We start from the raw sequence: 230,686 nt of genomic DNA, 5'->3' as shown, positions 1-230,686 counted from the left end.
GAAAGAAATCAAGCAAGAATTAAAAGAATCAGCGGCTCATATCGCTTCTCTCCAGCCTGGAGGACCCTTATTATTTCGTCCTCCGGGCGGGCGTTTGACGATGAAGTCATTCCGCATTCTTTCTAAGCAAGGATACGATGTCGTGATGTGGTCCTTTACGCAAGATCCGAAGGACTGGTCTAGGCCAGGTACACAAAAAATTGCCAGCCGTATTATTGAGAATATTCAGGGCGGTGATATCATCCTTTTACATGATGGCGGAGGAAATCGTAAGCAGACAGTAGAAGCGCTGAAACAAGTCGTACCTGAACTAAAGAAAAGGGGCTATGAGTTTGTGAAAGTAAGCGAACTGGTGCACCATAACAGAGATTATCTGCCGGTTCAATTACAATAAGAAACAGTCATTCATTGAAACCAAAAGTCTTGTCGTTTACTATATGAAGAGGGCTTTTGGAGGTGAATGTTGTGAAGAAATTTGTTTTCCTTTTCATCCTGTTATGTGTTGCTGCTGGGTGCTCGAAGCAGGCGCAGGAAAGTGTGATTGCATTTGGTGACAGTAACACAAGAGGATCGAACTGGGATTTTCGAGATTATCCCACATCTGAAAAATGGGTGAATCTCATGAAAAACGTCGAGCGCGGCCAAATCAAGGTACAGAATGCCGGGATTGGCGGGCAGACAACAGAAGATGCGAAGCTGCGCTTTGAGCAGGATATTTTAAAACAAAAACCAACTTACGTCCTCATCATGTTCGGTACAAATGATGCGGCGATTCTAGACGGGAAACATCCCCGTGTGACCAAAAAACGATTTAAAGAAAACTTATCCTACTTCATTTCTGAAAGTAGGAAAGAGGGAATTACCCCGATCCTCATGACGTGCGTGCCTGTGGTGGAAGGAGGCAAAAAGGGCTTGTATTATTATTCTAGATATAAGTCATCTTATTTTGCTGAGAGAGGCGGGGCGAGAGCTTGGCAAAACTCATACAATGACATCACAAGACAAGTAGCTGAAAAACAGCAAGTGCCGCTTGTCGACAATTGGAAAGCGTTCATCCGAGAAGCGGGTGAAGATAGTGACAACGCCTTGATTCAGTCTGGCCTCATTGACCCTTCTGGCAATCATATGACACCAAAAGGGGCAAGAATCATTTATAACGAAATCAAAGAGCGTGATGTCATTAAACATTTTTAAATGCAGGCCATCTGCCTAAACAAGACGATCCATCCAGCATAGTCTAACAGTATATCTTCTTAGAAGGAGGTAACTGATATGTGGGGATGTCCTTATCCTTACCCTGCGTGTTCGCCTTATCCAGCTCAAGGAGCAGGAATCGGTTACGCTTTTCTTGTTGTGTTCCTTGTCGTCATTTTGGTCGTAGGTGGAGGGTTATGGTTTTGGAATGAACAGCCTTGCAAATAAGACACCTCTTCTTTGATCAGAAGGGGTGTTTTTTACGGAAAATAGTAGTAAGCCTATAGCGCAAGTGATATAATATCAGTCACCTGAGTTTAAAAAAGGAGAGTGCTCGGGAGGCATGGTTCCTGGATATATGGAATTAAGAGGAAACAGAGAGCATATGCCCGAGCGAACGTCTTTTCATTTCTGTCTCAATTAATTCAATGAAGTCGCGATTTAAGTTCATTTCATTTGCTTTATAATACGATTCTATAAGTAAATCATCTGACAGCTTTTTCATACTAGAAACCCATATGATGGGAAAAACACCTCCCCTGAAAAAGTTGGCATAAAACTTGAGGAAAAGACATATCATCATAGGTTGATCGAATGTCTTTGAAGTACCTTTAATCTACCATGAATGGGAAACAAGAACAATCGTTCTGTTATCCACATGGTTAAGTGGATAACTTGTGGGTAGAGTGTTTATAATTGAATGAAAGCATGATGAAATATAGGTGGATAATGTGTGTAAAATTATCCACACCTGTTGAAGGTCCTCATCATATGTCGAAAACTTTTTCATTGTATTCGATAGACAGACAAATTGTGATTTGATTCGACACAATCGCTGAAAAACCAATGGAAGAAAGGGTGCAAATTGTGCTAAAGAAGTATTTCTTACCGGATGAATTTGTGAAAAGTATTTTCCACATTTCGCCGCAAAAACTAAAAGAACGAAATGTAAAAGGAATTATTACGGATTTAGATAACACACTAGTAGAATGGGATCGTCCAAGTGCGACCCCGCGTTTAATTGAATGGTTTCAAGAGATGAAAGATCACGGGATACAGGTGACGATTGTATCGAACAATAATGAAAAAAGGGTCAAGCTTTTTTCTGAGCCGGTTCATATCCCGTTTATTTATAAAGCGAGAAAACCGATGGGAAGAGCCTTTAATAAGGCCGTCGCTGATATGCAATTGAAGAAAGAAGATGTGGTTGTCATTGGCGATCAGCTTATGACAGATGTGCTTGGCGGAAACAGGCATGGCTTCCATACCATTTTGGTTGTACCTGTTGCGGCATCGGACGGATTTTTCACGAAGTTTAACAGGCAGATTGAACGCAGAATTTTAGGAGCCTTAAAGCGTAAGGGCCACATTCAGTGGGAGGAAGAGTAATAATGGAAAAGGTTGTTTGTATTGGCTGCGGTGTAGCCATTCAGACGGAAGATAAAGATCAATTAGGATATGCGCCGGCAGCATCTCTATTGAAAGAAGATGTGATCTGTCAGCGCTGTTTTAGGTTAAAGAACTACAATGAAATTCAGGATGTGTCTTTAACAGAAGACGACTTTTTAAATATTTTACACAGCATTGGCGAGACTGATTCTCTGATCGTCAAGGTCGTTGATATTTTTGACTTTAACGGAAGCTGGATTAATGGACTGAGCCGTATTGTTGGTGGTAATCCCATTTTACTTGTCGGCAACAAGGTAGATATTTTACCAAAATCCGTGAAAAAAGACCGTCTTGTTCAATGGATGAAGCGAGAAGCAAAAGAAAATGGGCTCAATCCGATCGATGTGTTTTTAATCAGTGCGAGCAGAGGACAAGGTGTGCCTGAGGTCATGGAGGCAATTGATCATTACCGTGAGGGCAGAAATGTCTATGTTGTCGGCTGTACAAATGTTGGGAAATCAACATTTATTAATCGCATTATCAAAGAGGTGTCTGGAGAAGAGAATGTGATCACCACATCCCAATACCCAGGGACAACACTTGATGCGATTGAAATCCCGCTTGATGACGGGTCTGCTTTATTCGATACACCGGGTATCATCAACCGCCATCAAATGGCGCACTATGTCGGCAAAAATGACTTAAAGATTTTAACGCCGAAAAAAGAATTGAAACCGAGAACGTTCCAGTTAAATGAAGCTCAAACGCTTTACTTTGGCGGACTGGCACGATTTGATTATGTAAAAGGCGGCAGAACATCCTTTGTCTGCTACATGCCAAATGAACTCAACATTCACAGAACGAAGATGGAGAATGCAGATGACTTATATGAAAAGCATGCAGGTGAGCTGCTTTCACCGCCATCAAAAGAGGGGATGGAAGATTTCCCGCCGCTCGTTCCGCACACTTTCACCATAGATCAGCCAAAAATGGACATTGTCTTTTCAGGATTAGGCTGGGTGACTGCAAATGATGCTGGGAAACAAATCAAAGTGTATGCGCCAAAAGGCGTGCACGTGTTTATGAGACGTTCGTTAATTTAAATGTTCAGAGGGGGAGAGACCTTGAAACCTTTATACGGAGTAATCGGTAACCCTGTTGGCCATTCAATGTCTCCAGATATTCATAATGCAGCATTAAAGGATGCTGGAATTGATGGACATTATCATGGCTTTCAAGTAGAAAATGATGACCTGAAAGATGCGATTAGCGGTATGAAAGCGTTAGGAATCAGCGGCATTAACGTCACTGTTCCGCACAAGGTAGAAATCATGAAGTACCTCGACAAAATTGATGTGACAGCTGAACGCCTTGGTGCCGTCAATACGGTGCGGCTCGAAGGAGATCAGCTCGTTGGGTACAATACAGATGGAGAAGGCTTTCTTCATTCATTGCTTGAAGCGTTGGATCAGCCGTTATCAGAGCTGTCATTTCTCCTGCTTGGTGCTGGTGGAGCAGCAAGAGCGATTTACACGACAATTGCTGAGTATGCACCGAAACAATTTGATATCGCCAACCGCACCATTGAAAAAGCTGAGGCTTTAATTGAAAGTGCCGATGGGAAAATCACATCTCATGCCATTGCATTAAATACAGCAGAAGAGCGGCTTGGGGAATATGATGTCATCATCCATACGACCTCGATTGGTATGTATCCGAATGTTGAAGAAACCCCAATTTCTTTAGCGAACGCAAAAAAAACAGCGGTCGTTTGTGATATTGTGTATAATCCAATAGAAACAAAGCTGCTAAGTGAAGCAGCCGGGTTAGGTTTGAAAACAGTCGATGGCGTCGGCATGTTTGTTGGTCAGGCGGTAAGAGCCTTTGAACTATGGACGGGCATTACACCTGACGCCCGAAAAATGAAGTCAATTGTCATAGAGAAATTAGGAGGAACACCATGTTAAAAGGTAAGCAAAAACGTTTTTTACGTGCGCAAGCACATCATTTATCACCTATTTTTCAAGTTGGAAAAGGCGGGGTAAATGACAATATGGTCAAGCAAATTTCCGAGGCGCTTGAAGCAAGAGAACTTTTGAAAGTCAGCGTATTGCAAAACTGCGACGAGGACAAAACAGAGGTTGCAAAAGCACTTGTAAAAGGTGCAAAAGCTGAACTCGTTCAAACGATCGGAAATGTGATTGTCCTTTATAAGGAATCAAAGGAAAATAAACAAATTAAGCTGCCGTAAAGGTGGATATGATATGAAAAAAATAGGATTGTTCGGCGGTACGTTTGATCCCCCGCATAATGGGCATTTGCTGATGGCAAGTGAGGTGCGTTTCCAAGTAGGGCTTGATGAAATTTGGTTTATCCCAAATCACAAGCCCCCTCATAAAACGGGCCGAAGACGAGCAGAGAGTCATCACCGCGTAAAAATGGTGGAAAAAGCGATTCAGACAAATCCTCATTTTCGAGTTGAGCTTATTGAAATGGAGCGGGAGGGCCCATCTTATACAGTAGATACGGTTGAGCTGTTAAAGAAGCGCCATCCTGAAGATGAGTTCTTTTTTATGATTGGAGCGGACATGGTCGAGTATTTGCCAAAATGGCACAGAATCGATGATTTGCTTCAGATGATCACCTTTATTGGGATGAAAAGACCAGGTTATGAAGGAAATACGGCGTATCCTCTTTTGTTTGCAGATGTTCCGGCTTTTGATGTATCATCGACATTGATTAGGCAGCGAATGAAGCAGGGGAAACCTGTTGATTATTTGATTCCGAAAGCGGTTGAGTGTTATATAAAGGAGCATCATTTATATGAATCGTGAAGAAGCGTTAAACTGTGTCAAACAGCAGTTAACAGAGCATAGATATACACATACAATTGGGGTAATGGAGACGGCCATTTCATTAGCTGAACGTTTTGGTGCAGATGTGAAAAAAGCAGAGGTCGCGGCTATTTTCCACGATTATGCTAAATTTAGACCGAAAGAAGAAATGAAGGGCATCATCCAGCAAGAACAGATGAACCCTCTATTGCTTAAATATTCACCTGAGCTTTGGCATGCCCCAGTTGGTGCCTATTTGGTCAAAAAAGAAGTTGGAATTGACGACCAAGATATTTTAACAGCCATTGAATTCCATACGTCCGGCAGACCGAACATGACATTGCTTGAAAAAGTGATTTATGTCGCCGACTATATAGAGCCAGGACGCCATTTTCCTGGTGTAGAGGAAGTAAGAGAGTTAGCAGAGCAGGATTTGGACCTTGCCTTGATTCAATCTTTAAAAAACACCGTCAGCTTTTTAATGAAAAAGAATCAGCCAGTTTTCCCAGATACACTTGCTACTTATAACTCACTTGTGCAAAAGAACAATTAAGGAGGAATTTTGATGGATGCATCATCAATTTTAAACATCGCAGCAGGAGCGTGCGATGATAAACGGGCAGAGGATATTATTGCCCTGAATATGCAAGGGATCTCACTTGTTGCAGATTATTTTCTCATTTGTCACGGGAATTCTGACAAACAAGTACAGGCCATTGCAAGAGAAGTGAAACACCTTGCAGAAGAAGGCGGCATCGAAGTCAAAAAGATGGAAGGCTTTGACGAAGCAAGATGGGTATTGATTGATCTAGGAGATGTCATTGCTCATGTGTTCCACAAAGAGGAAAGAGGATACTATAACTTAGAGAAGCTTTGGGGAGATGCGCCGAGAGAAACACTTTCGCTTGGCATTAACTTATGATCTATCAAGGGTTTGCAGGTGTGTATGATGAGCTCATGACACATGCCCCTTATGATGAATGGGTTCAGTGGATACAGCGGTATATCAGGCCGAATAGTGCGATTATCGATGTAGGTTGTGGAACTGGAGAGATCTCTCTTCGGTTAGCTGCAAAAGGTCACATGGTCACAGGAATTGACCTAAGTGAAGAGATGCTGGCATTTGCGCAGCAAAAAGCACAGGCTCATAAGCAGTCTATTCAATTTTTACATCAAGATATGAGAGAGCTTGAGGGGTTTGAACAAACTTTTCAAGCAGCGGTTATTTGCTGTGATTCTTTGAATTATCTAAAAAACGAAAATGACGTCAAAAAAACCTTTAAAAACATGTTTCAGCTTTTAGAGACAGGTGGGGTTTTATTATTTGATGTTCATACCCCTTATAAAATGGAAGAGGTATTTCCTGGCTCTACTTATGCCGATCAAGATGAAGAAATCAGCTACATTTGGCAGAGTGATAAAGGAGATCATCCATATTCGATCATTCATGATTTAAGCTTCTTTGTAAAAGACGGAGACGTGTATGAACGTTATGATGAAACGCACGAACAACGTACATTTCCTTTTGAGACATATGCAGCGTTCCTTGAGTCCGCTGGCTTTGAACAGATTGAAGTGACCGCTGATTTTACAAATGAAGCACCTCAAGAATGTGCAGAAAGATATTTTATTTCAGCGAAGAAACCAAAAACCATCGTTTAATGGACGATGGTTTTTTTAAAACCCTTTTTTCGCTTGTTGCGAACATGTTTAATTTCTGAGATCATCAGTAAACACACTCGGTGGGTATTGATGCGCAACCGCTTCTACATCCTCATCGAACTTGTCATGAGTGTTCTGAAAAAGCTGATGGAACATATCTTGAACACCTGCTTCAAGTGCTTTAATGCCCTCGCCGGTGACGCCGCCTTTTACACACACCTTCTCTTGCAGTGTCGGCAGGGTATACACCCTTTTTTCAATCAAACGGCCAAGTCCTACAAGCATATCTTCTGATAAGGTGGTGGCTTCTTCTTTTGAAATATCCGTTTCTTCAACAGCGGCTTCAATCATTTTCTGAACAAGAAAGCTAATAAAGGCAGGACCGCAGCTTACAATATCTGAGGCTGCCCGTGTGATTGAATGATGAATTTCTATTGGTGTTGAAATGCGGGAAGCGAGTTGTCTGAGCGCTGCTTTTGTCGTGACATTGCATGATGAACCAAATGTTAAAAGTGATGCGCCTGATAACGCGCGGTTGGTGATGCTTGGGATCAGTCTGGCTGTTTGACAAGGAACAATATCTTGAAGCTGTTCAGGATGAACCGGACTTGTAATGATGACAATGGTTTGCTGTTCTTTTAAAAGTGGGCTCAACTCTTTTAAAAGCGGATAAATATCAAGTGGTTTGACACAAACAAAGATGAAATCTTTATCTGTTACAGCTCCTGAAAGCTGTTTCGTCACTTCGACCTCTGGGTGATTCTTTTTTATATTGAACGCTTTTTCGATGGTCCGATTTGTAATGGTGATGGATGAGGGATTGACTGCTTTTGATTCAATAAATGCCTCAGTAAGTATGGTACCCATGTTTCCTGTACCGATTAACCCTATATTCAAACGTTCTCCCTCCTTAGACGCATAGGATCTGTTATCTTCTAAACAGTATGTGAAGCAGCGTGAAAATATGATTGAAAGAAGCGTGAACAAGTGAAGCAGCTCATTTCGTTGAAAAAATACAGTCTTTATCTGATAGCGGGAATCATTATCCTCGTCATCATCTGTTTCTGCTTTTTAGTAGGAAAAGAGAAAGATAGCGCCGAGCCAAGTGTATTGAAAGAACAACATGAAACGCAAGTCACATTAGAAGAAAAACAAGAGAGTGCAGAAAAAGAGCCAACATCCATCGTAGTAGAGGTCAAAGGAGCTGTACGGAAGCCGGGCGTTTATGCATTTATGGCTGAGGACAGAGTTGAAGAAGCCATTAAAAGAGCAGGTGGTTTTACGAGCAAGGCAGATACAGTTGACATCAATCAAGCAGCAAAATTAGAGGATAGTATGATGATTTATGTACGAAAGAAGGGGGAGGCTGACAAGCAGGGACAAACAGCAGCGGCTGATACGCCGCCGGGAAATGAACAGAGTCAAGGGGTGAATGTCAATCAAGCTGATGCAGCGGAATTGCAGACCATTAACGGAATAGGCCCAGCCAAAGCGGAAGCCATCATTGCGTATAGAGAAGAACATGGAGAATTTCAGCAAATTGAAGATTTACGGAATATTTCGGGTTTTGGAGAGAAGACCATTGAACGGCTTAAAAATCAACTGACGGTCAAGTAGAATTGACGGTATAGAAGAAAGGCATGTACACTTAATACCAACCATCATTCTGGAGGGATCAGCTCGTGGAGAGAATTTCATGGAATCAATATTTTATGGCTCAAAGCCATTTGCTTGCCTTGCGAAGCACCTGTGAGCGGCTAGCTGTTGGGGCAACGATCGTAAGAGACAAGCGCATCATCGCAGGTGGATATAATGGATCCATTGCCGGTGACGTGCATTGTGCAGATGTAGGATGCTATGTGATAGATCATCACTGCGTTCGTACAATCCATGCGGAGATGAACGCTATTTTACAATGTGCCAAATTTGGTGCACCAACGGCTGATGCTGAAATATATGTGACGCATTTTCCTTGCTTGCAGTGCTGTAAAGCGATTATTCAAGCAGGTATTCGAACAGTGTATTATGCGAAGGATTATAAAAATCATCCATATGCTGTTGATTTATTCGAACAAGCCGGAGTTCAAACAGAACAGGTTGAACTAGATGAGATGATTATTGACTTAAAAAACCAAGAAAAATTAGCCTTTGTTGCGGATTTAATAGGCAAACTAAGTGAATCAGGACGTAGCGAAACAGAAATTCGTCAAATGCATGAAAAGGCGAATCAATTATTTACTTCCTATGTTTAAGTATTTGCCGTTCGGGGCGATTTCAGCAGCTGCTGGAATTGCTCTGGCCGCATATCATCTTCATTTGTATTTTCTCCTTTTTCTTCTAGTATTTCTTCTTTTCAGTCTGCTGAAAAAAACACCCCAGCTCTTTTTAATGGTCAGTTTGTGTGGAACGATCTATATGCTCATTTTTATGGTGCATCAGTTTTTTGAAACGGATCATCCCATGCAAGAAAAAGCATTTTCTCATTCGGTTGTGATTGAAACGATCCCGAAAATAGATGGCAATCGCTTTTCAGCGACTGTTTCATCAGAGAATCGTCGACTAGCGGCATTTTATACGATTCAAACAGAGCGTGAAAAAGAAGCACTAAAAGATGTTGGGCCAGGTATGAGCTGTCATATGACAGGTGAGATGCGGTTGCCTAAACATGCAACCATACCGAATGGCTTTCAATATGATCAATTTCTAAAAACAAAAGGCATTGATGCTATTTTCTTAACGCAGTCTATGAAAAGCTGCACGAAACATGACAGCCCTTCACATGACCTTTCATCTATTAGGCAGAAGGGGTTGAAATTTCTAGAAGATCACGTTCCGAAGAATTCTGTTGGGATTGTGCAGGCACTTATTTTTGGCGATCGTGATTTAATAGACCCTGATACATTAAGAGATTATCAAATGCTTGGCATCATTCATTTATTAGCCATTTCAGGACTTCATGTTCAAACATTGCTCGCTTGTCTATTTTGGTGTCTACTCCGCGCTGGCGTGACAAGAGAGACAGCACGTATTCTTTTAATATCCTTTTTGCCGGTTTATGCTTGTTTAACAGGTGCTGCACCGTCTGTGTTAAGAGCCTGTCTCATGGCTGGAATTTATTTAGTCATCACAAGCCTGCCAAAAGAAATGAAACAGCCTTCTGCGGTCGTGTTAAGTGCAGCGTTCTTGCTTTTATTAGCCATTCAACCACTTTATATATTTGATGTCGGTTTTCAGCTGTCATTTGTGGTGACCTTATTTATTTTGCTATCCACTAGTATTTTATCAAAAGCAAAAAGTTCGGTGATGCAGTTATTTCTCATTTCCTTGATTGCACAGCTTGCTTCGCTTCCTGTTCTTTTATATTATTTTCAACAATTTTCCTTGCTGAGTGTTCCTTTAAATATGATGTTCGTTCCTTTTTATACAATGGTTGTCATGCCTCTGTCCTTATTCTTTTTTCTTTTATCTATCATTTATCTTCCGCTTGGACAAACACTGTTTCAGCTGCTTGATTGGGTGATCCAGTTTAGTCATCAATTGTCTGCACACATGGCTGCTTACGATAGTCTTACTCTCATTTTTATGAAATCGACATGGTGGCATGTGCTCCTAGAGGTTTCCTCCATTGTTTTTCTATTCATTGTGATGGAATGTAAAACTTCTATCAAATCTTATCTTGTGCCGATTTTGATTCTCGTTTGTGTGCTGGCTGTACACTATTTCACGCCGAATTTTCTTCAAAAAGGAGAGGTCACGATGTTAGATGTAGGACAAGGGGATAGTTTGTTTATTCAGTTACCTTATCGAACCGGGCATATATTAGTCGATACAGGAGGCAGACTTTCTTTTGAAGAAGAGCCATGGAAAAAAAGACGTAAAGTATCTACAATTGGGGATCAAACCCTTATTCCATTTCTGCATTCTAAAGGCATAGCAAAACTTGATGTCCTCATCCTTACCCATGCAGATCAAGATCATATGGGAGAAGCGATGCGATTAATAAAGCGAAATAAAGTCAAACGCCTTGCAATCCCAAAAGGCTTTGCCCGAAATCCAGAGGATGCGCAGCTTTTAAAGGAAGCGGCTGATCAACGGATTCCTGTAGATGAGTTGGAAAGAGGGGATCAGCTGAGAATTGGAGGACAAAAATTTGACGTTCTGCATCCCGCACGTGACCAGGTGACGAGTAAAAATAATGATTCACTGGTCCTCACCTTTACGCTTGGCGGTAAGCGTTTTATGCTGACTGGGGATCTTGAACAAGAAGGGGAACGAGACATCATTCAAGCTTACCCCAAGCTACGAGCGGATGTCTTGAAGGTTGGGCATCACGGGAGTAAAGGATCAACAAGTGAAGAATGGCTTCAGCATTTGAAGCCGTCATATGCACTGATTTCAGCAGGTGAACGAAATCGGTATCACCATCCTCATCAAGAAGTTTTGAAAAAATTAAATGATCATCAAACAAAGGTGTATCGTACAGATATCGATGGAAGTGTGACCTATGAATTTCTTGAAGAGGATGGAACATTTTACGCTCATCCTCCATATGATATCTTACAAAATCAATAAAAAAACTGCCAAAACGGCAGTCATCTTGCATTCATGTAGTTAAGATCCAACGAGGTGTATCACTGTTGCCAAAATAAACATTGAGGCGAAAAATCCGAATGTGACGATAAAACCAACAGCTGAGTCGGTCACATCATTCCGCTTGCTTTGAACATTCTTTTCAAATTCATTCATTTTCATCCCTCCTGGCTATTTTTAGTATACTTGAACTCATTTGGAATTGCTAGAAGGTAAAGTAACCGTTTTCCATTTTCATGATCATTTTGTGAATATCGTCTGACTGTAAGCTGACCCGGGAGCTTACGTGAGACGTTTACTATAAATGAGGAGGCGGCACTTTCAGCTTCCTCTTTACTAATGTCTCTACACACTTTAGGATAGAGGAGGAAGTGAAAGAGAGGGATTTAAGCGAATGGTCTTTGAAGTATGGAACAATTTAAAAAAAGGGGATATCCATCCCGTTTATTGCTTATATGGAAAAGAAACGTATTTACTTCAAGAGACAGCTGCAAAATTGAGACAAGCTGTCGTCGACGAAGAAACAAAGGATTTTAATTACTCTGTCTTCGATATGGAAGAGGTGCCGCTTGAGCAGGCTGTGACGGACGCAGAAACATTTCCGTTTATGGGAGAGCGGCGTCTCGTTGTGATCAAGAACCCTTATTTCCTCACTGCAGAAAAGAAAAAAGAAAAGATCGAGCATCAGCTTTCTGTGTTAGAAGCTTATTTAGAAAAGCCAGCACCCTACACGATTCTCGTGTTATTGGCCCCATATGAAAAACTGGACGAACGTAAGAAAATCACCAAGTTGTTAAAAAAGAAAGCGGCTGTAGTTGAGGCGAAAGAGTTAAATCCGAAAGAAACAACAGATTTCACCATCACGCTGGTGAAAACAGAAGGAAAAACAATCTCGGCTGAAGCGGCAGAACAGCTTGTCATGTTATGTGGCGGGAGCCTGTCCTCACTTTTTCAAGAGGTTCGAAAGCTAAGTACATATATTGGGCAGCGAGAGGAAATTGAGCTGGCGGATGTCAATCAGCTCGTTGCACGAAGTTTGGAGCAGAATATTTTCGAACTGATTAACCAAATCGTGAACAGGCGCCGGTCTGAAGCGATGCAAATGTTTTATGATCTCCTAAAGCAAAATGAGGAACCCATTAAAATATTGGCACTCATTTCAAATCAATTTCGGTTGATATTGCAGACAAAGTACTTTGCTCAACAGGGATACGGGCAAAAACAAATTGCGTCAAACCTGAAAGTTCACCCATTCCGGGTCAAACTCGCGATGGATCAAGCAAGACTGTTTTCAGAAGAAGAGCTAAAGTACATCGTCAAAGAGCTCTCCACGATTGATTATGAAATGAAAACGGGTAAAAAGGACAAGCAGCTATTATTAGAATTGTTCCTGCTTCGGTTATTAGGGGCTTGAACATAAAAAAACGACCTTCTCAAAAGAGGGTCGTTTTTGTTTAGATGTATAATTGCCAGTCTGTCCTTATGGCTGAGCCGTTCAGGACGGACGTACAGTTAAACAGGTGCCTCATCACTGAGGCGTTGCAATCATTATGCAGAAAGTCCGTTTACTTGTTTCGCAAGTCTTGATTTGTAACGCGCAGCTGCGTTTTTGTGTACAAGACCAGTTTTAACGGCTTTGTCAATGCGTTTTGCAGCAGAAGAAAGAGCAGCTTTTGCTTGCTCAGCATCGTTGTTAGCTACAGAAACTTCAACTTGTTTAATCGCAGTACGCATCGCAGACTTGATTGTTGCGTTGTGTGCACGGCGTTCGTTATTCGTTTTTGTACGTTTGATCGCTGATTTAATATTTGGCATGTGTTTCACCTCCTAAGATACAACCTAAACACAATTGTCTTAAGGTTAAATCTTCACAATAGAACAAATTGTATTCTATCAAACACACCTTTAGAATGCAATATAAATGTAAAGTATTTTTCATTGATGAAGCGCTCGAATGTTTCTTGAACGAGATGGAAAGACTACTGTTAATTACTTGATGGAAGGAGCCTTTTCATGAAGAAACAGAAACTCGATTTAAGCGCTTATCAAATCCGGACCGATTTGGCCGTTGAAACAAAAGAGATACTAGAACAAGAGAACGATCCGAATGTGGTCAAAAAGGACGGTATTCAAGGAATTGTTGAGAAGGAGAAGGAAGAGCACGGCATCCGCATCCGCACTGTGGAGATTACGACAGAAGGAGAAGAGTTGACCGGAAAAAAGGCAGGGACATACTTGACGCTTGAGGCGCAAGGAATTCGGGAGAAAGACTCTGAGATGCAAGAAAAAGTGGTCGAAGTTTTTGCCCATCATTTTGCTCAGTTTTTAAAAGATCACGGCATTCAGGCAGATGCGAGCTGTCTTGTCGTAGGACTCGGAAACTGGAATGTCACGCCGGATGCTTTAGGGCCGCTCACAGTTGAAAATTTGCTGGTGACACGCCATTTATTTGAATTACAGCCTGAGAATGTGCAGGAAGGCTATCGCCCAGTGTCTTCATTATCGCCTGGGGTCATGGGGCTGACTGGTATAGAAACAAGTGACATTATACAAGGTGTCATTGAACGATCTAAACCAGATTTTGTGATCGCCATCGATGCACTGGCTGCACGTGCAGTAGAACGGGTGAATACGACAATTCAAATTTCTGATACAGGTATACATCCAGGATCGGGTGTCGGAAATAAACGAAAAGAATTAAGCAAAGAGACCTTGGGGATTCCAGTCATTGCCATTGGTGTACCGACAGTGGTCGATGCAGTCACGATCGCAAGTGACACGATTGATTACGTGTTAAAGCATTTTGGTAGAGAACTGAAAGATGATAGACCTTCCCGATCTTTAGTACCAGCGGGTCTGACATTTGGGAAGAAAAAAGTGCTGAATGAAGAGGATTTGCCAGATGATGAAACGCGTCAATCCTTTTTAGGAATCGTCGGAACGCTTCCTGAAGAAGAAAAAAGACAGTTGATCCATGAGGTGCTTGCACCGCTTGGACAAAATCTAATGGTCACACCGAAGGAAGTGGATACATTCATTGATGACATGGCGAACGTCCTCGCCAATGGGTTAAATACAGCACTTCATCAAAAAATCTCTCAAGACAACATGGGTTCCTATAATCATTAATCAGTTCTACTTTCTCTAGCTCGCTCATAGTGTAATTACTAGAAAGCGTGCTGGAGGGAGTAAATCATGAAAAAAAGACCTCGCCGTCCTCGACAGTTGGTCGTTGCGATTAATGGAACAAAAGTAGTGAAGAGTATTTTTTTGTTTATTGTCTCTCTGGTGGTTGTGTTTGTCATGTCAGGGGCTTTGACGTCTTTAAAACCTGAGCTTAGGCCTCAAGCGTCATTATATGGTGTGGCAGATGAGCTGTCAGGGGCATTCTTTGCAACTCTAATGGGGATGGAAAATCAATATTTTGCCTCAGCAGTCCCTGAAGATCAAAAAGGATTTCATTTCTCCGGGCTGTCACTCAAACTTGCCACAAGTATCAATTTAGAAGACCCCCGCAGTTTTCTAGGAAGAGAGCTGCCAGGCTTTGAACACTTTGATACAAAAATCATCCTAGCAGGTGAAGGTACAGACTATACGAATATGCCAATGGAATCGCCGCCTCCAAGTGAAGTCATCAAAGATGAAAAAGAAGCAAATCTAGCTGAGCTGGACAAGCTTGATGAAGATGAACCGAAAACGCCTGCAAAAGAGCCGGACCAGTCGACAGGAAAACGAAAAGCTGTGTACATTTATCACACACATAATACGGAATCATATTTACCATTTTTAAAAGGAGAAACAAACCCAAACAATGCGCGCCACTCAAAAGTGAACGTCACCCTTGTCGGGGAGATGTTTGGTAAAGCGCTCGATCAGCAAGGAATCGGCAATACAGTGGATAAAACAGAAATTGAAAAAAGACTGCTGAAAAAAGGGTTGAAGTATCCTCAATCATATAATGAATCCAGATTGGTTGTAAAAGAAGCTCTCGCTAAAAATGATGACCTAGATTACTTAATCGATATTCACCGGGATTCAAGAAGAAAGAAAGATACGACAGTAGAAATCAAAGGCAAGAAATATGCGAGAATCGCGTTTGTTGTAGGGAAGAAGAATCAAAGCTATGAGAAAAACTTAAAGCTGGCGACAGAGTTCCACCATTTGATGGAGAAAAAATATAGAGGACTTAGTGTCGGTGTGTTTGCCAAAGGAGAAATTGGAGATAATGGAATCTATAATCAAGATTTATCTGACAAAGCCCTCCTATTAGAATTTGGCGGTGTGGATAATAATATGGAAGAACTGAAAAACGCATCCAATGCAGCAGCTGATGTGTTCAGTGAAATTTTCTGGGACGCAGAAAAGGTAGACGGCAAAGCAAAGGATGAGAAAAAAAGATCTTAAGGTGGTGGAGGACATGGGCTCATTTATCGGAAAAACCATTATTTTATCGCTCGTATTGCTATTCGGTGTCTTTTTAGGAATGCAACAAGCCAATAATGGCATGCTGCAAATGAAAGGGTATCATGATCCGCAATTAAAAGGGGCCTTCACTGTCCAAATGAATGATGATCAAGAAAAAGAAGCCTCTATCCTCGGAACAGCTGTCACACAAAAAGACTTAGCAGAAAAGCAAAAGCAGCTAGAAGAAATGGAGAGCTTTAATGCCTTCTCTAAGGCCGGAAAAGCATTATCAGATGGTATGACGCATGCAGCCCGTACACTTTATGATTGGGTGAATGGTAAATAAACTGTTGTAAGCATCATGTTGGATGTTATTTCATAAGATATCACACCTTTTCGCAAAAGCCGCTAACCGATGAGCGGCTTTTCTTGATTTCGATTGAATCTTTACAGCCCTATTGATATAATCTAACCTAGCGCAACCCGCGTTTTATAGTAGGAGTGATAGATTGTGACAGATAAAGAAAAACGATTAGAACGGCAATCAAGAATTCGAAATTTCTCCATTATCGCCCATATTGACCATGGGAAATCCACATTGGCTGACCGTATTTTGGAAAAAACAGCGGCGATTACGCAACGAGAAATGAAAGAACAATTACTTGATTCCATGGACTTAGAGCGTGAACGCGGCATTACGATCAAATTAAACTCTGTTCAGCTGAAATATCAGGCGAAGGATGGAGAAGAATATATTATGCACCTGATTGATACACCAGGGCATGTCGACTTCACCTATGAGGTATCTCGAAGCCTAGCTGCCTGTGAAGGTGCAATTCTTGTGGTGGATGCAGCACAAGGCATTGAAGCACAGACACTAGCGAACGTTTATTTAGCTCTTGATAACAACTTAGAAATCCTGCCGATCATTAACAAAATTGATCTGCCGAGTGCAGAACCTGAACGTGTAAGACAAGAAATTGAAGATGTCATCGGGTTGGATGCATCTGAAGCTGTTCTTACCTCTGCTAAGGCGGGCATCGGGATCGAGGATATTTTAGAACAAATCGTCGAAAAGGTGCCGGCACCAGCTGGAGATCCAGAAGCACCACTTCAAGCCCTCATTTTTGATTCTCTCTACGATGCGTATCGTGGCGTCATTGCTTACATACGAATTGTCGAAGGAACCGTCAAACCGGGTCAAAAAATCAAGATGATGGCGACAGGCAAAGAATTTGAAGTGCTTGAAGTCGGCGTATTTACACCGAAAGCAATGCCAACAGACGAACTCACTGTTGGAGATGTTGGCTATTTAACAGCTGCTATTAAAAATGTCGGCGATACACGTGTAGGGGATACGATCACAAGTGCGGTAAACCCTGCGAAAGAAGCTCTACCTGGATATAGAAAGCTGAACCCAATGGTGTACTGCGGCCTTTATCCAATTGACACAGCGAAATATAACGACTTGCGTGAAGCGTTAGAAAAGCTTGAATTAAATGATTCTTCACTTCAATATGAGGCAGAGACATCCCAAGCACTAGGCTTCGGTTTCCGCTGCGGCTTCCTTGGCATGCTTCATATGGAAATCATCCAAGAACGGATTGAACGTGAATTTAAAATCGACCTCATTACGACAGCGCCAAGTGTTATTTACGATGTGTATATGACAGACGGAGAAAAAATCGTCGTAGATAACCCATCCAATTTGCCTGATCCGCAAAAGATTGAGCGAATTGAAGAGCCATACGTGAAGGCAACAATGATGGTGCCAAATGATTATGTTGGTTCTGTGATGGAGCTTTGCCAAGGAAAGCGCGGCAATTTCATTGATATGCAATATCTTGATGCAAACCGCGTGAGCATTGTGTACGAAATTCCTCTGGCAGAGATCGTATACGAATTCTTTGATCAATTAAAGTCCAATACAAAAGGGTATGCATCCTTTGATTACGAGCTGATCGGCTATCGCCCATCCACTCTAGTGAAAATGGATATCATGCTCAATGGCGAAAAAATCGATGCACTTTCCTTTATTGTTCACCGCGATTATGCGTATGAACGCGGAAAGATCATTGTAGAAAAGCTGAAAGAACTGATTCCGCGCCAGCACTTTGAAGTACCAGTTCAGGCAGCGATCGGTCAAAAGATTGTTGCACGGTCTACCATTAAAGCAATGCGCAAGAACGTACTAGCGAAGTGTTATGGTGGAGATATTTCCCGGAAAAGAAAGCTTCTTGAGAAGCAAAAAGAAGGGAAAAAGCGCATGAAGCAAGTGGGTTCTGTAGAAGTCCCACAAGAAGCATTTATGGCCGTGCTGAAAATGGACGACAGCACACCGAAAAAATAACATCCTCAAGGCAACCTGCTTTACAATGTTCGCCTTGACGTTTATAGTCGAAAACAAACGAAGAGGCCGCAGCGATAAACTGCGGCTCTTTACCTGTAAAGAAGGTGTCAATAATTGAAAGCAGCATACATTCACATTCCATTTTGTGAGCACATTTGTCACTATTGTGATTTTAATAAATTTTTCATTAAAACCCAGCCGGTCGATGAATACTTAGCCGCTCTTGAAAAAGAAATGCAGCACACGATCGATCAAAAAGGGGAGCAAGAACTAAAGACGATCTTTATTGGCGGAGGAACCCCGACATCACTCACAACCAGCCAGTTAGATCAGCTTATGGACAGTATTCACCGCGTATTAAAACCAACCAAAAACTTAATCGAGTTTGCAGTAGAAGCAAACCCAGACGAACTATCGCTTGAGAAATTGAATGTCTTAAAATCAGCAGGCGTTAATCGGCTGAGCTTTGGTGTTCAAACATTTGAAGATGACCTGCTCAAAAAAATCGGACGGGTTCATCAAAAGAAAGATGTTCTCACATCTTTCGAGCGAGCAAGAGCAGTTGGGTTTGACAACATTAGTCTTGATCTTATGTTTGGTTTGCCTCATCAAGAGAAGCATCATGTCATGCATTCACTACAGACCGCTTTTTCATTAGGTGCAGAACATTATTCGGTTTATTCGCTGATTGTCGAGCCAAAGACGGTCTTTTACAATTTGATGCAAAAAGGGAAACTGCATTTACCACCGCAAGAACGTGAGGCTGAAATGTATGAGCTCGTCATGGATGAAATGGAGCGGCATGGACTCAAACAATATGAGATTAGCAATTACGCCAAACCAGGTTTTGAAAGCCAGCATAACCTCACCTATTGGAGCAACGAAGATTACTTTGGTTTTGGCGCAGGAGCGCACGGGTATGTAGATGGCGTCCGTAATGTGAACGCTGGACCAGTGAAGCATTACTTAGAGCTCATTGAACAAACAGGGTTTCCATATAAGGAAACGCATCAGGTGACAAAAGCAGAACAGATTGAAGAAGAAATGTTCTTAGGTTTGCGGAAAATTGAAGGCGTGAAAAGTGCTCACTTTCAAGCGAAATTTGGAGCATCACCAGAAGCACTCTTTCCCGCCATTCTTGAAGAATTAGCAGAAAAAGGTCTCATTGAACAGGATGAGATTGGCATTCGTTTAACAAGAAAAGGAAAATTGTTAGGGAATGAAGTATTTCAAGCGTTTCTCGGTGAGTTATAATTGACATTTTAATTTGAGTTTGGTAATTTTGTTTATACAATTAGCACTCGTTGAAAGAGAGTGCTAACAGGGGTGATGATGATGTTAACAAATCGTCAGCTTTTGATTCTACAAGTCATTATTAATGACTTTATTCGTTCGGCGCAGCCAGTTGGATCAAGGACTCTTTCCAAAAAAGAAGACATTACATTCAGCTCTGCGACGATTAGAAACGAAATGGCTGATTTGGAGGAACTCGGTTTTATTGAAAAGACCCATTCTTCATCAGGAAGAATTCCTTCCGAAAAAGGATATCGTTATTATGTAGATCATTTGCTTTCTCCGCGAAAACTGTCATCTAAAGAGCTTGTGCTCATCCAGTCAGTATTTCAGGAGAAAATTTTTGAGCTGGAAAAAACAGTTCAAAAATCGGCGGAAATTTTATCAGATCTCACAAACTACACATCGATTGTCCTTGGTCCAAAGCTAAGTGAAAATCGATTGAAGCAAATTCAGCTTGTCCCTGTCCAGCCTAATAAAGCAGTAGCGATTATGATTACAGACAGCGGGCATGTTGAAAACAAAACCATTACCTTCTCTGAGCATCTTGATGTCTCCGATATTGAGAAGCTAATGAATATTTTAAACAGCCGCTTAGCCGGAGTCCCGATGGATCAGCTGAAGGACAGGATGTATAAAGAAGTAGTGATGCTCCTTCGCACGCATTTAAAAGACTATGATCATATTTTAGATGCACTTGGTAACACATTCACTTCAACACAAAATGAATCAAAACTTTTCTTTGGCGGGAAGATTAATATGTTGAACCAGCCAGAGTTTCATGACATTGACCGCATTCGTTCACTCATGATGCTGATTGAACAAAAGAACGATGTCATGCAGCTGTTTCATCCAAATCAGCAAGGAATCACCATTAAAATCGGTTCAGAAAACAATTTGGAAGCAATGGAGAACTGCAGTTTAATCACAGCAACTTATGCGATTGATCAAAAATCACTCGGCTCCATCGCTGTCATTGGTCCAACCCGTATGGATTACGGGCGAGTCGTTAGTCTTTTGCATCATGTATCAAAAGACTTGTCAAACGCACTTTCCAATTTGTATGATGAGTAGGGTGATAAAAGGTGGGGGCACAGCCCCTTCGTATAATTGAATCTTTTGAGGGAGGTGAACACAATGTCAGAAGAAAAACAGACACCTGAGCAAGCAGCAGAGGTTGAAGCACAAGAAGAAGCAGTTCAAGCAGAAACTGAGGAAGTAAAGCACGATGAACAGTCTGCCTTCCAAGAGAAGATTGATGAATTGCAGCAGCTTCTAGATGAAAAAGAAAACAAAATTCTGCGTGTTCAAGCAGATTTTGAAAACTATAAACGCCGTGCTCGAACTGAAGTGGAGACCGTGCAAAAATATCGTTCTCAACATGTTGTCAGCGACCTTCTCCCAGCTCTCGACAACTTTGAAAGAGCGCTTGGAATCGATCCAGACAATGAGCAGACGAAAAGTTTGTTAGAAGGTATGCAAATGGTTTACCGCCAGCTGGTAGAAGCGTTGAAAAATGAAGGCGTTGAACCAATTGAAGCTGTCGGCAAAGAGTTCGATCCAAACCTTCATCAAGCCGTCATGCAAGTTGAAGATGAAAACTACGATTCAAACATCGTTGTAGAAGAATTGCAAAAGGGCTATAAACTCAAAGACCGAGTTATTCGTCCATCAATGGTAAAAGTAAATCAATAACTACATAATGGGAGGTCATCGAATATGAGTAAAATCATTGGTATTGACTTAGGAACAACAAACTCATGCGTTGCAGTACTCGAAGGCGGCGAGCCAAAAGTTATTGCAAACGCTGAAGGAGCACGTACAACACCATCTGTTGTCGCTTTTAAAAATGGAGAGCGCCAAGTAGGTGAAGTAGCGAAACGTCAATCAATTACAAACCCGAACACCATCATGTCTGTTAAAAGACATATGGGTACAGATTATAAAGTAGAAGTTGAAGGCAAGAACTACACGCCGCAGGAAATCTCTGCAATTATTCTTCAACACCTTAAATCTTATGCTGAAGCTTATCTTGGCGAAGAAGTAACAAAAGCGGTTATTACAGTTCCTGCTTACTTCAACGATGCAGAGCGCCAAGCAACAAAAGATGCTGGTAAAATTGCTGGTCTTGAAGTAGAACGTATCATCAACGAACCAACAGCAGCTGCACTTGCTTATGGTTTAGATAAAACAGATGAAGATCAAACGATCCTTGTATATGACCTTGGCGGCGGTACATTTGACGTATCAGTCCTTGAGCTTGGAGACGGCGTCTTTGAAGTACGCTCAACTGCTGGGGACAACCGTCTAGGTGGAGACGATTTTGACCAAGTCATCATCGATCATCTAGTGGCTGAATTCAAAAAAGAAAACGGCATTGATCTTTCAAAAGATAAAATGGCGCTTCAGCGTTTAAAAGATGCTGCTGAAAAAGCGAAAAAAGATCTTTCTGGTGTATCTTCTACACAAATCTCACTGCCATTTATCACAGCTGGAGATGCAGGTCCTCTTCACCTAGAATTAACGCTAACGCGTGCTAAATTCGAAGAGCTTTCTGCAGACCTTGTAGAGCGTACAATGACACCTGTACGTCAATCACTGAAAGATGCTGGTCTATCTGCTAGCGAGATTGATAAAGTTATCCTTGTTGGTGGATCAACTCGTATTCCTGCAGTACAAGAAGCAATCAAAAAAGAAACAGGTAAAGAGCCTCATAAAGGCGTAAACCCTGATGAAGTGGTTGCACTTGGTGCGGCAATTCAAGGTGGAGTTATCACAGGAGATGTCAAAGACGTTGTTCTTCTTGACGTCACACCACTTTCTTTAGGAATTGAAACAATGGGCGGCGTATTCACAAAGCTGATTGAACGTAATACAACCATTCCAACAAGTAAATCTCAAGTATTCTCAACGGCTGCTGACAACCAAACTGCTGTAGACATTCACGTCTTACAAGGTGAGCGTCCAATGGCAGCAGACAACAAAACATTAGGTCGTTTCCAATTGACTGATATCCCGCCAGCACCACGCGGCGTACCACAAATCGAAGTATCTTTTGATATCGATAAAAACGGTATTGTCAACGTACGTGCGAAAGATATGGGTACAGGCAAAGAGCAAAACATCACAATCAAATCTTCTTCAGGTCTTTCTGATGATGAGATCGAAAAAATGGTCAAAGAAGCAGAAGAAAATGCTGAAGCAGATGCAAAGAAAAAAGAAGAAATCGAAGTGCGCAATGAAGCAGATCAATTAGTGTTTACAACAGAAAAAACATTAAAAGATCTTGAAGGCAAAATCGATGAAGAGCAAGTGAAAAAAGCGAATGATGCAAAAGATGCGCTAAAAGCTGCGATCGAAAAAGGCGAGCTTGAAGACATCAAAGCGAAAAAAGATGAGCTACAAACAATCGTTCAAGAATTAACGACAAAGCTCTATGAAGAAGCTGCAAAACAAGCACAAGCTCAGCAAGAAGGCGCTGAAGGTGCTCAAAAAGCAGATGACAATGTAGTGGATGCAGAATACGAAGAAGTAAACGACGATCAAGAGAAAAAATAATCACCTTTACTTTTGAAAAAGACTGCTGAAACGTACTCGTCAGAAAGTCAAAGTCAGGATCTCTTGGCTTTGACTTTTTTCTTTTCAACGATGAAAAGGAATTGAAAAAGATCAATTTAAAATGATACAATCGTATTTATGTGAGAAAATCGGGAGTGTGAAGAGATGAGTAAGCGTGATTACTATGAAGTGCTTGGCGTGAGTAAGAGCGCCTCAAAGGACGAAATCAAAAAGGCATACCGCAAGCTTTCAAAAAAGTATCACCCTGATATTAATAAAGAAGCTGGCTCAGATGATAAATTCAAAGAAGTAAAAGAAGCCTATGAAACCCTTTCTGACGATCAAAAACGTTCACATTATGACCAGTTCGGTCACACCGATCCAAACCAAGGATTTGGTGGCGGCGGATTTGGCGGTGGAGGAGACTTTGGCGGCTTCGGCGGCTTTGATGACATCTTCTCTAGTATTTTTGGCGGCGGAGCCAGAAGAAGAGATCCAAATGCACCGCGTCAAGGAGCGGACCTTCAATATACAATGACCCTTTCATTTGAAGAAGCGGCATTTGGGAAAGAAGCAACGATCGAGATTCCCCGCGAGGAATCATGTGAAACGTGTCATGGATCAGGTGCAAAACCTGGAACACAGGCGAAGACATGCTCACATTGCGGCGGATCAGGTCAACTAAATGTCGAGCAATCCACGCCATTTGGTAAAGTAGTCAACCGCAGAGTATGTAACTACTGTAGCGGAACTGGTAAACAAATTGAACATAAGTGTTCAACATGTGGTGGATCTGGTAAAGTGCGTAAGCGTAAGAAAATCAATGTGACGATCCCAGCAGGTGTGGACGATGGTCAGCAGCTTAGAGTATCTGGTCAAGGTGAACCAGGTGTAAATGGAGGACCTCCAGGCGATCTATTTGTTGTTTTCCATGTGAGGGCGCATGAATTCTTCGAACGAGATGGAGATGACATCTACTGCGAAATGCCGCTTACCTTTGCGCAGGCTGCACTAGGTGATGAAATTGAAGTGCCGACATTACATGGGAAAGTCAAATTAAAAGTTCCTGCGGGCACACAAACGGGCACGAAGTTTAGACTCAAAGGAAAAGGTGTAAAAAATGTACGCGGTTATGGTCAAGGCGATCAGCATATCGTTGTACGCGTCGTAACACCGACGAATTTAACTGAAAATCAAAAAGATATCATTAGAAAATTTGCTGAAGTGAGCGGAAATAAACCGGACGAACAAGAAATGAGCTTTTTCGATAAGGTGAAACGCGCATTTAAAGGCGAGTAAGACGGATAAGGAGTTGGTAGTATTGAAGTGGTCAGAAATAAGCGTCCATACAACAAATGAAGCGGTGGAACCGATCACCAATATTTTGCATGAAGCAGGTGCAAGTGGTGTCGTGATTGAGGACCCGCTTGATTTAGTCAAGGAACGTGAAAATGTTTACGGTGAGATCTACCAGCTCGATCCGAATGATTATCCTGAGGAAGGGGTTATCGTCAAAGCCTACCTTCCGATGAATAGCTTTTTGATGGAAACGGTAGATGAGATCAAAGAAGCCATCAACAATCTTCTTCTATATGATATTGACCTTGGACGAAATACACTGTCAATTTGTGAAGTAAACGAAGAAGAATGGGCGACTGCATGGAAGAAATACTATCATCCTGTGAAAATCTCTGAGAAATTTACCATCGTCCCAACATGGGAAGAGTACACACCCGTTCATTCTGATGAATTGATCATCGAAATGGACCCTGGAATGGCATTTGGAACCGGTACACATCCAACAACGGTTCTTTGCATTCAGGCGCTTGAGCGCTATGTGAAGGAAAACGACACGGTGATTGACGTTGGAACAGGATCTGGCATTTTAAGTGTTGCCGCTGCAATGCTCGGTGCGAAAGACATTCATGCATTTGATCTCGACACCGTTGCAGTGGAAAGTGCAAAGCAGAACATCGAATTAAATGGTGTGAGCGACCAAGTAACGGTAAAACAAAACAATTTACTTGATGGGATTTCAGGTGAACGCGATGTGATTGTGGCCAACATCCTTGCAGAGGTCATCTTGCGCTTTACAGATCAAGCGTATGATCTATTGAAGAAAGACGGTTACTTTATTACATCAGGCATTATCGGACAAAAGAAATTACAAGTCAAAACGGCTTTAGAAGAAGCCGGTTTTGAGATTGTTGAAGTGCTGTCAATGGAAGATTGGGTCAGCATTATAGCGAAAAAATAAAGCGAGTAGGTGTCAGGACACGTATGCAACGATATTTTATCGACCTCACAAAAGAAGAAGTGACGGAAAAGGGAAACATCGTCATAAAGGGTGAAGATGTTCATCACCTTGCAAACGTCATGCGGATGAAAGCAGGAGAAGACATCCTTTGCTTAACGACAGACGGCTTTGAAGCGCTCAGTAAAATTGATACAATAACAAAGGAAGAAGTGATTTGTCACTTGGAAGGCTGGACGAATCAGAATCGAGAACTTCCGATCAAGGTGACGATTGCAAGCGGTCTGCCAAAAGGGGATAAGCTTGAATGGATTATCCAAAAAGGCACCGAGCTTGGCGCAAGTGCTTTTATTCCGTTTCAAGCGGCTCGTTCGATTACAAAACTTGACCAAAAAAAGTCATTAAAAAAACGAGATCGCTGGGAAAAAATTGCGAAAGAAGCTGCCGAGCAGTCTTACCGGAATATCATTCCGCGCGTTCATCCAGTATCAACATTTAAAGAGCTGATTCAACTGGCCGGTGAATTCGATAAATGTGTCGTTGCATACGAAGAATCATCGAAAGAAGGCGAGCAAAGCCGGTTTCAAACGGTGCTCCAACAGATGAAGGGCGGACAAACCTTATTAGTGGTTTTTGGTCCAGAAGGCGGTTTAGCAGAAAAGGAGATTGAAGAACTTGAAGCGCATGGTGCAGTCATTTGCGGGCTTGGACCACGCATTTTAAGAACAGAAACAGCTCCTCTTTATGCGCTTTCTGCTATATCTTATCAAACAGAGTTATTAAGAGGTGAATCATGATGGGAACAGTAGCGTTCCATACACTTGGCTGTAAGGTCAATCACTACGAAACAGAAGCCATCTGGCAGCTGTTTAAAGAAGCTGGCTATGAAAGAAAAGATTATGAATCAAAAGCAGACGTATATGTCATTAATACATGTACCGTCACCAATACAGGCGATAAAAAAAGCCGCCAAGTCATTAGAAGAGCCATTCGTCATAATCCGGATGGTGTCATTTGTGTAACAGGCTGTTACGCACAAACGTCTCCGGCAGAAATCATGGCGATTCCTGGTGTTGATATTGTGGTTGGCACACAAGACAGACATAAACTGCTTGGTTATATTGAAGAATACAGAAGAGAAAGACAGCCGATCAATGGAGTTGGCAATATCATGAAAGCACGGGTCTTTGAAGAACTAGATGTTCCTGCGTTTACAGACAGAACACGTGCTTCATTAAAAATCCAAGAAGGCTGTAACAATTTCTGTACATTCTGCATTATCCCTTGGGCTCGCGGATTACTGCGTTCTCGCGATCCAGAAGAAGTCATCAATCAAGCGCAGCAGCTTGTCGATGCTGGCTACAAAGAAATTGTATTAACAGGTATTCATACAGGTGGATACGGTGAAGATTTAAAGGATTATAACTTTGCTAAGCTTCTGAAAGAATTAGATGAACGTGTGGCGGGATTAAAACGAATCCGCATTTCATCCATTGAAGCAAGTCAAATTACAGACGAAGTGATTGAAGTGCTCGATCAGTCAGATAAAATTGTGAGACACTTGCACATTCCGCTTCAATCTGGCTCTAATACTGTACTGAAAAGAATGCGCCGTAAATACACAATGGAATTCTTTGCAGAGCGTTTAACGAAGCTCAAAAAAGCATTGCCAGGTCTTGCTGTCACTTCAGATGTGATCGTTGGATTCCCAGGAGAAACAGAAGAAGAATTTATGGAAACATACAATTTTGTCAAAGACCATCAATTCTCTGAGCTCCATGTGTTTCCTTACAGCAAACGGACAGGTACGCCTGCTGCAAGAATGGAAGATCAAGTAGATGAGAATGTGAAAAACGAACGCGTTCACCGCCTCATTGCTCTTTCTGATCAGCTTGCGAAAGAATATGCATCGGCATATGAAGGCGAAGTCTTAGAGATTATTCCAGAAGAATCGTTCAAAGAACAAGACGGAACGCACAATCTTTATGTAGGATATACTGATAACTACATGAAGGTCGTATTTGAAGGAACAGAGGACATGATCGGCCGTTTGGTGAAAGTGAAGATTACAAAAGCAGGCTATCCTTATAACGAAGGACAATTTGTCCGTATAAGTGATGACGTGCAGACGGATCAAGTGAGAATGACCTCATAATAGAGATGAAAAACCGGCAGCCATTAGGCAAGCCGGTTTCTTTTATGTTGACCGATTCGGAAGAAGGAACAAAATCAAGGCGTGAAAAGGGCGGATGAACGGGAAAAAGAGGAGAGAACTTGCCACATTAAACAGCAGACTAAAGTGCGCAATCTGCTGGGCAGGAGAGCTTGCGAGAAGCGCAACAAACTCTGTGATAAAGGCGAGAAAAGGAAGACATAAAAGAACACCTAGAACATTAAACACAACGTGTGCATACGCGGTTTGGCGTGCTGCATAACCGCCAGAGATAGCAGCCATCACGGCAGTAATACATGTCCCGATATTGGACCCTAAAACAAAGCTGATGCCTTCTTTTAGAGCGACAGTCCCTTCATTCATAAATCCCATCAAAATACCGATACATACGGAGCTTGAATGAACAATCGCCGTGAGCACTGTACCAGAGAGAAGAGCTGTCCAATCGGAGTGTTGCATCATTTCAAGGAAATGCAGTGTCTCTGGCTGACTGGTCATCATACCTGCAATTTTTGAAAAACCTTGAATGCAAAAAAAGATCATGCCAAGCCCAAATAAACTTTTTCCTGCATATCGAAAAGACTTCCTGCCCAAAATGATACATAAAAGACCAGCTGCAATCAGAACCCACATAAACACGTCCATCTTAATGGCAATAAATTCTGTCGTAAATGTTGAGCCGATATTCGTTCCAAGAATCATGGGTATGGATTTTTTAAACGTGAGAATGCCTGTACTCACAAAGCCGATAACGATGACCATAAACGCCGAACTGCTTTGAAGAACCCCTGTAAACACAATACTGACCAAGAATGCTTTGACTGGATGATCTGTAAAGAGAAGAAGTGATTTCTCAATACGAGACGACGTGAGCGCCATTAATCCTTTCCTAAGAAAACCCATTGCCCATAAAAAAATGAAAATAAGTGCACAAAAATAAATGATCGCCATCATAGAAAAGTCCTCCTCTTACCAATGAATATATGGACTTGTCTACCTGCTCATGACGAAAATATATTTCCAAATCACTTAGTTGACCTCAACCTAGGCTTATATTATAATGTCTAGGTACATGTTTTGCATGTATATCTTTTTTTAATGCAGTCGATTGGTGTATTCGGAGGGAGGGAAAGAGAATGTCAAAAACGGTCGTTAGAAAAAACGAATCGCTTGAAGATGCTCTTCGTCGCTTTAAACGCAGTGTATCCAAAACTGGAACATTGCAAGAAGCAAGAAAGCGTGAATTTTATGAAAAGCCTAGCGTAAAGCGTAAGAAAAAGTCTGAAGCTGCTAGAAAACGTAAATTCTAAAGAGGGTGGATTTTATGAGTCTTCTTGAGCAATTAAATTCTGATATGAAGCTTTTTATGAAAAACCGAGAGAAAGACAAGCTTATTGTCATTCGTATGGTAAAGGCTTCACTGCAAAATGAAGCAATAAAGCTTAAGAAAGACAGTTTGACCGGAGATGAGGAACTAACCGTCCTTTCCCGCGAGATTAAGCAACGTAAAGACTCCCTCCATGAATTTTCGAAAGCTAATCGCTTAGATTTAGTAGATAAAGTTCAAAAAGAGATTGACATTTTAGACGTTTATTTACCTGAACAGCTTTCTGAAGAAGAACTGCAGGCGGTTGTGAAAGAAACAATCGCCGAAACCGGTGCTTCATCGAAAGCTGATATGGGTAAAGTGATGAGCGCTATTATGCCAAAAGTAAAAGGTAAAGCTGATGGTGCTGTGATTAACAGACTTGTCAGCGAGCAACTGTCTCAATAAAAAAGTATCCTTCTCATGTTAGAAGGGTACTTTTTTTATGTCTTCATAAACCTGTCATATAAAAATGAAACCTATGATACATTTGTAACGTATGTAAAGGAACGGTAAAATGAAAGAAAGAGAGGGGGGATCACCAAATAGATGAAAAAAATGAAAATTTCTATTGCTCTCTTCAGTTGTTTTATAATATGCTTGTTATTAGGGGTTCAATTGACCGCGAAATCAGCAGATCAGAAAGTTCATGTTATCCCAATTGAAGATACAGTAGAAAAAGGACTTTCTAAATTCATTGAACGATCATTTGAGCAGGCAAAGTCGGAACGGGCGAAGCACATCATTCTCGACATCAATACACCAGGTGGTGCAGTCGATGCGGCGCTTGAAATAGCCGATACCATTCGTGCATCCGATATCCCAGTGACAGCGTTTGTGAATCATAGAGCGCTTTCAGCCGGGGCATTCATTGCCTTAAATGCCGATCAAATTTATATGACCCCAAATGGAAAGATGGGGGCTGCTGCGATTATTGATGGTGAAGGCAACGCTGCCGATCAAAAATCTGAATCTCTATGGCTTGCTGAAATGAGTGACGCTGCTGAAAAGCAGGGGCGTGATCCAAAATATGCTCTTGCGATGGCAGATGTAGATATAGACGCAAAAGAAGCTGGTGCACCAAAAGGAGAATTGCTGACCTTTAACACAGATCGGGCACTTCAGTTCGGTTATGCAGAAGGAGAAGCGAAAAATTTGGATGACTTGCTTCAGAAGCTGAACTTAGCAGATGCTTCTGTTCAATACGATGAAGTGAGCTTTGCTGAAAAGGTTGCGCGTTTTCTCACGCATCCGATCGTCATTCCTATCCTTTTATCCATCGCGAGCTTAGGGTTAATTGTTGAATTATATTCTCCCGGCTTTGGGGTCCCAGGCACCATGGGAGTCACAGCGCTTCTTCTATTCTTTTATGGTCATCTCGTGGCAGGTTTTGCAGGATATGAGACATTGTTCCTGTTTTTGGCAGGGATTGTGTTGATCATTCTGGAATTATTTTTGCCAGGGGGAATCGTGGGTGTCATTGGACTAATCTGTGTCGTTGTCAGCTTATTTTTAGCAGCTGGAAGCTTTACAGAAATGGCGATTTCCATCTTGATTGCCACTGCTGTTTCAATCATAGCAGTTATTTTATTGACAAAGGTGTTGGGGAAACGTATGAAATTTTTTAAAAAGTTCATTTTAACCGATTCAACCAATAAAGAAAGTGGTTATGTCTCAAATGAAACAAGAGATGATCTTGTAGGACAAATCGCAGTGACAGCAACAGCACTTCGTCCATCTGGTACGATTGTATTCGGTGACGAGCGCATTGATGTTGTGTCAGAAGGTGCTTTTATCGATAAGGATGAACAAGTAAAAATTGTGAAAGCGGAAGGCTCACGCATTGTCGTGAGGAAAGTATAGATATACTGATTTTATAGGAGGAATAAAATGGATCCATCTACTTTACTATTATTTGTGATTATCGCAGCAGGTTTGATCGTTCTATCGATCTTCTTCACCTTTGTACCGGTGATGCTGTGGATTTCTGCCCTAGCGGCTGGCGTAAGAGTGAGCATTTTTACACTTGTAGGAATGAGGCTTCGCCGAGTGATTCCAAACCGAGTGGTCAACCCGCTCATCAAAGCGCATAAAGCAGGTCTTGATGCGACGATTAACCAATTAGAAAGCCACTATCTTGCAGGTGGTAACGTAGACCGAGTTGTCAACGCACTGATCGCAGCTCAGCGTGCGAATATCGAATTGAACTTTGCTCGCTGTGCGGCAATCGACCTAGCAGGCCGTGACGTACTTGAAGCTGTCCAAATGAGTGTAAACCCTAAAGTCATTGAAACACCATTTATCTCAGGTGTTGCGATGGACGGGATTGAAGTAAAAGCAAAAGCACGTATTACAGTTCGTGCAAACATTGACAGACTTGTCGGTGGTGCAGGGGAAGAAACGATCATTGCTCGTGTAGGTGAAGGGATTGTTTCGACAATCGGTTCATCAGATAATCATAAAAAGGTTCTTGAAAATCCTGATATGATTTCTCAAACGGTTCTTGGTAAAGGATTAGATTCAGGTACAGCATTTGAAATTCTCTCGATTGATATCGCAGATGTTGATATCGGTAAGAACATCGGGGCGATCCTGCAGACAGACCAAGCAGAAGCCGACAAAAACATTGCACAGGCGAAAGCAGAAGAACGCCGCGCGATGGCTGTTGCACAAGAACAAGAAATGCGTGCGAGAGTTGAAGAAATGCGCGCGAAAGTAGTAGAAGCAGAGGCTGAAGTACCACTTGCAATGGCCGAAGCACTACGTGAAGGTAATATTGGAGTTATGGACTACATGAACATTAAGAATATCGATGCTGATACGGATATGAGAGATTCATTTGGCAAAATGACAAAAGGTCCATCTGATAATGAAAACAAATAAGCATCCTCTCACGCTTTAAGGAGGGAGCCCATTGGACATTCTATTTGAAAATCCGTTACTAATAGCGATTATCATCGGTATTATCTCTGCGGTCTTTGGGAAAATCGGCAAACAAGAGGAGAAGGAACAAAATAACCGGCAGCAAAAGCCGGCTCCTCAAAAGAAGGCAGAACAAACACGAGCAGCCCCGGTCAAAACAGACCAGTTGGACGATTTTGGCGATGTACATGATCATGGCGGGATGAAGAAACAAGGTTCACAGTCCTTACAGGATCGTTATACAGCTACACTTGCCGAAATGGAAGAAAGAAAAAGCGAGCTGAATAAAGAGTTTCAATCGCTTGAAAGAGAACTTACAAGGCCAAAGGCAGCATCTGTTGGAATGAAGCCGAAAATGATTGAGAAACTCAACCAAGATACGGTCGTTCAAGGGATGATCCTTGGTGAAGTATTTGGAGAGCCTCGTGCGAAAAAGCCGCATCGAACGATGAAACGACCATATAAAAGATAAAGAAGTAAGCCCCCTCATCCTTAAGGGGGCTTTTTTGTTGTGTAATGGAGACTTTTCTTAGTCAAAATGATGAAACGGCTGTTTTACGGGATTCATTAGCATGATATGAACCGCTGAGGAATAGGATGATATAGAGACTTTCTCATCAGTCTCACCATCTTTCAGTTTGATCTCATACACATGAGGTGGGAAGGGGTTCTTATTGAATGGGAAAAAGAAAAAATCAACTTAAAGCATGGCTGACAAGAACACTTGAAATCCCTCCGGACGTGATGATGGATCTTCCCCGTATTACGATGGTTGGCAGACTCCATATTTACATAGAGAACCATAAAGGGCTTTTACTTTTCAGTGATCAAGAGGTAAGGCTGATGCTCAAGCAAGGACAGTGCATTATTTCAGGAAAAGACTTTGTGATTAAAACGATTTTGCCAGAAGAGATCTTATTAGAGGGGAAAATCGATGAGGTCCGTTATATTGATTCTTAACTGACGGAGGGGAGAAACGTGAAGAACAAATGGTTTGCCTATTTTATTGGCAGAGTGGAAGTGGAGATAAGAGGAAGCGGTATTGAGCGGCTGATCAATGAGTGCACGAGACAGGGGATCACAATTTTTCAAGTGAGCCGCCGTCAAGACAGCGTGCGCTTATTTATTCGCCTCTCAGATGTACATGCCTTTAGAAAAGTGCGCAGACATCATGAGGTGAAATGTTCGTTTCATCAAAAGAAAGGGTTCCCGTTTCTTCTTCTATGGTCGAGAAGAAATATTGGCTTCACCCTCGGGATGGCTTTTTTCCTAGTGACGATATTGGCTCTTTCAAATATGGTGTGGAAAATTGAGATTAAAGGTGCGAATCCAGAAACAGAACACCAAATGAGAAAGCATCTGGACGAAATAGGGGTACAAAAAGGGCGGTTTCAGTTTCTCATGGGGACCCCTGAAAAAATACAAAAATCATTGACGACCAATATTCAGAGCATTACATGGGTCGGAGTTGAACTGAACGGAACGACGTTTCAAATGAAAGTGGTCGAAAAAAATGAACCTGAAAAGGAGAAATATACAAGTCCTCAGCACATCGTTGCCAAGAAAAAGGCGGTCATCACGAGAATGTATGTAGAAAAGGGGGAACCGCTTGCCCAGGTCGATGAGCATGTGAAAAAAGGGCAGATGCTCGTCTCAGGTTTAATTGGGAGTGAAGATCAGAAAAAAACGGTCGGAGCTAAAGCGAAAATCTATGGTGAAACATGGTACCGATCTGAAGTTTCTGTCCCTCTCCGAACATCTTTTGATGTCTTTACGGGTAAAATGAAGACAAAGCACAAGCTCTCCTTGTTTGGAGGCTCCATCCCATTTTGGGGATTTTCCTTTAAAAAAGATGATTTTCAGCAGCCGAAAACAGAAACAGAAGTTCACCCGCTTCATTTTTTGAATATGCAATTGCCGTTCTCCTATGAAAAGGAAATCACACGAGAAAGTGAAAAAATAAATCGAGAATACACAAATAAAGAAGCGGTTCAAGCAGGGATTAAAATGGGTAAAAAAGAATTAGAAGAAAAGCTAGGTCAAACAGGTGAGGTGAAAAGTGAAAAAGTTTTGCACGAGACAACAGGGAATGGTAAAGTTAAGTTAATCATCCTTTACCAAGTAATAGAAGATATTGTTCAACCAACACCTATTGTTCAGGGAGACTAGAGAATGACAGAACATTTACTTGAGATTCAACAAAAATTGGATAGCCCAAACGAAGCCATTGCTTTATTTGGCAATCAAGATGCTTATCTGAAACTGATGGAAAACGAGCTGAATGTCTCCATTATCACACGTGGAGAGAAAGTGTATGTTTCTGGTCAGGAAGCATCAAGAGATACTGTGAGCCGTTTGATTACATCTCTCTTACATCTCATTCGTAAAGGAATTGAGATTTCTGAACGGGATGTCGTCTATGCCATTAAAATGGCGCAAAAAGACAAGCTCAATTATTTTGAAAATATGTATGAAGATGAAATTACGAAAAATGCCAAAGGAAAGTCGATCAGAGTCAAAACGATCGGCCAGCGTGAATATGCTGCGGCAATGAAAAAAGATGATCTGGTCTTTGGGATTGGACCTGCTGGTACAGGTAAAACGTATTTGGCAGTGGTCAACGCCGTACATGCCCTGAAAAATGGACATGTCAAACGGATTATCCTGACAAGGCCAGCTGTTGAAGCAGGAGAAAGTCTTGGCTTTTTGCCAGGAGATTTAAAAGAAAAAGTCGATCCTTATTTAAGACCGCTATATGATGCTTTGCACGATGTGCTTGGTAGTGATCATACGGAACGTTTAATTGAGCGCGGAGTGATTGAAATTGCCCCTCTTGCCTATATGAGAGGGCGGACGCTTGATGATGCATTTGTGATTTTAGATGAAGCGCAGAATACAACGCCAGCTCAAATGAAAATGTTTTTGACGAGACTAGGCTTTGGTTCTAAAATGGTCATTACAGGAGATATTACACAAATTGATTTGCCTAAAGGTATGCAGTCAGGCCTTGCAGCTGCAAAGGACATGCTTGCTGAGATCAAGGGTATCTCATTCATTGAATTAGATCAGACAGATGTGGTCAGACACCCGCTTGTGGCGAAGATCATTGGAGCATACGAAAAGCAAAAATGAACTGAGTGACCCGATCGCCTTAATCGGGTCATTTTGTTTCGATCGTGGTTTAAAGTAAAAAAGGAGGTACTTTCCTTGAGAAAGAATCAGAAAGGCAGTAAGCGCAAAAGGCTGCTGTCTAAAAAAGAACCTCAGAAAATGGAGCGCTCACGCTATTTAAACGTACTGCTATACGCTGGTTTAGCGGCCATCATGTTTGTGGTGCTCTTCTTCCATGTAAAACCTGAATCGCTCGACCTAGATTTGTTTTCAGTGAGCGAACAGACCATCTATTCTCCGTCTACCGTTGATGACCAAGAAGCAACAGAAGAAAAGAAACAAGAAGCAACGGATCAAGTGGAAGACCAATATACACTCAAAAAAGCATATTCTGATAATCGTGTTGACCTCATTTCATCCCTCTTTGAAGCCATTAAAGAAGAGAAGAAAGCAGCAGCTGATGACAAAGAGAACCCGCCAACAGATCAAGAGATGGCGAAGCGTGTAAAAGAGAAACTCACAACCGATATGCAGGAAGCTGTTTCGGATCAATCGATTAAAGCACTGCTCCAAGCAAGCGACGAAAACCTTTCTTTTACAAAGGACTCCATCATCACAGTGGTCAATTCTCTCATGAGTAAAGAAATCACAGCTTCTAAGCTGCAAGATGAGAAAAAACAAGTGAAAGCAGAGCTTGAAAACAATTCGATTCCGTCAAAATATTTAAATGCAGCGAAAGAAATTGGTGAATTTGCGATTATTCCAAACTATGTATTTGACCCGGTGGCAACAGAGAAGAAAAGACAAGAAGCAGCTGATAATATTCAGCCAGTTCAAATCAAGCAAGGGCAAATTTTAGTGGAAGAAGGCGAGCTCATTGACCGTGAAGTGTATCGTAAATTAGAACTGACCGGTCTTTTAAACAGTTCCAATTTGTTTAAGCCTGTAAGCGGTCTTATCATCTTAATCGGTCTTTTCTTAGCGGCGATTGTCCACTCACTTGAATCGAGGAAAAAGTCGCTCGTCCATAAGAATAAATCGTTACTGCTGTACTCGCTTATTTTCACCATTATTTTAATCATCATGGAAGTATTCAGTCTCTTCCAGGAAACCAAATATACAACCATCGGCTACGTCGTGCCTGTTGCACTTGGTACGATGCTGATTAAGCTGCTGATCAATGAGCGGCTGGCGATCTTCTCCGGCCTTGTATTTGCCCTTTGCGGCAGTATGATGTTTAATCAAGGAGTAACAGGCGTCTTTAACTATGTCATCTGTGCTTATTATCTAATAAGTGGGATGGCGGGGATTTTATTTTTGAGAAAACATAATGCGAGATCGAAAATTTTGCAGGCGGGGCTTTGGGTAGCTTTGGTGAATGTACTTGTTGTGCTGTCCATTACGCTGATTCAAAATTCTTCTCCATCAGGGCTTGAAATAGGTGTAAACCTCATCATGGCGATTGTGTCAGGGTTTGCATCGGCTATTTTGGTTATCGGGTTAATGCCAGTCTTTGAGAGCATGTTTGGCATTCTTTCGACCATGAAGCTTATTGAATTATCGAACCCGAATCATCCGCTGCTGAAAAAGATCTTAACAGAGACACCAGGTACATATCATCATAGTGTCATGGTGGCGAATTTAGCGGATGCTGCATGTGAAGCAGTTGGTGCAAATGGATTGTTAGCAAGGGTTGGAGCTTATTATCATGACATTGGGAAAACGAAAAGGCCACAATACTTTATTGAAAACCAAATGAACATTGATAATCCGCACGACAAGCTTTCTCCTCAGCTGAGCAAGAATATTATTATTGCCCATACGACAGATGGTGCTGAAATGCTGAGAGAAAAGAAGTTTCCAGAGGAACTTGTGGACATTGCAGAACAGCATCACGGAAAGTCCCTGCTGAAATTCTTTTACTATAAGGCAAAAGAACGGGATGATCAGGTGACAGAAGAAGAATTTCGTTATCCTGGTCCAAAACCGCAATCGAAAGAAGCGGCCATTATTTCTGTGGCTGACAGCGTGGAAGCGGCGGTTCGTTCGATGCATAATCCAAACCCTGAGCGGATTGAAAAGCTTGTCAAAGGCATTATTTCAGATAAGATGCAGGATGGGCAATTTAGTGAATGTGATCTGACATTTAAAGAATTAAATATTATTAGCCAAACAATTTGTACAACATTAAAGGGGATTTTCCATTCTCGGATTGAATATCCAGATGCCCCGAAGCAGAAGGTGAAGTAAATGACATTGTTAATCGATTTAATAGATGAAACAGGACAAGTATCGAAAGAGCAGCTTGAAGAAGTGGAAAAGCTTCTTCAATTTGCTGCGGATGCCCTTGAGGTAAAAGATCAAGCGGAAGTATCAGTGTCGATCGTTTCGAATGAGGAAATTCATCAAATTAATAAAGAATACCGAGGAAAAGATGCACCAACAGATGTGATTTCATTTGCACTTGAGGAAGAAGGCGAAGGGGAAATTGAAATCATTGGTGCTGATGACATTCCGCCGGTACTAGGTGACATTATCATTAGTGTTGATCGAACGAAAGAGCAAGCAGAGGAATATGGACATTCCTTTATGAGAGAGCTAGGATTTTTAACGATTCATGGTTTTCTTCATTTGCTTGGTTATGATCATATGACAGAAGAAGATGAAAAAGAAATGTTCGCCAAACAGACAAAAATTTTGGATGATTATGGCCTTTCGAGATCATCGTAAGAAGCGAACGCCGCTTGTCCGTTTTTTTCGGAGTTTTTATTATGCATTTAGAGGAATATGGCGAACTTTCTTGAATGAACGGAATTTTCGGTTTCACACAGTCGCAGCCATCATCGTGGTGATTTGCGGCTTTTGGTTTCACATTCATCCGGTTGAATGGATGATCATTCTGCTTTTATGTGGCGGGATGTTTGCGTTAGAACTTGTGAATACAGCGATTGAACATACAGTAGATCTTTTCACAGAAGAGAAGCATCCTCTTGCTGAGAGAGCGAAGGACGCCGCAGCAGGCGCTGTTTGCGTTTACGCCGCCATTTCGGTTATGATTGGGTTGATCATCTTCTTACCGAAGATCATGCAATAGAACAATATTACTATTTATTAACATTTTTAGAAATGGGCGTGAAAATGTCACGTGAATTATGTAAAATATAAATGTGACAGTGGTACCATTTCTTCTGAAAGTGGGAACTAGAATGAACAAACAAGAGTTGATTTCAGAAGCAGTCAAAGCAAGAGATTTTGCATATGTACCCTATTCTAAATTCAAAGTCGGTGCAGCATTATTATCGCATGACGGAAAAGTGTATGGCGGCTGCAATATTGAAAATGCAGCATATGGTATGTGTAATTGTGCGGAAAGAACAGCACTTTTTAAAGCGTACTCAGAGGGCATCACATCTTTTCAAATGCTTGCAGTAGTGGCTGATACAGATCGGCCTGTTTCACCATGCGGCGCATGCAGACAGGTCATTTCAGAGCTATGTGCACCTGATATGCCAGTGATTCTAACGAACTTAAAAGGTCATATATACGAAACGACAGTAAACGAACTATTGCCAGGCGCATTTTCACCGGAGGATTTAAATGACTAACGAAAGCTTCAAATCAGGATTTGTATCAATTATTGGAAGACCAAATGTAGGGAAATCGACCTTTCTTAATCGTGTAATTGGACAAAAGATTGCGATTATGAGTGATAAGCCCCAAACGACTCGAAACAAAGTGCAAGGTGTTCTGACAACGAACACGTCACAAACGATTTTTATCGATACACCAGGAATTCATAAACCGAAGCACAAACTTGGCGATTTTATGATGAGGGTGGCTCAAAATACACTCAAGGAAGTCGACCTGATCTTGTTTATGATCAACGCACAGGAAGGCTATGGAAAAGGTGATGAATTCATCATTGAACGACTAAAGCAAACATCGACACCGGTGTTCCTTGTCGTCAATAAAATTGACCAAATTCATCCGGATGAACTGTTCCTTTTAATTGATGAATACCGTACACGTTACCCATTTAAGGAAATTGTGCCAATTTCAGCACTTGAAGGCAACAACATTGATACGCTTCTTCAGCAAATTGAAGGTTATCTTCCAGAAGGCCCTCAATTTTATCCGGCAGATCAAGTAACAGATCACCCAGAGCGATTTATTATTTCTGAATTAATTCGTGAAAAAGTGCTGCATTTAACGAGAGAAGAGATCCCTCACAGTATTGCGGTTGCGATTGAATCGATCAAGCCAGATGAAAACGGCAAGATTCATGTTGCAGCGACCATCGTCGTAGAACGTGATTCACAAAAAGGGATTGTGATTGGTAAGCGCGGCAGCTTATTAAAAGAAGTGGGACAAAAAGCGCGCAGAGACATTGAAGCACTTTTAGGCTCAAAGGTGTATTTAGAGCTTTGGGTAAAAGTGCAGAAGGACTGGCGTAATAAATCCACACATCTTCGTGATTTCGGATTTAGAGAAGACGAATATTAAAAACCGATACAGTTGTTAGTAGATCTGACAATGGTGCGGTTCGATTAGTAAAAATTGTTTATCATGAAATGGAGGTAGCCTGGTCAAGATAAAATTAATATGTTGGATGTAGCGTTGCTGCTTCTAATAAAGAAAGGTGGGGTTTTTATGTTGAATTTTACATGGAACGTATTTTCACAAACAGGAAGCGTTGACACGTATCTGCTTTTCAAAGAGTTAGAAAAGGAGAACCTGGAAAGACCCGATGTACTTGAAGAAGAAATAGCACGACTTGATTTTCCAATCTTATAATTCTTGACCCCCTCCAATGCTCGGAGTGTAGACAAATGCTCATTAAAAGTGAAGGAATCGTCCTTAGAACAACAGATTATGGCGAAACAAACAAAATTGTCACGCTGCTCACTAGAGAACATGGGAAAATTGGTGTGATGGCAAGAGGCGCTAAGAAATCGAACAGCCGCCTGTCAGCCATAAGCCAGCCGTTTTTATACGGAACCTTCCTGATCCAATCATCAACAGGACTTGGAACGCTCCAGCAAGGTGAAATGATGGAAAGCATGCGAACCATTCGGGAAGATTTATTTCTGACTGCATATGCCGCATATATGACAGAATTACTTGATAAAGGAACAGAAGAAAAGAAGCCAAACCCTTACTTGTTTGAACTTCTTCTTCAATCTTTACGCCATCTCAATGAAGGCACAGATGCTGATATTATTTTATTTATCGTAGAGGTTAAAATGCTGTCAGTGATGGGGTTGAAGCCTGAACTGGACCAATGTGTACACTGCGGTCAAAAAGAAGGGCAGTTCCATTTCTCAATTAGAGATAACGGATTCATCTGTAGGCAATGCTTTTCTAAAGATCCATATAAACTGCCCTTATCCCCAGCAGCAGCAAGACTGCTCCGTTTGTTTCATTATTTTGATTTATCAAGGCTTGGTCAGGTTGACGTGAAACCACAAACGAAACAAGAAATTCGTCAAGTGCTCGATCATTATTATGAAGAGTATTCAGGTCTTTATTTAAAATCAAAAAAATTCATGAATCAAATGGAATCCATGAAAAAGCTAATGGACGGTGAAAACAAAAGTTGACATCTCTCGTGACTTTTTGTAAGATCATCTAAGATCAAATATGTTGCATTGACAGAAAGAAGTACTTACGTATCAGCCATAAAAGCGACCTTAGGACGGTGTGAGCTAAGGATGGACACGTAACGAAAGGCATTCTTGAGCAACGTAAAACAAAGCGGCTGGGTGCTACGACACCAGCAAATAGGGTGGAACCGCGGGAAAAACTCTCGTCCCTATGTTTGCAAGGAACCTTGCGAGCATAGAGACGGGAGTTTTTGTGTTTTGCAAAGAGGTTCTAGGCCCCACCGCCATACATAGCGGATGGTGTAAAAAAGATGGAGGTGCGATCATTGAATATTCAAGACATGATTTTGACACTGCAAAAGCATTGGTCAAATGAAGGCTGCGTATTAATGCAGGCATATGACACAGAAAAAGGTGCTGGAACGATGAGTCCATACACGTTCCTCAGAAGCATTGGGCCAGAGCCATGGAAGGTAGCTTATGTAGAACCTTCAAGACGCCCGGCTGACGGCAGATATGGAGAAAACCCAAACAGATTGTATCAACATCATCAATTTCAAGTGATCATTAAGCCATCACCTGACAATATTCAAGAACTGTATCTAGAATCATTGAAGGCGCTTGGCATTGACCCGCTGAAACATGATATTCGTTTTGTTGAAGACAACTGGGAAAACCCATCTCTTGGCTGCGCAGGACTTGGCTGGGAAGTTTGGCTTGATGGAATGGAAATTACGCAATTTACGTATTTCCAGCAAGTCGGCGGTTTAGAATGTAAGCCAGTTTCTGTTGAAATCACATACGGAATTGAGCGTCTTGCTTCTTACATCCAGGACAAAGAAAATGTATTTGACCTTGAATGGACAGATGGCTTTACTGTAAGAGATTTATTCTTAATGGCTGAATACGAGCATTCTGTGTATACGTTTGAAACATCTAATACGGATATGCTGTTCGATTTATTTACAACGTATGAAAAAGAAGCACATAGTCAAATGGACAAAGGGCTTGTTCACCCGGCATATGATTATGTACTCAAATGTTCTCACACATTTAACTTGCTTGATGCCAAAGGCGCGATTTCTGTGACTGAGCGAACAGGCTATATCGGAAGAGTACGTCAGTTAGCGAGAAAAGTAGCCAAAACATATTACGAAGAACGAGAAAAACTAGGATTCCCTATGCTAAAAGAGGAGGCGGCTTCTCATGAATAAACAAGATGTATTACTTGAAATCGGCTTAGAAGAGATGCCGGCTCGTTTCATGCCAGAAAGCACAAAGCAGCTAGGTGACAAAGTAAAAGCTTGGTTCGTAGCGCAAAATATTTCATTCGAAGACGTTGCTTTATTTAATTCACCAAGACGTCTAGCTGTACTCGTCAAAGGTGTTGCAGAAAAACAAGAGGACATCAAAGAAGAAGCAAAAGGACCAGCTAAAAAGATTGCTCAAGATGCTGAAGGCAACTGGACAAAAGCTGCCGAAGGTTTTGCCCGCGGACAAGGCGCTTCAACTGATGATCTGTATTTCAAAGACATCAAAGGTGTGGATTATGTCCATGTCCAAAAGTTTCAAGAAGGTAAGCAAGTCAAAGACCTTCTTCCAGCATTGGGTGACATTGCCGCTTCATTGAGTTTTCCAAAGAACATGAGATGGGGAAGCGAGGATTTACGCTATATCCGTCCAATTAAATGGATTGTTTGTTTATTTGGTCAAGAGATCATTCCTGTCGAAATTGCAGGAGTGAAAAGCGGACGGGAGACTAGAGGACATCGTTTCCTAGGAACGACAGCCAGCATTGACACACCAGCTTCTTATGAGCAAACATTAAGAGATCAATTTGTCATTGTAGATTCAGATAAAAGAAAACAATTAATTACTGAGCAATTACATGCGCTTTCTTCCGAAAAAGGCTGGGTCATTCCAGTTGATCCTGAGCTTCTAGAAGAAGTGAACGATCTCGTTGAATATCCAACCGTTCTATTTGGTTCTTTTGAAGAAGAATTTCTTGCGCTGCCGGAAGAAGTGCTTGTCACGACAATGAAAGAGCATCAGCGTTATTTCCCTGTGAAAAATGAACAAGGGGAATTACTGCCGCACTTTATTACGGTCAGAAATGGAAACAGTGAGGCACTTGAAAATGTGGCAAGAGGGAACGAAAAGGTCCTTCGTGCACGTTTATCAGATGCGGCATTTTTCTATAAAGAAGACGAAAAACTCGTCATTGAAGACAACATTCAAAAGCTTGATAAAGTCGTATTCCATGAGAAACTTGGCACGATTGGCGACAAGCTGAAAAGAGTAACAGACATTGCCGTCCGCCTTGCTAGTCATGTGGGTGCAGATGAAGAAACGTCTAAACGCGCTGCAAGAGCAGCCAGTATTTCTAAATTTGACCTTGTGACTCAGATGGTCTATGAATTCCCAGAACTGCAAGGAATCATGGGTGAAAAATATGCTAGAGCACTTGGCGAGCATGAAGAAGTGGCAAAGAGTATCAACGAGCACTATATGCCGCGTTTTGCCGGTGACGATGCGCCGTCAACACTTATTGGGGCGATTGTGGCAGTGGCGGATAAGTTAGATTCTATTTGTTCATTCTTCTCAATTGATGTCATTCCAACGGGCTCTCAAGATCCTTATGGATTAAGAAGACAAGCGAGCGGTATCGTTCAAATCCTGCTCGACCGCCAATGGAATCTTTCATTTAAAGAGCTTTTAGCACTAGCTCAAGTAGAGACTAAACATGAAGCTGCTCTCATTGCATTTTTAACACACCGTTTGAAATATGTTCTCCAAGCAGAACATATCCGTCATGACGTGGTGGAAGCAGTCCTTGATGTTGAAAATATTGAACCATATGCGGTTGTGAAAAAAGCAGCTGTTCTTGAAGAGAGCGTGAAACAGGAGAGTTTCAAAGAAACGGCTGAGGCACTAGGCCGCGTCATTTCAATCAGTAAAAAAGGGGAAGACGCACAGATTCAGCCTGAACTGTTTGAAAATGAACACGAACAAAAGCTATTTGAAGCGTATCAGCAAGCGGAAAAAGCCGTCAACGAGTATATGGCAAAAGGTCAGTACCAATCAGCACTTGAAGCGCTAGATACATTAAAAGCACCAATTGTTCATTATTTCGACCATACCATGGTTCATGCCGATGATGAAAAACTGAAACAAAATCGTTTGGCACAAATGGTCAAACTTGCAAAAGTCATTCAATCATTTGCGAATATGAACAATTTAATTGTAAAATAAATACCTAAGAACGGTTGCCTTTTTCGAAGGGCAATCGTTTTTTACTCATTTAATTCACGGTTTTTGAGTGGATTTTTGTTTCATTCGGACAAAGATGCGCTATAATATGATGAGTTATGAAATTGATATACATAAAGTAAGGATTCGCTCTCTCTATTTAAAGGTGGTGAGTACAATCGAGTTAAATAAACGGCAAGAGCAGATTTTACAGATTGTCAAAGAGAATGGTCCGATCACTGGAGAGCATATCGCCGATCGGCTGAACTTAACAAGGGCTACCCTCAGACCGGATTTAGCCATTTTAACGATGTCTGGCTTTTTAGAAGCAAGACCAAGGGTCGGCTACTTTTTTACAGGCAAAACAGGCACGCAGCTTCTGGCAGATAAGCTGAAAAAACTTCAAGTGAAAGATTTTCAGTCCATTCCGGTCGTGATACACGAGAATGTTTCGGTTTATGATGCGATTTGTACGATGTTTTTAGAGGATGTGGGCACATTATTCGTTGTGGACGATCACTCTATTTTAACAGGCGTGTTATCAAGAAAAGACCTCCTTCGAGCAAGTATTGGGAAACAAGAGCTTCCATCTATACCTGTCCATATTATTATGACAAGAATGCCGAACATTACCGTTTGCCGCAAAGAAGATTTTATTATGGATGTGGCCAAGCACTTGATTGAAAAGCAAATAGATGCACTTCCTGTTATAAAAGATACGGATAAAGGCTTTGAAGTGGTCGGCAGAATTACGAAAACAAACATGACGAAAATACTTGTTAGCTTATCAGAGAACGAAATTATCTAATTACAGAAGACTGCGAGGGGATGTTATGAGTAATCGCGTAATTTTTGTTGTATCAGATTCAGTAGGAGAAACGGCAGAGCTCGTGGTCAAAGCGGCACTTAGCCAATTTGATGGCGGCTCATCCGACCATTCGAATATTAGAAGAATCCCATATGTAGAGGATGTCGGTACGATTAAAGAAGTGATTTCATTGGCGAAAGCAGATAATGGAATCGTTTGCTTTACTCTTGTTGTTCCAGAAATGCGCCAATTCCTAATAGAAGAAGCAGAAGCGAATGGCGTCATATACTATGACATTATCGGTCCACTTATTGATAAAATGGAGACGGCATATGGAAATGAAGCGAAACATGAGCCAGGTCGTGTACGTCAATTAGATGAGGACTATTTTAAAAAGGTAGAAGCCATTGAGTTCGCTGTGAAATATGATGATGGGCGGGACCCAAGAGGTATTCTAAAGGCTGATATTGTGCTGATTGGTGTATCACGTACGTCTAAGACACCACTTTCTCAATACTTAGCACATAAACGCTTGAAGGTAGCAAACGTTCCGATTGTTCCTGAAGTTGATCCGCCAGAGGAGTTATTCTCAGTTGATCCCAAGAAATGCATCGGCCTGAAAATTAGTCCAGACAAACTGAATCATATCCGTAAAGAACGTTTAAAATCACTCGGTTTAAATGACCGTGCCATTTATGCGAATATCGAGCGGATTAAAGAGGAACTAGAATATTTTGAAAAAGTGGTTGACCGCATTAACTGTCAAGTTGTTGATGTATCGAATAAAGCAGTTGAGGAGACAGCAAATGTCATTCATCAAATGCTGACCAAAAGAGGTTCCGAATAAACTCAGGATGCTCCTCCTGGGTTTTTCCTATGGTGGGAAACGGGTAAACAAAAACAATAGCATATTTGCTGCATTTGTATTATAATAAAAAATTGTGATAAAATGATTGATTTTAGGTTTAAGTTAAGTCAAGAACGAATAAACTAATATTGGCAGAAGTCAAGTGATTCTGAACATAACTTTTCGACAAAATGAGTTTTACTGTTGATTGCTTTATGGGGGAAAAGTATGGTCTTTTTGCTTCTCTAAAGCAGGAATAAGGTGGAGGGATGGAGAATTAGTCACCTGAATGAACGTAAAAAAGAAAGGACGATTTATGTCGATGCAGATGCTTGTCCTGTAAAAGACGAAATCCTTTCTGTCGCATCTCAATTTCAAGTACCTGTGACTTTCATTGCTTCATATGAGCATTTTCAAACCAAACGATCACCACTTGAAGATTGGCGGTTTGTTGATACACATAAGGAAGCAGCAGATTTAGTCATTGCGAACTTAGCTGTCAAGCACGATATTGTTGTCACCCAGGATATTGGTCTGGCCTCCTTACTGCTTCCAAGACAAGTCATTGTTCTGTCTGAAAGAGGACGAATGTACACAAACGAAACAATTGATTTTGATTTGGAACGCAGGCATGTTTCCAGTAAACAGCGAAGAAAAGGTGTATACGGAAAAGGTCCCAAAAAGCTTTTAGAAGAGGATAAAAAGCGATTTATTGCCCAACTACAAAAAATCCTGTCGAATCATGAAGGATTTTTGAATTAAAAGGCGAATAATGTACGACGGAGTGTTATTAGGATGAGCAAACGTATACCAGATGAACTTTTGGAGCAAATCCAAAAAAACGCAGACATTGTCGAAGTGATTGGAGAATACGTACAGCTTAGAAAACAAGGGCGGAATTACTTCGGTCTTTGTCCATTCCATGGTGAAAATACTCCTTCATTCTCTGTTTCAGCAGATAAGCAAATCTTCCATTGTTTTGGCTGTGGTGCAGGAGGCAATGTATTTTCGTTCCTCAGACAAATGGAAGGCTACTCATTTATTGAAGCCGTTTCACATGTTGCTGATAAGTACCATATTGATTTGCCGGATCATGTAGCGAATGCGCAGATCAGTTCCTCACAGCAAGAGGATACAGCAGATCATAAAATGATTGAGGCGCATGAGCTTCTTAAGAAATTTTACCACCATTTGCTGGTAAATACAAAGGAAGGTCAAAACGCACTCGATTATTTAAGGTCCAGGGGCTTTACGGATGAAACAATTGCCAAGTTTGAGATCGGGTATGCTCTCGACTCGTGGGATTTCGTGACCAAGTTTTTAGAAAAACGAGGGTTTGATCCTGCGATGATGGAGAAGGCTGGTCTTTTGATTCAACGAGAAAACGGCACAGGTTTTTTTGACCGCTTTAGAGATCGTGTCATGTTTCCAATTCATGATCATCACGGGACGGTCGTCGCTTTTTCTGGAAGATCACTTGGTGATCAGCAGCCAAAGTATATGAATAGTCCTGAAACGCCACTTTTTCATAAAAGTAAGCTGCTTTATCACTTTCATGACGCGCGTATGCATATTAGAAAACGCGAACGTGCAGTCCTTTTCGAAGGATTTGCTGACGTCATCTCGGCTGTCACAAGTGGTGTTGGCGAAAGTGTTGCAACAATGGGTACGTCTTTAACAGAAGAGCACGTAAAGCTTCTTAGGCGGAACGTTGAAGAGATCATTTTATGTTATGACTCTGACACGGCCGGGTATGAAGCGACCATGAAAGCATCAGATTTGCTTGGAAAAAGAGGATGTAAAGTTCGCGTTGCCATGATACCAGATGGACTTGATCCAGATGATTACATTCGTAAATATGGCGGCGAGAAATTTAGGAATGACATCATAGATGCAAGTGTGACATTAATGACATTTAAGATGAATTTTTTCCGAAGAGGAAAGAATTTGTCTGACGAAGGAGACCGCCTGACTTACATGAAGCAGGTTCTCCGAGAAATCAGCCGATTAAACGGTTCCTTGGAACAAGAGATTTACATGAAGCAGCTGGCCGGGGAGTTCTCCATTTCACTTGACTCATTAAAGGAGCAATTGGAGCTTTTTGAAAAGCAGCAGCGACAAGAGGCCAAGAGCTCGCAAGAAGAAAATGGGCTTGAAAAGCGGCGTGCACATCTGTCAACACAGGTAAGACGAAAACGTCTAAGGCCGGCATATGAAAACGCAGAGCGAATGCTCCTTGCACATATGTTGAAAAATGATGACGTGATCCGAAAAGTGCTTGATAGGATAGGGTTTGAATTTAATATAGATTCGCACAGAGCGCTGGCAACATACATTTATGCATTGTATGAAGAAGGCAAGGAGCCGACCCCGCAGCATCTGATGAACCGTATAGAAGATGATGTGATCAATCAGCTCCTGACGGATATTTTCATGATTCAAGTTGGAGACGAACTAAGTGAAGCTGAATTAAGTGATTATGTAAAAAAAGTGTTGAATCATCGGAATTTGTCAATGATAAAGGAAAAAGAACTAGAACGTGCAGAGGCGGAGAGGCAAAAAGATTTCTTCAAAGCGGCAACACTTGCAAAAGAAATTATTCAGTTGAACCGTTCGCTGAAGTAATACGTCTACTATTTATGACAAGACTTACGGCTGGCAATGAATCCTTTAATGGGAGGAGCATAAGACCGCAAGCATCTTGCCTTCATCATTATTTATTTTATTCCTATTTGCTCATTCTGTTTGATAGAGAGAGAAAGGCAGAGCAGAAGCAAATCGCAAGTTACTTTAGAATTCGTTGCAAGCTTTGGAAGGAGGGATCCATAATGGCTGATAAACAAGCCCACGAAACTGAAACTGAATTAACCTTTGAACAGGTGAGAGATAAGCTCACTGAAACGGGTAAAAAACGGGGCGTTTTAACATACGAAGAAATTGCAGAGCGTATGTCTAGCTTTGAAATTGAATCAGACCAGATGGATGAATACTATGAATACTTAGGCGAACAGGGTGTAGAACTCATCAGTGAAAACGAAGAGACTGAAGACCCAAATGTTCAGCAGCTGGCTAAGGCAGAAGAGGAATTTGACCTGAATGATTTAAGCGTACCACCAGGTGTCAAAATTAATGATCCTGTTCGTATGTACTTAAAAGAGATCGGGCGCGTCAATTTGCTATCTGCGAAAGAAGAGATTACGTATGCTCAAAAGATTGAAGAAGGCGATGAGGAATCAAAAAGAAGATTAGCGGAAGCGAACCTTCGTCTCGTTGTCAGCATTGCGAAACGTTATGTTGGTCGTGGTATGCTGTTCCTTGACTTGATTCAAGAAGGAAACATGGGGCTCATGAAGGCGGTTGAGAAGTTTGATTACCGCAAAGGATACAAATTCTCAACATATGCGACTTGGTGGATTAGACAGGCGATCACACGTGCGATTGCCGATCAGGCGAGAACAATCCGGATCCCGGTTCATATGGTGGAAACCATTAATAAATTAATCCGTGTTCAAAGACAGCTTCTACAAGATCTAGGTAGAGAACCAACGCCAGAAGAAATTGCGGAAGACATGGATTTAACACCAGAGAAAGTAAGAGAAATTCTTAAAATTGCGCAAGAGCCAGTATCTTTAGAAACACCTATTGGTGAGGAAGATGACTCGCATCTTGGTGATTTTATCGAAGACCAAGAGGCGACTTCTCCATCAGACCATGCTGCCTATGAGCTCTTAAAAGAGCAGCTTGAAGATGTATTAGATACGCTAACGGACCGTGAAGAAAATGTGCTGAGACTGCGTTTTGGACTAGATGACGGAAGAACACGCACATTAGAAGAGGTAGGAAAGGTGTTTGGCGTAACAAGAGAGCGCATTCGCCAAATTGAAGCGAAAGCTCTTCGTAAATTAAGACACCCAAGCAGAAGTAAACGATTAAAAGACTTCTTAGAATAGAAACCGGACGGATCTTGAGAGAGATCCGTTCTTTCTTCATCAAAATGAAAACGCTTTTTTGATCTGATTATATTTTACTGAATAACAAATGAATTTGCAACGTTCTTAGAGAAAAGATGTATAAAAAATACATCTAAATGTGCTGAAGGCTTCTTTTCTCATTTTGAATCATTTTTGTCTAATCTGTGAACTTGACCAAAGTTTTGTATCATAATTCGTTTACTTTTTGTAAAATTAAAGTAGAATTAGAATTGTTTGCATAGTCTCAAAGGGGTTTTTCACAAAGGGGAGGATGAAAGAAATGAAACGGAATCCACTTATACCATTCTTATTGATTGCCATTTTAGGTATTGGACTCACTTTTTTCTTATCAATGAAGGGGCTGAAAGATGAAGACAAAATTGCCTCTGGGGGCAAAGAGCAAAAGCAAGAAGAGACCGCAAATGCAACGCCGGAAGAATTGTATAAGCAGAACTGTATTAGCTGTCATGGGGAAAACTACGAAGGTGGCGCTGGTCCTGCATTAAAAGGTGTTGGCGACAAGCTTGAAGTAGCAGACATCAAGAAGAAAATTCAAGAAGGCGGAAATGGGATGCCGGGCGGGCTAATTCCGAATGAAAAGCTCGATGAAATGTCAGAATGGGTATCCAAAATTAAATAATAAAGCGCAAAAAGCTCTTTTTCATCAGAAGAGCTTTTTTCATTTGAAAACGACTTTTAAAAAGTCCATAATTTATATAAGATAGACAAGTATGAACATTAAAGAAAAGTAGTGATATGGATGAATGAAATGAATTTGTCAAAACGATTAAAAAGAGTCGCAGACTTTTTACCAAAAGAGGCGGTCTTTGCTGATATTGGCTCAGATCATGCCTATTTGCCATGTTATGCGATATTACATCATAAAGCATTGAAAGCCATTGCTGGTGAAATTACTGATGGACCGCTTCAATCTGCGAAGCAGCAAGTACATAGGCTTGAATTAGATGAGCAAATTTCAGTCAGAAAAGGAAATGGCCTTGAAGTGATTGAAAAAGGCGAGGTAAATGCTGTCACGATTGCAGGGATGGGCGGAGCACTTATTGCAAGCATTCTAAATGAAGGTAAACACAAGCTCACAGGGCAGGAGAGGCTTATTCTTCAGCCTAATATTCATGCTCACCATATTCGTTTATGGCTCTATCAAGAGGGGTATGAACTGATGGATGAAGTGATTTTAGAAGAGGATGGCAAAATATACGAAATCATCATTGCCGAAACTGGCGACAAAGATAAAGCCTATGAAGGCATGTCGATTGAAAAAGGCATGCTCGTTGGTCCGTTTCTCGCCAAAGAGCAAAATGATGTCTTCCGGCGCAAATGGATGAATGAGCTTCAGCACATGGAGCATATAGAAGGCCAGATTCAACAAGCAGCGCCGACGGAAGAGAACAAAGAACGTCTCAAAGAGCTGAATGCGAAAATAAAAATGCTAAAGGAGGTTTTGACTGTTGGCTAAAACAGTGAACGGGCATGAAATCATCCAATTATTTGAGCAATTCTCACCAAAGGCATATGCGGTGGAAGGTGATAAAATTGGGCTCCAGATTGGAACGCTGAATAAAAAAGTGACCAATGTCATGATCACCTTAGATGTATTAGAAAATGTGGTAGATGAGGCAATTGAGCGGAAGGTGGATCTCATTATTGCCCACCATCCGCCAATTTTCCGTCCATTAAAACATGTGGCGACAGATCAGCCGGCGGGACGGATCATTGAGAAATGCATCAAACATGATATTGCGGTGTATGTAGCACATACAAACCTGGACGTGGCTGATGGAGGAGTCAATGACTTGCTTGCAGACGCTTTAGAGCTCGGGGAAACAAAAGTGCTAGTTCCAACATACGAAGATCCAATTAAGCAGCTAGCCTTGTATGTCCCAGTGGAATTTGAAGAGGCCATCAGGACGGCTTTAGGAAATGCGGGAGCTGGCCATATTGGCAACTACAGTCATTGCGCTTTTTCAAATGAAGGGACAGGCAGTTTTCTGCCATCAGAAGAAGCTGTGCCATTTATTGGTGAGACGGGTAAATTGGAATTTGTGAAAGAAGTACGAATCGAAACCATTTTCCCAGCGAGTATTGAAAAACAAGTGATTCGTGAAATGATCAAAGCACACCCTTATGAAGAAGTGGCTTACAGTGTACACACGACAGATCTTCCTCCTATTCAAAAAGGCCTTGGGCGTATTGGAGAATTAAAAGAACCTATGACACTTAAAGACTTCACTCAATTTGTGAAAACGAAGTTAGATGTGAATGGAGCGCGTTTTGTAGGAGATCAGGAAGCGGTCGTGAAAAAAGTAGCTGTGCTTGGAGGAGACGGAAATAAATATATCCATCAAGCGAAAAGAATGGGTGCAGATGTGTACGTGACTGGCGACCTTTATTTCCATGTCGCTCACGATGCCATGATGCTCGGACTGAATGTAGTGGACCCGGGTCATTACGCAGAAAAGATCATGAAAGAGGGCGTGAAGACAAAGCTAGAATCGCTATGTATAGATAAAAAATATGATGTACAATTCTTTGTATCAGAATCAAACACAAACCCGTTTCAATTTGTGTAAGCAAAAACGTCAGAGCATAGCAGCTCTGACGTTTTTTTATTTCTTTGTTTTCACGCGAGGTAATATCTTAGAAAGAGGAACCGTCCGTTCAATTTTCCATGTTGATTCATCATCAGGTTCGTAGTTTTCTAAGAAACGAATGACTTCTTTTGTAATAGGTGTAGGTGTGGAAGCACCTGCAGTAACGGCAACTGTTTTTACCCCTTGGAGCCATTCAAGCTTTAACTCACTGAGATCACCAATTCGGTAAGCCTGCGTTCCTGCAATCTCCATTGACACTTGCGCCAGACGATTTGAGTTATTGCTTTTTGGATCGCCGACCACAATGGTCAGATCGGCTTGGCCTGCTTGCTGTGACACAGCTTCCTGACGTACCTGTGTCGCAAGGCAGATTTCTTGATGGTACTCGACGTGAGGATATTTTTCTTTAATGAGCTCCATCAGATCATGAACATCCCACTGAGACATTGTCGTCTGATTGGTGATGAGTAGTTTATCTGACGTTAAATCGAGCGCTTTAATATCAGCTTCTGTTTCGACAAGGTGCACTTTGTCAGGTGCAACACCGACGGCTCCTTCTGGCTCAGGGTGCCCCTTTTTCCCGATATAAATAATGTCATATCCATCAGCTGTTTTTTCTGAAATGAGTTCATGTGTTTTCGTGACATCTGGACACGTCGCATCAATGGCGACAAGGCCTTTTTCTTCTGCAATTTGACGGACTTCAGGAGATACGCCGTGAGCGGTGAAAATCACTGTGCCACTTTCAACCTGTTTTAAAATATCCAGACGGTTTGGTCCGTCCAGTGTGTAAATTCCATCTTCTTCGAAGGCATCTGTGACATGTTTGTTGTGCACAATCATACCTAATATATAAATTGGGCGTGGCAAGTTTTTATCAAGTGCGGCATTTTTAGCAATGACCATTGCATCTACAACGCCATAGCAATAGCCACGCGGCGAAATTTTAATTACATTCATTTATTCGTCCTCCTGTAGGGAAGTGCTGCTAGAGAAGAACAATATAAAAAGCCGTGAAAAACGGCTTTTGATCATTCTCTTCCTTCATTATAGCCAAAGTAAGCGCATATATCAAAGATTGTTATACATGGGAAACACTTCGCCTATAAAAGATCACTAGACATATAGTTTCGGAATGGAACTGCCCGATCTTTTTTTCGGTTTTGCTTCAGGAGCAGCTGATGTGTGTACAGTCCCTTTTTTGACAAGGATGTCCTCTGGTTCTTCTTCTTTTCCTTCTTCTATTTCATCATCAACCGGTGCTGCTTGTTCGTGCGGAACGTCTGTTTCTGCAGTGATTTCTTTTGGTTCTTCGTCTGCATCATTCGTATTTGTTTCATCATCATCCGCACTGCCAAGCTGGCTATAGAGTTTAATCATGGCAGGCAAATTTCTGACTAAAGGACCGTATTGCTGAATCATAGGCGTGAATTGCTGCGCCATTCCGAGTACTTTTTGAACATTTCCTAACATGCTTGAAAGGTTCGCAGGGTTTGCGAAGCTCTGGATTCCTTGTAATCCCGCACCACCTCCAGCTCCAGAGATCCCTGCTCCTCCAGCTCCAGGAAGAAATTTTGCCAGCATGCCCTTAATTCCGGCGCCGCCTAGTGCACGGCTTTCGCCTCCAGGAATGCCACCCATCCCGCGTAGACCGCCGCCTTGTACAGACGGAGAGCGAGGCATCATTTGTTGAAATTGGTTGCCTTGCCCTTGAAAAGGCTGTTCGATCGGAGCCTGCTGTCTCCGTTGAAAAATCCCGGGCTGTCCGCCATTTCCAAGGTGCCGGCGTGAGGGGCGATGCGGCTGAAAATCGCCCATAGGCCTTTGCCCTAACATACTTGTACCTCCCTTACTGCATTCTCTTTCTCTTCATAGGTTATGCAAGGAAGTATCATTTGGTTTCCTGTGAGAAAAGCGGACATGGTTTTTTTGCTGAAAATCAGCTATAATGAGGAGATGAGCAAAAAGGCATTGCCTTAAGGAGTGAAAACATGAAAGAAACGAAATTTACGACATATGAATTAAAGTCTTTTATTATAGATGCTATTCATGAACTGGGCTTTTATGAGCCGACTGATATTCAAAAAAGAATCATCCCTGCTGTTTTAAAAGGTGAAAGCGTGATTGGACAGTCTCAAACAGGGACAGGGAAAACCCATGCGTATTTATTGCCGCTTATTCATTCAATTGATCCAAGCAAAGAGCAAGTACAAGTGGTCATTACTGCACCAACACGAGAATTAGCGAATCAAATTTTTAAAGAAGCACAAACGATCTTAAAAAATACGCCTCCAGAAGAAGAAATCAAGGCAAAGCTTTACATTGGCGGAACGGACAAGCAGAAATCCATTCAAAAGCTAAAGAATCAGCCGCACTTAGTGGTCGGCACTCCTGGACGTATTGCTGATCTTATTCATGAGCAAGCGCTGAATGTGTACAAAGCAACATCTCTTGTCATTGATGAAGCAGACCTTATGCTGGATATGGGCTTTTTAGAAGATGTGGATCGTATTGGTTCACAAATGCCAGAACAGTTGCAAATGCTCGTGTTCTCAGCAACTATTCCAGAAAAATTAAAACCTTTCCTCAAAAAATATATGGATAATCCGAAATATGCACATGTTGAACCGAAACGAATTACGGCTGAAAACATTCAGCATATTTTAGTTCCATCTAAACAGCGTGATAAATTAAAATTACTTCATGAAATGGTGACGAATGTACAGCCTTATTTAGGGATCATCTTTGCCAATACGAAATCAACTGTTGATGAGATTGCCTCATTCCTACAAGAAAAAGGAATGAAAATTGGGGTACTTCATGGTGGTTTAACGCCTCGTGAACGTAAAAAAGTGATGAAACAAATTGAAGATTTGGAGTTCACATATATTGTGGCATCTGATCTTGCTGCCCGCGGGATTGATATTAAGGGCGTCAGCCACGTGATTAACTATGAGCTCCCATCCGATCTTGATTTTTATGTTCACCGTGTGGGAAGAACGGCTCGCGCTGGTTCATCTGGCATTGCAATGACCATTTATGATCTCGCTGATGAGGATGCACTCGTTCAAATTGAAAAAATGGGTGTTGTGTTTGAAAACAAAACGATTGTTCATGGCGAATGGCGAGATGCAGATGATCGTTTGAAGCGTCAAAGACGTAAAAAAGCACCAAATGAAATTGAAGAAAAAGCAAAACGCCTTGTCAGAAAACCGAAAGCCGTCAAACCTGGATATAAAAAGAAAATGACACGTGAGATGGATAAGATCAAAAGACAAGAACGTAGAAAGTCAAAGCGTAACGGAAAGTAGGGGGACACATTGTTGAAGATTGGATCACATGTATCCATGAGCGGAAAACATATGCTTCTTGCAGCGAGTGAGGAAGCTGCCTCTTATGGTTCAAATACTTTTATGATTTATACAGGTGCACCGCAAAATACGCGCCGTAAAAAAATTGAAGATCTCAATATTGAAGCTGGACAAGCGCATATGAAAGAGCATGGTATGACAGATATCGTCGTTCATGCACCGTATATTATCAATATTGGGAACACAGTGAATCCAGCGACATTTGAGCTTGGAGTGGATTTCCTTCGCTCTGAGATAGAGCGTACAGAAGCGCTAGGTGCAAGACAAATTGTTCTTCATCCAGGTGCGCATGTCGGAGCAGGTGCAGATGCTGGAATTCAAAAAATCATTGAAGGCCTCAATGAAGTCATTGTGAAGGGGCAGGAGGTTCAAATTGCGCTGGAAACAATGGCGGGAAAAGGATCAGAGTGCGGAAGAAGCTTTGAAGAGCTTGCCCAAATTATTGACGGTGTGACACATAACGAAGCACTTTCTGTTTGCTTTGATACGTGTCACACGCACGATGCAGGTTATCCCATTGTGAGTGATTTTGATGGAGTATTAGAAGAATTTGATCGAATTGTCGGGATCGACAGAATCAAAGTTCTTCATATTAATGATAGTAAAAATGTACAAGGCGCAAGAAAAGACCGACATGAAAATATCGGTTTTGGAGAAATTGGTTTTGATGCCCTGAGCTATATCGTTCATCATCCACAGCTTCAAGATGTGCCGAAGATTCTAGAAACGCCTTATGTAGGTGAAGATAAAAAGAACAAGAAACCACCTTATAAATTCGAAATTGCGATGCTGAAAGAAAAGCAATTTGATGAAGGTTTACTAGATAAGATTACGGGTCAATAAAAAGTGCATGCAATGTGATGAGGTGCCGCTAAATGCGGCCCTTTTTTGCCTAATTTGTGAATTGATTAAACAGATCATTGACGGTCTGTGCTGTCTGCTTAGACGTAATCGCCTCCACTTGCTTAAGCAGCCGGTTGCGCTCTGCATCGTTAAAAATATTGACGTTTTTCCCATTCATGAGTTTGGCGACCTCAGTAGCCTGATTGGATGTTAAACTGACCCCATACTGTTTCGCATACCTTAACAAGTCATTTGCTGTGATCTGATTCAGACGCTGCAACACAATTTTTTGAATTAAAATCAATTCCATTCCTCCCCTCTGTATCAATGTATGGGCGAAAACGGAAAATGTGCAAAAAATTTTATTTTACTCTGTGAAATGATAAAATAGTAAAGTGAATAAAATGTTCATTGAAAACTAAACATGTGTAGAAGGGAGAACGTATGGCAAATAGTAAACAGCATAAAAAGGAATCAGTGCCTCATTTTATTTTGAGAATTTTTCTGATTCTAGTAGGAGCTGCATGTGCGGCAGTCAGCATTGAATTATTTTTAGTGCCAAACAATATTATTGATGGAGGCATCATCGGTATTTCGCTTATTTTGGATTATCTTTTTACGGATAACCCATTCATTAATTTTGCGACGATTGTTGTCATTTTAAATATTCCATTTATGATATCAGGATACAAACATATTGGGAAAACCTTCTTGATTTCCACTGTGATTGGGATTGTCAGCTTGGCCGTGATTGAATCTTCACTCCATCATGTAGAAGCATTTACGACGCAGCCGATTTTAGCTACTGTATTTGGAGGGCTATTACTCGGGTTTGGCGTTGGGCTTGTGATACGGAATGGAGGCTCAATGGACGGAACGGAAATCTTAGGAATTCTTCTGACGAAAAAAATTCCTTTCTCCGTCGGTGAGTTTGTCATGATCGTCAATGTGTTCATTTTTATTTGGGCAGGCTTTGTCTTCGGACCAGAGCAGGCTATGTATTCTGTCATGACATATTATTTGGCAATGAAAACAATTGATGCTGTCATTCAAGGACTAGATGAAACAAAAGCTGTCATTATCGTTTCGGATTATTATGATGAAATTTCAGATGCGATCCTTCATCGTCTCGGCAGGGGAACCACCAAGCTTAGAGGAAAAGGCGGTTATACCGATGAAGAAAAAGATGTCATTTACGCCGTCGTGACAAGACTTGAAATTACGAAGCTGAAATCTATCGTGTTTGAAATTGATGGTCAAGCCTTTATTACGATTATGGATACGCATGAAACAAAAGGCGGTAAATTCAAAACAGCCATTCATTAGCTTTTATTTTACTTTTTTATCTTTCTTTTATATAATGAAATGTATGTATGGACAAAGAAAATGGCTTTTGCCATTTTCTTTTTGTTGTATAAATCGTAATCATTCTTTTTATATTGGATTAAAGGTGGAAAGATTTATGGCAAAGCCAATTATTGAAATGAAGGACATTTCGTATTCATATGGACAGCGAAATGTCATCGATCACATTCATTTAACAGTAGAGGAAGGAAACTTTCTAGCACTTGTTGGACCGAATGGATCTGGTAAAACAACCTTATTAAAATGCCTGCTTGGCTTGATTAAACCACAGCAGGGAGAATTGAAGCTCTTTGGCACACCTGCTCAAAAATTTAAAGACTGGGATCAAATTGGATTTGTTTCTCAAAAGGCGAATAGCTTTAATACAGGTTTTCCTGCTTCTGTATACGAGGTCGTGGCAAGTGGTTTAACGGCGAAGATTGGTTTATTCAAACGCATGAGTAAGCAGGATAAGCTTCAAGTAGATGAGGCCATCCGCTCAGTTGGCATACAGGACTTAAAACACCAAAACATTGGTGAGCTTTCAGGCGGGCAGCAGCAGCGTACATTTATTGCCCGTGCACTCGTCAGTCAGCCGAAGCTGCTTATTTTAGATGAGCCGACTGTGGGTGTAGACCAAAGAACAGTAGAAGGCTTTTATCAGCTGTTAGAAACATTGAACAAAGAAAAAGGAATGTCTTTAATTCTCGTTACACATGATGTAGGAACCGTTTCTGACAAAGTCACGCATGTGGCTTGTTTAAATCAGACACTTCATTTTCATGGAGATGCGGAAACGTTTGATTCGATGGATGATCAGGCGCTTTCTCAGTTTTACGGGCATGACATTCAAGTGATTCATCACGATCATCACCATCATGGGGGACATGAATAATGCTATTTCCATTTTTTCATTATGAATTTTTACAAAATGCGTTTATCGCAGGTATGCTGATCGGCTTTATTGCGCCCTTACTTGGTGTATTTATTGTCGTGAGAAGGCTCTCTCTCATCGCAGATGCGCTTAGTCACGTATCACTTGCTGGGATAGCGGCAAGTTTATTCCTTGATAAAAAGTTTGGACTTTTGACAGGGGTTAGCCCGCTTTACTTAGGAATGGCTTTTTCTGTGGCTGGCTCGTTGTTTATTGAACGTCTGCGCTCTGTGTATAAACATTATCAGGAGCTGGCAATTCCCATTATTTTATCGGGTGGTATTGGGATCTCTGTTATTTTCATTTCACTTGCAAATGGTTTTAATACAGATTTGTTCAGCTATTTGTTCGGAAGTGTCAGTGCGGTTTCAAGGCTCGATCTTTGGATTATTGTTGGGATCTCACTTGTCGTTGTATTAGTGGTTGTGCTCTTGTATAAAGAATTGTTTTTGCTTTCTTTTGATGAAGAACATGCGAAGGCTTCTGGTATTTCAGCTAAGTGGATTCATTTTATTTTTATTTTAGTCGTTGCACTTGTCATCGCAGCATCGATGCGTATTGTTGGTACACTCCTAGTGTCCGCACTCATGACACTGCCTGTTGCGGCAAGTATTCGGATTGCCAAAGGGTTTAAACAGGCGATTTTCCTTTCCATCTTATTTGGGGAATTGTCTGTTATGGTCGGCTTGATTTTAAGTTATTATCTTGATTTAGCGCCGGGTGGAACCATTGTGATGCTGTCTATTTTGATTTTAATCGGGTGTATTAGTATTGGGAAATTCAGAAGGGGGAATCATCATGAACGTACAAGAAGCGCTTGATTTATTAAAGGAAAAAGGCTATAAATATACAAGCAAACGTGAAGATATGCTTCAATTGTTTTCTGATTCTGATAAATACTTGACCGCTAAAAATGTATTAACAGCATTAAGTGAAGATTACCCAGGGCTTAGTTTTGATACGATTTATCGAAACCTGTCTTTATATGAAGATCTTGGGATATTAGAGACAACGGAATTATCAGGGGAGAAACTGTTCCGTTTTAAATGTTCGTTTTCCCATCATCATCATCACTTTATTTGTTTGACGTGCGGTAAAACAAAGGAAATCGACGCTTGCCCTATGGACAAGCTTGATGCTGATCTAGAGGATTATCACATTAGCGGACATAAATTTGAAATTTACGGAACGTGTCCTTCTTGCGAACCGAAAGAAGTTCATTCATGAAAGAAGCCAGCCGATGGGCTGGCTTTTTGTTTTGTGATCTTGAAAACGTTTTACAAAGGATAGCTGTTTCATTAAAATGAGAACAACAGATCATCTATAGAAGCAGATTTGAGTCTTTAGAAATAGGGGGAGGGTCAAAAGTGGCGTATTATATCGTATTCGATGTAGGCGGGACAAAAACAAAGCATGGGGTCATGGATCGACATGGTGAGCTGATCACGAGCGGCGACTACGAAACAAACTGCAGGCAGCTTGAGCCGTTTTTAGAGGACATGGAGAACGTGGTGAAAGAGTATCAAAGGACTTGGGATATCAAAGGGATTGCGATGAGTCTTCCGGGGTTTGTTGACAGTCAAACGGGTTATACGGAATTTGCAGGAGCGATTATTGCTTTAAATGGCCAAAATGTCAAAACGCTTTTGGAAGAAAAAACATCACTTTGTGTAGAAGTAGAAAATGATGCGAACTGTGCAGCTCTGGCTGAAAAATTTAGTGGTCATGCGAAAGAGTGTGACAGCTTTATATGTATGACGCTTGGGACTGGTGTCGGCGGCGGTATTTTTGCTGGCGGAGAGCTTGTTCGCGGTGCCTCTTTTCGCGGCGGTGAATTTGGCATGATGCTGACAGAAACAGAAAACGGTCAGTTTACGACACTCAACAGCAGTGCTTCGACAGCTGGATTGATACGAAGCTACAAAGAGCAGCAAGGAATTCCACAAAGTCAGCAAATCGACGGTCAAGAAATCTTTGAAAAAGCCAAGCAAGATCCGGCCATTGAGAAGATGATCGATCAGTGGTACAAGCGAATCGCAATTGGCATTTACAATGTGGCAACAGTTCTCAATCCAGAGAAAATCCTCATTGGCGGGGGCGTGAGTGCAAGGCCCGATTTGATTCCAAACATTGAGAAACATTTACATACTTTGCATGCATGGAAAAACATACAGGTGACACTGGAAACGTGCTATTACTTCAATCAGGCAGGTATGATGGGTGCACTTTATCATTTTTTAATAAAAGAAGGACATCATCGTACAATCAAAAAGCCGATACATTAAACGTATCGGCTTTTGATCTGTTTTAGTAAGCAGTTTGCAGACGCTTTTCATACTGTTTGATCCATTGGGATGCTTCTTGCCAGTTATTAACGCGAATGATCCGTTCATCAATTGGCATTTGATTATACGGTGAGTTAAACAGAATCACTGGAATGTCAGCTTCTTTTGCAATCATTGTGGCATTGCCATGGTGATCTTCAAAAAACACATCGATCTTATGTTTTTGAACAGCTTCCACCTTATGATGTCCGCCAACAAGCTCGATATCGTCGTAATGGACATGATTCTCCTCAAACCATTTGTAGGTGATGTCTGAGTGATGCTGCCTTCTGGCTGTGATATAAATCAATTGATGATGATGTTTCATTTGATTGAGGATTTCTTTTGCACCCTCGGCAGGCTTTGCCTGTTTATAAATAAGAGGCTCATACTCATTCATCCAGCCCCAAAATTCTTCATTTGAAATCTTTAAAAGCTTCGTCAAATCATATTCCGTCATATCATCTAGTGTGATGTCACATTGAAACGACTCATTTAAGTAGGGGACAAAGGTGTCCTGCGCCGTGACTGTGCCATCGATATCAATTCCTAAACGTAACATGCCCACACTCCTCATATTTATCCTCTTAAAGTGTAACATAATCAATTCACAATTCCAGCAAGTTTTAGCAAACATGAAACAGACATTTTTGCTCATACTAAAAAAGCTCCTTTCTATTAACCAAAAGGGGGAATTGATCATGGAAAGAGACGAAGATTTCAGAAGAAATGATCGTGAAATCGACACACACTTTAGTAATGATGATGGCTATTTAGAGGAAACAGCTGCTGAAATTGCAGAGCCATATCAAGCATCAAGAGATCGTGAAGACAGAAGAGAACGTGACCATGTAGGTGACGATTCAGGCAGTAAGGGGATAGGCTATACAGCACTCGCGATTGCGATTATCTCATTATTTGTCTTGCCGGTGCTATTAGGCGTAGCGGCAATCGTCGTTGGTTATATTGCAAGAAGAAAAGGAGCACATGCGCTTGGCGCGTGGTCAATCGGGATCGGAATCGTTTCCGTCATCCTCGGCATCTTTATCACCCCGTTCTTTTAACAGGACAGGAACAGAAAAACGCCTGACAGTGATGTCAGGCGTTCTTTTTTATGCGTTCGCTTGTTTTGCTTTTTCAGCTTCCATTTTTGCATAATGTTCTTCAGCGATTTTATCGATTTCTTTTTTCAGTTCTTCGACCATTGTTTCTTCTGGCACTTTCCGAACGATTTCACCTTTGCGGAATAAGAGGCCTTCACCTCTAGCGCCAGCGATGCCGATATCAGCTTCACGCGCTTCACCTGGACCGTTTACAGCACATCCGAGAACAGCTACTTTGATCGGTGCTTTAATTTTAGAAATATATTCTTCGACTTCATTTGCAATGCTAATGAGGTCAATTTCAATTCGTCCACAAGTTGGACATGAGATGAGTGTTGCTGCATTTGATGCAAGGCCAAATGATTTTAATAATTCACGTGCCACTTTGACCTCTTCGACCGGGTCAGCACTTAATGAAATACGGAGTGTGTTACCAATCCCCATATTCAAGATTGCGCCAAGACCAGCTGCACTTTTAACCGTACCTGCAAATAACGTACCTGATTCTGTAATCCCAAGATGAAGAGGATAATCAAAGGCTTTTGCTGCTTTTTCGTATGCCTCGATCGCAAGGTTTACATCAGATGCTTTCATACTGACAATGATGTCATGAAAGTCTAGGTCTTCTAAAATTTTAATGTGATGCAGTGCACTTTCAACCATACCATCTGCTGTTGGATAGCCGTATTTATCAAGAATCTTTTTCTCGAGTGAACCGGCGTTTACCCCAATACGAATTGGAATGCCTTTTTCTTTTGCCGCTTTCACAACAGCTTCGACTTTTTCTCGTCTTCCGATGTTTCCTGGGTTGATACGAATTTTGTCTGCACCTGCTTCAATGGCTTTCAGTGCAAGCTTGTAGTCAAAATGAATGTCGACAACAAGGGGGATGTTGATTTGTTTTTTTATGTCCGCAATCGCATTTGCTGCACGCTCATCTGGGCATGCGACACGCACGATTTGACAGCCAGCTTCTTCTAAACGTTTAATTTCAGCTACTGTCGCTTCGACATCATGTGTTTTGGTTGTCGCCATACTTTGAATGACGACTTCATTGTTTCCACCTATAGTTAAAGGTCCCACTTTGACGGGACGCGTTTTTGTACGATGTGTGACTTCACTCACTTGTCAATCGCTCCTTAGTGTACATGCAATTCGTTTGCAGTGTACGACGTGTTTTACATCTCATATTGTAACAGTCTCTTCGTATGAATGACAAGGAATTAACGTTTTATCTCTTATAGACCGGAAACTTGTATGTGCTGCCTGCCCGAATTTCGTTCGCTTTGACGCCTTGATTCAGTGCTTCAAAGTCTTCGATCACTTCATCTAATGGCTTACTTGTATGCACGATAGAGACGACGGTTTGTCCTTGTTTAACAGTGACAGTTTTATATGCCTGTTTTTCAGCTGTTTGAAAGGCGCTGGCGGGAACAGCAGGGCCTTCCTGAACGGGGATCGTTCCATTTTTCAAATCAAAAAAGATAATAAAGAGGACAAACAAACTGACTAGTAAAAAAATAATTCGCCGCATTTTACTCACCGCTTTTAAGAGTTTACTTCAGTGTATGTTTGTCCCTGAGTTGATAGAACCAAAAAGAGTGAAAAAGCTAGGGAAGGGCGGTTCTAGTGAGTTCTATTATGACTTGTAATCGGAAAAATCTTTGATAAGCCGAAGCGCTTTCTTTATTATGATAAAATAAAAAAAGGGGGAGAGTATATGAAGAAAATCAGTCAGTATATATATGTAAGAACACTAACAGAAAGTGATGCAGAAGCTCTATTAACACTTGAACGAGAGAATCGCACCTATTTTCAGCAATTTACACCTTTGGTTCAGGATGATTTTTTTACTGTACCTCGTCAAAAGGAACGGATTAACCGCAGTATGCAAAGGCGTGCAAAAGATGAAGCCTACATGCACGGTATTTTCTTAAATGAAACAGATGCATTAATTGGAACGATCTCACTCCATTCTGTTGAAAGAGGACCGATTCAAGGGGCTTTGCTTGGATATGTGCTTGATGAAAGGCAAGGCGGGAAGGGGTATATGACAGAGGCGATTCGTTTGATTATCGATTATGCCTTTTATGAACTGTACCTTCACCGTATTGAGGCTGGCGTAAAACCATCTAACATTGGTTCCATTCGTGTGCTTGAGAAGACAGGGTTTGAAAATGAGGGACTTCATCGTAAAAAAGTAAAGATCAATGATAAGTGGGAGGATCACTATTTGTTTGCGATCATCCATCCAGATGAGTCATAGGGTCAAAATAAATAAAAAAGCTCCCCGAAATGAGGGAGCTTATTTTTTTGCAGGTATTTCTTTAACGACAAGATATAAGAAAATAAAGTTAATCACCCAATTTAATAAAAATGAGTTCGCAACCGGCGTGTTTAATGCACTCATGATGGCGAAAAAGACGGTTGTTAATGTGAGTGAATAGGCAGAGAGCTTCCAAAGCATTTGAAAGGACAGCTCTTTTTGCTGCATTCGTTTAATAAATGTGCCAAGCATGGCTAGGAATGTTGCGCTGATGAACATGAGAGCAGCAGTAGATAGGTACAGCAGGACACAAATGACAGGGATAATGATCGCTTGATTCTGGTTTGTGACGCTGGCAAGTTCATCTTTTGTGAGTGTTCCGCCAAGCAGCTGGTATGGAATATCTGTCATTTGTCCGTCAATGGCAATCACTGCTTTTTCTTTCAATAACGCAATGGCTGTTTGTTTTGATTCAAGCTCACTTGATTTTATTTTTTCAGCGGGATCAAAGATAATCGTGATGCCGTTTTCTTCTTTTTCGATCGGCGTGCTTTGATCCGCTTGAAGCGTTCCTTTTTCAATGGAAAAGTCGGGTAAATCTTTTTTAATCACATGCTGAAATCCTGACATCGCATTTGAAATCTCTTGGCTCATATGATAGCCCTGGGGGACAGCTGCGATGATCGAAAGGATAAAGATGAATAAAATGGCCTTTCCAATCCCAGTAAAACGTGCTCTGGCAATATCTTTTGGTGAATAAATTCCTTTTAACAATAAACTAAATACGTTCAACCGATTCACTTCCTACATTCTTTTCTATTTCTCACATTGTATCAATGTCTATCCATCCAGTACAAGTACGGCCTTCATTGCTGGTTAAGATAGAAGGAATGAGGCATAATGTATACAGCATATAAAAAGGAGGCGGCTGCGGATTGGACGTGCTATATTGGGTTTTGATCGGCTGTGCATTTATCATTGCGTTTGTGGGACTTGTCTATCCAATCATCCCTAGTGTGGTTTTCATGGTTCTTGGGTTTATTTTATATGGGCTCTTTTTTAGCTTTGAGAAATTGACGCTCACCTTTTGGCTCATTCAAGCCATGTTTACAGCTGTGTTATTTGCCGCGGATTATGTCTCCAATTTGATTGGGGTGAAACGCTTTGGTGGCAGCCGGGCGGCCATTTGGGGAAGTACCATTGGGCTTTTAGCCGGTCCTTTTGTGATTCCGATTGCTGGAATTATCATTGGTCCATTTATCGGCAGTGTCATCGCAGAGCTGCTCGTTCATCAAAAAGATCTGAAGACAAGTGTGAAAGTGGGGCTTGGCTCATTAATTGGTTTTGTGTCAGGCGTATTTGCAAAAGGGTTGATTCAAGCACTGATGCTGGGAATCTTTTTGTTTTATGTGCTTCGCTAAATGGAAAATCGGTGTTTAACACTCTTTCAGAAGGGTTAAATACAAAATAAACACTGAAATGTTTCAGATCATGAGCAATAACGTTGAAACAAGCCGTTTCTTTTGATACTCTTTGATTAGGGTGAATTGCTTGCTTACTAAGGAAGCATTTCAGTACATACATTTCTAAGGAGGAATTTAACCATGGCTTTTAAACTTCCAGAATTACCATATGCTTACGATGCATTAGAACCACATATCGACAAGGAAACAATGACGATTCACCACACAAAACACCATAACACTTATGTAACAAACTTAAACAAAGCAATCGAAGGTGTATCAGCTCTTGAAGATCAATCAATTGAAGAGCTAGTGGCTAACTTGAACTCTGTGCCTGAAAACATTCGTACAGCTGTACGTAACAATGGCGGAGGACATGCGAACCACTCATTATTCTGGACGCTTCTTTCACCAAACGGTGGCGGCGCACCAACTGGTGAACTTGCAGATGCGATCGAAAAAGAATTAGGCGGATTTGAAAAATTCAAATCTGATTTCGCTGCAGCAGCTGCAGGACGCTTTGGTTCTGGTTGGGCATGGCTTGTTGTGAACAATGGCAAACTTGAAATCACAAGCACACCAAACCAAGATTCTCCTTTAACTGAAGGAAAAACACCAATCCTAGGACTAGACGTTTGGGAGCATGCTTACTACCTAAACTACCAAAACCGTCGTCCTGATTACATTTCAGCATTCTGGAATGTTGTGAACTGGGATGAAGTGGCTCGCCTTTACAGCGAAGCTAAATAAATGATTTGATTTGAAAAGACCTGCTTCTCTCTGAGAGCGGGTCTTTTTATATTTTCCCTCCTTTTTTTACATATCTGCCTTTTGATGAGACAGACTATTGTGTAGAAAAGGAGAATGAATGATATGAGCAGATTAAAGAAAATGTTCGGGGACATGGATGTCACAAGAGATTTATTGCTCCTCCTCACGATTGGCGGATTATACGCACTTGCGATTGCGCTTTCGAATACGTTTGTGAACGTGTATTTATGGAAACAGTCTGGGCGATTTACAGACCTTGCGATTTATAACTTGGCGATTGTTGTCCTTCAGCCCATTACCTTTTTATTTGCTGGACGGCTCGCTAAAAAAATAGATCGTGCATTTGTCCTTCGTTTCGGTGTCATCTTCTTAGCCGCTTTTTACTTAATTGTTCTCATGGCAGGAGAGCAAGCGGCAGCTCGGCTCGTGTTATTAGGCAGTGTGCTTGGAATCGGCTATGGTTTTTACTGGCTTGCCTTTAACGTGCTCACTTTTGAGATTACTGAACCTGAAACAAGGGATTTCTTTAATGGATTTTTAGGAGTGCTTACCTCTACAGCCGGTATGATCGGGCCGCTCATTGCAGGAATTGTGATTTCTCAATTAACGGATGATACAGGCTATACAGTGATTTTCACTTTATCGCTTTTTTTGTTTTCACTAGCGGTTGTGATGAGTTTTTTCCTCAAGAGGAGACAATCAAAAGGAAAATTTATCATTAAGCAAATTTGGAAAGAGCGCCATGCGGACGAGAATTGGCGTAAGATCACAACTGCTCACTTTTTTCAGGGGCTCCGTGAAGGCGTGTTTGTCTTTTTAATTAGTGTCTTTGTGTTTATTGCAACAAACAGTGAGCTTGCTTTAGGCACATTTGGTCTAGTCAATTCAGGTGTTGCCTTTTTTGCCTATTTTTTTGCTACTCGTTTGATTAAGAAAAAATGGCGCAAAAAAGCGATTATGTTTGGCGGGCTTATTTTATACGGCGCTTTATTTTTAATCGTCTTTCACTTGTCCTATGTATCACTGCTTATGTACGCTGTAGCCATTGCGATCGGCTACCCGCTTCTGCTAGTTCCGTATGTCTCTTTAACTTACGATGTCATCGGTCATGCCAGATATGCAAGAAAAGCCCGAATTGAATATATTGTCGTCAGAGAACTATTTTTAAATGCCGGGCGTATTTGTTCGATTGTCTTTTTTCTTTTATCTGTCACCTTACTGGGCGATCGGCTTGGGATTCCTGCTTCACTAGTCGTACTCGGAGCGGGGCACACCCTTATTTATTATTTTGTAAAGGACATTCATTTAAAAGAGAAAACAGCTGATATAGAAGAGGCTGACGGTCAAAAGCCTGTTTCTCAAACGAACCTTATGAAGGGAGAAAGGTAAAATTTCTTACCAATGGAACATCAAATTTCTAGATAAATGATAGAAAAACCGCTAAAATGATGATGGCACCTTTTATACACAAAAAGGGGTGCCATTTCTTTCTTGATAGAAAAGGTGATGTGATGAGAAACAAGAAAAACAAAAAAGACGCGAAGGAAGGGCGCAAAACACTTCCGATCCGGCTGAATTTATTATTTTTAGCTGCGTTCATTATTTTTACCGGTGTTGTGGTCAGACTCGGTTTTGTGCAGATTGTGAATGGAGAAGATTATAAAAAGCAGGCAGAAAAACAAGAAGACGTGAATGTCAGCTCATCTGCTCCGCGCGGAAAAATTTATGATCGAAACTATAACACGATTGTCAGCAATAAAGCGCTAAATGCCATTACATATACGAGAACCTCGACGACTTCACAAGAAGAGCGGCTCAAAGTGGCAACAAAATTAGCGGATATGATTCACGTAAGTACGAAGAAAATCACAGATCGTGATAAAAAAGATTTCTGGATCTTAACCCATCCGAATGAAGCGAAAAAGCTTGTTCAAAAGGAATCCGATTTAAAGGGTGACGATAAGGTCTCTGATGATAAACTATACGAGCTCCAGCTGAAACGCATCACAGACAAGGAATTAAATCAACTGACGAAAAAAGATTTGCAAGTGCTTGCGATTAAAAGACAAATGGATGCAGGCTATGCACTTACGCCTCAATTCATAAAAAATGAAGACGTTAAACCAAGTGAAATTGCTTACGTCTCTGAGCATTTGGACGAGTTGCCAGGTGTAGATGTCACAACAGACTGGTCACGCAGCTATCCTTATAAAGGACTGCTCCGCAGTATGCTCGGCAGTGTGTCTTCAAGTGATGAAGGTCTTCCGTCGTCACTGCTTGAACATTATCTATCACTCGGCTACAGCCGAAATGATCGTGTAGGAAAAAGTTATCTTGAATATCAATATGAAGATGTCCTGCAAGGTCAAAAAGAAAAAGAACAAAGTACAACGGATAAAGAAGGCAATGTCACAAGCTCTAAAGTGTTAACAGAAGGAAAGAGCGGGAAAGACCTTGTGCTGACGATTGATATTCAGCTGCAAAAAGCGGTGGAAAAAATTATCGAAAAGAACTTGAAAAGTGCGAAACAAAGAGGCGGCACAGAACTTCTTGATCGTGCGTTTGTTGTCATGATGGACCCGAGAAATGGGGAAGTGCTCTCGATTGCGGGTAAACAGATTTCCAATAAGAATGGGACATACAAATTTGATGACTATGCACTAGGAACGATGACATCATCATATGCGATGGGATCAGCAGTAAAAGGGGCAACTGTGCTGACAGGTTATAAAACAGGCGTCCTTCATATTGGAAGCACCCAATACGATGAACCGCTCTATATCGCTCAGTCACCGCCGAAAAAATCCTATCAAAATATGGGACTCATTAATGATTTAACCGCACTAGAGCGTTCATCAAACGTATATATGTTTAAAACAGCGATTGCAATTGGGAAAGGGGAATATCGTAAGAATCAGCCGCTCCCAATTGATACAAAGGCGTTTGATACGTTCCGTTACAATTTTAGTAAATTTGGTCTTGGAGTGGAGACAGGTATTGACCTGCCAAACGAAGCAACTGGCTATCGTGGAACGTCTACACAATCCGGTCTTTTACTTGACTATGCGATTGGACAATATGACACGTTTACACCGCTACAAATGGCGCAATACGTCTCAACGATTGCCAATGGCGGCTATCGTTTACGTCCTCAGCTCGTAAAAGAAGTGAGAGAGCCAGATCCGCAAAGAGGCATTGGGGCTGTAACGGAGTCCGTCAAGCCGGATGTACTGAATAAGCTCGATATGACAAGTGATGAGATCAAACGCGTACAGCAAGGATTCAAGCTTGTGATGCAGAACCCAAGAGGGACAGCATATTCGAACTTTGGCAACAAAAAATACAATCCAGCTGGCAAAACAGGGACCGCTCAATCATTCTATGACGGCCCGATTAAAAGCAAACGCGGCACACCGACGTATAACACAACACTTGTTGCGTATGCGCCTGCTGATAATCCAGAAGTAGCGATTTCAGTTGTCGTGCCTTGGGTGTATCAAGATTACAACCAGCGCTATCCGATTACAAATGATATTGGTGAACAAGTATTAGACAAGTACTTTGAACTGAAATCGAAACAGGAAAGCAATGATACACAAGCGAAGAACAAAAACAAAATTGAAAATGAAGCAGAAACAAATAACTAGACCTATTCTAGGTAAAAACGCTCACTTTTTGTGGGCGTTTTTTTATATTTTCTTCAAACTTTTCGATATAAATTGACAAAAATCATAAAAAACCCCGCAATTTCTCTACAAATCTTCGACATTTACAAAACCTTAACATTCCATTTAAACGAAATTAATAAAGAACCTTTAATGTATTACTCGTAGGACAAATTATTCAGGGGGTATTCTTGAAATGAAAAAGAACAAATTATGGCTGCTTACTTTCCTTACTATCGCATTGTTAGCATTCGTCACAGCATGCGGAAACAGCAGCTCAAGCGGAGATTCAAAAGACAGTAAAGGAAATGCTTCAAACAAAGATGAGGCATCAGGTTCCATTACCATCTCAGGATCATCTGCGATGCAGCCTTTAGTTCTTGCGGCAGCAGAAAAATTCATGGATAAACATCCAAAAGCCGATATTCAAGTACAAGCCGGCGGTTCAGGAACAGGACTTTCTCAAGTATCAGAAGGATCTGTACAAATTGGGAACTCAGATGTATTCGCAGAAGAGAAAGACGGAATCGACGCAAAAGCTTTAAAAGACCACAAAGTAGCAGTTGTTGGAATGGCTGCAGCTGTTAACCCTGAAGTTGGTGTCAAAGACATCACAAAGGACGAATTGAAAAAAATCTTCACTGGTAAAATCAAAAACTGGAAAGAGCTTGGCGGGAAAGACCAAAAAATCACACTTGTGAACAGACCAGACTCATCAGGAACTCGTGCAACATTTGTGAAATATGCACTTGACGGCGCGACACCTGCAGAAGGAATCACAGAGGATTCTTCAAACACAGTGAAAAAGTTGATTGCAGAAACACCAGGTGCGATTGGGTACCTAGCATTCTCTTATTTAACAGATGACAAAATTACACCGCTTAGCATTGATGGTGTGAAACCAGAAGAAAGCAATGTAGAAAGCGGTAAATATACAATTTGGGCATACGAGCACTCTTATACAAAAGGTGAGCCAGACGGTTTAGCAAAACAATTTTTAGATTACTTGATGAGTGACGAAGTACAAAAAGAAATCGTTAAAGACCAAGGCTACATCTCAGTCTCTAATATGAAAGTAGAAAGAGACGCAACAGGCAAACAAACAGATAAGTAAAAGGTCTTGAATTGATGATGAAGGAAAAGTGGAGCTTTTCACTTTTCCTTTTATGACATTCATAGGAGTGTAGAAAAAGATGAAACAGATAGAACATACAGAAGCGAGCGATCGACTGATCAGCTCGAAAAAAAATAGGCAAATGGATGAAGTAAGAGGAAGTATTTTGGTGAAATTTTGCGCATTCTTAATGATTGCTGTATCAATTGCCATCACAATCTTCCTTGGCATTAAGGGTTTACAATCTTTCATCGTAAATGGTGTAAGCCCAATTGAGTTCTTAACCAGTATCAATTGGAACCCTACAGCAGAAAATCCGCAATACGGCGCATTTCCGTTTATCTTTGGTTCAATCGCTGTCACGCTTCTATCAGCACTTATAGCAGCACCGCTAGGCATCGCAGGAGCGATCTTTATGACAGAAATTGCACCTGCATGGGGACGGAAAATTCTCCAGCCAGTGATTGAACTGCTTGTAGGGATTCCATCCGTTGTTTACGGATTCATAGGTCTTACAGTATTGGTGCCGTTTATTGGACACTTTAAGTCAAGCGGTTCAGGGCACAGTGTTTTAGCAGGAACGATTGTCCTGTCTATTATGATTTTGCCGACTGTTACATCCATTGCAACTGATGCAATGGCTTCACTTCCAAAAAGTTTACGTGAGGGATCGTATGCATTAGGCGCAACAAGATGGCAAACGATCAGACGTGTTCTTGTACCGGCAGCGCTTCCGACATTAATGACAGCGGTCGTGCTTGGAATGGCAAGAGCATTTGGAGAAGCCCTTGCCGTTCAGATGGTCATTGGAAACACGCGTAATTTACCAGAAAGTATTATGGACACAGCTGGTACATTAACAACCATTATTACGTTAAACATGGGACATACAACGTATGGAAGTGTTGAAAACAATACACTTTGGTCAATGGGACTTGTCCTTCTAGTTGTATCATTTATGTTCATACTCATTATCAGATACTTGTCATCTAGGAGGAAGATTTAATGAATAGCAAAATGACCGATCGTTTTGCCACAATCGTTTTTGGATTATGTGCCGCCATTATCACGGCGATACTTGTTGGCTTGTTTTCTTATATCATCTTCAACGGTGCCAAAGAATTAAATTTTGACTTTTTGACTACCCGCTCAAGTGCGATTGGCTCTGGTGGCGGTATTAGGGATCAGCTGTTTAACTCGTTTTACATTCTATTTATTACGATGCTGTTTACCGTGCCTCTTGGCGTGGGCGGCGGGGTGTACATGGCAGAATATGCACCTCAAAACAAAGTGACTGATTTTATTCGTACATGTATTGAAGTGTTATCGTCTCTGCCATCGATCGTCATCGGTATGTTTGGTTTGCTGATGTTTGTTAATTTAACAGGATGGGGCTATACGATCATCGGAGGAGCCCTTGCGCTGACTGTCTTTAACCTGCCAGTGATGGTCAGGGTGACAGAAGATGCACTTCGATCTGTACCGAAGGATCAAAAGGAAGCATCGCTTGCGCTCGGTGTGACAAAGTGGCATACAGTGAAGACGGTTCTGATCCCAGGTGCGATTCCATCCATTATTACCGGAGCGATTTTAGCATCGGGAAGAGTTTTCGGTGAGGCGGCTGCTCTTCTTTTCACAGCAGGTCTTTCAACACCGCGTCTTGATTTTACAAACTGGAGTCCTTTCTCCGATACGTCACCACTGAATATTTTTAGACCGGCAGAAACATTAGCCGTTCATATATGGAACGTCAATACACAGGGAATTATTCCAGATGCAGAGGCCATTGCAAATGGTGCATCAGCCGTACTTGTGCTCTCTGTATTAGTATTCAACTTAGCAGCTAGATGGCTTGGTTCATTTATTCATAAGAAGCTTACGTCAAAATAAATAGTGAGAGGTGTGAAGGGGATATGGTTCAAATGCTAGCAGAAAAAAAAGAGATTGCAGCAAAAAAGGCTCCACTTCAAGCGGAACAGATTCTACAGGTGCAGGATTTAAGTATTTATTATGGTGAAAAAAGAGCAGTCAATCAAATTTCATTTGAAATTGAAAAAAATGCAATTACTGCATTAATCGGCCCATCAGGGTGCGGAAAATCGACTTTTTTACGCAGCATTAACCGCATGAACGACCTAATTCCAGGTGCACGAAGTGAAGGGGCGATCATGTACGAAGGGTTAAATATTTTGGATGACCGTATTAATGTGGTGAATTTAAGAAGAGAAATCGGAATGGTCTTCCAAAAGCCAAACCCATTTCCTAAATCCATCTACAACAACATTACGCATGCGCTAAAATATGCGGGTGAAAAAAGGAAATCAGTGCTTGATGACGCGGTAGAAGAAAGCTTAACAAAGGCAGCGCTATGGGATGAGGTCAAGGATCGCTTGCACCGCTCTGCCTTATCATTATCAGGAGGCCAGCAGCAGCGCCTCTGTATTGCACGTACCCTTGCGATGAAACCTAGCGTGCTTTTATTAGATGAACCGGCTTCTGCCTTAGACCCGATCTCAAATGCAAAAATTGAAGAGCTATTATCGGAATTAAAACATGATTATTCGATTGTCATTGTCACACACAATATGCAGCAAGCGTTACGTGTATCTGATCATACAGCCTTTTTCCTGAACGGTGATCTAGTGGAATACGATGCGACTGAACGTATCTTTACACGTCCTGCGCAGCAAAAAACAGAAGACTATATTAATGGTCGATTCGGATAAGGCGGGTGGATTTTGATGAATGCAGTAGCAACTGAAACAGCCAAAAAAGAAGTGTTTCGTGTGAATGATATGAACCTTTGGTACGGACAGCATCATGCACTGAAGCATATTGATTTAGACATTAAAGAGCACGAGGTCACAGCGATTATCGGTCCGTCCGGCTGCGGAAAGTCAACATTTATAAAGACCTTAAATCTCATGGTCAAAACAGTGCCAGGTGTGAAAATCACTGGGGATATGATGTATAACGGTGACAATATTTTAAAAGGCCGTGTCGATCTAGTGGAACTGCGTAAAAACGTCGGGATGGTCTTTCAAAAAGGAAACCCATTCCCTCAATCTATCTTTGATAATGTCGTCTACGGGCCAAGAATTCACGGGGTGAAGAGCAAGCAGCAATTGAAAGAAATCGCTGAAAAAGCGCTTCGTGATGTTGCCCTTTGGGATGAAGTGAAAGATCGATTAAGTGCGCCTGCATTAGGTCTTTCCGGCGGTCAGCAGCAGCGTCTTTGTATCGCAAGAGCCATTGCCACAAGCCCGGATATTCTATTAATGGATGAACCAACATCTGCGCTTGATCCTGTTTCAACATTAAAGATTGAAGAATTAATCATGAAACTGAAAGAGAAATATACGATTGCCATTGTGACGCATAATATGCAGCAAGCGGCAAGGGTATCCGACCGAACAGCGTTCTTCTTGATGGGCGAGCTTGTTGAGGTCAATGATACGAATGTGATGTTCTCAGAGCCAAATGATCAAAGAACAAATGATTATATATCAGGACGATTTGGATAATCAAAACCCCCCTGGAGGTCAATGCCGCCAGGGGGGTTTTGATGTTATTTTGTTAAGGCTTTGACGATTTGTTTGAATGTCATACCTGTTTTTAAATTGAATTTGCCGGCACGAATTTCTTTATGGTAGCCTGCGTCTATCACATAATCATTAAAATCTTTAGATGAGTTGATGATTCCGTCCTTTTCAAGCATGTCTGAAACATCACTTGTGCTCATACCGTTTTTAATCACGAATTTAACCGTTTTGCCTTTTGGCTTGTCCGTTGTTTTTTTATCGTTCTGAGAATCGCCGTCTTCATTTGCTTTCAGCGCTTTTTCTTTATAATCAAGAAGTTGTTGATATGTTTCACGGCTGACGGAGACTTCTTTTTTAGAGTCTAAGTAATTTTTCACGTCAGTGTCTGTCACTTTCGCTGCGAGGGTTTCTTTTGTTGTAGAATCAGCTGCCGCTTCATCTTTTCCAGTAAGGAAAAAGACGATCGCCAGAACACCAGTTGCAAGAATCATACCTGCTGCAAACGTTTGGATGCTTTTTTTCGTCATACAAGCACCCTCTCGTTGTCTTTAATGATCATGTTCACATCTTCTACAGATACATGCTCAGCGCGCGCAATCGCCTCAGGAGACATGCCATTTTGATGCTTTGAAATGATTTGTCTTGCAATAGATGGATCAATTTCTGAATGCTTGCGGACAACGATGTTTGTTTCAAGCAATTCTTCTTCAAGAACCTTCATTTTCTTTTTCAGTTTATAGATTTCTTGCATTGCAGATAGTTGAAGTGTTTCAAGTTCCTGTTCGACTTCTTTAATCGGCTCTCTTTGAAAATATGAGAATGCGATCAGTACAATACTGACAACAAGCAATCCGATAATTGCAATTTCCATGTTTCATCACCTTTTATTCATATTTTAATGCTGAAAGCCAAAAAAGGCTCTCATGATTGTTTCAGACAGTTTTCGACCCTTCTTTTTTATACCATAAAAAAGCTAGTTTCAAAAGGAATTGCTGAAAAAATCACCTTTTTTTCATCATTTTTCTTTTTATAGGGAAACCGAGTATGAAAACCTTGCCCGCTGTTAAAATAAAAGAAGACGGATCAGATGAAAAAAAGCTGTGGAACAAAGAGGGGGTTCTCATGTATACAGTACGACAAAGAACGTGTTTTTATAGGGGAGAAGGCGATTTTTCATCACATGACCAGACAATATGGATCAGGATGCGGGTGGAATGCATTGAAAAATGAAATTGGTGAAAAAACATTCTAGCATTCCTTAGCTAGAAGTGGTATTATAGTTAGGTCTGAATGTGAATTGATTTTAGTTTGGAGGGAAAAACATGCGCGTAAATATTACTCTAGCTTGCACTGAATGCGGTGAGCGTAACTATATTACTAAAAAGAATAAGCGAAACAATCCAGATCGCGTTGAATTCAAAAAGTATTGCTCACGTGATAAAAAACAAACTTTACATCGTGAAACAAAGTAAGCAGCAGGGAATTTTCCTGCTGTTTTTTTATGATGGGAGATGAACCTGTATGAAAAAGAAGCTCCGCCTTCAAACATTAGCCATGCTTGATCAGATAAGCGCTGAAGAGTTCAATCGCCACGCCGCTCTACTTCATGAACACGTGTTGCAGCTGCCAGCATGGAAACAGGCGAAAACGATTGCTTTGACTATGTCTAGGGGAAAAGAAATACCGACAATGCCTCTGATTGAAAAAGCGTGGGAAGAAGGAAAAACAGTTTGTATTCCCACCTGTTTTCCGAGAACAAAAGAGATGGTGTTTTATGAATATACACCTGAAACAAAGATGAAATCTAGCTACTTTGGGCTATTGGAGCCAGACCCTCTTGAGTCTACAGCTGTACATAAAGAAGCCATTGATTTGATCATTGTCCCTGGGGTGTGCTTCGATCAGCACGGCTACCGTATCGGTTACGGAGGCGGCTATTATGATCGCTACTTAGCGGACTACCACGGGGTAACCATTGCCCTTTGTTTGTCTTTACAGCAGACAAGGCATATTCCGGCTGAAACGCACGACATACCGGTGTCTATGATTGTCAGTGAAAAAGGTACGTTATATCAAAAGTGAAAGCCCGCTCATTGTCCAAAAACGGGCTTTTTGTGTTGAGATCGTTTCATTAGCTCAGGGCATTTTAGCTAGTAGGAGTCATATATTGAAAAAATTTCGAGGAAAGAAAAGATACTTCCGTAATTTGTGGGAGGAAGTGAATACTTTTGACTTACAACTCGAACATGATTCATGGGTTTATTTTTGGCATACACACCTTGATTTTTTTGGAGTCGGAAAAATAAGAAGAGAGTATATCAAAGCGTTCAAAGATTTAATCGACCTTCATCAATTTGGCGGTTCTTATGATCAATCAGAGTGTGAAGAGGTCTATTATATCCAATCAAAAGAACAAGGGATTAGAGTGTGAAAGTAGATCGCATGGTAAGAGATAAAAATGATGGTTCATGCATAAACAAATCCTATTTAAGCCACGATACGAACATAGGAGGGAATATGATGAATAAAATGATTTGGAGCATTGTGTTCACACTGTTTGCATTCGTTCTTGTGCAAAATCGTTATCGGCTCATGAATTTGATCTTAGGTCAAAACCAAGTGCGTCACTTTTTTATTAAATGGCTGATGAAAATCCCATATTTTCGGACGAAATTTATTCGCCAAGCATTCTAATCCCGCAAAAGCCGGGATTTTTTTGTTGAGAAATGCGTATAAGAGTAATTCTTGCTATAATAATGTAAAAAATGGAGCGCGAATGAATGAATGTCATAGATAGTCTATTTTGGCGAGTGATTGATGAACTCAGACAAAAAGGATACGAGATGATTCAAAGTCCGTACCCAGAAGATGAAATCTTTTTTGAAGCACCACGAAACTCAGGATATGATCTCATCCGTCTATATAGAAGAGATGTGAATTTTAGACAGGAGATCGTTCGAGATATGGAAGAGCAGGCCTTTCGGATGAATCAGTTAAGAGAAGCCATGCGTAAACGTTCTCTTCATCTCCTGCAGCTACAATTTACAGCTGATCATCCAGTAGATGATTGGGAAGACATAAACGGTCAACCGCAAAAACAGCAAAAGGTGACGGTGACACCTGTTTTACTGAATGAAGAAACCCTTCAAAACGATGGACACGAGCTGCAAAAATGGTTGAATACATCACTCTCGATTGATGTAGAAGAGGCGAAAGCAGATACAGTCGAAGATGTGATGCAGCTTAAAATGAACGTGCTTCAGGCATTTCAAGATCAGGAAAAGCAGCGTGAACGAGAACGGGCCGTTTTTCAAAATGGCAGACCGATTTTTACCTATTTGTTAATTGCAGTTCAAGTGGTGATGTTTCTTTTACTTGAATTATCTGGTGGAAGTACCAATACAGCCACTTTAACAGCATTCGGTGCGAAAAATAATGTGCTGATTTTAGAGGGTGAATGGTGGCGTTTTGTGACACCTATGTTTTTACACATTGGTTTGACGCATTTACTCTTTAATACATTTGCTCTTTGGTCCGTTGGAGCGGCTGTTGAGAGAATTTATGGTTCAGGAAGATTTTTGCTCATTTATTTAATTTCCGGCATCTTTGGCTCCATAGCGAGCTTTGTGTTTAATACAGCCATCGCAGCAGGAGCATCAGGTGCGATCTTTGGCTGTTTAGGCGCATTGTTATATTTAGCGATCTCTAACCGGAAGCTCTTCTTTCGTACGATGGGGACAAATATTATCGTGATTATCCTCATCAACTTAGGGATAGGTTTCACTGTATCAGGGATTGATAATGCAGGGCATCTTGGGGGGCTTGCTGGCGGATTTTTAGCCGCTTTAGCGGTCCGTCTTCCTAAACAGTTTCAGCCTGTCAAAATGCTTCTTGCTAGTCTTCTTCTCCTTCTTATTGGCGGCTTTGGATTGTATACAGGGTTTCATTCAGACGATCAAAAAGAAGCGGCGGCAACTAGCGAGGCAGCGAGTTTATTTGATGAAAAGAACTATAGCGAAGCAAGTCAGCGTCTAGAGGAATATGTAAAGCAAAAGGATGCCTCAGCTGAAGCACTTCATATATATGCGCTTTCCGAAGCGCAGCTTGGACATCTTGACAAGGCCATTGAGTATTTGCAAAAGTCGCTTGAAAAAGATCCAAATGAGCCGAATAAATTGTATCACTTATCGTTGTTATATGTAGAAAAAGGCGAGACAGAGGAAGCAGACGACTTCATCGAAAAAGCATTAAAACAAGATCCGCAAAATGACCAATTTTTAAAGTTGAAACAATATATTGAAAACACTCAAACACGTTGAATGACTTGACTGAAAGCGTATTTATGAATACGCTTATCCTATCTGTTGATTTAGAGAAATGGTGAAAATAATGAAAACGTTATATGATGTACAGCAGCTGCTCATGAGATTTGGAAATTACGTGTATTTCGGAGATCGTGAAGTGGAATTAGAATTTATGGCAGATGAATTGAAGGAAATGTACACATCGGGCATCATCGATCGAACTGAATGGTCAAACGCAATGACCATCCTTCAAATGGAACTAGCCAAATTAAATCGAAAAACAATGTGAAGGTGGAGGACATATGACAGGGGATTGGTTTGTAGGAGTTGATCTTGGCGGTACGACAATTAAGCTTGCGTTTATTAATCTTTATGGTGAAATTCAGCATAAGTGGGAGATTCCTACGGATAAATCTGGGCAGACAATTACAGTCGACATTGCCAAGTCAATTGACCATAAACTAGTTGAGATCAGCATGCCGAAATCAGCACTAATTGGGATCGGTATGGGGGCACCTGGACCAGTGGATAAAGTATCCGGAATTGTCTATAAAACAACGAATCTGGGCTGGACAAACTATCCCTTGAAAGACCATTTAGAGGCAGAGACAGGACTTCCATCTGTCATCGAAAATGATGCGAATATTGCTGCACTCGGTGAAATGTGGAAGGGTGCAGGTGATGGCGCCAAAAACATCCTGATGGTTACACTGGGCACAGGGGTTGGCGGCGGTATTATTGTCAATGGAGAAGTGGTTCAAGGCGAAACAGGTGCTGGTGGAGAAATTGGTCATATTTGTGCCGTTCCATTTCAAGGAGCACCATGTAACTGCGGGAGAACAGGCTGTATTGAAACCATTGCGTCTGCCACAGGTATCGTCCGAATCGCAAAGGATACATTACAAACAAAGAGCCATACATCATCACTTGGCTCACTTACTTCGCTGTCTGCAAAGGATGTATTTGAGGCAGCAGAAAACGGAGACGAACTGGGGATGCGTGTCGTAGATGAAGTGACAACCCATCTTGGTCTTGTCCTTGCGAATCTGGCTAGTGCCTTAAACCCAACAAAAATCGTCATTGGCGGGGGTGTATCTAAAGCGGGCGAGCTTCTTCGCAGTAAAGTAGAGCGTGTCGTCAAACATCATGCCTTCCCCCCATGTGCTGAGGATGTTGAAGTGGTGATTGCCTCACTAGGAAACGATGCAGGCGTGATCGGCGGTGCATGGATGGCAAAAAACAAGTGGCTGTCTTGAACAAAAATGTCATAATGATGTCATTTTTATTAAAATCAGCGATAGATAGGCATGAAATTGAATGTTTAGCATATTCATAAGTTTGTCATGGGGAAAAAGACATTGATTTTCCAGCATAGACAGGATAAGATATACTTTAGTTATTTTTGAAGAAGCACCAATAATTGGGGATGTCCCTAACCTGAGTGCGTTTTTAGCATAAGGAGGTTACAATGCGAAAGAAAAGATTAAAGGCGATTTCATTTTTACTGATTGCGACTTTGTTAATGTGGGTGAAAACCTATGTTATCTATAAATCTAGTTTTAATATCAAAATTGAAAATTTCATGCAGGAATTTATCCTGTTTATTAATCCGCTTAGCTTTCTCTTGTTTATCTTCGGTATCGGTTTATTCTTTAAAGAAAAAAATCGCAATCGATATATCATTGTGACGAGTTTTGTTCTGACATTTATTTTGTTAGCTAACATTGTATTTTATCGATTCTACAGTGATTTTCTAACCATCCCCGTCCTATTTCAAACAAACAATATGGGTGACCTCGGGTCAAGTATTACCTCTTTAATTGAACCAGTTGATTTTCTGATGTTTGTTGATATCATCATTTTAATTTGGCTCTATAAAAAACAGCCTTCCTTTAGAACAGATGTAACGATTTCACGTAAGGGACGTGCAGCTTATTATTTATTTGTGGCAGCCACTTTCTTTTTTAACCTTGGTTTGGCTGAAACAGAAAGACCAGAGCTGTTAACTCGTTCATTTGACCGTGAGATGCTAGTGAAAAACATCAGCTTATATAACTTCCATATTTATGATGGGGTTCTGCAATCGAAGCAATCCGCTCAGCGAGCACTTGCCGACAGCAATAGTTTAACTGAAATTGAAAACTATGTAAGCGCAAATCAAACAGACCGTAATGAAAAGACGTTTGGTCAAGCAAAAGGACGAAATGTCATTCTAGTATCGCTTGAGTCTACCCAGAGCTTTGTGATCAATGAAAAATTGAATGGGAAAGAGATCACGCCGTTCTTAAACAAATTGATCAAGAAAAGCTACAATTTCAGTAATTTCTATCATCAAACGGGTCAAGGGAAAACATCCGACTCCGAGTTTATTGTTGATAATTCACTCTATCCGCTTGGAAGAGGAGCTGTATTTTTCACAAATCCAAGCAACGAGTTCAAAGCCGCACCTGAGTTGTTAAAAGAGGAAGGCTATCATTCTTCTGTTATTCATGCGAATAACAAAAGTTTCTGGAACCGTGACCTGATCTATGACAGCTTTGGCTACGACAAATTTTTTGATATTAAATCATTCGATGTAAATGAAGAAAATTCAGTTGGCTGGGGACTAAAAGATGGTCCGTTTTTTGAGCAGTCAGTGGATTTAATGAAAACGATCCCGCAGCCGTTCTATACGAGATTGATTACATTAACGAACCATTTTCCATTCGACTTAGATGAAGAAGATAAGCTCATTGATGAATATGACTCAAAGAGCAAAACGTTGAACAAATACTTCCCTACAGTGCGTTATCAAGATGAGGCACTCAAGCTTTTCTTTAAAAAAATGAAGGAAGCAGGGTTATACGATAACTCCATTTTTGTGTTATATGGGGATCACTACGGGATTTCTGAAAACCATAACGAAGCAATGGGACAATTCTTAAACAAAGACATTACACCTTTTGAAGAAGTTCAGCTTCAAAAAGTACCATTTGTTGTACACATTCCTGGTATCACGGATAAACATCCAAAAGAGATTGATACAGTTGGCGGCCAAGTGGATATCCGTCCAACAGTCATGAACCTTCTAGGAATCGATACAAGCAAGCAAATTCAATTTGGTCATGACCTATTATCAAAAGATACAAATGACTTCACAGTGCTACGAGATGGAAGTTTTATTACGAAGGACAGTGTTTTCACAACTGGTGTGTGCTACAACAAAGAAACGGGTGAGCCGAGAGAAGATGAGTCTGCTTGTCAGTCTTATGAAGAAAAGGCAAAACAAGAGCTTCAATTCTCTGATCAAATTATCTATGGAGATCTCCTTAGATTTTATGATCGAAACAACTCGGACCATTCACCATCTAAAAAAGAAGATGACACTGAGCTAAAAAAGGCGTCTTAATTTAAAAGAAAACCTCTGCTATTTACATGCAGAGGTTTTCTTTTTTTACTTACTGGTTCATATAGTGTGAGAGGGGAGGGATGTAAATGAAAAAGTCGCTTGGCACAATTGAATGGCATCTGGGTGAAGCAAGGAAGGAGGATGTGGCAAAGCAGCTTGGTATAGGGAAAGAAGCTTTCCGTTTATCCAATCAGTCAAATACGGAGCACCTCCTTTTACCGGGGTATAGACTTCCAGAAGGGACCCATTCATTTCAATCGGTAGGTGATGTGCAAAGCTTCATTGCGCCTTACCGGCTCCAGCAATCAGATGAATGGATCAGCGGAACATTTGAATATGATAGCGCTCACTTAGAACGAGAGCTTCAATATTTGAAAGCTGTTTTTCCTTTTCTTCAGATGAGTGTGATTGGTCAATCAGTGCTTGATACGCCCATTTATGAAATCCGTACGGAGCCTGTACAACATTTACATTCCATACATGTTAATGCCTCTTTTCATGCAAATGAATGGATCACGACCTCCGTTTTATTAAAATGGCTTAAATCACTTTGTTTAGCGGCCTCGGACCCAGTGCAAGCAAGACATCACGAAGCGGTTCGTATATTGCAGACCACTGCTTTGTCTATTGTCCCGATGGTAAATCCAGACGGTGTTGATTTGGTTCGCAATGGTCCAGAATCTTTAGGGCTGTGCGGTGAGGAGTTCGCGCCGCTAAATGGTGGATTTTCCGATTATCGAGAATGGAAGGCGAATATTCGAGGAATTGATCTAAACAATCAATTTCCTGCTTATTGGGAAATCGAATATTATCGTAATAAGCCGAAAGCTCCGTCTTATAGGGATTTCCCAGGGCATCAGCCGTTAACAGAACCAGAAGCGAAAGCAATGGCACATCTCGCCTTACGAAAACGCTTTGACCGGCTAATTGCCCTTCATACACAAGGAGAAGAGATATACTGGGGTTTTCTTGGCCACGAACCGGCCATTTCAAAAGAGACGGTCGAACGGTTAGAACGGGTGAGTGGTTACAAAGCGATTCAATATCTTGATAGCTATGCAGGTTATCGAGATTGGTTTATTTATCAATGTAAAAGTGAGGGCTATACGGTGGAACTTGGGCGAGGTAAGAACCCGCTTTCTATGAGTCAATTTGATTCGATCTATGAAAAAACAAAGCGGTTATTGTGGGAAGCATGTAAGTATTAAAAGCACCTAATTGGTGCTTTCAGCGTGTAGACAAACCCTCGCATTCTTTGTCAGTCCTGCGTGCCAGTGCTCACGAAGGTGAAATTCGCTCCGCACCAGTACTCGTCCTTCCTAGGGCTGCAAAGGTTTTTTATCACGCTGAAAAGAAGACAAAGGGCTAAAATCAAGTTCATTTTCGCCCTTTGTCAACAATCATTTAATCCGTTCAAACCAATCAATTTCTTATGGTCAATAAAAACCGTGCTGATGTGATTGACGAGAGCATCCCTGTAAGCTATTGTGAAAGAGTGGTTGTAAAAAAAAGGATATGAATTAGGGAGATGTCGATGATTGAATGCTCAAAGCCTGTGGAAACGGAATTTTACTTATCTATTTGTTTCTAAAATGTGTAAAATTACTGCTGATAGTTTATCTTTTAATACCATTTTGTGGCTTTTAGTGCTAGGGGGAAAGGGAGCAATTGGAACAGCATTTTTTATTGCCGTTAGTTTTGTCCCTCAAGCCATTATTGGGCCGTTTATTACCCCAATTATGAAGCCGCATCAATTGAAATTTTGGATGTGCTTTGCTGATTTAACTCGGGCGGCGATTATACTTGTGATTGTGGTGAGTTACTTTTATGATTTTTCTCCTTTGGCACTCATCATTGGCGGTATGTTGCTGCATTCAGCGACTGGTGGTTCCTATGAACCAGCTTCGGTGTCCATTATTCCAAAGCTTGTGCATGAAGATGTGATACAAAAGGCGAATGCAACCATTCAATCAGCCAGTCATGTGGTCAGGCTTGTGACTGTGACGATTTGTGGTGTCATGATTGCATTTGTAGGGGTAGGATATACAATGGTTGTGATTATTCCTCTTTACCTCATGTCCGCTTTACTGGTTTTGCTGATTACATATAAAACGGAAGCGATCATGGATAAAGGAAAAAAAGGATTATCATACGGAAAACGATTAATAAGGGGATTTTCACTTGTAAAAAGTCATCATATTTTGTTTCCATTAGCCATTTTTTGTGTCTGCTCCAATTTTGCTGCGGCACCGTGGGAGGCATTGTCGGTTATTTATTTAACAGAAGATTTACATAGTGGACCAGTAGTATATTCATTCATCAAAGTGACCACGGCATTAGGTGCATTTTTGATGGGATTCGTTTTAACAAAGGTGAAAGTGAATCGATACGGTCTGTTGTTTATCGGGGCAGGGATCGTTGATGGAATTGCATTTTTCATTACAGGGATGAATGCCTTATTACCACTTGTGTTTATATCTGCATTTGCCTTAGGTGCAGCCATCAGTGCAGTCAATGTACCTGAACATACGATGATTCAATTGTCAGTAAAAGCGGAGGATCAGCCGCAAGTGTATGCGATTATTAACATGATCTCGTATTTAATGATACCGTTAGGCGCTCTCATTGGTGGTTATATGGCGACGTTATTCGGTTCAGGTTATGTCATTGCAGCAGGAGGACTGATAGAGGCTATTTCAGGTATATGCTTGCTCCTTTTCACGAATATTGGGAAGGTAGAGAGAGCAGATTTGACGATAGAACGGGACAAACCAAGCTTAAACGCCACATGATCATGGCATTTTTGAATCACGATGGGTTACAATGAGAACGAGAAAGAAATAGGATATCATTGAAAGGAGCAAGAACCATGGCGATAGCAGATGTCACCATCATTCCAATAGGCACTGATACACCAAGCGTGAGTGCTTATGTAGCAGACGTACAAAGACTGTTAGAGGGCTTTCAACAAGAAGGGAAAATCAAATATCAGCTCACACCAATGAATACTTTAATTGAAGGGGAGCTATCCGTTTTATTTGAGGTCATTCAGCGTATTCATGAAGCTCCATTTGAAAAGGGTTTACACCGAGTAGCAACCAATATCCGCATAGATGACAGAAGAGATCAAACGACCACCCTTTCAAGCAAATTAGAAAGCGTGAATAAACATTTGAATCAATAGAAAAAGCCTGCTGATTGCAGGCTTTTAGCGTGTAGACAAACCCTCGCATTCGTTGTCAGTCCTGCGTGCTGGTGCTCACGAATATCAAATTCGCTCCGCGCCAGTACTCGTCCTTCCTAGACTGCAAAAGGTTTTCTATCACGCTAAAAAGAAGACAAAGGGCTAAAATAAAGTTCATTTTAGCCCTTTGTCAACAATCTGAAAGCCTGCTGATTGCAGGCTTTTAATGTGCAGTTGGATAACCGCTATAGATGATGGTCATGACGGTAAACCATCCAAAAACAAAAAATGTGGCGCCAGCGAAAGCAATGGCCAGTACGTTCACTTTTTTGAGTGAGCGATAGATGCCGAGAGCGGCTAAAATCGTGACTAGACCAAAAATAATGACGAGCATCATATGAAAGTCCCCCTTTGTCATCAATCCCCTTGATTTCCTTTCTTTTCATTTTAACCGTTTTCATAAAGCTTGTCGAGTACATTCAAGTTGACGATTGTTTGAATTTTTATTGAATAGCCTTCATAATAAAAAAGAATGAAAAAAGTAGTAGGTGATGAAAATGAATTGGAGAAGAATGCCGCTAGGTTATGTGCAAGCGAACGCATATATTTGGAAAAATGAACAGGGAGAATGTTTAATTTTTGATCCAGGCGGCGAAGCGCAAAAGCTAATTTCTTATGTGAAAGAAAAACAGCTGAAACCTCTTGCTGTCTTATTGACACATGCCCATTTTGATCATATTGGTGCAGCAGATGAGGTGCGTCAAGAATGGGGAATTCCGCTTTATGTCCATGAAAAGGAAAAAGAATGGCTGACAAATGCTCAGCTAAACGGTTCAGCTCGACTAATTGGTAACGGAATTACGGTCAAAGAAGCTGAACAATTGATTACGTCAGAAGGACCTCTTCAAATTGGATCGTTTACATTAGAAATGTTCCACACACCAGGTCATTCACCTGGCAGTGTGTCTTACTATTCAGCGGAAGAGGGATTTGTGATTTCTGGTGATACTTTATTCCAAGGCGGTATCGGGAGAACTGATTTAACGGGTGGTAATCAAGACGTGCTACTTCAATCGATACATGACAAATTGTTGTCATTGCCAGAATCAACTCTTGTGTTAAGTGGACATGGCGAGGAAACAACTGTGCTTACAGAACAGGAGCAAAATCCGTTTATCAATGGGTTTTCTTTATAATCGCACGCACGAAAAAAGCATCTCTTTCAAAGGAGATGCTTTTTTCTATTAATGTCCGGTACCGGGAACCATGATGAAAATCGAATAATATGTAAATCCGGCAAAGAAAATCGTCAAGTACGCTCCGAAAATGTAAATATACATTCTTTCGGATAAATTCAAGTAGGATAAAAATACAAAAAGAACGGTTTGACCGAAGAACAGCAAGGATGCATCTTTCATATGTCCTAAATAGAACATGACAGCAAAAATACCCGTCCAAAACCCAAGAACGCGGAACATGCGATTCATTTCTTTCCCTCCCCTTAAAAAACCCCTTTGATTCATATTATAGCTGATGATCACTTGTTATGTAAACATTTACATTTTTGACAACGTGTGAACATTCATTCTTTCGTTAGAAAAAATTTTTTTGAAAAAGTGATGAAAAAGTGTTTATGCCTAAATTTATGAGGGTACTTAGTCCATAAGAGAAAAGGTTAACGACCTAAGGAGGAAGACTAATGAGTGACATTACTTTTTATTCATACCCAAGCTGCACGTCTTGCCGCAAAACAAAACATTGGTTAAAGGCGAATCAAATTGATTTTAAAGAGCGTCACCTTTTCAGAGAAACGCCAACACTAGACGAATTGAAAAAAATCCTTTCCTTAACAACAGAAGGAATGGATGAAATTTTAGCTACTCGAAGCCAAGCTTTTAAAAGCTTAAATTTAAATATTAATGATTTAAAAGTAAATGAGGTACTTCAGCTTCTCATTGAAAAACCAAAGCTGCTCCGGAGACCTATTATCATTGATGGAAATAAATTAGTGGTCGGCTATAATCCAGGAGAACTCATGAAAATTTCAAAAAAGAAAGCGATTCATCAATCGGTTTCCTAATCAAAAACGAAGATCAGCTGAATGATGTTTCAGCCGTCTTCGTTTTTGTGCTGAACTGGGCTAGCTGGGTTCGAACCAACGATCACGGAGTCAAAGTCCATTGCCTTACCACTTGGCTATAGCCCAATATGAAACGTGTAATGCTATTGTTCACCATCTGCGGTCATTTATACATAAAAAGTTGGTTGTCACTAGTTGTAAGTGAAAAAGGAGCGAACGACAGAAATGAAAAATGAAAAATCTGAGCAATTATATGAATTTATTCTTAAAGAAGCCCCTGTCATGACCGAAGAATGGCTGAAAACAAGAACAGAAGAAGGCTCATTATATTCCAAACATGCTTCAGAGGAGACAGAAAAGAAGCTGAAAGAACAAAACACAGCATTTATTCAAACGATTGCAGCAACGTTAGTCACGCTATCAGATAAAGTAGAAGACCATCTAAAAAAGTGGTCAGTTGATATTGCCCGCGATCGAGCTGTTCATGAAGTACCTTTATATGAAATCATCGGACAATTTAAGGTGTTCCGCCACATTTTTTGTTCCAGAATTGAGACCTTTACACAACAAACGGAGCTTGAAGTGACACTCAAAGATGTGTGCGATTGGAATCAGCATTTTCACGCAACATTTGATGACATGATTGCACGTTTATCAGAAGAGTATGACCGCGTGACAATCAATCAGCTTAATGCACAAAGAGAAATGATTCAAGAGCTTAGTGCGCCTGTTATTCCAGTTTCAAAAGAGATCGGTATTTTGCCGCTAATTGGCGAAATTGATACGTACAGGGCGAAAATCATTTTGGAATCAGTACTAGAACAGGCATCTAGACTGCGTCTAACCCATTTATTTATTGATATATCTGGCGTTCCTGTTGTTGATACGATGGTTGCGTATCAGCTGTTTAAAGTGGTTGATAGTGCGAAGTTGCTAGGAATTGAGACGATTATATCAGGCATTCGACCAGAAATCGCTCAAACTGTAGTGAAACTCGGCATTGATTTCTCAAAAGTAAATACTGAACACAGCCTTGCAAAAGCTTTAGAAAAAAGAGGCTTTCGTATCTTTGAAGAGCAGCAAGAAGCAACGTGAACCAAAAAATGTTACTAGTAAAAGTAACGGGTACGTTGACAAGGAGAAACAAGATAATGAGCATATGAATGAGATGACCAATTCGCATACAGATTTGGTCACTTTTTTTATCCATAAATCAGACACGAAAGGATATTCTTTATCTTCAAATCAGTAACCTATTAAGGAGGATTAAATTTGGAGACACCTCCTTGTAACAGATCATCCATAATGAAAGAACAAAATGAAATAATGATGATCATCAAAAAAGAGGTGCCAGTAGCACTTCTTTTTTATTTTCTCCTCTGAACGGAACCCGTTGTTGTAAAAGTCAAATTTTTTGATATGTCTTTCTGTTATTTATAGATGAAATACACCTCAAATTGAACATTTTTAACCCTCTTCAGTCATGAAAATCATGAAATACGTTTTTGTCAGGCACGTTCCACCATCATACAATATGGTCACTGAAAGGAGTGAACACACTTGTATGGTATTGAATATTTGGGGCAAGAGCTGCTAGAAGAGGCGTGCCGCATGAGAGCATCTGATGTGCATATTGTTCCGAGAGAAAAGGAAGCTTCAGTCTCTTTTCGTGTAGACGCTGACCTCATTCAGCAGCGGATCATTGACAAAAAGAGCGGAGAGCGGCTCATTGCTCATTTCAAATTTTTATCTTCTATGGATATTGGTGAAAGAAGGAGACCACAAAATGGATCATTGGCTGTGATGTTAAGACGCGGTCAAGTGTTTGTTCGGCTTTCTACATTACCGACTGTAAATGATGAAAGTTTAGTGATTCGGATTTTACCGCAGGATCATGTGCCGAAAACAAAGTATTTGTCACTGTTCCCGAAGGCTTCAGCGAGATTATTATCGTTTCTGAATCATTCGCATGGGCTCATTTTATTTACTGGACCAACAAATTCAGGGAAAACGACAACACTTTATTCATTGATCCAGTTTGCCAAAAAACATTTTAATCGAAATATTATTACCCTTGAAGATCCTGTGGAAACAAGAAATGAAGAAGTGCTGCAGGTTCAAGTAAATGAAAAAGCTGGTATCACGTATGCGGCAGGTTTACGCGCTATTTTAAGACATGATCCAGATATGATTGTGCTTGGAGAAATAAGAGATGCGGAAACAGCGAGAACAGCTATTAGAGCAGCTTTGACAGGTCATTTAGTCATGAGCACACTGCACGCAAAGAATGCAAAAGGAGCTCTTTATCGAATGCTCGAATTTGGTGTGACGATGAATGAACTCGAACAAACAATGGTTGCCATTGCTGCTCAGCGGTTAATCGAACTCGCATGTCCATTTTGCGGCGAAACGTGTGAGCTTTATTGCAAACTAAATCGGCCAGTCAGACGAACAAATGTATTTGAATTGCTTTACGGAAAGGAGCTTGGTGAGTGTATCAAAGAGGCAAAAGGTGAATACGCTCATTCGTCATACGAAACACTGCAAAGATTAATTCGGAAAGGAGTGGCACTCGGCTATTTATCAAAAAGCACATATCATCGATGGGTTTATGAAGAAGCGAGCCTCTAAAGCCTGGTCTAAAAAAGAACAAGCTGAATTCTTATCGAAACTGGCTCAATTGATTCAAGCCGGATATACATTGGTTGATGCACTAACGATGGTGAATATTCAATTATCAAAAAAACAGCAACAGCGTTTAACGCCAGGCATTCAGTGGCTGCTTGAAGGGGAGCCTTTTTACGTTGTGCTTGAGCGACTTCATTTTCAGCGGGAAGCCGTCGCTATTCTTTGTTTTTCAGAGAAACATGGCAGCCTAGCGCGAGCTCTTGAACAAAGCGCCCGTTTTTTAGAGAGAAAAATTATGCAGATAGACACATTCAAGCGCATGTTACGATATCCAATTTTTCTTATGTTTACGGTTTTTGTTGTGCTCATCATTGTTCAGCAAATGATCGTCCCTCAATTTTCTTTATTATATTCATCTATGAATACAAGCATGTCATGGCTGATTCAAGGAATGTTTGGCCTCTTTCAATTCCTACACGCTTTGCTGCTCATGATCGGTTGTATATGTATCTGTCTTTTTGGATATTATGAGCTTTTTTTTAAGAAAAAATCGACCCTTGAGAAACTGAAAGTCATCAGCAGGCTGCCGGTGGTATTTAAAGGGGTGCAGCTGATGCATACGTATCTTTTTTCCCTTCAGCTAAGCGGACTTCTTCAAGCTGGGTTATCGATTTACGAAAGTTTGCAAGCTTTTAAACAGCAGACCTATTTACCCTTCCTTCAAGAAATGTCTGAACAAATGATAGGAGAGTTAAGAAAAGGTGAGAGTATGGAACATCAAATAAGCCGGTCTCCTTTTTTCGAAAGGCATTTTGCGGCTGTCATTAAGCATGGGGAAGCAAGTGGGATGCTAGCAAGAGAAATGTACACATATAGTCAATTTCTTTTAGAGAATGCAGAATTGAAAATTGAAAAATGGGTTTCATGGCTGCAGCCTGTCATCTATGGCTTAACAGCATTTCTTATACTCATTGTGTATTTATCTATTCTTTTACCAATGTATCAACTAATGGAACAAGTGTGAAAAGGAGGACTAAAGCATGAATGATAAAGGATTTACACTGTTAGAAATGTTAATTGTTATGCTTGTGATCTCCATTCTTTTATTGATCACCATTCCAAATATCACTCGGCATCATCAAAGCATTCAAGCAAAGGGCTGTGAAGGGCTGAAATCAATGGTGAGTACACAGGTAATGGCATATGAATTAGAGCATGACGGCAAGACGCCATCTTTAGCTGAATTAGAAAAAGAAGGCTATGTCAAAAAAGGATTAACTTGTCCAAATGGAAAAGCAATTTTCATTCAAAACGGCGATGTGAAAAATGAATAAATCGCTTTTCCAGGAGAAAGGATTTACACTCATTGAGCAGCTCTTGATCGTCATGATTTTCTCTATCTTATTATCGATAATAGGTGGAAAAGTGCCCAATGTATTAGAAAGTGCTGAAGCAAAAAAGCAAGTGAACTTGCTAAAACAAGATCTTCAATTGGCATCTTATACTGCATTTATTAAAAAAACACGAGTAACTGTTGAGTTTCACCCGCCCAATGTATCTTATCAAGTCATCGAGCAGAATAGTGAGCAGATCATTGCTTCTAATCCACATAAAAAAGGCACCATCAAGCAATCCACATTTCAAAAAGGCCTTCACTTTAATAAAAACGGACATCCAAATAGCGGCGGTTCTCTCATTGTTCAATTTGGCAGTCAAATATATAAACTCACGATTTACTTAGGGAGCGGGCGGATTCATGTTCAGCAACAATAAAGGATTTAGTACGTTTGAGATGCTCTTTTCTTGCCACCTCTTTCTATTTGCTGCTCTTGTGCTCGTGCCATCCTTTGAAAAACTGACAATAGGGAAAGAAGAATTAAGAGCCAAACTGGAAGCTTATCAAATTTTACATGAGTATATGAATAAAGCTTTTATAGAAGGTCAAAAGAAAACAAGTACAAAGAAACGAGGCGAGATCACATATGAATTTATTTGGGGTCAGGAGAAGGGATGTGTTTCATACAAAGTACAAAAAAAGAAGACGATTTGCTTTCGACATTTGGAGCGATGAACAAGGCTTTACACTCGCTCAAGCAATATGGCAATTGCAGCTATTTTTGCTGCTTTCTTTTGGCTGCATGCTGCTTTTATCAATTGTTGAAAAAGCTCATCCGTTTGCAGAAATCAATAAGTTTTCACAATTGGAGTGGAAACAAACGGTCCTGCAATTAGAGGAGGATCTAAATTGTGCTGTCGCTGTAAGAGCGGTGAAAAATGGAACAGCTCTGGAGTATATTTCAAGTCAAGGGCGAGTGGTGACGATTGAGCCGTATCAAGAGATGCTTCGTAAACGAACGGATCAGGCAGGTCATCTTCCTTTATTACAAAAGGTGAAACAATTCCATGTAAGAACAAAAGAGCAAACCACCACTCTCCAAGTCACAGATGTATTTGGTCAAGTACATGAAGCTGTTTTTTTCACTTACAAAGGAGTGATTCCTAAAACGTGAAAAGAGAAGACGGGTTTATTTATCCTCACGTACTTGCTGTCATTCTTTTATTTTTATTGATTCTAGGCTCAATGACCATTGGGTTTCAAAAAGAGTTGAAAAGTGCAGAGCTCACAATTTCTTTTTATCAAAAACAGCAGTTATTTCGAATGGGTCTAAATGAAGCCGCAAATAAATTAAATCGGATTTGTGATCAGCGATTGAGCCCAATTGTCACAGAAGAAGGCCGAGTGACATTGAAGCGAATTGGGTGCGATCACAGAAAAAAGATAGTCCGCCTCTTGGTTAACATCGAAACAAATGGTGGTGTAACTGACGAGCGGGAACTAGAGATGAATAAGGAGACAGGAGAAATCAATCAATGGATCAGCACTTATTAGCGAGTGTATAAAACGATACTCTTCTTGGTAACACTTTAAGGAAGAAGAGGTGAGTGTTCGATGAAGACAAATGATTATGTAAAATATATGACGCAGGAAATTATTAAATATATGAATACACCACGTGACGAGCGGAAAGAACATAAACAGGAAAAAATGGAGACGAAACCACCATTTTCTCAGCGTTTATTCGGTGTTCTGCCTTTTGGCTTTTCAATGATGCTAAAAAAACGTCAACGTCATCGACAAAAGTAAAAAGCCGCCAGCAGGCGGTTTTTTTAATGCCATTTTAGCTGTATTCTTCGACAACAATGACTTTATTGACCTTGTTCGAGTAAGGGTTATAGGAAATGGTGACATATACCCCAAATTCTTTGGCCTGATCTTTCAACGTAATATGATATTGCTTCACGGATTCTTTCTCTCGGTGCCGATCCCACACTTTTTGTTTGAATAAAACATGTGCTAACGGATACCGTTTTTTTGCTTCTTTGACTGCCCTTGTTTCCCATTGATCTGAGGCAGCAGTGATTCCTTTTGCCTCCGCTACATGGGCGCTTTGGATCAAAGGGCTTAACAGTAAACTGAGCATGATCATGATTCTTCCATAATTCAACTAACATCACCTCACCAATTATTATCCTGACCAAATCCTGCACTTTTATGTAAATTTTTAAGAAGTACAAATGTCACAGAAAAAAATATTGAATATGGCGAAAGAATGAGAAAATGGAAGAATTTTCTCGGTAATGTTCTTGTTTAAGAACAAAATGGACTAATTTGACGTTTTGGATTTTATAGGTAATTCCTTATACTGAGTGTAATCGTTCTTTTTAAAGAACAATTGTTCAAGGAGTTGAAAGATTCAATGAAACAGCCGCTCTTTGTACTATTTTGTGCTATTTGTTTGATTTTCACTTCTTTTTTTATTACGTCTACTAATGCTTCTTTTAACGATGTTGAGCATTCGAATTTTGTCATGAAAACATGTGAAAATTTCGAAGAGACAGATCAGCATTGCCAGCCGAAGAAATGGGATAGAAGCCATTTGAAACTGATCGATCAAACGATTATTGAGGGGACAGTCTGTGCGCCTCAAAAGTTGAGCATGTCACTAAAAAATATTGGACAACCCATCGCGCACTCTGAATGGAAGTGGGAACTACATAAAGTAGAGAGTGTTCAGATGCCATTACAAGATGGCCATGTTATTGAAAAAGGTGCTATACAGTCCCTCTCCTCAGAAGAAACGACGACTGTCACGTCAGTTAAAGCAAAAACAAATGGAATCTATGTGTTTAAAATCTATTATCCTAAAGGGTTTGGTGGTTCTGAAAAGCCATTCTTAACGTCTCAACATATGCAGCTTTCGAATTGTCAAGAAAAGGCGTCCTAAGTAGGGGGTGCCTGCTGAATGAAACATGATATGTAAAGGGGAGAAAGGTATGAAAAAGTGGATGAAAATGTCTGGGAGTATTCTTTACGCGCTGGTCTTCACGATGATGATTGTGTGTATTATTGTCGTGTTGTCATCAAGGACAACAGGCGGAGATCCTCAGATCTTTGGTTATGAGTTCAAGCAAGTATTATCTGGATCAATGGAACCGGAATTTTCGACTGGTTCATTGATTGTCGTGAAACATGTCACCTCACCTGAAACACTCAAAAAAGGGGATATTATTACGTTTCAAACGAAGCAAGACCAATCCTTTGTGACTCACCGCATTGTTGGGGTGAAAGGAAAAGGAGTAAATAAAGCCTTTGAGACAAAAGGAGACCACAATATGTATCAAGACGGCACGCTCGTCAAAGCGAATCAAGTGACTGCGCAGTATACGGGAGTGAACATTCCTTATGCAGGAAAGCTTCTTTCGTATGCAGGAACTTCTGCTGGGACCGCTCTTTTGCTCATTATTCCAGGGGTGATGCTGCTTGTTTATTCAACCATTCATTTTGTTGGTGCTGCCAAACATCGAAGACATACGGCTGAGTTACATATGTCAGAGGAACAAGCATAAATTTTCGTTTGTAACCTAAATCAGGTTTCAATAAAACAATTTATTAGGGGGTTCAATCATGGCAATGAAAAAATCAATTCGTTTAGGTGTTTTATCGGGAGCATTAGGTCTTGCTTTAATTGGAGGGGGAACATGGGCTGCATTTAATGATGTAGAGACGGCAAATGCAGTCTACTCTACAGGAGAGCTGAATCTATCTGCAAAAGAGAATTCCGGCGCCATCAACCTTGCGAACATAAAACCCGGTGACCGTATAAAGAAGGAATTTAATTTTGAAAATAAAGGGTCTCTTGCAATTAATCAAGTCCTGATGAGTCTTGATTACAGCCAATTTCAAGATGGAACATCAGCGAAAAATGGCGGGAAGAATACAGCTGAAGAATTCCTCAGCCAATTTCAGGTGAGTGTTCTAACGGTTGGAGCCGAAGGTGGGAATGGATACCCGAAAAATATTATTTTAGACCATGCAAACCTGCTTGACCTGCATCTATTAACGTCAAAGCAGGATCAGACCGCATTTGAAAAGCTTCGTCATGCCGTCGATGAGAAGTTTTTACATGAAAGTGGTAAAATTAATGTTGCCACCGTTGATGGATCAACAGCTCCAGAGTATGACGGCATTCCAAAGAATCCGTTTGATTACGATAAAATGGAAATGATCATTGAATTTGTCAATGACCAGACGAAGGATAAAGCGGGTAACTATATCCAAAATAAATACCAAGGCGATGCGATTCAAGTTGATCTTTCCTTCGAAGCGACTCAGTGGAATGGTTTAACGATCAATCCGAAAAAGCATACGGATGAAAAAGGCTACGTGAAAGAAAACGAAAAAGCACACAGCGAAGATAAAAAATAAAGTCAGTCTTTAGACTGATAACAAGATCTGCATAGCAATTGGAGGAGTATGCGCTAAAATATGCGCATTACTCCTCTTCTTGCTTTTTTTTCCAGATTTGATAATCTAAAAATTCACGAAATTGCTTTTTCGAAACCCCTGATGTCATTGCATCTCGAACTAGTTTTTCCCATTCACTATCTAATTGACCATCGTATTCGGTTTCATCATTTTCGTTTAACAGTGTATGAACCGAGACGTCCAGAACAGCGGAGACTTTTTCAAGAAATTGAATGGAGGGGTTTGTTTGCAAGTTTCTTTCTATTGAACTTAAATAAGACTTCGCTACCCCAGCCTTTTCGGCCAGTTCTGATAGTGAGTAGCCTTTTTCATTGCGGTATTGTTTAATACGCTGGCCAATCAATGTCATCACCTTCCTTTCGATATTATAGCACATTCAGAAAGGTTTGATAGAATGACTTCTTGCCATAGGGGGAGACTCAGAGGACTTTTCGCGTGATTTGAGAAAATGACGGACTTCTTCTACTGTTAGTCCTGCTTTGCGCGCTTCGCGTAATAATTGAACCCATTCACTGTCTAATAACTTCGTTTTCTTTTCCATACAAATACCCTCCTAAAATACTGAATCATGTATTTCAGGCACTTAACGCATGAAATGGAAAAACACAGGTGATAAGACCTCATAGATTGCTTGCGTCATGTTTCCGCCCAATACAAACAGACAAACGTTGCTTTTGATTGATCGAAAATTTGATATCACATGAAAGGGAGGGAGACATGCTAAGTCAGCCTCCTCTTTTTTGCTGTAAGTAAAAAAGTCCGCCATTTTCAATCGTAAGACTGATTTTTGGTTCGTATAAAGTTTTAAGTGCTTGTCTTTCTATTTCATATTCTACAGATGTGTCTGAAGTCCCTTCATAAAATTGGTTTAAAAGTTCCGAGTCTTCTTTCCACTTTTGAACAGCTCTTACCGCCCAATCATCCGGCTCTTCATTGGCATAACGTTCCATCAGGCTGTAAAGCCGTTTGACGCCGCTCTCTGGCTTAATCATCGTACTCATTGTAAAGCAATAATCAGGAATTTGAGACGATAGCTCACACGCTTCCAGCTTCTCTTGAAATTGTTCGATGACTTCTCCGCGTATTAGATGAAGTCCAAGAGACAGCAGTTTATCTTTTTTACGGTCTGCCAGATAGGATATTTTTACATTGAGACCAAGCCACGGCTCCAGTGCGATCTGGCTGTTTGTGAGCGGTCTGACTTTTTCGTACAGCCGAATAAAACGGCCTTGCTGTTTCACAACCTCGAATATTTGGAATAAACGAGGGGAGCCGAAGTGGACAAATTCTCCTTCGACCGAGTCATCAGCTTTTTTTTGATCGGTGATCAAAGTCAATTGCCGTGGCTCAGGTACGCCTCCCGTTTTTTCGAGCCAATGCCAATAAAAAGGACGGTTCATGATCAATTTATCCATTTCGATTGTCAGCTGTACGGTCATGTGCCCTGCACTTTCTTCAAGTATGTCGCATTGATTTGCCTGAAAGAAACGGAGAAGAAATGTGTGAATCTCGCGCTGCTCCATTGGTCAACTCTCCTTTATGAACCTTGCTGTCTTTCTTCTAAAAGCGGTGTTTGTGCTTCTGTTAAATAGGAAGCAAATTGGGTTAATTTCTTTTTCATGTCTACGTCAGACTCGTGCTGGAAGAGAATTTGATGCAATTCTGTTTCAGCATCTTGGATATCAATTCGGGTTAAAATATCATCTAGATCGCCAATGACGTTTTCAAACAGCTGAATTTTTTCATATAAAAGTTTTAAAATATGTTCTTCGACTGTCCCGCTTGTTGCCATATTGTAAATGTGGACATCCCGCTCTTGACCGAGCCGGTGAATACGTCCAATTCTTTGTTCCAAGCGCATTGGGTTCCACGGAAGGTCGTAGTTGATGATTTGGTTGCAAAATTGAAGGTTGATCCCCTCGCCGCCTGCTTCTGTTGCGATGAGCACTTGCGCCCGCTCTCTAAATAAATCTTTCATCCAGTCTTTTTTACTACGTTTAAACCCGCCTCGAAAAGGAACCGAACTGATGCCGTTTTGCTGGAGAAACCATTGCAAATAAATTTGTGTCGCACGGTATTCAGTGAAGATAATGACTTTTTCATTTAATTGCTGAATGAGTTTAACGACTTCAAGTGCTTTAGAATTTTGTTCTACCTGGTTGATTTTCTCCATGATTTGCATCATAGCAGAAGCGCCTAGAATGTGTTTTTCCTCTTCTTGCATTTTTTTGATGGTCATATAGACGGCCTCACGGCTCGAACAGCATTCTCGTTCTAAGGTCATAATTGAAAACATGTGCTTCGTATAGGAAGGGTTTTCTTTTAACTTACAAATTTCATCATATAATGCTTGTTCTGTTGGGGAGAAATCAATAGAAATTGTCTTCACATGACGCTTTGACCACTCGATGCCAGTGTCTTGTCTCCGGTTCCGAATCATGACTTTATTGACTAACTGTTTTAACCGGTCATGGTCTTCAAGTTGAAGATCTTTTTTGGCAAAGAGGTCTTTAAATTGTGTTTCATTACCTAAATGGCCTGGCTTCAACAGCGAGACGAGATTAAAAATTTCTCCTATCCGATTTTGGATAGGTGTGGCTGTGAGCAGTAGGCAGAACTTTTTATTCAAATTTCTCACAAACTCATAGTTTTTCGTTTTATTGTTTTTCAGTTTGTGTGCTTCATCAATAATGACCATATCGTAGGAGATGGATAAGATCGTGTCTCGATGCGGCTGTCTTTTGGCTGTATCAATTGAGGAAACCACAACATCGCACTGCTCCCACACATAGCTCTTCTTTTGCTCGACAGCATCTATGTAAAATTTCGTCCGCAGTTCTTGTACCCATTGGGACACAAGGGAGGCGGGTACGAGAATGAGAATCTTTTTGGCAAGTCCGCGAATCATGTATTCTTTGATAATCAGTCCTGCTTCAACGGTTTTTCCAAGACCCACTTCATCTGCTAAAATGGCTTTCCCATTCATCTCTTCTACGACTCTTCTAGCGACTTCGAGCTGGTGTTTTAAAGGAGTAAATGCAGGCAGGTGCGCAGGTGCTTGCAGTCCTTCAAATGAATCAATGGCTGTCACTTTTTGTACCTGTGCTGCTAAACGGTACATATCCCAATTCGCCCAGGGACCGTCTGCTGTAAGCCGCTTTTGAAATTCACTTGCCCATTTTTGATCAAATATCGTTTGAATATTCAATGTGACCGCCTGCCTTTCTGGTAGAGTGATGATAAAATCGTTCTGTTTTTAAACGCTTCATTTTTTGATAGCGATTTAAAAGATGTTATATATCAATAAAAGCGAACGATAATGAATGATTATTTTAAAAATGTTAATGATTTTTCTGTTGCTCTTCATCCATTTCTAATGGTAGGATGTTGGTAAGTGATCTAGAGAATAAGTCACCCATTTTGATAGTATGTCCAATAAAGGTGAAGAATATGAGCGGATGATGGTATGGGGAGAGACCTAGCGGTTATTTTGCACTGACAGGCGCCGAAGGAGCAAGCTGAATTGGTTCAGTGAATCTCTCAGGCAAAAGTACTCTTACCGGACGCAACTCTGGAGAGTGTTTGCGCAGCGATTTTTAGCAAACCACCAAAGGGGAAAACGCACAATGATGTTGTGCTGTAAACTTTCAGGTGCAAGGACAGAGACTTCTTTTTGATAAAAGGGAGCGCTCTGTCCTTTTTTGCTGTGATTTTTTTCTGAAAATTCAGCTTGTGATGTGCACTGTAAGAAAAAAGGGGGAAACGATTGATGTTGAAACGAACACCGCTTTTTCATGCGTATGAAACGTTTGGCGCAAAAACCATTGACTTCGGGGGCTGGGAATTACCTGTCCAATTTTCTTCCATTAAAGAAGAACATGAAGCTGTTCGAACAAAAGCAGGGCTGTTTGACGTGTCTCACATGGGTGAGGTGGAAGTCACAGGTCAGGGAGCCCTTCCTTTTTTACAAAGGTTATTAACCAATGATCTGTCAAAGCTGACAGACGGTAAGGCACTATATACAGCCATGTGTTATGAAGATGGCGGAACGGTGGATGATCTGCTCGTCTACCAAAAAGAAAAGAACAACTATTTACTTGTGATCAATGCTTCAAATATTGAAAAAGATGTGGATTGGCTGCTTAAACATCAAGGTGAGGAAGACGTTTCGATTAAAAATGTCTCTGATCAAACCGCCTTGTTAGCCCTTCAAGGACCTCTTGCTGATGACATCATCAAAGATGTTGCGGATGAAGAGGTAACGTCATTGAAGCCATTTACGTTTTTATCAAAAGCAATCATTGCGCAAAAAGAGGTGCTTGTATCAAGAACCGGCTACACAGGAGAAGATGGCTTTGAAATCTACTGCCAGTCAGAAGATGCTGTTCACCTTTGGACCGCTTTATTAGAAGCCGGACAGCCGAAAGGACTGATCCCATGTGGACTCGGTGCACGTGACACCTTAAGATTTGAAGCAAGACTCCCGCTTTATGGCCAAGAGCTCACGAAGGATATTTCTCCTTTAGAAGGCGGCATTGGTTTTGCTGTTAAAACGGATAAAGAAGCAGATTTTATCGGAAAAGATGCACTTAAAAAACAAAAAGAAGAAGGACCAAAGCGAAAGCTTGTCGGGATTGAAATGATAGATAAGGGGATTCCGCGGACAGACTATCCAGTCTTCTCAGGAGATAAGCAGATTGGTTTAGTCACAACCGGTACACAATCTCCAACATTAAAGAAAAATATTGGGCTTGCCTTGATTGAAACATCAGAGGCGCAGCTTGGGACAGAAGTGGAAGTGCAAGTTCGCAAAAAACGTCTAAAAGCCAAAATTGTCGCCACACCATTTTATAAAAGAGCCAAATAACGAGGAGGAATAGAGGATGAAGCACAGGTATTTGCCGCAAACAGAGCAAGATCAAAAAGAAATGCTGGATGTCATCGGTGTTCAGTCAATTGATGAGCTTTTCTCAGATATCCCAGAGAAAGTCAGATTCAAAGGTGCGTACAACATTAAAGAAGCCGCATCAGAAACAGAGCTAGTGCGGGAATTGTCTCGTCTTGCTGCAAAAAATAAAGATACAGTGGCCTATGCCTCGTTTTTAGGTGCTGGTGTGTATGATCATTACCAGCCTGTGATTGTCGACCATGTGATTTCACGTTCTGAATTTTATACAGCGTACACACCTTATCAGCCTGAAATTTCTCAAGGTGAATTGCAAGCAATCTTTGAATTTCAAACAATGATTGCTGAGCTGACCGGTATGGATCTTGCCAACTCCTCGATGTATGATGGCGGAACGGCATTAGCTGAAGCGGCGATGCTGGCTGCAGGACATACAAAGAAGAAAAAGGTTGTGGTCTCTGAAACGGTTCATCCTGAATCAAGAGCGGTGCTGAAAACATATGCGAAAGGACAGCATATTGAAGTCGTCGAGGTACCTGCGCGAAAAGGTCAGACCGATCTAGCTGCATTAGAAGAAGCTGTCTGCGAGGAAACAGCAGCGGTCCTTGTACAATACCCAAACTTCTTCGGTGTTGTTGAACCGTTAAAAGACATTGAACCGATTGCACATAAAGGGAAAAGTTTATTCATCGTCTCAAGCAACCCGCTTGCACTTGGTTTACTGACACCTCCAGGAAAGCTTGGGGCAGATATTGTCGTTGGTGATGCGCAGCCATTTGGCATTCCAGCTGCATTTGGCGGACCTCATTGTGGATATTTTGCTGTGACGAAAAAATTAATGCGGAAAGTGCCGGGGCGTTTAGTCGGGCAAACAGAAGACGAGAACGGTGTGCGAGGATTTGTGCTGACCCTTCAAGCGCGCGAGCAGCATATCCGAAGAGACAAAGCGACTTCAAATATTTGTTCGAACCAAGCATTAAATGCGTTAGCCGCTTCTGTTGCGATGACGGCGCTTGGGAAAACAGGTATCAAAGACATTGCCTATCAAAACGTACAAAAGGCCCATTATGCCAAGACGCAGGCAGAAAAACATGGGTTACAGGCTGAAATAGAGGGCGCTCATTTTAATGAATTTGTGTTGAAACTGAATGAACCTGTGAAAGAAGCGAATGAGCGATTGCTTGAAAAAGGAATCATCGGTGGATATGACTTGGGACGGGATTATCCAGAGCTTCAGCAGCATATGCTTGTCGCTGTGACAGAACTAAGAACAAAAGAAGAAATTGATACGTTCATCAAGGAATTGGGGGATCGTCATGAATAAACAAGATCAGCCGCTTATTTTTGAATTATCCAAAGAAGGAAGAATTGGTTACAGCCTGCCTGATTTAGACGTACCTGAGGAGAAGCTCCCAGATTTATTTGATGAAGCGTATATCCGCCATGAAGATGCGGAGCTGCCAGAGGTTTCTGAACTGGATATTATGCGTCACTACACAGCATTATCTAGGCGTAATCACGGGGTCGATTCTGGCTTTTATCCTCTAGGCTCTTGTACGATGAAATATAATCCAAAGATTAACGAAAAGGTGGCACGTCTTGCAGGCTTCTCGCATGTGCATCCACTTCAAGAGGCAGACACTGTGCAAGGTGCATTGGAGTTGCTTTATGATTTAGGTGACCATTTAGAAGAAATTACAGGAATGGACGCCGTGACATTACAGCCTGCGGCAGGAGCACATGGCGAATGGACGGGGCTCATGATGATTCGTGCATACCATGAAGCAAGAGGAGATCTTAAACGAACAAAAGTCATCGTGCCTGATTCTGCTCATGGAACAAATCCCGCATCTGCAACCGTAGCTGGATTTGAAACGATTACGGTGGCATCTAATGAACATGGGCTTGTCGATTTAGACGACCTGCGCCGTGTTGTCAATGAAGAAACGGCGGCTCTCATGCTCACAAATCCAAATACACTTGGCCTTTTTGAAGAAAATATTTTAGAAATGGCTGAAATCGTCCACGGAGCAGGCGGGAAGCTCTATTATGATGGAGCGAACTTAAATGCCGTATTAAGCAGAGCAAGACCGGGGGATATGGGATTTGATGTGGTTCACTTAAATCTTCATAAAACCTTTACAGGTCCACACGGAGGAGGAGGCCCTGGTTCAGGTCCAGTTGGCGTGAAAAAGGATTTGATTCCATATTTGCCAAAGCCAGTGCTTGTGAAGAAAGAAGGTCGTTATTTCTTTGATTACGATCGTCCAGAATCCATCGGCCGTGTGAAACCGTTCTATGGGAACTTTGGTATCAATGTCAGAGCGTATGCGTATATCCGCTCTATGGGACCAGACGGCTTAAAGGCTGTAACTGATCATGCGGTGTTGAATGCAAACTATATGATGCGCCGCTTATGTGCTCATTATGATTTGCCATTTGACCGCCACTGTAAGCATGAATTTGTCCTTTCAGGTAAACGTCAAAAGAAACTAGGTGTGCGGACACTGGATATTGCCAAACGATTACTTGATTTTGGCTATCATCCGCCAACGATTTACTTCCCGCTCAATGTAGAGGAATGTATCATGATTGAACCAACTGAAACAGAATCAAAAGAAACCCTTGATGCATTTATTGAAGCGATGATTCAAATTGCAAAAGAAGCGGAAGAGAACCCAGAAATCGTACAGGAAGCACCACATACAACCGTTGTGAAACGAATGGATGAAACAAAGGCTGCACGGAATCCAGTGCTGGTTTTTGAAAGAAAATAAAAAGACTCATGGGGGGCAATAGCTCCCAGAGTCTTTTTTGTTAGTTCTTTGTTTTAATGCGGCCGCCCCATTTTTTAAAGCCGCCCTTTAAATTATAAATCTCACGACAGCCATTTTTACGTAACGTTTGAGCAGCCTTTCCGCTTCTCAAATTATTTTGGCAATAGAGATAAACAGGCTTGTCAGGGCGTATTTCATTTTTGCGCTGCTTTAATTGTGAAAGGGGAATGTTTCTTGCGCCTAAAATATGTCCACCTTCAAACTCATTTGGTTCTCTCACATCAATGAGTTGGGCTTTGCGGTAACCTTTGATAAATTCTGCTTCCGTCAGCGTTTTCATAATGCGCTGCTGATAAATGTAACTGCCGATGGAATAAAGAACGAAAAGTCCACAAAGTGAGAGGACGATATAGTTGAATATTGGCAATACGACTCGACTCCTTCTTGAGCATCAGCACAGTCACCTGTCTGATGGTACGTTTTAGACAAATACTATTATAGTAAAGCAAAAGAAACTTGTCATCATAAATGGTAAGAATTATTTTCAATTCCTTCCCTATTTGATAGACTGATGAAGAGAGAAAATCGGTGGTCACCACCGTCATCTAACGTTGACTACGTAAAAGAGAAGGGATTTTATATGCAAAAAGAGAAATGGTGTTTCATTGATACAGGAAACCAAGACCCTGCCTTTAACATGGCAATGGACGAAGCCTTGCTTTATTGGCATAGCGAGAAGCTGATCCCGCCTGTGATCCGTTTTTATGGTTGGAATCCAGCGACATTATCTGTTGGATATTTTCAACATGTTGAAAAAGAAATCAACATGGAAGCGGTTGAGCGCTATGGTCTTGGATTTGTTCGCAGGCCTACAGGAGGCCGCGGCGTTCTTCATGATCAGGAATTGACCTACAGTGTCATCGTGTCAGAAGAGCACCCAGAGATGCCGGCGACGGTGACAGAGGCATACCGCGTCATTTCAGAAGGGATTTTAGAGGGCTTTAAAGAACTGGGACTCGATGCGTATTTTGCTATTCCTCGTACAGAAAAAGAAAAAGAAAGCTTAAAAAATCCAAGATCGTCTGTATGTTTTGATGCGCCTTCATGGTACGAGCTTGTTGTAGAAGGCAGAAAAGTAGCAGGCAGTGCGCAAACAAGACAAAAAGGTGTGATCCTCCAGCATGGCTCGATTTTAATTGATCTTGATGAGGATAAATTGTTTGATTTATTTCTTTATCCAAACGATCGGGTGAGAGAGCGGATGCAGCGCAGCTTTAAAAACAAAGCGGTGGCGATCAATGAAATTTCAGATCGAACATGTACGATAGACGATGCGCGTGTTGCATTTAAACGAGGGTTTGAAAAAGGATTAAATATCGAGCTTGTGCCTTATGAGCTGACAGATGAAGAGTTGGCATTTGTTCATCACCTCGCCAAAACGAAATACGCCACAGATGATTGGAATTACAAGCGTTAAGACGAAGGACTCTTCTTGTTTTTTAATGAGCGATGGTGTAGAATTGTTATGATTATTAAGTAAAGGTGCATTTTGGAGGGGTTTTATGACTACACCTAGTATGGAAGATTATATTGAACAAATTTATATGCTGATAGAAGAAAAAGGATATGCAAGAGTATCTGATATTGCAGAAGCCCTCGCTGTCCATCCCTCCTCTGTAACAAAAATGGTTCAGAAGCTAGATAAAGATGAATACCTCATTTATGAGAAATATCGTGGTCTAATTTTAACCCCGAAAGGCAAAAAAATTGGAAAACGTCTCGTATACAGACATGAACTGCTAGAGCAATTTTTAAGAATCATTGGTGTAGATGAAGAGAAAATTTATGATGATGTAGAAGGTATTGAGCATCATCTCAGCTGGAACAGCATTGACCGTATTGGCGACCTCGTCCAATTCTTTGAAGAAAACGATGAGCGATCTGTTCAGCTGAAAGCGATTCAAAAGAAAAATGAACAAACAAATCAAGAATCTTAAGAAAAAGGACACCTGGCGATGGGTGTCCTTTTAAATTGTTGACAAAGGGGTAAAATGTACTTTATTTTAGCTCTTTGTCTTCTTTTCAGCGTGAAAGAAAACCTTTGCAGTCTAGGAAGGACGAGCATCGGAGCGGAGCGAATTTGACATTCGTAAGCACCGGAGCGCAGGACTGACACCGAATGCGATGGTTTGTCTACACGCTGAAAGGACACCTGGCGAAGGGTGTCCTTTTTGAATATAGTTCTAATGAAAGGCAATTGCTCCTACACTATTAATAGTGTGACAGAAAAGGGGGCTCCTTGATGAAGATAGATGGTGTGTTCTCAGGTGGAGGCATTAAGGGTGCAGCACTTGCAGGCGCCTATGAAGCGCTTGAAGCAAGAGGGTTTCAATTTGTCCGTCTCGCTGGAACAAGTGCGGGAGCGATCATTGCTTCACTCATCGCAGCGGGTTTTACGAGTCAGGAGATTCGGGAGCTGTTAGACGAAATGGATGAGCATCAATTGCTTGATCGAAGGTGTCAATTCATCCCGTTTAAAATGCTCAGGTGGGTGTCTATTTATTGGCGTCTTGGCCTTTACAAAGGTGACCGTCTAGAAAAATGGCTGACAGACGTGTTAAAACGAAAAGGCGTCACCGTATTCGGGGATCTGAAAAAAGATACGCTCAAAATCGTCGCTTCTGATTTAACAAATGGCAAAATCCTTGTCCTTCCAGATGACCTTCCTTCCTATGGATTAAATCCAGAACGGTTTTCTGTTGCCAGAGCCATTCGGATGAGCTGCAGTCTGCCGTATTTTTTCGAACCTGTCAAACTGAGGTCTTCAAAAGGAATTTGTACCATAGTGGATGGCGGCGTGCTCAGCAACTTTCCGATTTGGCTTTTTGCTGAAGAGAAAAAAAGACCGTTTGTCGGTGTCACATTAACCCCAAACGAAAAAGAACGCCCTCAACATTCCATCCGCAATGCGTTTGAACTGTTTGGCGCTCTATTTGAAACGATGCGTGGTGCTCATGACGAAAGACATATTGCCACAAAACACGAACGTCATATTATTTTTATTCCTGTAGAACACGTCATTGCCACTGATTTTCAGCTGATGACAGAAAAGAAAAGGGCGCTCGTCGATCTAGGCAGACAGAAGGCCGAGCAATTTTTAAAGAGCTGGACATTTTAAAATAAGGCGCGATTTTTCTTTTTGTTTTTCTTGCCTTCAATGACTGTCAAATGTGTTTGGCTTTTCTTTTTGAGAAGGACGGGCTTCGACTTGTGGTCAGTCGGCACGCTTCGCAAATGAGTGACCCGGTTTTTCATCTGGCTTTTCGTTTTTGGTTTAGGCTGCTGGTAGCGACGTTTTGATTGTTTGACTGCTTTACGATAAAGATTTCCTTCTGTTCCAGTTCTTCGATTCATCAGCCATCTAAATAAGAAAAATAGAACCGCTCCAACGATCACAACTGATAGCAGCATTGTAAAGAGTCTGCTTGGATTCGTTGTGAGTAAATACACAAATCCCAAAACACCTAAAGCGAAAATAATGGTAAAAGCAGGATGTACTCGGCGATTCATAACTGTCCACCTCCGAAAGAATTTACCGGATTTATAAACTAGATCACTTGATGAGCAGAATCTGATGCTTGTTTCGCAGATGCTTCCTCTAAACGAAGAAGTTCATTAAAACTTGCAATGGCTACCTCGACTTGATCATCAGAGGGTTCTTTTGTTGTGAGCAATTGCAGCCAAAGGCCAGGATAGCCAAGCACTTTAAGCACTGGCACGTCACGGAGTTTGTTTGTGAGCTGAAGCACTTCAAATGAAATGCCCAGAACAACCGGAATAAGCGCCAAGCGATTCAGAACTCTCACCCATAAAGGATCTGTCGGTACGAGTAAATAGACGAACATGCCGACAATGACAGTGAATAAAATAAAGCTGCTGCCGCATCGATAATGCAGGCGAGATTGGCTTTGGACATTTTCCACTGTGATGTCAAGATTCTGTTCATAGCAGTTTATGACTTTATGTTCTGCCCCATGATATTGAAATACCCTTTTAATTAAAGGGGTCATGGAAATAAAGTAAATATAGCCTAATAACAGGATCAATTTAAAGAATGTTTCCACTGCAATTTGTGCGAAGTTTCCAGAAAACACCGGACGCACAAGTTCAGCTAAAAAGACAGGCACTAAAGTAAAGACAAATTTACTAAAAAGAAGAGAGAGAACTCCGATCACAGCAATGCCAAAGATCATTGATAATTTCGAGCTTTTTTGTTCTTTTTCAAGAGAATGATCTTCAGAAGGATCTAAGTCATAGCGCTCGCTGGAGAAGTTTAAGTGCTTACTGCCGTTTGCGCTTGCTTCAACAAGTGCAGCAACACCCCTGACAAAAGGGATTTTCTTAAGAAAGGCGGTTCGTTTATTGGAGGTCCGGGGAAGCTTTAAAAACTCAATCGACTCATCCTTACGCCGAATCGCTGTCACATAGTTCATTTTACCTCCGAACATGACACCTTCCACAACTGCCTGCCCTCCATATGCTGGAGGTTTTGTTTGATTGGACATATTTCATCAACCTGCCTGTTTCCTGTAATTTACATGCATTTCCTTATACCTTTATTGTACAGGAAAAGAGGGGAAATCACTAGCTCACAGGTCGATTATCTACTAGAATTCTATCTACCTCTTTTTAGCCAGTATACCCTGTTATAAAAATTTTACACTCTCGCACGGAAATCCTTTTTTTTCATGACATTTTGGACATACTACTTGCTGGAGGTGTTTATATGAAACGTGATGAAAAGAAAAACCAAGAAGAAAAAAATCAATCAGTACAAACGTCTTCAATGGTGGCAAGGGCAGCAGCCACAGGTTTTGTCGGCGGAGTTTTTTGGGGCTTTATCGGATTTCTGACCCATATGTTTCATTTTTCAGAGGTGAGTCCAAATATGCTGTTGCAGCCATTTGTGCTTGGTGAATGGAAAAAAGGCGGACTTGGTACATTTATGAGTATTGTACTTTTAGGGATTTTATCTATTGGGGCAGCCTTTATTTATTATGGACTGCTCAAACGGATAAAAGGTTTTTGGATGGGGCTGATCTATGGCGCGATTTTATGGCTGCTTGTTTTTTATGTATTTAATCCTATATTCCCCGATGTGAAGCAAGTGCAAGATTTGCAGCAAAGCACCATTGTGACGACATTTTGCCTATATATTTTATATGGCATGTTTGTCGGATACAGTATTTCATTTGAATATAATGAATTAACGAGTCAGAAGCTTGCAAGGGCACTCGGGAAAAAGACAGAATAAAGTGTAAATCCACCATTCATATGATAAAATTATTTTTGGAAACGAAAGGTTTCTAAGGAAAAAGAAACAGACATCGATATAGAGTGAATTAGGGTGAAGGAGTGGTCATATGCCTCATTTTCTAGTGCTGAATGGGCCCAACTTAAATAGGCTCGGCAAGAGAGAGCCAGGAGTTTATGGAAGTAAAACATTAACAGATTTAGAAACGGATTTGTTTCAGTTTGCAGAAAGAGCAAATATTCAATTGACGTTCTTTCAATCGAATCACGAGGGAGATTTGGTCGATGCGCTCCATGAAGCAGAAGACCAGTACGATGGCGTCGTGTTTAACCCGGGTGCTTTTACCCACTATAGCTATGCACTGAGAGATGCCATTGCAAGTATTACGTTACCTGTCATCGAAGTACATATCACAAATGTTCATAAGAGAGAGGAATTCCGCCATCATTCGGTTCTTGCTCCAGTATGCCAAGGTCAAATCGTTGGACTCGGTTTAGAAGGATATAAATTGGCGATTCGTTATTTAGTCAGTGAAGGGGGAGCAGTATCATGAAACTTGAAAAACTAAGAAAACTTTTAGCTGAATTAGACATAGATGGTTTAGTGATTACGAGCAGCTTTAATTTACATTATATGACGAGTTTTACTGGATCAGCCGGTCTTGCCATCGTTTCAAAGGATCGTGCCGCCTTTATTACGGATTTTCGTTACACAGAGCAAGCCAAGGATCAAGTAAAGGGCTATGACATCATTGAACATAAAGGAAACATTGTGGAAACTGCTGTCCAAACGGCAAACGAATTTGGGGTGAAACGTCTTGGTTTTGAACAAAACCATATGACATTTGCCACCTACCAGCAGTACTCGGGGAAAGCAAGCGGTATCGAGCTTGTTCCAGTCTCAGAATCAGTTGAAAAGTTGCGCTTGATTAAGTCTAATGAAGAGATTAAGATATTAGAGGAAGCTGCGAAGATTGCAGATCGTGCCTTTGATCATATTCTCACGTACATCAAGCCGGGCCTGACAGAAATTGCGGTCATGAACGAGCTTGAATTTTTCATGAGAAAAGAAGGGGCAGAAGGATCTTCATTCGATATGATTGTTGCCTCTGGCGTTCGTTCAAGCCTGCCACACGGGAGAGCGAGCGAAAAGGTGATTGAATCTGGCGACTTGGTGACACTGGATTTCGGTGCCTATTATAAAGGCTATTGTTCAGACATGACTAGAACCATTGCTGTAGGAACACCAAGCGACAAATTAAAGGAAATTTATCATATCGTATTAGAAGCAGAAAACGCTGGTGTGGATAAAATCAAGCCAGGCTTAACAGGAAAAGAAGCTGATCGCATCACACGAGACATCATTGAAAAGTATGGCTACGGTCAATACTTCGGGCATTCGACTGGACATGGTCTTGGTATGGAAGTACATGAAGCACCTGGCCTTTCCTCGCGCTCAGATGTCGTGTTAGAAGAGGGAATGGTTGTGACAGTTGAACCAGGCATTTACTTGCCGGATGTCGGCGGCGTGAGAATTGAGGATGATATTGTCCTGACAGCTGACGGCAATAAACGATTGACCCACTCACCGAAAGAACTTATCATATTATGATGGTGAAATGTAGGAGGATGACAAAATGATTTCAGTAAACGATTTTCGTACAGGCCTGACAATTGAAGTGGACGGCGGTATTTGGCGTGTAGTGGATTTCCAACACGTAAAACCAGGAAAAGGCGCAGCGTTTGTCCGTTCGAAACTGCGTAACCTGCGTACAGGTGCGATTCAAGAGAAAACATTCCGTGCAGGTGAAAAAGTAGCGAAAGCTCAAATTGAAACAAAAACAATGCAATATTTATATGCAAATGGCGATCAGCATGTATTCATGGATACAAGCTCATACGAACAACTTGAACTAAGCGAAGCGCAAATCAAAGATGAGCTGAAATATTTGCTTGAAAATATGTCGGTTCAAATCGTCATGTACGGTGATGAAACACTTGGAGTAGAACTTCCAAACACTGTAGAACTAGAAGTAGTAGAAACAGAGCCTGGTATTAAAGGCGATACAACATCAGGTGGATCAAAACCTGCAAAAACAGAAACTGGTTTAATCGTGAACGTTCCTTTCTTTGTGAACCAAGGTGATAAACTAGTGATCAATACATCTGACGGTTCATACGTTTCAAGAGCGTAATGAACAGAGAGACTGTAAACCTCGTGTTTACAGTCTTTTTTTATTTGAAAAATAGGACGCCTCGTTATGACACCCCTTACTCTATTCTCTCATCCATCTCTCTTCCTTTTGAAAAACAAGACTACTTCTAGCTAGTGAAGCATATAGTGTAAAAAAAGCTGGAGGTTCTATATGAAACAATTTCTCCCGGGTATACACCCATCAGTCGCTGCCATGGCTGGGATGAGGTTTTTATCTGCCGCGATTGAACTGACGGCCGCCATCCTCATTTTAGTGACAAATGATGTGCGTAAAGCGGTTGTCATCAATAGTATATTAGCGATTATCGGGCCGCTCATTTTTATTATCACGATGACGATTGGAATCTATCAAATTGCAGGGCAGTTATCCTATGCGAAGCTTGTGTTTATTTTCATTGGTGTCGTATTTATTCTTGTTGGAATTTATAAGTGAAATGGCTTGGCATAATTAACGGCATGCATCATACATTTTAGAGAAGAAAAAAAGGAGGGGAATTCGTTGCGGAGTTTGTTGGATATTCTCCCGCACTCAATTGGACAAGAACTCAGCATGTTAAAAGAAGCAGAGTGGGCGCAAATAGAAGAAATCCGCATTCGCACCGATCGCCCAATTGAGCTGATGCAAGGAGGAAAACCCCGCTTTCTTTCCTATCATACAACAGGTGAAGATGCGGCTCAGCTATTAGGCAGGCTCAGTAATTACAGCATGTACACACTTGAGGAAGAGTTAAAACAGGGCTATATCACCATATCTGGCGGACATCGGGTTGGGCTTGCTGGAAAGGTCATCGTCGAAAATGGATTCGTCAAAGGCTTAAGAGATATTTCTTCATTTAATATTCGCATCGCAAAAGAGAAGATCGGAATTGCTCTGCCGTTTCTCCCTTATTTATATGAAAAACATTGGTGTAACACACTGATTATAGGTCCGCCGCAAACCGGGAAAACGACATTGCTGCGTGATCTAGCACGTCTTGTCAGTACAGGAACAACAACCATTTCTCCTAGAAAAACAGGGATTGTAGATGAACGATCTGAAATCGCAGGTTGTATAAGAGGAGTGCCGCAGCATTCTTTTGGGCACCGGATTGATGTACTTGATGCGTGCCCAAAGGCTGAAGGGTTAATGATGATGATCAGGTCCATGAGCCCAGAAGTCATCATTGTCGATGAAATCGGAAAAAGTGAAGATGTACAGGCACTGCTAGAAGCAATCCATGCTGGAGTCACCATTATCGTCTCAGCTCATGGGTATTCTCTTGAAGACTTATCTAAACGGCCATCATTTGAACCGTTATGGCAGCTTCGTGTGTTTGATCGATATGTGGAATTAAATAGAGAAAAAGGGCCTGGCACGATCGGACGGATATTTGACCAAGAGGGACAAGAGCTGAAGAGGAGGCGGGGAGTGGACGTATGTTAAAGCTTATTGGTGCTATTTTCATTGTTGCGGCTACGACATGGGGAGGATTCGAGTTTGCGAAGCGGTACAGTGATCGGCCAAAGCAAATCCGCCAGCTCCGGTTTGCACTCCAATCTCTTGAAGCTGAAATTATGTATGGTCAAACACCTTTAGCTAGAGCCGCTGACCAAATTGCGTCCCAAGTAGGACCGCCTGTGAATCGGCTATTTGAACAATTTGCAGAAAAACTCAACGTTGGAACCTTTTCTGCGAGGCATGCATGGAATGAAAGTCTAGAGGATGTATGGAAAAAAACCGTATTAAAAAAAGGCGAATATGAGGCGCTGAAGCACTTTGGAGAAACCCTTGGTCAGCATGATGTGACGGCTCAGCAAAAATATATCAAGCTAGCTTTAGGCCATTTGGAATCAGAGGAAAAAGAAGCTGAAGTTGCCCAAGCGAAAAATGAAAAAATGGTGAGAAGTCTTGGTTTTCTAAGTGGGTTACTACTGATTCTGTTATTGATGTGAGAAGAAGGGAGTCGAGAGCATGGGCGTTGATGTAAACGTCATTTTCCAAATTGCGGGAGTGGGTATCGTCGTGGCTTTTCTCCATACGATTTTAGATCAAATGGGGAAAAAAGAGTACGCACAGTGGGTGACACTGCTTGGATTTATCTACATTTTATTTATGGTTGCTACCATTGTGGATGATTTGTTTAAGAAGATTAAAGCCGTATTTCTATTTCAAGGATAGGGGAGGGCTTACAAATCGAAATTATTCAAATTGTTGGACTTGGTTTAATCGCTACTTTTCTAGCATTAATCGTCAAAGAACAAAAGCCAACCTTCGCCTTTATGCTTGTTGTGTTTACTGGGTGTGTCATTTTCCTTTATTTAATCGATCAAATCTATGCCATTATCTCCATGATTGAAAAAATTGCAGCAAGTGCAGGCGTCAATATGAAATACGTTGAAACCATTTTGAAAATCATTGGCATTGCCTATATTGCAGAATTTGGTGCCCAGCTCACAAAGGATGCTGGACAAGGCGCCATCGCTTCAAAAATAGAGCTTGGCGGCAAAATTCTTATTTTGGTCATGGCGGTACCGATTTTAACGGTCATCATTGAGACGATCCTAGGTATGATCCCGTCCATGACTTGATGGAAAAGAGGTGATGATGATGAAACGGGTGACAGCTGTGCTAGGGTTTATGATGTTCTTTTGGATGATCGTTCCGTATGCAGGTGCAGAAGAAAGTGTGCCTTTATCAAGTGAAGAACCGGTCGCAGAAGAAGTTGCGGGTGGACAGGCTGATGCCTTAGAGCTTCATTCTATCAGTGACTTTTGGGAAACGATATTGGACGAGTATGGCGGCTTTCTGCCTGAAAGCCAAAAAGGTACAGTGAAGGAAATGATCGATGGCGATAAAGAGCTGTCTCCCCAAACGTGGCTGAAGGCTTTTGTTCATTATCTGTTTCATGAGCTGATTGCCAATGGAAAGCTCTTAGGTACACTTATATTACTCACCATCTTTTGTTCGCTTTTGCAGCTTTTGCAAAATGCGTTTGAACAAAGCACTGTTAGTAAAGTTGCATACGCTCTTGTTTATATGGTGCTTATCATTATTGCATTAAACAGTTTTCATGTTGCGATCTCTTATGCAACAGAAGCCATTCAAACGATGACTAGTTTTATTCTTGCTCTTATTCCTCTTTTATTAGCACTTATTGCCTCATCAGGCGGGCTTGTCTCAGCCGGATTCTTTCATCCTGTGATTTTGTTTTTAATGAACACGAGCGGTGTTTTTATTCAATATGTCGTTCTTCCGCTCATCTTTTTATCAGCGATCTTGAGCATCGTCAGTACATTGACCGAACAATACAAAGTGACCCAGCTGGCCCAGCTGTTAAGAAATGTCGCCATTGGCGGGCTCGCTGTTTTTTTAACTGTATTCCTCGGCGTCATTTCAGTACAGGGGGCATCTGCTGCTATCACTGATGGCATCGCTCTTCGCACAGCCAAGTTTATTACCGGAAATTTCATCCCTGTCCTTGGCAGAATGTTTACTGATGCGACAGATACCGTTATCAGCGCCTCTGTGCTGCTGAAAAATACGGTTGGCCTTGTAGGCGTTGCCATTTTGATTTCAATTGCGGCTTTCCCAGCGATTAAAGTGCTGTCGCTCGCTCTGATTTATAAATTGGCCGCTGCGATTCTTCAGCCTTTAGGGGGCGGGCCGATTATTAGCTGCCTTGATGTCATTTCAAAAAGTGTTCTTTATATATTTGCTGCATTAGCTGTTGTATCGCTTATGTTCTTTTTAAGCATTACCGTTATCATCACAGCTGGCAACCTCACCATGATGATGAAGTAAGGAGGGGACACCATTTGAGTTTTCTCACAGAATGGATCACAAGTATTATCCTATTTATTTTATTTGCGATTGTGATTGATCTTTTGCTTCCCAATTCAAGCATGCAGAAGTATGCAAAAATGGTCGTCAGCTTACTGTTAATTGTGGTGATGCTCAATCCGATTTTTGCGTTATTCCGGGCAGATCCTGACCAAATTTTCTCAGAAATCATGAAAGGGAAGGACCAAGCGCAATCAGAAGAAATAAAAAATCAGATGAATTTAGAAAAAAAAGAAATACAAGCTTCACAGCGTGCATATATTTTAAAGCAAATGGCTGTCCAACTAGAAAAAAGCGCAAAGGAGCCACTGGAGAAGGAGAGCTATGAAATGAAACACGTAGAAGTGTTGGCAGATGAGGAGCACCTTGATCAGAATATGGAGGCAGATCAATTTCGCATCAAAGCAGTCCTTGTCCCGCTCACAGGTGATGCTGTAGAAATGGTGGCAAAGGTCGACATTGATCTCTCCAGGCAAAAGGAGGAAAGCGCCGGGGCGTCAGCAAAAGAGATGGCGAGGGTGAAAGAGACGCTTGCAGATGTATGGAATACACGGCCTGAACACATTGCGCTGAACATTGAGGGAGGTGACGCAGCAGATCATGAATAACAAAGACTGGAGACAAAAACTGAAATCAATGTTCCAAGCACCTGAAAAAGGTGAAGGGAAACCAAAATTAACGAAGCACCATTACTTACTGCTTGTCTTCATCATCGGCGTGTCATTCATGTTAGTCAGTCAGATTCTGTCACCGCCATCAAGCAAACAAGAGGCTGCTGTTCCTGCGTCTAAAAAAACATCCTCAGAAGAGCAGGCGGTGTTCAAACCATCCTCTTCAGGTAAGTCAAACAACTCGATAGAGGATGTTGAACAAGAATACGAAAATCAGCTGAAAGAGATTTTAGAAACGATCATTGGTGTTGAGGATGTTTCCATTGTGGTAAATGTAGACGCAACTTCTTTAAAAGTGTTTGAAAAAAACAAATCCAATAAAAGCACTACGACCGAGGAAACAGACAAAGAAGGCGGCGTGCGAAGTGTCACGGATCAAACAAAAGAAGAAGAGATTGTCATTATTAAAAATGGAAATGAAGAAACACCTGTTGTTGTCCAAACGAAAAAGCCAGATATTCGAGGTGTCCTCGTTGTTGCTCAAGGAGTAGACAACGTTCAAATAAAGAAAACCATCATTGAAGCGGTTACACGAGTGCTTGATGTACCGAGCCATAGAGTGGCTGTTGCCCCTAAAAAAATCAAGGAGGATTCGGAATGATGTTAAAAAAACAAACGGTTTGGCTATTAACGATGCTAAGTTTAGTTGTCGTATTAAGTGTGTACTATATCATGTCTCCACAAGGTGAGAATGCTGTGACAGTAGAAGATACAAAATCAAAAGGAATGGAAGAGAAAAAGGCTGAGCCAGAAAAAGGGACTGACAAAGGAACCGAAAAGAACGCAGAAGAGAAATCAACTGACAAAGAAACCAATGCGAAACAAGAAGATGTTGAAACAAGTGGAGAAGAAGGAAAGGCTGTTTCAGAGCAGACCGACGATGAACTTTTCACAACCTACAGACTTGAACTGGAAGATAAGCGCAGCAAGCAGCGTGAAGAGTATAACGAAATCGTGTCTAGCGATGATGCAACAGCGCAAGAGAAAAGTGAAGCTTATGATCAAATGACAGCACTTAGTGAGGCTGAAGGAACAGAGCGTCAGCTGGAGACATTAATCAAAACAAAAGGATATAAAGATGCGCTCGTCAGTGCAGAAGGAGATAAAGTAAACATCACGGTTCGTTCTGATAAAAAATCAAAGTCCCAAGCAGCAGATATTATTGATTTGGTCACAAAAGAAATGAGAGGGCTTGATAACGTAGCCGTCACTTTTGAGCCATCGAATCAATAAAAAATGCACAAGCGCCCTTTTCTGAAAAGGGCGTTTTTTCATGCGGGTTGACGCCCTTTTTCAGATGCTTGCGCAAGGTGTCTCATCACATTAATAGTTGAATTCAACGAAATCCTCCTGTAAGATGGTTATAGTATGTACTTTTAGTACTAGCCTATAAAAAAAGATAAATCCATACATAGGGGTGCAAATCCATGTTAAAAATTGAAGAGATTCATGAACTAATTAAATTAATTGACGAATCAACAATTGATGAATTTACGTACGAAAATGAAGGTGCAAAAATCAAGTTAAAGAAAAATAAAGAAGTCGTTCAGCAAGTTGCGGCACAAGCACCAGTGGCTCCTGTCCAAGCAGCTCCAGCTCAACAAGCTCCTAAAGCACAAGCTCCAGCTCAGACCGAAGCCCCTGCACAAGAGAAAGCCGCGTCTGAAAACCTGCATAAAATCACATCCCCAATGGTTGGCACATTTTACGCTTCTTCTTCACCAGAAGCAGATCCATATGTGACAACAGGTTCTAAAGTGAAGGAAAACTCAGTTGTATGTATCGTTGAAGCGATGAAACTGTTTAATGAAATCGAAGCAGAAGTAAAAGGCGAAATCGTCGAAGTATTAGCTGAAAACGGTCAGCTTGTAGAATTCGGACAACCCCTCTTTCTAGTGAAAGCAGAGTAAGGAGTACGATCATGATTAAAAAGCTATTAATTGCAAACAGAGGAGAAATCGCAGTTAGAATCATCCGTGCTTGTAAAGAGCTTGGAATTGAAACAGTTGCGGTATTTTCTGAAGCGGATCGTGATGCGCTGCATGTTCAAATGGCTGATGAAGCATATTGCATCGGACCGACTGCTTCAAAAGATAGTTATTTAAATGTGACAAATATTGTCAGTGTGGCAAAACTAACAGGTACAGATGCCATCCATCCAGGATATGGTTTCCTTGCTGAAAATGCAGACTTTGCAGAGCTTTGCGAGGAATGTAATGTCATCTTTGTTGGACCAACTGCGTCAGCAATTTCCAAAATGGGAACGAAAGATGTGGCAAGAGAAACAATGAAGCAAGCTGGAGTTCCAATTGTCCCTGGTTCTCAAGGAATTGTAAAAGATCTTGATGATGCTGTTTCAACAGCAGCTGGTATTGGGTATCCTGTCATTATTAAAGCAACTGCAGGCGGCGGTGGTAAAGGTATCCGTGTGGCTCGCACAGAAGAAGAGCTCATTAACGGTGTCACCATCACGCAGCAGGAAGCAGCACAAAACTTCGGGAACCCAGGTGTCTATTTGGAGAAATTCATTGAAGACTTTAGACACGTTGAAATTCAAGTCCTTGCTGATCAGCATGGGAATACCATTCACTTAGGTGAACGTGATTGTTCTATCCAAAGAAGAATGCAAAAGCTTCTGGAAGAAACGCCATCACCTGCACTAAATGCAGATATTCGTGAGCAAATGGGTGAAGCTGCCGTAAAAGCAGCCGAAGCTGTTGAATACACAGGTGCCGGAACGGTTGAATTCATTTACGATTATAATGAAGAGAAGTTTTACTTCATGGAAATGAATACACGTATCCAAGTAGAGCATCCTGTAACGGAAATGGTCACTGGTGTTGATTTGATCAAAGAACAGATCAAAGTAGCTTCAGGTGAAAAGCTTTCCCTTACGCAAGAGGATGTCGTATACGAAGGCTGGGCGATTGAATGTCGTATTAACGCAGAGAACCCTGAGAAAAATTTCATGCCTTCTGCTGGTGAAATTAAAATGTACCTTCCGCCAGGCGGTTTAGGAGTACGTATTGATTCTGCCGCTTATCCTGGTTATGTGATTCCGCCATATTACGATAGTATGATTGCGAAAGTGATCACATATGGTAAAACGAGAGAAGAAGCAATAGCAAGAATGAAACGTGCGCTTCAAGAATTCGTCATTGAAGGAGTCTACACAACGATTCCATTCCACCTCAGATTACTAGAGCACGAAACATTTGTGAGCGGTAATTTTAATACGAAGTTTTTAGAAACGTATCAAATTATGAAATAATAACAGCTTTCGGAGGTGAATGATCGTGTCAGAAAACAATTTGCTTGAAATGAACCTTGATGAAGATCAATTGGGAAAAGTGCAAATTGCGCCAGAAGTGATTGAAGTCATTGCTGGGATCGCTGCATCAGAGGTCGAAGGAATTGCGGAAATGCGCGGCAACTTCGCTGCTGATGTGGCAGAACGCTTTGGGAAGAAAAATCACCGTAAAGGTGTGAAAGTAGATGTCTCTGATGAAGGCATCACAATTGATGTGTATTGTGTGGTTGAATTTGGCCTATCCATTCCAAAGGTATCCACTGCTGTTCAAGAAAATATCCGTCAAACCCTTTTAAACATGACGGCCTTAACGATTAATGAAATCAACATTCATGTCGTCGGCATTCAATTTGATACAAAAACAGCTGAAGCTGAAGTTGATCAAGAAATGTAAAAATGGTTGAAGTGAAACCAAGGAGGCATTGCCTCTTTGGTTTTTTAAAGCCCATTTTTGGGAAAATTCCACATGATGATTACGTCACGCATGGAGTGATTCGTTTTTCGTCACAGCTCGCATGGATCTTGGTGCGACTGCGGTCAAAATATGTTATGATCTCTGTATGGCTTAACGACAAGCGGATAAAGTGGTTAAAGGAGTAAATAATGAAAAGAAGAACTGCAAGAGAAAAGGCGCTACAAACATTATTTCAAATTGATGTCAGCAATATTGATCCGAAAGAGGCCATTACACATGCGCTGGATGAACAAGAATCAGATCCTTTTTTCGAGGAACTGGTTTTCGGTGTGCTCGAACAAAAGGACAAGCTCGATGACATGATTTCACAGCATCTTGTGAATTGGAAACTTGATCGTATTGCGAACGTAGACAGAGCCATTTTAAGGCTGTCTGTGTACGAAATGGTATATCAAGAAGATATCCCGGTGAGTGTTTCAATGAATGAAGCCATTGAACTTGCTAAATTGTTCGGTGACGATAAGGCGCCGAAATTTGTAAATGGTGTACTTTCAAACATTAAAAACGACCTAAAGCAGTAATAGGAGGATTCGACATGACAGCAACAATCATCGATGGGAAAGAAACAGCAAAAGAAAAGCGTGAACAATTAGCAAAAGAAGTAGAAGAGCTAAAACAAAAAGGAGTCACACCTGGTCTTGCCGTTATTCTAATCGGTGATGATCCGGCTTCACTTTCTTACGTACGCGGGAAGAAAAAAGCAGCAGAAGCCATGGGCATGCATTTCCAGCTTGATCATTTAGATGCTTCTTTAACAGAAGAGGAATTGCTAAAGATGATTGATCAGTACAATGCAAATGATCAATTCCACGGAATTCTTGTTCAGCTTCCACTGCCAAAACATATTTCTGAAAAAGCCGTCATTGAACGAATTTCACCAGAGAAAGACGTAGATGGTTTTCATCCGCTGAATATCGGGAAAATGCTACTTGGAGAAGACACATTCCTCCCTTGCACACCAGCTGGTATTGTTGAATTATTGAACAAAACAGGTGTGGATCTCTCTGGAAAAGAAGTGGTCGTTGTAGGACGAAGCAATATCGTCGGCAAACCAGTTGGACAATTGCTATTAAACGAAAATGCAACCGTCACCTACTGTCATTCAAGAACGGCGAACATTTCAGAACATACGTTAAAAGCGGACATTTTAGTTGTTGCCGTCGGTCGAGCAAACTTTATTAAAGCTGACCAAATTAAAGAAGGCGCGATTGTCATTGATGTAGGAGTCAATCGTCTAGAAACGGGGAAACTTGTAGGGGACGTTGACTTTGAAGCAGCAAAAGAAAAAGCTTCTTACATCACACCAGTCCCTGGCGGAGTGGGTCCAATGACAATTACGATGCTTGCACACAATACGGTTAAATCAGCAAAACGTACATTATCATAAGCTTGATCCATTCATCCACCTGCGTGCTGCCGGTGGATGAATGTGCGTTTTTGAAGAGGAGGAATACGTCATGAGTGAAAAAGCCTTTGTGACGGTCACAGCCCTTACAAAATACATAAAAAGAAAATTTGATGTTGACCCTCATTTAGAAGATATTTGGATCAAAGGTGAGTTATCAAATGTGAAGATTCATTCAAGAGGTCATGTTTATTTCACCTTAAAGGACGAAAATGCACGTATGCAAGCTGTCATGTTCCAGCGCTCCGCGTCCAAGCTGCCTTTTTCACCAAAGAGCGGAATGAAAGTGTTCGTACGTGGCGGAATTCAAGTCTACGAACCGAGCGGAAGCTATCAATTATATGCAAAAGAAATGCAGCCTGATGGTGTTGGTGCTCTTCATCTTGCCTATGAAGAGCTGAAGAAGAAACTAGCAAGTGAAGGCTTATTTGATGAGCGCTATAAAAAAACAATTCCTGAATTTCCAGAGGTTGTTGGTGTCATTACATCCCCAACAGGAGCAGCTGTTCGAGATGTCATTACCACGATCAATCGGCGCTATCAGCAGGCCAAGATCATTGTGCTTCCGGCATTAGTCCAAGGAGAAAATGCTCCGCGTTCGATTGTGGAACGGATTAAAGAAGCCAATGAAAAACAGCTTTGTGATGTCTTGATTGTCGGGAGAGGCGGAGGATCGATTGAAGAACTTTGGGCCTTTAATGAAGAAGCAGTCGCAAGAGCGATCTTCGCATCAGACATTCCAATCATTTCTGCCGTTGGGCACGAAACAGACTTTACCATTAGTGATTTCACTGCAGACATGAGAGCACCCACACCAACAGGAGCAGCAGAACTAGCTGTTCCAAGCACAGCCGACTTAATCGAACGAATCAAATCAATCGACATTCGGTTAACAAGAGCGGTAAAAAATCGAACGTCACAAGCAAAAGACCGTCTTGTGGCACTTCAATCCTCCTATGCTTTCCGTTTTCCAAAACGATTACAAGAGCAAAAAGAGCAGCAATTCGATATGGTATTTGATCGTTTTCAAAAACAGCTGACAAGACAAATGGAACAAAAACGCAGTCAACTTGACCGCCAAACATATAGACTGAAGCCGCTTCATCCAAAAGAGCAGCTGCTTCAGGCGAAAAAACGTCACGCCAATGAAACAGAACAGCTCGTTCGGAGCATGAATGTGCAAATGAAAACAATTCATTCGCAGTTCCAATCGGTTCTTGGTAAACTAAATGCATTAAATCCGCTTCAAGTCATGGAAAGAGGCTATAGTTTAGCCTATAAAGAAGATGAGCTCATTAAAAGTGTGAATCAAGTAGAAACGAAGGATCAACTGACGATTACAATGAAGGATGGACGTCTGATTTGTGAGGTTATTGAGAAGGAGGGCAATCATCATGACAGAATCAAATAAACAAAAAGAAGAACAAATGACATTTGAAGAGGCCATGAAAGGACTTGAAGAGATTGTGGGAAAGCTCGAAGAAGGCGATGTACCGCTTGAACAAGCTATCCACTATTTCCAAGAGGGTATGACGCTCTCAAAACTTTGCCATGAAAAATTACAGCATGTTGAAAAGCAAATGGATTTCATTTTAAAAGAGGACGGTGAACTGGCTCCTTTTTCAGTGAAGGAGGCAGATGCTGGTGACAAGTAACTTAAACGAATTTTTAACAACACGAAAACAAGCAATTGAAGATTATTTATTTACATATGTGCAGGAATTGTCTATTCCAGAAGAGCTGAAATCTTCTATGCTTTATTCTCTGAAAGCTGGCGGAAAAAGACTGCGTCCTGTGCTTGTTCTTGCTCTTTTAAATGCGTATGGAAAAAGGGAAGAAGACGGTATACCAGTAGGCTGTGCAGTGGAAATGATTCATACGTATTCGTTGATACATGATGATCTTCCTTGTATGGACGATGATGATCTGCGCCGAGGAAAGCCGACCAACCATAAAGTATACGGCGAGGCAACAGCTGTTCTTGCAGGTGATGCGCTGCTCACTGAAAGCTTCCGTCTGATCACATCGCAATTATCTGACGATGTACCTGCTGATCAAAAGCTTCGAATCATCGATGAACTTGTTACATCAGCAGGTGCACTCGGAATGGTTGGCGGGCAATTTGATGATATGGAAGCAGAACAGAAACAAATCCCTCTTTCTGAATTAGAATCGATTCATGCCCGCAAAACAGGAAAGCTACTCACCTTTAGTGTGGTTGCTGGTGCGATACTGGCAGGTGCACCTGATGATGAGATCGAAAAGCTGAGAGAATTCAGCTATCATATTGGCATTGCTTTTCAAATCCGTGATGATATTTTAGATCTTGAAGGCAGCGAAGAGAAAATAGGAAAGCGGATCGGCTCCGATACAGCAAATGAAAAGTCGACATATCCTTCTTTATTAACGCTTTCAGGAGCAAAAGAAAAGCTGGATGAACATATCACTCGTGCGAAAGAAATTGTCTCAAATCTTGAGTTGGAGCAAAACTTGCTGCATGATTTATGCGATCTGATTGCCTCACGAGATCACTAAAAACAGCCTAGATTTGAGGGTCCTCGAGCAATTGTGGTAAACTGTAAACAGTTTATCATGATGAGACAACTCTTATTCCTGAATTGGTTTTCATAGGAATAAGGCATTATATATGTAGATAGAAATTTTGTTGAAAGCGAGTTGATCCTGATTGGATCTTTTATCAATAAAAAATCCAACGTTTCTAAAAGGAATGTCAAATGCAGAATTAGAGGAGCTGAGTGCGGACATTCGCACGTTTTTAATTGAGTCATTAGCGAACTCTGGTGGGCACATTGGTCCAAACCTTGGTGTCGTTGAACTTACTGTTGCACTTCACAAAGTATTTGACAGCCCGAAAGACAAATTTCTTTGGGATGTTGGACATCAGTCTTACGTTCACAAGCTGTTAACTGGAAGAGGCGCCGAGTTTGATACACTTCGTCAGTATAAAGGGCTCTGCGGGTTCCCTAAACGAAATGAAAGTGAACATGATGTTTGGGAGACTGGACACAGTTCAACCTCATTATCTGGTGCAATGGGAATGGCGGCAGCGCGTGATATTAAAGGAACAGATGAATACATTCTCCCGATTATCGGCGATGGTGCACTAACCGGCGGTATGGCGTTAGAAGCACTGAACCATATCGGGGATGAAAAAAAAGACATGATTGTGATCTTAAACGACAATGAAATGAGTATTGCGCCAAACGTTGGGGCGATCCATACAATGCTTGGCAGACTACGTACAGCTGGTAAATACCAATGGGTAAAGGACGAGCTTGAATACTTATTCAAGCGTATCCCAGCAGTAGGAGGGAAGCTTGCTGCAACAGCAGAACGTATCAAGGACAGTCTGAAATATTTGCTTGTCTCTGGTATGTTCTTTGAGGAAATGGGCTTTACTTACTTAGGACCAGTAGATGGACATTCCTATGAAGATTTGTTTGAGAATCTTGAGTACGCAAAGAAAACAAAAGGCCCGGTTCTCCTTCATGTCATCACGAAAAAAGGAAAAGGCTATAAGCCGGCCGAATCTGATAAGATCGGCACATGGCACGGAACAGGCCCATACAAAATCGACACAGGTGACTTTGTAAAACCGACAGCAGCTGCACCGTCATGGAGTGGTCTCGTCAGTGAAACCGTTAGAAAGCTGGCAAGGGAAGATGAGCGGATTGTCGCAATTACACCTGCAATGCCTGTTGGCTCAAAGCTTGAAGGGTTTGCAAAAGAATTCCCTGAGCGAATGTTTGATGTTGGAATTGCAGAGCAGCACGCTGCAACAATGGCTGCTGGACTTGCTACACAGGACATGAAGCCATTTTTAGCGATTTATTCAACGTTCCTTCAAAGAGCCTATGATCAAGTGCTGCATGATATTTGCCGTCAAAATCTCAATGTGTTCATTGGAATTGACCGTGCAGGTCTTGTCGGTGCAGATGGAGAAACACATCAAGGTGTGTTTGACATTGCTTTCATGCGTCATATGCCGAATATGGTTCTCATGATGCCAAAGGATGAAAATGAAGGACAGCATATGGTCAACACAGCCATTCAATATGATGATGGTCCAATCGCCATGCGCTTCCCGCGTGGAAATGGACTAGGCGTCAAAATGGATGAACAGCTGAAAACCATCCCAATTGGTTCTTGGGAAGTTCTTCGTCCCGGGAAAGATGCTGTCATTTTAACATTCGGTACAACCATTAAAATGGCGCTGCAGGCAGCAGAAGAACTGCAAAAAGAAGGTAAATCAATCCGTGTTGTCAATGCACGTTTCATTAAGCCTCTTGATGAAGGCATGTTAAATGAGATACTGTCTGAAGGTTTGCCAATTTTAACAATAGAAGAAGCGGTGCTTCAAGGTGGATTTGGCAGCAGCGTATTAGAATATATTCACGACAAAAAAGCGTCTCATATAAAAGTAGAACGTATGGGCATTCCAGATGAATTTATTGAGCATGGAAGTGTCGATGCGCTACTTGAGGAAATTGGACTGACGAAAACGCAGGTTGCTGAAACGTTACGTGACCTGCTTCCCGCAGCACCAAGAAAAGGAATTGGATCATGACATCAAAGAAAGAACGACTTGACGTTTTATTAGTCGAACAAGGACTAATGGAAACGAGAGAGAAAGCAAAACGCGCCATTATGGCAGGGATCGTTTATTCAAATGAAAACCGTTTGGATAAGCCAGGAGAAAAAATCGCTCGTGATACCCCGCTGACTGTGAAGGGGAATCCGCTGAAATATGTCAGTCGAGGTGGGCTAAAGCTCGAAAAGGCACTTCAAGAATTTGATTTAACCGTTGAAGGAAAGCTTTTAATTGATATCGGCTCATCAACAGGGGGATTTACAGATTGCGCACTCCAAAATGGGGCAGTCAAATCCTATGCTGTGGATGTTGGCTACAATCAGCTTGCGTGGAAATTACGACAGGATGATCGGGTGATCGTCATGGAACGCACCAACTTCCGCCATTCTGTTCCGGCAGATTTCACCGAAGGATTGCCAGAGGTTGCATCTATTGATGTATCATTTATCTCGCTCAAACTCATTCTTCCCGCATTAAAGCATATTCTTATCCCAGGCGGCGACTGTATTGCGCTAGTAAAGCCGCAGTTTGAAGCGGGCAGAGAGCTTGTTGGAAAAAAAGGCATTGTGCGAGAACCTTCTGTACATCTTGGTGTGCTAGAAGAAATGAATCAATTTGCTGCAAAAGAAGGCTATGATGTAAAGGATGTTTCGTTTTCACCGATTACAGGCGGAGATGGAAATATTGAATTTCTCCTCCACTTGGTCCTGCATCCCGATCAAGAAGAGAATACGGCACTTCCAGTATCTGAACTTGAAAAAGTCGTCAAAGAAGCCCATGCCGTATTGAAAGAAAAGAAAAACAGTCCTGAGCCGGCTGACACATGAATTATTGAAACAAAAGGAATAATAGCTCGCTATTATTCCTTTTAGATTGTTGACAAAGGGCTAAAATGAACTTGATTTTAGCCCTTTGTCTTCTTTTCAGCGTGATAGAAAACCTTTGCAGCCCTAGGAAGGACGAGTACTGGCGCGAAGCGAATTTGGCATTCGTGAGCACCAGAGCGCAGGACTGACAAAGAATGCGAGGAATAATAGCTCGCTATTATTCCTTTTTACATGGTCAAAAGATCAGAATTAACCGTTTCTCACGTAATGCTTGTTTTTTGAAGTGTGCATCATATAACATAGAACGTAAAGACAAACTGAGATTCTAACGCCTAGGGGGGTCAAAATGAACAAAGGTCAAAGACATATTAAGATTAGAGAAATTATCGCAAGCCAAGAAATCGAAACACAAGACGAATTAGTCGATATTTTGAAAGCGGATGGATATAACATCACACAGGCGACCGTATCAAGAGATATCAAAGAACTGCATTTAGTCAAAGTGCCAACAAATAATGGAACATATAAATACAGCCTTCCTGCAGATCAGCGGTTTAACCCGCTATCAAAATTAAAGCGTTCCTTAATGGACGCATTTATTAAAATGGATGCTGCCAGTCATTTAATCGTTCTAAAAACAATGCCTGGGAACGCTCAAGCCATCGGTGCTTTAATGGATAATTTAGATTGGGAAGAAATTATGGGAACCATTTGTGGGGATGATACCATCTTAATCATTTGCCGCACGCCAGACGATACGGATACAGTTTCGTCTAAAATTTTAGAACTTCTATAAAGAGATCAGGTTTACAAAAAGAGGTGTCAAATGAGTGTTAGCAGAACTAACCATTAAAAACTTTGCAATCATCGAGGAGTTAACGGTTTCGTTTGAAAAAGGACTCACAGTTCTAACAGGGGAAACAGGTGCCGGAAAATCAATCATGATTGACGCTGTCTCACTTCTCGTAGGGGGAAGAGGATCATCCGAATTTGTCCGTTATGGTGAAAAAAAAGCAGAGCTGGAAGGTCTTTTTCTTGTACCAGCAGATCATCCTGTATTTGCCCTTTGCGAGGAGCAAGGAATTGATGCATCTGATGAAATGATGATTCTTCGCCGTGATATCAATCAAAGCGGGAAAAGCATTTGCCGCATTAATGGTAAGCTTGTCACCATCTCGCTTTTAAGAGAAGTTGGCCGTCTTTTGCTTGATATACATGGACAGCACGATAATCAGCTGTTAATGGAAGATGAAAATCATTTACATTTGCTTGATCAATTTGGAGCAGAAGAAATTGCACCTGCTCTCTCACAGTATCAAGAAGCGTATGATCAATATATGAAGACGGCGCAAAAACTCAAACAGCTGTCTGAAAATGAACAGGAAATGGTTCACCGGTTAGACTTATTGCAATTTCAGCTGGAAGAGATTGAAGCGGCACAATTAGAGCCTGGGGAAGATGAGAAGCTTCAAGAGGAACGTCATCAAATCAGCAATTTTGAAAAAATCTTTTCCTCACTTCAAAACGCATATAATGCTCTGCGTAATGAGCAGGGAGGACTTGATTGGGTTGGGATGGCTTCAAGCGAGCTTGAGCAAGTTTCTGAGATCAACGACGATCTGAAAAAGCTCTCTGAGCAAGTGTCAAACTCCTATTATTTATTAGAAGATTCTACTTTTCAAATGCGCAGCATGCTTGATCAATTAGAATTTGACCCAGCCCGTCTTGATTTTATTGAGTCTAGACTAAATGAGATGAAGCAGCTGAAGCGAAAATACGGCACAACCGTTGAGGAAATTTTAGAATATGCGGCTAAGATTGAAGAGGAGATAGACCAAATCCAAAATCGAGACAGCCATTTGCAGACACTTAAAAACAAACTTGATGCGATAAGCCGGGATGCATTGCTTGAAGCGCTTAACGTGTCAGAGCTCCGTAAAAAATGGGCGAAAAAACTGGCGAAGCATATTCAAGCTGAATTGAAGGATTTATATATGGAGAAGTCTTCTTTTGATACCGCTTTTACGATTCGATATGCACCATTTGGCAGTACGGACTGCCCGCTTTTAGATGGAAAACCCGTACAGCTCGGGAAAAATGGCATAGATCAAGCGCAATTTGTCATTTCTACAAATCCGGGTGAACCGATGAAATCTTTGTCAAAAGTAGCATCTGGAGGAGAAATTTCACGTGTCATGCTGGCAGTGAAAAGTATTTTCTCAGCGAAACAAGAAGTGACGTCCATTATATTTGATGAAGTGGATACGGGCGTTAGCGGCAGAGTCGCACAAGCCATTGCTGAAAAAATTTATAAAGTCGCAGCAGGCTCACAAGTACTCTGTATTACCCATCTGCCGCAAGTCGCAGCAATGGCTGATACACATCTTTTTATTTCTAAACGCGCTAAAGCTGGTAGAACAATGACGAACGTCAAACCACTCAGTGATGATGAAAAAGTGAGTGAAATTGGCCGAATGATTGCTGGTGTAGAAGTCACTGAGCTCACAAAACAGCATGCAAAAGAATTACTGCACCAAGCAAATGATGTCAAAACGACAGGGTAGCTGAAACAACAGCTGCCTTTTTTATATTGTCTCATATTCGCCGTATATACGCATGAAATCGTCTTTTTCTTTTATCAATTTATCCAATCATTTTCTAAAGGTGTCGGTTATAAATCCTCGCTAAGAAGGCAAAAGTAAAGATGTAGCCAAAACATTAATGTTCTGGTGTGGGTAAGGAGCGAGGAGAGTGAAAAATGAATGCCCGAAAAGATGAGAAAAGCCATTGGCGTGATTCTCCTTGTTTCTTTAATAAGTACAGGGTTTATGAGCATAGTGAAGGAATATATCAGCATTCCAACAACTGTCGCAGTATTTGAACACGAGAAGCATTCGATTGATACATCCATTGAAGCGTCAGCCAATGCTTCTTCACCAGCCTTTAGTCTTTCAGAGAAAAAGAATCAACTTGAAGTAACGGGACAAAAGGCGGGAAAAGCCGAAATTGTTTATGATTTTAAAGGATTTCCTATTAAGAAAACAAAAGTCGATGTTCTTCCCGAATTAAAAGTCATTCCTGGAGGACAATCCATTGGCGTCAAACTCCATTCTGTCGGAGTTCTCGTTGTCGGTTTTCATCAAATCACAACAGCAGACGGCAAAAAATCACCAGGTGAAGCTGCAGGCATTCAATCAGGGGATATGATCATTGAGATCAATGGTCAGAAAATGGAGAAGATGAATGACCTCACCCCATTTATTCAGAAAGCCGGAAAAACGGGGGAAACCCTTCATTTACTCATAAAAAGAGACCATAAAACCTTTCAAACGACATTAACACCCGCGAAAGATGCAAGTGAAGGTACTTATCGAATCGGTCTTTATATTCGTGATTCCGCAGCAGGAATCGGGACGATGACCTTCTTTGAACCATCTTCTAAAAAATATGGCGCCCTTGGGCATGTGATTTCTGACATGGATACAAAAAAACCAATCGTAGTCGACAATGGTGAAATTGTCAGATCAACCGTCACATCCATTGAAAAAGGGACAGGAGGCAACCCTGGAGAAAAATTGGCCAGGTTTTCTTCCGAAAGAAAAACGATAGGTGATATTTCACGTAACAGTCCATTCGGTATATTTGGTACGTTAACCGAAAAACTTGAAAATCATGTAGCAGACAAACCACTTCCAGTCGCATTATCAAGTGAAGTAAAAGAAGGTCCAGCCGAAATATTAACGGTCGTGGACCATGATAAAGTAGAGAAATTTGATATTAAAATCGTCAGCACAACACCACAAAAATTCCCGGCAACAAAAGGAATGGTGCTTAAAGTAACAGATGAACGCTTATTAAGCAAAACGGGCGGGATCGTTCAAGGAATGAGCGGTAGTCCGATCATCCAAAATGGCAAAGTCATTGGAGCGGTCACTCACGTGTTCGTCAATGACCCGACAAGCGGATACGGCGTACACATTGAATGGATGCTGTCAGAAGCAGGAATTGACCTTTATCAAAAAAACAAAAAAGCAAGCTGATGAAAAACTGCCGCGAATCTTCCGGCAGTTTTTTTCTACCCTTTCTTTCTCTTCCATCATGTTATAAAATAAGGAAAAAGAGATTTTTCGACAAAATGGAAAACAGTGTGTTGTCAAATTGCAATAATCGTCGATTCATTAAGAAAAACGTAGAAAAAGCTAGATAATGCTCTATTATTCGGAAAATTAAACTTTTTTAAAGGGGATAGCATGGTTTTGTCGAATTGAACACTCAGAAGAGAAATGCAAAAGACTAAGGAATCGACATTGGGGAGGAAAGAACGTGGAGAAAATTAAAGTGTGTGTAGCTGATGACAATCGAGAACTTGTTGGCCTTTTGACAGAGTATATTGAGGGACAGGAAGATATGGAAGTACTTGGCGTGGCGTATAATGGTCAGGAATGTCTGACATTATTTAAAGATAAAGAGCCCGACGTTCTCCTCTTAGATATTATCATGCCTCATTTAGACGGTCTTGCTGTACTGGAACGCCTCCGTGAAAACAATGAAATGACTAAACAGCCAAGTGTCATTATGCTGACGGCTTTCGGACAAGAAGACGTAACGAAAAAAGCAGTCGATTTGGGCGCATCCTATTTCATTTTGAAACCATTCGATATGGAAAACCTCGTAGGTCATATTCGTCAAGTCAGTGGAAACGGCACACAAGTCAGCCATCGATCTTCATCTATCCAAAACAGTGTCCTTCGCAGCAAACCTGAACCGAAACGTAAGAACTTAGATGCGAGCATTACGACGATTATTCATGAGATTGGCGTGCCAGCTCATATTAAAGGTTATTTATACTTAAGAGAAGCCATTTCGATGGTGTACAATGATATTGAACTACTCGGCAGTATTACAAAAGTATTGTACCCAGACATTGCAAAGAAATTTAACACGACAGCCAGCAGGGTAGAACGAGCGATTCGTCATGCCATTGAAGTGGCTTGGAGCAGAGGGAATATTGACTCCATTTCGTCACTCTTTGGCTACACAGTCAGCATGTCAAAAGCCAAACCGACCAATTCCGAATTTATTGCCATGGTGGCTGATCGACTGCGTTTAGAGCATAGAGCAAGCTAAGTCACCTTCCATAAAAAAACGTTTCTTCAATGAGGCGTTTTTTTATTTTCGTAAAATATTGCTAAAAAATGGTTATGTTGATAAAATCATCTTTAATGTTTAAATTGGACAAACGGGCTGCTTTATTTTCAGAATAAAATGAAAAATAAAGCATGAAAGAAATGAATAGGACATAAAATAGTGGTAATCAGCTACGCTAATCAATTGGCTTATAGAAGAAGAAAACGCTCATTCGTAAGAAAAAGGATGAGAGGAAAAGGTCTTATGTAATTAGTAAATAAAGTAAATGAGATCGAAAGTTCTATTTCTATTGACCCGATTGGTTGGCGTTTTAAAGTCACTGGCTTCTTAGAGATTGTGCCATTTGAACTGAATATTCCCATTGTCGAATTTAATAATTTTCACATTCTTTTACTATGCTATAATAATGAAAAGAAGAGGGTGAGGTTATGGGAAAGCTGAAAATCCACTCTGCTGAGGTTGCGAACGAAATTAGCAAGTGGACGAGGGTCATTTCTCAGAATGACCTAGAAAAATCTGCTGTCTATAAAGAGAAAATTCAGAATTTGCTAAAAAATACAGATGAGGATCGAGAAGTTCTTCTTTATTATCAGCTAGTCGACGGCAGACATGAAATGTTACTTGGAAATATTGAAAAAGCCAATCAGATTATGAAAAGTGTCGGAACGCTGGATGAAAAAGCAGATGACATTATTAATTTTTATTTTTACTTTTATAAAGGCCAATATGCTGCCTATGTCAAAAAATATGATGAGGCGATTAGTTTTTATAAGATTGCTGAGCAGCGGCTAAAACGTGTGAATGAAGATCTTGAAGTAGGAACTTTTCATCATAAAGTCGCTTCCATTTATTACGAACTGAAGCAAAATTTCATTTCCATTAATCATATTAAAAAAGCCATTGATACGTTTAAAGCGCATGAAGAATATACCGCACAGGCGATTGACAGCTTAATTTTACATGCAAGCAACTGTATTGATTTACTACAGTTTGATGAAGCTGAGGAAAAGTACCAAGAGGCACTTGAGAAAAGTAAGCGCATTAACAATGAAGTGCTGATTGGGAAGTGCTATCACAATTTAGCGGTTCTTTATTACGCAAAACCTGATTATGAAAAAAGTGCGCAATACGCCAAAAAAGGGATGAGCATTCAAATTCATCGCGACAATAGCCATTATTTCATCCAATCTTTATATGTTCTCGCAAATGCCTTAGTTCATTTAGGAGATCATGAGGCGAAAGAATATATTAAAGAGGGGATTCAATATAGCTGTGATATCCAAAATAATGAATATATAGTAAAATTTGAAATTTTGGATTTGATGTGCGAAAATAGTGGAGCAGCAGACGTATTCTCTGAAAAATTAGACTACATAGAAAAAAATAGATTATATGTGGAGCTTGAGGATTTGTCTGAACAAATATCGAAATACTTCAAGGAACGAAATGATTATCAAAATGCCATTCGTTTTCTTGAAAAGAAATTCGATGCACAAATACTTCAAAAGAAAGTGGAGGTTATCTTATGAAAAAGTTGTTGTTAGGTGTAACAATCGTTACAGCAGTCGCAGTTGTTTCTTCCCTTTTTGCTCTTGACGCAGAGACGACAGAGCAAGCCATCAGAGCGATTACGTGATCGAATTTACCTGTCAACCTCTTCTCTCTTATTAGAAGAGGTTTTTTTATGTGCTCAAACTGGCAAAACGAAAACAGACACGTCATAATATAGGTAATCATCATATTTAGAGGTGGCATATGACGAAAATTTTTGCACATAGAGGCTTTAAAGGAAACTATCCAGAGAACACCATGATTGCCTTTGAGCACGCACTCCATTCTGGAGCGGATGGGATTGAGCTTGATGTTCAGCTCACCAAAGACGGCAGACTAGCTGTCATTCACGATGAAAAGCTGAACCGAACGACCAATATGAAAGGGTTAGTGAAAGACTATACATATGAAGAGTTAAAAAGAGGAGATGCCAGTCATTCTTTCTATGAAGAAACGGGTGCGGTCTCCATTCCTCTATTAGAAGAAGTATTAGAGCTAGTGACGCAGAGACCATCCTTTATGATCAACATTGAATTAAAAAACTCTATTTATCGATATCCAGGGATTGAAGAAAAAGTAAAAGAGCAAATTGAGCACTTTCAAATAGAGGATCGAGTGCTTGTCTCATCATTTCATCACGGCAGCTTAGCTCTTTTTCACAAGCTGATGCCGCACATTGAACTGGCGGTCCTCACGATGGATGTGATTCATCAACCGGACATGTATTTAAAAACAATCCCGGCAAAGGGCTACCATCCGAATATAAAGGGCGCTGGGGTGACAAAAGAAGTAGTATCCGCTCTCCATGCGGACCAACAAGTGATCAGACCGTTTACTGTAAACAGTGAGAAGCAAATAAAAAATATGTTGACCTTGGGTGTTGATGGAATCTTTACTGATTTTCCTGATCGAGCCGTCAAAATAAGAGAAGAAATGAAATAAAGACCTGCTATCAACAGCGGGTCTTTTTCATGATTACCTTTGCTTAAAACGAGTTGTTACTTTATTTCGTTTACGGTCTCTATATAAAATAAATCCTGCAACAACATAAAGACCTCCCCCTAAAAATAACAACCCTGCAATTCCTTGCAGCCATAAATATGGAAATGGTGCAATGATGATGCCGAAAACAGTGTCACGCAGCAGCTTAATGCCAAGTGCTGCAAAGGCTCCAGGTATTAAAATAATCACTAATGCCAGTATTCTCCCCATCAAATGTCCCCTTAAACGTCATTTACTTCCATTGTCTAATTCAAAAAATATTTTGTCAAGAAAGGAAAACGTGGTAATATAGGTGTTGTGCAATTTTTTGCAACGGAAAAATATGGTGTGCAAAATTTTTCATATAAAGGGGTAACGGGATGCAGAGAGTCTTGATTGTCGGTGCAGGACAAGGTGGATCAGCACTGCTTGAAACATTGCTGAAAACAAATACGGTTCAAATCATTGCGATCGCCGACCTTGATCTCGAGGCACCGGGGATGGATGAAGCGAAAAAGAATGGAATTGAGACGACGACGGATTGGAAAGAATACATAAAAGATGACATTGATATCATCATTGAAACCACAGGCAGTTCTGCTGTACTGAAGGAACTAATTGAACAAAAACCAGAGCATGCTGTGATTGTGCCAAGCTCGATGGCATATGTCATGTCAGAATTAATGGCAGAGAAACAACAGCTTATTCAAATATTGAAGGAACAAACCTATAAACATGACCGCATTTTTAATGCAACGAATGATGGCATGATTTTTATTAATATGGATGAAGAAGTGGTCCTGTTTAATCGATCGGCTGCCAAAATGGTGGGGTGTTCGCAAAAGGATGCGATTGGCCGTCACATTCGAGAAGTGATTCCGAACACGAAACTTCCCGATATATTAAGGTCAAGGGAGCCGGAATTTAACCAAAAGCAATTTTTGAATCAGCAAATTCAAATTGTGACCACCCGTCTGCCGATTATTGATGACGCGGGGAGAATGTTAGGTGCTTTATCCATCTTTAAAGACATTACAGATGCGGTGGAGCTTGCGGAAGAAGTGACAAACCTCAAAGAAGTAAGAACGATGCTTGAGGCGATTATTCAATCATCAGATGAAGCCATATCGGTTGTCGATGAGCAGGGGAAAGGTATTTTGATCAACCGTGCTTATACGAAAATGACTGGTTTAACGGATAAAGAGGTCGTGGGTAAACCAGCAGGAGCTGATATTTCCGAAGGGGAAAGCATGCACTTAAAGGTGCTTGAAACAAGAAGACCTGTTCGTGGCGTCAGAATGAAGGTTGGTCCAAATAAAAAAGATGTCATCGTCAATGTAGCACCTGTTATTGTGGACGGCATTCTAAAAGGCAGTGTCGGGGTCATTCACGATGTATCCGAAATTCAATCATTGACGAATGAATTAAATAAAGCAAGACAGCTCATCCGAACACTTGAAGCAAAGTACACATTTGAAGACATTATTGGAGAAAGTGAACAAATGCTTGTCGCACTTGAGCAGGCAAAGCTGGGTGCAAAAACGCCGGCAACCATTTTACTCCGCGGAGAATCAGGTACTGGGAAAGAGCTGTTTGCACATGCCATTCACAATGAAAGTGATCGCAAGTACAACCGCTTTGTCCGTGTCAACTGTGCTGCCTTATCAGAAACTCTTTTAGAGTCAGAACTGTTTGGCTACGAGGAAGGAGCGTTTTCTGGTGCAAGGCGAGGCGGGAAAAAAGGGCTGTTTGAAGAAGCCAATCAAGGCAGCATCTTTTTAGATGAAATCGGTGAAATGACGCCAAGTACACAAGCGAAATTGCTGCGTGTCATGCAAGAAAAAGAAATTGTTCGGGTAGGCGGAACGAAAGCGATACCGGTCGATGTGCGTGTGATCACAGCGACAAATGTCAATATTGAAAAGGCGATGGCAGAAGGGAAGTTCAGAGAGGATTTATATTATCGAATGAATAGATACCCGATATCGATCCCACCGCTCAGACAGCGTCTCGAAGATATTGAATCATTAAGTAAACGCCTCATCCAGAAGATCAATTTAGACTATGGGCGAAACGTCAGCGGCTTAACAGATCGTGCGCTTCATAGACTTCGATCATATAGCTGGCCAGGCAACGTGAGAGAGCTTGAAAACGTGCTTGGACGAGCGATGATCTTTTTGAATCCGCAAGAAGAATGGATCGATGAAGCGCATATCGCCTTCATGGAGTCAGACGAGCATGAGGAAAAAGAGCAGCAGGAACTGGCTGTTAGTCAATTTGAGGGGGAGACGCTCTCAGATGCTGTAGAAGCATTTGAAGCGCAGCTGATCAAACAAACCCTTGAAAAACATCAATTCAATCGCACAAAAACAGCGAAAACGTTAGGGATCAGCATTCGCAATCTTTACTATAAAATGGATAAGTATCAGCTTGCAAAAGATAGCATGCAGTAACATGCACGTAACCTGCAAGAAATTGCATAATTTCTTTGCGGAAAGGCTTATTTTTCACACATTTCAAGCTGGCACGGAACTTGCATATAAAAAGAGGAACCGAGCACAAGGAAAGGTGGGCAAGTATGAAGCTTGACGATCTGATTATCAAAGCCTCGCAGCTGCAGAATAAAACAGCGGCTGTGGCTCATGCAGAAGACGAAGAAGTGCTTCATGCCATCAAAATGGCAATCGAACGAAAAGTCGCTCGCTTCCTGCTGGTTGGAAACAAACGCAACCTAAAGGAGCTAGTCAAACAGCATGAGATTAATGAAGACTGGATAGATATTATTCATTCAGATTCACCCGAAGAATCTGCCAAAATTGCCGTTCAGGCAGTAAGTGAAAATCATGCAGATATTCTCATGAAGGGGCATGTCCCGACAGCCGTACTGTTAAAAGCTGTCCTAAATAAAGAATATGGGCTTCGGACAGCGAGTGTCCTTTCACATGTTGCAGCCTTCGAAGTACCGGGCTTTGACCGTTTTATCTATGTGACGGACTCTGCGATGAACATTGCGCCTGATTTAAATATGCTGAAAGAAATTACGGTGAATTCCGTTCAAGTCGCACAAGCTGTCGGAAATGATATGCCCAAAGTGGCGGTATTATCAGCGGTAGAAGTCGTAAACCCAGCGATGGATTCGACGCTCACAGCTGCAAGTCTTGCGCAAATGAATCGAAGAGGTCAAATTTCTGGCTGCCTGATTGATGGACCGCTGGCTTTAGATAATGCCATTTCTCAAACGGCAGCTTCTCATAAAAATATTACGAGTGATGTGGCTGGTCATGCAGATATTTTGCTTGTGCCAACCATTGAAGCAGGCAACATTCTTTATAAATCTCTCATCTACTTTGCTCATGCAAAAGTGGGAGCTGTGGTGGCAGGAGCGAAAGCACCGATTGCTTTAACAAGCCGGTCTGATTCAGCTGAAAGCAAGCTCTATTCAATTGCACTTGCCATCTGTACATCTAATTAAGCGAAAGTATTAGGAGGAATAGAAAATGGAACTTTTTAAATATATGGAACGATACGATTATGAACAGCTTGTATTTTGTCAGGATGAACAGTCTGGTTTAAAAGCCATCATTGCCATTCATGATACAACACTTGGGCCGGCACTCGGCGGAACAAGAATGTGGACATATGAAAATGAAGAAGCAGCGATCGAAGATGCCTTGCGTCTTGCAAGAGGTATGACTTATAAAAATGCGGCGGCAGGGCTTAACCTTGGCGGCGGTAAAACGGTCATCATTGGCGATCCGAGAAAAGACAAGAATGAAGAAATGTTCCGTGCTTTTGGCCGTTACATTCAAGGATTAAATGGCCGTTATATCACCGCTGAAGATGTCGGTACAACGGTAGAAGATATGGATCTTATCCATGAAGAAACAGACTTTGTCACAGGCATCTCTCCTGCATTTGGTTCTTCAGGAAACCCATCTCCAGTGACTGCTTACGGTGTATATAAAGGCATGAAAGCAGCTGCAAAAGCAGCATTCGGTACAGATTCATTAGAAGGAAAAACAATTGCCGTTCAAGGTGTTGGAAACGTGGCTTACAACCTATGTAAACACCTGCATGAAGAAGGCGCACAGCTTATCGTTACTGATATCAACAAAGACTCAGTTCAGCGAGCTGTAGAAGACTTCGGTGCAAAAGCGGTAGACCCTGATGATATTTATGATCAAGAATGTGATATTTACGCACCATGTGCACTCGGTGCAACCATTAACGATGTGACGATTCCTAAATTAAAGGCAAAAGTCATTGCAGGTGCAGCGAATAACCAGCTGAGAGAAACACATCATGGAGATCTTATTCATGAAATGGGCATTGTGTACGCACCGGATTATGTGATCAATGCAGGCGGTGTGATTAACGTTGCAGATGAGCTTTATGGCTATAATGCCGATCGTGCAATGAAAAAAGTAGAAGGCATTTACCAAAACATTGAGCGAGTGATTGAAATCTCTAACCGTGATGCCATTCCAACTTATAAAGCGGCAGACCGATTGGCTGAAGAGCGAATTGAAAGAATGCGCAAATCAAGAAGCCAATTCCTGCAAAATGGTCAACATATTTTAAGTCGTCGCTAAATGGATGAATGAGTTGAAACGGAGGTTTTGTTTTTGCTGACAAAAGAATGGCGTATACTCACGATTAATCCTGGCTCTACCTCAACAAAAATCGGTGTGTTTCATAATGAACGATCTATTTTTGAAACGACATTAAGACATACAGATGAGGAAATCAAGCAGTTTCCTCATATCATTGATCAATTTTCATTCCGTAAAGAAACCATTTTAAAAACACTGCATGAACAGGGGATGAACATCTCAAAGTTTGATGCAGTTTGCGCACGCGGTGGTCTGCTTCGCCCGATTGAAGGTGGCACATATGAAGTAAATGAGCAAATGGTTGAAGATCTAAAAGAAGGGTATGCTGGCCAGCACGCCTCTAATCTAGGCGGAATCATTGCCCGAGAAATTGCACTTGGTCTTAACATCCCAGCTTTTATTGTTGATCCCGTAGTCGTAGATGAACTACAGCCAATTGCTCGTATTTCAGGACTGCCAACAATTGAGCGGAAAAGCATTTTTCATGCGTTAAATCAAAAAGCAGTCGCAAGAAAAACGGCTGCTTCGTTTGGAAAACGTTATGAAGATTTGAACATGATCATTACCCATATGGGCGGCGGAATTACGATTGGTGTACATCAAAAAGGAAAAGTCATTGATGTGAATAACGGTCTTCATGGTGAGGGTCCTTTCAGCCCAGAGCGGGCAGGTACTCTCCCAACAGGTGACCTTGTTAATTTATGCTTTTCTGGTGAATATTCGCAAGAGGAAATGCTCAAACGCATTATTGGCGAAGGCGGTCTTGCGGGCTATCTTGGCACGACAGATGCAGTAAAAGTAGAGCGAATGATTGAAGCAGGCGATGAGCGTGCGGCGCTTATTTATGAAGCGATGTGCTATCAAATTGCCAAAGAAATTGGTGCGGCTAGTGCGGTCTTAAAAGGAGCTGTAGACGTCATTGTGTTAACAGGCGGCCTTGCCTACAGCAAACAAATTACGTCAAGCATTAGAGGATACATTGACTGGATTTCAGATGTTGTTGTGTACCCAGGTGAAAATGAATTGCAATCCTTAGCAGAAGGGGCGCTTCGCATTTTAAAAGAAGAAGAATCACCAAAAGAATACCCAAATGATCAAAAGGCGGAGAAAGGAGTGACAAGTCATGGCAACTGAATATGACCTCGTCATTCTTGGTGGAGGCACAGGCGGCTATGTAGCGGCCATTCGTGCCTCTCAACTTGGATTGAAAACAGCAGTCGTAGAAAAATCAAAGCTCGGTGGAACATGTCTTCATAAAGGCTGTATCCCATCTAAAGCGCTGCTTAGAAGTGCAGAAGTCTATCAAACGGTCAAACGTGCCGCTGATTTTGGCGTTGAAGCAAGCGGAATTGCCTTACAATTTGCAAGCGTACAAAAAAGAAAAACAGAGATTGTCGACAAATTAGCAGGCGGCGTCAAACATTTAATGAAACAAGGGAAAATTGATGTATACGAAGGAATAGGCCGTATCTTAGGCCCTTCGATTTTTTCGCCAATGCCAGGCACCATCTCGGTAGAAATGGCGAATGGCGATGAAAATGAAATGCTGATTCCTAAGCAGGTCATCATTGCGACTGGATCAAGACCGCGCGTCCTGCCCGGACTTGAAGCGGATGGAACACACATCCTTACATCAGACGAAGCACTTGAACTGCAAGAACTCCCTCAGTCCATGCTGATTGTCGGCGGAGGCGTGATTGGGATCGAATGGGCTTCCATGCTTAACGATTTTGGCGTAAAAGTCACAGTGATCGAATTTGCAGATCGCATTTTGCCAACAGAGGATCAAGATATTTCTAAAGAAATGGAAAAGCTTTTAACGAAAAAGGGCATCACCTTAGTGACAAATGCGAAGGTTCTGCCAGATACTGCAGAAAAGCATGAGAATCTGGTCAAGATCCAAGTGGAACAAGGTGGAGACACTCAGTCGTTTGAAGCAGAGAAACTGCTTCTTTCAGTTGGCCGAGTGCCAAACGTGGAAAGCATAGGTCTTGAAAACACGGACATCCAGACAGAAAATCATGGCATTGTCGTGAATGAGCATTACCAAACGAAAGAGTCGCATATTTACGCAATAGGTGATGTCATTGGCGGTCTTCAGCTGGCGCATGTCGCATCACATGAAGGCATGATTGCAGTAGAACATATGGCTGGTCAAGATCCAAAGCCGCTTGATGAAACGCTCGTGTCTAAATGTGTGTACTCTCACCCAGAAACCGCTAGCGTTGGACTGACTGAACAGGCGGCAAAAGAGCAAGGCTACGAAGTCAAGATTGGGAAGTTTCCCTTTATGGCCATCGGAAAAGCGCTTGTATTTGGAGAGTCTGATGGATTTGTCAAAATCATTGCTGACCAAAAGACAGATGATATCTTAGGGATTCATATGATTGGTCCTCATGTAACAGATATGATATCTGAAGCTGGATTAGCCAAAGTATTAGATGCAACTCCGTGGGAAGTGGGACAGACGATCCACCCGCATCCAACCTTGTCAGAGGCAATTGGCGAGGCAGCACTGGCTGTTGACGGAAAGGCGATCCATTTTTAATCAAGGAGGGAAACATGATGAGTAACATGCGTCATCAGGAATTAGGATTATCAGATGAACAAGCGATTGACATATATAGAACCATGCTTTTAGCAAGAAAAATTGATGAACGGATGTGGCTTTTAAACCGTTCTGGAAAAATTCCATTCGTCATCTCTTGTCAAGGACAGGAAGCGCAGCAAGTCGGTGCCGCTTTTGCCCTCAATAGGGAAGAGGATTACGTTTTACCTTATTACCGTGATATGGGGGTTGTCCTTGCATTCGGGATGACGGCGAAAGATTTAATGATGTCTGGTTTTGCGAAAAAAGACGATCCAAACTCAGGCGGGAGACAGATGCCAGGTCATTTTGGGCAAAGATCAAACCGAATTGTGACTGGATCATCGCCTGTGACAACACAGGTTCCTCATGCGGTTGGCATCGCACTTGCCGGGCGTCTAGAGCAAAAGAATTTTGTTAGCTTTGTCACGTTCGGTGAAGGCTCTTCAAACCAAGGAGACTTTCACGAAGGCGCCAACTTTGCTGCGGTGCATAAGCTGCCTGTTATTTTCATGTGTGAAAACAATAAGTATGCGATTTCTGTCCCGTATGACAAACAAGTGGCATGTGAGCGTATTTCAGATCGTGCAATAGGGTACGGAATGCCAGGTGTGACGGTTGATGGAAATGATCCGCTTGAAGTGTATGCAGCGGTCAAAGAAGCGAGAGACCGTGCGGCAAGAGGCGAAGGCCCAACATTGATCGAAACCATTTCTTACCGGTTAACTGCGCATTCAAGTGATGACGATGATTCTAGCTATCGAGAAAAAGAAGAAGTGCTCGAAGCTAGAAAGAAAGATCCGCTCATTCAATATGAAACGTACTTAATCGAAGGAAATGTCATGACTTCTGAAATGAAAGAAGACATGACCAAAGAAATCATGCAAATCGTAAACGAAGCCACTGATGAAGCGGAAAATGCAGCTTATGCCGATGCAGAAAGCGCACTTCGTTACGTGTATGCGGAGTAAGGGGGAAGAAAAATGCCTGTTATGTCATATATAGACGCTATTACACTAGCGATGAAAGAAGAAATGGAGCGAGATCCGAAAGTGTTTGTGCTCGGAGAGGATGTCGGGAAAAAAGGCGGCGTATTTAAAGCAACAGCGGGTCTTTACGAGCAATTTGGAGAAGCGCGCGTCATGGATACACCTCTTGCCGAATCAGCGATTGCAGGTGTAGGTATTGGGGCTGCTATGTATGGAATGCGTCCGATCGCAGAGATGCAATTTGCGGATTTTATTATGCCAGCCATCAACCAAATCATTTCAGAGGCTGCAAAAATTAGATATCGTTCCAATAATGATTGGAGCTGCCCAATGGTCATTCGTGCTCCTTACGGGGGCGGCGTACACGGGGCGCTTTATCATTCACAATCGGTCGAAGCCATTTTTGCCAATCAGCCAGGCTTAAAGATTGTGATGCCTTCTACACCTTATGATGTCAAAGGGTTGTTAAAAGCCGCAGTGCGTGATCCAGATCCTGTATTGTTCTTTGAACACAAACGTGCATACCGTCTCATTAAAGGAGAAGTGCCTGAAGAGGATTATACGCTCCCTATTGGAAAAGCGGATGTGAAACGAGAAGGCGATGACATTACGGTCATTACATATGGCCTTTGTGTTCATTTTGCCCTCCAAGCAGCAGAGCGCCTTGCGAAGGACGGAATTTCTGCTCATATTCTCGATTTACGTACAGTGTACCCGCTTGATCAAGAAGCGATTATTGAAGCGGCATCAAAAACAGGGAAAGTACTCTTGTTAACAGAAGATACAAAAGAAGGAAGCATCATGAGTGAAGTAGCGGCCATCATTTCAGAGCACTGCTTGTTTGATTTAGATGCGCCAATTAAACGTCTAGCAGGACCTGATATCCCTGCAATGCCTTATGCACCGACAATGGAGAAATTCTTCATGGTTAATCCGGATAAGGTAGAAGCTGAAATGAGAGAACTAGCGGCGTTTTAAGAAAGAGGAGGGTTTCAAAGTGGCAACTGAACAAATGAAAATGCCTCAGCTTGGTGAAAGTGTAACAGAAGGAACCATTAGCAAATGGCTCGTTTCACCTGGCGATCATGTGAATAAATACGATCCGATTGCGGAAGTCATGACAGATAAAGTAAATGCAGAAGTTCCGTCATCCTATACAGGAACAATCACTAAACTAGCGGCTGCAGAGGGTGATACACTTCAAGTAGGAGAAGTGTTCTGTGAAATTGAAGTAGAAGGCAGTGCGCAGCAGAGTGCGAAAACAGAAGAGGCGCCTGCGCAAGATGAAGCACCAGAACCTGACCAAACAAATGTGGATCAGAGTCAAAAGAAACGATACTCTCCGGCAGTCCTGCGTTTAGCAGATGAGCACGGAATTGATTTAGCGGCTGTTCATGGAACGGGAGCTGGCGGCAGAATCACAAGAAAAGATTTGCTGAAGCTTATCGAAAGTGGAGTCGCACAAGAAACGGCAGCACCTGTGAGTGAAGGTACGGGTCAAACAGAACCTGCAAAGCCGTCACAAGCAAAAGCAGCTCCTTCCATCCCTTCAATGCCTGGAGATGTTGAACTGCCGGTCACTCCGATTAGACAGGCGATTGCCGCAAACATGCTAAGAAGCAAGCATGAAATTCCACATGCCTGGACGATGATGGAAGTGGATGTGACAAACCTTGTGACAAGAAGAAATCAGCTAAAAGATCAATTCAAAGCAAAAGAAGGCTTTAATTTGACGTTCTTTGCGTTCTTTGTCAAAGCAGTGGCTCAGGCCTTAAAGGAATTCCCTGAAATGAACAGCATGTGGGCTGGTGATAAAATTGTTCAAAAGAAAGCGATCAATGTCTCCATTGCTGTTGCGACAGATGACGCTCTTTTTGTCCCAGTGATTAAAGATGCGGATGAGAAAACGATTAAGGGAATCGCCAAGGAAATTCATGAACTTGCTTTCAAGGTCAGACAAGGCAAACTGAAGCAAAGTGACATGGAAGGCGGCACTTTCACTGTGAACAACACAGGATCGTTTGGTTCGGTTCAATCAATGGGGATCATTAACTATCCGCAAGCAGCCATTTTACAAGTAGAATCTATTGTAAAGCGCCCGATGATTGTAAATGGTATGATTGCCGCAAGAGATATGGTGAATCTTTGTCTTTCATTAGATCATAGAGTACTCGATGGTCTTGTATGCGGTAGATTCCTGCAAAGAATTAAACAAATTCTTGAAGGCATTGACGAAGAGACGTCCGTCTATTAAGCTCATTTATATGTCCCCTTCTCACAATGAGAGGGGGATTTCCATATCAATCAGAAAGGAGCGATGAGATGTCTGGATTAGATTTCTTTGCTTTTCTTACGATTGGTCTGATGTTTATCACAGCCATTGCGTTCGCTTTTCTTCGGTATATTTCCAAATCACGCAATCATCCTGAACGCTTACTGCTCATCATATCGATCGTTTCAATCATTCAAATCGCCTATTGCTTGTTGATGATAGGTGGATTTAAAGGAGTCGCCAATAGTTTATTAGGCATTTCCCTTCTGATAGGTACACTGCTAGGGTATGCACTTGAATATTTATACAGACGTTATATCAAAAAAACGCCCGCATCGAAATGATGCAGGCGTTTTCTTTATTCTGCCGGAACAATAAAGGTCAAATGCTGTTTTAATACTTCAAGGGAAGAAGGAGCGGTCATGTATACTTCACCATCTGTATCTGCATCCATTTCCTCTTTAGTATGAATATGAATGCGGGATGCTTGTATAAGAGACAGGTCACCTTTAAAATCTTCTAGCTCTTCGCGGTTCATTGAAAAAATCTCTTTTAAAGCAGAGAAACTCGTATTTCTGCAAATTAAAATTTCGGCTTTTCCATCATCAATTGAAGCATTTGGCAGATCTATTTTATTTGTACCGATAAAGTGCCCATTCATGACAAGGACAATCACAGCTTCTTCTTCCCAGTTTTCCTCTTCCGTTTCAATGCGTACATAGAAAGGTTCTGTCTGCTGAAGGGTTCGAAGAGCGCTCGTGAAGTAACTGATTTTTCCGAGGACAGCTTTTTCTTTATCATTAATATTGTTTGAGGTATCTGCGATGAGACCAATCCCCCAAAAATTTAAAAGGTATCGATCATCTGCTTTGATTAAATCGACCTTTTTTTCAGTGCCATCTATCACCATTTGAGCGGCCTTTGGCATCTGCTGCGGGATGCCTAGCGTTCTAGAAAAGTCATTGCACGTCCCGCCAGGTAAAATCGCTACAGCTGGCCTTTTTTCTAAACCGCCAATTCCATTCATACATTCATGGACGGTTCCGTCTCCGCCTAGTATAATCAACAATTCAATCGACTCATCCATCTCGCGGCAGAAATGATAGGCATCATTCGGCTGTTTTGTAGGCTTAAGGATGAGTTCATCAATATGTAAAGAAAGAAGAGGCACTGTTTGACCTAGTGTTTTTTCCATGTTTTTTTGTCCAGCATTTCCGTTATAAATGAGTATCGCTTTTTTGAATTGTGCCATCACGCAGTTCTCCCTTTCATCACTTTATTATCACTTTTCCCCAATTCCACAGGTCATAAACGACGTTTGAAAAAAGTGAAGGGGGCGAAACAAGACATTTGCCCGCCGGCGTTTTCCTTGATATGATGTAGTTAAAATGGTTTGGTACGTAGAAGGAGTGGACGGTTATGAATATTGATTTTAATTTATTTATGAATGATATTGTGAAACAAGCACGAGAAGAAATTAAACAGGCAGGCTATACGGAACTGACAACAGCTGAAGAAGTTGATGAAGCGCTAACGAAAAAAGGAACGACACTTGTCATGGTGAATTCAGTGTGCGGCTGTGCAGGCGGTATTGCTAGACCAGCGGCTGGTTATTCTGTTCATTACGATAAGCGTCCAGATCAATTGCTCACAGTGTTTGCTGGACAGGACAAAGAAGCAACCGCAAGAGCACGTGAATACTTTGAAGGCTTCCCGCCATCTTCACCATCATTTGCTCTATTAAAAGACGGGAAGATCATTAAAATGGTCGAACGTCACGAAATCGAAGGACATGAACCGATGGAAGTGGTGTCAAAACTTCAAGCCGCTTTCGATGAGTATTGCGAAGAAGTGTAACATGTTACTTTTGAATGAATCATTTAAAGGCAGTCCGGTCTTTTGATCGGTCTGTTTTTTTGTTTTACATGACATAAGAATCAAAATAATTTTAGCAAAATACTATTGCATATCAAAAAGAAAGTGTTTAAAATACATTATAGTGAATAAATATTCAAATCTACTCATGATTTTAAATACTAGGAGGCATTATCATATGAAAAAGTGGTTATTATTACTTATGACAGCTGGTCTTGCAGCTGCATTAGCAGCATGCGGAACTTCTTCTAATAATTCAAACGCATCAGGAGACGACAAAACACTCATTATGGCGACTTCAGCAGATTATCCGCCATTTGAATCAAAAGACGGTGATAAAATTATCGGTTTTGATGTCGACCTTGCTACAGCTCTAGCGAAAAAGAACGGCTACAAGCTAGAAATTCAAGATATGGACTTTGCAAGCCTCGTGTCAGCTCTTAAAACAAATAAAGCTGATATTGTGCTTGCAGGCATGACACCTACTGAAAAACGTAAAAAACAAGTTGATTTCTCAGATGTTTACTACAACGCTGAAAACTTGGTTGTATCTAAAAAATCTAGCGGTATAAAAACAGAGAAAGATTTAAAAGACAAAACGGTTGGCGTTCAATTAGGTTCTATCCAGCAAGATGAAGCAAACGGATTGCAAAAGAAATATAACTTAACAGTTGAAGATCGTAATAAAATTTCTGATATCATTCAAGAAATTAAAGCAGGCCGTTTTGATGCAGCTATTATTGAAGATAAAGTAGCGGCTGGCTACTTGAAAAAGGAAAAAGATTTCCAAGCATTTGGATTGAATAGCTCAAACGAAGGTTCAGCCATTGCATTCAAAAAAAATAGCGACTTAACAGCGAAATTCAATAAATCATTAAAAGAAATGAAGGATAATGGCGAACTTGATAAACTCATTAAAAAATGGTTTGCTGATGAAAAGTAAGTCAGGAAAAGGATCAGCGTCATTCATGAAAATCAAGTAGAAAGCGCTGAAAAGTTCAACATGTGTTGAACTTTTTTCCTGTTTTATTCTTTGATTTTATCTGAAGGAAAAAAAGGAGAATATCATGATGGATTTTAAAGATGTCATACCTCAGATGCCCTTTATTTTAGAAGGTCTTAAAGTAACGCTTTCTATTGTTGTGGTATCACTGTTCCTTGGTTTTATTTTAGGAATCTTATTAACGCTCTGTAAAATTAGTGTATTTAAGCCGCTTATCTGGCTAGCAGATTTTTATACGTCAATCTTCCGAGGCACACCGCTTGTGCTTCAGCTTTTGATTATTTATTTTGGTCTTCCCCAGCTGCTCGGCTTTCAAATTGATCAATACTGGGCAGCTGTAGCAGCATTTTCACTAAACTCGGCGGCGTACGTTTCTGAGATCATTCGTGCAGGAATCAATGCCATTGATAAAGGGCAAAAAGAAGCGGCCGTTGCTTTAGGTATCCCGTATGCTAAAATGATGAAGGACTTATTGCTTCCGCAAGCATTCAAAAATATTTCACCAGCACTTGTGAACGAAACGATTACACTGACAAAAGAATCAGCGATTGTCACAGTCATTGGACTGGGCGATGTCATGAGACGAGCTTATCAAGCAGGTGCCGTCACCTATAACTATCTTGAACCGCTTATTTTTGCGGGTCTCATCTATTATGTCATCGTGCTTATTCTTACCTTCGTCGGCAAATCGGTGGAAAGGAAGTTAAAATCAAATGATTAAAATAGAGAAACTCACAAAATCTTTCGGTAAAAATGAAGTGTTGAAAGGGATTGATACCACGATTAAAGAAGGCGAAGTGGTAGCTGTCATCGGGCCTTCTGGTTCAGGAAAATCAACATTTCTTCGCTGTATTAACTTACTTGAAAAACCGACTTCTGGAGTGATTACGATTCAGGGGACGGAAATTACCAATCCAAAAACAAATGCACTAAAAGTGCGCGAGAATATTGGTATGGTGTTTCAACATTTCCACTTATTCCCGCACAAAACAGTGCTAGAAAATATTACGTATGCGCCAATGAATGTAAAGAACCAATCGAAGGAAGACAGCATCAAGCAGGCAGAGGAGCTTTTAAAAAAGGTTGGACTTTTAGAGAAAAAAGATGATTATCCGAACCGGCTGTCAGGTGGTCAAAAGCAGCGTGTCGCCATTGCACGTGCCCTTGCGATGACACCAGACATCATGCTTTTTGACGAGCCGACGTCTGCTCTTGATCCAGAAATGGTAAAGGAAGTATTAGAGGTCATGAAAGAGCTCGCTCAATCTGGGATGACGCTGATGATCGTCACACATGAAATGGGCTTTGCAAAAGAAGTAGCAGACCGTGTGATCTTTATGGATGATGGGAAAATTGTAGAGGATGCCAATCCTGTAGAATTCTTTGAATCTCCGTCTTCACAGCGTGCTCAAGATTTCTTACAAAAAATATTATAATGAAAAAAACGAGGAGGAGACTTAACATCTCCTTCTTTTTTTGATTATAATGGGGAAAGTAAAAAAAGTTCATCATTTCACAAAAGTAGACAGAAAAGAGTGAATCACATCATGTTTAAAATCGGCTACCGAACGCTGAAAACAGCATTAGGAACAGCTCTAGCCATTTACATTGCACAAATGCTCGGTCTGCAAAACTATTCAGCTGCCGGCATTATTACGATTCTTTGTATTCAGGTGACGAAAAAAAGGTCACTCCTCGCATCTGGGGCCCGCTTTGCCGCATGCAGTCTTGCCATCTTATTTTCTTATTTATTTTTTGATCTGATTGGGTATCATCCTTTTGTCATTGGACTGATGCTGCTCGTCTTTATTCCAACAACGGTCTTGCTTCGGATTAAAGAAGGGATTGTCACAAGTTCAGTGATTATCCTTCATTTGTATATGTCTGGAGGCATTACGCTTCATCTCATCTGGAATGAGCTTTTACTCATCACCATTGGTGTAGGGGTCGCACTCATTATGAACCTGTATATGCCTAGCGTTGATAAAAAGCTGAAACAATACAGTGAACAAATTGAAGCGAATTTTGCGAAAATCTTTGAAGAAATCGAGCAATATTTAATGACCGGAAAACAAGACTGGACAGGAAAAGAAATTCCAGAGACGCATCAATTGATTAAAGAAGCGAAGGCTCTTGCATACCGTGATGTTGAAAACCATGTCTTAAGACATGAAAATCTGTATTATCATTATTTCAACATGAGACAAAAGCAATTTGAAATCATTGAGCGTGTGCTTCCGAAAATTACGTCCATTTCTGTTACAACGGAGCATGGGCAAATCATTGCAGAATATATTAGAGATTTACGAGAACATATTCACCCAGGGAACACGGCGCATAAGTTCTTAAGACGCCTGATTGATATGAAAGAAGAGTTTGATGCACTGCCGCTTCCGCAAACACGTGAAGAATTTGAAGCTAGAGCCGCACTCTTTCATTTTCTCGGGGAAATGGAACAATATTTGGTGCTGAAAAGTTATTTTAAAGGGATGAAAGAATAAAGACGCATGAGTTCCTCCTTCATTGGTCAATCTAATGAAAAAGGAGGAGCCTATGCGTCTTTTATTTTATACTGTGCTGACCATGTCCCTTTCACCCATCTGGCCGCTTGGGCAAAACCCGCTTCCAGGAGACCCGTATGTCATTATTAATAAACAAACAAACGAGCTTGCGTATATTGATCATGGGAAAATTCAAAAAGTCTACCCGGCTTCTACTGGCAAAACAGCTGATTTAACGCCAGAAGGTGAATTTACGATTATGATCAAAGCGAAAGATCCTTATTACAGAAGAAAAAATATTGAAGGCGGCGCGAAGAATAACCCACTCGGCCGAAGGTGGATTGGATTTGATGCGCGAGGAACCGACGGGAGAACCTATGGCATTCATGGAACAAGTGATGAGACATCGATAGGGAAATTTATTACGGCGGGCTGTGTACGTCTTCATAATCAAGATGTAGAACGGCTATTTGATCAGCTTCCAGTTGGTACAAAGGTATGGATCACGACATCAAGCGATGCATTTGAAAAACTGGCCAAAGACAAACAGGCCATTCGTTAAAAAACGAATCACCTGCTTGTCTGCTTTTTTATCAACACTTTATAAAAAGGCTGCCGCTCCTGCTAAAAGTGAAGAAATTAACAGTAAGCTAATCATGAGCAATACCATAAATTTCATGAATTTCTGAGACATATCGCACCCCTATAATCAAATGTTTTTGCGACGAGCGCACCTTTCTTTATTCTAGCTCGTTTTTACGCAGGCGACAAGTGATGTACAAAGGAAGTGAACGGATGAATCAAATCGATCATATAGCCATTGCCGTTTTTTCAATTCAAAAAACAGCACGTACGTTCTCCAGGCTGTTTAACTGGGAATTTTCAGACATAGAAGTACTTCCAAATCAAGGGGTCAAAGTATCTTTTGCTTCCCTAGGTGATCTGCACATTGAGTTGATTGAACCGATATCAAATCACAGCACATTACATACCTTCTTAACAAAAAGAGGAGAGGGGCTTCATCATATTGCATTAAAGTCAGGTGACATTCAGGCTGATCTCAGTCAACTTGACGAGCTCGGCATGCAGCTCATTCAAAAGGACGCACAAAATGGTGCGAACGGAAAGCGCATCGCGTTTATTTCACCAAAAGAAACGTCAGGTGTGCTATTTGAATTGTGTGCGCCATTGAAAGGAGAGAAACAGGAAGATGCATGAATCGTTCAATGACTTGTCTGAATGGCGCGAGAAAGCTTTAAGGGGTGGCGGTGAAAAACGAGCAGCGGCTCACCGAAACAAAGGAAAGCTGACTGTTCGTCAGCGGCTTCATGAACTTCTTGATGAAGGCAGCTTTATGGAAATCCAGTCATTTGCTAAAGGCTCCCGCTCAGAGCATTTAGGGGATGGCGTTGTCACTGGGACGGGACTGATTCATGGGAAACAAGTAGGCGTTTATGCACAAGATGCGACCGTGTACGGGGGTTCACTAGGGGACATGCATGCGAAAAAAATAGCGGCTTTAATGGATTTGGCGGCTAAAAATCAAATGCCTGTTATCGGTCTAAAAGACTCAGGTGGTGCGAGAATTCAAGAGGGTGTGGTATCATTAGAGGGATATGGTCAGATTTTTAAACGGAATGTGCTGTACTCTGGTCAAATTCCGCAAATATCCGTTATTTTAGGCTCCTGTGCGGGAGGTGCAGTTTATTCACCTGCATTGACGGATTTTGTATTCATGACGGAGCAAACAGCTCATATGTTTTTAACTGGTCCGAAAGTGATAGAAAAAGCAACAGGAGAGACGGTCTGTCCTGACCGGCTTGGAGGTGCAGCAGTTCAGCATCAAACAAGCGGGAATGTGCACTATACAGGGAAAGATGAGAGAGACGTGTTAAAAGCAGTTCGAACGCTTTTAACGTACATACCAACGAAACGACGGCCTGTCATTCATCGTAAGGTGCAAAAGCATGATGCGAGCGATCTTGGGAACATCTTGCCAAAGGAGCCATCACGCACTTATGATGTCAAACAAGTGGTGACAGCGATCACCGACCACGGCTCATTTTTTGAAACGCAGCGTTGTTTCTCCAAAAATATCGTCACAGGTTTTGCCAGATTACAAGGGTCTTCCATTGGTCTTGTAGCCAATCAGCCTAAGGTGCTGGCAGGAAGCCTTGACCTCGATGCTGCTGATAAAGCGGCTCGGTTTATTCGATTTTGCGATGCATTTCACATTCCCATTTTAACCCTTGTGGACGTTCCTGGTTTTTTGCCAGGTGAGAAAGCTGAGCATGCAGGCATTATCCGCCACGGCGCAAAGCTTCTGTATGCGTATGCTGAGGCGACTGTTCCAAAAATCACTGTGATTTTGAGAAAGGCGTTTGGCGGCGCATACGTTGCGATGAATAGTAAGGGATTAGGTGCTGACTTTGTATATGCATGGCCAGAGGCAGAAATTGATGTCATGGGAAAATCGTTTGCAGACGAAATTGTTCATCCTGCTTTGCGTGAGGTGGACAATGAACCTAGTGTCATCAAGGCAGCACAATTAGGATTAATCGACGATATTTTAATGCCAGATGAAACGAGAGAGCGGCTCATTCGCTCATTTGACCTGCTTCGCAGTAAGGAAGAAGATAGACCGTTAAAAAAGCATGGAAACATGCCGCTATAAGAGGAGGAACATCATCATGATCAATGAGAAACGCTTATTAGACGAATTTTTAGAACTTGTTCAAATCGATTCAGAAACGAAACATGAAGAAAAAATTGTTGAAGTCCTAAAAGAGAAATTTACTGGTTTAGGGCTTAATGTAGTCGAAGATGATTCAAAAGAGACAACCGGCCATGGAGCAGGCAATCTTATTTGCACACTTGAAGGGAATCAAGAGGCAGATACGATTTATTTTACTTCTCATATGGATACAGTTGTACCAGGTAATGGTGTTAAGCCAGTCATTGAAGACGGCTATGTCAAGACAGATGGCACAACCATTCTTGGTGCTGACGATAAAACAGGGCTTGCTGCAATGTTTGAAGCGATCCGTGTCCTAAAAGAGAAAAATGTACCGCATGGCAAGATTGAATTTGTCATTACAGCTGGTGAAGAATCAGGACTTGTAGGAGCAAAAGCGTTAGATCCGAAACTGATGACAGCAAAATATGGTTATGCCCTTGATTCAGATGGCAAGGTCGGTACCATTATCGTGGCTGCGCCAACACAGGCGAAAGTACGCGCAACCATTTACGGAAAAACAGCTCACGCAGGTGTGGCACCAGAAAAAGGCGTTTCTGCGATTACGATTGCTTCAAAAGCGATCGCCAGCATGCCGCTTGGCCGTATTGATGAAGAAACAACGGCGAATATCGGCCGCTTTGAAGGAGGAACACAAACGAATATTGTCTGTGATCAAGTGGATATTTTGGCAGAGGCACGTTCTTTAGAACCGGCAAAAATGGAAGCGCAAGTAGCGAAAATGAAAGAAGCCTTTGAAAAAACCGCTAAAGAAATGGGCGGAAGTGCCGATGTACAAATTGACATCATGTATCCAGGCTTTAAATTCTCACACGGCGATCAAGTCGTTGAAGTGGCGAAAAAAGCGGCTGCGAAAATTGGCCGTCCTTCAGAACTACAGACAAGCGGGGGAGGCAGTGATGCAAACGTCATTGCTGGAAACGGCATCCCGACCGTCAACCTAGCTGTTGGATATGAAGATATTCATACGAAAAATGAGAAAATGCCGATTGAAGAATTAGTCAAGACAGCTGAAATGGTTCTCGCCATTATCGAAGAAACGACAAATCCATCGTAAAGGCAGGAGACTCTGTGAGCACGCAAAAGATCATTATTTTCCAAGTGGGACAAGAGGATTTTGGTATCAGCGTAGAGCATATACGCTCGATTGAGAAGGTCCCTTATTTACAAGAAGTATCGAACCTTCCAAAAGAGATTAAAGGACTCATGTCGTTAAGAGGAGAGGTCATTCCAGTCAGTGACACAGGTGTCATGCTGCACGGAAAACCTCTGGATGTAACCGAACAGTCTAAGGTTCTACTATTTGAATTAAACGATCAAATGATTGGCTGCCTTGTTTCTGATGCAAAAGATATCATTGATATCGAGCTAAGTGAGATCAAGCCATTTCATATGAACACAAAAGCATCTGAATATTTCTTCGGCGTCGTTGAGAGAGAGAACAAGATGATTTTACAAGTGGACCCTAATAAGTTTCTAGGGAAAATTGAGGATCTTGATCAATTGCCTGAGCGATTGAAAGAGGAATTGGCATAAACAAAGGCCCCTTATCCATGGATAAGGGGTCATTTTGCGTGCCGGAGCTCACGAATCTTTTATTTGTTGCGCTCTACAGAAGACAAATATAGCCCCCTTATCATGTTTAGGTAAGGGGGCTATAATTTATTCAGCTGCTGGGTTAATTGAATCGTTTGCCGCAGCTTTTGTTTTTGATTTTTGGTACATCACATTTAAAATAATCGTTTGAATGGTGAGTAAAAGTCCACTTGTCATCCAATATAAAGGAAGAGCAGCGGGAGCATTAATTGATAGAAACAGCATCATGACTGGGAAAATCATGCCCATGATTTTTGCTTGTTTCAGTGCAGCTTCTGTTTGGGTGCCTGATTGCTTTGCGAATTTTTGTGTGACATAAAATTGCAAGAAATACATGGCCCCTGCAAAGATTGCCATCAAAAGATCAGTTTGTCCTAAGTTAAACCATAAGAACGAATGCGTTGCGATCTCAGGTGTTGAGCGAATTGCCGAGTAAAAGCCAAGAACAATTGGGATTTGAATCAGCATCGGCAGACAGCCCATTGCCAGCGGGTTCACATTGTTGTCTTTATATACTTTCATCATTTCCATTTGCAGTTCTTTTTGTTTTTCAGGTTCTTTCGTTTTTTTCAATTTGCTTTGTATTTGGTCAATCTGAGGTTTAACGAGTGCCATTTTCTCTTGCATCACTCTCTGCTTTTTAAATTGGTTTGCAAAAAGCGGGAAAATAAGCAGCCGGACAATCAATGTCACGAACATAATGGATAAACCGTAGTCATCATGGAAAAAGTTCGCAAGCCAGATAATCAACTCAGAAAAAGGCTGAACAAAATAATGATGGAAAAACCCATCAGAGCTTGTATTTGTTTGCGCACTCGCAGCAAATGCCGGTGACGCTACCATCATCAAAAATAAAGTCGTACAAATTGTCAATAAACGTTTCAATTCATTTCCTCCTCAATAATAAAATCTAATAAGAGAGAGGAAGCGAATGGTCTTCATCATCATTTGATGATCTTTTCATTCGAATGACTTTACTAATCCAAGTTGTAATGCGATCATATATGATAAACAGAAAGTCTGTTCGATTCAAACAAGATGCGTCCAACTCTTCGAAACGATGTCCTCCGAGGTGCTCGTTCATTCGGCAGTCTTTTAATAAGAAAGCAATACCGATGGCGGTCAGCGCTGGAAGAATAATCGTAAAGAATTCAACAAGGAAAAAGACTTCATTGAATGTATCAATAATCATGATTATCACATCCATTTCATTACTCACAGTGTACTATACACCATATGAAATGTCTAATGGAACAAACAGGTGAAATTACGGTGAAGTGAAGGAAAGTAGATCACCTAAGGAGGCAAGCAAATGGCTGATTCTCAAAAGAAGGGGCGAATCATTTTTCATATTGATATGAATAGTTTTTATGCATCGGTAGAAATGGCGTATGATCCTTCTTTGAGAGGGAAACCTTTAGCCATTAGCGGAAATGCAAAAGAGCGCAAAGGGATAGTTGTGACCTGCAGCTACGAGGCAAGAGCACTCGGGGTGAAGCCGCCGATGCCACTCTGGGAAGCGAAGCGGCTATGCCCGGGACTGATTGTGCGTACACCCAACTTCGACCGGTACCGCAGCTCCTCACAAGAAATGTTTACCATACTAAGAGAATATAGTGACTTAGTTGAACCCGTTTCAATTGATGAAGGCTATATTGATTTAACCGATACCCCTTATGCTGAGCATGCCGTGAAAACCGCTCATGATATTCAAACGAGGCTCGTAGAAGAGCTCATGCTTCCATCGAGTATTGGCATTGCACCAAATAAATTTCTAGCGAAGATGGCGTCTAATTGGAAAAAGCCAATGGGCATAACCATTTTGCGTAAACGAGATGTCCCGACAATGCTCTGGCCGCTCCCTGCAGGTGACATGCATGGGGTTGGACAGAAAACGGCAGATAAGCTGAAAACCATCGGAATTCATACTATTGAAGATTTAGCAAAAGCGAATGAATATGCGCTGAAAGAGTTATTAGGCATCAATGGACCGAGGTTAAAGCAAAAAGCAAACGGAGAGCATGACGGCATTGTCGACCCAGAAAGAATATACGAATTTAAATCTGTCGGCAATTCTTCCACTCTTCCTCACGATTCTGATGATACAGATGAACTCGTCTCATTAATAGAGAAACTGTCGCAATCGGTGAGTGTCAGATTACGAAGAAAAGAAGTGATGGCAAATCGGCTGCTCATTATGATTCGGTATGCAAGCTGGAAAAATATCACACGGAGCGTCACACTCACGAATCCAACTGATCGAAAGGAAGATCTATTTGAGACGGCAAAGCATCTATTCCTAAAGCATTGGAATGACCAGCCAGTAAGACTTTTAGGTGTGACGGGGACCGATCTTGTGGAACGAAAATCAGCCGTCAAGCAGCTTGATTTATTCTCTTATACAGAAGATGCAAAAGACGAACCGCTCCAATCTCTTTTAGACGGACTGAAAGAAAAATACGGTAAACCACTCATCCAAAGAGGAGTAACCATTAAGGAAAAAGAGAGCAAAACAAGTGGTACAAGTTTTAATAAAGACTTTTTTCAGGACGAAAGAGGAAATGACTAGCCTGAAAACTTGATAAAAGAGGTGATGTTGTGGTAATTTCAAAGGGTACATCATTTCAGCAGTAATCAATATAGTGTGTTAGAAGGGACGTCAGAATTATGTCAAAACAACAAATCGGTGTCGTTGGACTAGCCGTTATGGGGAAAAACCTTGCCCTAAATATTGAAAGCCGCGGTTTCTCCGTGTCCGTTTATAACAGATCTAGCAGCAAAACAGAAGAGTTTCTTCAAGAATCACAAGGGAAAAACGTTGTAGGCACATACAGCATTGAAGAATTTGTTCAATCGCTTGAAACGCCGCGTAAAATTCTTTTAATGGTAAAAGCGGGTGCAGCAACAGATGCAACCATTCAATCATTATTGCCTCACCTAGAGAAAGGTGACATTTTAATTGATGGTGGAAATACATATTACAAGGATACACAAAGACGTAACCAAGAGCTTGCGGAAAGTGGTATTCACTTCATTGGTACAGGTGTTTCTGGCGGTGAAGAAGGCGCACTTAAAGGTCCTTCTATCATGCCTGGCGGTCAAAAAGAAGCGCACGAGCTTGTGAAACCAATTTTAGAAGCCATCTCTGCGAAAGTAGATGGTGAGCCTTGTACAACGTATATCGGTCCAGATGGAGCAGGACATTATGTCAAAATGGTTCATAACGGTATCGAGTACGGAGACATGCAATTGATCTCTGAATCATACTTTATCTTGAAGCATGTGGCAGGATTGTCAGCAGAGGAGCTTCATGAAGTATTCTCAGAGTGGAATAAAGGCGAGCTTGACAGCTATTTAATTGAAATTACAGCTGACATTTTCACAAAAGTGGATGAAGAAACAAATCAGCCACTTGTGGATGTGATCTTAGATAAAGCTGGACAAAAAGGAACTGGGAAATGGACGAGCCAAAGCTCTCTTGATCTAGGTGTTCCGCTTCCAATCATTACGGAGTCTGTTTTCGCGCGTTACATTTCAGCAATGAAAGATGAGCGTGTTGAAGCAAGTCAATTAATTGAAGGTCCTAAGCCAGCGCAATCAGCAGAGAATAAACAAGAGCTGATCGAAGCGGTTAGAAAAGCTCTCTTCATGAGTAAAATCTGCTCATATGCACAAGGTTTTGCGCAAATGAAAGCAGCGTCTGATGAGTATAACTGGGATTTGAAATACGGTGAAATTGCGATGATCTTCCGTGGTGGATGTATCATTCGTGCAGCCTTCCTGCAGCAAATCAAAGAAGCTTATGACCGTAACCCTGAATTGAAAAACCTATTGCTTGATCCTTACTTCAAGGATATCGTAGAAAGCTATCAATCATCACTTCGTAAAGTGATTTCACTTGCAGTAGAACAAGGTGTTCCTGTTCCTTCATTCTCAAGTGCACTTGCTTACTTTGATAGCTATCGTACAGCTGTCCTTCCAGCTAACTTAATTCAAGCACAGCGTGACTACTTCGGCGCACATACGTATGAGCGCACAGATAAAGAAGGCGTCTTCCATACTGAATGGATGAAATAAGTATACAACCTCAAAAGACCTTACCATTGGTAAGGTCTTTTTTGTGTTTACATCTATTCGGCTAAAAATCCGAAAAAGAGGGATGCTAAGTAAAAAAGAACAGAAAGTAGGGATAGAAGTGGGCATTTTATATGCACTTCTCCCAGCGATATTTTGGGGAAGTATTGTTCTCATCAGTGTCAAACTTGGCGGGAATGCCTATCAGCAAACACTCGGCATTACCCTCGGCGCTTTTTTGTTTTCAATCGGCGCCTATTTGATCAAAATGCCGGAACTGACACCGCTTATTTTTGCGGTTTCCGTTATCTCTGGGATCTTTTGGAGTATAGGGCAAATGAATCAGCTTTCAAGTGTCGCCTTTCTAGGGGTGTCAAAGGCTGTTCCTTTATCAACGGGTATGCAGCTTGTGAGCACGACATTATTTGGTGTCATCGTCTTCAAAGAATGGCAAACCATGACGGTCATACTTATTGGTTCTTGTGCCATTTTATTTATTATTGCTGGCGTTGTCATGACATCTCTCGGTCAAAAAAAGAGTGGCGGAAACGAAGGCGGCAATTTTAAAAAGGGAATCATCATTTTGCTCATCTCAACCGTAGGCTACGTCGGATATGTCGTCATTTTAAGATGGTTTCATATAGATGGTTGGTCTGCGCTCGTTCCGCAATCTGTCGGCATGCTGCTTTCATCGTTAGCGATCAGTCTAAAGCAAGACCCATTTAGCAAATATACATTCAGAAATATCATTGCTGGTCTTGTGTGGTCGACAGGAAATCTAGGGCTTCTTTTGGCGATTCCACTCATTGGCGTAGCAGTAAGTTTTTCCATGTCTCAAACAGGAATTGTCATCTCGACTTTAGGCGGTATTTATTTATTAAAAGAGAAAGCATCTAAAAAAAGCTTTGTCATTGCAGGCTGCTTGATGATTATCGCAGGCGGTGTGCTGCTAGGTTTTACAAAATAGGAGGTTTTAAGCGAATGTATCCAGATTTGGAAGGAAAAACAGTTCTCATCACAGGAGCAGGTACAGGGATAGGTCAGGCGATGGCGCGCCGGTTTGGACAAGAAAAAGCCAATGTAGTGATCAATTATTTCTCAGATAAAGAAAACCCGGACGACACAATTGCTGAGATTCAAAAAAGTGGCGGACAGGCTGTCAAAATTCAAGGGGATGTATCAAAAGAAGAGGATATGAAGGCGATGATTGATCAAGCTGTAAATACATTTGGCAGTCTTGATGTCATGATTAATAATGCAGGAATTGAAAATGAAGTTCCTTCAACAGAAATGACGCTAGATAATTGGAACAAAGTGATGTCTACCAATTTAACAGGTATGTTTTTAGGCTGCCGTGATGCATTAAAGTATATGACAGAACATGGGATCGAGGGGTCGATTATTAATATGTCGTCGGTCCACCAGCAAATTCCGTGGCCTCATTTTGTCCATTATGCAGCAAGTAAAGGAGGCGCCAAGCTTTTGACGGAAACGCTGGCACTAGAATATGCCCCTAAAAAAATTCGTGTAAACAGCATTGCACCAGGCGCAATTGATACCCCGATCAATGCCGAAAAATTTGATGATCCAGCATTGAAAAAGGGCGTCATTGAGCTGATACCAATTGGCTATATCGGAAAACCGGAAGAAGTGGCAGCATGTGCTGTCTGGCTTGCATCAAAAGAGGCGAGCTATGTGACAGGGTTGACGTTATATGTAGACGGCGGTATGACCAAGTACCCGGGATTCCAAGCAGGAAAAGGATAATCTTGATGATCACGGGCTGGGCCCAGAGGATAACACAACATCAAATTATGATCTAGTATGTTGTCATGCTAGTGAAAAGCGTGAGCATAAACATTGCACACGCTTTTATCCATTTATTCGCCTTTTTCAAATATGGCTTCTTTGTTCTTCACGATGATGCCTACTTTCGTTTTGACACGAGAAACGCCATCTTTTTGAAGATAATCATATAAAATGGGTTCTATTTCATTGATATCTGTACGAAGTATTTTAGGTGATAACTCCTCGATAAATGGATCGTTTTTAACTGCTAGACAGTTCGCCATTGTATCGAGTGCCATTAAACTGAAAGGTCTTCCTTTGTTTAGCCAAGATTTCATTCTGAGCCATGTTGGAAAGCATGCTGATGCCAACCTGCCCCAACTGTCGTTAAAAGAGGAGCAATGAGACTCCATCCAATCAAGTATGTGATGTGAACGGAAACGATATAGGCTGGAGAGAGCCATCATTGGCAATTCCTTTTCACTTACACATTTCAATTGATCAAAAATACGTCTCATTCCTTCCTCGGCTGGTAAACTACTGGCTGCTGCCCAAGAAAGCGGATGAAAAAATTTATCGGCATCATTCTCCCAAAGCTCTCTTACCCAATCCGAAGCTGCAGTACCTAAAACATCAGCTGCGATCTCCAGCATTCTTGATTTGACTTCATGATTTTCCGTTCCATAAAATCTAGCTTTTACAGACATCAACATTTTTTGTGTATCGTGTTTTTTCAGGGCATTGATGACATCGTATTGAAGAAACCATCTTGTGATTGAGAAATCTAATAAAGACTCCAAATCATGTTGAACCGCTTGTAATGTGGGTATTTTCTCTTCTGCTATGACCAATACATCTTCTTCTGGCTGACAAGCCTCTCCGTCTTCTTCATAAAAATCATCGTGCAATAAAAATTTCTTTGGAGAGTGGATGATCGCTAAGTGATACCATTCAATTGGCCGTAAAGAATAGGTTAAGAGCCGCCTGTGACAATCATTGCATAATCGATAAGGCTGAGCTGGTTCATCAGAAATTTTTACAACATCAATCTCGTTTCTTTTACAGGCTTCACACAAATGAGTGACTGCCATGATATCCACTCCTTTTGATTGAAAAGATATGAATAGATTCGAAAAGTAGCAGCAAAAGACGTTTACCTATCCATCAAATTGAGTGGGAATAGAAACTGTTTCCATCTCTGGGCAGTTACTTCTCATGATTTATGGGATGAAAAATTGGGTTTTTGAATGAGCTAAGTCATTAGCACTTATTTTAACAAAGTTCTCAAAGACTGTCTTCAGAAGAAGAAGCTACTTTATGGTTCATTCGGAGAGTATTTTTTAAAAGAAAAGGGGTCTCGTTCATATCTGGATGAGATCTTTTTTGTTCTGAAAGCTTGTTGTGAGTATTGATACGGTCATTTTTAAAATAAAATACAGACATATATAATTAAATGTCTAGACATTTAAAAATAAAAATATATAATATTAACTGGAAGCGCTTTTATTACAACAATGGGGTGAGAGAAATGAAACGTATTTTATTAGCATGCAGTTCAGGTATGTCTACGAGTTTACTAGTCACAAAGATGAAGGCACATGCTGAGTCTATAGGGGAAGAAGCAGAGATTTGGGCAGTCGGACAAGACCAAGCGAGAAAAGAAATGGCACATGCCGATGTTGTATTAATTGGACCACAAATGAGTTTTTTAAAAGGGGATCTTCAAAAAGAAGCTCAAAAATATGGGATTGAAGTAGAGGTCATCGATATGCAGGCGTATGGGCTAGCAGATGGACAAAAAGCGTATGAACAAGCGGTTTCATTGATGGGGGAATCTTAAAGGATGGAAAAGAAAACACTCGAAGGACTCACGGAAGAACAAATCAGTTTTCAATTGATCTTACACAGCGGAAATGCACGAAGCAAATTGCTTCAATCTCTTAAACAATTTAGAGAAGGTCATGAAACAGTAGCATCTGACCTTCTCAAAGAAGCGGAAGATGACTTGCGGAATGCACATGATATCCATTTTCAAATGGTACAGCAAGAGGCAAGCGGAGAAACGATTTCATTCTCCTTGCTGCTCATGCATGCCGAAGATCATTTCATGTCAACGATGACGATAAAAGAGCTTGTGGGAGAGCTCTTACCGATATTGCAATCACTGAAACAATAAAGGGTGTAAACAAGGGGGGAAACCAATGTTTGATAAAATAAGTGCGATTTTGGTTCCGATTGCTGGGAGATTGAACAACAATCGCTATCTAGGGGTATTAAGGGATGCCTTTATGCTTGCGTTCCCATTAACGATTTTTGGTTCCATCATGGTCGTATTAATGAATCTGCCATTTTTAGATAAGATCATGAGTCAAACAGCACTGGAAGGTGTTCAGTATGCACTGAATATTGCACCTAGTGCGACCATCAGCATTATGAGTGTGTTTGTTGTATTTGGGATTGGCTACTATTTATCGAAAAGCTATGATGTGGAAGCTGTCTTTGGCGGTGTGATCGCTTTAGCCTCTTTTCTGCTCCTTACGCCATTTTTACTAGAACAAGAGGGCGGTGCATCCATTGCAGGCGTCATCCCAGTCGATCGTTTGGGCGCAAAGGGAATGTTCCTTGGAATGATCACAGGCTTTTTGTCTGCTGAAATTTATCGCTATTTTGTCCAAAAGAAATTTGTCATCAATATGCCGCAAGGGGTTCCGCCAGCTGTTTCTAAGTCTTTTGCTGCACTCATCCCGGCTACTTTGACACTCACAACCTTTTTACTGATCAATATCATCATTACACAAGGGTTCAAAACCAACATGCATGACTTGATTTACAATGCGATTCAGGCGCCGCTTGTCGGACTTGGAAGCGGTATCATTCCGACCTTGATCGCTATTTTCTTTATACAAATTCTTTGGTTCTTTGGGCTCCACGGCCAAATTATTATCAACTCTGTAATGGACCCGATTTGGAATACATTGTCCATTCAAAATCTAGAAAGCTACACAAAAACAGGTGAGGTTCCGAACATCATCAGCAAGCAGTTTATCGAAATCTATACAGTGGGTATGGGTGGAACCGGTATGACGCTAGCTGTTGTGTTTACGATTTTAATTTTTCTTAAAAGTAAGCAATTGAAACAAGTAGCAAAGCTCGGCTTAGGACCAGGTTTATTTAACGTCAATGAACCCATTATCTTCGGTTTACCGATTGTGATGAACCCGCTTATTCTCATTCCGTGGATTTTGGCGCCAATGGTGATTACTTGTATTTCTTATTTTGCGATGGCCGCAGGTATTGTGCCGCCTCCGACAGGCGTGAATATTCCATGGACAGTACCGATCTTTATTAGCGGAGTCATGGCAACGAATTCATTAGCGGGCGGTCTGCTTCAGCTGTTTAATTTAATGATTGTGTTTGTCATTTGGTTCCCGTTCCTAAAATTTATTGATCGTATGAATGTGAAAAATGAAAAAATAGTCACGACAGAAAAAACGAAACAAACAAACATCAAAGGTGAAGGAGACTCAATACATGTCGATGGAAACTAACAGTCAATCATATACATTCCCGGAAGGTTTCTGGTGGGGATCTTCTGCCTCTGCTACGCAAACAGAAGGCAGTTATCCAGGAGATGGAAAGGGTCCGAACATTTGGGATCACTGGTTTGAAAAAGAGCCGAATCGTTTTTTTCAGGGCGTCGGTCCAGGTGTAACCTCGCAATTTTATCGTAAATACAAAGAGGATATCCGCCTCATGAAGGAGATTGGGCACAACTCGTTTCGTCTATCTATTTCATGGTCACGCCTTTTACCTGAGGGAAAAGGGGCCGTTAATGAAGAAGCTGTGGCTTTTTACAATGATGTGATCAATGAACTGATAGCGAGTGACATTGAACCGTTTGTGAACTTGTATCATTTTGATATGCCAATGGCGCTTCAGGAGACGGGAGGATGGGTAAACAGGCAGGTCGTAGACGATTATGTCAGCTATGCGACATTGTGTTTTCAGCTATTTGGCGACCGGGTGAAAAAATGGTTTACTCATAACGAGCCGATTGTTCCTGTAGAGGGTGGATATATGTATAGCTTCCATTATCCAAACGAAGTTGATTTCCAAAAGGCAGTGCAAGTTGGGTTTCATGAGATTTTATCAAATGCTAAGGCCATTGCGGCTTATAAAGAGATGAAGCAGGAGGGGAAAATAGGCATTATCCTCAACCTTACTCCTTCGTATCCGCGAAGCCAGAATCCGCGGGATGTCGAAGCAGCTGAGATGGCTGACGCCTTCTTTAACCGGTCCTTCCTAGATCCAGCTGTGAAAGGACATTTCCCTGAAAAGCTAGTGGACGTGTTAAAGAAAGAAGGATTGATGCCGGCTATGGAGGAAGGAGACCTTGAACTCATTCAAGAGAACACGATCGACCTTCTCGGCATCAACTATTATCAGCCAAGAAGAGTGAAAGCAAAGGAACATATGCCTCACCCTGATGCACCATTTATGCCAGACCATTATTTCGATTCTTTTGAAATGCCGGGCAGAAAAATGAATGTGTACCGCGGCTGGGAAATCTATGAAAAGGGTATTTACGATATATTGAAAAAAGTCCAGACAGACTATGGGAATATTGAATGCTTTATTTCTGAAAATGGAATGGGTGTCGAAGGAGAAGAGCGGTTTCAGGATGAAGAAGGAATGATTCATGACGATTACCGCATTGATTTTATTTCTGAGCATCTTAAATGGGTGCATCAAGCCATTCAAGAAGGAAGTCATGTAAAAGGCTATCATCTGTGGACGTTTATGGATAATTGGTCATGGTCGAATGCCTATAAAAATCGCTATGGATTTGTCTCAGTGGACCTTGAGAAAGACGGGAAACGTACCATCAAAAAAAGTGGCTACTGGTTTCAATCGGTTTCAGAGAATAATGGTTTCTAATCAAGATACTTGCTCTTTCCTTGAAAAGGGCAAGTATTTTTCTTATGTAAAGATGAAAGGATTGAAATGAAAGTGGCTCGAACCTTTTAAGCGCACTAGGCTTAGTGTAGAATGAGAGGAAGGCTAGAAAGCGCTATGATAGGATATGAAAAAACAAGTCAGTTGGTGGTGTGAGATGACAAAGTACGAACTCATTTCAGAAGAAATTAGAAAAAGAATAGGAACAGCATATTATCCAGAAGATCAACCCATTCCAGATGAAAACTCGCTTGCCGCTGAATTTAAATGCAGCAGAATGACGATGAAGCGTGCGCTTGATCTTTTAGTGGCGGAAGGTCTGCTCTTTAGAAAAAGAGGTCATGGCACATTTATTGTGAAGGCAGCGCTAAATCAAGGTGCGATCAACGTATCAGGTCATGAAAATAAAGGGTTCACGAAAGTGATGGCAGATAAAAACGTGACGAGCCAAATCATTCGCTTTGATGTGCATTTTCCAAGTGAAGAGGTGGCAGCTCATTTATCCATTGACTCAAGCACACCCGTCTATGACATTATTCGGCTCCGTTTGGTGGAAGAAGAGCCATATGTATTAGAAAAAACCTTTATGCCTGTCAATGTCATTAAGGGAATAGATGAAGAGGTTTTATTGGGGTCTATCTATAGCTACATTACAAACACACTTCATTTAAAAGTGGCAGGAGCGCACAAAAAAATTAGAGCGGCTAAATCAGATCAGCTTGATCAGCAATATTTAGGTTGTGACCCTACGGATCCGGTGCTAGAAGTGGAGCAGGTGGCTTATTTAAACACAGGCCGGCCGTTTGAATATTCCTTTAGCCATCATCGCTATGATAAATTTGATTTTTCAACGGTTGAAATTACGAAAACACGACTTTAAAAAAAGAGCAGAACCCCCTCAATCGGGAGACTGCTCTTTTTTCGTTGATTTTATATATTCCACCAGTGATATCCATCTTTTTCAAGAAGCTGATCTGCTTCTTTTGGTCCCATAGAACCAGCAGGGTAATTTGGTTTTAACGTTTTGGTTTCAGCCCATTTTTTTGAAATTGGATCAACAAAGTTCCAAGACAGTGCCACTTCATCCCAGTGGGCAAAGTTTGTTGCGTCACCTAGCAAACAGTCATGAATCAGCTTTTCATACGCTTCTGGTGTATTCATGATGTCGTTGTAATTTGTTTGATAGTCCAGCTTAATTGGTTTAGCATACGTTCCGCCATCAAGCTTGCGAGCATTCAGGTGAAGGGTGATGCCTTCGTCTGGCTGAATGTGAATCACAAGTAAGTTTGGATGCATGGAATTCCCGTTTCCGTAGTACAGGTTCATCGGAATGTCTTTAAATTGCACCACGATTTGAGTGGATTTCTTTTCTAGACGTTTTCCTGTACGAATGTAAAATGGTACCCCGGCCCATCTAAAGTTATCGATGAGAAGTTTTCCTGCAACGAATGTTTCTGTGTTGGAGTTTGGGTCCACATTTTGCTCTTCAAGATAGGAAGGAACCATATTGCCATCAATCGTTCCTGCATCATACTGTCCGCGGACAAAGAATTGATCCACTTCATCTTTCGAGAAAGGACGAAGCGCACGCAATGCTTTCCGTTTTTCGCTACGGATTTCCTCTGTATTGAGCTTAATCGGCGGCTCCATGGCTAGTAGTGCAACCATTTGAAGCATATGGTTTTGGACCATATCTCTCAGTGCACCAGAACTCTCGTAATATCTCGCACGGTCTTCGACGCCTAATGATTCACTCGATGTGATTTGAATGTTTGAAATGTAACGGTTTGTCCAAAGCGGTTCAAAGATCGCATTCGCAAAACGAATCACCTCAATGTTTTGCACCATCTGTTTACCGAGGTAGTGGTCAATACGATAAATTTGATCCTCTGTAAATGCATCTCGGATCTCTTCATTTAATGTTTTGGCACTAGGGAGGTCATGACCAAACGGTTTTTCAATGACAAGTCGAGACCATCCAGTCGTTTCTGATACGCCTTCACTTTTTAAAAACTTCGCAATGGTTCCGAAGAATTCCGGTGCCATCGCTAAATAGAACATCCGGTTATTTGGGATACTGTATGTATCTTCAAGACCAGAAAGAAGTGTGTTCAGTGCTTGATAGGAAGCAGGGCTTGAGACATCAAAGTCATGGTAATAGAAATGAGAAATAAATTCCTCTGCTTTTGCTTCTGCATCATCAGAAGAGACCGATTCTTTTACCACAGCTCTTAGGTCTTCATGAGACCAAGGACGACGTCCAACACCTACAACAGCGAATTGATCTCCAAGCTTTCCGCTATGATAAAGTCTATGTATAGAAGGGTAGAGCTTGCGTTTTGCAAGGTCTCCTGTTGCGCCAAAGATGACAATGACTGCTTTTGGATAGTTAGTTTCTGTATTCACGAAAAGTACCTCACTTTATTCGTAGCATTGTTGTAAAAACCGAGAATGTATGTACATTTTCTTTATTTTAAAGGTTCATTGTTCGTAAAGCAAACATTTGATTCGACTTTTTCTGCCCAAGTTTGACTTTTTTCAAAAATTCCGCTGAATTCACATTTATCCTGTCTTCATGTATTCTATATGAATGAAGAGATTGTATACCGGCTGTAGGAGGAAATCGTAATGGAACTGCTCTTTTTAGGAACAGGTGCAGGCATTCCTGCAAAAACAAGAAACGTCACTTGCACTGCGCTGAAGCTTTTAGAAGAGAGAAAAGCCGTGTGGCTTTTTGATTGCGGAGAAGCGACGCAGCATCAAATATTACATACAACGATTAAACCAAGAAAAATTGAGAAGATCTTTATCACGCATATGCACGGTGATCATGTATATGGTCTCCCGGGTCTGCTTGGCAGCAGGTCCTTTCAAGGCGGAGAGGATGAATTGACGATATATGGTCCAAGCGGCATTAAAGCTTTTGTAAACGCGACACTTTCAGCGACACAAACGCATTTGACTTATCCGCTGCATATCATAGAAATAGAGGAAGGGATCGTTTTTGAAGATGAGACCTTTCAAGTAGAAGCAAGACGAGTGTCTCATGGGATCCCAGCTTACGGTTATCGGGTCGTGGAAAAAGATGTACCCGGCTCACTAAAAGCCGAAGACCTAAAAAAAATCGGTGTAAAACCTGGACCTTTGTATCAAAAGTTGAAAAATGGGGAAACCGTTACACTCGAAGATGGAAGAATGATTGATGGAACCGATTATTTGGAACCCCCTAAAAAAGGGAGAATCGTTGCATTTTCAGGAGATACCCGTTTGTGCGAGAATATAACAAGGCTTGCCAAGAATGCGGATGTGTTAGTCCATGAAGCAACATTTGGGAAAGAAGATGCAGAACTAGCCTATAATTATTATCACAGTACGACAGAACAGGCAGCAAAAACAGCGCAGGAAGCAGGCGCAAAAAGACTGATTTTGACCCATATTAGTGCACGATACCAAGGGGAAGAGTCACTGAAACAATTACTCAAAGAAGCCCGCGATATATTCCCGCTGACTGAAGCTGCACATGATTTCTCTTCTTTTCCTATTGACCGTACCCTGTAAAAATTGGATGAATCGTCAAAAATAGTTGTGTGATTTTTTTGATATTTATGATGACGCTCTTTTTCAGGTAGTGGTAAAATGGTGAAGAAAAAACAAATGACGAATTACATTATGAAGAATACGGGAGGCACAATCAAAGATGAGCGGTTTTACAGCGTTAAGTGAAGCAGAATTAAATGACCTATATGCAGCACGACAAAAAGAGTATGAAACGTACAAAAGTAAAAACTTACACTTAGACATGTCTAGAGGGAAACCTTCACCAAAACAGCTCGATTTATCTATGGGCATGCTCGATGTCGTGACATCAAAGGATGCAATGACAGCTGAGGATGGTACAGATGTGCGAAACTATGGCGGCTTGACAGGCCTTCCTGAAACAAAGAAATTTTTTGCAAGTGTGCTCAACCTGAAGCCAGAACAAATCATCATTGGCGGTAATTCTAGTCTGAATATGATGCACGACGCGATTGCACGTGCCATGACTCACGGCGTATATGGCAGCAAAACACCTTGGGGAGAGCTTCCAAAGGTAAAATTCCTTGCACCAAGCCCAGGATATGATCGTCATTTTGCCATTTGTGAGCATTTTAACATAGAGATGATTACGGTAGATATGAAGTCGGATGGACCTGACATGGATCAGGTAGAAAAATTGGTTGCAGAAGATGAAGCCATCAAAGGGATTTGGTGTGTACCGAAATATAGTAACCCTGACGGCATTACGTATTCAGATGAGGTTGTTGACCGTCTTGCTTCCATGCAGACAAAAGCAGACGACTTCCGTATTTTTTGGGATGATGCCTATGCAGTCCACCATCTAACAGATACGCCTGATACGTTAAAAGATATTTTTCAAGCAGTAGACAAAGCAGGACATGCAAACCGTGTGTTTATGTTCGCCTCTACTTCTAAAATTACGTTCCCAGGCTCGGGTGTTGCACTGATGGCATCTAGTCAGGACAACATCAGCTTTATTCAAAAACAGCTATCAGTTCAAACCATTGGGCCAGATAAAATCAATCAATTAAGACACCTTCGTTTCTTCAAGAATCCAGAAGGATTGAAGGAACATATGAAAAAGCATGCAGCGATTATTAAGCCGAAATTTGACCTCGTTCTTTCGATCCTTGATGAAAAGCTTGGTGGAACAGGCATCGCTGAGTGGCACAAACCAAATGGCGGATATTTTATTAGCTTAAATACACTCGATCATTGTGCAAAAGCTGTTGTGCAAAAAGCGAAAGAAGCCGGTGTGACACTAACAGGTGCAGGGGCGACATATCCTTATGGTAACGACCCGCTTGATCGCAATATCCGTATTGCGCCAACGTTCCCAACGCTTGAAGAACTAGAGCAGGCGATTGACATCTTTACGTTATGCGTTCAGCTTGTCAGCATTGAAAAGCTGCTGTCTGAGAAAAGTCAATCAGCACCAACGGTATAACGAAAAAACTCCTTGACTGATGTCCGGTCAAGGAGTTTTTGTTTTTAGTTGGCTGTTTGATAATAAGTGGCAGGCTGTTTTGCTGCACACCATACATCATAAATGGCAAGCTGCACAATATGTGGTTCATCGTGATGAATATAGTGCGAGCTGTTCTGCGCCTGAATCCATCCGCTTTGGGATGACAATGTGAGCATTCGTTTATGAAGCCTGAGCCAAGCTTCATGTGCTGGATGAAACAAGCGGCTTTTGCCTGATGAAATGACAAGAAGGGGCATCATCCCATAATGCGTTTGCTCCTCTTTGATCGTACGCAGCATTTGCTCAAAGTCCTCATGTGTACATTCTGCTGTGAACTGCGCCATATATGAAGTGCGTTCTTCCTTTGATAAGAGCGGCAGAATGACCTGCTCTTGCTCCTCACTTGCTGGGTCTAGAAGGACCATACCGATAACATCTTCTTTTCTGCGGCTTGCCCATAAGCGGCTGACAAGAGAGCCAAATGAGTGCGCCACAATGAGAAATGGCGGCTGAATATTGGCTTGATGTAAGAGTGTATCTAAATCATCCGCAAGATCATGCAAAGTTCTTCCTTCTTTGCTTTCGCTGCTTTTTCCATTACCTAAACGGTCATATAAGAAAACACCAAGCTCTGGGTCAATATCACGAGCGATATTCGCCCACGTATCGCCTGAAATTCCATATCCTGCTTCAAAAATAATGGTGGCTTGCTTTTTTCCTTGACGATGCCTTGTATAAAAGTGATGTCCATCTATATGATACGTTCTTTCAATCAATGCCGAGTTCATTCTTCCATCTCCTCTAAGTGGTTCTTTAGCTAAAAGACGGCACAAAAGGCAAAGATGTTTCTCTTAAAAACAAAAAAGATGCCTATTTCAAAAAATAGACACCTTTTTGCTTAAAGATGTTACCAAGCGCGATCGTATTGGCGCGGGCTTTCGATGGATGTACGAAGCTCTTTAGCGGCTGTTTTTGGGAAATACGGATCCCGTAAAAATTCTCTGCCGATAAAGATCAAGTCAGCACGCTGATTTTGTAAAATTTCTTCGGCCTGTACACCAGATGTGATCATACCAACAGCGGCTGTTTGGATGCCGGCACCTTCTCTTATTTTCTCAGCAAAGGTGACTTGGTAGCCGGGGAATGTTTTAATACTGGCTTGCACCACAGCGCCTGAGCTCACATCAATTAGATCGACTCCTTGCTCTTTCAGCCATGCGGCAATGCCAATATAATCTGCAATATCTAGTCCTTTTGTTGTGTAATCAGAAGCGGATACACGGACAAATAATGGTCCATCCCACACTTCATTGACTGCATCAACAACTTCTCTCAAGAAGCGATAACGATTTTCTGGTGAACCGCCATATTCATCTGTCCGGTGATTGGCAAGCGGTGAGAGAAATTCGTTAATCAAATAGCCATGCGCACCATGAATCTCAATGATGTCAAATCCAGCTTTCTTGGCGCGGACAGCGGCATCTTGAAACGCCTGAACTGTGTCTTTTATTTGATCGATAGACATCTCAAGAGGTGTTTTAGATTGCTCGTCAAATGGAATGCTGGATGGAGCAAGAATGTCACCATCTAGCTCAGCCTTGCGTCCTGCATGGGCTAGCTGGATGGCCGTTTTTGTTCCGTACGCTTTGATTTGTTCGTTTAATGAGGCAAATCCTTCAATGTGCTCATCACTCCAAATTCCGAGGTCCTGATCACTAATTCTTCCCTCAGGTGAAACAGCACTTGCCTCGACCATAATTAATCCGGCCTGACCTTGCGCACGGGAAATATAATGTGCAAAGTGGAAAGGCTGTAATTTTCCATCACGGTCATAGGATGAATACATACACATCGGGGACATGACGATGCGGTTTTTGAGTGTGACACCTTTTAATGTCCAAGGTGAAAAAAGCTTTGTTTCCAATTACCTTCGCCTCCTCATAGAATGGTATAGCCGATTATAACAGCCATTCAAACATTCGTCATAAAAGGTGCTCAAACCATATAGCTTTTGTACATGATTTTGTATAATGAAAGATATGGACATCAAAGGGGGATAAACGGATGAAATGGCAAACGGAAAGTGAACTAAAGGAGCTACTCACAGCTCTTATGCAGTATGAAAGCATATCTGGTACAACGGGAGAAGTCGCATTAGCGGAATATTTATATTACTTGCTGAGGGAGCGGCCGTATTTTGAACAGCATCCTGATCACTTGGCTTTGCATCCAATGAAAGATGGCCGGTATTTTTTAACGGCACTTGTCAAACGAAGTACGTTGCCACGTACTGTTTTACTCCTCAGCCATTTTGATGTCGTGGATACAGAGGATTACGGAGAATTTCAAAATATGGCGTGTAAGCCCGAAGAGTTAATGGCGTCCTTTTCTCAAAAAAGTGCACTTCTTCCAAAAAGGGCAAGAGAGGATTTAGCTTCAGGTGACTGGCTGTTTGGACGAGGGTCCATGGATATGAAAGCAGGCCTGACTGTCCAGCTTTCCATGCTAGAAAGAGCCATGGCGGGGAGGTTTGAAGGAAATATTCTGCTCGTCACAGTGCCAGATGAAGAAGTGAATTCACAGGGGATGCTGGAGGCTGTTCCGAAACTAAAGGAGCTCAAGCAGAAGTATGACCTTGATTATACCGCGTGTTTAAACAGTGAGCCGATGTTTGAAAAGTATCCCGGGGATGCGCACCAATACATCTATACAGGTAGTATAGGGAAGGTACTTGCGGGATTTTTCTGCAAAGGAATTGAAACACATGTAGGTGAGCCCTTCTCAGGATTAAATGCAAATTTTATGGTATCTGAATTAAACAGGCTGTTAGAACTGAATAGTGATTATTGTGAGGAAGTAGATGGTGAAGTGACACCACCTCCGACCAATTTGATGCAAAAGGATTTGAAAGAAGCTTACTCTGTTCAAACGCCTCACACGGCTGTTTCTTTATTTAATGTGCTGATGATGAACCGCTCTAGTGAAGAGCTTCACGGGCTCCTCTATGAAACTGCGAAACAAGCAGCAGCCCAAATCGAAGCCAATCTCAAACAGAAAACCGCTGCATTTCAACGCTTTAAACATTTTACACCCATCGATACAAACATCACGGTGTTAACGTATCATGAGCTGTACGAAAAAGCTGCTGAACGATCCGGCAAGCAGGAGGTCGAGCGAATTGTCAACTACGCCTTTGCCAACCGGGGTGAGCTAGGGGATCGTGATTTTTCAACCAAAATTGTATCAGAACTGACGACCCTTTGTAAGGAAGATGGAGCACTGATTGTGTTGTTTTATAGTCCGCCATTTTACCCATCTGTTTCTTCAACAGATGATCTGCATATTCAAACGACCTTAAAGAAGATTCAAAGAGAAGCAAAAGAGATCTATGGAATCGAAGTAGAAGAAGTCAAATATTTTCCTGGTTTATCTGATTTAAGCTACTTACAGCTTGAAAATCAAGATATAGAGGATTATACAGCCAACATGCCGCTATACCAAAAAGGTTACTCGTTACCACAAGGAGAAAAAGAAGCTCTTAACGTTCCTGTCATCAACGTTGGTCCATTAGGAAAGGATGCGCACAAATGGACAGAACGGCTGCATGTCCCATTCTCTTTTGGCGTTTTGCCGTCGCTCTTACAATCAACAATTCATGCTTTATTAGAAAAGAATTAAGTGAAAGCTCTATCGTCATGATAGGGCTTTTCTTGATATCAATCACCTTCTGTCTAAAGAAATAGAGTATGATATAGAATAATACTTACATATATTTGAAGGGGGATTGTGAGAGTGAAAACAGGAGTACTAACAAAAACAGAGATCATGAGATCACTTCATGAGAGTTTGCGTAAGCTTGAGGAGTTAGTATGGACATGTGATGAGGCTACATTAGATGAATCTTTTGGGGAAGGCAAGTGGTCGATTAAACAAATTGTTGGACATTTGTATGATACAGAAGAAGTCTGGTCAGAGCGGATAGAGCAGGCAATATCAAATGAGCACACGCTTTTCGCATCATATGATCCAGAGATATATGTGAAGGGAAGAGCTTATGAAATGTATACCGCACAAGAGGTCAGTGCATTGATTGAACGCCTAAAAGAAAGCAGAAACAAAACACTGCAGCTATTAGAAAAGGATACATGGGATTTTTCAGGCCTCCATCCTGAAGAAGGGATGATGACAGTCCAAATTTTAGCTGAAACCATTGCTTTACATGAAATTCATCACCTCGATCAAATCAAAGCCATCATGTCCATGAGAGCATCGAGTGATAGATGAAAAGCACCTGTCATCAAGGCAGGTGCTTTTCTCACTTACTTATACGTACTCGCTGAAAACATGTCGTTTAATTCTGCTGCGCGTTTTGTCGCTGTTTTCACACAATCGACAATCGCTTCTTCAAATTGATAGGAAGCAAGGGTATTAAGTCCTGCTTCTGTCGTTCCACCTTCGCTCGTAATTTCTTTGCGCAATTCAGCAGGTTCCTTACCGCTATCCTGAAGCATATTTGCAGCGCCTGCAATCATTTGACAAATGAGCAATTTCGCTGTTTCTTGGTCCATCCCAAGTTCCGATGCACCTCGCTCCATTCCTTCAATCAAATGATAAATAAAGGCAGGACCGCTGCCTGCAATCGCTGTGACCGCATTCAGTTGTGATTCATCTAAAACCGTCACATGACCGATCGTTTCAAACAGCTGAACTGCTTTTTCCTTTTGCGCCTCTGTGACTTCATCACTGACAGCAATGCCAGTAGCTGATTGTTGTATGGCCGCTGATGTATTTGGCATGGCACGAACCACCGCCGTTTTTGCGCCAGCATAATGCTGAATGGTTTCAATAGAAATGCCCGCTAAAATAGAAATAATCAGCTGTCCATTTAAATGGGGCCTTACTTCAGAAATGCCACTTTCCGCATCTTTTGGTTTTAAAGCAAACACCAGCATATCGGCTTCTTCATAAATAAAGGAACGAGCGAAATCTGTTTTGACTCCATAACGTGCATGTAATTCTTCTAATCGTTTTTCATTTGTTTTATTTGTGACAATGATATCTTCATTTGACATAATGCCGCTCTTTAAAAGACCTTTAATCATAGACTCGGCCATTGAGCCTGCACCAATAAATCCAATTTTACTCATAAGCTGCTCCTCCTTGTAGAAAATAAAAAAACCTCTCGTCTGCAAAGGACGAAAGGTTTTTCGCGGTACCACCCTCAATTAGCATGCAATCATACATACTCAGCTCTAGTCCCTTAACGCGGGAAACGTTTAGGTTTGCCTAACAGCTCAAAGGGCAGGTTCAGCAAATAAGAGGATGGTGAAGTCTTACAGCCGGCGGACCTCACTCTCTTGCATCGTTATTTTGCTTACTAATCCTTGTCATCGCGCATCTTATATTTGTTGTTCATTATGCAACGATGGACAAGTTTGTGTCAATAGGGAGAGATAAAAAAATTGACCATCTAAACCGCATGACAGTCTGCCCTTTGCAAGATACAATGAATAAAGAAGAGGAAGTTCAGATGATCTATGAGTCAAAAATCAGGAGATGACGTATAAAAGTGAAAGAAGAAATGATTCAATTATCCATCCCTACACCGTTTGCGGTGGGGGATGTCCATGCATATGTATTAAAAGGCGATGCCGTGACCTTAGTTGATTCCGGACCGATGACACAAGAGGCGCAGCATGCCTTTGTCACGCAATTAAAGGAACATCATTTATCAATAGATGATATTGATCAAGTGGTTTTGACACATCATCATGCAGATCATGTCGGTCTTTTAGATCTGATGAAACCCCATGTCCGTGTCATCGGACATGAGTTGAATGAGCCCTATATTAGTCAGGATGCAGCGTTTAAACAGCGTCAAATCCATTTTATGAATGATTTTTTTCAGCAGTTAGGTGTGCCGCTTCGTCAAGGAGAGTGTGAAAGAATTGTGAGGCAGTCCTATACATATTCATGTACGGCACATGTCGATGACGTCATAAAAGAAGGTGATCGTTTGAAGGGACATGAGCATTTCCAAGTGCTGGAGACCCCAGGACATGCACAATCTCATCTTTCTTTTTTAGATGAAACAACAGGGAATTTCATCGGCGGTGATCTGCTGCTTACGACCATTTCTTCCAATCCGTTAATGGAAGCGCCGGTGAAAGGAACAGAACGTCAAAAATCGCTGCTTCAATATAAAGCATCACTCAAGCGTTTATTGCATTTGCCCATTCAGGCGATTTATCCAGGGCATGGCCAGCTCATTACCTCTCATCACGAATTGATCGAAGAAAGATTTAAAAAACAGGAAAAACGGGCAAATACGATGTATCAGCTGCTTCAACGAAAGGAAATGACCGCCTTTCATCTTTGTCGCACCCTATTTCCGGGCCTGTATGAAGAAGCATTATTTCTGACAATGTCTGAGACAGTCGGACAGCTTGATGTGCTTTTAGCGGCTGGACAAATTGAAGAAGTGCAAAAAGACGGAACCCTCTATTATCGAGCAAATGAAGGAGTGAAATAAATGGGGCGACTAACAGGAAAGAGAATATGGATTACAGGTGCTTCAGGCGGTATTGGTGAAAAGATGGCGTACTTGGCAGCAGCCGAAGGAGCAGAAATCATTGTGTCGGCAAGACGAATTGAAAAGCTCACAGGTGTACAAGAAAAGATTATAAGTGCTGGCGGCGTATGTCACATCGTTCAGCTTGATGTCAGTCAGCTTGAGGACATTGATCAAGCCTATCAACAAGTGGGTGCTGTTGATATTTTGGTGAACAATGCCGGCTTTGGTGTGTTCGATCTCGTCGAGGACGCATCCATTGAGGAAATGGTGTCGATGTTTGAGGTCAATGTCTTTGGTTTAATTGCCTGCACAAAAAAGGTCCTTCCTGAGATGAAACAAAGAGGGAAGGGACATATTATCAATATTGCGTCACAGGCAGGCAAAATTGCCACCCCTAAATCCGCCATCTATTCCGCATCAAAACATGCGGTTCTCGGATTTTCAAACAGCCTCAGAATGGAGCTGGCAGACAGTGGAATTCATGTCACAACCGTCAATCCAGGACCGATTGCCACAGACTTCTTTACCATTGCAGACCGCAGTGGTGAATATGTGAAAAATGTTGATTTTATGATGCTCAGTGCTGACAAGGTAGCAGGGAAGGTCGTATCCGCCATGATGAAGAAAAAAAGAGAGATTAATTTACCAGGATGGATGAATGCTGGCAGTAAATTGTATCAATTATTCCCGTTTTTATTTGAAAAAGCAGCACGTAAAGCGATGATGAAAAAATAACAAAAAAAGAAACCGGTCACAGGCTGGTTTCTTTTTTTGTTTGATGGGGCTTAATATTGGTGACGCCAAAGACATTGCCATTAACATCTTCGAAGCTAAAACCGCCTAAGTCTGGGTCAGCTAATATTTGAATATCCGATACGGTGACGTTATGCTCGCTTAAATACTGGTGAAAGTTTTTTAAATCCTTCACAAATAAATCAATCATACTATGCCGAACTCCTGTAAAAGAGTTCATAAAGTAGATTCGTTTCTCGTGTTTTGTTTTGACGAGATAAAAAGAAGGTCCCTCGCCATGAGTAAAAGTGAGCATGGCGGCTTCTTCTGATTGATGTAGAACGATCATCTCTAAAATCTGTTCATACCAAGAGACAGCCCGGGGGATATCAGTCACAGGAATTTCAATAGTAGCAATTTGTTGAATGGTCAATGGCTTCACTCCTTTTTCTATATTCGTCTTGCCGCTTGCTGAAGTGGGTCCCATACACTGTTAAAAGGAGGGGCATAGCTAATATCTAAATCTTCAAGGTCTGTCACAGTCAGCCCTTGATAAAGAGCCGTTGCCATGACATCAATTCGTTTATCAACACCTTCTTTACCGATGATTTGTGCGCCAAGCAAGGTGTGATCATCGCTTCTATAAATCAGTTTCACTTTCATTTTCTCTGCATCTGGGTAATATCCAGCGTGGTCAGTGCTGTCGATGGTGATGGTGGAGAAAGGAAGGCCCGCGTCTTTTGCTTCTTTCTCTGATAAACCCGTTCGTCCCGCTGTCACGTCCATAAATTTCATCACCGCTGTGCCGGTTACGCCTTGAAACGCGCGGTTTGTTCCTGTCATATGAAAGCCTGCGATTCTTCCTTGTTTATTTGCTGTCGTGCCGAGCGGAATATAGTCCAGTTCCTTTTTGATACGGTGATAGGTTGCTGCGCAGTCACCCGCCGCATAGATATCTTGTACATTGGTCTGCATGTATTTATTCACAACAACTGCACCATTTTGAAGTCGCTGAATTTCTGTGCTGTCTAAAAAGGATGTTTGCGGAGTGACACCAACGGCGATGATGACCATATCTGTTTCAATGGTCTGCTTGTCTGTTTGAACAGCTGTTACATGTGTCTTGCCCTTTAATTTTTGCACTGTTTCACCAAGTACTACTTGAATGCCTTGATTGTCCGCTTCTTCTTTCAGATATTTTGCTATATCGGGATCAAAGCCTGGGCCAAGTGCTGTACCCCGCTGAATGATATGAACGTCTTTTCCTAGCGCTTTTAAATTTTCTGCCATTTCTAAGCCGATATATCCTCCGCCGATGATCGTGATATGTGTGACGTCTTTTTTTAGATTGTCTAAAATAGACAGCGCATGCGGGATTGTTTTTAATACGTGGACACCTTCTAAGGAATGACTGTCTAGATCAAGTGTGACGGGGCTTGCTCCTGTCGCAATTAACAGGCGGTCATACGTTTCTGTAAAGGGTTCTTTTGTTTTAGAATGAATACCCGATACTGTTTTTTGCTCCGGGTCAATTGAGATCACTTCGTGTAAGCATCTGGCATCAATTCCGTATTTGTCACGAAAAGTTTCAGCGCTGCGTGCGATGAGTTTTCTGTGATGATCAATGAGACCGCCGATCAAGTAGGGGAGTCCGCACTGTCCATATGAGAAAATCTCTCCTTTTTCAAAAGCTACAATTTGCGCGTCTGGATCCTCTCTATATATTTGCATAGCGCAGCTCATTCCTGCTGCATCTCCGCCAATCATCACATATTTCATTTGGTGTGCTCCCTTCTATCTATCAAACTGAATACTCTTATTTACCCTCATTTTCCTTTATTTAATGCTTTTTTTTCGCAAAAGAAGCAAACTTTCGTTGAAAAATAAAGACAGCGCCTTCATTTTAAGCTACAATCGGATTATCGTCTTTTTGGTTATGAGTTTAGTTTAGATTGGTGGGAAAGACTTTGGGTGACGAACGACTAGATTTTAATACATTATATACACGCCATACGAGAGAGGCATGGGCCGCTCTTGGAGAATATATGCCGGTATCTGTTTCAGAAGAAGAAGTGAGAGCACTTCAAGGATTAAACGACTACTTATCGCTAGAAGAAGTTCGAGATATTTACATACCGCTTATTCGGTTTCTGACATTACATGTCTTTGCAGAAAAACAAAAAAATCAGCATGTCAATGCTTTTTTAAACTACCCGCATCATGCGAAAATCCCCTTTTTAATCGGGATTGCAGGAAGTGTGGCCGTCGGAAAAAGCACGACAGCACGTATTATTGAAACGCTTTTATCTAGGCTTGGAGATGGGCTGAAGGTGAGTCTCGTAACAACGGACGGCTTTTTGTATCCTCAAAAAGAGTTAAAAGATCGGGGGCTGATGGAAAAGAAAGGCTTCCCGGAAAGCTATGATGTTAAAGCGCTACTTTCGTTTTTAAATGAATTAAAATCAGGGAAACAAACTGTGCATGCACCTGTATATTCACATCTGACCTATGACCGTCTTGAAGGGGTGTATGAAACAGTAGAAGATGCAGATATTGTCATCATTGAAGGGATCAATGTGTTGCAATCACCGGCACTGGATGATCTGAAGGATGAGCCGCGCGTGTTTGTATCAGATTACTTCGATTTTTCGATTTATGTAGATGCCGCTGAGACGCAAATTCAATGCTGGTATAAAGAACGGTTCCGTTTGCTGCGGGAAACAGCCTTCCAAGACCCTGAATCCTTCTTTCATCAATACAAAGATTTGACGGATGAAGAAGCAGATCAGATGGCAAGCACGATTTGGAATACAGTGAACCGGCCAAATTTATATGAAAATATTTTGCCGACAAAATATAGAGCCGATTTGATTTTAAAAAAAGGCGATCAGCATAAGGTGGAAGAGATCGCCATCCGCAGGGTATAAAGAAAACCGCTCAATTGAGAGCGGTTTTTTTAATGACCTCCACTTACTTTCACAGCCACGGCAGCCGCCGTTCGTTTTTTTAGGCGGTAGTATCCGATAAGTAAAAACGGAACGCCTGCAGCGGTGACAATCGCCAAGACTGAAAAAATAGAAAGGGGATGGGCTGCGCCAAATAAGTCAATACACAATCCTCCGACAAACGGTCCGACGACGCTGCCGAGCTGAGAAAACCCCATTGCGCCGAAGTATGATCCTTTCACTTCAGGTTTTGCAATATTGTCTACAAACAGATCCATCATTGCAAAGAGCAGCACTTCACCAATCGTAAACACGACAATAATAAAAGCAAGCGTACCGAGACTTTGTGAAAAAGCAATGGCAAACAAACTGCCTGCTAGAAGCACGTTTCCAGTCGTTAACGACAAAATCGTTGAATAGCGCTTAGCGATCATAATCAGCGGGTACTGAACGACAATGACAACCACTGCGTTTAAGGATAAAAGATACCCAAACAGTTTAGGGCCATCCTCAATCATAGGGGATGCCGATAAATATTGAGGCAGTGTTGAGCTTAGGTGTGAATAGCCAAATGAACATAAAGTAACGCCAATGAGGATGATGCTAAAGACCGTATCTTTCTGAATAATGGAAAGAGCTTTTTTGACACCGATTTGTTTGGTGCTTTCTGGAGCAGCCACTGGATGCTTTTGAAATTGCCATGCCAGCGTTAACCCGTACAACAAGTAAATGAGGGCAGCGACGAGAAATGGAAAAGTCGTTTTTGATGACCCGAGATATAAGCCAAGCAGCGGGCCGAAAATGACACCAATGTTAATGGCCGTATACCGTAAGTTAAAGACAAACAACCGAATGCTCGATGGGGTGACATCGGATAAGAGTGCTTTAGACGTTGGTTCAAACAGCGCCCGGCACAGTCCATTTAAAGCATTCATAAAAAAGAAGACCCAAATGGCATCTGCAAACGCGAAGCCAACAAAAACAAGTGTCCAGCCAAAGATGGATAAAAGCATGACCTTTTTTCTGCCGATTCGGTCGGAAACATAGCCGCCGTAAAAACTCGCAACAATCCCAATAAGAGAGCTGACGGCAATGATCAATCCAGCTGAAGAGGCTGAGGCGCCTTTGACTTGTGTCAAATAAACGGCTAAAAAGGGAATGCTCATGGATGTCGCCATTCGGCCAAATATCGTGCCGATGATGATCGTCCAACTAAGTGGATGTAAAGTGCGTAAGTTATTTTTCATGCTGTGTCTCCCCTGAGTTTGTAAGATGTTCCAATCATACATGAAAAATTGTGCAAATTAAATACACAATTTGATGGAGGAGTCATCCGTCAAATGACAGAGAAGCTTGAACCGTCCCGTTCATTCGAAGAGCATATACCTCGTTTTCAAGGTTTTAAGCCTTGATGGGTCATGATTTTTTCAGAAAAACGAAGCGGGTTTTTCAATGATCATGTTTTCGTTTTGCGAAAATCAATTGAGATCGATGGCAATAATTTGATGTAAGGAAAGGTTTAGAACATCTTCGTCATTCACGATTTTCATTCGGCGTGTTTCATAATGAATGGCTTTCACCCAGCCCCAAAATTGAGCTTTCATACCGGATGCGATATATGTCACGCAAATCGCTTGATCCTCGGTAATCGATTGTGTGATCAAAACATTCATTTCCTCTAGCTGATCGGAGCTGAGCGGTAGAGGTGTATATTCTTTTTTCTTTCGTTTTTGAGCAAGTAGTTGCTCCCGGTGCTCTGGTAGCATCATTCGGCTTGATTCCCACATGATGTTGTATCCAGGTGTTAATTTATTGGGATTCATGCTTGTTCGCCTCCGTTATTTGTAATGCCCGCCAATTTTTTCGGCGCGGTGATATGCCTGCCCTGCACTTGTCAGTGACGAAGCATGCAATAATGCCGCAGGTCCATATTTCAGATGGATTTCATCAAATACTTTGCTGAGTTGATCTTTCTTCAAATGATGATCAAATAAAGTCAGCTGATAGTGGCTGTCAGGCTGCAGCTGTGAGAGGGTAATGCCTACACTGCGAATGGGCTGGCCATCCCAGTGCTGCTGGCATAGCTGAATCGCTACCTCTGCAATATCTGAGCCATACTGTGTCGGTGAATGAAGCTTCATTTGTCGATGAAAGCCTGTTGGATGTGAAAAATCAGCCCCTCTTACACCAACAGACACCGTTTGACCGAGATAATGCTTAAAACGTGCCCGCCTAGCGACTTCCTCACTCAATTCAAGAAGAGCGACTTTGATCTCCTCAAAAGATGCGTAATCACGGGGAAGGGTCATATGATGCCCAATGGCTTTTTGCTGATCCTGTGTGTGAATAGTGACTGGGGAGGGATCGTGTCCTAAAGCTGTTCGCTGCAGAAGCTCCCCATTGATTCCCCAGCGTTTTTTTAATCGGTCTAACGGATAAGTAGCAAGTGTGCCAATGGTACTGATACCCATTCGTTTCAAATGATGCTCCATTCGTTTGCCGACGCCAAATAATTTTCCAATTGGAAGCGGCCATAAATCAGTGGCAACCCGGTCGGCACTCAGTTCGTAGATGCCGGATGTGTTTTTTTTGGCAAAATGGTCACAGGCCATTTTAGCGAGCACTTTATTAGGGCCGATGCCCACACGTGCGTAAATGCCAGTCTGATTCATAATCGTTGTTTGTATATGTTGAGCGATCTCATGTGGAGAGCCGAATAGTGTAAGACTGCCTGTAATATCAAGAAACTGTTCATCAATGGAATATGGCTCGACAAGGTCTGTGTATTGTTCAAGCAGTTCTGTAATCATGACAGAGACATCGAGATAGCGCTGCATACGTGGACGTACAACCACTGCTTCAGGACATTTCTCCTGTGCTTCCCATAACCTTGATGCATTTTGTACGCCACGTTTCTTCGCGAGAGGGCAGGCTGCCAGGACGACTCCGCTTCTTCGTTCTGGATCTCCAGAGACAATGAGCGGTACATTCTCCAAATGAGGCGCCTCCACCTTCTCGACTGATGCATAAAATGACTGCATATCCACAAGCAGAATGGCTCGTTCATTCATTGTACTTCACCTCTTAGAACGTATGTTCTGCATCTATTGTAAACAACATGAGGTGAAATTCATACTGGTAAATCATTCAAAAGCTGTCCATACAAAAAAGACGAAGTGGTGAACACTTCGTCTCGTCTGCTGCAACGATTGTTAGGCATGTGCCATGTTGTGGAATGTTTGGAGCGGTTCAGAACGCAGACGATAAGCCATCAGCTTTTTCTTTGGCTTATGTGTAAACTGCCGAACCACATCCACATGGTCATCATAATGGAACAGATAAAGGGTGACATCATGTTTCCCATGCTTTGTTTGCATAGTAAGCGGCGCTGGCCCTTCATTCGGATGAAGAAAGCGTTCTTCATCACCAGGGTAAATATAATAGCGTTCAATAAAGATCGCATCATTAAAATGTTGAATGATTTCAGATGCTCGCTGCTCATCAAGCGAACGACCTTGAAAAGTAATATTTGTTTGCTCACTTGTTACTTTAGCATGTACGGCGTAGCGGCTAAAAAGGCGCTCAACAACACCAGAAGGCAAAGAGGTGACAAGCAGCTTTAAAAGACTAAACACAACAAGCGAAATAACAACCCAAACCAATCTCATCATCTCCAATAAACATTTGTACCAGTTCCTATATGAACCATCTTAACATAACAAATGAATGAAACTTTCGCACAAAAAGTGAACTTTTTGAAATAAGTGTGAAGATTTAAAAGGAGATGACGGCTGAAAGACGAAGAACCACCAAGTGAACATGAAAAAAGACGGGCATACTGTCTTTACAACCATTTGATCAGACAGTAGACTATTGAAACAATCGCATTTTTGAGAAAAAACGAATCAAAGGAAAGCCAAAATGGAAAAAGGGGCGAGGCCATCATGATACGTCAAGTGAAACCGTCAGATTTTTACGCAGTCACATCCGTCATTCAAAGCTGGTGGGGAGGCAGAGATTTGCGTGCAAAATTGCCAAAGCTCTTTTTTGAACATTTCCAGCAAACAAGTTTTGTTGTCGTTGAAAAGGGAGAGCTGATCGGCTTTTTGGTTGGTTTTTTATCGCAATCTCATTCGGATGAAGCCTATATTCACTTTGTTGGCGTCCACCCAGATCACCGTAAATTAAAGATAGGTAAAATCCTCTATCAAGCTTTTTATGAAGCGGCTGAAAAGGAAGGAAGAACAACCATTAAAGCTGTCACCGCTCCTATCAATAAAGTCTCCATTGCTTACCATACAAAACTCGGGTTTCAGATAGAAAAGGGAGATAAAACAGTAGATGGCATCTCAGTCTTTTCAGATTACGATGGCATTCATGAAGACCGTGTGTTATTTGTGAAGAAGCTGGGGGCAATGAAATGATTGTTCATTTAGATCACACAATAAGTGATGTAGCAAAGCAGATCTTACATATTCAACTAGCTGCATACCAACAAGAAGCTGAACAAATTGGCTATGCTGATCTTCCGCCATTAAAAGAGACCATTCAAGATGTCATGAAAGCAAAAGAGCAATTTATTGGTTTTGAGCAAGATGATCTCTTATTAGGTGTAGTCTCCTATGAAGAGCTGAAAGATTATTTGATCATTAGTCGATTGGCTGTGCATCCAAAAGCGCTAAAACAGGGCATTGGAACAAGACTCATGTCCACAATCATGGAAAAGAATGTCCCGATAGAGCTGACCACAGGGCAAGAAAACACCCCTGCAAAAAGGCTATATGAAAAATTAGGGTTTTTTGAAACAAATGTCATTCATGTGGCAAAAGAGCTCACCCTATCAAAAATGAAATGGACACCGCGACGCAAGGTTGAGGTTGTCGAATTCAAAAAAGAATGGCATGAAGAATTCCGTCAAGAAAAGCAGCGACTCAAGCAAATCATTCAAAAAAGCTGGATAGAAGGATACCATATAGGCAGCACATCAGTTTCAGGACTTGTTGCCAAACCAATTATAGATATATTAATAGAAGTAAGCGATATAGAAGAGATTGATAGAAAAAAAGAGAGATTTGAACACCTTGGATACGAAGCGCTCGGTGAAAATGGTATAAAAGGGAGACGCTTTTTTCAAAAGGGTGGCTTGAATCGTACGCATCATGTCCATGTGTATGAAAGGAATCATCCTGATGTGAAAAGACATTTATTGTTTCGAGATTACTTAAGAATCCACCCAGAACGATCTGAAGCGTATGCGTCTGTCAAGGAACAATTAGCAAAGCAGTATCCGGAAAATATACAAAGCTATATGGCGGGAAAGAATGAAATCATAAAAGAAATAGAAAATGAGGCATATCGCTGGGATAAAGAAGGAAGAGAGGGAGCTCTTAAATAAGCTGCCTCTTCTCCTCGTTAATTAGGAAACTGAACATTGCCTTTTACAATATAGGCCTGTGAAGCAGCAGTAGATGGAAGAGCGGGTAATTGATCCTTTACTATGACCCCGCGAATATCTGTGATTCGAACAGGAAGAGATGTAGACCCCATATGAAAGCCAAGGAAATGGTTGTAGTCTGTCTTTTCCATGTTCACCCATTGTCCATCTTTGTAATATTCCATTTTCATAACCGGATATTTATGATTGCGCACTTGAATCGCAGCCCACCACTCACTGCTACCTTCTTTTATTCTGTAAGCTACATTTCCGCTAATCGGTGCTTTTATAATTTTCCAACTAATCGGGATTTTCCCATCTTCCATATTGCCAATTTTGGTAAAGGCATTAGGAGAAAGATCAAGAGCTCCTTTTGCTCCTTCTGGATATTTATCGGTTACATACACAACGGTTTTTCCTTTTGGCCCCGTTACTTCAAGGTAAGCCCCTGCAAGTGCCGCATTTACCCCTTTATAGTTATAGTCATGGGGATTTAAAGCTGTAATTTTCATGTCAGAGGGAATAGGATCTAATAAAGCGGCGCCCCCTGAGTAACCAGATCCCGTATAAGTCGCATAGCTTTCTCGTACTTCATCAAGGATAGATGCCGCTTTCGTGTTTGGCATAGTGAAACTCAACATCAATATCAGCGCCCCGATAAAGCAGAGAGATAATCTTTTTTTCACGATCTAAAACCTCCTGTTTCTTCTTTTAAAATGGATAGCGTCATCAGTATAATTCTAAAAAACAGGATGCAGAAAGAGTCAATAGATAGATATAATCCTAGTGAGAAGAGCGTGTATTTCAAAGAGTATGACTTTCGGATTTAGTCGTGTGTCATGTTTTATGGTGTTTTATGTGTTACAATGTAAGCATCAATTTAAAAAGGATGTTCGCCATGTATATTCACATCACAGAACTGGCTAAAACATATATAGAAAAACAGCAAACAGGAAACGAGACGAAGGAGTTACTGCTTCGCTACGATTCAGAAGGTTGTGGCTGTGCAGTGAGTGGCGTACCAATGCTTTGGTTAACAAGTGAAAGAACAGGTGAATGGGAACCACTTAAAAATAGCCAACATTTAAAACTATATATACACACAGCACAAAAGGTGTTTTTTGACGAGGAAATGACGATTGATTTTAATGAAAAAGCCAATACACTTATGTTGAAAAGTCCTCAACAAATACTCAGCCCGAGAATGGGTATACTTGTAAAGTAAGGTGGAAACGTAGTGGATCAAAAGCTGAAAGTGATACAAAATACGGCACAAAATAAAACGTGGGTGTCGTTTTTAAATAATAATCATCCATATAGCCTTTTGCACTGGTCAATCGGTGGAATGGATTCAGTAAAAAAGGACGTCTGGCTTCTCCAAGATGAAGTCACATTTGAAACGGAAGAATTTCCAACGCTTGAATTAGCAGTCAGTTGGATAAAAGAGAATATGGAACACGTAACAGATGTGTTATAAGCCCTTTGCTGAAGAGGGCTTTTTTTGTGCCATCATCATCTCATCAAACAGAAGAACTGTCTAATTTGAAAAATGAGATTTTTCAACGATAAAAAGTCATTTTTAACAAACATTTCGACAAAATGAGAAAAGTAGAAAGAGAAAAATAGAGACTGTTAATGCCGAAAAATCGGCAATGGAAGCGGTTATTGCGGGATACCGAAAACTTTACGAAAAACGACATTTCATATTTCTTCCATTCGAGGAAATATGATAGAATACAACATGTATCGTACATGAGGAGGGAGGTGCTAAGGTGAATTGAAGCTCAAGCTGTCATCGCCTCAGGTTGGAATCAAAATAAACGAATGGTATAGGCAGATTTGCGGATTTCATGTCATGAAAGCAGAGAAGCTAAAGGCCGAGATCGAGCAGGAAATCCTTGAGATGGAGCAAGATCAGAACTTGCTGCTTTTTTACCAGCTAATGGATTTTCGACATAAGGTCATGCTTGAATATTTTGAACCGGCAAAAAAAGCCTCAAATGATGAGGAGATTAAGAAGCTTCTAGAAACAATTGAACATTCGCAGACCAAATTAACAGATATGCTTGAATACTATGTTCATTTTTTTACAGGAATGTTTGAATTTGAACAGAGAAACTATTTGAGTGCCATTGCTTATTACCGTTCCGCAGAAAAAAAGCTCAATCTCATATCAGATGATATAGAAAGAGCAGAATTTTATTTTAAATTAGCAGAAATATACTACCACATGAAACAAACCCACTTTTCGATGCACTATGCTTTGCAAGCGTTAGATACGTACTCTGCCTACAGAACGTACACGCTGAGAATCATCCACTGTGAATTTGTCATCGGTGCAAACTATGATGATTTGAAATGCTATGAACATGCATTGCCCTACTTTAAAAATGCTCTAAAGCGAGCACGCTCAATTGGAAACCCTCGAGTCATAGGTTCGGCCCTTTTCAACTTAGGTAACTGCTATTACCAAATGAACGATCTTGCTACAGCAAGTCGCTATCTCAAAGACTCTCTTGAAGTGTTTGAAAAGGAGAATTTAACCCATCTAAATCGCTCTCTAGACCCACTATTTATGCTGACCCAAATCCTGTTTAAACAAAAACAAATAGAAGAGTCGTTAACCCTCTATCAACAAGGTATTATGAAAGCCTGTGAATTAGAAGATGAAATTTACATCTGCAAGTTTCAGTTTTTAAAAGCATTATACGTTGATGCAGAAATAAAAATCATAGACGATACATTAGATTTGTTGGAGGACAAGCGCTTATACCCAGATATTGAGGAACTGGCACTTGATGCGGCTCATTATTATAATGAGCTTGGATTATTTGAAGTTTCTACCCGGTATTACGAAAGGAAAATTCAAGCCATATCAAAAATTCAAAATGGAGGTCATTTATATGAAAATGAGTTTGATAGTTCTTTTATTGGCAGCAACTGCAGGGTTATCGGTCATGAGTCAGCAGCAATCGGAAGAGAGCCATATGGAGCTGGCGGGCAGACACCATACAACAGTGGTGACTATCGTATAAGTTAGCAAAAAGAGGAGACGAACGGCTGTTCATTCTCCTCTTTCATTTTGATTGAATTGAAATGCTTCCAGAAATGCTTCGATCTCTTGTTCATAGACTTCCTTATTGTCACTATAAGACATCGCATGCGCACCATGTGGCGCAATAAATAGCCGTTTATCACCCTTTTTGCGTGCGTATAACTGCTCGCTTTGCTCACAAGGGATATAGTCATCATGGAGGCTATGAATAAAAAGGATAGGTTCTTTCACCTGGTCGATTACATCAAGTGGAGAAACTTGTCGAATGCTGTATCCGTCCCGCCATTTCAACACTTGATCACTTAGTGGAAGAATCCACTGTCCTGAAAGACGAAAATCTGTTTTTAATCGATACAGAAGCTGATCCTCAAAAGAAGCAAAAGGACAATCAGCGATGTAAAAATTGGCGTTTGCATCCGGTTTTGCAGCATATAATAAAGTTGTGACTGCGCCCATCGATTCTCCGTGTATCCCAATGATTGCTTTTTCCCCAAGCTTTTTTCTCAGCCACTTGACGACTTGAGCCAAATCTTCTTTTTCATAATATCCATAGCTCGTTGTTTTTCCGCCGCTCATCCCATGTCTTCTATGATCATAAAGCAGCACATTCCATCCAAGCTTTTGGAATAATTTCATATACTTCACGGAATTGATCAAACTGACGGTAACCCCGTGACAAAGAACGATGGTGCGTGTTGTATGAGGGAGCGGTACAAAATAGCCATGAAGATCGTAACCAAATGCTGAAGGAATACAAACTTTCTCTTTTTGCAGCTGTTGAAACTCCTCGTGATGATAGTGCCCTTCATCTGATTCTCGTTTGATGAGCTCTTCATCCGTTAATTTTCGTATATACATCATTTTATTGGTAAAAAAAATGCCGATTGCAGCGAGTGGAAATAATATCAAGGCGAGTATAGCGAGCCATTTCTTCTTCAAGCTGATTCTTCCTTTACGAAGGGTTTCTATGAAGATCATACCACATGTTGGGAGTTTGGCGTGACTCTTGCTGAGCAAATAAAACGGATGATACACTAAAGCAAAAGGAGAGAGGCAAAGTGAAAAAGACCAATCAAGATCAAGCAAAGCTAAAGGACGGCATAAAGGATGATGTGAAACAGCAGCTCCTTCAAATGAAGCAGAACCTGGCCGCTGAGACAGAAAAAAGAGAAGAACAAAAACGACAAGACCTCCTTCGGCAACAGAAAGAAAAAGAAAAAAATAAAAGCTTCTCAGAGCTGCTAGATGAAAGTCATTTAGACTGGAGAAAGTATAAAAGTTAAAAAAGGGAGCTACGATGCTCCCTTTTTTATGTTATATTATTGAGATGAATACATACTACATGAGCCTGAGAGAAAACACGTCTAACTCCCTCGTATCACTTCATTTCAGAATCGCACCATCAATAGGGTTGTACATTAAAACAAAACATAAGTGGCAAGCTGTTCTTCCATTTGTCTTCTATTGATTCAAACGATGCGTCTCATACACAGACTGTTTTGTGAAATATGACAAAGCTTTTACTTCTTGGTCGCTTAATGAACGTGCATTTGCCGCTGCCACATTTTCTTTTAACTGTTTCACCGAGCTTGCGCCAAAAACAACAGAGCTGACTGCAGAATGCTTGAGCAAGTATTGAATGGACAGCTCTGTCAGTGATAGGTCATAAGCGACTTTCTTTAACGAAGGGATGATTTGCTGGAGCTCTTCAAATGAATAGTCAAGATACCCGTTCTTTTGAATCGCCGCACTTGCTTGCGAAAGGGGTTTTTCTGTTAATAATCCTTTTGCTAAAGGACCTCTTGCCACGACACTAATGCTTTGTTCTTCAAGAAGAGAAAACCATTCTTCTGGGCGGCGGTCGAGTAAACTATATTGCATCATCACACTCACGATGTTTGATTTTTTGGCGTATTCTTTAATGACATTTGGACGGATCGACGATATGCCGTAATAGCGAATGACACCTTCTTCAACCAATTCTTCAAATGCCTCGATTGTTTCGTCAATTGGATCGTCAATTGTGCCGCCATGCAATTGATATAAATCAATATAATCTGTTTGAAGTCGTTTCAGGCTTTGTTTCACTGCCTCTTTTATATATGCTTTTGAAGGATCCCATTCCCAGCCAGGTTTGCCATTTTCAAAGCGGTTGCCACCTTTTGTGGCCAAAATCAGATCTTGGCGTCTGTTCTTAATGGCTTCCCCGACGATTTCCTCATTTGTTCCAAAATCATATAAATCAGCTGTATCCAAATAGTTAATCCCAAGATCAATGGCTTCATCTAATAAAGAGAGCGCTTTTTCTTTTTCAGTCCCAAGGGACATACATCCTAGTGCCGCCTCACTAACCAAGAGATCAGAGGTGCCAATTCGTCTTTTTTTCAATTCAATCACACTCCTATCCTTTCACATTAAGTGAAACAATTCTGGAATTCAAGCTAGGTGATTTCAAAAGGCGCATTGAAGCAGGCATCCGCATTTTGGCTTCTCCTAAAACATCTATGTTAAAATGAATGAAGTAAAAAGTGAAAGTAGAACGAGGAGCTGACAAAATTGAAGGACTTTGAAGAAAAAACATTATCGTCAAAAACATTATATAACGGAAAAATCATTGACTTGGTTCTTGAAGATGTAGAATTGCCGAACGGAAAACCAGGCAAACGCGAAATCATTAAACATCCAGGTGCAGTAGCAGTCATTGCACGTACAGACGAAAATAAAATCATTTTGGTCAAGCAATACCGTAAAGCACTGGAGAGAGCCATCGTTGAGATTCCGGCTGGAAAATTAGAAAAAGGAGAAGAGCCGGCACATACAGCACTGAGAGAATTAGAAGAAGAAACAGGTTATACAACTCAGGCGCTCCAAAAGCTGACCGCCTTTTATACATCACCAGGGTTTGCGGATGAAATTGTTCATATCTACCTTGCCGATCAGCTCGTCCCACTTGAAGAGAAACGAGAGCTGGATGAGGATGAATTTGTCGAAGTGATGGAAGTTTCACTAGAAGAAGCACTGCACCTCATCGAAAAACAACATATTTATGATGCGAAAACAGCCTATGCCATTCAATACTTACAATTGCAAGAGGTACTTAAGTCTACAAAATGAGGGAATTCTTTGCAGATATCCATATTCATATTGGTCGAACAAGAACAGGCAGGGCTGTCAAAATTACAGGTGCAAGGTCACTGACCATTGACCAGATTCTCATTGAAGCGTCTCAAAGTAAAGGGATGGGGATGATTGGTGTGATTGATGCGCAATCTCCTGAAGTCCTAGAAGAATTGATAGAAGGTGTAGAGGAAGGCATATACACTGAACTAAGCGATGGCGGTTTATCATTTGGAAAGACCGTTTTGCTTTTAGGCAGTGAGCTAGAAATCAATGATGACCAATCAAAAGGTCCGATTCATGTGCTTGCCTTTATGCCCACGCTTCGTAAAATGTCTGAGTTTTCCGCATGGCTTTCTCTTCATATGAAAAATGTGCATTTGAGTTCACAGCGTTTATATGTGGATGGGAGAACGCTTCAGCATAAGGTGAAGGAACTAGGGGGATTATTTATTCCTGCCCATATTTTTACGCCGCATAAAAGTTTATACGGCAAAGGGGTTAATACTTCTTTAACCGAAGTATTCGATCCAGAACTCATTGATGCTGTTGAGCTTGGCCTTAGCTGTGATACGTCTATGGCCTCCCAGCTAAGTGAGCTAAACCGTTATCCTTTTTTAACAAATTCAGATGCCCATTCTTTAGGGAAAATTGCGCGGGAATATACTAAGATCCGAATGGATCATGCCTCCTTTGCTGAATTTGAGCTAGCGCTTCAAGGTAAAGATGGCAGAAATATCACTGGAAATTATGGGCTCGCTCCGCGGCTCGGAAAGTATTATCATACGACCTGTGAGAAATGCGGGGTAAGACCTGACAGTCAGGATCAAGAAAAATGCCAAGCATGCGGCCATACCCGAATGACAAAAGGGGTGAGTGAGCGGTTAAAGGAGCTTGCTGACCAAGAAAGTGACAAAGGAATAAGGCCTCCTTATGTTCACCAGCTTCCCCTTCATTTTATTCCGGGTGTTGGAGCCAAAACGTTAGAAAAGTTAAAAGCTGTCTTTCATACAGAGATGAATATTCTTCATCAAGCAACAGAACAAGAATTAAAAGCGGTCCTGCCTGAGAAAACAGCCGATTACATCATCAAAGCAAGAAGAGGTGAAGTTGGACTGATCGCTGGCGGAGGCGGAGTCTACGGTAAGGTGGATATCAATCATGAATCAACTTAAATGGACATGTCACACATTTGAACAACTGTCTAAAGAGGACCTTTACCTGATTTTAATGGAAAGAGTGAATGTGTTTGTTGTAGAACAAACATGTCCTTATCCTGAAATTGATCATCGTGATCAAGAGGCGCTGCATGTCATCGCCAAAGAGAACGGCACGATTGTCGCTTATTGCCGCATTTTCCAAAGCGGGATCATGTACAAAGAGGCGTCCATTGGTCGTGTCCTTGTGACGAAGGCCGGCCGGAAAAAAGGTTACGGGAAGATCCTGCTCGATCAGGCGATAAAAAAGCTCAGTGTATTAGGCGAAACAAAGATTAAAATCCAAGCACAGGCTTATTTGAAATCGTTCTACGAATCGTTTGGCTTCGAAGCTGTCTCAGATTGTTATGATGAGGATGGAATTCCGCATCTTGATATGGTGAGAAAAGAAAGATAGGCGTGTATACGTCTATCTCAGCGTGTAGACAAACCCTCGCATTCTTTGTCAGTCCTGCGCTCCGGTGCTCACGAATGTCAAATTCGCTCCGTGAAAGTAGCTGTCCTTCCTAGACTGCAAAGGTTTTCTATCACGCTGAAAAGAAGACAAAAGGCTAAAATCAAGTACATTTTAGCCTTTTGTCAACAATTTGAGATAGGCGTGAATACGTCTATCTTTTTTAGGTGCGTTCATGTATCATAACGACAACGAAAGGGGTTTTGCGAAATGGGAAAAAGCAAAGCAAAGAAAAAGAGAGAACACCTTCAAAGGCAGCACAGCCGAAATCCAGAACAATCGAGAGGAAATATGCCGCATTTTAGTACACACGAAAGAAAGACAAAAACAAAACAAGAAGCCTTGCAGCATATGATGAAAAAACATAAAGGTAGGAATGCTTATGATCGCTATGAACAGGATCATAAGCATTTTTATTTTGCTTTTTTGTGACAAGTAGATCAAATAATTGGAAAAATTTTAAAAAATAGGACAAACGGTCGTTTCTTTTTGTCTAAAAATGTAGTTAAATGACAAAAAGAAATGAAAGGGAGAGTGGGTATCGTGAAGGTCAAATCATTTGGAGCAGGGCTTTGTATGGCAAGTATGCTACTGGCATCGATGACATTCGGCGCATCAGATGTATCTGCAAAGGATCAAGCAAAAAAAGAGTATATGATCGGTTTTTCTTCTTCCGTTCAAGACAAAACACAAAAACAGCTTGTTGAAAAAGCCGGCGGTCATGTGAAAGAATCAATAGAGAAAATAGATATGATGAAAGTTTCGTTGAACGAAGCATCAAAAGAAAAACTACATCAAGCAAAAGAAGTTACTTTTATTGAGGAAGACCAAAAAGCAAAAACAAGCGGTCAAAGCGTTCCTTATGGCATCAAAAGCATCAAAGCACAAAAGGTACATAAACGAGGATATGCCGGACAGAATGTCAAAGTAGCTGTTCTTGACAGTGGAATCGACGGCAAGCATGAAGATTTACATGTAACTGGTGGTGTCAGCTTTGTTCCAACAGAGTCCGATCCGCTCGTTGACCCGCATGAACACGGAACTCACGTTGCAGGCACGATCGCAGCATTAGATAATAAAGTAGGCGTCGTTGGTGTGGCACCAAAAGCTTCGATCTATGCGGTGAAAGTGGCAGATGAAAATGGTGACGGCTACTATAGCTGGATCATTAAAGGCATTGAATGGGCGATTGAGAATGAGATGGATGTTATCAATATTAGTATGGGGGGAGCAAGTGAATCGGAGGCGCTGAAAGAAGCGGTAGATCGAGCTTATGACAACGGGATTCTCATTGTCGCATCTGCAGGAAATGCTGGGAGCTACGGGTCACTTAATACGATAGATTACCCGGCCAAATACAGCTCTGTCATGGCAGTCGCATCTGTGGATCAACGAAAGCAAAGAGCCTTTGATTCCTCTGTTGGGGAAGAAGTGGAAGTATCAGCACCAGGTGTTTCAACATTAAGTACCATTCCTCATAACGAATATGGATATAAGAGTGGAACGTCTATGGCATCACCTCATGTAGCTGGTGCTGCGGCAGTCATTCTATCAAAACATCCGAATCTGACAAATGATGAATTGCGTGAAAGGCTGACAAAAACGGCAACAAAACTTGGCGAACCTTTTTATTATGGCGCTGGGCTTGTGAACGTACAAAAAGCTGCACGATAAAGGAAACGAGAGAGCGGTGTACAGCTGCTTTCTCGTTTTTCTTTTTATAAAACTGTCATGTTTCGTCTGCTCTCTCATAGAATCTAGTAACCTTTACTATTTGGGAGGAAGGCGCATGCGGAAAAAGTCTTGGAAAGAACATCTTCTTCAGCACGTGAAAGATCATGTATCGATTTATTTGTTTGTTTCTGTACTATTTTTAATGGGCGTCATTTTTGGAGCCATTATCGTCAATAGTATGACAATGAGTCAGAAAGAGGATTTATTCTACTATTTAAATCAATTTTTTGGTCAACTGACGAATGAGAAAGCAGCAGAATCAAAAGAAATGTTTTTGCAAAGCTTTTTACATCATATGAAATATTTGGGCCTCATGTGGATACTCGGAATTTCCATCATTGGCCTGCCGCTTATTTTTCTTATGATTTTTTTAAAAGGGATTGTAGTTGGGTTTACTGTCGGTTTTTTGGTCAATCAAATGGGGCTTAGCGGTTTTTTTCTATCTTTTGTCTCGGTGCTTCCTCAAAATATCTTGCTCATTCCAGCGTATTTAGTGATCGGAACTTGTGCGATTGCGTTCTCCATTCGTTTAATTGGTCAGCTTTTTATGAAAAAAACCATCAGTCAAGCGCCAATCCATTGGTTTGGCCGGTATGCTTCTGTTCTACTGATGATTTTAACCCTCGCTGCTCTTTCGTCCTTTTTTGAATCATACTTATCATTCATGCTGATGAAAAAGCTGGCAGGTGTTCTGTTTTGATGATTTTATAATCGTTATTAAATAATAATCAATTTATTTATCAATTTAAAATGATTATAGTTGGCTCTCTGCACATCATTTGATATAATGATCAAGTAATGTGGCGTAGGAGGGAAAGTCAATGGAAAATCGGATTGATCGAATTAAGAAACAGCTTCATTCTTCCAGCTATAAGCTCACGCCACAGCGTGAAGCAACAGTAAGAGTACTGCTTGAGAATGAAGAAGACCATTTAAGTGCAGAAGATGTATACCTCCTCGTAAAAGAGAAGTCTCCTGAAATTGGTCTTGCTACTGTTTATCGGACGTTAGAATTGCTTACTGAACTGAAAGTTGTTGATAAAATTAACTTTGGAGACGGCGTTTCGCGATATGATCTTCGCAAAGAAGGAGCCGCTCACTTCCATCACCATCTTGTCTGCATGGAATGCGGTACAGTCGATGAGATAGAAGATGATTTATTAGAAGATGTTGAAGAGATTATTGAACGCGACTGGAAATTTAAAATTAAGGATCATAGATTGACATTCCATGGTATTTGCCACCGGTGTCATGATGATGAATCCGGCAAATAATCCGAATTGGAACCTTTTCATTCAAAATGAAAAGGTTTTTTGCATGTTCGCTGTATATTCCTTGTCCCACCTGGCATATGCTGAAGTAATGAGAACACGAGAAAGGACATGAAGAACATGCGAAAATGGCTCAAAACAACAGGTGAAGTAATGAAAGTATTTATCTTGTTCACTGGTTTTACCGTCCTGTTCTATTATGCTATGATATGGATAAATTCAGAATATGAAAGCTATCATCGTTATGATAAACCAGAAGGTGCAGCGATAAAAGTGATGGAAATGGATCAGCCGAAACAAGACAGCTGGCAGGATCGATTGATTTATTTTTATCAAAACGGGGAGTAGAAACCATTGAAGGATCAATTATCCGACTTTATTCATTTTATGACAGTAGAGAGAGGACTCTCTGAAAATACCATTGTCTCTTATAAAAGAGATTTACAGAGCTATTTGTCTTTTTTAATGACGCATGAACAATTGACAGATGTAAAAGACGTCACACGCCTTCATATTATTCATTATTTAAAACAGTTAAAAGACGAGGGGAAATCGAGTAAAACGTCCGTCCGTCATCTATCATCGATACGCTCCTTTCATCAATTTTTGCTCCGTGAAAAAGTGACAACAGATGACCCGTCATGGAACATTGAATCACAAAAAACAGAGCGGAAATTACCGAAAGTTCTATCATTAGATGAGGTAGAAAAGCTGCTCGATACACCTAAGCAGCAAACACCATTTGACTACCGTGACAAAGCCATGCTCGAACTTTTATATGCAACAGGTATTCGCGTAAGTGAAATGCTTGATCTGACTCTTGCGGATGTGCATCTGACCATGGGGTTTATACGCTGTTTTGGAAAAGGAAGAAAAGAGCGGATCGTGCCTATTGGTGAAGCTGCTACAAGTGCGATTGAAGTGTATATAGAAAAAGGCAGAAACAAGCTGCTCAAAAAACAGCCGGCCGATGCCTTATTTCTGAATCATCACGGAAAAAAAATGTCGCGGCAGGGCTTTTGGAAGAACTTAAAGAAACGAGCCATAGAAGCAGGTATTCAAAAAGAATTGACGCCTCATACGCTCAGACATTCATTTGCGACACATTTGCTTGAAAACGGTGCGGATCTTAGAGCCGTACAGGAAATGCTCGGACATGCCGATATTTCTACTACACAAATTTACACACATGTCACAAAAACAAGATTAAAAGACGTGTATCACAAATTCCATCCAAGGGCATAAGTAAAGCATGGCACGGTGAACGTGTATCATGCTTTTTTATGTTTGGACCGTTTATGGTTGTCAATTGACTTGAAAACGGTTTATACTTGAGATGTCTGACCTCTCCAGTTGTGAAAGGTGAAAGGACAAGAATATTGAAGGAGGCGCTTTTTTATGCCTGATTATCAGTATAAACGTATTTTCCTCATTGTGATGGATTCAGTAGGAATCGGGGAAGCACCTGATGCTGCTGATTTTAATGATGTAGGTGCAGATACACTTGGACATATTGCTGAAAAAATGAACGGGCTTCATATGCCGAATATGGCGAAGCTTGGGCTAAGTCATATTAAAGAAATTAAAGGAATTCCAGCGGACGAAAAACCGCTTGCGTATTATGGAAAAATGCAAGAAGCATCCAACGGGAAAGACACAATGACAGGGCATTGGGAAATCATGGGTCTTTACATCGACACACCATTTAAAGTCTTTCCAGACGGCTTTCCAGATGAACTGTTAAATGAATTAAAAGAAAAAACAGGGCGTGGCATCATTGGAAATAAACCAGCGTCTGGTACAGAAATTCTGGATGAGCTTGGCGAAGAGCATATGAAAACAGGCGATTTAATCGTTTATACTTCAGCAGATTCTGTGCTGCAAATTGCTGCACACGAAGAAGTTGTGCCATTAGACGAACTTTACCGCATTTGCGAAATCGCACGTGAACTGACTTTAGATGAAAAATATATGGTAGGGCGCATCATCGCTCGTCCATTTGTCGGGGAGCCGGGGGCATTTGTTAGAACACCAAATCGTCATGACTATGCATTAAAACCATTCGACCGTACCGTCATGAATGAATTGAAAGATGATGGACTTGATGTCATTGCGATCGGAAAAATCTCTGATATTTATGATGGTGAAGGAATCACCTCTTCACTCAGAACGAAATCCAACATGGATGGAATGGACAAGCTAGTGGAGACGCTGAAAACAGACTTTACTGGGCTGAGCTTCTTAAATCTTGTCGACTTTGATGCGCTTTATGGACATAGAAGAGATCCAGAAGGCTACGGTAAGGCACTAGAGGAATTTGACGCACGTCTACCTGAAGTGTTTGATCTATTAAAAGAGGATGATCTGCTTGTGATCACAGCAGATCACGGAAATGACCCGGTTCATCACGGAACAGATCATACAAGAGAATACGTTCCGCTTATTGCTTACAGCAAAAAGCATCAAGAAGCGAATGAGCTACCAACAGCGAAAACATTTGCTGATCTTGGGGCAACGGTAGCAGATAATTTTAAATCAACGCTGCCAAAATACGGAACAAGCTTTTTATCTCAACTCAAATAGGGGGAAATCACGTGGGAGCACAGTTTTCAGAAGCGGCGGCATACATTAAACAAGCATCGACATATGTACCAACAGTTGGATTGATTTTAGGTTCAGGTCTTGGCATTTTAGCCGATGAGATTGAAAATCCAATCAAATTGAAATATGAAGATATTCCTGGATTCCCTGTTTCAACAGTAGAAGGGCATGCAGGCCAGCTCGTCATTGGAACGCTGAAAGGCACGGTCGTTTGTGCTATGCAAGGACGTTTCCATTACTATGAAGGGTATGATATGAAGCAGGTGACATTTCCTGTCCGTGTGATGAAAGAAATCGGCATTGAGACATGTATTGTGACAAATGCAGCGGGCGGTGTGAATACATCCTTCCATCCTGGCGATCTCATGCTGATTACAGATCATATCAATATGATGGGAACCAATCCGTTAATTGGACCAAACGACAGTCAAGGGGTTCGTTTCCCTGATATGTCTGCACCGTATGATAAAGATTTGCTGGCACTTGCAGAGAAAACGGCTAAACATTTAGGCATATCTGTGCAGCAAGGGGTTTATGCAGGAATGACAGGGCCTTCATATGAAACACCGGCAGAGGTTCGTTTCCTCAGAACGCTTGGCGCTGATGCAGTCGGTATGTCGACTGTGCCAGAAGTGATTGTGGCACGTCATGCAGGCATAAAAGTACTTGGTATTTCATGCATCTCTAATGCGGCTTCAGGTATTTTAGATCAGCCGCTTTCTCATGATGAAGTGATCGAAGTGACGGAAAAAGTGAAAGCAAGTTTCCTTGATTTAGTGAAAGATGTTGTCAAACAACTCTCATAGATCGTGTGAAAAAGCCTTCTGTTCATGAAACAGAGGGCTTTTTTTTATGGCAATCAAACGATCTCTGAATAAAACAGCCTTTATGAGGAAAAAATAGAAAGGATTACGATAATGGAGGTCTGCCACTTGAAACGTCATATATGTGCATTGTTTACTTTAATGATCCTTATCTCAATGGTTCCACCATCAGCGATGGCAAAAGAAAAGATTGAAAAGCCAGGAGAAAAACAAACATCAGAATTGGCGCATGAAGCCAAATCAGCGATTTTAATGGAACGTGACACGGGAAAAGTGCTTTACAACAAAAACAGTGATGAAAAGCTTGCCCCTGCAAGTATGACCAAAATCATGACGATGCTTCTCATCATGGAAGCGATGGATCAAGGAAAATTAAAAATGACTGATAAAGTAAGAACGAGCGATCATGCAGCATCTATGGGAGGCTCACAAATTTTCCTTGAACCGGGAGAAGAAATGACGGTTAAAGACATGCTAAAAGGCATTGCGATTGCGTCAGGAAACGATGCTTCAGTTGCCATGGCAGAACATATTGCTGGATCTGAAGAACAGTTTGTTGAGCAAATGAACAAAAAGGCAAAAGAGCTTGGACTCACCTCAACGGTCTTTCAAAATCCAACAGGACTTCCTGAAAAAGATCATTACAGCACGGCTCATGATATGGCAAAAATGGCAAAAGAGCTGTTGAAATATGAAGAGATCACCAAGTTCACAGGTGTATACGAAGACTATCTTCGTCAGAACACGGATAAAAAATTCTGGCTTGTGAATACAAACCGTCTCATTAAATTTTATCCAGGTGTGGATGGGGTGAAAACAGGGTTTACAGGCGAGGCGAAATACTGTCTAACGGCTTCCGCTAAAAAAGGGAACATGCGCGTCATTGCTGTTGTATTCGGCGCAAGCACGCCAAAAGACAGAAATGCCCAAGTCGTCAAAATGCTGGATTACGCCTTTAGTCAATATACAACGCACCCTCTGTACAAGCGTGGTCAAGACGTAGCAGAGATCAAAGTGAGCAAAGGGAAAAAGAAAAAAATTCAGCTTGTCACGTCAGAACCGATCTCTCTTCTAACGAAAAAAGGTGAAAATGTCGATCAGATCAAAAAAGAAATTAAATTATCTCAAGATGTCACAGCCCCATTTTCAAAAGGAACGAAACTTGGCACCATCATCTTGAAAAAAGATGGAAAAGTGCTTCATGAAAGTCCTGTTGAAGCGAAAGAAGATATGGAAAAAGCCGGTGTTTGGACGTTCTTCAAACGGGCGATGGCCGAATTTGTTAAATGGAAGTAAAAGGTGAAAGACTGCTGCAACTGGCAGTCTTTTTTGCTATGAACGAAAAGAACATCTAAATGTGACGAATGATCACTAGTTTTGTCATGGTGAAGGATTTGCATGTGAAGAAAGAGAAACATTCTTTATCCGAAAATAGAGCAAGGAGGAAGAAAAGATGAGCCTTGGTATTGATTTTCAAATAAAAGAGAGCGTACTTTGCATTCGGTTGACAGGGGAGCTTGATCATCACTCCGCAGAGACATTGAGACAAAAGGTGACGAATTATTTGGAAACAGAGGACATTCGCCACATCGTGCTGAATTTAGCTGATTTATCGTTTATGGACAGCTCTGGGCTCGGAGTGATTTTAGGAAGATACAAAGAAATTAAACAGCTTGGCGGTGAAATGGTCGTCTGTGCGATCTCGCCAGCAGTGAACCGTTTATTTGATATGTCCGGCTTGTTTAAAATTATTCGTATGGAGCCTTCAGAGCAAACTGCGCTGCAAACATTGGGGGTGGCATCATGACAAATGAAATGAATCTGACTTTTTCTGCTTTAAGTCAAAACGAATCCTTTGCGAGAGTAACGGTGGCAGCATTCATCGCTCAGCTCGATCCAACATTAGATGAGCTAACAGAAATCAAAACCGTCGTATCAGAGGCGGTCACGAACTCGATCATTCACGGGTATGACGGGAATCCAGACGGCAAGGTGCACATTAGCGTCACACTGGATGACCATATTGTGTATCTGACGATTCGAGACGAAGGCATGGGCATTTCAGATCTTGAGGAAGCAAGGCAGCCGCTTTTTACGACGAAACCAGACTTAGAGCGTTCCGGGATGGGTTTTACGATCATGGAGAACTTTATGGATGATGTCATGGTGGACTCATCTCCAGAAATGGGCACAACAATCCGCTTAACAAAGCATCTATCAAAAAGCAAAGCGCTTTGTAATTAAGGAGCTGCTCATATGGATGTGGAGGTAAAAAAGCAAGCAAAAAAAGCACAGCTGTCTAATGATGAAGTGAAACAGCTCATCAAAAAAAGCCAAGACGGAGATCAACAAGCAAGAGACCTCCTCGTAGAAAAAAACATGCGTCTTGTTTGGTCCGTTGTTCAGCGCTTTTTAAATAGAGGATATGAACCAGATGATCTGTTCCAAATAGGCTGTATTGGCCTGCTGAAATCTGTTGATAAATTTGATTTGTCTTATGATGTGAAGTTTTCGACCTATGCCGTTCCAATGATCATTGGTGAAATTCAGCGTTTCATTCGTGATGATGGAACCGTCAAAGTCAGCAGGTCCTTAAAGGAACTTGGAAATAAAATTAGGCGGGCAAGGGACGAATTGTCTAAATCTCATGGACGAATGCCGACTGTTCAGGAAATCGCTGAATATCTGGACATCACACCTGAGGATGTTGTCCTCGCTCAAGAAGCGGTCCGCTCACCATCATCTATTCATGAAACCGTGTATGAAAATGACGGCGATCCGATTACGTTGCTCGATCAAATTGCCGATCATTCAGAAGAAAGATGGTTTGATAAAATTGCGCTAAAAGAGGCGATTAAAGAATTAGAAGAGCGCGAGAAACTGATTGTCTATTTAAGGTATTATAAAGACCAAACACAATCAGAAGTAGCAGAAAGACTCGGAATTTCCCAAGTGCAAGTCTCACGGCTTGAAAAGAAAATTTTAAAACAAATCCAAATGCAAATGGATCAAAAAGACAGCTAGCCAATTCGGCTGGCTTTTTTTGTGTGGTAATTACCGGTAAATCAAGTTCTTTCAGTATGAGAACCATTTTTCACCACATACTATTTTTAACCCATCGTATAGGAAGTGACTTGGATGGACGGACAAATCTTTATTCGGCTGCGCCATCGGATTAAGACTGGTAATGATCAGCTTATCTATTTAGAGGATATTGCCCAAATCACTGGAGATGACAGTGCTGTGCAAAAGCTGAGCAAAATGCCAATATACCATGTCAGCAAAAAGGATCGTCACATCGTTGTGTTAGATATCATGCATGTGGTCAAAACGATCAAAAAAGCGTGGCCTGACATCGACATTCAAACAGTCGGAGGCTCAGAAGTCATTGTTGAAATAGACACAGGCAAACGTCAGCTGTCCCCCGTATTATTCGTGTTTGTATGGCTCCTCTTATTTGTCGGAGCGGCCCTTGCCATCATGAATTTCCATGAGGATGTTAGTATGCGGCTTGTTCATATCCGCCTTTACGAGATGATTACTGGAAACACGGTTGAGCATCCGTATTTATTACAAATTCCATATAGCTTTGGACTCGGTTTGGGCATGATTTTATTTTTCAATCATGTGTTTAAAAAGCGTTTAAACGAAGAGCCAAGTCCGCTTGAAGTGGAAATGTTTAAATATCAGCTCGATCTTGATCATTATGTCGCACTCAATGAAAACAAAGAAACATTGAAAGATATCCATGATCGGTAAATGGCTTTTTGTGGTGCTTGTTGGGCTCGGCGGCGGTTTAACGGTAGGGGCAGGATTTGTGGCGTTTCTCACAGTGCTTGGTATTATCCCTCGATTAATGCAATTAACGAAAACGCAGCGTTTCATTCAAGGATATGAGGCTGCCGTGATAAGTGGAGCGGTCGTTGGCGGCTGGGCTACTTTAAGTCAAGTCCATTTGCATTTATCCAAATGGCTAGCGCTTCCGATCGGTCTTTTATCTGGCATTTTTGTCGGCATGCTTGCAGCCGCACTCACTGAAGTGTTAAATGTACTTCCTATCTTAACGAAAAGAATTGGAATGGACGGGAAAATTGTGCTGTTGCTCATGGCCATCGTCTTAGGAAAGGTGTTTGGCTCGCTATTTCATTGGCTTATTTATATTTAAAAATGTGGAGGGAACAACACGTGTCAAGTTTAAAAGAGAACTATCCATCTAAAGTGAAAACGTATCAGCCGAAACCTCCTTATGTACTGAACTGCATCAAGGCTTTTCTTGTCGGCGGTTTGATTTGTGCGATAGGCGAGGGATTGCAAAATTTCTATATTACTTTTTTTGATTTTAATGAGAAGACAGCAGGGAATCCAACGGTGGCGACCCTTATTTTAATTTCTTCTATTTTAACTGGTATTGGTATTTACGATAAAATCGGCCAGTTTGCTGGAGCGGGATCAGCTGTCCCGGTGACAGGATTTGCAAATAGCATGACAAGTGCGGCTCTTGAGCATAAAAGTGAAGGGCTTGTGTTAGGTGTAGCGACCAACATGTTTAAACTGGCTGGGAACGTCATTGTGTTTGGCGTCGTCTCGGCATATGTCGTAGGGATTATTCGATACGTCTTGGAAAAGATGTTTTCGTAGGAGGAATAAAACGTGAAACTAACAGGTAAGCAATCTTGGGTATTTGAACACAAGCTTTATGTGAATGCGGAAGGAACAGCTGCAGGACCGAAAGAAAAAGAAGGCCCAATCGGTCATCTCATTGATAAAACCTATGATGAAATGCACTGTTATCAAAAGAACTGGGAAATGGCTGAAAGGCAGCTCATGGATGATGCCATATCAATGGCCTTATCAAAAGCCAATTTGCAAAAAAGTGATATTGACCTTCTGCTGGCAGGAGATTTACTGAACCAAAACGTGACAGCCAACTATGTGGCAAGAGAACTCAAAATCCCGTTTCTTTGTTTATTTGGTGCCTGCTCCACATCTATGGAATCAGTTGCCATTGCCTCAGCGCTAGTAGATGGTGGCTTTGCCAATAGAGCACTTGCTGCGACAAGCAGTCACAATGCGACGGCAGAGCGGCAATTTCGTAATCCAACAGAATATGGCGGGCAAAAACCCGATACAGCCACAAGTACAGTGACAGGGAGCGGTGCTGTCGTCATCAGCCAAGAACCTTCCCAAATTCAAATTACAAGTGCCACCGTCGGACGGGTGATGGATCTTGGGATTACAGATCCATTTGATATGGGTTCGGCTATGGCGCCTGCAGCGGCAGACACAATCAAACAACATTTAGAAGACTTAGGAAGAACAGTAGATGATTATGATCTCATCCTAACAGGAGATCTATCTGGAATTGGATCGCCTATTTTAAAGGATCTTCTGAAAGAAGATGGCATTCAGCTTGGACGAAAGCATGATGATTGCGGATTAATCATATACACACCTGATCAAAATGTATTCGCTGGAGGCAGCGGCTGTGCCTGCTCAGCTGTCGTGACATTCAGTCACATCTTTCAAGAAATGAAAGCAGGGAATTTACAAAGAGTATTGGTTGTAGCAACCGGGGCGCTTCTCAGCCCAATGATGGTTCAGCAAAAAGAGACCATTCCAACCATTGCGCACGGAGTTGTATTTGAGCGTGCAGGAGGAGAAAGCTAATGGATTATTTGATTGCTTTTGTTGCAGGCGGACTGATTTGCGTGATCGGCCAGCTTTTACTTGATGTACTGAAACTCACACCAGCACATGTCATGACGACCTTTGTTGTGGCAGGGACGATTTTAGACGGGTTTGGTATTTATGATAAATTTATTGAATTTGCAGGAGCGGGTGCTACCGTCCCTATCGTAAGCTTTGGTCATAGCTTGCTTCATGGGGCGATGCATCAGGCTGATGTCCATGGATTTATTGGAATCGGAATTGGGATTTTTGAGTTAACCTCTGCTGGAATATCAGCTGCAATTTTATTTTCATTTATCATTGCACTTATCTTTAAACCGAAAGGATAACCTAATATGGGGCAAAGACGCAAAGTCATTTTAGTGACAGACGGAGATATATATGCTGCCAAAACGATTGAGCTTGTCGCAAAGAAAGTCGGCGGAAGATGTATTTCCAGCTCAAAAGGGAATCCGAGCAAACGAACAGGACCAGAACTGGTCCAGATGATTTTAAAAACGCCGTATGACCCAGTGTTTGTCATGTTTGATGATTCTGGCTTAACAGGTGAAGGAACAGGGGAGACGGCGATGAAGCACGTAGCACGTCACCCTGAAATTGAAGTGATTGGCGCCATTGCAGTGGCATCTAAAACCCATCAAGCGGAATGGACAAAGGTACATGTCTCCATTGACCGGGAAGGTGAACTGACAGAATACGGCGTTGACAAACATGGACTTCCAGAAATGGAACCACACAAAATGAGTGGAGATACAGTGTATTGTCTCGATTCACTACAGCTTCCGATTGTTGTCGGCATTGGAGATATTGGCAAGATGGGACGGAAAGATGATCTAAGCAAAGGGTCCCCCATCACAATGAAGGCAGTCGAATTAATTTTAGAAAGGAGCGGTTTCCATGAAGAAAGACAAGGTGCACGTGTACCGAGATCCGAAGAAAAATGAAGATTTTTTCAAAGACAATGTCGGGATGGGTCTCAGCTTTGACCTTGGCGTTCGGAAAATTTATGTCCATGATCAGGAAATCCAGCTTTACTATGTAAATGGATTATGTGATACACAATATGTGATCTATTTATTAAAAGAACTGATTGAAATCAATGACAACGAACCTGAATCAGATGATCTTGCACGTGTGGTAGAAAACCGTCTTGTCAATCAGCAAGTCTCAAAAGTTGAAACGCTTGATGAAGCAGTGGATCAAGTGTTGTCTGGACTTGTAGCAGTCGTTGTCGAAGGTGAAAATTACGCATTTATCATTGACGTCAGGAGCTACCCTGGCAGAATGCCGGAGGAACCGGATACAGAAAAGGTTGTCAGAGGTGCAAGAGACGGCTTTGTTGAAAACATCATTGTGAACACAGCACTCATTCGCAGAAGAGTGCGGGATGAAAAATTGCGATACAAAATGCTTAAAGTAGGCGAGCGTTCTAAAGCAGACGTCTGTGTTTGTTATATTGAAGACATTGCTGATCCTGATCTTGTTGATATTATCGAAAAGGAAGTGTCTGGGATTAAAGTTGACGGACTGACGATGTCTGATAAAACAATAGAAGAATTTATCATTAAGCAAGGATATAATCCCTTCCCGCTTGTGCGATACACCGAGCGCCCAGATGTAGCCGCTAACCATATATTAGAAGGGCATGTCATCATCATTACGGATACATCTCCTAGTGTCATCATTACACCAACCACTATTTTTCATCACGTTCAACATGCTGAAGAATACCGCCAGGCGCCAGCAGTTGGGACTTTTTTAAGATGGGTGCGTTTTTTAGGCATCTTATGTTCTACTTTTCTTTTGCCGATCTGGTTTCTTTTTATTCTAGAACCGAATCTTCTGCCAGACAATCTAAGCTATATTGGATTTAACAAACCTTCTCATATCCCTGTCATTCTCCAAGTATTCCTTGCTGATTTTGGGGTGGAATTTTTACGAATGGCGGCGATCCATACGCCGACCGCCTTGTCGACTGCCATGGGCTTGATTGCGGCCGTTTTAATTGGACAAATTGCAATTGATGTCGGTTTATTTACACCAGAGGTCATATTATACGTCTCGCTAGCAGCCATCGGCACATTCACCACTCCAAGTTATGAACTGAGTGTCGCTAATAAAATCATCCGACTGATCATATTAGCACTAGTAGCGATCTTTAAGCTGAATGGATTGATCATCGGTTTTACGCTGTTACTTATTTATTTAACATCCATTCGTTCCTTACAGACACCTTATATGTGGCCGTTCATTCCTTTTAATGGAAAGGCTTTGTGGCAAGTGCTCATTCGGACGTCTGTACCTGGCTCAAAAGTAAGGCCAAGCATCGTTCACCCTCAGAACAGATCAAAAATTCCGCCAAATTCTTAACGCTCGTTGAAAGTGGCTGAAGATTGTGATATTGTATTTTTAACTTTGAGAAACGGCAAAAGGCAGCTTGTGCAGCTGTCTTTTTTCAGCCGAGGCGGAGAAAGAGGGAATGACATTGTATTTACACGGCACTTGCAGACAAAATGAACTCGGACATTTAGAAATTGGTGGTGTTGATGCCGTTTCTTTAGCTGAAACGTATGGGACACCACTTTATGTATATGATGTGGCTTTAATACGGGAGCGTGCAAAAAGCTTTCAGAAAGCATTTATTGAAGAAGAACTAAAAGCTCAGGTGGCATATGCGAGTAAGGCGTTTTCTTCTATTGCCATGTTCCAGCTGGCAAAAGAAGAAGGCTTATCACTTGATGTCGTTTCAGGCGGGGAGCTGCACACAGCCATTTGTGCCGGTTTTCCAGTAGAAAAAATTCATTTCCATGGTAACAACAAAAGCAGAGAAGAATTAAAGATGGCACTAGAGCACGGAATTGGCTGTATTGTCGTTGATAATTTCTATGAAATGACGCTCATTGAACAGCTTGGTCAAGAGCTGTCAAAACAGGTGAAAGTACTACTCCGCATCACGCCGGGTGTCGAAGCACATACGCATGACTACATTACAACAGGTCAAGAAGATTCAAAATTCGGTTTTGACCTTCATAATGGACAAGCAGACGAAGCGGTGAAACAAGTGCTTAAATCAGAAGTGATCGAGCTCTTAGGTGTTCATTGTCATATCGGCTCACAAATTTTTGATACGGCTGGTTTTGTCCTTGCGGCAGATAAGATTTTCTTGAAGCTAGATGAATGGAGAGAATCATTTGGCTTTATTTCCACAGTGCTGAACTTAGGCGGAGGTTTTGGCATCCGTTATACAGAAGAGGATGAGCCACTGCCTGCGACTGAATATGTGGAGAAAATTATTCAAGCGGTGAAAGAAAATGTAGCCCGCTATGAATTTGAGATGCCTGAAATTTGGATTGAGCCAGGCCGTTCACTTGTTGGAGATGCAGGAACCACTCTTTATACGATCGGCTCATCCAAACATGTACCTGGCATTCGCGATTATGTAGCCATTGACGGCGGAATGAGTGATAACATTCGACCTGCTTTATATCAAGCGAAATATGAAGCAGCGAGCGCCAATAAAATGAGCCAAACGCATGATCAAACTGTGTCCATTGCAGGGAAATGCTGCGAGAGTGGAGATATGCTCATTTGGGATATTGATCTGCCAGAGTTATCACAGGGAGACTTATTAGCTGTCTTTTGTACAGGAGCTTATGGCTACAGCATGTCAAACAACTATAACCGTATCCCGCGCCCGGCTGTAGTATTTGTAGAAGATGGGGAAGCGCAGCTTGTCGTTGAGCGTGAGACATATGAGGACATTGTCAAATTGGATTTACCTTATCAATCAAAAGTGAAATCATCGACTTAAAAAAAGCTGCCTGATCATCAGGCAGCTTTTTCTATGACATTTATTTTCCACCAGTAAATACAGAGACGATCGCGTTCCAAATGGAGACAAAGAAATCCCAAATTTTCTGTAGAAGGTTTTTCCCTTCATCTGATTCTATGAATTTTGTAATCTTGTCTTTTGCTTTATCAATTTGAGATCCGACTTGTTTCCAATCGATATTGATATTTTTCATTTTATCGAAGAGAGAGACAAGTTGATCTTTTTGGTCCTGCGTCAGATTTAAGTTCAAATCAGAAGCGGCTTGATCTACTTTTTCTTCCACTTCTTTTGTTGTTTTAGGAACTCCATTTTTGGCAATGTCATCTTTGATTTTTGCAATCAGAGCAGAAGCATTGTCTTTTCCAATAGAGTCACCCAATTTAGATGTTGTTACAAGCTCTTCGTTAGCCACCTGTTTCACATCTTCGGGAATGGCTTTGTCGCTTGACACCTCATAGGCTTTTAATAAACCTGTCAGTGCTGCTGTGCCAGATACTTCAAACGGCGCCGTCACGACAACCTTTGCATCTTTCACGCCTGCGGTCATTAAAGCATTTAAATACATCTCATCTGTAATGGTCTTAATGTTATGTGTATCCACAGTCAGACCCGTACCTGATTTTTCAATAGTAATAGATGAAGATGATAATGCTCGAGTCCCGATTTGAGAGCGAGGGATATACTTTCCTAAATATTCGTGCTCTTCTTTATTGGTTACTTCAATTTTTGTCGCATTTTCAGGTGGATTCAACTCGTCAAGCACCTTCTGGCGATCAGCCGGTGTTAAGTCTTGCCCGAGTGTGACGATGACATCGCCGACAGCTGCATCCGCTAAGCTGACTTTTGGCGCACCAATCAGTAAAAGGAGCGCTGCCATCATACCAAGCATTGTTTTTTTAAACATGTTGACCTCCTTCAAGTCGAAAGCGTTTCTCGATGGTGAGAAACTCATCTTTTGAGTACATGATTTGAATCGTACTTCATCATATAGACGTAACAAATCAGTCTGACGTTTCAATTATCTTTTAAAGATGTTTGAAACCTCCAATATGATGAAGTGTTTTGCTCAGTCTGTGATCATTTCCTTAGGAGAAAAGGATCAAGCTCTTTTATTTTATCAATGTTGGCAAAAGAGGTAAATCACATTAGGTAAGCAGGGGATGTTTAACATCACCGAAAATGTGCTATAATGAGCGTTGTTTAAGCTGAAAGGAGAATGTGAAAAATGGCGAAAAAAGGATACATACAATTAACGAATGGAAAGAAAATTGAGTTTGAACTGTACCCAGAGGCTGCTCCAGGTACAGTAGCAAACTTTGAAAAATTAGCGAATGAAGGCTTCTACGATGGATTGAAATTCCACCGCGTGATCCCAGGGTTCGTAAGCCAAGGCGGCGATCCAAACGGTAATGGAACTGGAGGACCTGGTTACACCATTAAATGTGAAACAGAAGGAAACCCTCATCAGCACGAGAGAGGTTCATTATCAATGGCACACGCTGGTAAAGACACTGGCGGCAGCCAATTCTTTATCGTACATGACCCACAGCCGCACTTAAACGGTGTTCACACTGTTTTTGGTAAAGTAACATCTGGTATCGAGGCTGTTCTTGACATGGAACAAGGTCAAGGGATGGAAAAAGTCGAAGTTATCGATGCTTAATCCAAAACACCGCTTAATTGCGGTGTTTTTTTATTTTAAATCTGATGTTCCTGTGATCTGTGCCGTGAAGCGGTAGGTGATCATCCAATATAAAAGGGCTAAGGCGCTGATAGAGGCTCCAAATAAACATACCCCATTCCAGCCAGCGTTTGCGTATATGTTAGTTGATACAATAGAACCGAGCGCACTGCCGAGGGAATAAAAAATCATATAAGCAGCAGTCAGCCGGCTTCTCGCCTCAGGCCGGACCATGAAAATCATACTTTGATTGGTCACATGAACGGCCTGCACAGATAGGTCAAGAATGACGATACCAACGATTAATAAAATGAGGGAATATTCAGTGAAAAAAATAAAACACCATGAAAAGAGTAATAGGACAAGGGCGATGCACGTTGTTAACTGTCCTAAGCCTCGATCAGCAAGGCTTCCAGCTCGAGCGGCACCTAATGCTCCGGCAACTCCAGCAAGGCCAAATGCACCAATCGCCGTATGTGACAGATTGTATGGCGTAGTGCTGAGAGGCAGCACAAGTGAAGTCCACAGCGTGCCAAACACAACAAAGATCAGAAAACCCAGTACGCCACGAATACGTAGAATTCGTTCTTGTCTGAACAATATAAACATTGAAGCGAGCAAGTTCACATAGGATATGGAGACTCTCTTGTTGTCAGCACGAGGAAGATACCGGTACAACACGCCAGTGATGATCAGCATCATCACGCCGGAAACGAGATAGACTGATCTCCAGCCGGCGAGATCGGTTAGTACACCAGCAAACGTTCGTGCGAGAAGAATACCAATCACAATTCCACTTTGAACCAAGCCCACTATGCGGCCACGTTCTTCAGGAGCGGCCCATGTCGCTGCGAATGCTACGAGTACCTGAGTGACTACAGCGAGCAGTCCCACCGCAGCTAGTCCTATAAACAGGACGGTGGCGGTAGGGGCGATACTGACTAGAATGAGAGATAACACGGATACTAGCATTTGAGCTACGATGAGCCGCCGTTGGTTGAACAGATCACCAAGTGGTACGATCAGTAGCAGTCCTAGCGCATAACAAAGCTGAGTAATCGTAATGACCATACCAACGGATGAATAGCTGATACCAAACTCGGATGCGAGGGAGTCTAATAATGGCTGTGCAAAGTATATGTTTGCAACTGCCATCCCGGAGGCTGTCGCAAACAGTAGAGCCATATTGCGAGTCATCGTTGATCGGGTGGTTATTTGTAAATGAGTCGTTTCCAGATCAGAATGTTCAACGGCATTCATCTTTTCTTTTTTCATGCATGTCATCCGCTCCTTTTGTACTGAAAAGTATAATATACTGATCGATATAGAATGATTCCTGTTAAGGATAACCATAGAAACGTTTTAAAGTCAAGATGATATAGTGAAGATCGTAGTCGGTTTGACAATGATATGTCAATAAAATAAAATGATAATGTACCGATGAGTAAAAACGTTATAAGAAATAGATGATTGATTTAGTGAAGAGATTTTTATGATAGAAATGAGGGTTGATAATGGTTCGACAACGGGAATTTGATGAGGAAAAAGCGTTAGATGAGGCCTTGTTGCTTTTTTGGGAGAAGGGGTACAGAGCCACTACATTAAGCGACTTAACTGCAAAAATGGGAATACAGCGGCCAAGCTTATACTCAGCGTTCGGTGATAAAGAGGAATTGTTTGAAGCAGCATTACGCAAATATACAACTCAGCATGCAGCACATATTCGATCAAAACTGCAAAACAATCTATCTGCAAAGGAAGCATTTCATACATTATTTGCTGAATTAGTAGAAGAGGAATATGGAGATGGGCCGAGTAAAGGGTGCTTCTGCATCAATACAATAGTCGAGCTTGCCCCCCACGAAGAGAAATTTGAAATTCTCACAAGAGAGCATCAAATGTATCTTTCGGTCATTTTTGAAGAAAAAATTGTACAAGGTATTCGCTCGGGTGAGCTCGAAAGCAGTCTGAATGCCAAAGCCTTAGCACAGGCGTTGGTTGTTTCTTTTATTGGACTTACAGTTCTCATGAAATCTCGCCCAGAGCGTTCATTTGTAGATCATTCTGTGGCGACGATACTATCCATATTGAAATAAATAGTCTATATAAAAAAGCGTATTTTGATCAATTGATTAAAACACGCTTTTTCTTTTAGGGTGTGATGGACACGTTTTTGTGATATGATAAGAGAACAAATATTCGTATTCGTGAGTGTCACCATATGTAGCTCTAAAAATAAGTGAAAGTGCACATCTAAAAAGCGTGTGATCATGCAAAGAAAGCAGGAGATACTTTGAAACCATTAACAAAAGAAGAAAAAAACCAGATGATGATTGCTATTCAACGTTACTTTGCCGAAGAACGAGAAGAGGAGATTGGTGAATTAGCAGCCATCAATATATTAGAATTTATCACAAAACATCTTGGAAGCTACTATTATAATCAAGGGGTTCGTGACAGCCGAAATATCGCTGTTCAAAGATCTCAATTGTTAGAGGAAGATCTATTCGCATTAGAGAAAAGAATATAATCAAAAAGCTCGTCTTTCTTGTTTACCCTGCTAACAGATAAAGAGGAAAAAAGACCCCCTTAATAAAGAACGCATATTCGTATCATATGTAATGATGAAAAGGTGGAACCAAAAGTCCATTTGAATCGTTATATAAGTAACCATTAATGAAAATCAGCTTTTTTGGTTTTATTTCATCAAAAGAAGGAATAGAACATACAAATAGGCGAAGTGCAGATGATGGAGGTTCTAAATATGGGGAAAATCAAATTAAAAATCGCAATCTTATTTGTTTTACTGCTTTGTTTAGGCGCAGGTTATTTATACATGAATGGCATGAAAATTGAAGATGTGCCAACAGCCATTGGCGAAAGCTTAACAAATAATGACAAAGATTACACAATCTATGAATATACCATTACAAAAATTGATGGTGATGAGTATTACGGTCAAGCCAAAAATGGCACGAAAATCATTTTTAATGGAAAGAAATTTGAAGATGATGTGGCCGATCTGAAAAAAGGCGATCGTATTAAAGCATACTTTAGTAATGAAAAAAGAATAGACGGTCTTATAAAAGTAGTAAAAGTCGTCAATTAACAAGTCTCCTTTCCCATAAGGAGGCTTTTTTTATGAACAGGTGAATAAATCTTGATTGTTGCATTTGACAACAAGGATCGCTATAATAGCCCCTAAGGACAGCTAAATATCGATTGTATCCTTCGGGGCAGGGTGAAAATCCCGACCGACGGTAATAAAGCAAATGCTTTACAGCCCGTGACCCGTTAATTTATTAACGGTTGATTCAGTGAGAAGCTGAAGCCGACAGTGAAAGTCTGGATGGGAGAAGGATAACGAAAGCTATGTATGAACAAAAATAAGTGTTGATCATAGTTTTATTTCTAATGCAAAAAAACCAAAGCCCCGGAATTTTTCCGGGGCTTTCTGTATGTCAATATAGTCATCGCATGCAGTGTTTATTAGGTGATCCCTCATTTACCTTGTATGGACCATAAAAAGCGACGAAGGTGTTCAATCGATCACATGTCCCAAACATCGCTTTTTCATAAAGTGAGAAATACAAAAGAAAGAGAAAGGGAGGATCACATGTTTACGGGGATTATTGAAGAAGTGGGTACAGTCCAGTCATTGAGCAAAAGATCCGCAGATGCCATGGAAATCATCATCAAGTGCAGTCGTGTACTAGAAGATGTTCACCTAGGCGATAGTATCGCCATCAATGGCGTTTGTCTCACTGTCACAAGCTTCACAAAAGAACAGTTTGCGGCAGATGTGATGCCTGAGACGGTCAAAGCGACATCACTTGATCAGCTTGCACCAGGTAGCCAAGTGAATTTAGAGCGAGCGATGTCCTCAAATGGACGATTCGGCGGTCATTTTGTTTCAGGCCATGTTGATGGAACGGCTGTGATTACCCGTGTAGAAAAGAAGAGTAATGCCATTTACTATGATTTGAAAATGGACAAGACCCTCACCGATATGCTCACAAAAAAGGGATCGATCGCAATAGATGGCGTCAGCTTGACTATTTTCGATTTGCGAGATGCTCACGTGACAGTTTCTATCATTCCACATACGCTTGAAGGAACTATTTTCCCGACTAAATCTATGGGGGATGTAGTAAATATTGAATGTGACATGATTGGTAAATACATTTATCGCTTTTTAACAAAAGAGCAAAACGAAAAGCAGCCATCACGATTAACCCCATCATTTTTAAAAGAGCACGGATTCTAGGAGGCGATTGTATGTATCATTCAGTTGATGAGGCAGTAAATGCCCTGAAACGAGGAGAAATCATTATCGTAGTAGATGATGAAGACAGAGAAAATGAAGGAGACTTTGTGGCACTTGCTGAGCATGCAACGCCGGAAGTCATTAACTTCATGGCTTTACATGGAAGAGGTCTTATTTGCACACCAGTTCATGCCTCGATTGCAAAACACTTGGATCTGCATCCTATGGTCGAGCGAAATACGGATGCACATCATACAGCATTTACAGTGAGCATCGACCATACGTCAACGACAACTGGTATAAGTGCTTTTGAGCGCTCAACGACCATTTTGGCCATGTTAAATAAAGAGTCAAAACCAGAAGATTTTGCCCGCCCAGGTCATGTTTTCCCTCTTATTGCGAAAGAGGGAGGCGTAGTAGAAAGACCAGGTCATACAGAAGCGGCCATTGATCTTGCTAAACTTGCGGGTTCAGTGCCAGCGGGTGTCATATGTGAAATTATGAATGCAGATGGAACCATGGCCCGTGTACCCGAACTGCAAAAAATTCAAAAAGAACACGATTTAAAGATGCTAACGATTGAAGCATTGCAGGCATATATAAACAAGCAAACAACGACAATGAAAACAAAATAAAAATCACAAAAAAGGATGATGAACATATGAATACAATACAAGGTAATGTAGTAGCAGAAGGATTAAAGTTTGGAATCGTCGTCGCTAGATTTAATGATTTTATTACAAGCAAACTACTAGACGGAGCAGAAGATACATTGCTTAGACACGGAGCAAACGGTGACGATATTGATGTCGTGTGGGTGCCGGGGGCTTTTGAAATTCCGTATATGGCAAAAAAACTAGCAGAAACAAAAAAATATGATGCAGTCATTACACTTGGAACCGTGATTCGCGGGGCAACATCACATTACGATTATGTTTGTAATGAAGCGGCTAAAGGAATTGCACAAAGTGCCATCTCAACAGGGGTGCCGATTATCTTTGGTGTACTGACAACAGAATCTATTGAACAAGCCATTGAAAGAGCCGGTACAAAGGCTGGAAATAAAGGCAGTGAATCGGCTGCAGCTGCTATTGAAATGGCCAACCTAAATCGAACGTTTCGTTAATTTGATGAAAAAGAGTTTAAAAACAACCTAAAAGTGTTTATAATGTGTGATGAGCAAGTGATTCATAAGACATTTGCTGGAAAATAGGATAATTTTAATATTGAGGGGTATATATGTTAATTCGTTACAAGAGGTCTTTTGAAAAAATTGCCATGGGACTCCTGTCCTTTATGCCGGGTGAGAAAGACGTCAAACAGCTTCAGCAGACGATAAAGTCGTATGAAATGGATGAAGATCGGCAGCTGTTCCTTTGGAAAGATGGTGAGGATATCGTCGGTGCGATTGGTGTACTGAAAACAGACGACCAAGTACAAATCGAACATATTAGTGTCAATCCGTCCCATCGTGACCAAGGCATCGGCAAGGAAATGGTATTAGCCGTGGAAGAAGTATTCAAAACGAAAACACTCATTCCAAATGAATTAACGCAAGGCTTCTTTCATAAGTGTCACAGTGAAACAAACTAAATATCACACATGTAAAAGCAGAGGTTATATGCCTCTGCTTTAGATTGTTGACAAAGGGCTAAAATGAACTTGATTTTAGCCCTTTGTCTTCTTTTTTTTCAGCGTGATAGAAAACCTTTGCAGTCTAGGAAGGACGAGTACTGGAGCGGAGCGAATTCGATATTCGTGAGCACCGGCACGCAGGACTGACACCGAATGCGAGGGTTTGCCTACATGCTGAAGCAGAGGTTATATGCCTCTGCTTTTTTTACGTTCCATCTGCTTTTCACGTTCAAGCAATACGTCCGTTCGATCACGCAGTCTATGTTTTTCAATTAAGAATGTATGGGATAAGTTGCTCTCCTGTCCGAAGGTTAAGCCTTCTTTTTCCGCCATCTCTTGGCATAAAGAAAGAAGCGTTTCATCTCGGATTGGCAGCATCACACTTTCGTAGGGCATGTCTTCATCGATTTTCTTTTTCAGTGTTCTCAGCAGTAAAAGAAATGCCTCTTCATCAAGACCTAATTCTGTTAGTATGTTCCGGTCCGAATCTAATATATGAAGGCTGTTTGAAATCAGCCGTTTTGCTCCTTTTCCATTCCCTCGTCTTTGATGATACAAAGCAACAGCAAGCTGAATGAGACCCACCCAGTACTTTTTACGCTGATGAGGAGGATCTTCTTTCCAAAATTCTTCAAGAATTTCATGACACTCAAAATAATCTCTTGTCGTATGAAATTCATGTAAAAAAGCCACGTACGCTTTAGGATACACAGCGGTCATCTCCTTTTCCACTATCAGTCTAACATACCGAAAAGAAAAGAAGAAAGAGCGCCCCTTTATGAAAGGACGCTCTGTTTCTTTAATAAACCCAAGCCGCGCCAACGATGATCAGCAAGATGAACAGCACAACAATAAGCGCAAATCCTCCGCCGAAGTAATAACCATCTCCCATAATGTTACGGCCTCCTTTTTCATCAGTTCTGATTACAATGGTATTCTATGTATAAATGCCCTCATTGGTATGGGCGAATCCACTGTTTTTCTTTTTTTGCCTGCTGCCTCATGATCGAAATTATATTGGACGAGAGCTTTATGGTGTCTTATACTAAAGGTTAGCCGATGAAAACGGTACTTAGAAGACAGTAGAAATGGTGAGAAAAGAATGCTGGAATATCAGGTGAAAATAGATTCGTTTGAGGGTCCTTTGGACTTGCTTTTACATTTAATTAACCGTTTGGAAATTGATATTTATGATATTCCCGTCGCTAAAATTACGGAGCAGTATTTATTATATGTCCACACGATGAGGGAGCTTGAACTGGATGTTGCAAGTGAGTATTTGGTGATGGCTGCAACTCTCCTGAGCATTAAAAGCAGAATGCTTCTTCCAAAACAAGAGGAAGAGCTGTTTGATGAAGACCTGATGGAAGAAGAAGAGGACCCTCGTGATGAGCTGATTGGCAAATTAATTGAATACCGCAAGTATAAAAATGCAGCGCAAGAACTGAAGGAACGTGAAGAAGAGCGGCAAAACGCCTTCACAAAACCACCAAGTGATTTAAGTGAATTTGCAAAAGAAGCAGAAGCGAAGGACACAAACTTACACGTCACGGTGTATGATATGTTAGGTGCGTTCCAAAAGGTATTGAACCGCAAAAAAATAACAAAACCAGCACCATCAAAGATTACAAGACAAGAAATCCCGATTGAAGACAAAATGAATGAGATTATGAACCATTTAAGAAAAACAAAAAAGCGAACCAATTTCATGACTTTATTTCAACATGATCAAAAGGAACACCTTGTCGTGACGTTTCTTGCTGTTCTCGAATTGATGAAGAGCCATCAAATCATGCTAGAGCAGGAAGGAAACTTTGAAGATATTTATATCATAGGGAGTGAAACGATTCATGACGCTTGATATCGTGAATTGGAAAGCCATCTTAGAAGCGCTGCTATATGCAGCAGGTGACGAAGGCTTAACAAGAAAACAGCTCATGTCTGTTCTTGAAGTTGATGAGGCAGTGTTGCTTGATATTATGTCTGCCGTAAAGGAAGAATATCAAAAACAAGAACGAGGAATTGAGCTCATTGAATATGCAGATTCATACATGCTACTGACGAAAAAAGAATACAGCGTATATTTAAAAAAATTAGTAGAGACACCATCGAAAGGTTTGTCACAGGCAGCGCTAGAAGTGCTCGCCATTGTCTCGTATAAACAACCGATTACACGCAGCGAAGTCGAGGAGATCAGAGGCGTTAAATCAGAACGAGTGCTGCATAGTTTAGTTGCCAAAGCACTGCTCTGTGAAGTAGGACGTGCCGATGGACCGGGACGAGCGATCCTTTATGGGACAACACCTACCTTTTTAGAGCAATTTGGTTTAAAAGCCTTAGATGAATTACCGCCACTTCCAGAGAATGTGGAAGCAGATGGGGTGCAAGAAGAGGCTGATCTCTTTTTTGAAAACTTCAATCAAACATTTGAAGAGATAAAATAGTTCAAAATAAGGAAAAATGTATGATAAAATATAAAAAAGATTTTAGGTCTAAAATCTTTATTTGAAAGATAAAATGGTGACAAAGCCATGAGGGGAAGGTAAACACGAAACAAATGGCACATATGAATGTAAAGGCTCAAGTTGATCAAGCAGGCGTTTTTTTATCAAAGGTTGCAGTTGAAGTGAATGATTTTCTGAACGAAGCTACCTTATCAAGCTTGAAACGATTAAACCCGGAAGCGGAAGCCTATTATTGTGACATATTAAGTACTTTGCGGAAGCTTGCAGTTTATAGCGAGGATGCCGCGGCGGTTTGCAGGAAAATTGGGCAGCAGCAGACATTCCCGCAGCAAGCCGCACAGCAGACGCTTCATCGTATTTATCATCAATGTATTGAAGAATTTTTTACACCAAAAAAGGATACATGGTATGAAGATAGCCGTTCAGCCTACACAGGAAAAAGCTGCATTGTTTTCCATCATGAAGTATCGGCTGAGGTCAAACGTTTGTTTTCTTCATTAGAAAAAGATTTTTTAACGATGAGAGAAGAGCTGGAATATACAACATCTCATCAGCAAATGAAAATGGTATAAAGAAGAATGAAAAGCGACTCTAATCATCGAGTCGCTTTTTTTTATGGACGAGGCATCATAACTTTTTCAGCCGCGCATACACTTGTACAAAACGGACAAGGACGTGAATGAACATGCCCTATTTAAAAATTGGAACAGCAGTCCTTCTTCTATTGACACTCTTACTGCCTTTTTCCTCACACGCTCAAGCAGACATTTCATTATCGGTGAGTGCGAGAAGCGCCATTTTAATAGATGGACAGTCAGGCAGAGTCCTATTTGGAAAGGACGAGCACGAAAAAAGAAGAATCGCCAGTATCACAAAAATTATGACGGCTGTATTAGCCATTGAATCAGGAAAAATGAACGACATGGTCAAAGTGTCAAAACGTGCGATTCAAGCGGAAGGTTCTTCGATTTATTTAAAGGAAGGACAGAAGGTGAGCTTAGAAGACTTGACATACGGGCTCATGCTGCGCTCTGGAAATGATGCAGCTGTTGCCATTGCAGAACATGTTGGTGGCAGCTTAGAAGGCTTTATTTTTATGATGAACCAAAAGGCCTCTGAACTAGGCATGGAGAATACGAATTTTCAAAATCCGCATGGACTCGATGATCATAAAAACCATTATTCATCAGCTTATGATATGGCAATCTTAACGAAATACGCCATGAAGCATCAGCAATATCAAAAAATTGCCGGTACCACCTTTTATAAAGCAAAAACAATCGAAGGTTATTGGAAAAACAAAAACAAGCTGCTCACTGGTTTATATCAATATTCGACTGGAGGGAAGACAGGATATACAAAACTTGCAAAACGCACGCTTGTCTCCACAGCTGCAAAAGGAGATGCTGCGCTCATTGCTGTGACGATTAATGCACCGGATGATTGGAAGGATCATATCTCAATGTTTGAGTATGCATTTGATCACTATAAAACGTATGTGCTTGCTGAAAAAGGCAGGCTCGCTTCGTTAAAAGGGACTTTTTACGAAAAAAAAGCGTTTATTAAGCGGGATGTGGACTATTTTTTAAATGAAGATGAGAAAAAACTAGTGGAAATCGAAACGGAAATGCTGACGCCTGAAAAGAAATGGGAGAAAAACAAAGAAGCGATCCCAGATGTAGTAGGGAAAATGACGTTCTTACTGGATGGTCAGGTGATTGAGCAAGTCCCCATTTTTTATGAAAATAAACGCAACCGAATGCCTCAAAAAAGCTTTCAAGAAATGTTTAAGTCTGTCTTTCAGACATCGATAGGCGGATCTTCATGGTCAATCTGATCTGGGTATTCCTCACGGTCATCGGTCTTGTCTATGCAATGTTTAACGGAACGATGCATGAAGTGAACGAAGCTGTTTTTAAAGGATCAAAAGAAGCGGTCACCATTTCAATTGGGTTGATTAGTGTTCTTGTATTCTGGCTAGGATTGATGAAGATCGCAGAAGAAGCGGGGTTGTTACATTTCTTTAGTAAATTATGCCGGCCCTTTATCTCAAAACTATTTCCTGAGATTCCTGCGAATCATCCAGCGATGGGGTATATTCTGTCCAATCTCATGGCAAATTTCTTTGGCCTTGGCAATGCCGCCACTCCACTTGGGATTAAGGCGATGGAGCAGATGAAAGCATTAAATGGCGGAAAAAATGAGGCGAGCCGGTCTATGATCACTTTTTTAGCAGTCAATACATCTTCTATCACACTTGTGCCAACGACTGTCATTGCCATTCGTATGACCTATGGTGCAGATCAGCCAACAGATATTGTAGGTCCAACCATTTTGGCGACACTTATTTCAGGTATCGGTGCGATTATGATTGATCGCTATTTCCACTATCGCAGAAGCAGGCGGGGGTGATCTTGTGGCATTTATTAACTGGCTGTCACTTGCTTTGATTCCACTGATCATCGCAGGAATATTGATTGCAGGGACGATTAAAAAAGTACCGACGTACGAAACATTTGTAGAAGGCGGGAAAGAAGGCATTCAAATTGCCTTTTCAATCATTCCGTATTTAGTCGGTATGCTTGTCGCCATTACGATTTTCCGAGCATCAGGTGCCCTTGACTTTGTCATGGAATTATTGAAACCTGTGTTTACAGCGATTGGTGTTCCTACAGAAGTGGTGCCGCTTGCTTTGATACGCCCTATATCAGGAACAGCGGCGCTTGGTATGACATCAGACTTAATCGCGACTTATGGTCCAGATTCTTTTATCGGCAAGCTTGCCGCCGTTATGCAAGGGTCAACAGATACGACCCTTTATATTTTAACCGTCTATTTTGGAGCAGTTGGTATTAAAAAAATGGGAGATGCACTGAAAGTGGGGCTGCTTGCAGACCTGATTGGGATCATTGCATCGATTATTATCGTCAGTTTGTTATTTAGCGGCGCCTAATCAGGTGCTTTTTTTATTTCGTGGATGGAAAATAGCTTTTTTGTTGAAATTAGACAGATGAAACGCTTATTTTTCCACGAATGCTTGTTTGTTTCAAGCCAAGCAAGTAAGATAGTACATGAGGTGAAAGACAAATGGAACGTTTACAGAAAGTAATTGCCCATGCCGGCGTCGCTTCTAGACGAAAGGCTGAAGAATTAATTAAAGAAGGACGAGTTACCGTTAATGGTGAAACAGTGACAGAGCTCGGAGTAAAGGTGGGCTCTTCAGATAAAATTGAAGTCAATGGCTTAAAGCTTGAAAGAGAAGAACCGGTTTACTTTATGCTTTATAAACCGCGCGGCGTCATTTCAGCTGCCGAGGATGATAAAGGACGCAAAGTCGTGACAGACTTCTTTGATGATGTTCCGCAGCGTCTGTATCCAATCGGCCGGTTGGATTATGATACGAGCGGTTTAATTTTGATTACAAATGATGGCGAATTTGCCCATAAGCTCATGCATCCGAAATATGAAATTGATAAAACGTATGCAGCGAAACTAAAAGGCATCCCTTCAAAAGAATTGCTTAGAAAGTTAGAAAAAGGAATCATGTTAGACCATAAAAAAACAGCACCTGCCCGTGCCAAAATGCTTTCAATTGATAAACGAAAGCAAACATGTATTGTGCAATTAACCATCCATGAAGGCAGAAACAGACAGGTTCGCCGCATGTTTGAAGCAATCGGCCACGACGTTTTAAAACTCAAAAGAGAGCAATATGCTTTCCTTCATATTGAAGGTATGAGACCAGGAGATCGCAGAGAATTGACGCCGCATGAAGTAAAACGTCTGAGAGCGATTGCGGATCATGGGAAAAGCGCTTTTTAATTTTCACATAAACTTCAAAAAATGAAGAAGCATCAAAAGAAGGAGAATGCTATAATTTACCTGAATGTCTATGGGGAAGGGGTACTTCAGATGAAGAAAAGACGATTTTTCATACGGACGGGCATTCTCCTCGTGATGCTTGCTGCACTATGTTATACGATGTATAACTCAGTATTTGCCAAACAGGATCAAGTCAAAGAAGGATCTATTGCGCCTAACTTTGTCCTTCAATCGGTAGATGGGGAACGGATTGAATTAAAGGACTTAAAAGGCAAAGGCGTCTTTCTCAATTTTTGGGGTACATGGTGCGGTCCATGTAAGCAGGAATTCCCTTATATGGCAAATCAGTATGAAGTGTTCAAGGATCGCGGTGTCGAAATTGTTGCCGTGAATGTGGGGGAATCCAATATTGCTGTGAAGAATTTTATGGATGCTTATGGCGTGAATTTTCCTGTTGCCATGGACAAAGATCGTCAAGTGACAGAGGCATATGATATTACGCCGCTGCCAACCACATTTTTAATTAATCCTGAAGGCAAAGTAATCAAAGTCATAAAGGGGACGATGACAGAACGTAATGTCTATGAATATATGAATTTGATTAAACCAAAGGGGTCATAGAATGAAAGAGGTAAAGTGCGAGTGTGGACATATTAATCCAATCGGTACTGTTCTATGTGAATCATGCGGGAATCCCATTGCAGCAAAAGAGAAAAATTCATCAAAGCTGCTTGATATGAGATATGACGGCAGTGCAAGACGCTCGCAAACATACAACAAAACGATTGTTGATAAAGTATGGAACTTTTTTTCTTCCGTAAAAGTGGGTGTGTGGCTCATTGTCATCACACTGTTAGCTTCTTCGCTAGGAACTATTTTTCCGCAGGAGCGGTTTATTCCGCCAGGTGCATCAGCTTCCACTTATTATGAGGAGCAATATGGGTCGTTTGGCAAGTTATATTACATCCTTGGATTCCATGATCTTTATAATTCTTGGTGGTTTTTAGCCCTTGTCGCATCTATCGGAATTTCCCTTGTGATTTGCAGCCTTGATCGAGTGATTCCACTTTATCGTGCACTCAAAAATCAAGGGGTTGTCAAAAAAGAAGGCTTTATGAGAAGGCAGCGTCTTTTCAGCGAAACAAACAAAACATTAGATCAACATACATATGAAGGCATCGTTAGTAAGATGAAACAAAAGCGTTACCGCGTACGAGAAGAAGATGGACATATTTTAGCTGAAAAAGGCCGCTTTTCCCGCTGGGGACCTTACGTCAATCATATTGGATTAATTATATTTCTCATTGGATCCATGCTCCGGTTTGTTCCGGGAATGTACGTGGATGAAACATTATGGGTAAGAGAAGGCGAAACGGCACCAATCCCAGGGACGGGAGGCCAATACTTCTTAAAGAATAACGCGTTTTCAATTGACCGCTATGAATCTGAAAAAGAAAAAGAAGTCTTTGAAAATGCGATTGAAAAGGCTGGCGATGGTCAAGTCGTCAAAAGTTATAAAACCGATGCCGTTTTATACAAACGTGAAGGGGAAGTTGTTTTTGGTGAAAAGCCAAAGCTAAAGCAGGTAACAGAACACGATATTAAAGTGAATGAACCGCTTAAGTTTGACAATTTCTCATTATATCAAGTGGATTTTAAACAAAATGAACTCGATCAAATGGTCTTTCAGCTGATTCGAAAAGATACTGAGAAATCTTTCGGAACAGTGAAGATTAATCTGCTGGAGCCTAAGTCAGAATATGATCTTGGTAGCGGTTACAAAGTCAAGGTGATGAGTTATTTGCCTGATTTTTATTTTGACGAAGATGGCACACCTAGTACGAAAACGAGGAATCCAAATAATCCTGCGTTCGTATTTGAAATGATCTCTCCTGAAAAACCAAAAGGTGAAAAAAGTTTTGTCGCGATTCAAGAGACAGTAGAGGGTTCTGATAACAATCTTTATAAAATGAAATTTGACCGGGTTGAAACAAAAAACGTGACAGGTTTAACGGTTCGAAAAGACTTAACACTCGGGGTACTTATTGTTGGCGGAATCATCTTTATGATTGGTGTCGTACAAGGGATGTACTGGCAGCATAGAAGAATCTGGCTGTCGGCAAAGGATGGAAAAGTATTTGTGGCAGGACATACAAACAAAAACTGGTTCGGCTTAAAGTCTGATCTTAAGGTGTTGCTGCACGGCAGTGGCATCAAACAGCCAGTGGATCAAAAAGAACTGCCTGATACAACAAGTATCAGCAAAAGCAAGGGGGAAGGGTTAGATGGCGGCAGTCAGTGAAAACCTGTTATTTGCAGCTTTTCTATTTTATTTAGCGGCAGTTCCTTTTTTTGGAGGGGCCATTAAAGGAAAAAAGAAAGAAGAGGGTCCGCGCAAAAATAAGGCGGCACTTATCGGCATAACGCTCACCATCATTGGTTTTTTGAGTCAATTTGGCTATTTTATTTCAAGGTGGATCGCGTCTGGTCACGCACCAGTCAGTAATCTGTTTGAATTTACCACAGCCTTTGGCATGATGCTGGTGCTCGCATTTATTATTTTATATTTTGTCTATCAAGTGTCTGTGCTAGGTTTATTCACACTTCCAATCGCTTTATTAATCATTGCTTATGCAAGCATGTTTCCATCGGATATTTCACCGCTGATTCCTTCGCTTCAAAGTAATTGGCTATATATTCACGTCACGACAGCAGCGCTTGGTCAAGCCATTTTGGCGATCAGTTTTGTGGCAGGTGTGATTTTTCTTTTGAAGCATGTCGATCAAACAAAACCGGGGAAGAAAACCTTTGGCTTAGAGCTGGTCATGTTTATGATTGTGGTCACCCTTGCATTTATCGCTGTCACGTCCATTTTTAGAATGACAGGGTATGAAGCGAAATTTAATTGGGTAGATAAAAATAAAGAAGAGAGCGTCATGGTCTATGAGCTGCCTGCCTTAGTAGGACCTCATAAAGGAGAGCTTATCACAAAAGATCGTTTAGAGCCTGTGGTTGATCTGCCGCCTGTTTTTTCAGGTAGAAAGGTGAATACAGTGCTGTGGTCATTTGGCGTTGGGCTGATCATTTATGGACTGCTAAGATTGATCATTCGCAAACGACTAAGTGCGCTGCTTCAGCCGCTCGTAAGACAGGTGAATCTTGATTTAGTCGATGAAATTGGATACAGGGCTGTTTCCATAGGATTCCCTGTATTTGCGTTAGGCGGTCTTATTTTTGCGATGATCTGGGCACAAATTGCATGGACGAGATTCTGGGGATGGGACCCGAAGGAAGTATGGGCTTTAATTACATTTTTATTTTACGCCGCCTATCTCCACCTTCGGTTATCACGAGGCTGGCATGGTGAAAAGTCCGCTTGGCTTGCTGTGATCGGATTTGCGATCATTATGTTTAACCTCATCTTTGTCAACCTAGTGATTGCGGGGCTTCATTCTTACGCGTAATCGCATGAAAAAGGCCAACTTTTATGATTCGATTCGGCTTTTTGTTAAAATGTATGTAACAACGGAGAAAGCAGGAGGATTGTCTAATGGAACACACAACTCAAACGAAAATATTAGTCGTCGATGATGAGGCAAGAATTCGCCGCCTTTTAAAAATGTATTTAGAACGGGAAAATTATGAAATTGATGAAGCGGAAAATGGGGATGAGGCCATTCAAAAAGGACTTCAAACCGATTATGACCTCATTTTGCTTGATTTAATGATGCCTGGGACAGATGGGATCGAAGTGTGTAATCAAATTCGAGATAAAAAAGCCACACCAATTATTATGCTGACAGCAAAAGGTGAGGAAGCCAACCGTGTGCAAGGTTTTGAGGCAGGAACGGATGATTATATCGTCAAACCTTTCAGTCCGCGTGAAGTGGTTCTTCGTGTGAAAGCACTGTTAAGAAGATCGTCTCAAACGTCATATCTCAATACTGGAACAACCACAAAAGATGTTCTTGTGTTTTCTCATCTATCCATTGATCATGATGCACACCGGGTCACTGCAGATGGAAAAGAAGTTAGCCTCACGCCGAAGGAATACGAACTTTTGTACTTCTTAGCAAAAACGCCGGATAAGGTCTATGACAGGGAAAAGCTTCTCAAAGAAGTGTGGCAGTATGAATTCTTTGGGGATCTGAGAACAGTGGATACCCACGTCAAAAGGCTACGCGAAAAACTAAATAAAGTGTCACCAGAAGCAGCGAAAAAAATCGTGACAGTATGGGGTGTCGGGTACAAATTTGAGGTCGGCACTGAATGAAGCTGTGGAAAAGTGTCGTAGGAAAGCTATGGTTAACCATTCTTTTCCTCGTGCTCATTGTTTTATCGATTTTAACTGTGCTTCTTTTAGAATTCATTGAGAACTACCATGTCGAAGAAGCAAAGTCTGATTTAACACAAATGGCCAACAAAGTAGCAGTCATTTTAGAAAGCCATGAGGATCAATCGCTTGCAAGGTCGATTACATCAGAACTAGCTGATAAATTGACAAGTATCGCGATTGTTCAAGAGGATGGACTAGAATGGTATTCGTCTGAAAAAGGCGGGAAGCTTCCTGCGATCACAAAAGAACAAATTGAAGCAGACAAAGATTTGAACAGGGCACTGACAGAACGAAAAAAAATCAGTAAACGAGCTGAATCTGATACAGGCAATCAGAAGGATGAACGCATTGTAGTAGGTGTTCCTTACGAGGCGAACGGAAAGAAAGGGATGGTCTTTCTTTCTCAATCCCTCCTTGCTGTAGAGCAGACAACAAAACATACGACGCGTTATATCTTCCTCGCAGCCGGAATTGCGATTGTGCTGACGACAATTTTCGCTTTCTTCTTATCCACTCGTGTCACCTATCCTCTCAGAAAGATGAGAGAGGGAGCACAAGATTTGGCGAAAGGAAAATTTGATACAAAGATTCCTATTTTAACGCAAGACGAAATTGGGGAACTGGCGATCGCCTTTAATCAAATGGGCAAGCAGCTTAAATTTCATATAACCGCTTTAAATCAAGAAAAAGAACATTTGTCCAACATTCTCAGCAGTATGGCAGACGGTGTCATCACGATCAATATTGATGGAACGATCCTCATGACAAACCCTCCTGCAGAAAGATTCTTGCAGGCTTGGTATTACGAGCAAAATATGAAGATCAAAGATGGGGATGAACTGCCGCCGGAAGCGCGTGAATTGTTTCATACTGCCGTCAGTACGGAAAAAGAGCAAATGATCGAAGTCACGCTGCAAGGGCGTACTTGGGTTCTTCTCATGTCTCCGCTTTATAACCAGCAAGATGTCAGAGGGGCGGTAGCGGTACTTCGCGATATGACAGAAGAGAGAAGACTGGATAAGCTAAGAAAAGACTTCATTGCAAATGTCAGTCATGAACTCCGTACACCTATTGCTATGCTTCAGGGCTATAGTGAAGCGATTGTCGATGACATTGCCGGATCAGAAGAGGAAAAGAAAGAGATTGCCCAAATTATCTATGATGAATCACTTCGAATGGGTCGTCTTGTGAATGATCTTCTCGATCTCGCACGTATGGAAGCTGGTCATATTACACTGAATCTTGAATCAACTGATACAGAAGAGCTGACTGAAAAAATCTACCGTAAATTCCTTGGAATTGCGAAAGAAAAACAAATCAACCTGACGTATGAAATTCAAGTAGAAGAACCGTATTTTGTATTTGATCCAGATAAAATAGAACAGGTTTTTACAAATCTCATCGATAATGCCATTCGTCATACACCAGAAGGCGGAGAAGTTCACTTCTCAGTTCAATCGGTGGAAAATGGGCTCAAGATGGATGTGAAAGATTCGGGAAGCGGCATTCCTGAAGAGGATCTCCCGTTTATTTTTGAACGGTTCTATAAAGCAGATAAAGCAAGAACAAGAGGACGTTCCGGTACGGGGCTGGGCCTTGCGATTGTGAAGAACATCGTAGAAGCGCATCAAGGCTCCATTCATGCACATAGTAAGGCTGGAACAGGTACTCACTTCACTTTCTATATTCCGAAAAAAAAGCAGGAACTCGTCTAATCTTGACGAAGAATCTTGTTACATGAGAAACACTTCTTTTCGAAAGAAAATGAAGTGTTTTTTCTATTTTCATATTTTTAAGGAGAAGTTAAACAAAAAGCCCTTTCCAAATTGTCGATCTTGTAATATATTTGTCATAAAGTTGTAATGTAACGTTTTGTGAGAGTCACTCGACAAAAATAAGTGAACGGAGGGGTTTCCTATGCATGAAACCTTTCAAAAAATATATGATTCGTACCATCAAGATTTGTACCAATTTTTATTTTATATGGTAAAAGATAAAAATCAGGCAGAGGATCTCGTGCAGGAGGTTTACATTCGGGTACTTCACTCATATAAAACTTTTGAAGGAAGAAGCAGCGAGAAAACATGGCTGTTTTCAATTGCAAGGCATGTGGCAATTGACTGGTTTCGCAAACAGCAAACCATCAGACAACGGGTGCTCGGCACGTTTGATTGGGATAAACAGGATGTAAAAGATCCAGACCTGCTCCCAGATGAATTGGCTGTACAGGATGAAAATATCAAAGAAATTTATGCCGCACTTGATCATTGCACCATTGATCAACGAGCCGTCATCATTTTAAGGTTTATCCAAGGCTACTCAATCATGGAGACGGCCAAGGCGCTAAAGTTCTCGGAAAGCAAAGTCAAAACAACGCAGCACCGAGGCCTGAAAGTGCTCCGAAAACATATGGAGCTTTTGAAGGAGGAGCTAGTGAATGAAAACGAACAGGTCCAATTGGAGCGAAGAACGAATTAAAGTATTACTCAGTCAGCTTCCAAAGGTGGAGGACAACCGTTCATCTAAGCAGATTTACCAGCAAATGCTGATGGCAAGCGGGAAGAAAAAGAAAAGTGCCAGATGGATCGGTCCAGCGGTCGCAACCGTTGTGGTCT

At 41.4% G+C, this 230,686-nt stretch carries 263 protein-coding genes, 1 tRNA gene, 2 riboswitches and 1 other annotated feature (2 of these 267 running past the window's edge); of the genes, 216 read left to right on the top strand and 48 right to left on the bottom strand.

The window, feature by feature from the left end; translation table 11 throughout:
• The 3 genes from V7L95_RS18600 to V7L95_RS18590 all read left to right on the top strand — a co-directional run.
• On the top strand, positions 1-394 hold the 3' portion of the coding sequence (locus V7L95_RS18600) for a polysaccharide deacetylase family protein (protein WP_135009264.1). The gene continues 347 nt to the left of window position 1, outside the view; the window shows 394 of its 741 coding nt (coding positions 348-741); the start codon falls outside the window, past its left edge; the stop codon is at positions 392-394.
• 71 nt (positions 395-465) lie between these two features.
• Positions 466-1,194 carry a GDSL-type esterase/lipase family protein gene (locus tag V7L95_RS18595; RefSeq protein WP_225310445.1) on the top strand — a complete coding sequence of 243 codons (729 nt, stop codon included), beginning with the start codon at positions 466-468 and terminating at the stop codon, positions 1,192-1,194.
• A gap of 78 nt (positions 1,195-1,272) precedes the next feature.
• Positions 1,273-1,422 carry a hypothetical protein gene (locus tag V7L95_RS18590; RefSeq protein WP_003217499.1) on the top strand — a complete coding sequence of 50 codons (150 nt, stop codon included), beginning with the start codon at positions 1,273-1,275 and terminating at the stop codon, positions 1,420-1,422.
• Between the two features lie 136 nt (positions 1,423-1,558).
• Here the strand turns inward: V7L95_RS18590 and V7L95_RS18585 are convergent, their stop codons facing one another.
• Positions 1,559-1,699 (bottom strand): sporulation histidine kinase inhibitor Sda, encoded by a 141-nt coding sequence (locus tag V7L95_RS18585; protein ID WP_003217327.1) that lies wholly within the window; start codon positions 1,697-1,699, stop codon positions 1,559-1,561.
• 362 nt (positions 1,700-2,061) lie between these two features.
• Here V7L95_RS18585 and V7L95_RS18580 point away from each other — a divergent pair, with 362 nt between their 5' ends.
• Genes V7L95_RS18580 through V7L95_RS18545 form a run of 8 tightly spaced genes read left to right on the top strand, consistent with a single transcriptional unit; the run spans position 2,062 to position 7,079 of the window.
• Complete coding sequence (locus tag V7L95_RS18580) at positions 2,062-2,583, top strand: YqeG family HAD IIIA-type phosphatase (RefSeq protein WP_008356191.1); 522 nt, start codon at positions 2,062-2,064, stop codon at positions 2,581-2,583.
• Between the two features lie 2 nt (positions 2,584-2,585).
• Positions 2,586-3,686, top strand: coding sequence for a ribosome biogenesis GTPase YqeH (gene yqeH / locus V7L95_RS18575; protein WP_007501357.1), 1,101 nt, complete (start codon positions 2,586-2,588; stop codon positions 3,684-3,686).
• Positions 3,687-3,707: 21 nt separating this feature from the next.
• A complete protein-coding gene (aroE, locus tag V7L95_RS18570) occupies positions 3,708-4,550 on the top strand; it encodes a shikimate dehydrogenase (RefSeq protein WP_050827448.1) in 843 nt (280 codons plus the stop codon).
• Complete coding sequence (gene yhbY / locus V7L95_RS18565; RefSeq protein WP_008342507.1) at positions 4,544-4,834, top strand: ribosome assembly RNA-binding protein YhbY; 291 nt, start codon at positions 4,544-4,546, stop codon at positions 4,832-4,834. The genes aroE and yhbY overlap by 7 nt, the downstream gene beginning before the upstream one ends.
• A gap of 13 nt (positions 4,835-4,847) precedes the next feature.
• On the top strand, positions 4,848-5,417 hold the full coding sequence (locus V7L95_RS18560; RefSeq protein ID WP_017358030.1) for a nicotinate-nucleotide adenylyltransferase: 570 nt from the start codon (positions 4,848-4,850) through the stop codon (positions 5,415-5,417).
• A complete protein-coding gene (gene yqeK, locus V7L95_RS18555) occupies positions 5,407-5,970 on the top strand; it encodes a bis(5'-nucleosyl)-tetraphosphatase (symmetrical) YqeK (RefSeq protein WP_017358029.1) in 564 nt (187 codons plus the stop codon). The genes V7L95_RS18560 and yqeK overlap by 11 nt, the downstream gene beginning before the upstream one ends.
• 12 nt (positions 5,971-5,982) lie before the next feature.
• Positions 5,983-6,339 (top strand): ribosome silencing factor, encoded by a 357-nt coding sequence (gene rsfS, locus V7L95_RS18550; RefSeq protein WP_212359945.1) that lies wholly within the window; start codon positions 5,983-5,985, stop codon positions 6,337-6,339.
• A complete protein-coding gene (locus V7L95_RS18545; protein WP_017358028.1) occupies positions 6,336-7,079 on the top strand; it encodes a class I SAM-dependent methyltransferase in 744 nt (247 codons plus the stop codon). The genes rsfS and V7L95_RS18545 overlap by 4 nt, the downstream gene beginning before the upstream one ends.
• Positions 7,080-7,127: 48 nt before the next feature.
• Here the strand turns inward: V7L95_RS18545 and comER are convergent, their stop codons facing one another.
• Positions 7,128-7,976, bottom strand: coding sequence for a late competence protein ComER (comER, locus tag V7L95_RS18540; protein ID WP_008342498.1), 849 nt, complete (start codon positions 7,974-7,976; stop codon positions 7,128-7,130).
• A gap of 90 nt (positions 7,977-8,066) precedes the next feature.
• On the opposite strand from comER, the gene V7L95_RS18535 reads away from it, so the two are divergent.
• From V7L95_RS18535 to V7L95_RS18525, 3 genes are all read left to right on the top strand, one after another.
• Positions 8,067-8,696, top strand: a complete 630-nt coding sequence (locus tag V7L95_RS18535) for a helix-hairpin-helix domain-containing protein (protein ID WP_017358027.1) — start codon at positions 8,067-8,069, stop codon at positions 8,694-8,696.
• A 65-nt stretch (positions 8,697-8,761) separates the two neighbouring features.
• Positions 8,762-9,331 carry a ComE operon protein 2 gene (locus V7L95_RS18530; RefSeq protein WP_008342495.1) on the top strand — a complete coding sequence of 190 codons (570 nt, stop codon included), beginning with the start codon at positions 8,762-8,764 and terminating at the stop codon, positions 9,329-9,331.
• Positions 9,324-11,651 (top strand): DNA internalization-related competence protein ComEC/Rec2, encoded by a 2,328-nt coding sequence (locus V7L95_RS18525; protein WP_206116236.1) that lies wholly within the window; start codon positions 9,324-9,326, stop codon positions 11,649-11,651. The genes V7L95_RS18530 and V7L95_RS18525 overlap by 8 nt, the downstream gene beginning before the upstream one ends.
• Before the next feature lie 39 nt (positions 11,652-11,690).
• Here the strand turns inward: V7L95_RS18525 and V7L95_RS18520 are convergent, their stop codons facing one another.
• On the bottom strand, positions 11,691-11,825 hold the full coding sequence (locus V7L95_RS18520) for a YqzM family protein (RefSeq protein WP_008342491.1): 135 nt from the start codon (positions 11,823-11,825) through the stop codon (positions 11,691-11,693).
• 238 nt (positions 11,826-12,063) lie between these two features.
• On the opposite strand from V7L95_RS18520, the gene holA reads away from it, so the two are divergent.
• Positions 12,064-13,083: a DNA polymerase III subunit delta gene (holA, locus tag V7L95_RS18515; protein ID WP_017358025.1), complete on the top strand. Its 1,020-nt coding sequence runs from the start codon at positions 12,064-12,066 to the stop codon at positions 13,081-13,083.
• 134 nt (positions 13,084-13,217) lie between these two features.
• On the opposite strand, the gene rpsT is transcribed toward holA, so the two are convergent.
• The gene (gene rpsT / locus V7L95_RS18510; protein WP_008342485.1) at positions 13,218-13,484 is read right to left on the bottom strand and encodes a 30S ribosomal protein S20; all 267 of its coding nucleotides are present in this window, start codon (positions 13,482-13,484) and stop codon (positions 13,218-13,220) included.
• Positions 13,485-13,682: 198 nt separating this feature from the next.
• Here rpsT and gpr point away from each other — a divergent pair, with 198 nt between their 5' ends.
• From gpr to mtaB, 12 genes are all read left to right on the top strand, one after another.
• Positions 13,683-14,798 (top strand): GPR endopeptidase, encoded by a 1,116-nt coding sequence (gpr, locus tag V7L95_RS18505; protein WP_008342483.1) that lies wholly within the window; start codon positions 13,683-13,685, stop codon positions 14,796-14,798.
• Between the two features lie 66 nt (positions 14,799-14,864).
• The gene (locus V7L95_RS18500) at positions 14,865-16,073 is read left to right on the top strand and encodes a stage II sporulation protein P (RefSeq protein WP_017367632.1); all 1,209 of its coding nucleotides are present in this window, start codon (positions 14,865-14,867) and stop codon (positions 16,071-16,073) included.
• Between the two features lie 13 nt (positions 16,074-16,086).
• Positions 16,087-16,419: a YqxA family protein gene (locus V7L95_RS18495; protein ID WP_019743214.1), complete on the top strand. Its 333-nt coding sequence runs from the start codon at positions 16,087-16,089 to the stop codon at positions 16,417-16,419.
• Between the two features lie 165 nt (positions 16,420-16,584).
• Positions 16,585-18,423 (top strand): translation elongation factor 4, encoded by a 1,839-nt coding sequence (gene lepA, locus V7L95_RS18490; protein ID WP_008342476.1) that lies wholly within the window; start codon positions 16,585-16,587, stop codon positions 18,421-18,423.
• Between the two features lie 114 nt (positions 18,424-18,537).
• Positions 18,538-19,677 (top strand): radical SAM family heme chaperone HemW, encoded by a 1,140-nt coding sequence (gene hemW, locus V7L95_RS18485; protein ID WP_048001525.1) that lies wholly within the window; start codon positions 18,538-18,540, stop codon positions 19,675-19,677.
• Positions 19,678-19,758: 81 nt separating this feature from the next.
• Complete coding sequence (hrcA, locus tag V7L95_RS18480; protein ID WP_008342473.1) at positions 19,759-20,790, top strand: heat-inducible transcriptional repressor HrcA; 1,032 nt, start codon at positions 19,759-19,761, stop codon at positions 20,788-20,790.
• Positions 20,791-20,853: 63 nt separating this feature from the next.
• On the top strand, positions 20,854-21,411 hold the full coding sequence (gene grpE / locus V7L95_RS18475) for a nucleotide exchange factor GrpE (protein WP_008342471.1): 558 nt from the start codon (positions 20,854-20,856) through the stop codon (positions 21,409-21,411).
• A gap of 24 nt (positions 21,412-21,435) precedes the next feature.
• A complete protein-coding gene (gene dnaK, locus V7L95_RS18470) occupies positions 21,436-23,274 on the top strand; it encodes a molecular chaperone DnaK (protein WP_008342469.1) in 1,839 nt (612 codons plus the stop codon).
• A gap of 165 nt (positions 23,275-23,439) precedes the next feature.
• On the top strand, positions 23,440-24,573 hold the full coding sequence (gene dnaJ, locus V7L95_RS18465; protein WP_008342467.1) for a molecular chaperone DnaJ: 1,134 nt from the start codon (positions 23,440-23,442) through the stop codon (positions 24,571-24,573).
• A gap of 22 nt (positions 24,574-24,595) precedes the next feature.
• Positions 24,596-25,531 carry a 50S ribosomal protein L11 methyltransferase gene (gene prmA, locus V7L95_RS18460; RefSeq protein WP_019743216.1) on the top strand — a complete coding sequence of 312 codons (936 nt, stop codon included), beginning with the start codon at positions 24,596-24,598 and terminating at the stop codon, positions 25,529-25,531.
• 23 nt (positions 25,532-25,554) lie between these two features.
• Entirely contained in the window at positions 25,555-26,325 is a 771-nt protein-coding gene (locus V7L95_RS18455; protein WP_019743217.1) for a 16S rRNA (uracil(1498)-N(3))-methyltransferase, read from the top strand.
• Positions 26,325-27,683 (top strand): tRNA (N(6)-L-threonylcarbamoyladenosine(37)-C(2))-methylthiotransferase MtaB, encoded by a 1,359-nt coding sequence (gene mtaB, locus V7L95_RS18450; RefSeq protein WP_017358020.1) that lies wholly within the window; start codon positions 26,325-26,327, stop codon positions 27,681-27,683. Before V7L95_RS18455 ends, mtaB begins: the two co-directional genes overlap by 1 nt.
• A 42-nt stretch (positions 27,684-27,725) precedes the next feature.
• Here the strand turns inward: mtaB and V7L95_RS18445 are convergent, their stop codons facing one another.
• Positions 27,726-28,655 carry a Na/Pi symporter gene (locus V7L95_RS18445; protein WP_046527149.1) on the bottom strand — a complete coding sequence of 310 codons (930 nt, stop codon included), beginning with the start codon at positions 28,653-28,655 and terminating at the stop codon, positions 27,726-27,728.
• A 182-nt stretch (positions 28,656-28,837) separates the two neighbouring features.
• On the opposite strand from V7L95_RS18445, the gene rpsU reads away from it, so the two are divergent.
• From rpsU to V7L95_RS18320, 25 genes are all read left to right on the top strand, one after another.
• Entirely contained in the window at positions 28,838-29,011 is a 174-nt protein-coding gene (gene rpsU / locus V7L95_RS18440) for a 30S ribosomal protein S21 (RefSeq protein ID WP_003152957.1), read from the top strand.
• A 14-nt stretch (positions 29,012-29,025) separates the two neighbouring features.
• On the top strand, positions 29,026-29,475 hold the full coding sequence (locus V7L95_RS18435) for a GatB/YqeY domain-containing protein (RefSeq protein ID WP_007501319.1): 450 nt from the start codon (positions 29,026-29,028) through the stop codon (positions 29,473-29,475).
• 141 nt (positions 29,476-29,616) lie between these two features.
• Positions 29,617-30,930, top strand: coding sequence for a nodulation protein NfeD (locus V7L95_RS18430; protein ID WP_017358017.1), 1,314 nt, complete (start codon positions 29,617-29,619; stop codon positions 30,928-30,930).
• A 27-nt stretch (positions 30,931-30,957) separates the two neighbouring features.
• Complete coding sequence (floA, locus tag V7L95_RS18425; protein ID WP_007501317.1) at positions 30,958-31,950, top strand: flotillin-like protein FloA; 993 nt, start codon at positions 30,958-30,960, stop codon at positions 31,948-31,950.
• A 31-nt stretch (positions 31,951-31,981) separates the two neighbouring features.
• Entirely contained in the window at positions 31,982-32,461 is a 480-nt protein-coding gene (locus V7L95_RS18420) for a hypothetical protein (RefSeq protein ID WP_052320623.1), read from the top strand.
• Between the two features lie 206 nt (positions 32,462-32,667).
• Positions 32,668-32,949 carry a sporulation protein YqfC gene (gene yqfC, locus V7L95_RS18415; protein ID WP_003217398.1) on the top strand — a complete coding sequence of 94 codons (282 nt, stop codon included), beginning with the start codon at positions 32,668-32,670 and terminating at the stop codon, positions 32,947-32,949.
• A gap of 18 nt (positions 32,950-32,967) precedes the next feature.
• Positions 32,968-34,158 (top strand): sporulation protein YqfD, encoded by a 1,191-nt coding sequence (yqfD, locus tag V7L95_RS18410; RefSeq protein WP_041090989.1) that lies wholly within the window; start codon positions 32,968-32,970, stop codon positions 34,156-34,158.
• Positions 34,159-34,161: 3 nt separating this feature from the next.
• Complete coding sequence (locus V7L95_RS18405; RefSeq protein ID WP_008342419.1) at positions 34,162-35,121, top strand: PhoH family protein; 960 nt, start codon at positions 34,162-34,164, stop codon at positions 35,119-35,121.
• 138 nt (positions 35,122-35,259) lie between these two features.
• Positions 35,260-37,350 carry an HD family phosphohydrolase gene (locus tag V7L95_RS18400; protein ID WP_171814642.1) on the top strand — a complete coding sequence of 697 codons (2,091 nt, stop codon included), beginning with the start codon at positions 35,260-35,262 and terminating at the stop codon, positions 37,348-37,350.
• On the top strand, positions 37,351-37,830 hold the full coding sequence (ybeY, locus tag V7L95_RS18395; protein ID WP_007501310.1) for an rRNA maturation RNase YbeY: 480 nt from the start codon (positions 37,351-37,353) through the stop codon (positions 37,828-37,830). It begins immediately after the preceding gene.
• Positions 37,808-38,194, top strand: a complete 387-nt coding sequence (locus V7L95_RS18390; RefSeq protein ID WP_008342413.1) for a diacylglycerol kinase family protein — start codon at positions 37,808-37,810, stop codon at positions 38,192-38,194. Before ybeY ends, V7L95_RS18390 begins: the two co-directional genes overlap by 23 nt.
• A gap of 112 nt (positions 38,195-38,306) precedes the next feature.
• Positions 38,307-38,705 (top strand): cytidine deaminase, encoded by a 399-nt coding sequence (locus V7L95_RS18385; RefSeq protein ID WP_008342410.1) that lies wholly within the window; start codon positions 38,307-38,309, stop codon positions 38,703-38,705.
• Positions 38,698-39,603, top strand: a complete 906-nt coding sequence (gene era, locus V7L95_RS18380; protein WP_007501305.1) for a GTPase Era — start codon at positions 38,698-38,700, stop codon at positions 39,601-39,603. The genes V7L95_RS18385 and era overlap by 8 nt, the downstream gene beginning before the upstream one ends.
• Before the next feature lie 147 nt (positions 39,604-39,750).
• Entirely contained in the window at positions 39,751-39,894 is a 144-nt protein-coding gene (locus tag V7L95_RS18375; RefSeq protein ID WP_008342408.1) for a YqzL family protein, read from the top strand.
• 35 nt (positions 39,895-39,929) lie between these two features.
• A complete protein-coding gene (gene recO / locus V7L95_RS18370) occupies positions 39,930-40,700 on the top strand; it encodes a DNA repair protein RecO (protein WP_007501304.1) in 771 nt (256 codons plus the stop codon).
• 329 nt (positions 40,701-41,029) lie between these two features.
• Positions 41,030-41,917, top strand: a complete 888-nt coding sequence (glyQ, locus tag V7L95_RS18365; protein ID WP_003217487.1) for a glycine--tRNA ligase subunit alpha — start codon at positions 41,030-41,032, stop codon at positions 41,915-41,917.
• Positions 41,910-43,955, top strand: coding sequence for a glycine--tRNA ligase subunit beta (gene glyS / locus V7L95_RS18360; protein WP_282833853.1), 2,046 nt, complete (start codon positions 41,910-41,912; stop codon positions 43,953-43,955). The genes glyQ and glyS overlap by 8 nt, the downstream gene beginning before the upstream one ends.
• 166 nt (positions 43,956-44,121) lie before the next feature.
• Positions 44,122-44,760: a helix-turn-helix transcriptional regulator gene (locus V7L95_RS18355; protein WP_024423017.1), complete on the top strand. Its 639-nt coding sequence runs from the start codon at positions 44,122-44,124 to the stop codon at positions 44,758-44,760.
• Positions 44,761-44,785: 25 nt separating this feature from the next.
• Positions 44,786-45,607 carry a pyruvate, water dikinase regulatory protein gene (locus V7L95_RS18350; protein ID WP_108611178.1) on the top strand — a complete coding sequence of 274 codons (822 nt, stop codon included), beginning with the start codon at positions 44,786-44,788 and terminating at the stop codon, positions 45,605-45,607.
• 261 nt (positions 45,608-45,868) lie between these two features.
• Positions 45,869-46,369: a YaiI/YqxD family protein gene (locus V7L95_RS18345; protein ID WP_008342395.1), complete on the top strand. Its 501-nt coding sequence runs from the start codon at positions 45,869-45,871 to the stop codon at positions 46,367-46,369.
• A gap of 33 nt (positions 46,370-46,402) precedes the next feature.
• Entirely contained in the window at positions 46,403-48,232 is a 1,830-nt protein-coding gene (gene dnaG, locus V7L95_RS18340) for a DNA primase (RefSeq protein WP_008342393.1), read from the top strand.
• Between the two features lie 203 nt (positions 48,233-48,435).
• Positions 48,436-49,557, top strand: coding sequence for an RNA polymerase sigma factor RpoD (rpoD, locus tag V7L95_RS18335; RefSeq protein ID WP_008342392.1), 1,122 nt, complete (start codon positions 48,436-48,438; stop codon positions 49,555-49,557).
• A gap of 301 nt (positions 49,558-49,858) precedes the next feature.
• Positions 49,859-50,218, top strand: a complete 360-nt coding sequence (gene cccA / locus V7L95_RS18330; RefSeq protein ID WP_008342390.1) for a cytochrome c550 — start codon at positions 49,859-49,861, stop codon at positions 50,216-50,218.
• 120 nt (positions 50,219-50,338) lie between these two features.
• Positions 50,339-51,055: a tRNA (adenine(22)-N(1))-methyltransferase TrmK gene (locus V7L95_RS18325; protein ID WP_046344003.1), complete on the top strand. Its 717-nt coding sequence runs from the start codon at positions 50,339-50,341 to the stop codon at positions 51,053-51,055.
• Positions 51,048-52,169, top strand: a complete 1,122-nt coding sequence (locus V7L95_RS18320; RefSeq protein WP_340967679.1) for a Nif3-like dinuclear metal center hexameric protein — start codon at positions 51,048-51,050, stop codon at positions 52,167-52,169. The genes V7L95_RS18325 and V7L95_RS18320 overlap by 8 nt, the downstream gene beginning before the upstream one ends.
• 36 nt (positions 52,170-52,205) lie before the next feature.
• Here the strand turns inward: V7L95_RS18320 and V7L95_RS18315 are convergent, their stop codons facing one another.
• Together V7L95_RS18315 and vrrA are read right to left on the bottom strand one after the other, a co-directional pair.
• A complete protein-coding gene (locus V7L95_RS18315) occupies positions 52,206-53,150 on the bottom strand; it encodes a 4-hydroxy-3-methylbut-2-enyl diphosphate reductase (protein WP_007501283.1) in 945 nt (314 codons plus the stop codon).
• 156 nt (positions 53,151-53,306) lie between these two features.
• Positions 53,307-54,026, bottom strand: coding sequence for a VrrA/YqfQ family protein (gene vrrA / locus V7L95_RS18310; RefSeq protein ID WP_125590943.1), 720 nt, complete (start codon positions 54,024-54,026; stop codon positions 53,307-53,309).
• A gap of 155 nt (positions 54,027-54,181) precedes the next feature.
• Here vrrA and V7L95_RS18305 point away from each other — a divergent pair, with 155 nt between their 5' ends.
• Together V7L95_RS18305 and V7L95_RS18300 are read left to right on the top strand one after the other, a co-directional pair.
• Positions 54,182-55,501 carry a DEAD/DEAH box helicase gene (locus tag V7L95_RS18305; RefSeq protein ID WP_024718822.1) on the top strand — a complete coding sequence of 440 codons (1,320 nt, stop codon included), beginning with the start codon at positions 54,182-54,184 and terminating at the stop codon, positions 55,499-55,501.
• Positions 55,502-55,510: 9 nt separating this feature from the next.
• Positions 55,511-56,404, top strand: a complete 894-nt coding sequence (locus tag V7L95_RS18300; RefSeq protein WP_017358005.1) for a deoxyribonuclease IV — start codon at positions 55,511-55,513, stop codon at positions 56,402-56,404.
• Positions 56,405-56,453: 49 nt separating this feature from the next.
• On the opposite strand, the gene V7L95_RS18295 is transcribed toward V7L95_RS18300, so the two are convergent.
• A complete protein-coding gene (locus V7L95_RS18295) occupies positions 56,454-56,708 on the bottom strand; it encodes a DUF2624 domain-containing protein (RefSeq protein WP_076822215.1) in 255 nt (84 codons plus the stop codon).
• Between the two features lie 140 nt (positions 56,709-56,848).
• Here V7L95_RS18295 and V7L95_RS18290 point away from each other — a divergent pair, with 140 nt between their 5' ends.
• From V7L95_RS18290 to V7L95_RS18270, 5 genes are all read left to right on the top strand, one after another.
• Positions 56,849-57,730, top strand: coding sequence for a YitT family protein (locus V7L95_RS18290; protein WP_007501276.1), 882 nt, complete (start codon positions 56,849-56,851; stop codon positions 57,728-57,730).
• Positions 57,731-57,866: 136 nt separating this feature from the next.
• The gene (locus V7L95_RS18285; RefSeq protein ID WP_008342368.1) at positions 57,867-58,643 is read left to right on the top strand and encodes an ABC transporter ATP-binding protein; all 777 of its coding nucleotides are present in this window, start codon (positions 57,867-57,869) and stop codon (positions 58,641-58,643) included.
• Positions 58,643-59,503 (top strand): metal ABC transporter permease, encoded by an 861-nt coding sequence (locus tag V7L95_RS18280; RefSeq protein ID WP_007501274.1) that lies wholly within the window; start codon positions 58,643-58,645, stop codon positions 59,501-59,503. Before V7L95_RS18285 ends, V7L95_RS18280 begins: the two co-directional genes overlap by 1 nt.
• The gene (locus tag V7L95_RS18275) at positions 59,481-59,909 is read left to right on the top strand and encodes a Fur family transcriptional regulator (RefSeq protein ID WP_003217433.1); all 429 of its coding nucleotides are present in this window, start codon (positions 59,481-59,483) and stop codon (positions 59,907-59,909) included. The genes V7L95_RS18280 and V7L95_RS18275 overlap by 23 nt, the downstream gene beginning before the upstream one ends.
• A 140-nt stretch (positions 59,910-60,049) precedes the next feature.
• Positions 60,050-60,967 carry an ROK family protein gene (locus tag V7L95_RS18270; RefSeq protein ID WP_340967674.1) on the top strand — a complete coding sequence of 306 codons (918 nt, stop codon included), beginning with the start codon at positions 60,050-60,052 and terminating at the stop codon, positions 60,965-60,967.
• Between the two features lie 22 nt (positions 60,968-60,989).
• Here V7L95_RS18270 and V7L95_RS18265 read toward each other — a convergent pair whose 3' ends face one another.
• On the bottom strand, positions 60,990-61,568 hold the full coding sequence (locus tag V7L95_RS18265; RefSeq protein ID WP_008342361.1) for a nucleotidase: 579 nt from the start codon (positions 61,566-61,568) through the stop codon (positions 60,990-60,992).
• A 139-nt stretch (positions 61,569-61,707) separates the two neighbouring features.
• On the opposite strand from V7L95_RS18265, the gene V7L95_RS18260 reads away from it, so the two are divergent.
• Complete coding sequence (locus V7L95_RS18260) at positions 61,708-62,070, top strand: DUF308 domain-containing protein (protein WP_008342359.1); 363 nt, start codon at positions 61,708-61,710, stop codon at positions 62,068-62,070.
• Positions 62,071-62,118: 48 nt separating this feature from the next.
• Here V7L95_RS18260 and ispG read toward each other — a convergent pair whose 3' ends face one another.
• The gene (gene ispG, locus V7L95_RS18255) at positions 62,119-63,234 is read right to left on the bottom strand and encodes a flavodoxin-dependent (E)-4-hydroxy-3-methylbut-2-enyl-diphosphate synthase (RefSeq protein WP_008342357.1); all 1,116 of its coding nucleotides are present in this window, start codon (positions 63,232-63,234) and stop codon (positions 62,119-62,121) included.
• A 106-nt stretch (positions 63,235-63,340) separates the two neighbouring features.
• Positions 63,341-63,643 carry a hypothetical protein gene (locus V7L95_RS18250; protein ID WP_007501268.1) on the bottom strand — a complete coding sequence of 101 codons (303 nt, stop codon included), beginning with the start codon at positions 63,641-63,643 and terminating at the stop codon, positions 63,341-63,343.
• 186 nt (positions 63,644-63,829) lie between these two features.
• On the opposite strand from V7L95_RS18250, the gene V7L95_RS18245 reads away from it, so the two are divergent.
• Positions 63,830-64,375 (top strand): GNAT family protein, encoded by a 546-nt coding sequence (locus V7L95_RS18245; protein ID WP_135226696.1) that lies wholly within the window; start codon positions 63,830-63,832, stop codon positions 64,373-64,375.
• A gap of 39 nt (positions 64,376-64,414) precedes the next feature.
• On the opposite strand, the gene V7L95_RS18240 is transcribed toward V7L95_RS18245, so the two are convergent.
• Positions 64,415-65,167, bottom strand: coding sequence for a DUF1189 domain-containing protein (locus V7L95_RS18240; protein WP_007501266.1), 753 nt, complete (start codon positions 65,165-65,167; stop codon positions 64,415-64,417).
• A 143-nt stretch (positions 65,168-65,310) separates the two neighbouring features.
• Between V7L95_RS18240 and V7L95_RS18235 the strand changes: the two genes are divergently transcribed.
• The 9 genes from V7L95_RS18235 (at position 65,311) to pstB (V7L95_RS18195) (ending at position 74,912) form a co-directional block, all read left to right on the top strand.
• A complete protein-coding gene (locus tag V7L95_RS18235; protein ID WP_017358001.1) occupies positions 65,311-65,796 on the top strand; it encodes a DUF456 domain-containing protein in 486 nt (161 codons plus the stop codon).
• Between the two features lie 183 nt (positions 65,797-65,979).
• A complete protein-coding gene (gene sodA / locus V7L95_RS18230; RefSeq protein WP_007501264.1) occupies positions 65,980-66,588 on the top strand; it encodes a superoxide dismutase SodA in 609 nt (202 codons plus the stop codon).
• A gap of 123 nt (positions 66,589-66,711) precedes the next feature.
• Positions 66,712-67,998, top strand: coding sequence for an MFS transporter (locus tag V7L95_RS18225; RefSeq protein ID WP_008342348.1), 1,287 nt, complete (start codon positions 66,712-66,714; stop codon positions 67,996-67,998).
• Positions 67,999-68,120: 122 nt separating this feature from the next.
• The gene (locus V7L95_RS18220) at positions 68,121-70,256 is read left to right on the top strand and encodes a penicillin-binding protein 2 (protein WP_129548381.1); all 2,136 of its coding nucleotides are present in this window, start codon (positions 68,121-68,123) and stop codon (positions 70,254-70,256) included.
• Positions 70,257-70,470: 214 nt separating this feature from the next.
• Entirely contained in the window at positions 70,471-71,388 is a 918-nt protein-coding gene (locus tag V7L95_RS18215; protein ID WP_007501261.1) for a phosphate ABC transporter substrate-binding protein, read from the top strand.
• 79 nt (positions 71,389-71,467) lie between these two features.
• Positions 71,468-72,394 carry a phosphate ABC transporter permease subunit PstC gene (gene pstC, locus V7L95_RS18210; RefSeq protein ID WP_017357999.1) on the top strand — a complete coding sequence of 309 codons (927 nt, stop codon included), beginning with the start codon at positions 71,468-71,470 and terminating at the stop codon, positions 72,392-72,394.
• A complete protein-coding gene (gene pstA / locus V7L95_RS18205; RefSeq protein ID WP_007501259.1) occupies positions 72,394-73,278 on the top strand; it encodes a phosphate ABC transporter permease PstA in 885 nt (294 codons plus the stop codon). The genes pstC and pstA overlap by 1 nt, the downstream gene beginning before the upstream one ends.
• A gap of 32 nt (positions 73,279-73,310) precedes the next feature.
• Positions 73,311-74,114 carry a phosphate ABC transporter ATP-binding protein PstB gene (gene pstB, locus V7L95_RS18200; RefSeq protein ID WP_008342339.1) on the top strand — a complete coding sequence of 268 codons (804 nt, stop codon included), beginning with the start codon at positions 73,311-73,313 and terminating at the stop codon, positions 74,112-74,114.
• 15 nt (positions 74,115-74,129) lie between these two features.
• Positions 74,130-74,912 (top strand): phosphate ABC transporter ATP-binding protein PstB, encoded by a 783-nt coding sequence (gene pstB / locus V7L95_RS18195; RefSeq protein ID WP_017367606.1) that lies wholly within the window; start codon positions 74,130-74,132, stop codon positions 74,910-74,912.
• A 44-nt stretch (positions 74,913-74,956) separates the two neighbouring features.
• Here pstB (V7L95_RS18195) and V7L95_RS18190 read toward each other — a convergent pair whose 3' ends face one another.
• Together V7L95_RS18190 and V7L95_RS18185 are read right to left on the bottom strand one after the other, a co-directional pair.
• Positions 74,957-75,457 carry an endolytic transglycosylase MltG gene (locus V7L95_RS18190; protein ID WP_035390825.1) on the bottom strand — a complete coding sequence of 167 codons (501 nt, stop codon included), beginning with the start codon at positions 75,455-75,457 and terminating at the stop codon, positions 74,957-74,959.
• Positions 75,454-75,801 carry a hypothetical protein gene (locus tag V7L95_RS18185; RefSeq protein ID WP_003217285.1) on the bottom strand — a complete coding sequence of 116 codons (348 nt, stop codon included), beginning with the start codon at positions 75,799-75,801 and terminating at the stop codon, positions 75,454-75,456. Before V7L95_RS18185 ends, V7L95_RS18190 begins: the two co-directional genes overlap by 4 nt.
• A 451-nt stretch (positions 75,802-76,252) precedes the next feature.
• Here V7L95_RS18185 and rpmG point away from each other — a divergent pair, with 451 nt between their 5' ends.
• The 11 genes from rpmG to V7L95_RS18130 all read left to right on the top strand — a co-directional run bounded on the left by rpmG (position 76,253) and on the right by V7L95_RS18130 (position 85,806).
• Complete coding sequence (rpmG, locus tag V7L95_RS18180) at positions 76,253-76,402, top strand: 50S ribosomal protein L33 (protein WP_008360061.1); 150 nt, start codon at positions 76,253-76,255, stop codon at positions 76,400-76,402.
• 49 nt (positions 76,403-76,451) lie between these two features.
• Positions 76,452-77,012 (top strand): 5-formyltetrahydrofolate cyclo-ligase, encoded by a 561-nt coding sequence (locus V7L95_RS18175; protein WP_206115544.1) that lies wholly within the window; start codon positions 76,452-76,454, stop codon positions 77,010-77,012.
• Positions 77,013-77,097: 85 nt separating this feature from the next.
• A complete protein-coding gene (locus tag V7L95_RS18170) occupies positions 77,098-77,361 on the top strand; it encodes a hypothetical protein (protein ID WP_008342327.1) in 264 nt (87 codons plus the stop codon).
• Between the two features lie 89 nt (positions 77,362-77,450).
• Positions 77,451-77,624 (top strand): hypothetical protein, encoded by a 174-nt coding sequence (locus V7L95_RS18165; RefSeq protein ID WP_017367602.1) that lies wholly within the window; start codon positions 77,451-77,453, stop codon positions 77,622-77,624.
• An 86-nt stretch (positions 77,625-77,710) separates the two neighbouring features.
• Positions 77,711-79,249 (top strand): rhomboid family intramembrane serine protease, encoded by a 1,539-nt coding sequence (locus V7L95_RS18160; protein ID WP_076822201.1) that lies wholly within the window; start codon positions 77,711-77,713, stop codon positions 79,247-79,249.
• A gap of 70 nt (positions 79,250-79,319) precedes the next feature.
• Positions 79,320-79,523: a YqgQ family protein gene (locus V7L95_RS18155; protein ID WP_008342322.1), complete on the top strand. Its 204-nt coding sequence runs from the start codon at positions 79,320-79,322 to the stop codon at positions 79,521-79,523.
• Between the two features lie 13 nt (positions 79,524-79,536).
• Positions 79,537-80,490 carry an ROK family glucokinase gene (locus V7L95_RS18150; RefSeq protein WP_007501244.1) on the top strand — a complete coding sequence of 318 codons (954 nt, stop codon included), beginning with the start codon at positions 79,537-79,539 and terminating at the stop codon, positions 80,488-80,490.
• 212 nt (positions 80,491-80,702) lie between these two features.
• Positions 80,703-82,622: an LTA synthase family protein gene (locus tag V7L95_RS18145; protein WP_017357992.1), complete on the top strand. Its 1,920-nt coding sequence runs from the start codon at positions 80,703-80,705 to the stop codon at positions 82,620-82,622.
• 86 nt (positions 82,623-82,708) lie between these two features.
• Entirely contained in the window at positions 82,709-83,830 is a 1,122-nt protein-coding gene (locus V7L95_RS18140) for a M14 family metallocarboxypeptidase (protein ID WP_017357991.1), read from the top strand.
• A 330-nt stretch (positions 83,831-84,160) separates the two neighbouring features.
• Positions 84,161-85,414: an MFS transporter gene (locus V7L95_RS18135; protein WP_340967658.1), complete on the top strand. Its 1,254-nt coding sequence runs from the start codon at positions 84,161-84,163 to the stop codon at positions 85,412-85,414.
• 77 nt (positions 85,415-85,491) lie between these two features.
• The gene (locus tag V7L95_RS18130) at positions 85,492-85,806 is read left to right on the top strand and encodes an MTH1187 family thiamine-binding protein (RefSeq protein WP_008342314.1); all 315 of its coding nucleotides are present in this window, start codon (positions 85,492-85,494) and stop codon (positions 85,804-85,806) included.
• Between the two features lie 223 nt (positions 85,807-86,029).
• Here V7L95_RS18130 and V7L95_RS18125 read toward each other — a convergent pair whose 3' ends face one another.
• A complete protein-coding gene (locus V7L95_RS18125; RefSeq protein ID WP_017357990.1) occupies positions 86,030-86,203 on the bottom strand; it encodes a DUF2759 domain-containing protein in 174 nt (57 codons plus the stop codon).
• Between the two features lie 160 nt (positions 86,204-86,363).
• Between V7L95_RS18125 and V7L95_RS18120 the strand changes: the two genes are divergently transcribed.
• Complete coding sequence (locus V7L95_RS18120; RefSeq protein WP_017357989.1) at positions 86,364-87,002, top strand: MBL fold metallo-hydrolase; 639 nt, start codon at positions 86,364-86,366, stop codon at positions 87,000-87,002.
• Positions 87,003-87,050: 48 nt separating this feature from the next.
• On the opposite strand, the gene V7L95_RS18115 is transcribed toward V7L95_RS18120, so the two are convergent.
• Positions 87,051-87,293 carry a DUF2626 domain-containing protein gene (locus V7L95_RS18115; protein WP_003217440.1) on the bottom strand — a complete coding sequence of 81 codons (243 nt, stop codon included), beginning with the start codon at positions 87,291-87,293 and terminating at the stop codon, positions 87,051-87,053.
• 212 nt (positions 87,294-87,505) lie between these two features.
• Between V7L95_RS18115 and V7L95_RS18110 the strand changes: the two genes are divergently transcribed.
• Positions 87,506-87,886 carry a Spx/MgsR family RNA polymerase-binding regulatory protein gene (locus V7L95_RS18110; RefSeq protein WP_007501232.1) on the top strand — a complete coding sequence of 127 codons (381 nt, stop codon included), beginning with the start codon at positions 87,506-87,508 and terminating at the stop codon, positions 87,884-87,886.
• A 55-nt stretch (positions 87,887-87,941) separates the two neighbouring features.
• Here V7L95_RS18110 and V7L95_RS18105 read toward each other — a convergent pair.
• A tRNA-Gln gene (locus V7L95_RS18105) sits at positions 87,942-88,012 on the bottom strand.
• Between the two features lie 99 nt (positions 88,013-88,111).
• Between V7L95_RS18105 and V7L95_RS18100 the strand changes: the two genes are divergently transcribed.
• From V7L95_RS18100 to V7L95_RS18060, 9 genes are all read left to right on the top strand, one after another.
• Positions 88,112-88,981, top strand: a complete 870-nt coding sequence (locus tag V7L95_RS18100) for an STAS domain-containing protein (protein ID WP_007501231.1) — start codon at positions 88,112-88,114, stop codon at positions 88,979-88,981.
• A gap of 465 nt (positions 88,982-89,446) precedes the next feature.
• Positions 89,447-90,517, top strand: a complete 1,071-nt coding sequence (gene comGA / locus V7L95_RS18095) for a competence type IV pilus ATPase ComGA (RefSeq protein WP_017357987.1) — start codon at positions 89,447-89,449, stop codon at positions 90,515-90,517.
• The gene (gene comGB / locus V7L95_RS18090; protein WP_017357986.1) at positions 90,498-91,538 is read left to right on the top strand and encodes a competence type IV pilus assembly protein ComGB; all 1,041 of its coding nucleotides are present in this window, start codon (positions 90,498-90,500) and stop codon (positions 91,536-91,538) included. Before comGA ends, comGB begins: the two co-directional genes overlap by 20 nt.
• A gap of 16 nt (positions 91,539-91,554) precedes the next feature.
• The gene (comGC, locus tag V7L95_RS18085) at positions 91,555-91,848 is read left to right on the top strand and encodes a competence type IV pilus major pilin ComGC (protein ID WP_008342186.1); all 294 of its coding nucleotides are present in this window, start codon (positions 91,555-91,557) and stop codon (positions 91,846-91,848) included.
• Complete coding sequence (gene comGD, locus V7L95_RS18080) at positions 91,841-92,287, top strand: competence type IV pilus minor pilin ComGD (RefSeq protein WP_017357985.1); 447 nt, start codon at positions 91,841-91,843, stop codon at positions 92,285-92,287. Before comGC ends, comGD begins: the two co-directional genes overlap by 8 nt.
• Positions 92,271-92,585: a competence type IV pilus minor pilin ComGE gene (gene comGE, locus V7L95_RS18075; RefSeq protein ID WP_017357984.1), complete on the top strand. Its 315-nt coding sequence runs from the start codon at positions 92,271-92,273 to the stop codon at positions 92,583-92,585. The genes comGD and comGE overlap by 17 nt, the downstream gene beginning before the upstream one ends.
• On the top strand, positions 92,527-93,024 hold the full coding sequence (gene comGF / locus V7L95_RS18070) for a competence type IV pilus minor pilin ComGF (RefSeq protein WP_017357983.1): 498 nt from the start codon (positions 92,527-92,529) through the stop codon (positions 93,022-93,024). The genes comGE and comGF overlap by 59 nt, the downstream gene beginning before the upstream one ends.
• The gene (gene comGG / locus V7L95_RS18065) at positions 93,021-93,404 is read left to right on the top strand and encodes a competence type IV pilus minor pilin ComGG (protein ID WP_017357982.1); all 384 of its coding nucleotides are present in this window, start codon (positions 93,021-93,023) and stop codon (positions 93,402-93,404) included. The genes comGF and comGG overlap by 4 nt, the downstream gene beginning before the upstream one ends.
• A gap of 60 nt (positions 93,405-93,464) precedes the next feature.
• Complete coding sequence (locus tag V7L95_RS18060) at positions 93,465-93,659, top strand: YqzE family protein (protein WP_008342191.1); 195 nt, start codon at positions 93,465-93,467, stop codon at positions 93,657-93,659.
• A 34-nt stretch (positions 93,660-93,693) separates the two neighbouring features.
• Here the strand turns inward: V7L95_RS18060 and V7L95_RS18055 are convergent, their stop codons facing one another.
• On the bottom strand, positions 93,694-94,020 hold the full coding sequence (locus tag V7L95_RS18055; RefSeq protein WP_017357981.1) for a DUF3889 domain-containing protein: 327 nt from the start codon (positions 94,018-94,020) through the stop codon (positions 93,694-93,696).
• 252 nt (positions 94,021-94,272) lie between these two features.
• Between V7L95_RS18055 and tapA the strand changes: the two genes are divergently transcribed.
• From tapA to V7L95_RS18040, 3 genes are read left to right on the top strand one after another with little or no spacing between them, the layout of a single operon-like run.
• Positions 94,273-94,800 (top strand): amyloid fiber anchoring/assembly protein TapA, encoded by a 528-nt coding sequence (gene tapA / locus V7L95_RS18050; protein ID WP_017357980.1) that lies wholly within the window; start codon positions 94,273-94,275, stop codon positions 94,798-94,800.
• A 49-nt stretch (positions 94,801-94,849) separates the two neighbouring features.
• Positions 94,850-95,422, top strand: a complete 573-nt coding sequence (locus V7L95_RS18045; protein WP_017357979.1) for a signal peptidase I — start codon at positions 94,850-94,852, stop codon at positions 95,420-95,422.
• A 58-nt stretch (positions 95,423-95,480) separates the two neighbouring features.
• A complete protein-coding gene (locus V7L95_RS18040; protein WP_008342195.1) occupies positions 95,481-96,281 on the top strand; it encodes a TasA family protein in 801 nt (266 codons plus the stop codon).
• A 67-nt stretch (positions 96,282-96,348) separates the two neighbouring features.
• On the opposite strand, the gene V7L95_RS18035 is transcribed toward V7L95_RS18040, so the two are convergent.
• The 4 genes from V7L95_RS18035 to V7L95_RS18020 all read right to left on the bottom strand — a co-directional run bounded on the left by V7L95_RS18035 (position 96,349) and on the right by V7L95_RS18020 (position 99,549).
• Positions 96,349-96,684, bottom strand: a complete 336-nt coding sequence (locus V7L95_RS18035; RefSeq protein WP_017357978.1) for a helix-turn-helix domain-containing protein — start codon at positions 96,682-96,684, stop codon at positions 96,349-96,351.
• 33 nt (positions 96,685-96,717) lie between these two features.
• Positions 96,718-96,882: an anti-repressor SinI family protein gene (locus V7L95_RS18030; RefSeq protein WP_008342197.1), complete on the bottom strand. Its 165-nt coding sequence runs from the start codon at positions 96,880-96,882 to the stop codon at positions 96,718-96,720.
• 184 nt (positions 96,883-97,066) lie between these two features.
• Positions 97,067-97,864, bottom strand: a complete 798-nt coding sequence (locus tag V7L95_RS18025; protein WP_017357977.1) for a YqhG family protein — start codon at positions 97,862-97,864, stop codon at positions 97,067-97,069.
• A gap of 14 nt (positions 97,865-97,878) precedes the next feature.
• Positions 97,879-99,549, bottom strand: a complete 1,671-nt coding sequence (locus V7L95_RS18020; RefSeq protein WP_017357976.1) for an SNF2-related protein — start codon at positions 99,547-99,549, stop codon at positions 97,879-97,881.
• Positions 99,550-99,799: 250 nt separating this feature from the next.
• A riboswitch (glycine riboswitch) is annotated at positions 99,800-99,907 on the top strand.
• Between the two features lie 203 nt (positions 99,908-100,110).
• Between V7L95_RS18020 and gcvT the strand changes: the two genes are divergently transcribed.
• The 3 genes from gcvT to gcvPB are packed head-to-tail and all read left to right on the top strand — an operon-like array spanning position 100,111 to position 104,024.
• On the top strand, positions 100,111-101,208 hold the full coding sequence (gene gcvT, locus V7L95_RS18015; protein ID WP_035390798.1) for a glycine cleavage system aminomethyltransferase GcvT: 1,098 nt from the start codon (positions 100,111-100,113) through the stop codon (positions 101,206-101,208).
• A gap of 16 nt (positions 101,209-101,224) precedes the next feature.
• Positions 101,225-102,571, top strand: a complete 1,347-nt coding sequence (gene gcvPA, locus V7L95_RS18010; protein WP_025207616.1) for an aminomethyl-transferring glycine dehydrogenase subunit GcvPA — start codon at positions 101,225-101,227, stop codon at positions 102,569-102,571.
• Positions 102,564-104,024, top strand: a complete 1,461-nt coding sequence (gene gcvPB / locus V7L95_RS18005) for an aminomethyl-transferring glycine dehydrogenase subunit GcvPB (protein WP_039166001.1) — start codon at positions 102,564-102,566, stop codon at positions 104,022-104,024. The genes gcvPA and gcvPB overlap by 8 nt, the downstream gene beginning before the upstream one ends.
• A 40-nt stretch (positions 104,025-104,064) precedes the next feature.
• Here gcvPB and V7L95_RS18000 read toward each other — a convergent pair whose 3' ends face one another.
• Positions 104,065-104,445 (bottom strand): rhodanese-like domain-containing protein, encoded by a 381-nt coding sequence (locus V7L95_RS18000; protein WP_024718853.1) that lies wholly within the window; start codon positions 104,443-104,445, stop codon positions 104,065-104,067.
• A 219-nt stretch (positions 104,446-104,664) separates the two neighbouring features.
• Here V7L95_RS18000 and V7L95_RS17995 point away from each other — a divergent pair, with 219 nt between their 5' ends.
• The 3 genes from V7L95_RS17995 to V7L95_RS17985 all read left to right on the top strand — a co-directional run bounded on the left by V7L95_RS17995 (position 104,665) and on the right by V7L95_RS17985 (position 107,202).
• Entirely contained in the window at positions 104,665-105,501 is an 837-nt protein-coding gene (locus V7L95_RS17995) for a biotin/lipoate A/B protein ligase family protein (protein ID WP_017357972.1), read from the top strand.
• Positions 105,502-105,586: 85 nt separating this feature from the next.
• Positions 105,587-106,021 (top strand): transcriptional regulator MntR, encoded by a 435-nt coding sequence (gene mntR, locus V7L95_RS17990; protein WP_003215946.1) that lies wholly within the window; start codon positions 105,587-105,589, stop codon positions 106,019-106,021.
• A gap of 305 nt (positions 106,022-106,326) precedes the next feature.
• Entirely contained in the window at positions 106,327-107,202 is an 876-nt protein-coding gene (locus V7L95_RS17985) for a patatin-like phospholipase family protein (RefSeq protein ID WP_079920609.1), read from the top strand.
• On the opposite strand, the gene V7L95_RS17980 is transcribed toward V7L95_RS17985, so the two are convergent.
• Entirely contained in the window at positions 107,199-107,594 is a 396-nt protein-coding gene (locus V7L95_RS17980; protein ID WP_007501201.1) for an SA1362 family protein, read from the bottom strand. The genes V7L95_RS17985 and V7L95_RS17980 overlap by 4 nt on opposite strands.
• Before the next feature lie 38 nt (positions 107,595-107,632).
• The gene (locus V7L95_RS17975) at positions 107,633-108,589 is read right to left on the bottom strand and encodes a DUF1385 domain-containing protein (protein ID WP_017357970.1); all 957 of its coding nucleotides are present in this window, start codon (positions 108,587-108,589) and stop codon (positions 107,633-107,635) included.
• A 221-nt stretch (positions 108,590-108,810) separates the two neighbouring features.
• On the opposite strand from V7L95_RS17975, the gene V7L95_RS17970 reads away from it, so the two are divergent.
• The 29 genes from V7L95_RS17970 (at position 108,811) to V7L95_RS17830 (ending at position 134,313) form a co-directional block, all read left to right on the top strand.
• Positions 108,811-109,338 (top strand): YqhR family membrane protein, encoded by a 528-nt coding sequence (locus V7L95_RS17970; RefSeq protein ID WP_035390792.1) that lies wholly within the window; start codon positions 108,811-108,813, stop codon positions 109,336-109,338.
• A gap of 109 nt (positions 109,339-109,447) precedes the next feature.
• The gene (gene aroQ, locus V7L95_RS17965) at positions 109,448-109,891 is read left to right on the top strand and encodes a type II 3-dehydroquinate dehydratase (RefSeq protein ID WP_007501195.1); all 444 of its coding nucleotides are present in this window, start codon (positions 109,448-109,450) and stop codon (positions 109,889-109,891) included.
• Positions 109,888-110,949 carry a Xaa-Pro peptidase family protein gene (locus V7L95_RS17960; RefSeq protein WP_017367581.1) on the top strand — a complete coding sequence of 354 codons (1,062 nt, stop codon included), beginning with the start codon at positions 109,888-109,890 and terminating at the stop codon, positions 110,947-110,949. The genes aroQ and V7L95_RS17960 overlap by 4 nt, the downstream gene beginning before the upstream one ends.
• Before the next feature lie 25 nt (positions 110,950-110,974).
• Positions 110,975-111,532, top strand: coding sequence for an elongation factor P (gene efp / locus V7L95_RS17955; RefSeq protein WP_007501192.1), 558 nt, complete (start codon positions 110,975-110,977; stop codon positions 111,530-111,532).
• A gap of 171 nt (positions 111,533-111,703) precedes the next feature.
• Complete coding sequence (locus V7L95_RS17950) at positions 111,704-111,985, top strand: YqhV family protein (protein ID WP_017367580.1); 282 nt, start codon at positions 111,704-111,706, stop codon at positions 111,983-111,985.
• Between the two features lie 66 nt (positions 111,986-112,051).
• Positions 112,052-112,975 (top strand): stage III sporulation protein AA, encoded by a 924-nt coding sequence (gene spoIIIAA, locus V7L95_RS17945; RefSeq protein WP_083693024.1) that lies wholly within the window; start codon positions 112,052-112,054, stop codon positions 112,973-112,975.
• Entirely contained in the window at positions 112,969-113,484 is a 516-nt protein-coding gene (gene spoIIIAB, locus V7L95_RS17940; RefSeq protein ID WP_007501189.1) for a stage III sporulation protein SpoIIIAB, read from the top strand. The genes spoIIIAA and spoIIIAB overlap by 7 nt, the downstream gene beginning before the upstream one ends.
• A 19-nt stretch (positions 113,485-113,503) precedes the next feature.
• Positions 113,504-113,710, top strand: a complete 207-nt coding sequence (gene spoIIIAC / locus V7L95_RS17935; RefSeq protein ID WP_003153142.1) for a stage III sporulation protein AC — start codon at positions 113,504-113,506, stop codon at positions 113,708-113,710.
• Entirely contained in the window at positions 113,707-114,120 is a 414-nt protein-coding gene (gene spoIIIAD, locus V7L95_RS17930) for a stage III sporulation protein AD (RefSeq protein ID WP_087978339.1), read from the top strand. The genes spoIIIAC and spoIIIAD overlap by 4 nt, the downstream gene beginning before the upstream one ends.
• A gap of 64 nt (positions 114,121-114,184) precedes the next feature.
• Positions 114,185-115,333, top strand: a complete 1,149-nt coding sequence (gene spoIIIAE, locus V7L95_RS17925) for a stage III sporulation protein AE (protein WP_230677075.1) — start codon at positions 114,185-114,187, stop codon at positions 115,331-115,333.
• A gap of 14 nt (positions 115,334-115,347) precedes the next feature.
• Entirely contained in the window at positions 115,348-115,980 is a 633-nt protein-coding gene (spoIIIAF, locus tag V7L95_RS17920) for a stage III sporulation protein AF (protein WP_041506967.1), read from the top strand.
• Positions 115,973-116,644 carry a stage III sporulation protein AG gene (spoIIIAG, locus tag V7L95_RS17915; RefSeq protein ID WP_035390787.1) on the top strand — a complete coding sequence of 224 codons (672 nt, stop codon included), beginning with the start codon at positions 115,973-115,975 and terminating at the stop codon, positions 116,642-116,644. Before spoIIIAF ends, spoIIIAG begins: the two co-directional genes overlap by 8 nt.
• Positions 116,644-117,276 (top strand): SpoIIIAH-like family protein, encoded by a 633-nt coding sequence (locus V7L95_RS17910; protein WP_024718861.1) that lies wholly within the window; start codon positions 116,644-116,646, stop codon positions 117,274-117,276. The genes spoIIIAG and V7L95_RS17910 overlap by 1 nt, the downstream gene beginning before the upstream one ends.
• 194 nt (positions 117,277-117,470) lie before the next feature.
• Positions 117,471-117,953 carry an acetyl-CoA carboxylase biotin carboxyl carrier protein gene (accB, locus tag V7L95_RS17905; protein WP_008342216.1) on the top strand — a complete coding sequence of 161 codons (483 nt, stop codon included), beginning with the start codon at positions 117,471-117,473 and terminating at the stop codon, positions 117,951-117,953.
• An 11-nt stretch (positions 117,954-117,964) separates the two neighbouring features.
• Entirely contained in the window at positions 117,965-119,314 is a 1,350-nt protein-coding gene (gene accC / locus V7L95_RS17900) for an acetyl-CoA carboxylase biotin carboxylase subunit (RefSeq protein ID WP_008342217.1), read from the top strand.
• Between the two features lie 25 nt (positions 119,315-119,339).
• Positions 119,340-119,747 (top strand): Asp23/Gls24 family envelope stress response protein, encoded by a 408-nt coding sequence (locus V7L95_RS17895; RefSeq protein WP_017357965.1) that lies wholly within the window; start codon positions 119,340-119,342, stop codon positions 119,745-119,747.
• A gap of 209 nt (positions 119,748-119,956) precedes the next feature.
• Positions 119,957-120,349 (top strand): transcription antitermination factor NusB, encoded by a 393-nt coding sequence (gene nusB / locus V7L95_RS17890; RefSeq protein ID WP_008342218.1) that lies wholly within the window; start codon positions 119,957-119,959, stop codon positions 120,347-120,349.
• Positions 120,350-120,363: 14 nt separating this feature from the next.
• Entirely contained in the window at positions 120,364-121,215 is an 852-nt protein-coding gene (folD, locus tag V7L95_RS17885; RefSeq protein WP_007501171.1) for a bifunctional methylenetetrahydrofolate dehydrogenase/methenyltetrahydrofolate cyclohydrolase FolD, read from the top strand.
• A gap of 70 nt (positions 121,216-121,285) precedes the next feature.
• Positions 121,286-122,644, top strand: coding sequence for an exodeoxyribonuclease VII large subunit (gene xseA, locus V7L95_RS17880; protein WP_017357964.1), 1,359 nt, complete (start codon positions 121,286-121,288; stop codon positions 122,642-122,644).
• Complete coding sequence (locus V7L95_RS17875; protein WP_003215880.1) at positions 122,628-122,888, top strand: exodeoxyribonuclease VII small subunit; 261 nt, start codon at positions 122,628-122,630, stop codon at positions 122,886-122,888. Before xseA ends, V7L95_RS17875 begins: the two co-directional genes overlap by 17 nt.
• Complete coding sequence (locus tag V7L95_RS17870) at positions 122,878-123,768, top strand: polyprenyl synthetase family protein (protein WP_008342221.1); 891 nt, start codon at positions 122,878-122,880, stop codon at positions 123,766-123,768. The genes V7L95_RS17875 and V7L95_RS17870 overlap by 11 nt, the downstream gene beginning before the upstream one ends.
• A 151-nt stretch (positions 123,769-123,919) precedes the next feature.
• On the top strand, positions 123,920-125,821 hold the full coding sequence (gene dxs, locus V7L95_RS17865) for a 1-deoxy-D-xylulose-5-phosphate synthase (protein WP_007501165.1): 1,902 nt from the start codon (positions 123,920-123,922) through the stop codon (positions 125,819-125,821).
• The gene (locus V7L95_RS17860) at positions 125,818-126,672 is read left to right on the top strand and encodes a TlyA family RNA methyltransferase (RefSeq protein WP_007501164.1); all 855 of its coding nucleotides are present in this window, start codon (positions 125,818-125,820) and stop codon (positions 126,670-126,672) included. The genes dxs and V7L95_RS17860 overlap by 4 nt, the downstream gene beginning before the upstream one ends.
• A 346-nt stretch (positions 126,673-127,018) precedes the next feature.
• On the top strand, positions 127,019-127,468 hold the full coding sequence (gene argR / locus V7L95_RS17855) for a transcriptional regulator ArgR (RefSeq protein WP_007501163.1): 450 nt from the start codon (positions 127,019-127,021) through the stop codon (positions 127,466-127,468).
• A gap of 34 nt (positions 127,469-127,502) precedes the next feature.
• A complete protein-coding gene (gene recN / locus V7L95_RS17850) occupies positions 127,503-129,236 on the top strand; it encodes a DNA repair protein RecN (protein WP_008342224.1) in 1,734 nt (577 codons plus the stop codon).
• A 198-nt stretch (positions 129,237-129,434) separates the two neighbouring features.
• Positions 129,435-130,712: a SpoIVB peptidase gene (gene spoIVB, locus V7L95_RS17845; protein ID WP_008342225.1), complete on the top strand. Its 1,278-nt coding sequence runs from the start codon at positions 129,435-129,437 to the stop codon at positions 130,710-130,712.
• Positions 130,713-130,995: 283 nt separating this feature from the next.
• The gene (gene spo0A / locus V7L95_RS17840; protein ID WP_008342226.1) at positions 130,996-131,799 is read left to right on the top strand and encodes a sporulation transcription factor Spo0A; all 804 of its coding nucleotides are present in this window, start codon (positions 130,996-130,998) and stop codon (positions 131,797-131,799) included.
• A gap of 449 nt (positions 131,800-132,248) precedes the next feature.
• A complete protein-coding gene (locus V7L95_RS17835; RefSeq protein WP_019743381.1) occupies positions 132,249-133,349 on the top strand; it encodes a Rap family tetratricopeptide repeat protein in 1,101 nt (366 codons plus the stop codon).
• Between the two features lie 226 nt (positions 133,350-133,575).
• Positions 133,576-134,313: a glycerophosphodiester phosphodiesterase gene (locus V7L95_RS17830; RefSeq protein ID WP_017367573.1), complete on the top strand. Its 738-nt coding sequence runs from the start codon at positions 133,576-133,578 to the stop codon at positions 134,311-134,313.
• A 33-nt stretch (positions 134,314-134,346) separates the two neighbouring features.
• On the opposite strand, the gene V7L95_RS17825 is transcribed toward V7L95_RS17830, so the two are convergent.
• Positions 134,347-134,583, bottom strand: coding sequence for a DUF2627 domain-containing protein (locus V7L95_RS17825; protein WP_017357960.1), 237 nt, complete (start codon positions 134,581-134,583; stop codon positions 134,347-134,349).
• Positions 134,584-134,732: 149 nt separating this feature from the next.
• Between V7L95_RS17825 and V7L95_RS17820 the strand changes: the two genes are divergently transcribed.
• The 9 genes from V7L95_RS17820 to V7L95_RS17780 all read left to right on the top strand — a co-directional run bounded on the left by V7L95_RS17820 (position 134,733) and on the right by V7L95_RS17780 (position 145,157).
• The gene (locus V7L95_RS17820; RefSeq protein ID WP_017367572.1) at positions 134,733-136,805 is read left to right on the top strand and encodes a sigma-54-dependent Fis family transcriptional regulator; all 2,073 of its coding nucleotides are present in this window, start codon (positions 134,733-134,735) and stop codon (positions 136,803-136,805) included.
• Between the two features lie 125 nt (positions 136,806-136,930).
• Positions 136,931-137,824: a phosphate butyryltransferase gene (gene yqiS, locus V7L95_RS17815; RefSeq protein WP_008342231.1), complete on the top strand. Its 894-nt coding sequence runs from the start codon at positions 136,931-136,933 to the stop codon at positions 137,822-137,824.
• Positions 137,825-137,849: 25 nt separating this feature from the next.
• On the top strand, positions 137,850-138,944 hold the full coding sequence (bcd, locus tag V7L95_RS17810; protein WP_007501155.1) for a branched-chain amino acid dehydrogenase: 1,095 nt from the start codon (positions 137,850-137,852) through the stop codon (positions 138,942-138,944).
• A gap of 27 nt (positions 138,945-138,971) precedes the next feature.
• Entirely contained in the window at positions 138,972-140,099 is a 1,128-nt protein-coding gene (gene buk, locus V7L95_RS17805; protein ID WP_026050108.1) for a butyrate kinase, read from the top strand.
• Positions 140,089-141,513, top strand: coding sequence for a dihydrolipoyl dehydrogenase (gene lpdA, locus V7L95_RS17800; protein WP_035390778.1), 1,425 nt, complete (start codon positions 140,089-140,091; stop codon positions 141,511-141,513). The genes buk and lpdA overlap by 11 nt, the downstream gene beginning before the upstream one ends.
• Before the next feature lie 17 nt (positions 141,514-141,530).
• Positions 141,531-142,523: a thiamine pyrophosphate-dependent dehydrogenase E1 component subunit alpha gene (locus tag V7L95_RS17795; RefSeq protein ID WP_017357956.1), complete on the top strand. Its 993-nt coding sequence runs from the start codon at positions 141,531-141,533 to the stop codon at positions 142,521-142,523.
• Between the two features lie 12 nt (positions 142,524-142,535).
• Positions 142,536-143,519, top strand: a complete 984-nt coding sequence (locus V7L95_RS17790; RefSeq protein WP_007501148.1) for an alpha-ketoacid dehydrogenase subunit beta — start codon at positions 142,536-142,538, stop codon at positions 143,517-143,519.
• A 19-nt stretch (positions 143,520-143,538) separates the two neighbouring features.
• Positions 143,539-144,795 carry a dihydrolipoamide acetyltransferase family protein gene (locus V7L95_RS17785; protein ID WP_255835854.1) on the top strand — a complete coding sequence of 419 codons (1,257 nt, stop codon included), beginning with the start codon at positions 143,539-143,541 and terminating at the stop codon, positions 144,793-144,795.
• Between the two features lie 68 nt (positions 144,796-144,863).
• Positions 144,864-145,157, top strand: a complete 294-nt coding sequence (locus V7L95_RS17780) for a YesK-like family protein (RefSeq protein ID WP_008342236.1) — start codon at positions 144,864-144,866, stop codon at positions 145,155-145,157.
• A 14-nt stretch (positions 145,158-145,171) separates the two neighbouring features.
• Here V7L95_RS17780 and V7L95_RS17775 read toward each other — a convergent pair whose 3' ends face one another.
• The gene (locus V7L95_RS17775; protein WP_008342237.1) at positions 145,172-146,065 is read right to left on the bottom strand and encodes a YegS/Rv2252/BmrU family lipid kinase; all 894 of its coding nucleotides are present in this window, start codon (positions 146,063-146,065) and stop codon (positions 145,172-145,174) included.
• A 167-nt stretch (positions 146,066-146,232) separates the two neighbouring features.
• Between V7L95_RS17775 and V7L95_RS17770 the strand changes: the two genes are divergently transcribed.
• From V7L95_RS17770 to V7L95_RS17745, 6 genes are all read left to right on the top strand, one after another.
• Positions 146,233-146,670, top strand: a complete 438-nt coding sequence (locus tag V7L95_RS17770; RefSeq protein WP_007501138.1) for a BrxA/BrxB family bacilliredoxin — start codon at positions 146,233-146,235, stop codon at positions 146,668-146,670.
• 196 nt (positions 146,671-146,866) lie between these two features.
• On the top strand, positions 146,867-147,631 hold the full coding sequence (locus V7L95_RS17765; protein WP_008342238.1) for a transporter substrate-binding domain-containing protein: 765 nt from the start codon (positions 146,867-146,869) through the stop codon (positions 147,629-147,631).
• A gap of 121 nt (positions 147,632-147,752) precedes the next feature.
• Entirely contained in the window at positions 147,753-148,412 is a 660-nt protein-coding gene (locus tag V7L95_RS17760; protein ID WP_024718895.1) for an amino acid ABC transporter permease, read from the top strand.
• Positions 148,405-149,127 carry an amino acid ABC transporter ATP-binding protein gene (locus V7L95_RS17755; RefSeq protein WP_017357952.1) on the top strand — a complete coding sequence of 241 codons (723 nt, stop codon included), beginning with the start codon at positions 148,405-148,407 and terminating at the stop codon, positions 149,125-149,127. Before V7L95_RS17760 ends, V7L95_RS17755 begins: the two co-directional genes overlap by 8 nt.
• A gap of 111 nt (positions 149,128-149,238) precedes the next feature.
• Positions 149,239-150,192 carry an aromatic acid exporter family protein gene (locus tag V7L95_RS17750; RefSeq protein ID WP_007501130.1) on the top strand — a complete coding sequence of 318 codons (954 nt, stop codon included), beginning with the start codon at positions 149,239-149,241 and terminating at the stop codon, positions 150,190-150,192.
• Positions 150,193-150,244: 52 nt separating this feature from the next.
• A complete protein-coding gene (locus tag V7L95_RS17745; RefSeq protein WP_008342241.1) occupies positions 150,245-150,754 on the top strand; it encodes a L,D-transpeptidase in 510 nt (169 codons plus the stop codon).
• A 39-nt stretch (positions 150,755-150,793) separates the two neighbouring features.
• Here V7L95_RS17745 and prli42 read toward each other — a convergent pair whose 3' ends face one another.
• Complete coding sequence (gene prli42 / locus V7L95_RS17740; RefSeq protein WP_017357951.1) at positions 150,794-150,886, bottom strand: stressosome-associated protein Prli42; 93 nt, start codon at positions 150,884-150,886, stop codon at positions 150,794-150,796.
• Positions 150,887-150,987: 101 nt separating this feature from the next.
• Between prli42 and mce the strand changes: the two genes are divergently transcribed.
• From mce to V7L95_RS17720, 4 genes are read left to right on the top strand one after another with little or no spacing between them, the layout of a single operon-like run.
• Positions 150,988-151,410 (top strand): methylmalonyl-CoA epimerase, encoded by a 423-nt coding sequence (gene mce, locus V7L95_RS17735; protein ID WP_017367566.1) that lies wholly within the window; start codon positions 150,988-150,990, stop codon positions 151,408-151,410.
• Positions 151,403-152,866, top strand: a complete 1,464-nt coding sequence (locus V7L95_RS17730; protein WP_017357949.1) for an acyl-CoA carboxylase subunit beta — start codon at positions 151,403-151,405, stop codon at positions 152,864-152,866. Before mce ends, V7L95_RS17730 begins: the two co-directional genes overlap by 8 nt.
• Positions 152,867-152,882: 16 nt before the next feature.
• Complete coding sequence (locus tag V7L95_RS17725; protein ID WP_035390776.1) at positions 152,883-154,004, top strand: tripeptidase T; 1,122 nt, start codon at positions 152,883-152,885, stop codon at positions 154,002-154,004.
• A gap of 14 nt (positions 154,005-154,018) precedes the next feature.
• Complete coding sequence (locus tag V7L95_RS17720) at positions 154,019-154,483, top strand: chemotaxis protein CheW (protein ID WP_008342245.1); 465 nt, start codon at positions 154,019-154,021, stop codon at positions 154,481-154,483.
• A 126-nt stretch (positions 154,484-154,609) separates the two neighbouring features.
• On the opposite strand, the gene V7L95_RS17715 is transcribed toward V7L95_RS17720, so the two are convergent.
• The gene (locus tag V7L95_RS17715; RefSeq protein ID WP_251185759.1) at positions 154,610-155,428 is read right to left on the bottom strand and encodes a membrane protein insertase YidC; all 819 of its coding nucleotides are present in this window, start codon (positions 155,426-155,428) and stop codon (positions 154,610-154,612) included.
• Positions 155,429-155,453: 25 nt separating this feature from the next.
• Entirely contained in the window at positions 155,454-155,735 is a 282-nt protein-coding gene (locus tag V7L95_RS17710) for a hypothetical protein (RefSeq protein WP_060781181.1), read from the bottom strand.
• A gap of 120 nt (positions 155,736-155,855) precedes the next feature.
• Between V7L95_RS17710 and V7L95_RS17705 the strand changes: the two genes are divergently transcribed.
• The 4 genes from V7L95_RS17705 (at position 155,856) to V7L95_RS17690 (ending at position 160,384) form a co-directional block, all read left to right on the top strand.
• Positions 155,856-157,112: a DNA polymerase IV gene (locus V7L95_RS17705; RefSeq protein WP_251185758.1), complete on the top strand. Its 1,257-nt coding sequence runs from the start codon at positions 155,856-155,858 to the stop codon at positions 157,110-157,112.
• Between the two features lie 98 nt (positions 157,113-157,210).
• Positions 157,211-158,620: an NADP-dependent phosphogluconate dehydrogenase gene (gndA, locus tag V7L95_RS17700; protein WP_017357947.1), complete on the top strand. Its 1,410-nt coding sequence runs from the start codon at positions 157,211-157,213 to the stop codon at positions 158,618-158,620.
• Positions 158,621-158,738: 118 nt separating this feature from the next.
• Entirely contained in the window at positions 158,739-159,584 is an 846-nt protein-coding gene (locus V7L95_RS17695; protein WP_188092761.1) for a GRP family sugar transporter, read from the top strand.
• Between the two features lie 14 nt (positions 159,585-159,598).
• The gene (locus V7L95_RS17690; RefSeq protein WP_017357945.1) at positions 159,599-160,384 is read left to right on the top strand and encodes an SDR family oxidoreductase; all 786 of its coding nucleotides are present in this window, start codon (positions 159,599-159,601) and stop codon (positions 160,382-160,384) included.
• A gap of 113 nt (positions 160,385-160,497) precedes the next feature.
• Here V7L95_RS17690 and V7L95_RS17685 read toward each other — a convergent pair whose 3' ends face one another.
• Positions 160,498-161,496 (bottom strand): hypothetical protein, encoded by a 999-nt coding sequence (locus V7L95_RS17685; RefSeq protein ID WP_017357944.1) that lies wholly within the window; start codon positions 161,494-161,496, stop codon positions 160,498-160,500.
• A 437-nt stretch (positions 161,497-161,933) separates the two neighbouring features.
• Here V7L95_RS17685 and V7L95_RS17680 point away from each other — a divergent pair, with 437 nt between their 5' ends.
• The 5 genes from V7L95_RS17680 (at position 161,934) to V7L95_RS17660 (ending at position 166,241) form a co-directional block, all read left to right on the top strand.
• Positions 161,934-162,245 (top strand): PTS sugar transporter subunit IIB, encoded by a 312-nt coding sequence (locus V7L95_RS17680; protein WP_008342261.1) that lies wholly within the window; start codon positions 161,934-161,936, stop codon positions 162,243-162,245.
• Positions 162,246-162,248: 3 nt separating this feature from the next.
• The gene (locus V7L95_RS17675; protein WP_017357943.1) at positions 162,249-162,581 is read left to right on the top strand and encodes a PTS lactose/cellobiose transporter subunit IIA; all 333 of its coding nucleotides are present in this window, start codon (positions 162,249-162,251) and stop codon (positions 162,579-162,581) included.
• Positions 162,582-162,606: 25 nt separating this feature from the next.
• Positions 162,607-163,953, top strand: coding sequence for a PTS cellobiose transporter subunit IIC (gene celB, locus V7L95_RS17670; RefSeq protein ID WP_340967599.1), 1,347 nt, complete (start codon positions 162,607-162,609; stop codon positions 163,951-163,953).
• Positions 163,937-165,343 (top strand): glycoside hydrolase family 1 protein, encoded by a 1,407-nt coding sequence (locus V7L95_RS17665; RefSeq protein WP_007501106.1) that lies wholly within the window; start codon positions 163,937-163,939, stop codon positions 165,341-165,343. Before celB ends, V7L95_RS17665 begins: the two co-directional genes overlap by 17 nt.
• 175 nt (positions 165,344-165,518) lie before the next feature.
• A complete protein-coding gene (locus tag V7L95_RS17660) occupies positions 165,519-166,241 on the top strand; it encodes a GntR family transcriptional regulator (RefSeq protein ID WP_017357941.1) in 723 nt (240 codons plus the stop codon).
• A 50-nt stretch (positions 166,242-166,291) separates the two neighbouring features.
• Here the strand turns inward: V7L95_RS17660 and zwf are convergent, their stop codons facing one another.
• The gene (gene zwf, locus V7L95_RS17655; RefSeq protein WP_035390764.1) at positions 166,292-167,767 is read right to left on the bottom strand and encodes a glucose-6-phosphate dehydrogenase; all 1,476 of its coding nucleotides are present in this window, start codon (positions 167,765-167,767) and stop codon (positions 166,292-166,294) included.
• A 222-nt stretch (positions 167,768-167,989) separates the two neighbouring features.
• Between zwf and rnz the strand changes: the two genes are divergently transcribed.
• Complete coding sequence (gene rnz / locus V7L95_RS17650) at positions 167,990-168,919, top strand: ribonuclease Z (protein ID WP_048001407.1); 930 nt, start codon at positions 167,990-167,992, stop codon at positions 168,917-168,919.
• A gap of 139 nt (positions 168,920-169,058) precedes the next feature.
• Entirely contained in the window at positions 169,059-170,366 is a 1,308-nt protein-coding gene (locus tag V7L95_RS17645) for an aminotransferase class I/II-fold pyridoxal phosphate-dependent enzyme (protein WP_079919572.1), read from the top strand.
• A gap of 44 nt (positions 170,367-170,410) precedes the next feature.
• Here V7L95_RS17645 and V7L95_RS17640 read toward each other — a convergent pair whose 3' ends face one another.
• Both V7L95_RS17640 and namA read right to left on the bottom strand, forming a co-directional pair.
• A complete protein-coding gene (locus V7L95_RS17640) occupies positions 170,411-171,175 on the bottom strand; it encodes an alpha/beta hydrolase (RefSeq protein WP_008342277.1) in 765 nt (254 codons plus the stop codon).
• A gap of 119 nt (positions 171,176-171,294) precedes the next feature.
• Entirely contained in the window at positions 171,295-172,311 is a 1,017-nt protein-coding gene (namA, locus tag V7L95_RS17635) for an NADPH dehydrogenase NamA (protein ID WP_024718910.1), read from the bottom strand.
• A gap of 140 nt (positions 172,312-172,451) precedes the next feature.
• Between namA and V7L95_RS17630 the strand changes: the two genes are divergently transcribed.
• Together V7L95_RS17630 and V7L95_RS17625 are read left to right on the top strand one after the other, a co-directional pair.
• On the top strand, positions 172,452-174,065 hold the full coding sequence (locus V7L95_RS17630) for a M20/M25/M40 family metallo-hydrolase (protein ID WP_058214168.1): 1,614 nt from the start codon (positions 172,452-172,454) through the stop codon (positions 174,063-174,065).
• A 114-nt stretch (positions 174,066-174,179) separates the two neighbouring features.
• Complete coding sequence (locus V7L95_RS17625; protein WP_035390754.1) at positions 174,180-174,671, top strand: DinB family protein; 492 nt, start codon at positions 174,180-174,182, stop codon at positions 174,669-174,671.
• A 35-nt stretch (positions 174,672-174,706) separates the two neighbouring features.
• Here the strand turns inward: V7L95_RS17625 and proC are convergent, their stop codons facing one another.
• The gene (gene proC / locus V7L95_RS17620; RefSeq protein WP_008342285.1) at positions 174,707-175,534 is read right to left on the bottom strand and encodes a pyrroline-5-carboxylate reductase; all 828 of its coding nucleotides are present in this window, start codon (positions 175,532-175,534) and stop codon (positions 174,707-174,709) included.
• Between the two features lie 41 nt (positions 175,535-175,575).
• Positions 175,576-175,787 (bottom strand) — a binding site (T-box leader).
• Positions 175,788-175,956: 169 nt separating this feature from the next.
• Between proC and V7L95_RS17615 the strand changes: the two genes are divergently transcribed.
• Entirely contained in the window at positions 175,957-176,919 is a 963-nt protein-coding gene (locus tag V7L95_RS17615; protein WP_340967595.1) for an MBL fold metallo-hydrolase, read from the top strand.
• Positions 176,920-177,696, top strand: coding sequence for an SDR family oxidoreductase (locus V7L95_RS17610; RefSeq protein WP_340967594.1), 777 nt, complete (start codon positions 176,920-176,922; stop codon positions 177,694-177,696).
• 16 nt (positions 177,697-177,712) lie between these two features.
• Here the strand turns inward: V7L95_RS17610 and V7L95_RS17605 are convergent, their stop codons facing one another.
• Together V7L95_RS17605 and V7L95_RS17600 are read right to left on the bottom strand one after the other, a co-directional pair.
• Positions 177,713-178,135, bottom strand: coding sequence for a VOC family protein (locus V7L95_RS17605; RefSeq protein ID WP_227820666.1), 423 nt, complete (start codon positions 178,133-178,135; stop codon positions 177,713-177,715).
• Between the two features lie 8 nt (positions 178,136-178,143).
• Positions 178,144-179,472, bottom strand: a complete 1,329-nt coding sequence (locus tag V7L95_RS17600; RefSeq protein ID WP_340967592.1) for a CoA-disulfide reductase — start codon at positions 179,470-179,472, stop codon at positions 178,144-178,146.
• Between the two features lie 188 nt (positions 179,473-179,660).
• On the opposite strand from V7L95_RS17600, the gene coaA reads away from it, so the two are divergent.
• Entirely contained in the window at positions 179,661-180,620 is a 960-nt protein-coding gene (gene coaA / locus V7L95_RS17595; RefSeq protein WP_008342294.1) for a type I pantothenate kinase, read from the top strand.
• A gap of 29 nt (positions 180,621-180,649) precedes the next feature.
• Here coaA and V7L95_RS17590 read toward each other — a convergent pair whose 3' ends face one another.
• The 4 genes from V7L95_RS17590 to V7L95_RS17575 form a co-directional block, all read right to left on the bottom strand.
• The gene (locus V7L95_RS17590; RefSeq protein ID WP_008343828.1) at positions 180,650-181,885 is read right to left on the bottom strand and encodes an MFS transporter; all 1,236 of its coding nucleotides are present in this window, start codon (positions 181,883-181,885) and stop codon (positions 180,650-180,652) included.
• Positions 181,886-182,116: 231 nt separating this feature from the next.
• Positions 182,117-182,461: a YolD-like family protein gene (locus V7L95_RS17585; RefSeq protein WP_007501076.1), complete on the bottom strand. Its 345-nt coding sequence runs from the start codon at positions 182,459-182,461 to the stop codon at positions 182,117-182,119.
• A gap of 15 nt (positions 182,462-182,476) precedes the next feature.
• Positions 182,477-183,709, bottom strand: coding sequence for a DNA polymerase IV (locus tag V7L95_RS17580; protein WP_340967588.1), 1,233 nt, complete (start codon positions 183,707-183,709; stop codon positions 182,477-182,479).
• A gap of 141 nt (positions 183,710-183,850) precedes the next feature.
• A complete protein-coding gene (locus tag V7L95_RS17575) occupies positions 183,851-184,300 on the bottom strand; it encodes a YfmQ family protein (RefSeq protein WP_024718948.1) in 450 nt (149 codons plus the stop codon).
• Positions 184,301-184,582: 282 nt separating this feature from the next.
• Between V7L95_RS17575 and V7L95_RS17570 the strand changes: the two genes are divergently transcribed.
• Both V7L95_RS17570 and V7L95_RS17565 read left to right on the top strand, forming a co-directional pair.
• The gene (locus tag V7L95_RS17570; protein ID WP_072367798.1) at positions 184,583-185,062 is read left to right on the top strand and encodes a GNAT family N-acetyltransferase; all 480 of its coding nucleotides are present in this window, start codon (positions 184,583-184,585) and stop codon (positions 185,060-185,062) included.
• Positions 185,059-186,033 (top strand): GNAT family N-acetyltransferase, encoded by a 975-nt coding sequence (locus tag V7L95_RS17565; protein ID WP_340967585.1) that lies wholly within the window; start codon positions 185,059-185,061, stop codon positions 186,031-186,033. The genes V7L95_RS17570 and V7L95_RS17565 overlap by 4 nt, the downstream gene beginning before the upstream one ends.
• Before the next feature lie 17 nt (positions 186,034-186,050).
• On the opposite strand, the gene V7L95_RS17560 is transcribed toward V7L95_RS17565, so the two are convergent.
• Positions 186,051-186,758 carry an expansin EXLX1 family cellulose-binding protein gene (locus V7L95_RS17560; RefSeq protein WP_212047036.1) on the bottom strand — a complete coding sequence of 236 codons (708 nt, stop codon included), beginning with the start codon at positions 186,756-186,758 and terminating at the stop codon, positions 186,051-186,053.
• A 212-nt stretch (positions 186,759-186,970) separates the two neighbouring features.
• Here V7L95_RS17560 and V7L95_RS17555 point away from each other — a divergent pair, with 212 nt between their 5' ends.
• The 3 genes from V7L95_RS17555 to V7L95_RS17545 all read left to right on the top strand — a co-directional run bounded on the left by V7L95_RS17555 (position 186,971) and on the right by V7L95_RS17545 (position 189,112).
• Positions 186,971-187,297: an iron-sulfur cluster biosynthesis family protein gene (locus V7L95_RS17555; protein WP_024718944.1), complete on the top strand. Its 327-nt coding sequence runs from the start codon at positions 186,971-186,973 to the stop codon at positions 187,295-187,297.
• A 12-nt stretch (positions 187,298-187,309) separates the two neighbouring features.
• On the top strand, positions 187,310-187,549 hold the full coding sequence (locus V7L95_RS17550; RefSeq protein ID WP_008343836.1) for a YqkC family protein: 240 nt from the start codon (positions 187,310-187,312) through the stop codon (positions 187,547-187,549).
• A gap of 300 nt (positions 187,550-187,849) precedes the next feature.
• Positions 187,850-189,112, top strand: coding sequence for a tetratricopeptide repeat protein (locus V7L95_RS17545; protein ID WP_024718943.1), 1,263 nt, complete (start codon positions 187,850-187,852; stop codon positions 189,110-189,112).
• 24 nt (positions 189,113-189,136) lie between these two features.
• On the opposite strand, the gene V7L95_RS17540 is transcribed toward V7L95_RS17545, so the two are convergent.
• A complete protein-coding gene (locus V7L95_RS17540; protein ID WP_080987801.1) occupies positions 189,137-190,066 on the bottom strand; it encodes an alpha/beta fold hydrolase in 930 nt (309 codons plus the stop codon).
• A gap of 119 nt (positions 190,067-190,185) precedes the next feature.
• Between V7L95_RS17540 and V7L95_RS17535 the strand changes: the two genes are divergently transcribed.
• Complete coding sequence (locus V7L95_RS17535; RefSeq protein WP_008343840.1) at positions 190,186-190,410, top strand: YqkE family protein; 225 nt, start codon at positions 190,186-190,188, stop codon at positions 190,408-190,410.
• Between the two features lie 178 nt (positions 190,411-190,588).
• On the opposite strand, the gene V7L95_RS17530 is transcribed toward V7L95_RS17535, so the two are convergent.
• On the bottom strand, positions 190,589-191,515 hold the full coding sequence (locus tag V7L95_RS17530; RefSeq protein ID WP_035702855.1) for an aldo/keto reductase: 927 nt from the start codon (positions 191,513-191,515) through the stop codon (positions 190,589-190,591).
• 168 nt (positions 191,516-191,683) lie between these two features.
• Here V7L95_RS17530 and V7L95_RS17525 point away from each other — a divergent pair, with 168 nt between their 5' ends.
• From V7L95_RS17525 to lysA, 23 genes are all read left to right on the top strand, one after another.
• On the top strand, positions 191,684-192,241 hold the full coding sequence (locus V7L95_RS17525; RefSeq protein ID WP_024718940.1) for an NUDIX hydrolase: 558 nt from the start codon (positions 191,684-191,686) through the stop codon (positions 192,239-192,241).
• Positions 192,238-193,419, top strand: coding sequence for a TIGR00375 family protein (locus tag V7L95_RS17520; protein WP_050827375.1), 1,182 nt, complete (start codon positions 192,238-192,240; stop codon positions 193,417-193,419). Before V7L95_RS17525 ends, V7L95_RS17520 begins: the two co-directional genes overlap by 4 nt.
• Complete coding sequence (locus tag V7L95_RS17515; RefSeq protein ID WP_046527215.1) at positions 193,406-193,858, top strand: GNAT family N-acetyltransferase; 453 nt, start codon at positions 193,406-193,408, stop codon at positions 193,856-193,858. Before V7L95_RS17520 ends, V7L95_RS17515 begins: the two co-directional genes overlap by 14 nt.
• Before the next feature lie 267 nt (positions 193,859-194,125).
• Positions 194,126-194,347, top strand: coding sequence for a hypothetical protein (locus V7L95_RS17510; RefSeq protein WP_008344413.1), 222 nt, complete (start codon positions 194,126-194,128; stop codon positions 194,345-194,347).
• Between the two features lie 111 nt (positions 194,348-194,458).
• Positions 194,459-195,589, top strand: a complete 1,131-nt coding sequence (locus tag V7L95_RS17505; protein WP_008344415.1) for a S8 family peptidase — start codon at positions 194,459-194,461, stop codon at positions 195,587-195,589.
• 115 nt (positions 195,590-195,704) lie between these two features.
• Positions 195,705-196,349: a stage II sporulation protein M gene (gene spoIIM / locus V7L95_RS17500; protein WP_008344417.1), complete on the top strand. Its 645-nt coding sequence runs from the start codon at positions 195,705-195,707 to the stop codon at positions 196,347-196,349.
• A gap of 121 nt (positions 196,350-196,470) precedes the next feature.
• Positions 196,471-196,923 (top strand): ferric iron uptake transcriptional regulator, encoded by a 453-nt coding sequence (gene fur, locus V7L95_RS17495; protein ID WP_003215577.1) that lies wholly within the window; start codon positions 196,471-196,473, stop codon positions 196,921-196,923.
• A gap of 117 nt (positions 196,924-197,040) precedes the next feature.
• Entirely contained in the window at positions 197,041-197,268 is a 228-nt protein-coding gene (locus tag V7L95_RS17490) for a YqzK family protein (RefSeq protein ID WP_008344420.1), read from the top strand.
• Between the two features lie 6 nt (positions 197,269-197,274).
• Positions 197,275-198,165: a site-specific tyrosine recombinase XerD gene (xerD, locus tag V7L95_RS17485; protein ID WP_017357921.1), complete on the top strand. Its 891-nt coding sequence runs from the start codon at positions 197,275-197,277 to the stop codon at positions 198,163-198,165.
• Between the two features lie 153 nt (positions 198,166-198,318).
• Entirely contained in the window at positions 198,319-199,503 is a 1,185-nt protein-coding gene (gene deoB / locus V7L95_RS17480; RefSeq protein WP_017357920.1) for a phosphopentomutase, read from the top strand.
• 11 nt (positions 199,504-199,514) lie between these two features.
• Positions 199,515-200,327 (top strand): purine-nucleoside phosphorylase, encoded by an 813-nt coding sequence (locus tag V7L95_RS17475; protein WP_008344425.1) that lies wholly within the window; start codon positions 199,515-199,517, stop codon positions 200,325-200,327.
• Between the two features lie 111 nt (positions 200,328-200,438).
• Entirely contained in the window at positions 200,439-201,641 is a 1,203-nt protein-coding gene (locus tag V7L95_RS17470) for a D-alanyl-D-alanine carboxypeptidase family protein (protein WP_340967562.1), read from the top strand.
• 157 nt (positions 201,642-201,798) lie between these two features.
• Positions 201,799-202,152: an anti-sigma F factor antagonist gene (spoIIAA, locus tag V7L95_RS17465; RefSeq protein ID WP_008344431.1), complete on the top strand. Its 354-nt coding sequence runs from the start codon at positions 201,799-201,801 to the stop codon at positions 202,150-202,152.
• Positions 202,149-202,589, top strand: a complete 441-nt coding sequence (spoIIAB, locus tag V7L95_RS17460) for an anti-sigma F factor (RefSeq protein ID WP_007501052.1) — start codon at positions 202,149-202,151, stop codon at positions 202,587-202,589. The genes spoIIAA and spoIIAB overlap by 4 nt, the downstream gene beginning before the upstream one ends.
• A gap of 12 nt (positions 202,590-202,601) precedes the next feature.
• On the top strand, positions 202,602-203,369 hold the full coding sequence (sigF, locus tag V7L95_RS17455; protein ID WP_007501051.1) for an RNA polymerase sporulation sigma factor SigF: 768 nt from the start codon (positions 202,602-202,604) through the stop codon (positions 203,367-203,369).
• 114 nt (positions 203,370-203,483) lie between these two features.
• On the top strand, positions 203,484-204,104 hold the full coding sequence (locus V7L95_RS17450) for a stage V sporulation protein AA (protein ID WP_081114606.1): 621 nt from the start codon (positions 203,484-203,486) through the stop codon (positions 204,102-204,104).
• Entirely contained in the window at positions 204,094-204,510 is a 417-nt protein-coding gene (locus tag V7L95_RS17445; RefSeq protein WP_007501049.1) for a stage V sporulation protein AB, read from the top strand. The genes V7L95_RS17450 and V7L95_RS17445 overlap by 11 nt, the downstream gene beginning before the upstream one ends.
• Before the next feature lie 20 nt (positions 204,511-204,530).
• Positions 204,531-204,983, top strand: coding sequence for a stage V sporulation protein AC (gene spoVAC / locus V7L95_RS17440; protein ID WP_024718929.1), 453 nt, complete (start codon positions 204,531-204,533; stop codon positions 204,981-204,983).
• Between the two features lie 12 nt (positions 204,984-204,995).
• Positions 204,996-206,012: a stage V sporulation protein AD gene (spoVAD, locus tag V7L95_RS17435; RefSeq protein ID WP_008344437.1), complete on the top strand. Its 1,017-nt coding sequence runs from the start codon at positions 204,996-204,998 to the stop codon at positions 206,010-206,012.
• Positions 206,012-206,362, top strand: a complete 351-nt coding sequence (gene spoVAE / locus V7L95_RS17430; protein ID WP_007501045.1) for a stage V sporulation protein AE — start codon at positions 206,012-206,014, stop codon at positions 206,360-206,362. Before spoVAD ends, spoVAE begins: the two co-directional genes overlap by 1 nt.
• Before the next feature lie 6 nt (positions 206,363-206,368).
• Positions 206,369-206,977, top strand: a complete 609-nt coding sequence (locus V7L95_RS17425) for a stage V sporulation protein AE (protein WP_007501044.1) — start codon at positions 206,369-206,371, stop codon at positions 206,975-206,977.
• A complete protein-coding gene (locus tag V7L95_RS17420; protein WP_007501043.1) occupies positions 206,931-208,403 on the top strand; it encodes a spore germination protein in 1,473 nt (490 codons plus the stop codon). The genes V7L95_RS17425 and V7L95_RS17420 overlap by 47 nt, the downstream gene beginning before the upstream one ends.
• 115 nt (positions 208,404-208,518) lie before the next feature.
• Entirely contained in the window at positions 208,519-209,844 is a 1,326-nt protein-coding gene (lysA, locus tag V7L95_RS17415; RefSeq protein ID WP_008344445.1) for a diaminopimelate decarboxylase, read from the top strand.
• A 40-nt stretch (positions 209,845-209,884) separates the two neighbouring features.
• Here lysA and V7L95_RS17410 read toward each other — a convergent pair whose 3' ends face one another.
• Positions 209,885-210,769, bottom strand: coding sequence for a DUF1002 domain-containing protein (locus V7L95_RS17410; RefSeq protein WP_017359791.1), 885 nt, complete (start codon positions 210,767-210,769; stop codon positions 209,885-209,887).
• Between the two features lie 321 nt (positions 210,770-211,090).
• On the opposite strand from V7L95_RS17410, the gene V7L95_RS17405 reads away from it, so the two are divergent.
• The gene (locus V7L95_RS17405) at positions 211,091-211,528 is read left to right on the top strand and encodes a peptidylprolyl isomerase (RefSeq protein ID WP_007501040.1); all 438 of its coding nucleotides are present in this window, start codon (positions 211,091-211,093) and stop codon (positions 211,526-211,528) included.
• 30 nt (positions 211,529-211,558) lie between these two features.
• Here the strand turns inward: V7L95_RS17405 and V7L95_RS17400 are convergent, their stop codons facing one another.
• The gene (locus V7L95_RS17400) at positions 211,559-212,821 is read right to left on the bottom strand and encodes an MFS transporter (RefSeq protein WP_129548449.1); all 1,263 of its coding nucleotides are present in this window, start codon (positions 212,819-212,821) and stop codon (positions 211,559-211,561) included.
• A 239-nt stretch (positions 212,822-213,060) separates the two neighbouring features.
• Here V7L95_RS17400 and V7L95_RS17395 point away from each other — a divergent pair, with 239 nt between their 5' ends.
• The 7 genes from V7L95_RS17395 (at position 213,061) to V7L95_RS17365 (ending at position 217,406) form a co-directional block, all read left to right on the top strand.
• Positions 213,061-213,642 (top strand): TetR/AcrR family transcriptional regulator, encoded by a 582-nt coding sequence (locus V7L95_RS17395; protein ID WP_046343886.1) that lies wholly within the window; start codon positions 213,061-213,063, stop codon positions 213,640-213,642.
• Positions 213,643-213,839: 197 nt separating this feature from the next.
• The gene (locus tag V7L95_RS17390) at positions 213,840-214,076 is read left to right on the top strand and encodes a DUF2164 domain-containing protein (RefSeq protein WP_017359788.1); all 237 of its coding nucleotides are present in this window, start codon (positions 213,840-213,842) and stop codon (positions 214,074-214,076) included.
• 234 nt (positions 214,077-214,310) lie between these two features.
• Positions 214,311-214,655 (top strand): hypothetical protein, encoded by a 345-nt coding sequence (locus V7L95_RS17385; protein WP_008344451.1) that lies wholly within the window; start codon positions 214,311-214,313, stop codon positions 214,653-214,655.
• 114 nt (positions 214,656-214,769) lie between these two features.
• A riboswitch (FMN riboswitch) is annotated at positions 214,770-214,911 on the top strand.
• Positions 214,912-215,162: 251 nt separating this feature from the next.
• Positions 215,163-215,813 (top strand): riboflavin synthase, encoded by a 651-nt coding sequence (gene ribE, locus V7L95_RS17380; RefSeq protein ID WP_026050106.1) that lies wholly within the window; start codon positions 215,163-215,165, stop codon positions 215,811-215,813.
• Positions 215,814-215,824: 11 nt separating this feature from the next.
• On the top strand, positions 215,825-216,448 hold the full coding sequence (gene ribB / locus V7L95_RS17375; RefSeq protein WP_080934044.1) for a 3,4-dihydroxy-2-butanone-4-phosphate synthase: 624 nt from the start codon (positions 215,825-215,827) through the stop codon (positions 216,446-216,448).
• Between the two features lie 26 nt (positions 216,449-216,474).
• Entirely contained in the window at positions 216,475-216,939 is a 465-nt protein-coding gene (gene ribE / locus V7L95_RS17370) for a 6,7-dimethyl-8-ribityllumazine synthase (protein ID WP_007501031.1), read from the top strand.
• A gap of 113 nt (positions 216,940-217,052) precedes the next feature.
• Complete coding sequence (locus tag V7L95_RS17365; protein WP_008344455.1) at positions 217,053-217,406, top strand: GNAT family N-acetyltransferase; 354 nt, start codon at positions 217,053-217,055, stop codon at positions 217,404-217,406.
• Positions 217,407-217,634: 228 nt separating this feature from the next.
• On the opposite strand, the gene V7L95_RS17360 is transcribed toward V7L95_RS17365, so the two are convergent.
• Entirely contained in the window at positions 217,635-218,159 is a 525-nt protein-coding gene (locus tag V7L95_RS17360) for a DUF309 domain-containing protein (protein WP_019743088.1), read from the bottom strand.
• 88 nt (positions 218,160-218,247) lie between these two features.
• Positions 218,248-218,340: a YjcZ family sporulation protein gene (locus V7L95_RS17355; RefSeq protein ID WP_008359694.1), complete on the bottom strand. Its 93-nt coding sequence runs from the start codon at positions 218,338-218,340 to the stop codon at positions 218,248-218,250.
• A gap of 210 nt (positions 218,341-218,550) precedes the next feature.
• Between V7L95_RS17355 and V7L95_RS17350 the strand changes: the two genes are divergently transcribed.
• The 14 genes from V7L95_RS17350 to V7L95_RS17285 form a co-directional block, all read left to right on the top strand.
• Entirely contained in the window at positions 218,551-219,309 is a 759-nt protein-coding gene (locus V7L95_RS17350; RefSeq protein ID WP_007501021.1) for a segregation/condensation protein A, read from the top strand.
• Positions 219,299-219,892 carry an SMC-Scp complex subunit ScpB gene (gene scpB, locus V7L95_RS17345; RefSeq protein WP_081114607.1) on the top strand — a complete coding sequence of 198 codons (594 nt, stop codon included), beginning with the start codon at positions 219,299-219,301 and terminating at the stop codon, positions 219,890-219,892. Before V7L95_RS17350 ends, scpB begins: the two co-directional genes overlap by 11 nt.
• Before the next feature lie 113 nt (positions 219,893-220,005).
• Entirely contained in the window at positions 220,006-220,485 is a 480-nt protein-coding gene (locus V7L95_RS17340; RefSeq protein ID WP_046343883.1) for a YpuI family protein, read from the top strand.
• 113 nt (positions 220,486-220,598) lie between these two features.
• Positions 220,599-221,750: a D-alanyl-D-alanine carboxypeptidase family protein gene (locus V7L95_RS17335; RefSeq protein ID WP_019743085.1), complete on the top strand. Its 1,152-nt coding sequence runs from the start codon at positions 220,599-220,601 to the stop codon at positions 221,748-221,750.
• Positions 221,738-222,325 (top strand): nucleoside recognition domain-containing protein, encoded by a 588-nt coding sequence (locus tag V7L95_RS17330; protein ID WP_007501015.1) that lies wholly within the window; start codon positions 221,738-221,740, stop codon positions 222,323-222,325. Before V7L95_RS17335 ends, V7L95_RS17330 begins: the two co-directional genes overlap by 13 nt.
• Before the next feature lie 4 nt (positions 222,326-222,329).
• Entirely contained in the window at positions 222,330-222,866 is a 537-nt protein-coding gene (locus V7L95_RS17325; protein WP_017359781.1) for a spore maturation protein, read from the top strand.
• 134 nt (positions 222,867-223,000) lie between these two features.
• The gene (gene rluB / locus V7L95_RS17320) at positions 223,001-223,735 is read left to right on the top strand and encodes a 23S rRNA pseudouridine(2605) synthase RluB (protein ID WP_007501012.1); all 735 of its coding nucleotides are present in this window, start codon (positions 223,001-223,003) and stop codon (positions 223,733-223,735) included.
• A gap of 90 nt (positions 223,736-223,825) precedes the next feature.
• Positions 223,826-224,356 carry a thiol-disulfide oxidoreductase ResA gene (locus V7L95_RS17315; RefSeq protein WP_008344474.1) on the top strand — a complete coding sequence of 177 codons (531 nt, stop codon included), beginning with the start codon at positions 223,826-223,828 and terminating at the stop codon, positions 224,354-224,356.
• A 1-nt stretch (position 224,357) separates the two neighbouring features.
• Entirely contained in the window at positions 224,358-226,037 is a 1,680-nt protein-coding gene (locus V7L95_RS17310) for a cytochrome c biogenesis protein ResB (RefSeq protein ID WP_019743083.1), read from the top strand.
• On the top strand, positions 226,021-227,199 hold the full coding sequence (ccsB, locus tag V7L95_RS17305; protein ID WP_019743082.1) for a c-type cytochrome biogenesis protein CcsB: 1,179 nt from the start codon (positions 226,021-226,023) through the stop codon (positions 227,197-227,199). Before V7L95_RS17310 ends, ccsB begins: the two co-directional genes overlap by 17 nt.
• 86 nt (positions 227,200-227,285) lie before the next feature.
• Positions 227,286-228,008: a response regulator transcription factor gene (locus tag V7L95_RS17300; protein WP_017359777.1), complete on the top strand. Its 723-nt coding sequence runs from the start codon at positions 227,286-227,288 to the stop codon at positions 228,006-228,008.
• A complete protein-coding gene (locus tag V7L95_RS17295) occupies positions 228,005-229,786 on the top strand; it encodes an ATP-binding protein (RefSeq protein WP_024718919.1) in 1,782 nt (593 codons plus the stop codon). The genes V7L95_RS17300 and V7L95_RS17295 overlap by 4 nt, the downstream gene beginning before the upstream one ends.
• A gap of 202 nt (positions 229,787-229,988) precedes the next feature.
• Positions 229,989-230,549: an RNA polymerase sigma factor SigX gene (gene sigX, locus V7L95_RS17290; protein ID WP_007501006.1), complete on the top strand. Its 561-nt coding sequence runs from the start codon at positions 229,989-229,991 to the stop codon at positions 230,547-230,549.
• On the top strand, positions 230,509-230,686 hold the 5' portion of the coding sequence (locus tag V7L95_RS17285; RefSeq protein ID WP_017367519.1) for a hypothetical protein. It continues 929 nt past the right edge of the window; the window shows 178 of its 1,107 coding nt (coding positions 1-178); it begins with the start codon at positions 230,509-230,511; the stop codon falls past the right edge of the window. Before sigX ends, V7L95_RS17285 begins: the two co-directional genes overlap by 41 nt.

Source organism: Bacillus sp. PPSBB_11 (genome assembly GCF_038023285.1).
Taxonomy (GTDB): domain Bacteria; phylum Bacillota; class Bacilli; order Bacillales; family Bacillaceae; genus Bacillus; species Bacillus altitudinis.
Note: the sequence above shows the minus strand (reverse complement) of the source record. Positions and strands in the feature narration are given on the sequence as shown.

Coding starts and splice junctions, on each gene's coding strand:
- V7L95_RS18590 (WP_003217499.1), top strand. CDS start 1,273: ATGTGGGGATGTCCTTATCCTTACCCTGCGTGTTCGCCTTATCCAGCT.
- V7L95_RS18585 (WP_003217327.1), bottom strand. CDS start 1,699: ATGAAAAAGCTGTCAGATGATTTACTTATAGAATCGTATTATAAAGCA.
- yqeH (WP_007501357.1), top strand. CDS start 2,586: ATGGAAAAGGTTGTTTGTATTGGCTGCGGTGTAGCCATTCAGACGGAA.
- yhbY (WP_008342507.1), top strand. CDS start 4,544: ATGTTAAAAGGTAAGCAAAAACGTTTTTTACGTGCGCAAGCACATCAT.
- V7L95_RS18560 (WP_017358030.1), top strand. CDS start 4,848: ATGAAAAAAATAGGATTGTTCGGCGGTACGTTTGATCCCCCGCATAAT.
- yqeK (WP_017358029.1), top strand. CDS start 5,407: ATGAATCGTGAAGAAGCGTTAAACTGTGTCAAACAGCAGTTAACAGAG.
- rsfS (WP_212359945.1), top strand. CDS start 5,983: ATGGATGCATCATCAATTTTAAACATCGCAGCAGGAGCGTGCGATGAT.
- V7L95_RS18545 (WP_017358028.1), top strand. CDS start 6,336: ATGATCTATCAAGGGTTTGCAGGTGTGTATGATGAGCTCATGACACAT.
- V7L95_RS18525 (WP_206116236.1), top strand. CDS start 9,324: ATGTTTAAGTATTTGCCGTTCGGGGCGATTTCAGCAGCTGCTGGAATT.
- V7L95_RS18520 (WP_008342491.1), bottom strand. CDS start 11,825: ATGAATGAATTTGAAAAGAATGTTCAAAGCAAGCGGAATGATGTGACC.
- holA (WP_017358025.1), top strand. CDS start 12,064: ATGGTCTTTGAAGTATGGAACAATTTAAAAAAAGGGGATATCCATCCC.
- rpsT (WP_008342485.1), bottom strand. CDS start 13,484: ATGCCAAATATTAAATCAGCGATCAAACGTACAAAAACGAATAACGAA.
- gpr (WP_008342483.1), top strand. CDS start 13,683: ATGAAGAAACAGAAACTCGATTTAAGCGCTTATCAAATCCGGACCGAT.
- V7L95_RS18500 (WP_017367632.1), top strand. CDS start 14,865: ATGAAAAAAAGACCTCGCCGTCCTCGACAGTTGGTCGTTGCGATTAAT.
- V7L95_RS18495 (WP_019743214.1), top strand. CDS start 16,087: ATGGGCTCATTTATCGGAAAAACCATTATTTTATCGCTCGTATTGCTA.
- hrcA (WP_008342473.1), top strand. CDS start 19,759: ATGTTAACAAATCGTCAGCTTTTGATTCTACAAGTCATTATTAATGAC.
- grpE (WP_008342471.1), top strand. CDS start 20,854: ATGTCAGAAGAAAAACAGACACCTGAGCAAGCAGCAGAGGTTGAAGCA.
- dnaK (WP_008342469.1), top strand. CDS start 21,436: ATGAGTAAAATCATTGGTATTGACTTAGGAACAACAAACTCATGCGTT.
- dnaJ (WP_008342467.1), top strand. CDS start 23,440: ATGAGTAAGCGTGATTACTATGAAGTGCTTGGCGTGAGTAAGAGCGCC.
- V7L95_RS18455 (WP_019743217.1), top strand. CDS start 25,555: ATGCAACGATATTTTATCGACCTCACAAAAGAAGAAGTGACGGAAAAG.
- mtaB (WP_017358020.1), top strand. CDS start 26,325: ATGGGAACAGTAGCGTTCCATACACTTGGCTGTAAGGTCAATCACTAC.
- V7L95_RS18445 (WP_046527149.1), bottom strand. CDS start 28,655: ATGATGGCGATCATTTATTTTTGTGCACTTATTTTCATTTTTTTATGG.
- rpsU (WP_003152957.1), top strand. CDS start 28,838: ATGTCAAAAACGGTCGTTAGAAAAAACGAATCGCTTGAAGATGCTCTT.
- V7L95_RS18435 (WP_007501319.1), top strand. CDS start 29,026: ATGAGTCTTCTTGAGCAATTAAATTCTGATATGAAGCTTTTTATGAAA.
- V7L95_RS18430 (WP_017358017.1), top strand. CDS start 29,617: ATGAAAAAAATGAAAATTTCTATTGCTCTCTTCAGTTGTTTTATAATA.
- floA (WP_007501317.1), top strand. CDS start 30,958: ATGGATCCATCTACTTTACTATTATTTGTGATTATCGCAGCAGGTTTG.
- yqfC (WP_003217398.1), top strand. CDS start 32,668: ATGGGAAAAAGAAAAAATCAACTTAAAGCATGGCTGACAAGAACACTT.
- V7L95_RS18405 (WP_008342419.1), top strand. CDS start 34,162: ATGACAGAACATTTACTTGAGATTCAACAAAAATTGGATAGCCCAAAC.
- V7L95_RS18400 (WP_171814642.1), top strand. CDS start 35,260: ATGGAGCGCTCACGCTATTTAAACGTACTGCTATACGCTGGTTTAGCG.
- ybeY (WP_007501310.1), top strand. CDS start 37,351: ATGACATTGTTAATCGATTTAATAGATGAAACAGGACAAGTATCGAAA.
- V7L95_RS18390 (WP_008342413.1), top strand. CDS start 37,808: ATGGCCTTTCGAGATCATCGTAAGAAGCGAACGCCGCTTGTCCGTTTT.
- V7L95_RS18385 (WP_008342410.1), top strand. CDS start 38,307: ATGAACAAACAAGAGTTGATTTCAGAAGCAGTCAAAGCAAGAGATTTT.
- era (WP_007501305.1), top strand. CDS start 38,698: ATGACTAACGAAAGCTTCAAATCAGGATTTGTATCAATTATTGGAAGA.
- V7L95_RS18375 (WP_008342408.1), top strand. CDS start 39,751: ATGTTGAATTTTACATGGAACGTATTTTCACAAACAGGAAGCGTTGAC.
- recO (WP_007501304.1), top strand. CDS start 39,930: ATGCTCATTAAAAGTGAAGGAATCGTCCTTAGAACAACAGATTATGGC.
- glyS (WP_282833853.1), top strand. CDS start 41,910: ATGAATAAACAAGATGTATTACTTGAAATCGGCTTAGAAGAGATGCCG.
- V7L95_RS18350 (WP_108611178.1), top strand. CDS start 44,786: ATGAGTAATCGCGTAATTTTTGTTGTATCAGATTCAGTAGGAGAAACG.
- dnaG (WP_008342393.1), top strand. CDS start 46,403: ATGAGCAAACGTATACCAGATGAACTTTTGGAGCAAATCCAAAAAAAC.
- rpoD (WP_008342392.1), top strand. CDS start 48,436: ATGGCTGATAAACAAGCCCACGAAACTGAAACTGAATTAACCTTTGAA.
- cccA (WP_008342390.1), top strand. CDS start 49,859: ATGAAACGGAATCCACTTATACCATTCTTATTGATTGCCATTTTAGGT.
- V7L95_RS18325 (WP_046344003.1), top strand. CDS start 50,339: ATGAATGAAATGAATTTGTCAAAACGATTAAAAAGAGTCGCAGACTTT.
- V7L95_RS18315 (WP_007501283.1), bottom strand. CDS start 53,150: ATGAATGTAATTAAAATTTCGCCGCGTGGCTATTGCTATGGCGTTGTA.
- vrrA (WP_125590943.1), bottom strand. CDS start 54,026: ATGTTAGGGCAAAGGCCTATGGGCGATTTTCAGCCGCATCGCCCCTCA.
- V7L95_RS18305 (WP_024718822.1), top strand. CDS start 54,182: ATGAAAGAAACGAAATTTACGACATATGAATTAAAGTCTTTTATTATA.
- V7L95_RS18290 (WP_007501276.1), top strand. CDS start 56,849: ATGGCAAATAGTAAACAGCATAAAAAGGAATCAGTGCCTCATTTTATT.
- V7L95_RS18285 (WP_008342368.1), top strand. CDS start 57,867: ATGGCAAAGCCAATTATTGAAATGAAGGACATTTCGTATTCATATGGA.
- V7L95_RS18280 (WP_007501274.1), top strand. CDS start 58,643: ATGCTATTTCCATTTTTTCATTATGAATTTTTACAAAATGCGTTTATC.
- V7L95_RS18275 (WP_003217433.1), top strand. CDS start 59,481: ATGAACGTACAAGAAGCGCTTGATTTATTAAAGGAAAAAGGCTATAAA.
- V7L95_RS18265 (WP_008342361.1), bottom strand. CDS start 61,568: ATGTTACGTTTAGGAATTGATATCGATGGCACAGTCACGGCGCAGGAC.
- V7L95_RS18260 (WP_008342359.1), top strand. CDS start 61,708: ATGGAAAGAGACGAAGATTTCAGAAGAAATGATCGTGAAATCGACACA.
- V7L95_RS18250 (WP_007501268.1), bottom strand. CDS start 63,643: ATGCGGCGAATTATTTTTTTACTAGTCAGTTTGTTTGTCCTCTTTATT.
- V7L95_RS18245 (WP_135226696.1), top strand. CDS start 63,830: ATGAAGAAAATCAGTCAGTATATATATGTAAGAACACTAACAGAAAGT.
- sodA (WP_007501264.1), top strand. CDS start 65,980: ATGGCTTTTAAACTTCCAGAATTACCATATGCTTACGATGCATTAGAA.
- V7L95_RS18225 (WP_008342348.1), top strand. CDS start 66,712: ATGAGCAGATTAAAGAAAATGTTCGGGGACATGGATGTCACAAGAGAT.
- V7L95_RS18220 (WP_129548381.1), top strand. CDS start 68,121: ATGAGAAACAAGAAAAACAAAAAAGACGCGAAGGAAGGGCGCAAAACA.
- V7L95_RS18215 (WP_007501261.1), top strand. CDS start 70,471: ATGAAAAAGAACAAATTATGGCTGCTTACTTTCCTTACTATCGCATTG.
- pstC (WP_017357999.1), top strand. CDS start 71,468: ATGAAACAGATAGAACATACAGAAGCGAGCGATCGACTGATCAGCTCG.
- pstA (WP_007501259.1), top strand. CDS start 72,394: ATGAATAGCAAAATGACCGATCGTTTTGCCACAATCGTTTTTGGATTA.
- pstB (WP_008342339.1), top strand. CDS start 73,311: ATGCTAGCAGAAAAAAAAGAGATTGCAGCAAAAAAGGCTCCACTTCAA.
- pstB (WP_017367606.1), top strand. CDS start 74,130: ATGAATGCAGTAGCAACTGAAACAGCCAAAAAAGAAGTGTTTCGTGTG.
- V7L95_RS18190 (WP_035390825.1), bottom strand. CDS start 75,457: ATGACGAAAAAAAGCATCCAAACGTTTGCAGCAGGTATGATTCTTGCA.
- V7L95_RS18185 (WP_003217285.1), bottom strand. CDS start 75,801: ATGGAAATTGCAATTATCGGATTGCTTGTTGTCAGTATTGTACTGATC.
- rpmG (WP_008360061.1), top strand. CDS start 76,253: ATGCGCGTAAATATTACTCTAGCTTGCACTGAATGCGGTGAGCGTAAC.
- V7L95_RS18175 (WP_206115544.1), top strand. CDS start 76,452: ATGAAAAAGAAGCTCCGCCTTCAAACATTAGCCATGCTTGATCAGATA.
- V7L95_RS18165 (WP_017367602.1), top strand. CDS start 77,451: ATGAATAAAATGATTTGGAGCATTGTGTTCACACTGTTTGCATTCGTT.
- V7L95_RS18160 (WP_076822201.1), top strand. CDS start 77,711: ATGAATGTCATAGATAGTCTATTTTGGCGAGTGATTGATGAACTCAGA.
- V7L95_RS18155 (WP_008342322.1), top strand. CDS start 79,320: ATGAAAACGTTATATGATGTACAGCAGCTGCTCATGAGATTTGGAAAT.
- V7L95_RS18150 (WP_007501244.1), top strand. CDS start 79,537: ATGACAGGGGATTGGTTTGTAGGAGTTGATCTTGGCGGTACGACAATT.
- V7L95_RS18145 (WP_017357992.1), top strand. CDS start 80,703: ATGCGAAAGAAAAGATTAAAGGCGATTTCATTTTTACTGATTGCGACT.
- V7L95_RS18140 (WP_017357991.1), top strand. CDS start 82,709: ATGAAAAAGTCGCTTGGCACAATTGAATGGCATCTGGGTGAAGCAAGG.
- V7L95_RS18130 (WP_008342314.1), top strand. CDS start 85,492: ATGGCGATAGCAGATGTCACCATCATTCCAATAGGCACTGATACACCA.
- V7L95_RS18125 (WP_017357990.1), bottom strand. CDS start 86,203: ATGATGCTCGTCATTATTTTTGGTCTAGTCACGATTTTAGCCGCTCTC.
- V7L95_RS18120 (WP_017357989.1), top strand. CDS start 86,364: ATGAATTGGAGAAGAATGCCGCTAGGTTATGTGCAAGCGAACGCATAT.
- V7L95_RS18115 (WP_003217440.1), bottom strand. CDS start 87,293: ATGAATCGCATGTTCCGCGTTCTTGGGTTTTGGACGGGTATTTTTGCT.
- V7L95_RS18110 (WP_007501232.1), top strand. CDS start 87,506: ATGAGTGACATTACTTTTTATTCATACCCAAGCTGCACGTCTTGCCGC.
- V7L95_RS18100 (WP_007501231.1), top strand. CDS start 88,112: ATGAAAAATGAAAAATCTGAGCAATTATATGAATTTATTCTTAAAGAA.
- comGB (WP_017357986.1), top strand. CDS start 90,498: ATGAAGAAGCGAGCCTCTAAAGCCTGGTCTAAAAAAGAACAAGCTGAA.
- comGC (WP_008342186.1), top strand. CDS start 91,555: ATGAATGATAAAGGATTTACACTGTTAGAAATGTTAATTGTTATGCTT.
- comGD (WP_017357985.1), top strand. CDS start 91,841: ATGAATAAATCGCTTTTCCAGGAGAAAGGATTTACACTCATTGAGCAG.
- comGE (WP_017357984.1), top strand. CDS start 92,271: ATGTTCAGCAACAATAAAGGATTTAGTACGTTTGAGATGCTCTTTTCT.
- V7L95_RS18060 (WP_008342191.1), top strand. CDS start 93,465: ATGAAGACAAATGATTATGTAAAATATATGACGCAGGAAATTATTAAA.
- tapA (WP_017357980.1), top strand. CDS start 94,273: ATGAAACAGCCGCTCTTTGTACTATTTTGTGCTATTTGTTTGATTTTC.
- V7L95_RS18045 (WP_017357979.1), top strand. CDS start 94,850: ATGAAAAAGTGGATGAAAATGTCTGGGAGTATTCTTTACGCGCTGGTC.
- V7L95_RS18040 (WP_008342195.1), top strand. CDS start 95,481: ATGGCAATGAAAAAATCAATTCGTTTAGGTGTTTTATCGGGAGCATTA.
- V7L95_RS18030 (WP_008342197.1), bottom strand. CDS start 96,882: ATGGAAAAGAAAACGAAGTTATTAGACAGTGAATGGGTTCAATTATTA.
- V7L95_RS18025 (WP_017357977.1), bottom strand. CDS start 97,864: ATGGAGCAGCGCGAGATTCACACATTTCTTCTCCGTTTCTTTCAGGCA.
- gcvT (WP_035390798.1), top strand. CDS start 100,111: ATGTTGAAACGAACACCGCTTTTTCATGCGTATGAAACGTTTGGCGCA.
- gcvPA (WP_025207616.1), top strand. CDS start 101,225: ATGAAGCACAGGTATTTGCCGCAAACAGAGCAAGATCAAAAAGAAATG.
- gcvPB (WP_039166001.1), top strand. CDS start 102,564: ATGAATAAACAAGATCAGCCGCTTATTTTTGAATTATCCAAAGAAGGA.
- V7L95_RS17995 (WP_017357972.1), top strand. CDS start 104,665: ATGCAAAAAGAGAAATGGTGTTTCATTGATACAGGAAACCAAGACCCT.
- mntR (WP_003215946.1), top strand. CDS start 105,587: ATGACTACACCTAGTATGGAAGATTATATTGAACAAATTTATATGCTG.
- V7L95_RS17985 (WP_079920609.1), top strand. CDS start 106,327: ATGAAGATAGATGGTGTGTTCTCAGGTGGAGGCATTAAGGGTGCAGCA.
- V7L95_RS17980 (WP_007501201.1), bottom strand. CDS start 107,594: ATGAATCGCCGAGTACATCCTGCTTTTACCATTATTTTCGCTTTAGGT.
- V7L95_RS17975 (WP_017357970.1), bottom strand. CDS start 108,589: ATGTCCAATCAAACAAAACCTCCAGCATATGGAGGGCAGGCAGTTGTG.
- V7L95_RS17970 (WP_035390792.1), top strand. CDS start 108,811: ATGAAACGTGATGAAAAGAAAAACCAAGAAGAAAAAAATCAATCAGTA.
- aroQ (WP_007501195.1), top strand. CDS start 109,448: ATGCCTCATTTTCTAGTGCTGAATGGGCCCAACTTAAATAGGCTCGGC.
- V7L95_RS17960 (WP_017367581.1), top strand. CDS start 109,888: ATGAAACTTGAAAAACTAAGAAAACTTTTAGCTGAATTAGACATAGAT.
- efp (WP_007501192.1), top strand. CDS start 110,975: ATGATTTCAGTAAACGATTTTCGTACAGGCCTGACAATTGAAGTGGAC.
- V7L95_RS17950 (WP_017367580.1), top strand. CDS start 111,704: ATGAAACAATTTCTCCCGGGTATACACCCATCAGTCGCTGCCATGGCT.
- spoIIIAB (WP_007501189.1), top strand. CDS start 112,969: ATGTTAAAGCTTATTGGTGCTATTTTCATTGTTGCGGCTACGACATGG.
- spoIIIAC (WP_003153142.1), top strand. CDS start 113,504: ATGGGCGTTGATGTAAACGTCATTTTCCAAATTGCGGGAGTGGGTATC.
- spoIIIAE (WP_230677075.1), top strand. CDS start 114,185: ATGATCGTTCCGTATGCAGGTGCAGAAGAAAGTGTGCCTTTATCAAGT.
- spoIIIAG (WP_035390787.1), top strand. CDS start 115,973: ATGAATAACAAAGACTGGAGACAAAAACTGAAATCAATGTTCCAAGCA.
- V7L95_RS17910 (WP_024718861.1), top strand. CDS start 116,644: ATGTTAAAAAAACAAACGGTTTGGCTATTAACGATGCTAAGTTTAGTT.
- accB (WP_008342216.1), top strand. CDS start 117,471: ATGTTAAAAATTGAAGAGATTCATGAACTAATTAAATTAATTGACGAA.
- accC (WP_008342217.1), top strand. CDS start 117,965: ATGATTAAAAAGCTATTAATTGCAAACAGAGGAGAAATCGCAGTTAGA.
- nusB (WP_008342218.1), top strand. CDS start 119,957: ATGAAAAGAAGAACTGCAAGAGAAAAGGCGCTACAAACATTATTTCAA.
- folD (WP_007501171.1), top strand. CDS start 120,364: ATGACAGCAACAATCATCGATGGGAAAGAAACAGCAAAAGAAAAGCGT.
- xseA (WP_017357964.1), top strand. CDS start 121,286: ATGAGTGAAAAAGCCTTTGTGACGGTCACAGCCCTTACAAAATACATA.
- V7L95_RS17875 (WP_003215880.1), top strand. CDS start 122,628: ATGACAGAATCAAATAAACAAAAAGAAGAACAAATGACATTTGAAGAG.
- V7L95_RS17860 (WP_007501164.1), top strand. CDS start 125,818: ATGACATCAAAGAAAGAACGACTTGACGTTTTATTAGTCGAACAAGGA.
- argR (WP_007501163.1), top strand. CDS start 127,019: ATGAACAAAGGTCAAAGACATATTAAGATTAGAGAAATTATCGCAAGC.
- spoIVB (WP_008342225.1), top strand. CDS start 129,435: ATGCCCGAAAAGATGAGAAAAGCCATTGGCGTGATTCTCCTTGTTTCT.
- V7L95_RS17835 (WP_019743381.1), top strand. CDS start 132,249: ATGGGAAAGCTGAAAATCCACTCTGCTGAGGTTGCGAACGAAATTAGC.
- V7L95_RS17830 (WP_017367573.1), top strand. CDS start 133,576: ATGACGAAAATTTTTGCACATAGAGGCTTTAAAGGAAACTATCCAGAG.
- V7L95_RS17825 (WP_017357960.1), bottom strand. CDS start 134,583: ATGGGGAGAATACTGGCATTAGTGATTATTTTAATACCTGGAGCCTTT.
- V7L95_RS17820 (WP_017367572.1), top strand. CDS start 134,733: ATGCAGAGAGTCTTGATTGTCGGTGCAGGACAAGGTGGATCAGCACTG.
- yqiS (WP_008342231.1), top strand. CDS start 136,931: ATGAAGCTTGACGATCTGATTATCAAAGCCTCGCAGCTGCAGAATAAA.
- bcd (WP_007501155.1), top strand. CDS start 137,850: ATGGAACTTTTTAAATATATGGAACGATACGATTATGAACAGCTTGTA.
- lpdA (WP_035390778.1), top strand. CDS start 140,089: ATGGCAACTGAATATGACCTCGTCATTCTTGGTGGAGGCACAGGCGGC.
- V7L95_RS17795 (WP_017357956.1), top strand. CDS start 141,531: ATGAGTAACATGCGTCATCAGGAATTAGGATTATCAGATGAACAAGCG.
- V7L95_RS17790 (WP_007501148.1), top strand. CDS start 142,536: ATGCCTGTTATGTCATATATAGACGCTATTACACTAGCGATGAAAGAA.
- V7L95_RS17780 (WP_008342236.1), top strand. CDS start 144,864: ATGTCTGGATTAGATTTCTTTGCTTTTCTTACGATTGGTCTGATGTTT.
- V7L95_RS17775 (WP_008342237.1), bottom strand. CDS start 146,065: ATGGCACAATTCAAAAAAGCGATACTCATTTATAACGGAAATGCTGGA.
- V7L95_RS17770 (WP_007501138.1), top strand. CDS start 146,233: ATGAATATTGATTTTAATTTATTTATGAATGATATTGTGAAACAAGCA.
- V7L95_RS17765 (WP_008342238.1), top strand. CDS start 146,867: ATGAAAAAGTGGTTATTATTACTTATGACAGCTGGTCTTGCAGCTGCA.
- V7L95_RS17755 (WP_017357952.1), top strand. CDS start 148,405: ATGATTAAAATAGAGAAACTCACAAAATCTTTCGGTAAAAATGAAGTG.
- V7L95_RS17750 (WP_007501130.1), top strand. CDS start 149,239: ATGTTTAAAATCGGCTACCGAACGCTGAAAACAGCATTAGGAACAGCT.
- V7L95_RS17745 (WP_008342241.1), top strand. CDS start 150,245: ATGCGTCTTTTATTTTATACTGTGCTGACCATGTCCCTTTCACCCATC.
- prli42 (WP_017357951.1), bottom strand. CDS start 150,886: ATGTCTCAGAAATTCATGAAATTTATGGTATTGCTCATGATTAGCTTA.
- mce (WP_017367566.1), top strand. CDS start 150,988: ATGAATCAAATCGATCATATAGCCATTGCCGTTTTTTCAATTCAAAAA.
- V7L95_RS17730 (WP_017357949.1), top strand. CDS start 151,403: ATGCATGAATCGTTCAATGACTTGTCTGAATGGCGCGAGAAAGCTTTA.
- V7L95_RS17725 (WP_035390776.1), top strand. CDS start 152,883: ATGATCAATGAGAAACGCTTATTAGACGAATTTTTAGAACTTGTTCAA.
- V7L95_RS17710 (WP_060781181.1), bottom strand. CDS start 155,735: ATGATTATTGATACATTCAATGAAGTCTTTTTCCTTGTTGAATTCTTT.
- V7L95_RS17705 (WP_251185758.1), top strand. CDS start 155,856: ATGGCTGATTCTCAAAAGAAGGGGCGAATCATTTTTCATATTGATATG.
- gndA (WP_017357947.1), top strand. CDS start 157,211: ATGTCAAAACAACAAATCGGTGTCGTTGGACTAGCCGTTATGGGGAAA.
- V7L95_RS17690 (WP_017357945.1), top strand. CDS start 159,599: ATGTATCCAGATTTGGAAGGAAAAACAGTTCTCATCACAGGAGCAGGT.
- V7L95_RS17685 (WP_017357944.1), bottom strand. CDS start 161,496: ATGGCAGTCACTCATTTGTGTGAAGCCTGTAAAAGAAACGAGATTGAT.
- V7L95_RS17680 (WP_008342261.1), top strand. CDS start 161,934: ATGAAACGTATTTTATTAGCATGCAGTTCAGGTATGTCTACGAGTTTA.
- V7L95_RS17675 (WP_017357943.1), top strand. CDS start 162,249: ATGGAAAAGAAAACACTCGAAGGACTCACGGAAGAACAAATCAGTTTT.
- celB (WP_340967599.1), top strand. CDS start 162,607: ATGTTTGATAAAATAAGTGCGATTTTGGTTCCGATTGCTGGGAGATTG.
- V7L95_RS17665 (WP_007501106.1), top strand. CDS start 163,937: ATGTCGATGGAAACTAACAGTCAATCATATACATTCCCGGAAGGTTTC.
- V7L95_RS17660 (WP_017357941.1), top strand. CDS start 165,519: ATGACAAAGTACGAACTCATTTCAGAAGAAATTAGAAAAAGAATAGGA.
- rnz (WP_048001407.1), top strand. CDS start 167,990: ATGGAACTGCTCTTTTTAGGAACAGGTGCAGGCATTCCTGCAAAAACA.
- V7L95_RS17645 (WP_079919572.1), top strand. CDS start 169,059: ATGAGCGGTTTTACAGCGTTAAGTGAAGCAGAATTAAATGACCTATAT.
- V7L95_RS17640 (WP_008342277.1), bottom strand. CDS start 171,175: ATGAACTCGGCATTGATTGAAAGAACGTATCATATAGATGGACATCAC.
- V7L95_RS17630 (WP_058214168.1), top strand. CDS start 172,452: ATGAAATGGCAAACGGAAAGTGAACTAAAGGAGCTACTCACAGCTCTT.
- proC (WP_008342285.1), bottom strand. CDS start 175,534: ATGAGTAAAATTGGATTTATTGGTGCAGGCTCAATGGCCGAGTCTATG.
- V7L95_RS17610 (WP_340967594.1), top strand. CDS start 176,920: ATGGGGCGACTAACAGGAAAGAGAATATGGATTACAGGTGCTTCAGGC.
- V7L95_RS17600 (WP_340967592.1), bottom strand. CDS start 179,472: ATGAAATATGTGATGATTGGCGGAGATGCAGCAGGAATGAGCTGCGCT.
- V7L95_RS17590 (WP_008343828.1), bottom strand. CDS start 181,885: ATGAAAAATAACTTACGCACTTTACATCCACTTAGTTGGACGATCATC.
- V7L95_RS17585 (WP_007501076.1), bottom strand. CDS start 182,461: ATGAATCCCAATAAATTAACACCTGGATACAACATCATGTGGGAATCA.
- V7L95_RS17580 (WP_340967588.1), bottom strand. CDS start 183,709: ATGAATGAACGAGCCATTCTGCTTGTGGATATGCAGTCATTTTATGCA.
- V7L95_RS17570 (WP_072367798.1), top strand. CDS start 184,583: ATGATACGTCAAGTGAAACCGTCAGATTTTTACGCAGTCACATCCGTC.
- V7L95_RS17565 (WP_340967585.1), top strand. CDS start 185,059: ATGATTGTTCATTTAGATCACACAATAAGTGATGTAGCAAAGCAGATC.
- V7L95_RS17555 (WP_024718944.1), top strand. CDS start 186,971: ATGTATATTCACATCACAGAACTGGCTAAAACATATATAGAAAAACAG.
- V7L95_RS17520 (WP_050827375.1), top strand. CDS start 192,238: ATGAGGGAATTCTTTGCAGATATCCATATTCATATTGGTCGAACAAGA.
- V7L95_RS17515 (WP_046527215.1), top strand. CDS start 193,406: ATGAATCAACTTAAATGGACATGTCACACATTTGAACAACTGTCTAAA.
- V7L95_RS17510 (WP_008344413.1), top strand. CDS start 194,126: ATGGGAAAAAGCAAAGCAAAGAAAAAGAGAGAACACCTTCAAAGGCAG.
- spoIIM (WP_008344417.1), top strand. CDS start 195,705: ATGCGGAAAAAGTCTTGGAAAGAACATCTTCTTCAGCACGTGAAAGAT.
- fur (WP_003215577.1), top strand. CDS start 196,471: ATGGAAAATCGGATTGATCGAATTAAGAAACAGCTTCATTCTTCCAGC.
- V7L95_RS17490 (WP_008344420.1), top strand. CDS start 197,041: ATGCGAAAATGGCTCAAAACAACAGGTGAAGTAATGAAAGTATTTATC.
- deoB (WP_017357920.1), top strand. CDS start 198,319: ATGCCTGATTATCAGTATAAACGTATTTTCCTCATTGTGATGGATTCA.
- V7L95_RS17470 (WP_340967562.1), top strand. CDS start 200,439: ATGGAGGTCTGCCACTTGAAACGTCATATATGTGCATTGTTTACTTTA.
- spoIIAA (WP_008344431.1), top strand. CDS start 201,799: ATGAGCCTTGGTATTGATTTTCAAATAAAAGAGAGCGTACTTTGCATT.
- spoIIAB (WP_007501052.1), top strand. CDS start 202,149: ATGACAAATGAAATGAATCTGACTTTTTCTGCTTTAAGTCAAAACGAA.
- sigF (WP_007501051.1), top strand. CDS start 202,602: ATGGATGTGGAGGTAAAAAAGCAAGCAAAAAAAGCACAGCTGTCTAAT.
- V7L95_RS17450 (WP_081114606.1), top strand. CDS start 203,484: ATGGACGGACAAATCTTTATTCGGCTGCGCCATCGGATTAAGACTGGT.
- V7L95_RS17445 (WP_007501049.1), top strand. CDS start 204,094: ATGATCGGTAAATGGCTTTTTGTGGTGCTTGTTGGGCTCGGCGGCGGT.
- spoVAE (WP_007501045.1), top strand. CDS start 206,012: ATGGATTATTTGATTGCTTTTGTTGCAGGCGGACTGATTTGCGTGATC.
- V7L95_RS17425 (WP_007501044.1), top strand. CDS start 206,369: ATGGGGCAAAGACGCAAAGTCATTTTAGTGACAGACGGAGATATATAT.
- V7L95_RS17420 (WP_007501043.1), top strand. CDS start 206,931: ATGAAGAAAGACAAGGTGCACGTGTACCGAGATCCGAAGAAAAATGAA.
- V7L95_RS17410 (WP_017359791.1), bottom strand. CDS start 210,769: ATGTTTAAAAAAACAATGCTTGGTATGATGGCAGCGCTCCTTTTACTG.
- V7L95_RS17405 (WP_007501040.1), top strand. CDS start 211,091: ATGGCGAAAAAAGGATACATACAATTAACGAATGGAAAGAAAATTGAG.
- V7L95_RS17400 (WP_129548449.1), bottom strand. CDS start 212,821: ATGAAAAAAGAAAAGATGAATGCCGTTGAACATTCTGATCTGGAAACG.
- V7L95_RS17395 (WP_046343886.1), top strand. CDS start 213,061: ATGGTTCGACAACGGGAATTTGATGAGGAAAAAGCGTTAGATGAGGCC.
- V7L95_RS17385 (WP_008344451.1), top strand. CDS start 214,311: ATGGGGAAAATCAAATTAAAAATCGCAATCTTATTTGTTTTACTGCTT.
- ribE (WP_026050106.1), top strand. CDS start 215,163: ATGTTTACGGGGATTATTGAAGAAGTGGGTACAGTCCAGTCATTGAGC.
- ribB (WP_080934044.1), top strand. CDS start 215,825: ATGTATCATTCAGTTGATGAGGCAGTAAATGCCCTGAAACGAGGAGAA.
- ribE (WP_007501031.1), top strand. CDS start 216,475: ATGAATACAATACAAGGTAATGTAGTAGCAGAAGGATTAAAGTTTGGA.
- V7L95_RS17365 (WP_008344455.1), top strand. CDS start 217,053: ATGTTAATTCGTTACAAGAGGTCTTTTGAAAAAATTGCCATGGGACTC.
- V7L95_RS17355 (WP_008359694.1), bottom strand. CDS start 218,340: ATGGGAGATGGTTATTACTTCGGCGGAGGATTTGCGCTTATTGTTGTG.
- V7L95_RS17350 (WP_007501021.1), top strand. CDS start 218,551: ATGCTGGAATATCAGGTGAAAATAGATTCGTTTGAGGGTCCTTTGGAC.
- scpB (WP_081114607.1), top strand. CDS start 219,299: ATGACGCTTGATATCGTGAATTGGAAAGCCATCTTAGAAGCGCTGCTA.
- V7L95_RS17340 (WP_046343883.1), top strand. CDS start 220,006: ATGGCACATATGAATGTAAAGGCTCAAGTTGATCAAGCAGGCGTTTTT.
- V7L95_RS17335 (WP_019743085.1), top strand. CDS start 220,599: ATGCCCTATTTAAAAATTGGAACAGCAGTCCTTCTTCTATTGACACTC.
- V7L95_RS17330 (WP_007501015.1), top strand. CDS start 221,738: ATGGTCAATCTGATCTGGGTATTCCTCACGGTCATCGGTCTTGTCTAT.
- rluB (WP_007501012.1), top strand. CDS start 223,001: ATGGAACGTTTACAGAAAGTAATTGCCCATGCCGGCGTCGCTTCTAGA.
- V7L95_RS17315 (WP_008344474.1), top strand. CDS start 223,826: ATGAAGAAAAGACGATTTTTCATACGGACGGGCATTCTCCTCGTGATG.
- V7L95_RS17310 (WP_019743083.1), top strand. CDS start 224,358: ATGAAAGAGGTAAAGTGCGAGTGTGGACATATTAATCCAATCGGTACT.
- ccsB (WP_019743082.1), top strand. CDS start 226,021: ATGGCGGCAGTCAGTGAAAACCTGTTATTTGCAGCTTTTCTATTTTAT.
- V7L95_RS17300 (WP_017359777.1), top strand. CDS start 227,286: ATGGAACACACAACTCAAACGAAAATATTAGTCGTCGATGATGAGGCA.
- V7L95_RS17295 (WP_024718919.1), top strand. CDS start 228,005: ATGAAGCTGTGGAAAAGTGTCGTAGGAAAGCTATGGTTAACCATTCTT.
- sigX (WP_007501006.1), top strand. CDS start 229,989: ATGCATGAAACCTTTCAAAAAATATATGATTCGTACCATCAAGATTTG.